A 227,431-nucleotide genomic window follows, 5' to 3' on the forward strand; every position below is an offset into this window, starting at 1 on the left:
CCCGCCGACGCGCTCACCCAGGGCACCCTGTTCACCCTCGACGAGGTCAGCCGGACCCCACACCTGGGCATCCTGCTCTCAGAGTCCTACCCGCACAACCACAGTGAGGACCTCACCTCCGAAGAGGCGCGCGCCATCGGGATGCGCATGGTCGACCGCTTCGATGTCGACTGGGCCGCGCACGGCTATGACGACGCCAGCCTGCAGGAGCTGGTGGAGTTCACACTGCGGATCATGCTGTCCTTCTTCGTCGCCCCCAACGACACCCACCGGTCGCCGGCGGAGCTGCGAAAATTCCTGCGGCGCTGGCTCGGTGGCGCGGTGGCCGCCCAACGGCTGGAACAACCCTCCGGCAGCTGAGCCGCTTGCCTTATGGTTAGCGCGTGGAAGGGACGCCGTTCGGCCGATACCGCCTGGTGAAGGTGCTGGGCCGGGGCGGTATGGGCGAAGTCTGGCAGGCCTACGACACCGCGATGAACCGCGTGGTGGCGTTGAAGGTGCTGCCCGCGAACCTCGCCGACGACGACACCTACCAACGCCGTTTCCGCCGCGAAGCACAAATGGCCGCCGGCCTCGACGAACCCCATATCGTCCCGATCCACGACTTCGGCGAGATCGACGGACGCCTCTACGTCACGATGCGGTTGATCGACGGCAAGACCGTGCACGAACTGCTCGGGACCGGCCCACTGCCACCCCAGCGGGCCGTCGGCATCACCGAGCAGATCGCCGCCGCCCTGCACGCCGCGCACCGCGTCGGGCTGGTGCACCGCGACGTGAAACCGTCGAACATCCTGGTGACCGACGAGGACTTCGCCTATCTCATCGATTTCGGGATCGCCCGCGCCGCCGGGGCCACCAAACTGACCAGCACCGGTTCCACCATCGGCACGCTGGCCTATATGGCGCCCGAGCGGCTGTCCACCGACACCTCCGACGCACGCGCCGACGTCTACGCCCTCACCTGCGTGCTGCACGAGTGTCTGACCGGATCGCAGCCCTTCCCCGGCGACAGCGTGGAACGCCAGATCGCCGGCCACCTCACGCTGCCTCCGCCGCGGCCATCGGCCCTGCAGCCCGGGGTGCCCACCCAGCTCGATCGGGTCATCGCCACCGGCATGGCCAAGAATCCCGAGCATCGGTATGCCAGCACCCGGGATCTGGCGACCGCCGCCCGTGCCGCCACGGCCCCGCCGGTCGCCCACGCCCATCAGCCCACCGCGACTTCCTGGCCGACACCCGTTCCTTATCCCCCTTCGGGTAACACGGCGGCCCCGCAGCAACAGCACTGGCCGTCCGCGCCCGGCCCGCACTGGCAGCAGCCGATGCCGCCCAGCCGGCCGTGGTGGCGCGGCCCGGCGGTCCTCATACCGATCGGCCTGCTCGGGGTCGCCGGTGTCGTCGCCGTCGCCATCACCCTCGTCGTGACCGGCCGCTCCGAGAGCACCACCGGCCAGCAAGTCGCCACCCAGCGAACCTCTTCGGTCCTGCCTACGAGTTCATCTGCGCCGCAGACGAATTCGACCGCAGCGCCCTCCACTCAGGTCGGCATCCCAGCCCAGCTGCAGTCCGCCGAGGGGCTGGCCGCGCTGTTGCAGTCGCTGCGCGACAAGTTCGGTGACACCATCGGTTACCAGTTGGCGGTCTACCCCACGCACGCGGTGATCGAGCGCGCGGACCCGGCCAACTCACACGTAGCGCACAGCTACATCCACCGAGGCGACGGTTGGCAGGAGTGGGGTTCGCCGTCGAGCACGAGTTCGTTCGACCACCTTGCAGACCTCGGCGGCTTCGACGCTCCCGCCGTGACTGAAACGCTGGCAGATGCTCCGCAGACCCTGGGCGCGCCACCAGACTCCGGGACCTACCTGCTCGTGGAGGGCGCCGAGGGCGGCGGCCTGGAACTGGCCATCTACTCCACCGCCCCGGGAACCGGTTTCATGCAGGTGAATCCGGACGGCAGCATCAAACAGGTGTTCCCCCCGTGACCGCCACCGGCCAACCCCGCCGCATGCTGCGCAAGGACGCCGAACGAAATCGGCAGCGCGTGCTCGAAGCCGCGCGGGAGCTGTTCGCCCAACGAGGGTTGGAAGCCACCCTCAACGACGTGGCCCACCATGCCGATGTCGGGGTCGGCACGGTGTACCGGCGCTTCGCCACCAAGCAGGAGTTGCTCGACGCGATCTTCGAAAGCGCCATCGACCAGATCGTGACGCTCGCGGAATCCGCTCTGGATCACGAGAACTCGTGGGACGGCTTCGTCTGGTTCGTCGAGCAGCTCTGCGAGCTGACCGCGACCGATCGTGGCCTGCGCGAGATGGTCTACAGCACGGCCTATGGCGGCTACCCGGTCGAATGCGCCCGTCTGCGCCTGGTTCCCCCGATCTCCAAACTCTTCGAACGCGCCCGAACCGACGGATATCTGCGTATCGACGCCCACCACACGGATATGCCGATCCTCGGCATGCTGGCCGGCACCGTGAGTGAATGGGCCGGCCACGTGGAACCCGAGCTCTGGCGCCGGTACGTCGCACTGCTCCTCGACGGTCTGCGTCACCGCGACGGTCAGAGCCGGCTGCCCGTGGACGCGCTCGACGACGATCAGATGAACACCGCGATGCACGGCTGGCAGCCGGCAGGCTGAAACTCAGGGCCTCAGCAGAATTCGGGCCAACTCGGTGGTCGTCTCGACACCGTCCTCGTATCCGCCGGCGCCGCCGAGACCGTTCATCACGGCCAATGTGTAGCGCTGCCCCGGGCCCGCGAAGCCGACGGAATTGACCACCCAGCCGCCTTGCTCCTGCGACCAACCGTTCTTGTTGCCGGGACTCATCGCCGCACCGGCACCCCACACACCCCACTGCTGCGAGTCGTCCACCCGCTGCATCTCGGCGACCACCGCTGCCGCGTTGGCCGGCGTGAGGCCGGTGAGCACATAGTTCATCAGCGCGTCGAAATCGTCGGCGGTGCCCTTCTGGAAGCCCCAGTACGGATAGACGTCGCCGAACCCTGGTTGGGGCCGCACGCTTTTCATCCCGTAGCGCGCGAAGTTCGTGTTGAACACATTCGTCGTCCCGCCGTAGCGTGACCACAGCGAGTCCGCGGCCGCATTGTCGGAACGGCGCAGCATCGCGGCCATCTGTTCCCGGTCGGTGGCGGTGAGACGGAGCACGCCGGCCTGTTCGCGACTGAGCAGGTCAGCCACCATCGCCAGCTTGATCGTCGACGCGGTCCAGATCGGCGTCCCCGCTGCGGCACTGCGATAGCGCGCGCCGGTGACACGATCGCGCAGCACGAACCCGACCGTCCCCGGCCGGGTGGCGACGTACTTTTCGGCGACCGTAATGCGCTGTTGCAGCACGCATTGCGGGTCCGAGGCGGCGCATTCCGCCGAGGCCACCGGTGCCACGGTCAGGCTCGCGGACAGCATCCAGACCGCCACCAGGGTCCGCGCGCGTGTCACCGCAGCGCGCTGTCGAGGGCGTTTCGCAGGTCCTCGGCGCGCTGGACGACGATCTGCTCACCGTCGACGAAAAACGTGGGGGTGCCCATCACACCCAGCATTTCGCCGTCACGCTGGTCGACCCGGATGCGCTCCAGTGTGGCCGGGTCATCGTAGGCGGCATCGAAGGCCGTCATATCGAGGTTCAGATCGGCGGCGAAGCCGCGGAATACGTCGTCGGCGGGGATGCGCCGCTCGCCCCATTCAGGCTGTGTGTCGAACATCTTTTTGTACATCGCTTCGAGTTGACCCTGCTGTGCCGCGGCTTCGACGGCGCGCGCGGCGCGTTCGCCGTTGAAGTGGCCGGCCAACGGGAAGTACCGCAGCACGAACTCGACGCGGTCACCGTAGTCACTGCGCAGTTGCTCGACGATGGGATAGGCGGCCCGGCAGCCCTCGCATTCGAAGTCGAGGAATTCGACGAACGTCACCGTCGCGCCCTGCGGATCGTTCAGGCGGTGGCTGCTGTCGCGTACCACCTGCACCGCGCCGGTGTCGACGGTCTCGGCGGTGCGGTCACCCCCGCCCCGGGTGGCCAGCAGCACGACACCTACCGCCAGGATCGCCAGCACGGCGAAGGCGGTCACCCAGGCGCGGCCGGCGCGGGTCTTCAGCACGGCGTCCCTTCCCCGATGCACGGCTCGCGCCGCCCCGCACGGGCGTTGACGTGCATCTACGTAGTTACTACGTAGAATGCTAGCGCAACGGCACTTCGACAGATGGCGGGATGACTGGGATGAGGCGGGAGACATCGGCAACGGCGATACTGGCCCTGCTGACCGTCGTGGCGGTCGCCTTGGGGTTGAGTGCCTGCACCACAGCACCCACAGCGCCGCAGGCACAGACGGTGATCGACAAGGGCACGCCGTACGGGGACCTGTTGGTACCGAAACTCCAGGCGTCGGTCACCGACGGCGATATCGGCGTGTCGGTCGAACAACCGGTGACCGTGAGTGTCGAGGCCGGTGTGCTCGGTGAGGTGACACTGGTCAATGCCCAGGGCCGGGTCGTCGAGGGCGAACTGAGCGCCGACGGAGTCTCCTGGCGATCCGCCGAACCGCTGGGCTACAACAAGGAATACACGCTCGATGCCGACGCCTATGGCCTGGGCGGGGTGACCCACACCAGCGCGACTTTCGAGACGCACTCCCCGGAGAACCTGACCATGCCCTACCTCATGCCCGACGACGGCGCGGTGGTCGGTGTGGGCCAGCCCATTTCGGTGACTTTCGACGAGGTCGTCCCGAACCGGGTGGCCGCACAACGTGCCATCTCCGTCACCACCACCCCGGCGGTCGAGGGTGCGTTCTACTGGCTCAGCGGCCGCGAGGTCCGCTGGCGCCCCGCACAGTACTGGAAGCCCGGCACCACGGTGGAGGTGCAGGTGAAGACCTACGGTGTGGATCTGGGCGACGGCCTGTTCGGCCAGGATGACGCCACCTCCCGATTCACCATCGGCGATGAGGTCATCGCCACCGCCGATGACGCCACCAAGACGCTGACCGTGCGCGTCAACGGCGAGGTGGCCAAGACCATGCCGATCTCGATGGGCAAGAATTCCTCCCCCACCGACAACGGCACCTATATCGTCGCCGAACGCCTCGCGGACATGGTGATGGATTCCTCGACCTACGGCGTGCCGGTGAATTCGCCCGACGGGTACCGCACCGAGGTCAAGTGGGCGACCCGGATGTCCTACAGTGGGATCTTCGTCCACGCCGCTCCGTGGTCGGTGGGCAGTCAGGGCCGGGCGAACGTCAGCCACGGCTGCCTCAATGCCAGTACCGAGAACGCGAAGTGGTTCTACGACAACACCAAACGCGGAGATATCGTCGAGGTGGTGAACACCGTCGGGCCGACGCTGCCGGGTACCGACGGTCTCGGTGACTGGAACATCCCGTGGGAGCAATGGAAGGCGGGCAACGCCGCCGCCTGATCCGCCTGATCCTCAGTGATGACAGATCAGGTTGATGACCAGCGGTGCGCCGGCCATCGCGGCGATGGTCGCCCACGCCAGCAGTCGGTGACGCTGCAGACTCCCGCGGCCGGCCGGCACGAGTAACCGATTGGCACGCACCGCGATCGCGCTGGCGCCGACCGCCAGGCCCGCCGGCTGCACCGGCCCGGCCAGCTCGAGCATTCCCGCGACCAGCGCCCGACTGCCGTGCCGCCGGGCGGCGGTGTCATCGGCGCACATCTCCAGCAGCTCGCCCACCGCCGCGGCACCCCGCGGAAAGAGCGGCAGGCGCGGCAGATGCGCGGCCAGCGCCCGCAGGACCATCAGCACCTGGTGATGACGGCCGGCGATGTGCGCGTCCTCATGAGCGAGCACCGCGTTCAACTGCGGGTCGGTCAGCCGGTGTACCGCAGCGGTGGTCACCACGATGGCGTTCGGACGGCCGACCACGCAGTACGCGGCGGGCCGTTCGGCGTTGAGCAGAAAGACGCCCGGACGGTCGGTGGGCAGGCCCACGAGCCTGGCGGCGTGCGCATGGTGATGGCTGCGCGAGCGCAGGCCGAGCACCGAACGACCCACCTTGAGTCCCACGATCCCCGACAGGATGACGCCACCGGCGATCACGATCAGCAGACCCGGCAGGCCGGGGGTGGCGACCTGTTCGGGAATGCCGAGCAGCTCCAGGCAGACCACGAACACCGGTGAATCCGGAAGCCCGCGAATACCGTTGACCACGACAAGGGATATCGCGACCGCCCAGGACACCAGCGCGCCGACGATCGCCGTCAGCCACGCCGTCACACCCAGTTGCGGGTTCAGCCCGCCGCGGGTAAGCCGGGACAGCAGCGGCGGCGCCAGCCAGGTCACCAGCGCCCCGTAGGCCAGCAGGCAGATCGCCGCGGTCATCGACGGCGCTTCTGGGTGCCGGACGACCGCAGTGCCGCCTTCAGTTGCGCGGATTCGTCGGCCGACATCTGTTCGACGAAGAACGCGAGTACCGCCTCGGGCTTGCCACCGGCCTCGAACGCCGCGCGCATCATGTTGGCCGAGCGCTCCTCACGGGTCATGGTGGGCCAGTAGCGGAAGGCCTTGCCCTCGCGCTCGCGGCGCACCCAGCCCTTGCGATGCAGATTGTCGAGCGTGGACAGCACCGTGGTGTAAGCGATCCGGCGGGCGTCGGTCAGCTCCTCGAACACCTCACGCACGGTGACACCGTCCGCACGGCCCCACACCCGATCCATCACGGTGGCTTCGAGGTCACCGAACCCTCGCTGCTGCATACTCGCCTCCCGCCGGGGCCTCGTGCCGGTTTGCGCGGCGCCGGCCTGAGTACCCAATCTAGCGCGAAATCGGTTCGCATATTCGGCACCGGTTTGCTACGCCGGTGGCCTAACCTCCAGAAGATGGGGAACTGGGAACACCAGATGCAGTTCGGTGTGACCACGTCCGGGGGCCCATGCGCCACCGAGCAGATCGACGCCGTCACTACCCTGATCGACAGAGTCCCTCAATATCTGCTCTGGTACCAGGATTTCGCGTCCGCACCGCCGAGCAGAGAGCTCGATGCCGTCGCGAGGCTGGGCGCCCACCCCGTCATCACGTGGGAACCGTGGACGGGTGCCGACCGCGGGACCGACACGATGTGCCGATTGATTGCCGGCGCCTTGGACGAATATGTGCACGAATGGATCAGCGCGCTGCGAGATTGGCAACGGCCGGTTTATTTGCGATTCGCGCACGAGTTCAACGGTGACTGGTATCCCTGGAGCCCCGCCGGCGGCACTGCACCCGACGCTTATCTGTCGGCGTGGCGTCACGTGCACGACATCTGCACCGACACCGGCGCGACGAACGTACAGTGGATGTGGTGCGCGGATGCGGGCACGCCACACCAAAACCCGCTCGCTGCTTGGTATCCCGGCGATGAATTCGTCGACTACTTCGGGGTGGACGGCTACAACTGGGGCACAACTCGGCCCGGCACCATATGGCGGGAGGCCGCGGATATCCTCGCTGACGCATTAGCGCAGACGGTGATCCTGGCCGCGGGCCGACCCGTACTGATCGCGGAGGTCGGCTGCGCCGAATCCGGTGGCAGCAAACCGAACTGGATCCTCTCCTTCGTCGACTACGTGCGCCACCATCCTGACGTGGCGGGTTTGATCTGGTTCGACCATGACAAGGAAACCGACTGGCGGATCGGCAGCACACCGCAGTCGGCGGCCGCGATGCGCAGTGCGTTGAGGGGGCGACGATGAGCGATCCATCCTTCGGAACCCGCTTCGTGCTACCAGCCGAGGTGGAAGCCGACCGGGTACACGCGGTAGATCAGCTCTATCTGCTGGACTCGCCCCCCGAGGACCGGTTCGCCAGGGTCACCAGCATGGCGCGTTGTGCGCTGGGCGTGCCGATGGCGGCGGTGTCCTTGATCGCCGCCGACCGGCAGTGGTTCAAGCAGGCCGATGGCCTGAACCTCGACGGCAGCATCCCGCGCGATCAGACGATCTGTCAGGCCACCATCGCCCGAACCTACGATGACGATCTCGATCCCCTGCTCGTCATCGAGGACACCCGCCTGTCCGAGTTCGCCGAGCTGCCGGCGATCCGCACCGAAGGCGGTATCCGGTTCTACGCGGGGTATCCGCTGCGTGGCCCGGGCGGCCACGCCGTCGGCACCCTGTGCGTCTATGACACCCGACCGCGGACGCTCGACGCCGGGCAGCGGCGCACCTTCGTCGAGCTGGCGGGCTGGGCGGAACGCGAACTGCACAGTTCCGATGATCTGGAACGCGCCGCCGCCGTCCAGCGTCAACTGCTGCCACCGCCGCTCGCCGATCTGCCCGGCTATACGGTGCACGCGCTGTGCATCCCGGCCTTCGCGGTAGGTGGTGATTTCTACGATCACTACCAAGTGCCCGGCGGGGTGGTGTTCACCATCGCCGACGTCATGGGCAAGGGCCTGGCCGCGGCCATCCTCACCGCGACGGTGCGCTCCGCGCTGCGCGGGGCGTCCCGTGCGGTGGATCGATCGGGTGCCGACGCGGACATCGCCGACGCGGTGAACGCGGTGGCCCAACAGATCTCCGACGACTTGAGCTGCACAGACAGCTTCGTGACGCTGGTGCATCTGATGCTGCGCCCCGAGGGCGGCGTGCTGGACTACGTCGACGCGGGACACGGTTTCGCACTCCACGTTCGCGGCGACACGACGGTGGCGCCGTTGCCCGGCAGTGGACTTCCGCTGGGCGTGGTCCCGGACGAGATCTGGACATCGCGACGGGTGCACCTCGCGCCCGGCGAGAGTGTCGTGCTGGCCTCCGACGGCGTGCTGGACCTGATCAGCGACGGGTGCGACATCGGGCCCGCCTTGCAGTTCGTCGCCGAGCATGCCGATCCGGGCGAGTTGTGCGCCCAGATCCGCGCCTTGTCGGCCGCTCACCCGGCGCTCGACGACGTGACCCTTGTCGCCATCCGCCGGGAGCCGCTGCCATGACGCACCGCCTTCCGGACGCCGAGATCGGCCGATACCCGTCACCGTGGCTGCGTCTGCTGATCGTGTGCACGGCACTGCTGGGAGTCAACTACATCATCTGGCGCTGGACGTCTTCGCTGAACTGGTCGGCATGGTGGATAGCGGTGCCACTGGTGCTCGCCGAAACCTACAGCGTCATCGACTCGTTGCTGTTCGCCACGACGATGTGGCGGATGCTGCGCCGCCATCCACCACCACCTCCACCCGAGGGCGCTACCGTCGATGTGCTGATCACCACCTACAACGAGCCCATCTCGATGGTGCTCGACACCGCCCGTGCCGCCCTGGCCATCCACCACCCACACAGCACCTGGATCCTCGATGATGGCAACCGGTCCGAACTTCACTCCGCGGCAGTGGAACTCGGTGTCGGCTACGTCACCAGATCAGCCAGCTGGGATGACAAGCCCCGCCACGCCAAGGCCGGCAACCTGAACAACGCGCTGTTCGAGACGGACGGCGAGTTCATCCTGGTGCTGGACGCCGATCAGGTGCCCGACCCCCGGATCCTGGATCACACCCTGGGATATTTCCGTGACCCGCGCATGGCACTGGTGCAGACACCGCAGTACTTCCACAACGTGCCCTTCAGCGATCCGCTGGGCAGTCAGGCACCGTTGTTCTACGGACCGATCCAGCAGGGAAAGGACGGGTGGAACGCCGCCTACTTCTGCGGATCGAATGCGGTGCTGCGACGCGAGGCGTTGATACAACTCGGGATCCGCGGCTATGTCCAGGCAGTCGAGGATGGCATCAAACGCACCCTGTACGCGGCCAGGAAGATGCTCAAGACCGCCGCGTCGCAGGCAGATTCCGATCACCCCGCAGTGCGGGCGGCGCTACAGTCGGTGCGCGAGGCGACCGCCGACGCGCGCAGGCAGCTGCGCGACAAGCGCGAACTCGCCGATATCACCTACGAGTTCCAGCAGCGCGTGGATGCCGCCGCACGGTCGGTGGTCGACGCGGATGTCACGGCGATGCGCGCCGATCTGGAGGTGATCACCGCGCTGCGGGACGATCCCGAACACACGTCCACCGCAGTCATCTTCGACGACGCCGCACTCACCTCGCTGGCGGGCCGCGAGTGGTCACCGCTGGGTGCCATCGAATCCATCGGGGCCATGGTCCGCGCCGTGGACGTCGGACGCGACGACGAGGCGCAGCCCATCCTGCCGATGGCCACCATCTCGGTGACCGAGGATATGGCCACCTGCATGCGACTGCACGCGCAGGGCTGGAAATCGGCGTATCACCACGAAGTGCTGGCGCGCGGCCTGGCACCCGACGATGTGCGCACGATGATGACCCAGCGCCTGCGCTGGGCTCAGGGCACCGTGCAGGTGATGCTCAAGGAAAACCCGCTGGTGCAAAAGGGATTGAGCATCGGGCAGCGGCTGATGTATTGGGCCACCATGTGGAGCTACCTGGCGGGTTTCGCCGCGCTGGCCTTTATCGCCGCACCCGCGATCTACCTGATATTCGGGATCATGCCCGTGCAAGCCTACAGCTGGGACTTCTTCGGTCGGCTCATTCCCTTCCTGATCCTGAACCAGCTGATGTTCATCATCATCAGCCGTGGCACTCCGACCTGGCGGGGCCAGCAGTACAGCCTCGCGCTCTTCCCGGTGTGGATCCGGGCGTGCGTCACCGCGTTCCGCAACGTCTACTTCGATCGGCCGCTGGGGTTCGCGGTGACTCCAAAGACGAAGCAGTCGGTCGATTCCGTCCCATGGCACCTTGTGAAATGGCAACTGGCAGCGATCGTGCTGCTCGCGGTGGCATCGGTGATAGGCATCGTGCAGTTGTACCTCGGCGCCATTTCGGTGCTGGGAGTCGGTGTCAACCTTTTCTGGGTGCTCTTCGACGTGGTCATCCTGAGCGTGGTATTCCAGGCCGTTCGATACCGGGGTCACGAACCCGAGGCCCCTGACCGAGAAGGAGTTTCATGAGCAAGTTCCCCGTGCGCACCGAGTCGTCCGGAGTCGTCGTGGTCAAGCCGGCGGGACGTCTCAACATGGTCGCCGCGCCCACGCTCCGCAAGGAACTGCACGCCATCGTCGAGGGTGGACAGACCCGCGTCGTCGTCGACCTCAGCGAGGTCGACTTCATCGATTCATCCGGCCTGGGCGCCCTGATATCCGGGTTGAAGGTCGCGCGACAGGCCGGCGGTGATTTGCGTATCGCCGCGCCCACCCGTCAGGTGACCACTGTCCTTGAGCTGACCAATCTCAACCGGGTGCTGCGCGCACATCCCGACGCCGGCAGCGCCTTCGATGACTGACCCCGACGAGCTGGTGCTGGACACCGTCACCGGGCCGGACACCTTGGCGGCCATCCAACAGGCCCTGGACACGGTTTGGGAGCATCACGAGATTCCGGAAATGGTGCGCCTGCACATGGATTTGGCGGTGGGCGAGATCGGCGCCAACATCGTCGAACACTCCGGCGACGGGCAGCCAGTACACCTGCGGATGACCATCGAACTGACCGCCGACACCATTCGCGCCGAATTCACCGACGACGGGCACCCCACGCCCATGGATCTGAGCCGATTGCAGATGCCCGACGAAATGTCCGAGCGGGGACGCGGACTCGCGATCGCCTACCGGGTACTCGACGAACTGTCCTACCGTCGCGACGCAGACGGTAATCATTGGACGCTGGTGCACAGCCGCGCGGAGTGAGCCGCTCAGCCTGTCGGGCAGGTCCCCGCCGCCTCGCGCAGCACCCGCGCCGACGGCGCGTCCACCGGCAGCCCGTACCCGCGCAGCACCGCGGCGAACTGCACCGCGTATTGACACCAGAACGCCCGGTTGGGCGGCATCCATACGGCGGGCTCGTTGTCACCCTTGTGCTGATTCGTCGGCCCGTCCACAGCCAGCAGATTGGCCGGGTCGTTGGCGAACCGCAGCCGCAGTTCGTCGGTCCAGGAGCGCGCGCCCAGATCCCAGGCCAGCGCCAGCGGGACGAGGTGGTCGATCTGCACCGACGCCCCGATCTGATTGCCGCGCACGAAGGCGATGGTCGCGTTCGTGTACGGATCGATCAGGGTGCCGGTGGCGACGGCGGTCGGGCATCGCTTGATCGACACATAGGACTTCTCGACGAGATCGCGATCCAGGATGTCGTTGCGGGTGTCACAGCCGTTGCGCCCACCCGGCGCATCGTTGTCATCGTCCCAGGAATCCCCGAACGCGTCGCGCCGGTAGTCGTACCCGGGTACCCGGACCGGGACCTCGATCACCCCGGCCAGCACATCGACACCGGGCGCGACCGTGGGGGTGTCGGCCTCGGCCACGTACCGCGCCGAGCCCGCGCCGGGCTCGGTGCTGACCTGCACCGCGACCAGCACCGCAAGCGCGACGCCGGCCCCCAGCAGGCCGATCCGCTTCACGACTTGTCCAGGTACTGAACCCGATCGGAGGCGGAAAACGGTGCGGCCAGCACGTCCAGTCCGGGTTGATACGGGTTGTCCAGATAAGCGGTCTCGCAGAAGCTGCGGGCGTCCTGGATGATGCCGAGATGGTCGGCCAGTGACAGGAAACGCAATGTGGTGAGCCGCCCGGATTGGTTGTAGCCCAGCACATCTCCTTCCTGACGTTCCTGGAGGTCGAGGTCAGCCAGCGCGAAACCGTCCAGCGTGCCCGCCACCGCGCGCAACCGTTCACCGGCCTTGGAGCTCTCCGGCATCCGGGTCACCAGCAGACACAAGCTCGGATGCTGCCCGCGGCCGATGCGCCCGCGCAGTTGGTGCAGCTGACTGATGCCGAACCGGTCGGCGTCCATCACCACCATCATGGTGGCGTTCGGCACGTCGACGCCGACCTCGATGACGGTGGTGCAGATCAGCACATCGATCTCACCTGCCCGGAACGCCGACATCACCGCGTCCTTCTCTTCGGGCGCCAGCCGGCCGTGCATCAGACCTAGCCGCAACCCCGCCAGCGGACCGGTGCTCAGCCGCTCCAGCACCTGCAGCACGGTGACCGGCGGCGGACCGTGTTCGTAGGCGTTCTTCTTGTCGGGCTCCTCGTCGATACGCGAGGCCACCACGTAGGCCTGCCGGCCGGCGGCCACCTCCTCGATGATGCGCGCCCAGGCCCGGTCCAGCCAGGACGGCTTGTCCTTGGTGAACACCACATTGCTGGTGATGGGCTGACGCCCGCGCGGCAACTCGCGCAGCGTGGAGGTCTCCAGGTCACCGAATACCGTCAGGGCGATGGTCCGCGGGATCGGCGTGGCCGTCATCACCAGCAGGTGCGGGGTGATCCCACCGGTGGCCTTGGCCCGCAACCGGTCTCGCTGCTCGACGCCGAACCGGTGCTGTTCGTCGACCACCACGATGCCGAGCTGGCTGAACTCCACCGCGTCCTGGATGATGGCATGCGTGCCCACCACGATCCCCGCTGTACCGGAATAGATCTCATCGCGCGCCTGACGCTTCTGCTGCGGCGACATCGAGCCGGTGAGCAGGGTGACGGCGGTCGCGCCGTCGGCGGCGCCGAGTTCACCGGCCATGGCGAGCGGCCCCAGCACCTGGCGGATGGAACGGTAATGCTGCGCGGCGAGCACCTCGGTGGGCGCCAGCAGCGCACACTGCAGACCGGCGTCGACCATCTGCAGCATCGCCAGCACCGACACGATGGTCTTGCCGGAGCCGACCTCGCCCTGCAGCATCCGGTTCATCGGGCGGGTCTTGGCGAGCTCACCGGAGATGACCTCGAGGACCTCGCGCTGCCCGCCGGTCAACTCGAAGGGCAGCTGCGTCATCAAGGCGGCCGCCAGGCCGTCCCCGCGCAGCGGCGCAGCCGGGCCGGTCTCACCGAGCGCCCCGTAGCGCCGCGACACCAACGCCCACTGCAGGCCGATCGCCTCGTCGTAGGTCAGCCGTTCCTGCGCGGCGGTCCGCTCGACAGCGTTCTCCGAGACGTGGACGCGACGCAGCGCGGCATCCTCGGAAATCAGATCCCATTGCCGCAGAAAGGATTCGGGAAGCAGCTCCGGGATCGGGTCCAGGACGGCCAGCACCTGGCAGATGCAGGCATAGATGTCCCAGCTCTGTAGCTTCTTGGTCGCCGGGTAGATCGGGAAGAACTCCCGTTCGAACGCGGCCAGCACGTCGGAGCCGGACTCCCCCGACGCGTCGGCGATCTTCGCGAACGACCGGGTGCCGATGGTGCGTTGCCCAGGGGCGCCGATGACGAGGAACGCCGGGTGCGACAACTGCATGGTCTTGCGGAAGTAGCCGATCTCACCGGAGAGCATCACCCGGGTGCCCTCGACCAGACTGCCGATGAGGTAGTCGGCGTTGAAAAAGGTGGCGGTGATCGGAGGATTGCGTTCACCGAGGGTGACGCGCAGCATCTTGCGCGGCCGCTTGCCCCGCTGTGGTTTCATCTGCCGGACGTCGGTGGCGGTGATGACGTCGACGAAGGTGACGTGCGTGCCCTCTTCGAGTTCGATGTCCTCGCCCTCTTCACGCACGTTCATGCCGTCGCTGTACTTGCGCGGGTAGTGGCGCAGCAGGTCGTTGACGGTTCGGATACCGAAGGCTTCTTCGAGCTTGTCGGCAGCCTTGGCGCCGATGATCGGCGAGAGCAGATCGTTGAGGGCAACCACGGTTCACTCCACCCCTATCAACAGCGCGTCGCCGTCGTGATCGGTGCGGTAGCTGACCAATTCGGCTCCCAGATGCTGCTGGCGCACGTGATCGCGCAACCGCTCCCCCACTCCCTCGTCGACACCGCTGCCGATCAGCACGGTGATCAACTCGCCGCCGGCGGCGAGCAACAGATCGATCAGTCCGGCCCCGGCCGAGGCGACATCACGCCCGACGATCAACACCTCGTCACCCGAGATACCCAGTCCGTCACCGGGTTTACAGTGCCCCGCCCAGGTCAGCGCATCGTCGGTGGCCACCCGCACCGAGCCGTGCCGGGCGGCGGCCGCCGCACGCGCCATGGTGTATCCGTCGTCGACGCCCTGGCGGGTCGCATCGTGCACGGCCAGCGCCGCCAGGCCCTGCACCATGGACGCGGCCGGCACCGGGACCACGTCGATACCCCAGCCCGTCGCCGCCGTGCAGCCGGCCACCAGCTCCTCGGCGGCGATGAAACCGTTGGGCAGCAACATGATCTGCGCGGCGTCGGCGTCCACCAGGGCGCGCAGCAGCTGCTGCGCGCTGATCGGCACCCCGTCGTGCGGGCGCAGCACACGGGCGCCCTCACCGGCGAACAGTGTCGCCGCGCCGTCGCCGTCGACCACGGCGAGCACCGCGCGGTCGCGGCCGGCGGTGTGGATCGGGCGGGCACCGGTGAGCACGGTGATCTGAATGTTGCTGGGACTGCCGACCGCAAGGCCGGCCTCCACCGCGGCGCCGGCATCGTCGGTGTGCACGTGCACCGACTGGGTTCCGCTGCGGCCCGCAGTGATGGCCACCGAGTCACCGAGCGCGACCAGCGTGGCGCGCAGGCCCTCGACAGACTCGGCCCGGCAGCCGTCCAGCAGATACATGACCTCGAACTGCGGGGCCGCGGCCGAGCAGACGGCCGGTTCGGGGGTGCCGGCGGCCGGTTCATAGGCGGGACGCCGTGGTGCGGAGCCGATCAGGGTCGCGGTCAGCGCGTCGAGCAGGACCAGCAGACCCCGCCCGCCGGCGTCGACGACACCCGCCTCGGCCAGCACGTCGAGTTGGTCGGTGGTGCGTTCCAAGGCCGCGACCGCCGCGGTGGCGGCCGCGTCGACAACGGCGGCCACATCGGCACCCTCCGCGGCGCGATCCTCGGCGGTATCGGCCGCCGCGCCGAGTACCGAGACGATGGTGCCGGGGACCGCCTCACCCATCGAGGCCACCACCAGTCCCTCGGCGCAGCGCAGGGCGGCGGCGAGCGACGGCCCGCCGATCTCGGACAGCTGTCCTTCGGCGGTGACATCGGAAATTCCCCGCAGAATCTGGGACAGGATCACCCCGGAGTTCCCGCGGGCGCCACGCAGGGCACCGTCGGCCAGGCAGCCGGTCACCCCGACCAGGTCGAGATCCTCACGTCCCGCAAGGCCGGCCACCGCGGAACGCATGGTGAACAGCATGTTGGTGCCGGTATCGGAGTCCGCGACGGGGAAGACGTTCAGCCGGTTGATCTCGTCGGTGTGGGTGATCAGGTGCCCGACGGCGGTGTGGGCCCAACGTCGCATCGCCGATGCGTCGAGCCGCGCAGCCGACATCTACACCTCCTGAGCGTCGCACCAGCCGTGCGGGCCAGAATAGTCATCGTGGCCGACAGTGCGGCCGCCCGCGGCCCAGGTTGTGGACAACATGAGCGAGCGCAGCGCACCCTGAGCGAGCGGAGCATCAGCACCGAATGCGGCCTGTGAGCCTGCGAACAGGGTGCGTTTTGGAGATCCGTTCCCCGGGCCGGTATCCTGGTCAGGTTGTCGGGTCACCCGCTTGCGGTCGATGGCCCCCAGTACTGATTACAAGGAGTTCTAGACATGGCTGCCGTGTGCGACATCTGCGCTAAGGGCCCCGGCTTCGGCAAGTCGGTGTCGCATTCCCATCGCCGGACCAACCGTCGCTGGAACCCGAACATCCAGACCGTCAACGCGGTGACCCGCCCCGGCGGCAACAAGCAGCGTCTGAACGTCTGCACCTCCTGCCTGAAGGCCGGCAAGGTCGCACGCGGCTAATTCCGCCTCGCGCGGTCCACAGCTGAACCATATCGACGGTCACCTCACCGGTGACCGTCGTTTTTGGTGACTCCCGGGTCCCCGCTAGGGCAGGCGCCAGTCGATCGGCTCGGCACCGAGCTTCGTCAGCAGTTCGTTGGCGCGGCTGAAGGGCTTCGATCCGAAGAATCCCCGCGATGCCGACAGCGGCGACGGGTGCACCGATTCGATACAGGCGCACCCGCCCTCGGTCAGCATCGGTTTCAGCGTCTGCGCGTCGCGTCCCCACAGCACTGCCACCAGCGGCTGCGGTCGCGCGACCAGTGCCCGGATCGCGCATTCGGTGACGGCCTCCCAGCCCTTGCGCCGATGTGAGGCCGGCTCGCCGGGCCGCACGGTGAGCACCCTGTTCAGCAGCATCACGCCCTGCTGCGCCCACGGACTCAGATCGCCGTTGGCCGGCACCGGGTAGCCGAGGTCCGCGCCGTACTCGGTGAAGATATTGACCAGGCTGCGCGGCACCGGGCGGACGTCCGGGGCGACCGAGAAACTCAGCCCGACGGCATGACCGGGTGTCGGGTACGGGTCCTGACCGACGATGAGCACCCGCACCGCGTCGAACGGAAACGTGAACGCCCGCAAGACGTTCTCCCCGGCCGGCAGGTATTGGTGTCCGGCGGCCAGCTCGGCACGCAGGAACTCCCCCAACTCGGCCACCTGCGGGGCCACCGGCTCGAGCGCACGCGCCCAGCCGGGTTCGATCAGATCTGTCAGCGGGCGTGGCGTCACGAGGCCCCAAACTAGCGTGCCGCCGGTTCAGTAGGACTGCCAGCCCGGGTTTCCTTGCCAGGCACGGCCATCGACGAGCACCGCGGGCGCGCCGTCGAGCACCCTGCCGATCACCCGCCAGCCGGCAGGCACCGCGCCGGGGAAGGTGGCGACCAGTGCGTGGTCCTCTCCCCCGCCGAAAACCCATTCCCAGGCGTCCTGCCCCGTGGCTGCCGCGGCGTCGGCCAGCGCGTCGTGATCGGGGCCCAGCGCCTGCCGCGACACCTCGATGACGATCCCGGAGGCGGTCGCGATGTGTCCGAGGTCGGCCAGCAGCCCGTCGGACACATCGGTCATCGAGGTCGCCCCGGCATCGGCAGCGACACGGCCCTGGCCGTACGGCGGTTTCGGCACCAGATGCTGCTCGCGCAGCGCGGCGGGCTCACTGATGCCCTTGAGCCACAACGAGTATCCCGCACCGGAACGCCCCAGATCACCCGTCACGGCGACGAGGTCACCGGCGCGTGCGGTGTCCCGTCGCACCGGTGCGCGCCCAGCGAGATCACCGAGCACCGTCACCGACACCACCCACTGCGGGGCGCTCACCAGGTCGCCACCGGCGATCCCCGCACCGCAGCGCTGCGCCTCGTCCCACAGGCCGTCCGACAGCTCCCGCGCGGCGGCGGCCGGGGTGTCCGGTGGCGCACCGAAGGCCACCACGAACGCGGTCGGCGTCGCACCCATGGCCTCGACATCGGCCGCGTTCTGGGCGATGGCCTTGCGGCCGATGTCGTGGGCCGTCGACCAGTCCAGCCGGAAATGCCTGTCCTGCACCAGCATGTCCGTGGACACCACGGTGCGCCCGTCGGCGGCGGTGATCACCGCGGCATCGTCACCGGGACCCAGTTCCACAGCGTCGGGCTGGCGGCGGTCGGCGTTGATCGCCTCGATGACACCGAACTCCCCGACCTGTGCCAACGTCGGCTCGCTGTCGCTCATCTCACCGTCCTGCGTAGGGCTTCCCGGCCTGAACACTGCCGCGACCTGCGGTACGTTTGGTCCCTGCGGCGACGAGTCTATGCAGCGGAAACGGAGGCACACCCAGTGGTAGAGGCATTCATGCTGATTCAGACCGAGGTGGGCCGCGCCGAGGTCGTCGCGAAACAGCTGGCCGGCCTGCCCGGAGTGCACTCCGCGGAGTATGTGACCGGGCCGTATGACGTGGTGGCCCGGGTCGGTGCGGACACGCTGGACGGACTGCACCGCGACGTGGTGGACAAGGTGCAGCAGGTGGCCGGAATCACCCGTACCCTGACCTGCCCGATCGCCGAGACGCAGCATCCCTAGAGTTACCCGTGTGACACAGCCCGATGAACCGGACGGCCCACCCCGGTCGCTGATCATCGCGGCCGTCGGAGTCGCTGTTGCCGCCGTGATCGTGGTGCTCACCTTCGCCGCGACCCGCCAGGCCGCCCCGCCGGACACACCGGTGGCCATCGCCGCCGCCCCCGCCCCACAGGCCGACGGCCCGCAATGCGCTGCGCTGCTCGAGGCGCTGCCCGAGCAGCTCGGTGACTACCGGCGCGCGCAGGCCGTCGAGCCGGTTCCCGCCGGCGCCGCCGCCTGGCAGGCCGATCCGGAAACCGATGCCGTCATCCTGCGGTGCGGCCTGGACCGCCCCGCCGATTTCGTGGTGGGCACACCGCTGCAGGTGGTCGACGAGGTGCAGTGGTTCGAGGTGAACGCCTATGGGATCAGCACCTGGTTCGCCGTCGACCGGGGCACCTACGTGGCACTCACGCTGCCGTCGGGATCGGGTCCGACGCCGATCCAGCTGATCTCCAAGGCGATCGCGCGGACCATGCCGGCTCAGCCGCTGGATCCCGGACCGCCGCGCTGAATTCTCTCGCGCGCTAACGCAGGCCGGTACCGCGGGCCACCGCGGTCTCGACCATCGTCGCCAGCAGCGTCGGGTAGTCCACCCCGCTGGCCGCCCACATCCTCGGGTACATGGAGATGGTGGTGAATCCGGGCATCGTGTTGATCTCGTTGATCACCGGGCCGTCCTCGGTGAGGAAGAAGTCGACCCGTGCCAGGCCCTGACAGTCGATGGCACGGAACGCCCTGATGGCCAACGCACGGAGCTCGTCGGCGATATCGTCATCGACCTTGGCCGGCACGTCGAGCTCGGCGGCGTCGTCGAGGTACTTGGTGGCGAAGTCGTAGAAGGTGTCCTCCCGGTCGCGCACCCCGGCGACCCGGATCTCACCGATCTCGCTGGCCTCCACGCGCCCGTCCGGGAACTCCAGCACGCCGCATTCCAGTTCGCGGCCGATGATGGCGGCCTCGACGATGACCTTGGGGTCGTGCCGGCGGGCATCGGCGATCGCGGCGTCCAGCTGATCCCAGGCCGTGACCCTGCTGACCCCGATCGACGAGCCGCCGCGGGCCGGTTTGACGAACACCGGCAGGCCCAGGCGCTCCCGGTCATCGAGCGCGACGGTGTGCTGCCCGCCGCGCAGCACCACGTGATCGCCGATCGGCAGCCCATCGGCCACCAGAAGTTTCTTGGTGAACTCCTTGTCCATACCGGTGGCGCTGGCCAGCACCCCGGCCCCGACGTAGGGCACACCGGCCAGCTCGAGCAGGCCCTGAATGGTGCCGTCCTCCCCGTAGGGACCGTGCAGCACCGGGAACACCACGTCGACGGCGGCCAGCACCTCGCCGGCTCCTTCGCCCAGCGACAGCAGTTCGCCCTTGCGCACCGGGTCGGCGGCCAGCGCCAGCGCGGTGCCGTCGGCCACATTCGGCAGCTCACCGGCGGTGATGGCCAGGTTCTCGGGCTTGCCATCGGTCAGCACCCAGGAGCCGTCCGGGGTGATCCCGACGGCGACCACCTCGAAGCGCTGCGGGTCGAGATTACGCAGGATGCTTCCTGCGGAAACACAGGAGATCCCGTGCTCAGAACTGCGTCCGCCATAGATGACGGCGACACGGGTACGGGCACTCACAACCTGCAGAGGCTACCGGCTGAGACGTCCGCAGGGCCTGTCAGGCCAGCGCGCGCTCGATATCGGCGACGATATCGTCGGTGTCCTCGATGCCCAGGGAGATCCTGGCGAAGCCCTCGGGCACCGGGTCTCCCCAGCGCGCGCGACGGTCGACGCAGGTATGGATCCCGCCGAAGCTGGTGGCCGCCACCAGCAGCGCGCTGCGTTCCACCAGCTGGTGCACGGCGCCGGCATCGGCGAGTTCGACGGACACCAGACCGCCGAAACGCCGCATCTGCTCGACGGCGATCGGGTGGGCGGGATCGTGCGGCAGGCCCGGGTAGCGCACCGAGAGCACCGCCGGATGATCGCGCAGCATCAACGCCACCGCCTGTGCGTTGCGGCACTGCCGGTCGATGCGCAGCCCGGCGCTGCCCAGACTGCGCAGCACCAGCCACGCCTCGAATGTGCCGAGCACCGGCCCGGCCAGCAGCCGGTCGCGTTCCACCGCCGCCATCAGCTCGGGGTGGCAGCCCGCGACATAGCCGGCCAGCAGATCACTGTGCCCGGACAGGGCCTTGGTGGCGCTGGCGACGACGAGGTCCGCCCCCAGCGACAGTGGCTGCAGGCCCAGCGGGGTCGCGGCGGTGTTGTCGACCACCAGGGTGGCGCCGCGGGAACGGCAGGTGGTGGCCAACCGGTGCAGGTCCACCACATCCAGCGTCGGGTTCACCGGGGTCTCGGCGAGAACGACATCGGCGCGCTCGGCCGCTGCGCACATCTGCACGGCGGAGGCCTCCACCACTGTGACACCCAAGGGTGCCAGATATTCGGCGGCGTACCGGCGCACCTGGTAGTAGCCGTCGGCGGGCACGACCAGGGTTTTGCCCGGTTTGGCCAGCACCCGCAGTGCCGCGCTGATCGCCCCCATACCGGAGCCGAAGGTCAGCGCCGACGAGGCGCCTTCCAACTCGGCGAGCGCCGATTCCAGCTGCCGCCAGGTGGGATTCGATGCCCGCCCGTAGGTGTCCAGCGGTTCGGACTCGTCCGGCGACAAGTGATACGCCGACGCCGGAACCGGCACCGGGCCGACGGGCGAACCTGGCATTCCGTGTGCACCAACAGCATTCACGCTGCGGGTGGAATCGCCGTACTCCATATCCATCTCCCGTCGCTTCGCCCGCCCGGGCAACGCCCTATTCGGGCTTGGTGCTGCGCCCCAGCAGCAACATCACGGCCTGCTCGACGGACAGACCGCGATGACAGACCTGGTGGACCGCGTCGGTGAGCGGCATCTCGACGTCATAACTCGAGGCCAGCGCCAGCACCGACTGACACGACGTGGCGCCCTCGGCGACGTGTCCCTGAGCGGCGCGCAACGCGGACTCCATCGAACCGCCCTGCCCGAGCCGAGCCCCGAAGGACCGGTTGCGCGACTGCGGCGAGGTACAGGTCGCCACCAGATCACCGACGCCGGCCAGGCCTGCCAGCGTTGCCCCCTTGGCACCCAACGCGATTCCCAGCCGCATGATCTCGGCGAGACCGCGGGTGATGATCGCCGCCGAGGTGTTCTCGCCGAGGCCCACGCCCGCGGCCATGCCGCAGGCCAGCGCGATCACGTTCTTGCAGGCGCCCCCGATCTCGGCACCGATCACGTCGGCGTTGGTGTACGGACGGAAGTACGCGGTGGACAACGCACGCTGCAAGGCCACGGCGCGGCCCGAGTCACTGCATGCGACGACCGTGGCGGCCGGTTGCTCGTCGGCCACCTCTTTGGCCAGGTTCGGTCCGGTCACCACCGCGACGCGCGCCTGGTCGGCTCCGGTGACCTGCGAGATCACTTGACTCATCCGCATCAGGGTGTCCAGTTCGATGCCCTTGGCCAGGCTGACCAGGGTGGCATCCCGACCGATCAGGTGTTTCCAGGACTCCAGGTTGGGCCGCAGCGTCTGGGACGGCACCCCCAGCAGCACGGTGCAGGCCCCGTCGAGCGCCTCGGCCGCATCGCCGGTGGCCCGGATACCGGCCGGCAGCGGGGTGTCCCCGAGATAGTCCGGATTGCGGTGCGTCGCGTTGATTTCATCGGCCAGTTCGGCCCGCCGTGTCCACAGCGTCACGTTGTTACCCGCGTCGGCAAGCACCTTGGCCAGCGCTGTTCCCCACGCACCGGCTCCCATCACAGCGGCTTCGACCACGGCTCAACCCTAGCTGCCCCGCGGAGACTGGCAGGATGGCGGATATGACGGGCAGCAGCGCACAGCCGGAGGTCGGTGTGCTGATCGCAGTGAAGCGGCTTACCGCCGCCAAGACCCGGCTGGCGCCGGTGCTGTCGGCGTCCGCGCGGGAGAGTCTGGTGCTGGCCATGTTGGTCGACACCGTCACCGCAGCCTCGGCGGTGCCCGCCGTGACATCGATCACCGTGGTGACACCGGATCCGGATGCGGCCGCGGCCGCCCGCGAGCTCGGCGCGCACGCATTGCTGGACCCGACCCCGGACGGACACCCCGACCCGCTCAACAATGCGCTCAGCGCGGCCGAATCGGCGGCGGGCGTGCCCAACATCGTTGTCCTCCAAGGTGACCTGCCGGCGCTCAGATCTGCCGAGCTGGCCGAGGCACTGGCCGCCGCACGCCGGCACCCACGCAGCTTCGTCGGCGACCGGCACGGCACCGGAACCTCGGCACTGTTCGCCTTCGGAGTCCCACTCGATCCTCGGTTCGGCGCGGAATCCACACGCCGCCATGTCGATTCGGGTGCGGTAGAACTGGCCGGCCACTGGCCGGGACTGCGGTGCGATATCGACACCCCCGATGATCTCACCGCGGCACTGCACCTCGGACTCGGGCAGGCGACGCACCGCGCGGTCGGCGCGCTGCCGTGCACCGGCAGCGACGGTTGACGGCGATGCGCACTGGAATGCGCGGTGGGGATAGGCAATGATCGAGACATGACCGACGCCGATACAACGAGTGCTGACACCGAGTGGACGCCGGCGGAGGCCGTGGACAGTGCACCCGACGCTCCCCCTGCGGAGACCACCGACGCCGTCGAGGACGCGCTGCCCGAGGATCGCTACCTCAATCGTGAGCTGAGCTGGCTGGACTTCAACGCGCGGGTGCTGGCGCTGGCCGCCGACACCTCACTGCCACTGCTGGAGCGGGCCAAGTTCCTGGCCATATTCTCGTCCAACCTCGACGAGTTCTACATGGTGCGCGTCGCCGGGCTGAAACGTCGCGACGAGATGGGACTGTCGGTGCGCTCGGCCGACGGGCTCTCGCCCCGGGAACAGTTGCGACGCATCGGTGAGCGCACCCAGCAGATCTCCAGCCGCCACGCCCAGGTCTTCCGGGAATCGGTGCGCCCGGCGCTGGCCGAGAAGGGCATTCTGATCGTCAACTGGTCCGACCTGGACGAGGACGAACACGCGACGCTGTCCACCTACTTCCACGAGCAGGTGTTCCCGGTGCTGACGCCGTTGGCCGTCGACCCGGCGCACCCGTTCCCGTTTGTGAGCGGCCTGAGCCTGAATCTGGCGATCACGGTGCGCCAGCCCGATGACCGCACGCAGCACTTCGCCCGAATCAAGGTGCCCGACAACGTCGACCGATTCGTCGAGCTGCCCCGCCGCGAAGGCGAGGACGGCACGCCGGGCCCGGCGCGCTTCCTGCCCCTGGAGGAGCTGATCGGCGCCTTCCTGTCGGTGCTGTTCCCCGGCTTGGAGGTCGTCGAGCAGCACGCGTTCCGGATCACCCGCAATGCCGACTTCGAGGTCGCCGAGGACCGCGACGAAGACCTGTTGCAGGCGCTGGAACGGGAACTGGCTCGGCGCCGGTTCGGTTCCCCGGTGCGCCTGGAGGTCGCCGACGACATGACCGAGAACATGCTCGAGCTGCTGTTGCGAGAGCTCGACGTGCATCCCGGCGATGTCATCGAGGTGCCTGGACTACTGGATCTTTCGTCACTGTGGCAGATCTACGGGGTCGACCGGCCCGATCTCAAGGACCGTCCTTTCGTACCCGCCACCCCGGCCGCGTTCGGTGAGCGCGAGACGCCGAAGAGCATCTTCTCGACGCTGCGCGATGGCGATGTGATGGTGCACCACCCCTATGACTCGTTCTCCACGACGGTGCAGCGCTTCATCGAGCAGGCCGCCGCGGACCCGAACGTGCTGGCCATCAAACAGACTCTGTACCGCACGTCCGGTGACTCGCCGATCGTCAACGCACTCATCGACGCCGCCGAGGCCGGCAAGCAGGTGGTCGCGCTCGTGGAGATCAAGGCCCGGTTCGACGAGCAGGCCAACATCAAATGGGCTCGCGCCCTTGAACAAGCCGGTGTGCACGTGGTGTACGGACTCATCGGCCTGAAGACCCACTGCAAGACCTGTCTGGTGGTGCGCCGGGAAGGCTCGACGATACGGCGGTATTGCCATATCGGCACCGGCAACTACAACCCCAAAACCGCCCGGCTGTATGAGGATGTCGGCCTGCTGACCGCATCCCCCGATATCGGCGCCGACCTGACCGATCTGTTCAACTCGTTGACGGGGTACTCCCGCAAGGTGTCCTACCGCAACCTGCTGGTGGCGCCGCACAGTGTGCGCAAGGGCATCATCGGGCGCATCGAGCAGGAGACCGCCGCGCATCTGGAGAACGGGCAGGGCCGAATCCGGCTGAAGGCCAACGCACTGGTCGACGAGCAGGTGATCGACGCGCTCTACCGGGCCTCACAGGCCGGTGTCCGGGTCGAGGTCGTGGTGCGCGGAATCTGCGCGCTACGCCCCGGTCAGGAAGGCTTGTCCGAGAACATCGTGGTGCGTTCGATTCTCGGCCGGTTCCTGGAGCACTCCCGAATTATTCACTTCCGCGCCATCAATGAGTTCTGGATCGGCAGCGCGGACATGATGCATCGTAATCTGGACCGCCGTGTGGAAGTCATGGCACAGGTCAAGGATCCGCGGCTGACAGCCCAACTGGACGAGATGTTCGAGTCCACCATGGATCCGGCGACCAGGTGCTGGGAGCTCCAGACGGACGGTCGATGGAATGCGCTGCCGCTCCCCGGCAAAACGGTGCGGGACCATCAGGTCGCGCTGATGGCGAAACATCGCTCACCCTGACCGCCCGGCTGTCGGCCACTGACAACACCTAGGAGTTGATGTGTCGGACAGCTCGCCCCGCGAGAAGACGAAGACGGTGCACGCCGCCGGCGCGGTGCTGTGGCGCGAGCTCGCGGGACGGACCGAGGTGGCCGTCGTGCACCGTCCGCGCTACGACGACTGGTCGCTGCCCAAGGGCAAGGTGGACCCCGGGGAGAGCCATGCCGCCACCGCCGTCCGGGAGATCCATGAGGAGACCGGGTTTCAGAGTCGGCTCGGGCGCAGGCTGGCCGTCATCAGTTATCCGGTGGACGGTGCCCGCAAGCGGGTGGTGTATTGGGCGGCCGGCGCCGGTGACGGCGAGTTCAGCGCCAATGACGAGGTGGACGAGTTGCTCTGGCTGCCGCCGAAGGACGCGATGAAGCGGCTGCAGTATCAGCAGGATCGTAAGGTGCTGCGACGCTTCGCCAAAGCACCGGCGGACACCGCGACGACGATCATCGTCCGACATGCGCGCGCCGGTTCGCGGTCGAAATACAAGGGCGAGGATTCCCGTCGACCACTGGACAAGCTCGGTCGCGCCCAGGCCGAATCACTGGTGAGTCAACTACTTGCCTTTGGCGTCACCGAGCTTCACGCCGCGCCGCGCGTGCGCTGTGAACAGACGCTGGGGCCGCTGGCTCAGGAAATCGGGGGGCTCATCGAATCAGAGGCCGCCCTCACCGAGGAGGCCTACGCCGGCGACAAGAAGGCCGCCCGGGCGCGGGTTCTGGAGATCGCCTCGGGTCCAGCCGATGTGACGCCGGTCATCTGTACCCAGGGCAAGGTGATCCCCGATCTCATCGCATGGTGGTGCGAGCGCGACGGTGTCCGGCCGGACAAGTCGCGGAATCGCAAGGGCAGCACCTGGGTGCTGTCCTCGGCGGGCGGGCGGCTGATCGCCGCCGACCATATCGGCAGCCCGCTGGCCATCCTGGAGTAAGCCTCGGTAGGTCTCCGGGTGGCAAGTGGCGCACACAAAAACACCCCAGAACATGTTGTTCTGGGGTGTTTTTGTGTGCGAGCCGGAATTACTTGCGGCCGCGCTTGGCCGGAGCCTTCTTGGCCGGAGCCTTCTTGGCGGGGGCCTTGGCGACGACCTTCTTGGCCGGTGCGGCCTTCTTGGCCGGAGCCTTCTTGGCCGGAGCAGCCTTCTTGGCGGCGGGAGCCTTCTTGGCCGGAGCCTTCTTGGCCGGAGCAGCCTTCTTCGCTGCCGGTGCGGCCTTCTTGACCACAGCCTTCTTGGCCGGAGCAGCCTTCTTGGCGGCGGGAGCCTTCTTGGCCGGTGCGGCCTTCTTCACTGCCGCCTTCTTGGCCGGTGCGGCCTTCTTGGCGGCGGTGCGCTTGGCCGGAGCCGCTGCCACACCACGCTTGACGGCGGGGCCGTCTGCCGGGAGACGCTGCGCGCCAGAGACAACTGCCTTGAACTGCGCGCCCGGGCGGAAGGCCGGAACCGACGTCGGCTTGACCTTGACGGTCTCGCCGGTGCGCGGGTTGCGGGCCACACGGGCGGCACGGCGACGCTGCTCGAAAACGCCGAAGCCAGTGATGGTAACGCTCTCACCCTTGTGCACCGCACGAACGATCGTGTCGACGATGTTCTCAACCGCGGCAGTAGCCTGTCGACGATCGGTGCCCAACTTGGTTGTGAGTGCGTCGATGAGCTCTGCTTTGTTCATGCAAACCCTCCGAAGTCCAGTGGTCCACCTTGGACCGACTAGAGGACACGGTAAACCTATTTGCCACATATTTCCAAGAGCCACGCGCAGTTTCATACGTAGCTGGCGAATATCCGGCAATCCGATTGGCCCACTTGGACAGTGGTACCGGCGTCCGAGAATAGGGTTGCCGAGCCATATTTGGGGGCCCGGAAACCGTCGAGATCAGACCGGCAGCGTCCGCGGTTTGAAGCTCGGACGGCGCTGCTCGTACGCTTCGATTTCAGCCTGTTTCCGCAGCGTAAGGCCAATATCGTCGAGTCCCTCGAGGAGCCGCCACGCGGTGTAGTCATCAATGATGAACGGCAGCAGGACCGTTCCGGCGGCGATGGTTCGATCTTGAAGATTGACAGTGATTTCCAAGCCCGGATTCTGCTCGATCAGCTTCCAGAGAAGTTCGACATCATCATGGGAGACTTCGGCCGCCAAAAGACCCGCCTTGCCGGCGTTGCCCCGAAAAATATCTGCGAATCGCGGTGAGATGACGACCCGGAAGCCGTAGTCCATCAGCGCCCAGACGGCGTGTTCGCGAGACGAACCGGTGCCGAAATCGGGGCCGGCCACCAATACCGACCCCTTGTCGAAGGGCGCCAGATTCAGGATGAAAGCCGGATCGTTGCGCCAGGCGGCGAACAAACCGTCCTCGAAACCCGTTCGGGTGACCCGCTTCAAATACACCGCCGGGATGATCTGGTCGGTGTCGACGTTGGTTCGGCGCAACGGCACGCCGATCCCGGTGTGAGTGGTGAAAGCTTGCATGTCCTGGTACTCCTTGCGGTTCGAAGACCTAGCGGGTGGCGGCGACGGGTTCGAGATCGGCCGGGGAAGACAACGTGCCGCGCACCGCGGTGGCCGCTGCCACCGCAGGCGACACCAGGTGGGTACGCCCGCCCTTGCCCTGTCGGCCTTCGAAATTGCGGTTCGAGGTCGAGGCGCAACGCTCCCCCGGGGCAAGCTGGTCCGGGTTCATCCCCAGGCACATCGAACAGCCGGCCTGGCGCCATTCCGCGCCGGCAGCGGTGAAGATCGCGCCCAGACCCTCGGATTCGGCTTGCGCGCGCACCCGCATGGAGCCCGGGACCACCAACATCCGGACCCCGTCGGCGAGCGTGCGGCCGTCCAGGATCTCGGCGACCACGCGCAGGTCCTCGATGCGCCCGTTCGTGCACGAGCCGACGAAGACCGTGTCCACCGGGATGTCACGCATCGGAGTGCCCGCGCGAAGGTCCATATAGGTCAACGCTTTCTCGGCCGCCTGTTTGGCATCGTCATCGACCATCATCTCGGGATCGGGCACCGCCGCCGAGAGCGGCACACCCTGCCCGGGATTGGTCCCCCACGTGACGAACGGGCTCAGCGTCGCGGCGTCGATGTACACCTGGGTGTCGAATTCGGCGCCCTCATCGGTGTGCAACTCACTCCAGGCCTGCACCGCGGCATCCCAATCCGCGCCTTTCGGCGCGTGCGGACGGCCCTTCAGGAACTCGAAAGTCGTGGCATCGGGCGCCACCATGCCTGCCCGGGCACCGGCCTCGATGCTCATATTGCAGATCGTCATCCGGCCCTCCATCGACAAGGATTCGATGGCGCTGCCCCGGTATTCGATGACGTGCCCCTGCCCGCCACCGGTCCCGATCTTGGCAATGACCGCCAGAATGATGTCCTTGGCGCTCACGCCTTCGGGCAGATCCCCGTCGACATTGACCGCCATCGTCTTGAAGGGCTTCAGCGGAAGCGTCTGGGTGGCCATCACGTGTTCGACCTCAGATGTGCCGATCCCCATGGCGATCGAGCCGAACGCACCGTGAGTCGAGGTGTGGCTGTCGCCACAGACGACCGTCATACCCGGCTGCGTCAGACCCAGTTGGGGTCCGATGATGTGCACGATGCCCTGCTCGGCATCGCCCATCGGGTGCAGCCGGATACCGAACTCCTCGCAGTTGCGGCGCAGGGTGTCCACCTGGGTACGCGACACCGGGTCGGCGATCGGCTTGTCGATGTCCACCGTGGGCACATTGTGATCCTCGGTGGCGATGGTGAGATCGGGCCGGCGCACCGGGCGCCCGGCCAATCGCAGACCGTCGAAGGCCTGCGGGCTGGTGACCTCGTGCACGAGGTGCAGATCGATGTAGATCAGGTCGGGTTCGCCGGCGCCGCGGGCCACGACGTGGTCATCCCACACCTTCTCGGCCAGGGTGCGGGGCCGCGGACTGGACTGTGTCTGCTCCATTGGGTATCTCGATTCGACTCGGGCGTCCTGCCGTGACGGGCTGGCTATCTCACGATGCGGGACGCTAGTATCTCCCTGTGAGACAGGATAGCGGTATCGGCGTCCTCGACAAAGCGGTGGGCGTCCTGCACACGGTGGCCGAGTCACCATGCGGTCTGGCCGAACTGTGCGAACGCACCGGCCTGCCGCGGGCGACCGCGCACCGGCTGGCCGCCGGGCTGGAAGTGCACCGCCTGCTCGCCCGCGACACCGAGGGACGTTGGCGGTTGGGCCCGGCGCTGACCGAGCTCGCAGGCCAGGTCAATGATCCGTTGCTGGCAGCCGGTGCCGCCGTGCTGCCGAGGCTTCGCGAACTCACCGGCGAGAGCGTCCAGCTCTATCGCCGGGAAGGCACCTCCCGGGTGTGTGTGGCCTCCTTGGAGCCACCGGTGGGGCTGCGCGACACCGTGCCGGTCGGCACCCGCCTGCCGATGACCGCCGGCTCCGGTGCCAAAGTGCTACTGGCCTACAGCGATAACGCCACCCAACAGTCGGTACTCATGACGGCCAAGTTCACCGAACGCACGCTTGCCGAGGTACGTAAGCGGGGCTGGGCGCAAAGCGCCGCCGAGCGCGAGTCCGGTGTGGCCAGCGTGTCCGCGCCGGTGCGCGACGGTCGCGGCGCGGTGATCGCCGCCATCTCGGTGTCCGGGCCCATCGATCGGATGGGCCGACGGCCCGGTGCCCGCTGGGCCGCCGATCTGCTGGCCGCCTCGGAAGCCCTGACCCGCCGGCTCTAGCAAACTTCGCGCGCTGGCCCTATTGTCGACACCATGAGCGCGTCGGCGCTGGCCGGAGGTGCGTGACCACGGGTTCTCAATCGCCGCAATGGCTGGCCACCGCACGAATGCTGCGGCGGTCCGGTTTCGGTACGACCGGGCGCGAGGTCGATGCGGTGGTGAATCGGGAGTGGGGGTCCTACCTCGACGAGGTGCTCGCACTGGACCCGGCCGCCGACCCCGGCGCCATCGCGACTCCGATGGCCACCTACTCGACCCCCGCGCTGCCCGCCAGCGAAGCCACCACCGCACCCTTCGTGAGCAGCATGCTGGCGCAGATGCAGGACCTGTCGGGATGGTGGATACGCCGGATGGTCGCCGTGCGCCAACCGATCCACGAGAAGCTGACCTTCGTCTGGCACAACCATTTCGCCACCTCGGCGGAAAAGGTGGTGGCCGCGGAATTCATGGCGGCGCAGAACCAGACCCTGCGCGCGCACACTCTCGGTGACTTTCGCGACCTCGCCTACGCCATGCTCACCGACTCCGCGATGCTGCGCTGGCTGGACGGTTTGGGCAATACCAAGGAGGCGCCCAACGAGAACCTGTCCCGCGAGTTCATGGAACTTTTCGCCCTCGGTCACGACAACGGCTACACCGAAGCCGATGTGCGTGAGGGGGCGCGGGCACTCACCGGCCGCTTCGACACCCTGGGCAACGGAACCGTGCTGCTGGCCGAGCATCACGACAGCGGTGTCAAGACGATCCTTGGGGCGACAGGCCCGTTCGGGGACAGCGACTTCTGTGACATCGTGCTCGGCCATCCCGCCTCGGCGCGCTTCGTCAGTGCGAAGCTGTGGCGTCTGCTGGCCGCGGATACGGATCCGGGCGAGGCCGCTTCGGCCCGCTTGATCACCGCCTACGGCCCGAACCGGGATCTGAAAGCCTTGACCAAGGCCATCTTTCTCGATCCCGACTTCGTCGCCGGTGCCGGCACCGCAGTCGTCACCCCGGTGGATTGGCTGATCGGAATGCTGCGCTCGCTGTCGGTGCCACTGGACGGCCCGACCACACTGACCGCCTGCGATGTCGTGCTCAAGGTGATGGGCCAGCGCCCCTTCTCCCCGCCCGATGTCGACGGCTGGCCCCAGGGCCGGGTGTGGCTGTCCAATACGAGTGCGGCCGCGCGGTTCTGGGCGGCCGACCGGTTCGTCCCGACCGGTGACCTCTCGACGGTGGCCGACGCCGCCCCGAGTGACCGCGTCGATGCCGCGGGCTATCTGCTCGGGATCGGCGCCTGGTCCGACACCACCGCGGCAGCCCTGCGGCCCCTCGCCGACAATCCGGACCGGTTGGTCGCCGCCGCCGTCAACACGCCCGAATACCTGACGGTGTAGGTAGATATCCCATGCCGGAGCTCAATCGCCGCAGATTCCTGATCGCCAGTGCGGGGCCGCAGGGCTCGCCGCGGCGGCCGGCGCGGCGGTCACACTGCCCCAGCTGTTCGAGCGCGCGCAACAACAACCCTTGCCGGCCGATACCGGAATCCTGGTGATCCTCACGCTCTACGGCGGCAATGACGGCCTGAACACCGTGATCCCCTACACCGACAACGCGTACTACGACGCGCGTCCCGATCTGGCGTTCGCACCGGAAACGGTCATCGATCTGGACGGTGTCGTCGGGCTGAACCCGGCGCTGACCGGCCTGGAGACGTCGTGGCGCACTGACAACCTGGCCATCGTCCGCGGCGTCGGCTACCCGAAACAGGACCGAAGTCATTTCCGTTCGATGGATATCTGGCAGACGGCCTCACCGGATGACCCGACGGCATCCGGCTGGATCGGACGCTGGCTGGACGCAGGCGGGGACGATCCGTTGCGCGCGGTGAACATCGGCACGGTGCTGCCGCCGATGGCCATCGGCGGAAAGCACACCGCAGCCGGGCTTTCGGTGACCATCCCGAGGCTGCCGCCGGATATGCCCGGCGTCCTGGAGAAGATGAGCTCACCCGACCCGCACGACACCCCCGCCATGGCGGCGGTCCGTGCCGACTTCCGGGCCTACCGCGCCATCGATGACACGTTCCGGACCTTCACCGACAGCCCGCTGCCGACGACGGCGGCCACCGACCTCGGCAGGCAACTCGCCGACGACCTCGAACTGGTGGCCCAGTGCGTGCGGGCCGGCGTTCCCACCAAGGTGTACATGGTGTCCCTCGGCGGATTCGACACCCACGCCAATGAGCGCGGCGACCAACAGAAACTGCTCACCGCACTCAATGACGCCATCACTCCGTTCCTGAAGCAGATGCGCAACAGCGCCTACGGCAGGAATGTGGTCACGATGATCTATTCGGAGTTCGGCCGGCGGGTGGCCGCCAACGCCACCCAGGGCACCGACCACGGCACCTCGGGTCCGGTGTTGATCCTCGGCGAGTCCGTGCGGGGCGGCTTCTACGGTGACGCACCCAGCCTCACCGATCTGCACGACGGCGACCTCAAGACCACCACCGACTTTCGAGACGTGTATCACGAACTGCTCGATCAGACGCTGGGCGCGGATCCGGAGCCCTCGGTCGGCCCGGGCCGGCGGCCGATCGGCTTTCTGTGAGGTGCGCGACATCGCACGAAAAAAGTCCCAGGATTTCTCCTGGGACTTCATCTGTACCCCCGATGGGATTCGAACCCACGCTACCGCCGTGAGAGGGCGGCGTCCTAGGCCGCTAGACGACGGGGGCTAGAACATCTTCCGGACGGTCAGCATAGCTCAGGCGATCGTGCTCACCTAATTGGTGCCGACGTGACCGGACAGCTGGGGTACCAGGACTCGAACCTAGAATGAGGGAATCAGAATCCCTAGTGTTGCCAATTACACCATACCCCATTCGATACCCATCACCGCAGGTCAGGGCATCAATTGGCCCAATCAGCGCCGCGGAAGAGTTCTCCGCTGTGCTTTTCGGGCCGACGCACAGATTACCAAAGAATCGGGGGCACTTTTCACACCCCACCCCTTGCGGCCCGCAACCGGGCCAGACTGCGGTCACGGCCCAGCAGCTCCATCGACTCGAACAGCGGCGGGCTGATCGTCGCGCCGGTCACCGCGACCCGGATCGGACCGAAGGCCTTACGCGGTTTGAGCTCCAACCCGTCCAGCAGCGCCGTCTTCAGCGCCTCCTCGATCGACCCTGTCGTCCATTGCGGCGCGGCCTCCAGGGCTGCCAGTGCGGCGTCGAGCACGACAGCGGCCTCGGCCTTCAGTTCCTTGGCCGCCGACTTCTCGTCGAGCACATAGCTGTCATCGTTGAAGAACTTCAACAGATCCCACGCATCGCCGAGCACGACGATGCGGGTCTGCACCAGTGCCGCCGCCTCCGCGAAGCCGGCGTCGTCGAGCCCGGTGTCGTGGCCGTGCGCGTCCAGGTAGGCACGTAGCCGGGTGCTGAAGTCCTCGGGCGTCAACATCCGGATGTGCTCGGCGTTGATGGCGTCGGCCTTCTTCTGGTCGAACCTGGCCGGGTTGGAGTTGACGTCGGCGACGTCGAACGCCGCCACCATCTCATCGAGGCTGAACAGGTCGTGATCGTCGGCGATGCCCCAGCCCAGCAGCGCGAGATAGTTCAGCAGGCCCTCGGGGATGAAGCCGCGGTCGCGGTGCAGGAAAAGGTTGGACTGCGGGTCGCGCTTGGACAGCTTCTTGTTGCCATCGCCGAGAACGCTTGGCAGGTGGGCAAACTCGGGAATGCTGTCGGTGACGCCGATCCGGATCAGCGCCTGGTACAGCGCGATCTGGCGCGGCGTGGACGGCAGCAGATCTTCGCCGCGCAGCACGTGGGTGATCTTCATCAATGCGTCGTCGACGGGATTGACCAAGGTGTACAGCGGATCTCCGCTGGCCCGGGTGACCGCGAAATCGGGCACCACGCCGGCGGCGAAGGTGGTCTCCCCGCGCACCAGATCATTCCAGGTCAGGTCCTCATCGGGCATCCGCAACCGCAGCACCGGTTTACGGCCCTCGGCGGTGAAGGTCGCACGCTGCTCGTCGGTGAGGCTGCGGTCGTAGTTGTCGTAGCCCAGTTTGGGATTGCGGCCGGCGGCGATATGGCGGGCTTCGACTTCTTCGGGCGTGGAGTAAGCCTCGTACACCTCGCCCGCGGCCAGAAGTTTGGCGATCACGTCGCGGTACAGATCGGAACGCTGAGACTGCCGGTAGGGCTCATACGGCCCCCCGATCTCGGGGCCCTCATCCCAGTCCAGGCCGAGCCAGCGCAGGGCGTCCAGGATCGCGTCGTAGCTTTCCTGGCTGTCGCGGGCGGCATCGGTGTCCTCGATGCGGAAGACGAAGGTGCCACCGGTGTGCCGGGCGTAGGCCCAGTTGAACAGCGCGGTGCGGACCAGCCCGACGTGCGGGGTGCCCGTCGGCGATGGGCAGAAACGTACCCGAACGGTCATCGCTATTTTCCTTTACGCACAACAGGATTGGACAGGGTGCCGATGCCCTCGATGGTGATGCTGACGATGTCGCCGTCCTCGATCGGGCCGACCCCCTCGGGGGTGCCGGTCAGGATCAGGTCCCCGGGCAGCAGCGTCATGACCGCCGACACCCATTCGATGATGGCGCCGACATCGTGCAGCAGCATCGCGGTGTTGCTGTTCTGCCGGACTTCGATCTCGCCGACCGAACCGTCCTCGGCCGGGTGGATCACCTCGGTGCGCAGGTCCAACTCGGAGGGGTCGACGGCGGTCTCGATCCACGGTCCGACCGGGCAGAAGGTGTCATGGCCCTTGGCCCGCATCCACTGGCCGTCCCGCTGCTGCTGATCGCGCGCGGACACGTCGTTGGCGATGGTGTAGCCGAGGATGTAGTCGGCGGCTTTCGCGGCGGGCACGTCCTTGCAGGGCCGCTCGATGACGGCCACCAACTCGCCTTCGTGGTGGACCGGGTGGGCATCGGCGGGAAGCTGGATGGCGACGTTGGGCCCGATGATCGCGGTGTTGGGCTTGAGGAAGATCACCGGATCCTCGGGCGCCTCGCCGCCCATCTCGAGGGCGTGGGCGGCGTAGTTCTTGCCCATACAGACGACCTTGCTGGCCAAAATCGGGGCCAGCAGCCGCACATCGGCCAGCGGCCAGCTGCGGCCGGTGAAGGTGGGATTTCGCGACAGGTACTGCTCGGCGATCTCGCGGCACACCGCATCGGAGTTGGAGTCGCCTTCGATGACCACAAAGGCGACCCCGTCGGGACTGGCGATTCGACCGAGGCGCATCCGTTCAGCCTAATGAGGCCCCGCGGCCGCTCGGCGCGCGGCGTCCACCGTGCACCTGAACAAGCTCACAGCGTCTCATATCATGAGATATCAGTTCAATATTATGGGATGAGCGTGGCACCATGGCGACATGCCCACGACGTCGATCAGCACCGCGCGGCGCTGGTCCATGCTGGTGATCGCCCTGACGGCGACCACATGCGCCAACGTGTTCATCAACGGCGCGGCCTTCCTGATTCCCACCCTGCACAGCCAGCGCGGACTCGATCTCGGCCTGGCGGGACTGCTCTCGGCGATGCCCAGCTTCGGCATGGTGGTCACGCTGATCGCCTGGGGCTGGTTGGTGGACCGGGTCGGCGAGCGCATCGTGCTGACCGTCGGCTCGGCGCTCACCGCGGCATTCGCGTTCGGCGCGGCCTCGGTGCAATCGCTGTGGGCCGTCGGGGCGTTCCTGCTCCTCGGCGGGATGGCCGCCGCGAGCAGCAACGCCGCGAGCGGCCGCGTCGTGGTGGGCTGGTTCCCACCGGAGCAGCGCGGTCTGGCGATGGGAATCCGGCAGACAGCGACACCCCTGGGTGTCGGACTGGGCGCCCTGGTGATCCCCCGCGTCGCCGAAAGCCACGGTGTGGGCCCGGCATTGCTGTTCCCCGCGGTGGTGTGCGTGCTGTCCGCAGTGATCTGCGCGATCGGCGTGCTGGACCCGCCGCGACCGCCCCGGGCCGAGGCGCCGCCGGAGCATCTGGCCAACCCCTATCGCGGATCGTCGGTGCTGGCACGCATTCACGCGGTCTCGGTCCTGCTGGTCATCCCCCAGGGCTTCATCTGGACCTTCATGCTGGTGTGGCTGATGACCGAGCGTGGGTGGTCCGCCGCTTCGGCGGGCGCGCTCGTCACCGCCGCCCAGGTGCTGGGCGCCGCCGGGCGTATCGCGGCCGGGCGATGGTCCGATGTGCTCGGCCTGCGTCTGCGGCCCATCCGATTCATCGCTGCGGCCGCGTCGGCGACCATGGCGTTGCTCGCCGTCACCGATGCACTGGGTTCACCGGTGAGCGTCGCCCTCATCGTCATCGCCTCGGTGGTGACGGTGTCCGACAACGGGTTGGCGTTCACCGCGATCGCCGAGATCGCCGGTCCGTTCTGGAGCGGACGCGCGCTGGGCACCCAGAACACCAGCCAGCATCTGGCCACGGCGGTCGGGTCACCGGTGTTCGGTGCGCTGATCGCCGCGGCCGGATTCCCGTTCGCGTTCGCCGTATGCGCACTGTTCCCTGCCGCAGCGATATTCCTGGTGCCGGACGGCCCCGGGCCCGGGGCCGTTGAGCGCGTGAAATAGCACACCTGCGAACAGCTTTCAGGCTCACGAGCAGACCGATACTGAGTCCGCTCAGGAAGCAGTCATATCCCCCGTCGCCGGCACACCGTCGGCGCGGCCATAACGTAGGTACACCGACCCCTTCGGACTCGCGACCGGCGGCTGCAGCAGCCGGACGTTCGTGGGCACCACACCACCGTCGAACACCTTCTTGCCCACCCCGAGCATGACGGGATGCAACCACAGATCGATCCCGTCGAAGAGCTTCTCCCGCAACAGGGTTTGCACCAGGTTCAAGCTGCCCACAACCTTCACCCGCTCGTGCCGGTCCCGGATCTCGCGCACCGCGCCGACCAGGTCCGGACCCAGCCGGGTCGATCCCGCCCAGGACAGGTCGGGCGTGCCGCGCGAGGCCACGTACTTCGGGACGGTGTTGAACAACGTCGCGAACTCGCCGTCCTGATGGGGCCAGTACGCGGCGAAGATGTCATAGGTGCGCCGGCCGAGCAGCAACGCGTCGGTGCCCTCGTACGCCGCCGCCACCTGCGCACCGGCGACATCGTCCACCAGTGGCGCCTGCCAGCCGCCGAACGGGAAGCCGATCGGATCCTCGTCGGGGCCGCCGGGTCCCTGACCGACCAGATCCAGCGTGGCGAACAATTCGATATCGATGAGTCCCATACCGGATAGACCAGCCGGGACGCGTCAGCTCATCGCCGCGGCCGGAGCAACAGTGCCGCAGCCAGGAAGCACAGCGCTCCGACGAAGGTGCCCAGGTTGGCCAGGGACGCGTTGACCGTCTCGCCGGTCTTGAACACGAAGGCCGCCGCCGCCGACACCCCGAACGCGACGCAGCCGGCCAGATTGATCCACCCCGCCTGCCAGTCAACGGATCTCGGCGCCCACCAGCCGACCACCAGAACGGCAAGCACCCCACTGATCAGAAACGCCACGGAACCCGCGGCATCCGGCGCCCACACGTCGCGCCGCTCGGCATGAACCGAGTGCGCCCACACCGATGCCCCGGTGCTGACATTGAACAGGACGGTGCCCGCGAATTGGCTGGCCGATGACCACCAGCCGATGCCGCTGTCGGACAACTGCAGCTGTATGAAAGCCGCCGTGGTGAAGAACCACGAGCCGACGAAACACAGCGCGTTGGACGCCCCGGCCCCGGCCAGCGCGGCGAATCCCGGCGCGGTGGCCACCGCGAAGAACGTCGAACCGATCGCGAACAGCACGCACTGCCGGCTCAGCGTCGCGAATGCGGCCACCCGGGCTACAGCAGCGACAGGATGCGGTCGCCGACCTCGCTGGTCGACAGCGTCGCCTCGCCGCGGGTCGCCAGGTGCTCCGAGACCGCCGCGTCCACCCGCGCCGCGGCGTCGTCCTCACCCACATGCGAGAGCAACAACGCCACGCTCATCACCGCCGCGGTGGGATCGGCGATACCTTGGCCCGCGATATCGGGCGCGCTGCCGTGCACCGGTTCGAACATCGACGGATTGGTCCCGGTGGCATCGATATTGCCGCTCGCGGCCAGACCGATGCCGCCGCACACCGCCGCCGACAGATCGGTGATGATGTCGCCGAACAGGTTGTCGGTGACGATCACGTCGAAACGTCCCGGGTCGGTGACCATGTGGATGGTGGCGGCGTCGATGTGCTGGTAGGCGACCTCGACATCGGGGAACTCGGTGCCGACCTCGGCCACAACCCGCGACCACAGGCTGCCCGCGAAGGTCAGCACATTGGTCTTGTGCACCAACGTCAGATGCTTGCGCCGGGTCTGGGCCCGGGCGAACGCATCGCGCACGACACGCTCCACACCGAAGGCGGTGTTCACGCTGACCTCGGTGGCCACCTCGTGGGGCGTGCCGACCCGCAGTGCGCCACCATTGCCGGTGTAGGGCCCCTCGGTGCCCTCGCGGACCACGACGAAATCGATTCCGGTCACACCCGAAAGCGGGCTGCTCACACCGGGATAGAGCCGACCGGGCCGCAGGTTGACGTGATGGTCGAGCGCGAACCGTAGCTTGAGCAGCAACCCGCGCTCCAGCACACCGCTGGGTACCGACGGGTCGCCGATCGCGCCGAGCAGGATCGCGTCATGGCCGCGCAGCTCCTCAATGGTCTCCACGGTCAGCAGTTCGCCCGATGCGTGGTAGCGCCGCGCGCCCAGGTCGTACTCGGTGCGCTCGACCCCGGGCAGCACCGCGTCGAGTACGCGCAGCGCCTGGTCGATGACCTCGGGTCCGATGCCGTCACCGGCGATTACAGCGAGCTTCATGAGAGATCGACCACTTCCAGTGTGGTGGCGCCGACCGCAGAGGCGATCGCGGCGCGCACGTCTTCGGGCACATCGGTGTCCAGGCGCAGCATCACGGTGGCGCTGTCGCCACTGGCGTCCTGACTCATCTGCGCGGCCAGCACATTGACCTCGGCGCCGCCGAGCAGCGTGCCGATCTTGCCCAGTGCGCCGGGCTGGTCGTGGTAGTTGACGACCAGGTTGTAGCCCTCGGCGCGCAGATCCAGGTTGCGGCCGTTGATCTGGACAATCTTCTGCACCTGCTGCGGGCCGGTCAGGGTGCCCGCCACGTTCAGCGCACCGCCGTCGGCGTAGACCGCCCGCACGTCCACCACGCTGCGGTGGTTGGGGCTCTCGCTGGCGGTGCTGATCTCGGCGGTCACGCCGCGATCCTTGGCCAGCGCGGGTGCGTTGACGAAGGTCACCTGCTCGTCGACGACGGCCGAGAACAGGCCGCGCAGCGCCGACAGGCGCAGGATCTCGACATCTTCGGACGCCAGCTCGCCGCGAACCTGGACGGTCAGCGACACCGGTGCGGCCTCGGCGAGCTTGCCGACCAGCAGGCCGAGCTTGCGGACCAGGTCCAGCCACGGCGCCACTTCCTCGCCGACGGCTCCCCCACCGACGTTGACGGCATCGGGCACGAACTCGCCGGCCAGCGCCAGCTTCACGCTGGCGGCCACATCGGTGCCGGCCCGGTCCTGCGCCTCGGCGGTCGACGCACCGAGGTGCGGGGTGACCACGACCTGCGGCAGCTCGAACAGCGGGCTGTCGGTGCACGGCTCGGTGGAGAACACGTCCAGGCCTGCACCGCGGACGTGTCCGCTGGTGATGGCATCGGCGAGCGCCTGCTCATCGATCAGGCCACCGCGGGCGGCGTTGACGATGATGACACCGGGCTTGGTCTTGGCGAGGTTCTCCTTGCCGAGCAGACCGGCGGTCTCCTTGGTCTTGGGCAGGTGCACCGAGATGAAGTCGGCCCGACTCAGCAGCTCGTCGAGGCTGACCAGTTCGATGCCGATCTGCGCGGCGCGGGCCGAGGACACGTAGGGGTCATAGGCCAGGATGTGGGTGCCGAACGCGGCCAGCCGTGCCGCGACGAGCTGGCCGATGCGGCCCAGGCCGACGACGCCGACGGTCTTGCCGAAGATCTCGGTACCCGAGAACGAGGACCGCTTCCAGGTGTGCTCGCGCAGCGTGGCGTCGGCGGCCGGAACCTGGCGGGCGGCCGACAGCAGCAGGGCCAGCGCATGCTCGGCGGCGCTGTGGATGTTGGAGGTCGGCGCATTCACGACCAGGACACCGCGTGCGGTCGCCGCGTCGACGTCCACGTTGTCCAGGCCGACACCGGCGCGGGCGACGATCTTCAGTTTGGGCGCGGCGGCGATGACTTCGGCGTCGACTGTGGTCGCCGAACGCACCAGCAGCGCGTCGGCGTCCGCGACGGCCTCCAGCAGTTTCGGGCGGTCCGGGCCGTCGACCCAACGGACCTCGACCTGGTCGCCGAGGGCGGCGACGGTCGACTCGGCAAGCTTGTCGGCGATCAGAACAACGGGAAGACTCACGGCGCTACAGCCTAGTGTGTGCCCGCCGCGGTACCACAGGCCACGTGCGCTCGGCGTCGATGATGTCTACTGATGTGGTGGACGTCACCGTCGTCGGAAGTGGCCCCAACGGGCTGACCGCAGCCGTCATCCTGGCCCGGGCCGGGTTGGCCGTACGGGTCATCGAAGCGCAGACCACCGCGGGCGGTGGTGCGCGCACCTTGGCCGACCCGGAGTTCGACGGTGTCCGCCACGACATCTGTTCGGCGGTGCATCCGCTGGCGCTGGCGTCGCCGTTCTTCGCCGCCTACGACCTGCAGGCCCGCGGTGTGCAGTTGTCGGTCCCGGAGATCTCCTACGCCAACCCGTTCACCGACCGGCCGGCGGCGATCGGCTACCGCGATATCGAGCGGACCGCCGACGAGTTGTCCGACGGAGACTCGTGGCGGCGACTGCTCGGCCCGCTCGCCGCCGACTGCGACGGCGTGGTCGGGTTGCTGCTCGGCGACAAACGGTCGCTGCCGCCGTCGATCCCCGCCGCACTGAAGGTGGCCCCTCGGCTACTCACCCAGGGCAGCCCGCTGTGGGGCGCGCTGAAGGGCGAGGATGCTCGCGCACTGTTCACCGGTGTTGCCGCGCATACCATTTCGCAGATGCCTTCCCTGGTCGCCTCCGGTGCAGGGCTGATGTTGGCGACCCTCGGGCATGCGGTCGGCTGGCCGATTCCGGTCGGCGGGTCGCAGGCCATTCCGGATGCCCTGATCGCCGATCTGCTGGACCATGGCGGGGAACTCGTTCTCGGCGAGGAAGTCACCGCACCGCCGGGTGGTGTGGTGCTCTATGACACGGCACCGACTGCCCTGCTGTCCATCTACGGCTCGACCCTGCCGCCTCGGTACGCAAAAGCCCTGCAGCGCTACACCTATGGGCCCGGTGTGGCCAAGGTCGATTTCGTGCTCTCGGGCGAAATCCCCTGGCGCGATTCACGTCTGACTCAGGCCCCGACCCTGCACCTGGGTGGGAGCCGGCCGCAGATGGCGCTGGCCGAATCCGAGATCGCCGCCGGCCGACACGCGCAGTGGCCGATGGTGCTGGCGGCCCTGCCGCATATCGCCGACCCCACCCGCATCGACAGCCACGGCAGACGGCCCCTGTGGGCGTACGCCCATGTGCCGGCGGGTTCGACGGTGGACATGGGCGAGGCCGTCACCGATGTCTTCGAGCGGTTCGCGCCCGGATTCCGCGACGTGGTGGTCGCGGTGCGCAGCGTGCCGGCCGCGCGACTGGCCGATCACAACGCCAACCTCGTCGGCGGGGATATCGGCGTCGGCGGCAACAACATGGTCAGCGCGATCGCCGGTCCCACCCCGCGGATCAACCCGTGGTCCACCCCGATTCCGAAGGCCTATCTGTGTTCCTCGGCTGCCCCGCCCGGCGGCGGCGTGCACGGCATGGCCGGTTTCTACGCCGCACGGACCGTGCTGAAACGGGAGTTCGGCATCCGGGAGCTTCCTACACTGGCGCCATGACCAAACTCGCCGTCATCTACTACTCGGCCACCGGGCACGGCACCTCGATGGCGGCCCGGATATCCGCTGCCGCCGAGGCTGCCGGCGCCGAGGTCCGCATCCGCCACATCGCCGAAACCAACGATCCCGAGTCGTTCGCGGGCAATCCGGCATGGACCGCCAACTATGAGGCCACCAAGGACCTGCCGGTCGCGACCGGTGAGGACATCGTGTGGGCCGATGCGGTGATCTTCGGCTCCCCCACCCGTTTCGGTTCGCCGGCGGCGCCGCTGCGGGCCTTCTTGGACTCGCTCGGCGGGCTCTGGTCCGAGGGCAAGCTCGCCGACAAGGTGTACGCCGCGTTCACCTCCACCCAGACCGCGCACGGCGGCCAGGAGTCCACGCTGCTGAATCTCTATGTGACGCTGATGCATTTCGGCGGGATCATCGTGCCGCCGGGATACACCGATCCGGTGAAATTCGCCGACGGCAATCCCTATGGAGTCGGGCTGATCGCGAATCGGGAGAACATCACCGAGTTCGATGACGCGACGAACGACGCGCTCGACCATCTGGCGCGCCGGGTCGTCGGCATTGCCGCCAGGCTCGGTGACTGAAAGGCTGCGCAGCCGGGTACCCCGCCGGAATGAGCGAATCATTCAAGAAGGGCGACAAGGTGTCCTGGCAGAGCCACGGCACCACCGTGCCCGGCACCGTCGAGGAGAAGATCACCTCGGAGACCGAGGCGGCCGGCCGTGAGGTGAAGGCCAGCAAGGACGAACCGCAGTACCGGGTCACCAGCGACAAGAGCGGCCGCGACGCCGTGCACACACCCGAGGCACTGAAGAAGCGCTCGTCATGACCTCCGTCGACGACGCGCACGCGCGGCCGCACGGCACCTCCGACGACACCGTCGAGGCGGTCGGCAAGGTGTCCGAAGCGCTGGAGTACGTGGAGCGGGCGCGGGGGCACCTGTATTCGTTCCACCAGTTGATGGGGCACGCCGACCTGCTGCTCGGCGAGGCGGCCGACGCGCTGCGCGACGCCGGACATATCGAGATCGCCGACCGGCTGACCGAGGACATGGTCGGCCGCAACATTCTCAAGGGGCGCTGGACTTTTCAGGTGGTCGAGGAATTCGACGACGACTACTGGTCGCGGCTGCGCGAGCACGAGAAGAAGGTCCGCGACGAGCTGATGGACGGCAGGCGGCACGTCTTCGAGGCCGAGATGAAGGAAAGCCGCCGGACCAAGGGACGCGATGGGCACGAGGCCACGCCGTAGCGTCGGAGAATGACGAAATGGCTGCCACCGGAACTCCGGTGGCAGCCATTTCGGATGGTTCAGCGAGTTACGCGGTTTCGGTGATCGGCCGGTCGACCCAGCTCATCAGGTCGCGCAGCTTCTTGCCGGTGACCTCGATGGGGTGCTCGGCGTTGGCCTTGCGCAGACCCTCGAGCTCGGTGTTGCCGTTCTCGACGTTGGCGACGAGACGCTTGACGAAGCTGCCGTCCTGGATGTCCTTGAGGATGGCGCGCATACGCTCCTTGGTGTCGGCGTCGATGACGCGCGGCCCGGAGATGTAACCACCGAACTCCGCGGTGTCGGACACCGAGTAGTTCATCCGGGCGATGCCACCTTCGTAGATCAGGTCGACGATGAGCTTGAGCTCGTGCAGCACCTCGAAGTAGGCCATCTCGGGGGCGTAGCCGGCCTCGACCATGACCTCGAAACCGGTCTTGATGAGCTCTTCGGTGCCACCGCACAGCACGGCCTGCTCACCGAACAGGTCGGTCTCGGTCTCTTCCTTGAAGGTGGTCTTGATGACACCGGCACGGGCGCCACCGATGGCGGCGGCATACGACAGCGCGAGCGCCTGGCCCTCACCCTTGGGGTCCTGGGCGACGGCGATCAGAGCGGGCACGCCCTTGCCGTCGACGAACTGCCGGCGCACCAGGTGGCCGGGGCCCTTGGGGGCGACCATGCCGACGGTGATGTTCTCGGCCGGCTTGATCAGGCCGAAGTGGATGTTGAGGCCGTGCCCGAAGAACAGCGCGTTGCCGTCTTCCAGGTTGGGCTCGATGTCCTTGGTGAAGATCTCGGCCTGCGCGGTGTCGGGTGCGAGCACCATGATCACATCGGCCCACTTGGCGACCTCGGCCGGCGTGCCGACCTCCAGGCCCTGCTCCTCGACCTTGACGCGGGACTTCGAGCCCTCCTTCAGGCCCACCTTGACCTGCACGCCCGAGTCACGCAGCGACAGCGAATGGGCGTGGCCCTGGCTGCCATAGCCGATCACCGCGACCTTGCGGCCCTGGATGATCGACAGATCCGCGTCGTCGTCGTAGAACAGTTCGATTGCCACTGAATTTCCTTCTCTTTTGTCTCTTTGATTCGTTGGTGAAGCTATTTGGCGGTGCCGATACCGCGCGGTCCGCGCGACAGCGAGACGATGCCGGATTGCACGATTTCCCGAATACCGTACGGCTCGAGCACCCGCAGGAATGCCTCGAGCTTCTCCGGCGTCCCGGTGGCCTCGATGGTCAGCGACTCGGTGGACACGTCCACAACCTTGGCACGGAACAGGTTGACCGCTTCAATCACCTGGCTGCGGGTGGTCGCATCGGTACGCACCTTGATCAGCGCAAGCTCACGCGACACCGACTGATCCTCGTCCTGTTCGACGATCTTGATCACGTTGATCAGCTTGTTGAGCTGCTTGGTGACCTGCTCGAGCGGGAAGTCCTCGACCTCGACGACGATCGTCATCCGGGAGAGGTGCTTCTGTTCGGTGGCGCCGACGGCGAGGCTCTGGATGTTGAAGCCGCGCCGGGAGAACAACGCCGCGACGCGGGCCAGCACACCTGGTTTGTCCTCGACGAGCACCGACAGCGTGTGGGTGGAGACCTTCGACATCAGGCGTGCCCCTCTTCCGAATCGAACAGCGGACGGATGCCGCGGGCGGCCTGGATCTCGTCATTGCTGGTGCCCGCGGCGACCATCGGCCACACCTGGGCGTCGGCGCCGACGATGAAGTCGATGACCACCGGCCGGTCGTTGATGGCACGCGCCTGGTTGATGACGTCTTCGACGTCTTCTGCACGCTCACAACGCAATCCGACGCACCCCAGCGCCTCGGCCAGCTTCACGAAATCCGGGATCCGGTGGCTGTGGGTGGACAGGTTGGTCTGGCTGTAGCGCTCTCCGTAGAAGAGCGTCTGCCACTGCCGCACCATGCCCAGGTTGCCGTTGTTGATCAGCGCGACCTTGATGGGCGCACCCTCCAGTGCGCAGGTGGCCAGCTCCTGATTGGTCATCTGGAAGCAGCCGTCACCGTCGATCGCCCACACCTCGGCCTCGGGCCGGGCGAACTTGGCGCCCATCGCCGCGGGGATCGCGTAGCCCATCGTGCCCAGACCACCGGAGTTCAGCCAGGTCTTGGGGTTCTCGTACTTCACGAACTGCGCGGCCCACATCTGGTGCTGGCCGACGCCGGCGACGTAGAGCGCCTCCGGGCCGGCGATCTGGCCCAGCTTCTCGATGACGAGCTCAGGGCTCAGGCTGCCGTCGCTCTGCGGGCCGTAGCTCAGTGGGAAGGTCGCCTTGATGCTCGACAGGTACTCCCACCAGTTGTCCAGATCCAGCGATGCCGCGGTGGTGCTCTCCCGGCGCAGGATCTCCAGCAGATCGGTGATGACATTCTTCACATCACCCACGATCGGCACATCGGCGTGCCGGTTCTTGCCGATCTCGGCGGGGTCGATGTCGGCGTGGATCACCTTGGCGTCGGGGGCGAAAGAATCCAGCTTGCCGGTGACACGATCATCGAAACGGGTGCCCAGCGCGATCAGCAGGTCGCTCTTCTGCAGCGCGGCCACCGCCGAGACGGTGCCGTGCATACCGGGCATACCCATGTGTTGCGGGTGGCTGTCCGGGAACGCGCCGCGGGCCATCAGGGTCGTGACCACCGGAATGCCGGTCAGCTCGGCCAGCTCCATCAGTTCGTCGGTCGCCTCACCGCGGATGACACCGCCACCGACATAGAGCACCGGCTTACGGGCCTCGGCGATCAGCTTGGCGGCCTCACGCACCTGGCGGCTGTGCGGCTTGGTGTTGGGTTTGTAGCCCGGCAGATCCATCACCGGAGGCCAGGAGAAGGTGCACTCGCCCTGCAGGATGTCCTTCGGGACGTCGACGAGCACCGCACCGGGCCGTCCCGACGCGGCGATGTGGAACGCCTCGGCGATCACCCGCGGGATGTCATCGCCCTCGCGCACCAGGAAGTTGTGCTTGGTGACCGGCATGGTCATCCCGGTGATATCGGCTTCCTGGAAGGCGTCGGTGCCGATCAGGGCGCGCCCGACCTGACCGGTGATCGCCACGACCGGGATGGAATCCATCTGGGCATCGGCCAGCGGGGTCACCAGGTTGGTCGCACCCGGGCCCGAGGTGGCCATCATCACGCCGACTTTGCCGGTGGCGTGGGCGTAGCCGCTGGCAGCGTGCCCGGCGCCCTGCTCATGGCGCACCAGCACATGGCGCAGCTTCTTCGAGTCATAGAGCGGGTCGTAGACGGGCAGCACGGCACCACCGGGGATGCCGAAGATGATCTCTACACCGATCTCCTCGAGCGACCGCACGACCGACTGCGCGCCAGTCATCTGTTGTGGTGCAACAACATTGGTCTTCGGCTCCGCCTTGGCAGGGGCCTTGACGCTGTTCGCGCGCTGGGTGGACTCCGGCGGCCGCGTGGTGGGTGCGCTCACTTTTTCCTCATTGATCTGGTTCGGTCCGGTTACTTCTGTGGTGTTGTGACGTTCTGTGACAGCAAAAAACCCCCGTCAGCGGAGTCCGCTGTACGAGGGTTGGCGCGTCGATGCTGTTGGCTAAGCCCGGCAGAGAGCTAGCGCGGCATCAACGCGCCAACCAATTACTACGAGCTTGTCCGGGGTGTACATAGGCCTTGACGGTAGCCGCCGCACTGCTCAAAGGTCAAATTGCCCATCCCGATCGAGGACGCCACGGCCCCTCGCGGAAAAGCCGGTGCCACCGGCGATGAGAAGATGACGGGGTGAGTGACCCCTCCCCGCTTGTCATCCGCATCTCCCCGATGGCCCACTTCGCGGTGTTCTTTCTGTTCCTCGGGCTGGCGGCGCTGGTGTTCGTGTGGCCGAGCTGGACGCAGATCCTGTTCGCGATCCCGGTGCTGGTGTCGGCGGCCGTCGTGCGCTACCGCACGGTGGCCGACCGCGAAAAGGTGACCTCAAGGACGTTGCTGAGCAGCCGGACCGTGCCGTGGACCGAAATCGACGGCCTGCGATTCAACCGGTCTTCCTGGGCCAAGGCCCGGCTCACCGATGGCAGCGAATTGACGTTGCCCGCAGTGACGTTCGCGACCCTTCCGCTGCTGACAGCGGTCAGCGGCGGACGGGTTCCGAACCCCTACGAGTGAGCGGCTCTACCCGAGCGGGTTGGCGCCGTTGAGCAGCACCCACATGCCGATGCCGACACCGATGCCGAGCAGCAGCGCCAGGAACGATCCGACGAACGGGCGCCGGGACCACCCGCGGCCGGCGTCGAGGCCGTAGCGCCCGGGACCGGTGAGGGTGAGCGCGGCGGCGACCAGCACCAGGGTCGCCTGGTGCTCGTGCCCGGTCGGGATGACGAAATCGACGAAGCTGACGCCGGGTTCGGCGGCGATGGAAGCCAGCAGCGCATTGACCGAGTAGGCCAGCGCGGCGGCCGCCGCCAGCGGGGTGAACAGGCCGAGCACCAGCAGCAGCCCGGCAGCGACCTGCGCTCCGGCGCCGACATAGGTCAGCAGGCCGGCGTGCTGGTAGCCGAGGTCGGCCAGCGAGCCCTCGAAACCGCTCAGGCCCGCGCCGCCCCACCAGCCGAAGATCTTCTGCAGCCCGTGCACGACCAGCAGTGCGCCGAGGCCGACCCGCAGCAGCATCAAGCCCAGGTCGGTGGTGCCACGACGGCCGGCATGGCGAATCTGCTGCTCCGCGTCGTAGGGGCCGATCTCGGTCGGGGCGGCCGGCGCCGCGGCGTACGGGTTGGGCTGCGCCGGAGAGACATAGGGCAGCGGCTCGGGGTCGTTCAGCAGCCCGAAGGGTGACTGATCGGGCTTGGATGAGCCATCGACGTCATAGCGCGGGATGGCAGTGGTTTCGAAGTCTCCCCCGTAGGTCGACGAGGGGAGGTCTTCTTCGGGGTCGACCAACTGCGCCGACGCCGGCCGTTGCCAGTCGGTCAGGTTCTGAGGTTCAGCGGTCACGATTGCCAGCGTAAGTGCAAGTCACCGCAGAACAAGGGATTGGCGCGGCGCATGGCGCAGCGTATCCACACCGTTGCCGAGTTGTGACACACCGGCGCATTCCACCCGGGCGAGCGCAGCGACGGGGAGGAACTACAGGCCTTCGTGGCGCGCACTGCCCGGCGATCCGTAATCTGGCCAGCATGAGACTGGGCGGACCGACACGGGGCATGCCGGTGCGACTGGCCGTGGTGCTGTGCGCGGCATTGCTGGTCGGTTCGGGATGTGCGCGGTTCGACGACGCCCAGTCCCAGCCGTTCACCACCCAACCCGCGATGACGCCTCCACCCCCGACCAAACCCGAGCCCCCACCACCGCTGCCGGCGACACCGTTCCCGAAGGAGTGCAAGGCCACCGGGGTCATGCAGGGCTGCCTGGCGAGCACCAGTGGACTGATCATGGGCGGCGACAGCCAGTCGGCGCTGGTCGCCGAGCGCACCACCGGGGTGATCAAAGAGGTGTCGACGAAGGCCGAGCCCGTCGTCAAGCTCGTCATCCCGGTCGACCCGGCCGGTGACGGCGGCCTGCTCGACATCATCAAGTCACCGACCTATGCCCAGGACCGGCTGATGTACGCCTACATCAGTACGCCCACCGACAATCGTGTCGTGCGCATCGCCGACGGTGATCCGCCCAAGCCGATCCTCACCGGGATCCCGAAGGGTCCGACCGGTAACGCCGGGGCGCTGGTCTTCACCAGCCCGACAACCCTGGTGGTGCAGACCGGCGACGCCGGTAACCCGGCGCAGGCCGCCGATCCCGCCTCGTTGGCGGGCAAGGTGCTGCGCATCGAGCAGCCCACGACCGTCGATCAGGCGCCGCAGACCACTGCGCTGTCCGGGATGGGTGCCGGCGGCAGCATGTGCGTCGATCCGGCCGACGGCGCGCTCTACATCACCGACCGCACCCCGACAGCGGACCGGGTGCAGCGCATCACCAAGGATTCCAACGTCTCGACGGTGTGGACATGGCCGGACCGCCCCGGGGTGGCCGGCTGCGCCGCCCTCGACGGCACCGTGCTGGTGAACCTGGTGAACACCAAGCAGACGGTGGCGCTGCGGTTGGCGCCCGATACCGGCGCGGTCACCGGTGAGCCCGAGGTGGTCCGCCAGGACCAGCACGGTCATGCGTGGGCACTCGCGGTTTCCCCGGACGGCAACATCTGGGGCGCCACGGTGAACAAGACCGCCGGCGACGCCGGAAGTTTCGACGACGTGGTCTTCCCGCTGTTCCCGTCCGGTGGCGGGTTCCCCCGCAGCAACGCCGACAAGACGTAGCGATTTCGGCGTGGTCCGACGCGCTGAGCGTGTCGGATCCCGCCGAGATCAGGTCAACTGCAGGCGGCGAGCACCAGTTCACGCACCCGCGCGGCGTCGGCCTGGCCCTTGGTCGCCTTCATCACCGCGCCGACGATCGCGCCGGCGGCGGCCACCTTGCCGCCGCGGATCTTCTCGGCGATATCGGGATTAGCCTCGAGAGCTTCATTGACGGCGGCCTGGATCAGTGAATCGTCGCGCACCACGACCAGACCGCGGTCGTTCATCACCTGCTCGGGTTCACCCTCACCGGCCAGCACGCCCTCGATGACCTGGCGGGCCAGCTTGTTCGACAGCTTGCCCTCGTCGACGAGCTTCACCACCGCGGCCACCTGGGTGGGCGTGATCGGCAGCGCGTCGAGGTCGACCTCTTGTTCGTTGGCCTTCTGCACCAGGAAGTTTCCCCACCAGGCGCGGGCGGCTTCGCTGGACGCACCCTGGGCCACGGTCGCGGCCACCAGGTCGATCGCGCCGTTGTTGACCAGGTCGCGCATCACCTCATCGGAGATACCCCACTCCTGCTGAACGCGGTTGCGCACCAGCCACGGAAGCTCCGGGATGGTGGCGCGCAACCGCTCCACCAGCTCGGCCGACGGCGCCACCGGTTCCAGGTCGGGCTCCGGGAAGTACCGGTAGTCCTGCGCGGTCTCCTTGCTGCGCCCGGCGTTGGTGTGGCCGTCCTCGTGGAAGTGCCGGGTCTCCTGAGTGACGGTGCCGCCGGAGCGCAGCACCGCCGCCTGCCGGCGCATCTCGTAGCGGACGGCGACCTCGACGCTCTTGAGGGAGTTGACGTTCTTGGTCTCGGTGCGGGTGCCGAATTCCTTGGCGCCCTTGGCTTTCAGCGAAAGGTTGACATCGCAGCGCATCGACCCCTGGTCCATCCGCACATCGGAGACATCCAGTCCGCGCAGCAGATCGCGCAGCGCGGTCACGTAGGCCCGCGCGATCTCCGGGGCTCGTTCACCGGCGCCCTCGATGGTTCGGGTGACGATCTCGATGAGCGGCACACCGGCCCTGTTGAAGTCGGCCAGCGATGTGGTCGCACCGGAGATCCGGCCGGTGTCACTGCCCAGGTGGGTGAGCTTGCCGGTGTCTTCCTCCATGTGCGCGCGTTCGATCTCGATCCGCCAGGTGGTGCCGTCGTCGAGCGGCACATCGAGGTAACCGTCGATCGCGATCGGCTCGTCGTACTGGCTGATCTGGTAGTTCTTCGGCTGATCGGGATAGAAGTAGTTCTTCCTGGCGAAACGCCCCCACGGCGCGATATCGCAGTTGAGCGCCAACCCGATCCGGATCGCCGATTCCACCGCGGTCTGGTTGAGCACCGGCAGCGACCCGGGCAATCCCAGGCACACCGGGCACACCTGGGTGTTGGGCTCGGCGCCGAACTTGTTGGCGCACCCACAGAACATCTTGGTGGCGGTGGACAGCTCGACGTGCACTTCCATGCCCATCACGGGATCGAACTCGGCGATGACGTCGTCGTAGTCAAGAAGTTCGGCAGTATCGACAGACATGCATCGATCCTAATGGGGGCGGTCAGCGTCACTTCATGGTGGCGACGTTGCGCCAGAAGTTCTGCAGGCTGTCGGTGCCGCCGAACAGCGTGGTGAAGTTGGTGGAATCGACCAGCAGGATGTGCCCGGCCCGCGCCCCGGTCGGCGGCATCGAGATCAACGCATTGAATTCGGTGTCACCGGCCGCGGTGAACGGGTGCGGCCGGTGCGGGTCGACCCGCTGCTTGCCGAGCACCCGCAGATCCTGACTCTCCGGCGCAGTCAGTGCGTAGTGCGGCAGGTGCGGGTGGAAGTTGAAGGTGGTGACGTCGGTGAGCAGGCCGGTTCCGTCGAGATCACGAAAGGCCGTCAGCGGCGCGATCTGATTGGTGGTGCCGTCGACCACGGCGGGGCGCAGCCCCCACGTGTTGTGCACCGGCACCTGCAGCGCCGCCATCAGGGACCGGGTGTACTGGCTGAACCGCTGCTGGCGGGGCACCAGCCGGTCGCCGTGGTGCAGGTACTCGACCTGGCGCTGGTCGTAGTCGTCGGTGAATCCGACGTCGTGGTGCGGGGCCAGCACCAGGCAGGTGCCCTCTCGTTGCAGCCACCGACCGATCGCGGCGATCTCCTCGGGGTCGGCATCCTGTTCCGAGGGCAGGTGGTCGAGCCCGAACACCATCAGGGTGTCGGTATCGGCCAGGATGCGTTCGTCGATCGGCAACCGGTAGCCGGCCTGATCGATGCGCTGAAACACCGCCACCGGATGCCCGGTCGCCTCCTCGGCGAGGGCTTGGAACGCCAGCGTGGACCGGTGGAAGAGTTCGAGAGTGCCGGGGATGCCCTGCAGGAAGTTCGCCGCATCGTATTCGGGCGTCTCGTAGGCCGGCCACAGCACGTTGCGGACCTCGGTGATGGTCGAGAACCGGTTGGACATCTCAGCCGGGTCGCGTTGTGCCTCCCAGGGATAGCTCCACGTCCAGTAGATGCTGATCCGACGTCGCCCGTCGTGCGGCCGCGCCACGTGGGTCTGGTTGTACGTGCGCGCAGCGGTCATGTCGGTCCCCCGGCCCCGAGTGCCGCGAGGTACCTCATCGCCGACATTCCCGGCAGAAAGAAGTACGCCCCACCGGTGAGAGTGGTGAAGGCCGGCAAACCCTTGTGCACCTTACGGATCGGACGTTTGGGCACGGTGAAGTCCAGGGTGCCGTCCTGGGCTCCGCAGATCGGATCGTGCTCGTTGCCCAACTCGTGGAAGGCCTTGTCGTTGATCCAGACGTTCTGCGCGAACTCGAACTGGCGCACCAGATCCGCGCAGATGATGAAGGCCGCGATACCGCGCTCGACGCCGTCCTCGGGCGCCCCGTCCGGCAGTGCCGGGCCGTAGGTCGCGCCACGCCGGATCATCCGGCGGCGATTCATGTAGTGCGCCGTGTCGCGCGGATTGAGCCGACGGGCGTGCGAGCCGAGCGGGCAGGCGTATCCGTGCGGATCCATCTCCTTGTAGTTGAAGTCATTGTTGCGCATGGGGTCAGCCCCCAACTCCGGATCGTCATGCTCGGGTGCCAGTACCAGTGGCGCACCGCTGCGCCAGCGACCCATGAACTTGGCCGCCAGCAGTTCCTGTTCTTGCGGGGTCTCGGCGTGATCGCTCAGGTAGTCACGAAACGTACCGACGTGCTCCTGCAGCCTCCGGTAGGCCATGAAGCTGCCGTTGCGCGACAACACCTCAGGCTGAGGAAGATTCGCCACCGGGCCGTTCTCATCGGGGTAGCCGAGGATGAACTCCCCCGGTTCCAGCGCGTCGCCGGATCCCGGAGTCGGCTCCTCGTCCGATCCCTTCATCACCGGCTGGGACAACCGGTCCCGGAAGCCGAAATGGTCGTGCGCATAGTTGAACGGCGGCGAGGCGTTCAGGTCGAGATAGGACAGGCTGCGCACACCCTCGGTGCGAGCGAGCAACTTGTCGTGTTCCTCGATGGAGCGGGCACACTGCTCATCGGTGCGGGAAAACAGGATCGCGATCGCGTGCACATCGTCGCCGGCCAACCCACCGAGCCAGTGCTCTGGCGCACTGGTGCCGGTGTCACCGAGGATGGCGGCCCTGGCGGCCATCCCTTCGCGGAACGCGTCGGGGAAGGTGGCCAGCGATTCCTCGGCCACGCCGAGTGCACGCAGGCCGGTCCAGGTGAACGCCAGGGTGACCCACCGCTCCGATTCGTCCATCGTCGTGGTCGCCTCGGACGCGGACTGCACGCGATCGAGCAGTGCGGTCAACCACGCACGTCCGCCCGCCGGGGTGTCGAACGTCAGGAACTCATAGCGTCCCGTGATCGCCGGCGTCCTGGTGAGCAGGATGTGCTGGATGTCGTCGACCTCGAGCGTCTCGGTCACTGCATCTGGTCGAGCATGTCCGAGAAGGCAGCCTTGAGCTTGAGCGCCTTCTTGATCTCGTCAGCGGTGACGTAGGGGTACTCACCGTATTCCAGGAAGCTCGGCTGCTGGTGGTCGCGGACGAACGTGATGAACGCCTCCGGGTTCTCCTTCCAGTCCTCCGGAAACCCTTCGAGTTGGGTGAAGATGGTCGTGATACCCGTCGCGCTGAACAGCTGGACGGCATCCTCGGTGTACTTGTCGAAATCGGTGTCGAAGATGCCCATGTACTGGAAATGCAGGCCGGAACCGATGTCGAAGAGATTCCAGCGCAAGTAGTGCAACCGCAACGGCGCCAGCGCGTCGGGACTCGCCGCGATGGTCTCTTCGATCGTCTTGCCGTAGGCGCGGACCGCCTCCTCGCGGCCCTCTTTCACCTTCGCGATGATCGAGAAGCCGTGACACGCCGGTGTCCTGGGGTAGACGGGGCCGTACCGTCCGCGCTCCAGCTCGAAATAGCCCTCTTTCGGGATGGCGAGTGCCGCCGGTTTGGTCCAGTCGCTGTCACCTGCGGCCATGTCGGCACCTCCCGGTTCGGTGCCTCGGACGCTACACCCGAAGGCGCCTTCCGGCGCGGGAAATCGCAGCCAGATGACACCGATCATGACTGTCCGTCCGGCGATTTCGCTGTCGCCACGGCGAGTACGGAAGAGTTGACGAGTACTGCGAGAAAAGTCGGCTCACTCGCACGCCTGCGGATCCCCGGGGGGAGAGCTGGAGGCAGCGGCCTCACCGTCAGCCGAAGAACTCCGCGGCATCGTCGTAGCGGCTTTGCGGGACCAGCTTGAGCTGGCGCACCGCGTCGGCCAGCGGGACCCGGCCGATTTCCTGCCCGCGCAGCGACACCATCATCCCGTACTCACCCGCATGCGCGGCGTCGGCGGCGTTGACACCGAATCTGGTGGCCAGCACGCGGTCATAGGGCGTCGGGGTGCCGCCGCGCTGCACATGGCCGAGCACCGTCACCCGCACTTCCTTGTTGATCCGCTTCTCGATCTCGACGCCGAGCTGGTGCGCCACACCGGTGAACTTCTCGTGCCCGAACTCGTCGGTGCCACCCTGCTTCAGTTGCATCGAACCCTCGGCCGGTTTGGCACCCTCGGCCACCACGCAGATGAAATGCGAATCACCGCGCACGAAGCGCTGTTTGACCAGCCGGCACACTTCTTCGACATCGAAAGGCTGCTCGGGGATCAGCGTCATGTGCGCGCCCGAGGCCAGGCCGGCGTTGAGCGCGATCCAGCCGGCGTGGCGGCCCATCACCTCGACCAGCATCACGCGCTGATGCGATTCGGCGGTGCTGTGCAGCCGGTCGATGGCATCGGTCGCGACATGCAACGCGGTGTCGTGCCCGAAAGTGACGTCGGTGCAATCGATATCGTTGTCGATGGTCTTGGGTACACCGACCACCGGCACGTTCTCCTCGGACAGCCAGTGCGCCGCGGTCAGCGTGCCCTCGCCGCCGATCGGGATCAGGACGTCGATGCCGTTGTCTTCGAGGGTCTGCTTGATCTGGTCCAGACCGGCACGCAGCTTGTCCGGGTTGACGCGCGCGGTGCCCAGCATGGTGCCGCCCTTGGCGAGCAGCCGGTCATTGCGGTCGTCGTTCGACAGCTGGATGCGGCGATCCTCCAACAGACCGCGCCAGCCGTCCTGGAAACCGACGACCGATGAGCCGTACCGCACCGCACTGGTGCGCACCACCGCGCGGATCACCGCATTCAGGCCAGGACAGTCACCACCACCGGTGAGAACACCAATACGCATGGGCTAGATCCTGCCAGCTTCGTCCAGTCCGGGCTCGCCCACAGCGAAAGTGAAGCTCAGCGTCCTAGGGTTGGGTATGACCACCCTCGCCGATCACGTCATCTTGACACTGCAGGCCAGTGGCGTCACCCGCATGTACGGACTGCCCGGGGACAGTCTCAACGGGCTGACCGATGCCATCCGGCGCGCCGACGACTTCACCTGGGAACACGTCCGCCATGAGGAGACGGCGGGTTTCGCGGCGGCCGGCGATGCGGCGCTGACCGGGCAGCTCGCAGTCTGTGCCGGCAGCTGCGGGCCGGGCAACCTGCATCTGATCAACGGGCTGTTCGACGCCCAGCGCAGCCGGGTGCCGGTGCTGGCCATCGCCGCGCACATCCCGCAGTCCGAGATCGGCTCGGAGTACTTCCAGGAGACCCGCCCGCAGGAACTGTTCCGCGAATGCAGCGTGTACTGCGAGCTGGTCACCACCCCGGAGTCCGCGCCGCGGGTGCTGCAGATGGCGATGCGCGCCGCCGTCGAGGAGAACGGCGTCGCCGTCGTCGTCATCCCGGGCGAGATCTTCCTGCACAAGGCCGGGGACCTGAGAGTCAGCCCGGTACTGCCCACCCACTCGATATGCCGGCCGGCCGACGATGAACTGCGCCGCGCCGCAACGATTCTCAACAACTCCGACAAGATCACCATCCTCGCCGGCGCCGGCGCCGAGGGCGCCCATGACGAGTTGGTGATGCTGGCGGCCACCCTGAAGGCGCCGGTGGTCCACGCCCTGCGCGGCAAGGAATTCGTCGAATACGACAATCCGTACGACGTCGGGATGACAGGCCTGCTCGGATTCGCCTCCGGCTACAAGGCCATCAAAGAGGCGGAGGTGCTGCTCATGCTGGGCACCGACTTCCCGTACCGGCAGTTCTATCCCGAGCACGCCACCGTCATCCAGGTGGACATCCGCGGCCGCAACCTGGGCCGGCGCACCCCCATCGACCTCGGGATGGTCGGATACGTCGGCGACACCCTGGCCGCACTGCAGCCACTGCTGAGCACCAAGGACGACCGCACGCACCTGGACCGGTCACTGAAGCACTACCGGAAGACCCGCCGACGGCTCGACGAGCTCGCCGTCAACGATCGCGACAAGACCCCCATCCGGCCGGAATATCTTGCCGCCGAGGCTGACCGGCTGGCCGCCGCGGATGCGGTGTTCACCGTCGACGTCGGGTCGCCGGTGGTGTGGGCGGCGCGCTATCTGACCATGAACGGGCGCAGGCGCCTGCTGGGTTCGTTCAATCACGGCACCATGGCCTGCGCGCTGCCACTGGCCATCGGCGCCCAGACGGTGGACCGCAACCGGCAGGTGGTGGCCTTCGCCGGCGACGGCGGACTGACCATGCTGTTCGGGGAGCTGATCACCCTGAGCCAGAACCGGCTGCCGGTGAAGGTGATCGTGTTCAACAACTCGTCGCTGAACTTCGTGGAACTGGAGATGAAGGCGGCCGGCATCGTGACCTTCGGCACGGATCTGCAGAATCCCGACTTCGCGGCCGTCGCGCGGTCCCTGGGGCTCTTCGGTCGGCGGGTGGAACAGCCCGGCGACCTGGCGTCCGCGCTCAACGAGGCCTTCGCCCACGACGGCCCGGCGCTGATCGACGTGGTGACCGCGCGTCAGGAACTGTCCATCCCGCCGGCCATCACCGTCGAGCAGGCCAAGGGTTTCTCGCTGTACGCGATCCGCACCATCCTGGCCGGACGGTCCGACGAGCTGCTGGATCTGGTCAGCACCAACGTGGCGCGCCGCATCCTGGACTGACGGCTACAGCGCGGTGGGCAGCGCTCCGCGCGCGACCTCGTAGGCCGCGCCGACCCGGTAGAGCCGGTCATCGGCCAGCGCCGGCGCCATGATCTGCAGCCCGACGGGCAGATTGTCCTCGGCCGCCAGGCCCGACGGCACCGACATCCCGCAGTGCCCAGCCAGGTTCAGCGGCAACGTGCACAGATCGAACAGGTACATGGCCAGCGGATCGTCGACCTTCTCCCCCAGCCGGAAGGCGGTGGTCGGCGTCGCCGGCGAGACCAGCACATCCACCTGCTGGTAGGCCGCGTCGAGATCGCGGGCGATCAGCGTGCGGACCTTCTGGGCCTGGTTGTAGTAGGCGTCGTAGTAGCCGGCCGACAGCGCGTAAGCACCGATCATGATGCGGCGCTTGACTTCCGGGCCGAAGCCGGCGGCGCGGGTCAGCGCCATCACCTCTTCGGCGCTGTGCGTACCGTCATCACCGACGCGCAGCCCGAACCGCATGGCATCGAAGCGCGCCAGGTTGGAGGACACCTCCGAGGGCAGGATCAGGTAGTAGGCCGCCATCGCGTGATCGAAATGGGGGCAGTCCACCTCGGTGACCTCGGCGCCGAGCGCGGTGAGTTGGTCCACGGCGGTGTTGAACGAGGCCAGCACGCCGGGCTGATACCCGTCCCCGCGCAACTGCTTGACCACGCCGATGCGCACACCCTTCAGGTCTCCGGTCGCACCGGCGCGGGCCGCGCCCACGACATCGGGCACCGGGGCGTCCACCGAGGTGGAGTCCCGCACGTCATGGCCGGCGATGACCTGATGCAGCAGCGCGGTGTCCAGCACGGTGCGCGCGCACGGACCGCCCTGGTCCAGCGACGACGCGCAGGCCACCAGGCCGTAGCGGCTGACGGTGCCGTAGGTGGGCTTCACACCGACGGTCGAGGTGAGGGCGGCGGGCTGGCGGATCGAGCCACCGGTGTCGGTGCCGATGGCCAGCGGCGCCTGGAACGCGGCGAGCGCGGCGGCGCTGCCACCGCCGGAACCGCCGGGCACCCGGTCGGTGTCCCAGGGGTTGCGGGTCGGACCGAATGCGGAGTTCTCCGTCGAGCTGCCCATGGCGAACTCGTCCATGTTGGTCTTGCCGAGTATCGGGATGCCGGCCGCACGCAGCCGCGCGGTGACCGTCGCGTCGTACGGCGGGTTCCAGCCCTCCAGGATCTTCGATCCGCAGGTGGTCGGCATGTCCGTCGTGGTGAACACGTCCTTGAGCGCCAGCGGCACACCGGCCAGCGGGGACGGCAGCTGCTCACCGGCGGACACCTTGGCGTCGATCTCGGCGGCCGCGGCCAGCGCCCTGTCCCCCGCGACGTGCAGGAAGGCGTGGTAACGCTCGTCGGTGGCGGCGATCTGGTCCAGGTGGGCCTGGGTGACCTCGGTCGAGGACACCTCCTTGGCGGCGATGCGGGCGCCCAGGGTCGCGGCGTCCTCACGGATCAACTCGGTCACTCTTCTTCCCCCAGGATCCTAGGCACGGCGAACCGGCCGTCCTCGGCGCGCGGCGCCGCCGCCAGCGCCTCGTCCTGGCTCAGACCGGCCACGACGGTGTCCGGCCGGGTCACATTGAGGACCTTCAACGGATTGTCCGTGGCTTCGACGCCGGTGACGTCGACGGATTGGATCTGGCCGACGTGGGCCAGGATGGCGTCGAGCTGGCCTGCGAAGCTGTCCAGCTCACCGTCGGTCAGGGCGAGCCGGGCCAGCCGCGCCAGGTGCGCTACCTCGTCCCGGGAAATCTGTGACACGACTGCAAAGCCTAGTCACCCTGCAATCCTCGGGTCGCTGCGCCCCGACCCCTGTGACATCGTGTTGGCCGTGCCGTCATATCTGCTGCGGGTCCAGCTGGAGGACCGACCGGGCAGCCTCGGCTCACTGGCCGTCGCACTCGGTTCGGTGGGTGCCGACATCCTGTCCCTCGACGTCGTCGAGCGCGGCGCCGGCTACGCCATCGACGATCTGGTGGTCGAACTGCCGCCCGGCGCGATGCCCGACTCGCTGATCACCGCCGCCGAGCACATCAAGGGCGTCTACGTCGACAGCGTCCGCCCGCACACCGGACTGCTGGAAGCCCACCGCGAACTCGAGCTCATCGATCACATCGCCGCCGCGCGGGGCCGGTCCGACAAACTGCACGTGCTCGCCCAGGACGCCCCACGGGTGCTACGGGTGAGCTGGTGCACCGTGGTCCGGTCCACCGGCGAGGGCGTCGAGCGCGTCGCCGGCAGCCCGGGCGCACCGGAGACGCAGGCCACCACCGCCCCCTGGCTCCCGCTGGAACACGCCGCGGCACTGGACGCCACCGCGGACTGGGTGCCGCAGGTGTGGCGCGATATCGATACCGCGCTGGCCGCAGCCCCGCTGGGCGACCCGTCGATCGCAGTCGTGCTCGGCCGTGCGGGTGGCCCGGCGTTCCGACCGTCGGAGGTGGCCCGGCTGGGCTACCTGGCCGGCATCGTGGCCACCATCCTTCGCTGATAATGCTGAGAACCCGCTGTGAGCGAGGCTGTACGGTGGAATTCCAGCTGTTGAACACGATGAAAGGTGTTGCGTGGGGGAACTACTGATCGTCCTCGCCATCGTTGCGCTCGCGGCGGGCGTCATCGTCTTCCTCGTCGCCCGCAATCGCCCGAAGCAGCCCAAGCAGCCCTCGGCCCGCCAGGATCCGCTGCGATTCGCGTCCCAAACAGAGACTTTCGGCCCGCGCCAGCTGGGCCCCGGTGCCATCGTCAGCTACGGCGGCACCGACTACGTGGTGCGCGGATCGGTCACCCTGCGGGAGGGTCCGTTCGTCTGGTGGGAGCACCTGCTCGAGGGCAAGGCCGACGAGCCACCGGTCTGGTTCAGCGTCGAGGAGGACGAGGGCCGCCTCGAGCTGGTGTGGTGGCACAAACGCACCGGACTACCGGCCGAACCGGGCAGCAGCATCGACGTCGACGGCGTGTCCTTCACCGTCGACGAGAACGGCCGCGCGTCCTACACCACCGAGGGCACCACGGGACTTCCCGCGGGCGGGGACATGGACTACGTGGACTACAGCGCCAACGGCGGTACCGCCCTGCTCGGCTACGAGCGCTGGGCGCCGACGATGGCGTGGGAGGTCTCCTACGGCACCCCGGTGCGCGCCGGAGAGCTGACCGTGTACCCGGCGCCGCCGGCCGGATCCTAGGCATCGCGTTGCCGTTGCACCGCCTGCGCGTGGTTCCCGCCGATGTCAGTGGCGCGAACCTGCGGTTGACGCTGAACGCACCGGCCCCGCCACCGCTGGCGTCCTGCACGCTGCGCCATCCCGGCGGCGCGGATCTGACCCTCGGCGTGCTCGGCGCGTCTCATGTCATCACCGTGGCTGACTTCTCCGAGCAGGTGTCGTGCACCACCCACGATGCCGGTTCGGCACTGCCGGACTCGGCGCAGGCACCCGGCTACCGGCTGCAGTCCGAGACCGCCAGCCACGACGAGTCCGCCTTCCGCCGGATCGCGGCCGGCCTGCGGCACCGCTGCGAACACGAGAGCGGTTGGCTGGGTGGCAGTTTCCCCGGCGACGAGGCCGCGCTCACGGCGCTGTGCGCCACGCCCGAGGGCGCCGGCTGGCACTGGCAGACCTGGCATCTGTACCCGGCGGCCCGGGGCGGAGTCGTCGTACACACCGAGAGCCGGTGGCAACCGTGAGCCGCAACGCCCTGTTCGCGCTGGCCGGAGTGCTGGGCGCGCTTGGCGCCGTCCTGCTGATCTCGGGAATGGTGTTGCTGAACAAGGATGTTCGTAACCACGTCAGCGAGAATTACCGGCAGTACTCGGCGGACGGCGGTAACGGCCGCTATGAATGCAGCGGCTCCCCGAAGTCGGTGGCCGACGACATCGCGTCCTACGACGCCCCGGAATCGCGTGCCTCCGACCGCGGCAGTGAGTATCTGCGTTACCCCGATGACATCGTGATCGTCGGTCCGGACGGCCAGTATCCGTGCAGTGTCCGGGTCGAGGACGTCAATTCCCGCTACAGCGGCGGCGGGTTCATTTTTCTGGGTCCGGGGTTCACCCCGGGCTCACCAGCGGGCGGCTCGGGCGGTAGCTCCGGCGGACCCGGCGGAACGAAGTAGGAGCAGGAGACACCGATGGACATGTCATACCTTGCACTGGAGTTCGGCACGGTCGACGGCGGTGCACTGACCCAGAACGTGGTCGCGGCGGTGCTGTACTTCGTCGTCGGGATCGTCGTTTTCGGCGCCGGGTTCGTGATGACCGACCTGTTGACGCCGGGCAGCCTGCGCGAGTTGGTGTTCGTCGCGCACCGCCCGAATGCGGTCGCGGTGGCCTGCGGCATGTATGGGGCGCTGTCGTTGGTGACGGCCGTCGCGATCATCGCGAGTTCCGCCGAACTGGGCCAGGGACTGGTCGATGCGCTGGTCTACGGCCTGGTCGGCGTGGTACTGCAGGGTATAACGCTGCTGGTGCTGGAAGCCCTGGTGCCGGGCCGTTTTCGCGACCTGATCGGCGATGAGAAGCTGCACCCGGGCGCCGTGGCGACCGCGGTGATCCTGCTGGCCGTCGGAGGGGTGAACGCAGCCGCGCTGTCATGACCGGCACGACGCGCTGGCGGGCACTGCTGCTGGCCGCGGTCGCGGCCTGCGCAGCGTGCGGGCTCATCTACGAGCTCGCCCTGCTGACGCTGTCGGCCAGTCTGCACGGCGGCGGTATCGTCGCCACCTCACTGATCGTCGCGGGTTACGTCGCCGCGCTCGGCGCCGGCGCCCTGCTGGTCAAACCGTTGCTCGGACACGCCGCCATTACCTTCATCGCCGTCGAGACCATGCTCGGTGTGATCGGCGGATTATCTGCTGCGGCAATGTATGTGGCGTTCTCCTTCATCGGTGGTTCGCTGTGGGTGCTGGTGCTGGGCACCGCGGTGATCGGCGCGCTGGTGGGCGCCGAGGTCCCGCTGCTGATGACGCTGTTGCAGCGTGGCCGCACCGCCGGAGCCGCCGACGCCGGCCGGGTGCTGGCCAACCTGAACGCCGCGGACTATCTTGGCGCCCTGATCGGCGGGCTGGCTTGGCCGTTCCTGGTGCTGCCGCAATTGGGCATGATCCGCGGCGCCGCGGTCACCGGGATGATCAACCTGGCCGCGGCGGCCGTCGTGGCGGTCTTCCTGCTGCGCACCATCATCAGCCGCCGCCAGCTCGCCTCGGCGCTGGCCGTGCTCACCGCCGCCGCGATGGGTCTGACCGCGCTGATCGTGGCCTCCGACGGTATCCAGAGCACCACCCGTCAACGGCTGTACGCCGATCCGATCATCGCCTACCAGCAGTCCGCCTATCAGGAGATCGTGGTGACCCGCCGCGGCCCCGACACCCGGCTCTATCTCGATGGCGGACTGCAGTTCTCGACGCGCGACGAGTACCGCTACACCGAGAGCCTGGTGTATCCGGCGCTCGGCGACGAGGCCCGCACGGTGCTCATCCTCGGCGGTGGCGATGGCCTGGCCGCCCGCGAGTTGCTGCGGATGCCGCAGGTGCGCCAGATCGTCCAGGTGGAACTCGATCCGGCCGTGATCGCGCTGGCGCGCGGACCTCTGCGCGAGACCAATGCCGGCGCGCTGGACGACCCACGGGTGCAGGTGGTGGTCGATGACGCGATGACCTGGCTGCGCGAACCCGGCGTGTTGCCCGACGGCGGATTCGACGCTGTCATCATCGACCTGCCCGACCCGGACAATCCGGTGCTGGGCCGGTTGTACTCACTCGAGTTCTACGCGCTGTTGACCCGCGTGCTGGCCGTCGACGGACTGGTGGTGGTGCAGTCGGGAAGCCCGTTCTCGACGCCGAATGCGTTCTGGCGCACGGTGTCCACCCTCGGGTCGGCGGGTTTCGCGGTGACCCCGTATCACGTGCACGTGCCGACCTTCGGCGACTGGGGTTTTGCGCTGGCCCGCCGCGGGGGCACGCCCCCGACGCCCACGGTCCCCGACGATGCTCCCCCGCTGCGGTTTCTGACCCAGGAGGTGCTCGACGCGGCGGCGGTGTTCCCGCTGGACAACGCCCCGCAGGTCCTCGAGCCCTCGACGCTGGACAATCTGCGGATCGTCGAGGACATGCGGGCGGGCTACCGCTGAGTCCAAGCAGGTGTGCGCCCGGCGAAGTGTCGGACCCCCTACCGGTCGGCCGATGATTCTTGGTGTTCCGTATGAGTCCGGTGACAGTGGTCTTCCAGACCCATAGGTTGGAAGCCAGGAGAGATTGATACCGCAGAAGGCGGATGTGCTCCTGAACGACACTGGTAGACAATGCAATTGCGCATTAGGCATGCCAAATGCATTGCCGAAGACTACTTTCAGAAAGGCACGTAGAAATGCACAAACCCAGCTCAATCACTGTCGGCGTCATCGCATTGACAGCAGCAATTCTCGGGACCGCACCGACGGTCTCTGCGACCCCGCCGGCGCCCGCTTCAGCCGTCGAAACCGTCGCAGACCCACCAGGCCCGGACGACGGCGTCCAGGCGAACGGATCGCGCAGCGGGCGCCAGAAATCGGTCGACACCACCGCCGGGACCGCCTTCACGCCCCCGGTGACCGCCCCCCAGGCCACGGTCGATCCCTACAACGACTGAGCGGCACTGCCCCGATTCGCTGACCGGCCTCGGCGGTGGCTGACGCGATGCTAGCTCTCGGCCGGCTCCGGTTCGGGTGATGGCCCGTCGGCCAGCAGCGTGCGGAAACCGTCCTCGTCGAGCACCGGCACACCGAGTTCGATCGCCTTGTCGTACTTGGATCCCGGTGCGTCACCGGCGACCACGTAGGAGGTCTTCTTGGAGACCGAGCCTGCGGCCTTGCCGCCGCGGACGAGGATGGCCTCCTTTGCCTCGTCGCGGGAAAAGCCGGTCAGCGAACCGGTCACCACGATCGACAGCCCCTCCAGGGTGCGTTCGATACCGGCGTCGCGTTCGTCGGCCATCCGGACACCGGCGGCGCGCCACTTGTCGACGATCGCGCGGTGCCAGTCCACCTCGAACCATTCGATGACCGCCGCGGCGATGGTCGGCCCGACACCTTCCACCGCGGCCAATTCGGCCTCCGAGGCGGCGATGATCGCGTCGAGGCTGCCGAATTCGCCGGCCAGCGCGCGTGCCGCCGTGGGACCGACGTGCCGGATGGACAGCGCGACCAGCACCCGCCAGAGCGGTTGGGATTTCGCCTTGCCCAGGTTGGCGAGCAGCCGCTTGCCGTTGGCCGACAACTCGCCGGCCTTGGTGGTGAACAGCTCGGTGCGCAGCAGGTCCTCGGCGGTGAGCCCGAACAGTTCACCCTCGTCGGTGATGACACCGGCCTGCAGCAGAGCGGTGCCCGCCTCGTATCCGAGGCCCTCGATGTCGAAGGCGCCGCGGCCGGCGGCGTGGAACACCCGCTCCCGCAGCTGCGCCGGGCAGGTGCGGGTGTTGGGGCAACGGATGTCGGCGTCACCCTCCTTGGCCGGCGCCAGTGTGGTGCCGCACTCGGGACATGTTGTGGGCATGATGAATTCGCGCTCGGTGCCATCGCGCAGGTCGACCACGGGGGCCAGCACTTCGGGGATGACGTCACCGGCCTTGCGCAGCACCACGGTGTCACCGATCAGCACACCCTTGCGTTTGACCTCGGACGCATTATGCAGGGTGGCCAGCCCGACGGTGGACCCCGCCACCTTGACCGGTTCCATGTAGGCGAACGGGGTGACCCGTCCGGTGCGCCCGACGTTGACCCGGATGTCGAGGAGTTTCGTGGTGACCTCCTCGGGCGGATACTTGTAGGCGATCGCCCACCGGGGCGCCCGTGACGTCGCGCCGAGACGGCGCTGCAGGTTCACATCGTCGACTTTGACCACCACGCCGTCGATTTCGTGTTCGACGTCGTGGCGATGTTCACCCCAGTAGGCGATGCGTTCGGCCACCGCCTTGATGCCCTGCACCTTGGTGGTGTGGGTGGACACCGGCAGGCCCCAGGCGCCCAGCGCCCGGTACGCATCGTGCAGGGAGGCGGGGGTGAATCCTTCGGCCTTGCCGAGTCCGTGGCAGATCATCCGCAACTTGCGTCGCGCGGTGACGGCGGGATTCTTCTGCCGCAGCGAGCCCGCCGCGCTGTTGCGCGGGTTGGCGAACGGCGGTTTGCCCTCGGCCACCAGGCCGGCGTTGAGGTCCTCGAAATCGGCCAGCCGGAAGAACACCTCACCGCGCACCTCGAGCACAGCTGGGACCGGGAATTCCTCTGTGCCGGTGAGTCGTTCGGGAATGTCATCGATCGTGCGGGCATTGAGGGTGACATCTTCGCCGCTGCGGCCGTCGCCGCGGGTGGCCCCGCGGACCAGGACACCGTCGCGGTAGACCAGTGCCAGTGCGACACCGTCGATCTTCAGTTCGCACAGAAAGTCGATATCGGTGCCGATCTCGGCACCGAGGCGGGCGGCCCACGCCGACAGCTCATCGGTGTCGAATGCGTTGTCCAGCGACAGCATCCGTTCCAGATGGTCGGCCGCGCCGAAATCGGTGGCGAAACCGGCGCCGCCGACCAGCTGGGTCGGCGAATCCGGCGAGCGCAGTTCCGGGTACCGCTCTTCGAGCCCCTGCAGCTCACGCAGCAGGGTGTCGAACTCGGCGTCCGACACGACCGGTGCGTCCTTGACGTAGTAGCGGAACTGGTGGCCGCGCACTTCCTCGGCGAGTTCCTGCCATCGACCACGGGCCTCTGCGTCCGGTGAGCTCACCCTGGTCAGGCTAGTCGAGGCCACCGACAGGCCCCGACACCGATTACAACGTCGGGATGCGCCGGAACTGGACCACATCACGCCAGGTGGTGCCCTCCCAGCACTGCAGCACGAACCCGCGGGGCTCGACCAGTTCGCGCAGCGCCGCGACACTCTGGCGATCGGGGTCCGGGAAGGCCTCGACGAACACCAGCAGCGCCCCCGGGTTGAGCACCCGCTCCAGCGCGCGGATGCAGGCGTCCCGGTCGGGTACCTCGCCGAGCACCGCGGCCAGGAAGGCGACGTCGAAGGAGTTGTCGGCGAACGGCAACCCGGCACCGGCGTCCCCGGAGTGAAACCCCACCTGGCAGCCGGTGTCGACGCCGGCCAGCCTGCGGGCCGCCTTGTCCAGCATCTGCGGCTGCAGGTCGAACAGGTCGAGCCGGCCCAGTGGCAACCGGCGGGCGAGTTCGGTGCTGAAGTATCCGGGACCGGGCCCGATCTCCAGGACCCGTTCGTTGCCGGCCAACCGCAGCGACTCCACCACGCTGCCGGGCCGCCCGATGAGTCGGCGGACCGGGTTGTTCAGGAACGCCGCAGCCCAATGCGGATATGGGGTGTCGCTCACCCGGCGGGTTTGCCGGAGCACGGTATCGATCCACGAAGTCGGCATTTGACCCCTCCTCACCTGCGATAATAAGGGTAGCCTAACTGATAGGTGGGGTCGATAGACTGCTACCCGTGCCGCACCCGATCATGTTCTCCGACGACGACTTCGGGCTCGCCGAGCTACGCCGACTCGCGCTCGGCTTTCCGGTAGCCTTCGAGAAGATCTCCTGGGGCCGACCGGTGTTCTGCGCACCGAAGATGTTCGCCATGTACGGCGGCAACCTGAAGACGGACGGGGAGATGGTCGCCTTCCCGCACTCACTGCTGGTCAAGGTCGACGACTCCGACCGCCGGTCCCTCGAGCAGGACGACCGGTTCTTCTTCCCCGCCTACATGGGCCCGTTCGGCTGGATGGGCCTGGACCTGACCGCCGCGGCGGTCGACTGGGATGAGGTCGCCGAGTTGCTCGACGCGTCGTTCCGGTTGGTGGCGTCGAAGAAGCTGATCACACAGCTCGACGAGCGGTAGTTGGTGACACCGACTGCAGAACGGCGAGATTCGCCGTCGGGCTAGGTGGTCATCAGGAACGTCCGCAACCGGTCCAGCACCAGTTCGGGACGCTGCTCGACGATCCAGTGCCCGACGCCGGGCACCAGTTCGAGCTCGAAATCCGAACAGTGCTCGGGCAGCACCCGCAGCAGTTCCGGGGTGAGCACCGAGTCGTCGGTGCCGTGCAGCCAGCGCACCGGGATCGACACGTGGTGATCGTCGAACTCCCCGCGCATCCAGCGCGCCGCCTCGCGGGTCTGGAAGGTCCGGTACCAGCGTGAGCCCGCCTCGGCGTAGCCCGGGCGGCGCATGCAGGCGACGTAGAACGCGATGTCCTCGTCCGGCGTCTGGAAATCGCCGCCCACCCAGGAGCCCAGGAACCGGAAGAACCGCGCCTTCGGGTCGGCGATCACCTTCGGGCCGATCACCGGCAGCAGCATCGGGATCTGGTACCACATCCGCCAGATGTTGATCAGCGCCTCACGGTCGTGCTTGAGCCACGGCACCGCGGTGTTCAGGCCCATGAAGGCCGCGACCTTCTCGGGATGGCGCAACATGAAGATGGTGGCCACCGGACCGCCCCAGTCGTGGGCGACGAGTTTGACCGGACCCACGCCGAGCCGGTCACAGACCGCGGCCAGATCATCGGCCATATCGTTCTTGCGGTAGCGGTCCCGGGGCGCCGAGCTCCACCCGGCCCCGCGCAGATCCGGGCACAGCACCCGGTATCCGTCCTCGGCGAGCGGGCCGATGAGCTCGTGCCACTCCCACCAGTTCTGCGGGAATCCGTGCACCAGCATGACCGGCGGGCCGTCGGCCGGGCCGGCGTCGGCGACGTGGATCGTCACGCCGCGACCGAGATCGACAAAGCGGTGTTGCACGCCGGGGAGATCGGGCGGGTTGTCCATGGCGACAATCTACGGTATCCAGTACCGCTGGTAACACGTCGGCTTCGAAGGTTGCCCACATTTGCCCCGAAGGCGTGGTTCGATGGGCAGCACCATGAGTATCGAAAGCCCGTTTCCCAAGGTCCAGATTCCCTCATCCAACGTCTACGAGTACCTGTTCGCAGGCATCGATCCCGCAGTGGCAGAACAGGTCGCGCTGCTGGACGCCAAAACCGGCAAAACGACCACCTACCGCCAGATGATCGACCGGATCGACGCGTTCGCCGGGGCGCTCGCCGCGCGCGGACTCGGCCCCGGTGACGTGGTGGGCCTGCTGGCCCCCAACAGCTCGGCCTTCGCCGTCGCCTTCCACGGCATCCTGCGTGCCGGTGCCACCGCCACCACCATCAATGCCCTGTTCACCGCCAAGGACATCACCAAGCAGCTCACCGACTCCAAGGCCGCGCTGCTGGTGACGGTCTCGGCGCTGAAACCGCAGGCGCTGGAGGGCGCGCTCGGAGCGGGCCTGGACGAATCGTCGGTCATCGTGCTCGACGGCCCGGGCGCCGACGCCGACGGACACCCCAACGCCGAGGACCTGCTGGGCCCGGCCCACCCGGCACCGCAGGTCAGCTTCGACCCGGCCACCCATCTGGCCGTGCTGCCGTACAGCTCCGGGACCACCGGCAACCCCAAGGGCGTGATGCTGACGCACCGCAATCTGGTGTCCAACGTCGCGCAGATCCGGCCGCTGCAGGGCATGACCTCCGGTGATGTGGTCCTGGCCGTCCTCCCGTTCTTCCACATCTACGGCATGACGGTCCTGCTCAACGCCGCGCTGCACGCCCGCGCTCAGCTGGTCATCATGCCGGCCTTCGACCTGACCGAGTTCCTGGCCAATATCGCCGATCGCAAGTGCACGCACGCCTTCATCGCCCCGCCGGTCGCGGTGGCCCTGGCCAAGCATCCACTCATCGACGACTACGACCTGTCCTCGCTGCGGGCCATCATGTCCGGTGCCGCGCCGCTGGACGAGGAACTCGGACGCGCCGTCACCGCGCGCCTGGGGTGTGCGCTGGTGCAGGGCTACGGGATGAGCGAGCTGAGCCCGGTCAGCCACATCACGCCGTTCGACGGCGGCGCCGAACTGGTCGGGGCGGCGGCGCCGGTCAGCTCGTGCGGTTGGACGGTGCCCAATGCGGTGTCCAAACTCGTCGACCCCGCCACCGGCGAGGAGATCGGGCTGCCCGAGTCCGGGCTGAGCGAGACCGGCGAACTGTGGTTCAAGGGGCCCAATGTGATGGTCGGCTACCTGGGCAACGACACCGCGACCCGCGACACCATCGATGACGACGGTTTCCTGCACACCGGTGACCTCGCCCGAATCGACCCGACCGGCTGCGTGTTCATCGTCGACCGGCTCAAAGAGCTGATCAAGTACAAGGGCTATCAGGTGCCGCCCGCCGAACTGGAGGCCGTGCTGCTGGGTCATCCCTCGATCGCCGACGCCGCCGTCATCGGGGTGATCGAGCAGGAATCCGGTGAAGAGGTGCCCAAGGCGTTCGTGGTGCGCCAGCCCGACACCGAGCTCAGCGAGGACGCGGTGATGGAGTTCGTCGCCGGCCAGGTGGCGCCGTACAAGAAGGTCCGTCAGGTGGCGTTCATCGATGCCATCCCGAAGTCGGCGGCCGGCAAGATCCTGCGCAAGGATTTACGCGGGCGGTAGCCCGCTTGTCCGGGCGGGCGGTAGCCCGCTTGTCCGGGCGGGCGGTAGGGCGCGCGCTGCGCGCGCCTGCCGGTAGCCCAGCGCAGCGCCGGCCAACGGGATCAGCAACAGACCGAGGATGCCGAACAGTGAGGTCATCGGCTGGCCGGGGCGCGGGTCAGATCCGATGGGCAACACCGACAGGCTCATATCGGCCACCGGCAGCCCCGCGACCGGTGCCGTGATCGGCGCGGGCACCGGAGCCACCGGCTGTGGTGCGCGCACCTCGACCGGCGAGTTCACCGGCGCCGTCCGCGGCCGCGGTGGCGGTGGCGGTGGCGGCTGGGCCGCGCCGGCGGTGGACGCGAGCACCGGTGGGTCGACGTGAGTGGGCGCGACGGGAGCTGCCGGACGCAATCCGGAACCACCGGTCTTGACGTCATCGGCGGTTCGCGCGGTTCTGGCGGTGCGCACCGTCCGCGCGCCGTCGGCGGTGGTCACCGACGGCCGGCTCCGCTCGCTCGACGACGCGTCCGCGGTGGCGCCGCTCTGCTGGGTACTGCCTGCACTGTCATCGCGCGATCCGTTGCCGGCGACGTCGTTGCTGGGGACACTGCCCCGGGAGCTTTCGCCGCCACGTCTACCGGAGTCGTCACGGCGATCGGAATCGGCGGAGGCCGATCCGCGGTTGCCCGGGTCGGCGGTGGCGATGGCGCCAGGTGCGATGACCAGCGTCAATGCGACCGTTGCACCGGCAACGGCCGTCACCACACGCTTGCACTGACTCACTGGCTCCCCAACCTTTGGCCCTCACCTTACGCCACCGGGAAGTTTGCTTGTCAGATTCCCTCAGGATCGGTTTCGACGCCGTCGGCGGCTTTCTGGACCAGGCCGATCGCGATACGGGCCCATTCCTCGGTGGCACCGGACAGCCCGCAGGCAGGGGTGATACCGATCCGCTCGCGCAGCACCGTGCGGGGAAAGCCCAGCCGGTCGGTGACCTTGGCCGCCGCGGCGGCGACCTGCTGAGGCTTCCACTGCTGTTGCTGCGCGGTGCCGGGCACCACCCCGAGCAGAACGGTCCGCCCGGATTCCACGAACTCACCGACTCCGTCCAGGTCGGCCGCCTGCAGGGTCGACACATCGACCGCGATGGCCTGTAACTGGCTGCGCTGCAACAGTTTCCATGGCAGGTCAGCGGCACAGCTGTGCAGCGCGACCTCGCCGCCCACCCTGGCGATGCAGTCGTCCAGCAGCACCGCGGCGACCTGCTCTTCGACCGGATTCACCGGGGAGAAGCTGGTCACCCCGGTCAGCCGGCCCAGCATCGCCGCGGGAAGCAGCGGTTCGTCGAGTTGCACCACGACCTCGGTGCCCAACCGGCGCGCCACCTCGGCCCGGTGCAACGACAGTCCTTCGGACAGCGACTCGGCCAGATCACGGAGCGCCCCGCTGTCGGTGATGGCCCGGTGCCCGTTCGCCATCTCCATCTGGGCGGCCAGCGTGATCGGCCCGGCGGCCTGGACTTTCACCGTGCGGCCCGAGCCGTGCAGGCCGGCCTTCTCCCAGGCCTCCTCCAGCGCGTCGAGATCCTCGTTGAGCATGCTCACCGCGCGGCGCAGCACCGAACTGCGGCCCGGCGCGATCCGGTAGGCCCGGGCCACCGTGTCGAAACCGATGTCCACCAGCAGCGCGCCGGTACGCCCGATCAGGTCCGCGCCGACACCGCGGTGGGGCAACTCGACAAGGTGCGGCAGGCTGTGTAGTTCCCCGATGACGATCTCGGCGGCCTCGCGGGCCGACTCACCCGGCCACGATCCGATGCCGGTGGCGGCGGCGAAAACACTCATCGGCCAACCGTATTCGATCGACCGGTCAGCGGGTGACAGTGGCGCTGGCGATGACCTCGTCGCCGGCGGGATCCGGCCGGTACAGCACCATGGTCTGCCCGGGTGCCACGCCTCGGATCGGGGTGCGCAGATCGGCGATCAGCCGCCCGTCGCGCAGCTCCGCGACGGCGTCGGCAAAGCCGCCGTGCGCGCGCACCTGGACCACGCCCTCGATGGGCCCGTGCGGTGCGGTCCCCGCGGTGAAGACGGGTTTCTCCCCCGTCAGCGTCGACACGTCCAGATCATCGGCGGCACCGACGCGCACCGTCCCGGTGGCGGCGTCGATACCCGTCACGTATCGGGGCTGCCCGTCGGGGCCGGGTCCGGCAATACCCAGACCCTTGCGCTGTCCGATGGTGAACCCGTGCACACCGTCATGCTCGGCGAGCACGGCGCCACCGGAGTCGACAACGGCGCCCGGACGCACCCCGATGCGGGCGCCCAGGAAGGCGCGGGTGTCGCCGGACGGGATGAAGCAGATGTCATGGCTGTCCGGCTTGTCGGCGACCGCCAGGCCGCGGCGGGCCGCCTCGGCGCGGATTTCCGACTTGGGCGTGTCACCGATCGGGAACAGCGCGTGCCGCAACTGCTGCGCGGTCAGCACCGCGAGCACGTAGGACTGGTCCTTGTCGATATCGACCGCGCGACGCAGCCGCCCATCGGCCAGACGCGCGTAGTGGCCGGTGGCCACGGCGTCGAATCCCAGGGCCAACGCGCGAGCCGACAGCGCGGAGAATTTGATGGTCTCATTGCACTTGACGCACGGATTGGGCGTCTCACCGCGGGCGTAGGAGTCGACGAAGTCGTCGATCACCTCTTCCTTGAAGCGGTCCGCGAAATCCCATACGTAGAACGGGATGTCGAGAATATCGGCAACGCGGCGGGCATCGCCGGCGTCCTCCTTGGAGCAGCAGCCCCGCGATCCGGTGCGCAGCGTGCCCGGAGTCGCCGACAACGCCAGGTGCACACCGACTACGTCGTGGCCGGCGTCCACCATCCGCGCTGCGGCCACCGACGAGTCGACGCCGCCGCTCATGGCGACCAGAACCTTCATCGTCGTGTCCCCGCACTGGCCAGCGCGGCCTGCCGGGCCCGCTCCACCGCGGCAGGCAACACCTCGAGCGCGGCATCGACATCGGCGTCGGTACTGGTGTGCCCCAACGACAGTCGCAGCGAACCGCGTGCAGCGGCCGGGTCGGCGCCCATCGCGACGAGCACGTGTGACGGCTGCGCCACTCCGGCCGTGCACGCCGAGCCGGTCGAGCATTCGACACCCTTGGCATCGAGCAGCATCAGCAGGGCGTCGCCCTCGCAGCCGCGGAACGTGAAGTGGGCGTTGCCGGGCAACCGGTGATCACCGCTCGCGCCGTTGACGTCGACGTCCTCGATCTGCGCCTGCACCCCGGCGATCAGTCGGTCGCGCAGGGCGCTGACCCGTGCGTTGGTCTCGGTGAGCCCCTCCACCGCCACCCGGGCGGCCGCGGCCATGGCCACTGCGGCGGCGACATCCGGCGTGCCCGAACGAACGTCACGCTCCTGGCCCCCGCCGTGCAGGATCGGCACGCAGGCGGTGTCACGTCGCAGTACCAACGCCCCGATACCGGTCGGGCCGCCGAACTTGTGCGCGGCCACGCTCATCGCCGACAGCCCGCTCTCGGTGAACGCCACCGGGATGTGCCCGACGGCCTGGATCGCATCGCTGTGCATCGGAATCTCGAATTCGGCTGCCACTGACGCCAATTCGGCGATGGGCATGATCGTGCCGACCTCGTTGTTGGCCCACATGATCGAGATCAGGGCAACATCGTCGTGGGTGCTCAGCGCCGCGCGCAGCGACTCGGGTGCCACCGAACCGGCGGCGTCGACGGGCAGCCAGGTGACCTCGGCGCCCTCGTGCTCGACAAGCCACTCGACGGCGTCGAGCACGGCGTGGTGCTCGACGGGAGTGGTCACGATGCGCCGACGGCGGGGATCAGCGTCCCGGCGCGCCCAGAAGATGCCCTTGATCGCCAGGTTGTCGGATTCGGTGCCGCCGGCGGTGAAGATCACCTCGGACGGGCGGGCGCCCAGCAGACCTGCCAACGTCTCGCGGGCTTCCTCCATCCGACGGCGCGCCGCGCGCCCGGACGTGTGCAGCGAGGAGGCGTTTCCGACCGTGGCCAGCGCGCCGACCATCGCCTCGATGGCAACGGGGTGCATCGGGGTGGTGGCAGCGTGATCGAGGTATACGGCTGTCATGGCCCATCAAGGATAGCCGCCGGTCCGGGGGCGCCCGTCCGCCGAGGTCAGGCAGCCAGTATGTGGCCGTGCGCCACGTCGCGGCCGGCGGTGCCGCGCACCGCCGCCTCGCACCGGGCCGCCAGGTCGCGCCGGTCCTGCCCCGGCAGTTCCAGCGACTGCACCTGCACGTGCACCACCGTGCGGCGTGCCGTGACGAGCCGGCGGATCGAGTCGAGCAAGGTGTCCTCGCCGATATAGGCGGGCACGGTCGACGGGCTGCCGTCGCGGTGGTGGTAGTTCAGCCGCAGCGGCTGCACCGGGCGGCCCGCGTCCACGGCGGCCTGGAACATGGCCGGACGGAACCGCCCGTATCCCAGTCCGCACCAGGTGGTGCCCTCCGGGAACGCCACGACCGTGTGGCCGTTGCGCAGCCGTGCCGCCACCGCGCTGACCACCGCGGGCAGCCTGCGCAGGTTCTCCCGTTCGATCGGGATGACCTTCATGATGCGGGCGACGACCCCGAGCGCGGGCCAGTCGATCAGGTCGGCGCGGGCGACGAACGAACCGGGCATCACCGCACCGATGCTGAAGATGTCCAGCCAGGACACGTGCCCGCTGACCACCAGCACACCGCGCAGGTTGCGGATGGGGCCACCGGAGACGGTGATCCGCACGCCGACACAGCGCAGCATCAGCCGGCAGTAGGCGCGCTGCAGGTGCGAGCGGCCCGGCAGCGGCACCGCGAGCAGCGGTACCGCCAGGAACAACAGCAGGGCGCCGGTGACGCGCAGGGTCGTGCGGGTCCAGACCGCGGGACGCGACCCCAGCGGGGCCGCACCGGCGTGCATGCAGCTGGCATCGCAGGAGGCCCGCGGCAGCCAGGAGTGATCCTTGCCCACGGTCATGCTCCGGCCTCACTCTCGGCGGCCTGCGATACCGAGCGCAGCCGCTTCAGGTAGCGGACATCGGCGTGGCGTTTGTCCAGCAGCGCCGGGAAGTCGCCGACCCCGAAATCGGGGTCGTGCGCGGGTTCGCCGCACACCTGGGCGCCCAGGCGCAGGTAGCCGCGCATCAGGGCCGGCACCGTGACCCGCGCCGGCGGGTCGATCTCGTCGAGGCTGCGACCGTCGATGACGACCGGGCGGTAGGGCCGCACGGTGAATTCCTGCGGCGCGCCGTGGCGGCGCAGCACGACGTCACGGACCCCGCGCAGCTGGCTGCCGGGCTCCTCATGGGCGGGGTGCGTCGGCACCGACACGCAGCCGGTGACGTAGTCGTAGCCGCAGCGGTCCAGGTAGGCCAGGATGCCCGCCCACATCAGCAGCACCACGCCGCCGTTGCGGTGATCTCCGCGGACCACGGCGCGGCCCATCTCCACCAGCGAGGGACGCAGGGCGTCCAGCGCGCGGACATCGAATTCGGTTGCGGTGTAGAGACTTCCGGCGGCGATGGCGCCGGGCGGCGGGAGCATCCGGTAGCAGCCGACGAGTTCGCCGGAGCCGTCCTCACGCACCAGCAGGTGATCGCAGTACTGGTCGAAGCGGTCGGCGTCCAGACCGTCACCGGTGGGCGCCATGGCGAAGCCGGGCTCGGAGGTGAACACATCGTGACGCAGACGCTGGGCCGCCTCGATGTGCGCCGGGTCGGTGGACAGCAGCAGGGTGTAGCGCGGCCCCGGTGTCCCGGATGTCGCCTGGTCGATGTCATCAGCCGGTATGAGGACAGATGCGGTGCTCATGCCAGCACGGTCGCGCCTGCGGGTCTCCGGGCGGCATCAGGGGCGTGACGTGTCCGTGCACGGTGCGTGAACAGCACGCTCAGCACACGAAAGCGCCCCGGAACATGCGTTCCGGGGCGCCTTTCGAACTGCAGAGAGCGGGATCTAACCCTTGCGGGCCTTGACCGCCTCGGTCAGCTGCGGGGTGACCTTGAACAGGTCGCCGACGATGCCGAGGTCGGCGATCTCGAAGATCGGCGCCTCTTCGTCCTTGTTGACCGCGATGATGGTCTTCGAGGTCTGCATGCCGGCGCGGTGCTGGATGGCACCGGAGATGCCCAGCGCGATGTACAGCTGCGGGGAGACCGTCTTACCGGTCTGACCGACCTGGAACTGACCGGCGTAGTAGCCCGAGTCGACGGCGGCACGCGAGGCACCGACGGCGGCCCCGAGCGAATCGGCGAGCTCCTCGACGACCTTGAAGTTCTCCTCGCTGCCGACACCGCGGCCACCGGCCACCACGACGCTGGCCTCGGTGAGCTCCGGACGGTCACCCGCGACGACGGGCTCGCGGGACGTGATCTTGGTCGCATTCTCGGCCTGGGCCGGGACCTCGACGTTGACGACCTCACCGGCACCGTCGGCCGGGGCGGCCTCGACGGCACCCGGGCGCACGGTGATCACGGGGAGATCACCGGTGGCCTGGGCGTCGACGGTGAACGCGCCACCGAAGATGCTGTGGACACCGATTCCGCCCTCTTTGATCTCGACGACGTCGACCAGCAGGCCCGAGCCCAGACGTGCGGCCAGCCGGCCGGCAACCTCTTTGCCCTCGGCGTTGGCGGCGATGACGACGGCGGCGGGAGCGGCCGACTCGGTCAGCGCGGCGAGCACGTCGACCTTCGGGGTGACCAGGAAGCCGTCCACGTCCGCCGACTCGGCGACGTAGATCTTGGCCGCACCGGCGGCCTTGAGGCCATCGGTGAGACCCGCGGCGGTGCCCTCGGCACCCACCACGACCGCGGACGGCTCGCCCAGCACGCGGGCGGCGGTGATCAGTTCGGTGCTGACCTTCTTCAGTGCACCTTCGGCGTGCTCGACGAGCACAAGTACTTCAGCCATGAATATGTCCTTATGTGTTGTCAGAGAAGAATGGGATCGGCGACTAGATCAGCTTCTGGGAGACCAGGTACTCGGCGACCTTCTTGCCGCCCTCGCCCTCGTCGGTGACCTTCTCGCCAGCGGTCTTCGGGGGCTTGGGGGTCGACGAGAGCACCTTGGAGCCGGCGTTGGCCACGCCCACCTCGTCGGCCTCCACACCGATCTCGGCCAGCGTCAGGACGGTGACTTCCTTCTTCTTGGCGGCCATGATGCCCTTGAAGGACGGGAAGCGGGGCTCGTTGATCTTCTCGTTGACGCTGACCACGGCGGGCAGTGAGGCCTCCAGGCCGAAGACGCCGTCATCGGTCTCGCGCTCGGCGGTGACCTTGCCGCCCTCGACGTTGAGCTTGCGCACGTGGGTCAGCTGCGGCAGGCCCAGGTACTCGGCGATGACAGCGGGCACTGCGCCGCCGACGCCGTCGGTGGCCTCGTTACCGGCGATGACCAGCTCGGTGCCCTCGATGGTGCCCAGCGCACGGGCCAGGGCCCAGCCCGTCTGGATCACATCGGAGCCGTGCAGGCCGTCGTCCTTGAGGTGCACGGCCTTGTCGGCACCCATGGACAGCGCCTTGCGGATGGCCTCGGTGGCGCGCTCGGGGCCTGCGGTCAGCACGGTGACAGTGCTGTCGCCGCCCTCGCGCTCCTTGATGAGCAGCGCTTCTTCGACGGCACGCTCGTTGATCTCGTCGAGCACGGCGTCGGCGGCTTCCCGGTCCAGGGTCCAATCACCCTCGGACAGCTTGCGCTCGGACCAGGTGTCAGGGACCTGCTTGATCAGGACCACGATGTTTGTCATGACTGTGGTTCGTCCTCCTCGATGAGGCCGGCAGCCGGCCTGGGCATATCACGTTTTGTCCAACGGCCTCCAGGTTACTCGCGAGTAACTTTGACGGCACGCAAGGACACCATAACCGGTCAGTTGGTTCGCTCAGACCCCACGGTCGCCAGGGCATCCGTTCGCGAACCGGCCATTACGGGTTAGCCTGCCTTCCAATGAGCACAATCGGTTCCGTCGACAGCGCTGGCCCGGGCGATCCCCTGCCCCTGACCGGTGAGCGCACCATCCCCGGCCTCGCCGAGGAGAACTACTGGTTCCGCCGCCACGAGGTCGTCTACCAGCGACTCGCCGACCGGTGCGCCGGCCTCGATGTGCTCGAGGCCGGTCCCGGCGAGGGCTACGGCGCCGACCTGATCGCCGGGATCGCGCGCAGCGTCACCGGGGTGGACTACGACGAGCAGGCCGTTGCCCACATCCGCGCGAAATACCCGCGGGTGCGGATGCACCTGGGAAATCTCGCCGATCTGCCGCTGGCCGATGGCTCCGTCGATGTGGTGGTCAACTTCCAGGTGATCGAGCATCTGTGGGATCAGGGGCAGTTCGTCGCAGAATGCGCCAGGGTGCTGCGCCCGGGCGGACTGCTGCTGATGTCCACGCCCAACCGCATCACCTTCTCGCCGGGGCGTGACACCCCGCTCAATCCGTTCCACACCCGCGAACTGAACGCCGGCGAGCTCACCGAACTGCTGGAGCAGGGCGGCTTCCGGGTCGATGCCATGCTCGGGGTGTTCCACGGCGCCGGACTTGCCGCGCTCGACGCCCGCCACGGGGGCTCCATCATCGCGGCCCAGATCGACCGCGCGGTCGCGGATGCGCCGTGGCCGCAGGAGTTGCTCGCCGACGTCGCCGCGGTGCGCGCCGAGGATTTCGATCTGCTCGACGCACGGGAAAGCCGGATCGACGACAGCCTGGATCTGGTGGCCATCGCGGTGCTGCCGTGACCGAATCACCGCCGGACCCGGCACCCGGCATGTTCACGCTCGTGCTGCACACACACCTGCCGTGGCTGGCCCATCACGGCCGCTGGCCCGTCGGCGAGGAATGGCTCTATCAGTCCTGGGCGGCGTCCTATCTGCCGCTCATGCGGGTGCTGCGCACGCTGGCCGCCGAGGACCGCAGCCATCTGGTGAGTCTGGGCATGACCCCGGTGGTCACCGCCCAGCTCGATGACCCGTACTGCCTGACCGGCATGCACCACTGGCTGGCCAACTGGCAGCTGCGCGCCCTGGAGGCCACCACCGTACAGGCCGGCACCGGGGATGAGGGCACCTTCGGTTCGGCGGAAGCGATGCGCCAGTTCGGCATTCGCGAGCATGCCGCCGCCACCGAAGCACTGGAGAGTTTCACCACGCTGTGGCGCCACGGTGGCAGCCCGCTGCTGCGCCAGCTCGTCGACGCCGGCACCATCGAACTGCTCGGCGGTCCGCTCTCACACCCTTTCCAGCCGCTGCTCAATCCGCGGCTGCGCGAGTTCGCGCTGCGCGAGGGTCTGGCCGACGCCCGGCAGCGCTTCGCGCACACCCGAAGGGCATCTGGGCGCCCGAGTGCGCCTACGCCCGGGAATGGAGATCGGTTATGCCGCAGCCGGTGTGGGCCATTTCATGGTCGACGGTCCGTCGCTGCACGGCGATACCGCGCTGGGCAGGCCCGTGGGTGACACCGACGTGGTGGCCTTCGGTCGCGACCTGCAGGTCAGCTACCGGGTGTGGTCCCCGAAGTCCGGCTACCCGGGGCACGCCGCCTACCGCGATTTCCACACCCATGACCACCTCACCGGCCTCAAGCCGGCCCGGGTCACGGGTCGCAACGTGCCCTCGGAGGCCAAGGCCCCCTACGAGCCCGAGCGCGCCGACAGGGCGATCGACAAGCATGTCGCGGATTTCGTCGGCGTGGTGCGCCGCCGGCTGCGCGAGGAATCCGAACGCATCGGCAGGCCGGCGCATGTCGTCGCCGCCTTCGACACCGAGCTGTTCGGGCACTGGTGGTACGAGGGCCCGCGCTGGCTGGAACGACTGCTGCGCGCACTGCCCGAGGCCGGTGTCCGGGTGGGTACCCTCGCCGATGCCATCGAGGCCGGATTCGTCGGACCCGCGGTCGAATTGCCGCCCAGCTCTTGGGGTTCAGGCAAGGACTGGCAGGTCTGGAACGGCGAGAAGGTGTCCGATCTGGTGCAACTCAACGCCGAGGTCGTCGATACCGCGCTGTCGGCGGTGGACAAGGCGCTGGCCCACCGCGGCGCAGGTGCGTCCCGCGATCTGGTGGCCGACCAGATCCTGCGCGAGACATTGCTGACGGTGTCGAGCGACTGGCCGTTCATGGTCAGCAAGGACTCCGCGGCCGAATACGCCCGCTACCGCGCGCATCTGCACGCCCACGCCACCCGGGAGATCTCCGCGGCGCTGGCCTCCGGGCGCCGCGAGCAGGCGCAGCGGCTGGCCGGTGACTGGAACCGCGCCGACGGGCTGTTCGGCGCCCTGGACGCCAGGCGGCTCCCCCGATGACCCCATCCGTCGAAGGTGCATGCCCGTGAAGATCCTCATGGTGTCGTGGGAGTACCCACCGGTGATCATCGGCGGCCTCGGCCGCCACGTGCACCACCTGGCCACCGAACTCGTGCTGGCCGGCCATGAGGTCGTGGTGCTCTCGCGGCGACCCACCGGCACCGACCCGAGCACCCATCCGTCGACCGATGAGGTCACCGAGGGCGTGCGCGTCATCGCCGCCGCCCAGGACCCGCACGAGTTCGGCTTCGGCACCGACATGATGGCCTGGACGCTGGCGATGGGCCACGCCATGGTCCGCTCCGGCCTGACGCTGCGCGACTGGCAGCCCGACCTGGTGCACGCGCACGACTGGCTGGTCGCCCATCCCGCCATCGCGCTGGCCGAATTCTTCGATGTGCCACTGGTTTCCACCATCCACGCCACCGAGGCGGGACGCCATTCGGGCTGGGTGTCGGGACAGGTCAGCCGGCAGGTACACGCCCTGGAATCCTGGCTGGTGCACGAGTCCGACTCGCTGATCACCTGTTCGGCGTCCATGCGCGAGGAGATCGACGCGCTGTTCGGCCCGGGACTGTCCGAGACGACCGTCATCCCGAACGGGATCGACACCGACGGTTGGCCGTTCGCGCCGCGCCGGGCCCATGGCGGACCGGCCGCGCTGCTCTATTTCGGCCGCCTCGAGTACGAGAAGGGTGTGCACGACGCGATCGCGGCGCTCCCCCGCATCCGCAAGACCCACCCGGGCACCACACTGACCATCGCCGGCGACGGCACCCAGCTGGAGTTCCTCACCGCGCAGGCCCGCAAGCACAAGGTGCTCAAGGCCACCCGGTTCATCGGGCGCGTCGATCACCAGGAACTCGTCACGTTGTTGCACCGGGCCGATGTGGCGGTGCTGCCCTCGCATTACGAACCGTTCGGCATCGTCGCGCTGGAGGCCGCCGCCACCGGCACCCCCTTGGTGACCTCGACCGCCGGCGGGCTCGGCGAGGCCGTCATCGACGGTGTCACCGGCATGTCCTGCCCGCCGCGCAACGTGGCCGCACTCGCCACCGCGGTGCGCGGGGTGCTCGACGACCCGGCCGCCGCACAACGCCGGGCGCTCGCCGCTCGCGACCGGCTCACCTCCGATTTCTCCTGGCCGACGGTCGCCGACCACACCGCGCAGGTGTACCTGGCCGCCAAACGTGCCGAGCGGCAACCACAACCGCGCCGGCTGATCGTGGAACGCCCCCTGCCGGACTACGGCTGACCCACCCGCGCCCCCACCCCGCGAAACACGCGTACCCGGGGTATGTGCACCGGCGGTTTCAAGTCGTGGTTGCAACAGCGGGTGGTTTAGGCGGGTCCGACAGTAGTGCGTCGAGGGCTTCTGCGGGTGTTCTCCAGCCCAGGGTCTGGCGGGGTCGGTTGTTGAGTTTGGCTGCGACGTAGTCGAGGTAGTCGGCGGGAAACCCTGATAGGTCAGTGCCTTTCGGGAAGTACTGACGCAGTATGCCGTTGGTGTTCTCGTTGGTGCCTCGTTGCCATGGCGAGTGCGGATCGCAGAAATAGATGTCGAGATCGGTGGCCTTTGCGATCTTGGCGTGGTTGGCCATCTCGATGCCCTGATCCCAGGTCAGCGTGCGGACCATGATCGCGGGCAACTGGGCGACTTTGTCCACGATCGCCTCTTGCACCGCGAGCGCGCCGTGGTTGTCAGGCAGGTGCAGCAGCATCACAAACCGGGTGCTGCGTTCGACCAGGGTGCCGATCGCTGATCTGCTGTTGGCGCCGATGATGAGGTCACCTTCCCAGTGGCCAGGGATGGCGCGGTCATTGACCTCGGCGGGACGATCGCTGATGTTGACCATGTCGCGGATGCGAGGGCGGCGCTGGTCGGGGCGGTGCTGTGGTCTACGCAGAGCTCGACCGGTGCGCAAACAGGTGTGCAGATCGCGGCGCAGATTCCCCTTGCCCTGCACGTAGATTGCCTGGTAGATCGTCTCGTGAGACACCCACATCTCCGGATCGTCGGGGAAGTCCCACCGTAGCCGGTGGGCTATCTGGGCCGGGCTGTGCTGCTGGTCAAGCAACCGGGATTGCACGGCGTCGTGCAGCCGCTGGTTGGTAGCCAGCTTGCCCGCTCTGGGGCGCCGAGCTCGGTGCTCTGAGCGGACCTGGGCCAGTAACGCGTCGTAGTTCAGCATCGTGGTGCGACCGCTTTGGCGGGCCCCGAAGCGCTCTTTGCGTCGATAGCCGGACTTGCCGCCGTTGTGGGCGGCGATGGCACCGTTGACGTCGAGTTCGTATTTGATCGTCGACGCCGGCCGGCCCAGGCTGCGTCCGATTGAGTTCAGCGATTCGTAGTTGTGCACGCCGATCTGGATCCGGATCCGATCAGCCAGATCCAGGCGCCGTCGCCGACCGCTCTTCTTCGGGGCACTGAACTGGGGTTTCACCCCGCCAGCATTGGTGAACCAGCCCACTCCGGTCGTCTCCGACACGCCGGCAGCCTCCGCGGCCTGACATACGGTGAAACCGGCACTGATATGGGTCCAGAATGCTTCACGCACAGCCTTGAGCGACCTTCGAGACAACAGCACTCCTCAAGCAGTGCTGTTGCATCCACCCCTTGAAGCCAAGCCCTTCGCAACCCCGGGTACGCGTGTTTCGGCACCCTTGACAATATTTTTTGTCAAGGTCAGACTGAGCGCATGGTCGAGATCGAGGTGATCACCGACCCGGCGGCCGCAACCAGCGCGCTCGATCCCGTGCGTGCGCGGCTGCTGGCCGAGCTGAGTGAGCCGGCGTCCGCCGCGACGCTGGCCGCTCGGGTCGGCCTGACCCGTCAGAAGGTCAACTACCACCTGCGGGCGCTGGAACGACACCGGTTGGTGGCCGTCGCCGAGGAGCGGCAATGGGGCGGGCTGACCGAACGTCTGCTGGTCGCCAGCGCCGCCTCCTACGTGGTGTCCCCCAGCGCCCTGGGTGCGGTCGGCGCCCGGGTGGACAAGACCAACGACCGGTTCTCGGCCGGCCACCTCATCGCGCTGGCGGCCCGCGTGGTCAACGAGGTGGGCGAAATATGGCAGGCGGCCCGCAAAGCCGACAAACGGCTGGCCACCCTGTCGATCGACACCACGATCCGCTTCCGGTCCCCGGCGGATCGCGCCTTCTTCACCAGGGACCTGACCGAGGCGGTCGCAACACTCGCGGCCCGCTACCACGACGAGACGGCACCGCGCGGACGGCCTCATCGTCTGTTCGTCGCGTCCTATCCCGCGCCGTCGACCGACGAGAATCAGGAGCGCCGAGATGCCCGTGCACCATGACGACGAAAAACGCTGGGTGGAACTGCAACTGGTGGTGCCGGGCACTCCGGAACAGGTGTGGCAGGCCGTCGCCACGGGACCGGGGAACACAGCCTGGTTCACCAGGGCCGCCATCGACGAGAAGGTCGGCGGCACCCTCGAATTCGATTTCGGGCCCAACGGTTCCTCCAGCGGCGAAGTGACGCAATGGGAACCGCCACATCGGTTCGGCTACGTCGAACGCGACTGGTGTGATGACGCGCCGCCGGTGGCCACCGAGATCACCGTCACCGCGCGCTCCGGGGACCACTGTGTCATCCGGATGGTGCACTCACTGTTCACCGAGAGCGCGGACTGGGATGACCAGATCGAGGGCTTCGAATCGGGTTGGCCCGGTCACTTCGCGGTACTGCACAACTACCTCGCGCACTTCGCCGGTGAACCCGCGGTGACATTTCACCTCGCGGCCACCGGGGGCATGCCCCAGCCCGAGGCGTGGAAGTTGATGCTGGCCGCGTTCGGGCTGGACGCCGCCGATGTCGGTGATCTGCGCACGCTGCACCCCGCCCAGGACGATTTCGTCGGTCTCGTGGACCGGATATATCAGGACGAGCACCAGCGCTACCTGGTGGCCCGGTTGGCCCAACCGACCGCGGGCGCGGTGATGTTCGGCATCTGCGCCCCCGGCGGTCAGACCGCCACCGGGGTCAATGCGTTTTTCTATGGCGAGGACGCGGCGCGCAATGCCGCGCTCGCGGAGCCCGTGTGGCGCACCCTGCTCCAGGGCGCGCTGCGCTGATCAGCGGGCGGCTTTCTTCCGTTCGATATCGGCCAGGTTCGCGGCCAGTTCGGCGCGCTCGGCGGCCGACGCGTCCCAGGCCACCTTGCGGTTCTTGACCACCTTCGCCGGCGAACCGACCGCGATGGAGAAGTCCGGGATCTCCCCCTTGACCACCGCGTGCGCGCCGAGCACGCACCCGCGGCCGACGGAGGTGCCGCGCAGCACGCTCACCTTCGCCGCCACCCAGGTGTCCGGGCCGATCCGCACCGGGCTCTTGACGATGCCCTGGTCCTTGATGGGCAGCTCCAGGCTGTCCATCTTGTGGTCGAAATCGCAGACGTAGCACCAGTCGGCCATCAGCACCGAATCGCCGAGTTCGATGTCCAGGTAGGTGTTGATGACGTTGTCGCGGCCCAGCACCACCTTGTCGCCGATGCGCAACGAACCCTCGTGACAGCGGATGGTGTTCTTGTCCCCGATGTGCACCCAACGCCCGATCTCCATGGTGGACAGTTCCGGGGTGGCCTCGATCTCCACACCCTTGCCCAGGAACACCATGCCGCGGGTGATGATGTGCGGGTTGCGCAGCTTGAACTTCAGCAACCGCCAGTAGCGCACCAGGTACCACGGCGTGTACGCCTTGTTCGCCAGCACCCAGCGCAGCGAGTCGCGGGTCAGAAACTGCGCCTGACGCGGATCGCCCAAGCGCGAACCACGCCACCTCTTGTGTAACGGCGCGCCCCACATCGTCGTCATGGCCGGTCAGCCTACGCGAGCCCGACACGGGCTAGTCTCGGACCTCGATGCCTGCTCGAGGAGGAACTGTGCGCCGGCTTGTTGCCGTGCTGGGAATCGCGGCGCTGACCGTCAGTTCCTGCGCAAACACCGATTCGTGGGTCGAGGCCCACCCGTCGATCGGGTGGGCGGCCCAATACGCCGACGCCGCCAACAGCAGCTACCGGCCCATCGAAGGGGCGCAGGCGCTCACGCCGGACTGGGAACGGTCGGTCAAGGGCGAACTCGGCGCCCAGGCCGCGCTGGGCTCGGGCAGCTATCTCGCCGTCAACGGCCAGACCCCCGACGGGTGCTCGCTGATGGTCTGGGAGACCGACAACAACGCCCGGCAGCGCTGGTGCACCCGGTTGTGGCAGGGCGGCGCGCTGTCCAGCCCGCTGTTCGACGATTTCGACAATCTCTACATCGGCCAGCCCGGCGCCATCATGTCCTACCCGCCCACCCAGTGGATCCGGTGGCGTCAGCCGGTGATCGGGATGCCGACCACCCCGCGGCTGCTGTCGCCGGGCCAGTTGCTCGTCCTGACCCATCTGGGTCAGGTGCTGGTGTTCGACGCGCACAAGGGCACCGTCGTGGGCACGTCGCTGGATCTGGTGGCCGGGGTCGATCCCACCGACTCCGATCGCGGTCTCGCCGACTGCGCGGCAGCCCGCCCGGAATGCCCGATCTCGGCCGCGCCCGCGTTCGGCGCGCAGACCGGGATCGTGGTGGTCGGGCTGTGGGAGCCCGGCGCGCAGGCCCCCGTGCTCGTCGGCCTGCGGTACCGGCCGGACCAGACCCCGATCCTGAGCCGCGAGTGGACCAGCGAGGCGGTCGGCGGCGGTCCCCTCGCCAGCCCGGCGCTGTCGGCCGACGGCACCACCGCCTACGTCAACGGCCGCGACGGACGGTTGTGGGCCCTCGACACCGCCGACGGCACCGCGAAATGGTCGGTGGAGCTGGGGTATCAGCCGCAGACCCCGCCCTCGGTGTCTGCCGGGGGCGTCATCGTCGCCGGCGGCGGCCCCGGCGCACAGCTGACCGGTATCACCGATACCGGTGAGATCGTCTGGACACGTGCGGATGTGGAGCCGCTGTCGACATCGAGCCGGGCCGGTGAGGACATCGGCTACACGGTGGTCCGCGACGGCGAGCGGGGGCAGGCGCTGCTGGTGTTCGACCCCATCGAGGGCGGCACCGTCAACCGCTACCCGCTGCCAGATGCCACCGGCGCGCCGGTCGGGGTCTCGATCGGCCATGAGGGCCGGGTGGTGACCGCGACCAGCGACGGCCAGGTCTACGGGTTCGCGCCCGCCTAGCCTTTCGTAGGGGTCAGGCGAGCAGCGGGGCGACGGTCGCCCGCGGCACCGACACCTGGACGGCTCCGGCCGCTTCCGGCAACAGTTCGCCCTGGCCGAAGAAGAAGATCACCGCATCGTCGGTGATCGCGAAGTTCTGGTAGTTGGCCGGGTCCAGACCGGATTCGGGCAACACCGGGTCCGGCATGCCGGACTGCCTGGCCAGATCGGCCTGCACCACCGGGAAGATCACCGGTAACGGGTCGGTACCCTCACGGAACAGATTCTCGAAGGTGATCGGTTTGCGGTAGGCCTGATCCCAGCTGAACGCCTTGTAGAAGGTCTGCGGATGCGCACCCCCGACGTTCTGGTAGGTGGTGAACACGACCGATTGCGTACCGCGCGGCGGAACCGCGGAGCTGTACTGCGCCGAGGTGGTGTCCAACTCGTAAGGCATCCCGCGGGAGTCGGGCATCTTGGCCACATTCAGGAATCCGTCGCGAGTCTGCTTGACGTAGTCGATGACCGCCTTCTGGTCCGGGAAATCGGACGGGAAGGTGATGTTGAGCGTGTAGGCCGGATCGGTCTGCTGGATCTGACAGGTGAATCCGGGTCCGGGGGTGGCGCCCACGTCTTCGCATTTGGGCGGCGCGGCCGACGCCGTCGCGGCACCCGCAAGACCCGAAAGGGCGGTGGCGGCCGCGGCCAGCACCGATACGGCAACGGTGGGTACGCGCATCTGGGGGATCCTCCAAGAACCGGGAGCGGCACAGGCGCCGCTGCCCGCCAGGGTACCTGGCGCTATCGGGACGGCCGACAAATGAATGCCACCGCACGCCCGGCCGCACCGGTGCCGATGCGGGTGATGACCACCGAGTGCGGCGTCGCGCCGCGCAACTTCAGCCGACGCCGCAGGGCGTCGGGGTCCACGTCCACACCGCGCACCAGGATTTCGAGCGCACCACCGTCGCGGGCCGTCAGTTCGCGGCGCAGCCGCTTCTCGTCGAAACCGATCTCGCCGAGCACCTCGAAACCCCTTACCCCGTCCGGGAGTTCGTCACCGGACAGATACGCGATATCGGGGTCGAGCTGCCACAACCCGTAACGGGTGCCGTATTGACGCACCAGGCCGGCGCGCACCACCGCACCATCGGGATCGACGATCCAGCGCCCCGCCGGGGCAACGGTGCATTCGTCGGGATCTGCATCGGTGAGCTGCTCACCGCGGTCCAACAAGGTGGCGCGGCGGCGCACACCCGGTGCGGCCAGACCCGACGGCCACAGGCAGGCCTCACGCACGCTGCCGCCCAGCGAGCACACCTCGACCTCGCCGTGGAAGCCGAGCTCGGGGAGCTGATCGAAATCGATTCCGGGCGCGCACTTCACGACCAGATCGCGTCCGCGGTAGGCGTCGAACAACTCGTCCAGCGGCGGGGTGTAGGCGCGCGGATCGAACCGGCGCCGCCCGCCGCTGCGCCGGCCCGGGTCGGCCAGCACCACGGTGCCACGGGTGACCGGGCGCAGCGCATCCGCGCGGCACACCGCAACATCGGGAACGTTGTTGCGCGCCATGGCCAGTCGCACCGGGTCCAGATCACTGCCCAGCAACTGCCCGGCGACCGGACGCAGCGCGGCGAGTTCGGCGCCGACCGAGCAGGTCACGTCGTGCACCCGCGCGCCGGCGAGCCGGCGGGCCCGGTGCACGGCCACCGCGGCCGCGGTGGCCTGCTGTAGCGCATCGTCGGTGAACAGCCACGACGACGGATCGCTGAACTTGGCCGCCGCCTTGCGGCGCAGCAGTGTCGTCTCCACGAGCACCGCGGTGTGCTCACCGAAATGTGTTCGCACCGAGGCGATATCGGCGACCTGACCGGCACCGACCAACCCCAGACCGGCCACCTCGGCCAGCGCTCGCCGACCGTCGTCGCCACACAGGTAGGCGACGTCGGCGACGGAGAACTGGACTGCCACCCCGTGTCGCTTCGCTCCTGCCCGCCGTCAGGACGGCTTGACCCCGGTGACCATCACGTTGTAGAACCAGCCCTTGGGCACGACCCGGCGCCACACGTTGGCGTCCACCCAGCTCAGCGTCGTCCAGCTGTTGAACGCGAATTTGGCCCAGCCCCAGCCCAACCGGCCCGGAGGCACCGAGGCCTCGAAGGTGCGGATCGGCCAGCCCAGCATCGCGGCGGTGAATTCCTCGCTGGCGGTGGCCACCTCGACGGCGCCCGCATTGGCTGCCATCCGCTCCAGATCCTCGGGATCGAAGGTGTGCAGGTCCACCACGGCTTCCAGGGCCGCGGCACGCGAGGACTCGTCGAGCTCCTCCTGCGGACGCCGCCAGCCCTCCAGGCCGGGCAGCTTGGTGATGTTGGTGGACAGCCGCCAGGTCAGGGTGGACAGGTTGCGGGCGTAGACGTTGCCCGCACTGGTGGGTTCGCCGGCGAAGACGAAGCGGCCACCCGGCTTGAGGATGCGCACCACCTCGCGCAGCGACTTCTCCACATCGGGGATGTGGTGCAGCACGGCGTGACCGACCACCAGGTCGAAGGTGTTGTCCTCATAGGGGATGCCCTCGGCGTCGGCGACCTTGCCGTCGATATCGAGTCCCAGGCCCTGCCCGTTGCGGGTGGCGACCTTGACCATGCCCGGGGACAGGTCGGTGACCGAGCCGCGCCGGGCCACCCCGGCCTGGATCAGGTTGAGCAGGAAGAATCCGGTGCCGCAGCCCAGCTCGAGTGCCCGGTCGTAGGGCAGTTCGCGCTGCACCTCGTCGGGGACGATGGCGTCGAAGCGCCCGCGCGCGTAGTCGATGCAGCGCTGGTCATAGGAGATCGACCACTTGTCGTCGTAGGTCTCGGCTTCCCAGTCGTGATAGAGGATCTGGGCCAGCTTGGTGTCCTTCAGCGCGGCTTCAACCTGCTCGGCGGTGGCGTGCGGATTCGGTGTGAGCTCCGCGTCGGCGTCGACGTGGGGCGTATGGTCCGTGCTCGTCATATGGGCAGCCTAACTGCCGATGGTCGCCTCGAAGACCTCGACGTAGCGGCGTACCCCTTCACCTGGGCCGTCGATCACCGCACCGGCGGCATTGATCATCGCCTTGGCTCCGGCGAGCACGTATCCGGGCGCCTCGGCGTGCCGGCGCGCCCAGCTCAGCGCGGCGTCGTAGACACCGTCCGGGGCCACCAGCTCATCGACCAGACCGAGGGAAAGGGCCTCGTCGGCGCCGACGAACCGGCCGCTGAACACCAGCTCCTTGGCCCGGGCGGCGCCAACCGTGCCGACCAGCCGGTCGGCGCCGGCGGCGGGCAGCAGCCCGGCGAGCACCTCGGTGACGCCCACCTTGATGTTGTCGCCGGAGATCCGCCAGTCCGCGGCCAGGGCGAGCGCCAGCCCGGAACCCAGCGCGTAGCCGGTGACCGCGGCGACGGTCGGCTTCGGGATGGCCGCGACGGCGTCCAGCGCGGCCCGGCAGGCCGCGGTGACGCTCTCGGCATCGGCGGCGCCCAGGCGGCGCAGCTCCGATACGTCGTCACCGGCGCTGAAGACCTCATGGCCGCCGTACACGATCACGGCGCCGACATCGTCGCGGCCGCCGAGGCCGGCGGCCACCGCCTCGATCTCGCGGTACATCTGTCTGGTCAGCGCGTTGCTGGGCGGTCGGGACAGCACCAGGGTGCCGATCCCGTCGGCGACGACGGCTGTGACGAACTCACCGCTGCTCGCGGTGGCGACAAATTCACCGCTGCTCGCGGTGGTGAAGATTTCGCTCATGTGCTTTTCGCGCCCCGGTAGCCGTCCGGGGCGCGCCGGTTGCGGGCCTCGTTGTAGCGGGCGCCGTCGAAGAACTCGATGTCCCAGTCGCCGGTCCCCTTGTCCGCGCTCAGACTCGGCTCCATCGCCACGATCCGGCGTTCGGTGGCCAGGACGTCGGCCACACTGCGTCCGTTGACCGAGTCGAGCTGCGACCAGGTCGGCGGCAGCAGGAAGGACCGGCCCTCGGCGAACTCGTCGAGCGCGGCCTGCGGGGTGGACCAGAACGCACGGTCGCTCTCGGTGTTCTCCCCATCGGCGAGCTGGCCGTCCGGAATGGCACCGACGAAGAAGTAGGTGTCGTAGCGGCGGGTGCGCTCTTCTTTGGGCGTGACCCAGTTGGCCCACGGCCGCAGCAGATCAGCGCGCAGGACCAGCTTCTCGGCGCGCAGGAAGTCCGCGAAGGACAGCGAGTTGTTGGCCAGTGCCGCGCGCTGTTCCCGGTACACCGACGCGTCGTCGACGAGGATGTCGGAGTCATCTGCCGCACCGGCGAACAGCACCCCGGATTCCTCGAAGGTCTCGCGGGCCGCGGCGCACACCAGCGCCTCGGCCAGGTCGACATCGACGTTGAGGCGTTCGGCCCACCAATCGGGTTTCGGCCCGTACCAGGCGATGTTGGTGCCCCGATCGCGCTCGTCGACGCCGCCGCCGGGGAACACCATCACCCCCGCGACGAAGTCCATCGCCGAGTGCCTGCGCATCAGGAAGATCTCGAGTGAGGCCGGGGTGCCCTGATCGCGCAGCAGCATCACCGTGGAGGCGGGCCGGGGCACCAACGGGTCTGCGGGGTCTGTCATGTGGCTCGCCTCCTGTGCGCGGCGCGGCTACGGGTGCGCCGCGCGAAATAGCGGCCGTCGATGTAGTCCAGCGCGATCGACTGCCCGAACGCCGCGGACAGATTCTCCGCGGTCAGCACATCGGTCAGCAGCCCGGCACCGACCACGCTGCCCTCCGAGAGCAGCAGGCAGTGGCTGAACCCGGGCGGGATCTCCTCGACGTGGTGGGTGACCAGCACGATGGCCGGTGCGTCGGGATCGGCGGCCAGATCGGCCAACCGGGAGACCAGTTCCTCGCGACCACCCAGATCCAGTCCCGCGGCCGGCTCGTCGAGCAGCAGCAGTTCCGGATCGGTCATCAGCGAGCGGGCGATCAGCACCCGTTTACGCTCCCCCTCGGACAGGGTGCCGTAGGTGCGTTCGGCCAGATGCTCGGCGCCCAGGCTTTCCAGCATGTCGACGGCCTGCTCGTAGTCGACGTCGTCGTACTTTTCCCGCCAGCGGCCCAACACCGCGTACCCGGCCGACACCACCAGGTCGCGGACGATCTCGTCGTCGGGAATCCGTTGACTCAGCGCCGAACTGCTCAGCCCGACCCGGGACCGCAGCTCCGACATGTCGGTGCGCCCGAGCCGCTCGCCGAGCACGAATGCGGTGCCCGAGGACGGGTGCTCGATGGCGGCCGCCATCCGCAGCAGTGAGGTCTTGCCCGCCCCGTTCGGACCGATCACCACCCAGCGCTCGTCGAGTTCGACGGCCCAATTGATGGGCCCGACCAGCGTCTTACCCCCGCGGCGCAGGGTGACCTTGGCAAAATCGATCAGCAGGTCGGGGTCTGCGATGGGCTCGTCTGCTGGCACCCGCTCATCGTAGTGTCGTCGCCCTCGGCCGAACGGCGCCGCCCACCACCGCCCGGTGCCATTTCCGGTCGCTCCGCTCGCCCGGCTGCGCCGAAGTCGTGAAAGAGCAGCCGCCGGGGCATGTACCGCAGGATCAGTTGCACCAGTGGCCCGATCCCGAACGCGTAGATGACGGTCCCGACGCCGACGGTGCCGCCGAGCAGCCACCCGGCGGTCAGCACGGTGGCCTCGATAAGGGTGCGGACCAGCCGCACCGACAGCCCGGTGCGCGCCACCAGTCCGGTCATCAGTCCGTCGCGAGGGCCGGGGCCGAGCCCGGCACCGATGTAGAGCACGGTGCTGACGGCGTTGAGCAGTACCGCGCCCAGCATCATCGGGACCCGCAGCCGGAGATCGTCGGGGGCGGGCAGCACGGCGATACCGATGTCGACGGTGACCGCGATGACGATGACGTTGGCGATGGTGCCGATGCCCGGCCGGTTGCGCAGCGGGATCCAGGCCAGCAACACCACCACCCCGACCACCGCCGAGGCGAGGCCGATGGTCATCCCGGTATGCCGGCTCAGGCCCTGGTGGAAGACGTCCCACGGGTCCAGTCCGAGTCCGGCCTGGACCATCATGGCCATGGAGAAGCCGTAGCCGGTCAGGCCGAAGAACAACAGACCGGCGGGCAGGAGCGCTGGGGGCACCTCCCGCTTGCGGGCGACGACCCGGGGAGTGGATTCAGCGCGCGTCTTCATGCGTGGTCGGGGAAACGGGCGCGGATGGCGTCCAGTTCGCCGTGCACCCGGCGGGCATCGGTGCTGTCGATGGCACGCCTGTTGTAGGTGCCGGACCGCCGGTACTTCCCAGCCACCCGAGATATCCAGTTCTTCCTCATGACACGATGATCATGGCCATGTGGCTTGCCAATCAATAGCCAGTTGGCAGATACTGGCCTCAATGTCTAGCGATATGGGAACCAGAGCTCTCGATGTGGACCTATTGGCCCGCGAACTGGGCAACTGGCGCACGACCAGTTCGACCGGTCCGGCCTACCTGGGGCTGGCCGACGCCATCCGCCTGCTCATCGTCGACGGCCGCGTCCCGGTGGGATCACGGCTGCCCAGTGAGCGGGCGCTGGCCGATGTGCTGCGGGTCTCGCGGACCACGGTCACCGCGGCGTTCAACGCGCTGCGCGAGGACGGCTACCTCAATGCCCGCCGTGGCGCCCGCGGCACCGCTTCCCTCCCGCCGCGACCGCAGATTCCCGCCGCGGCCGGCGCACCGACCATGAGCCTGGCCGCCGCCGCGCTGTCCGCGCCCAGCGCCGCCGTGCTGGAGGCCTTCGCCGATGCCGCCCACGACATCACGCCCTATCTTGCCGAAACGGGCCACGAACTGACCGGCGTCTGCGCGCTGCGCACCGCGGTGGCCGAAAGATATTGCACGCGTGGACTCCCCACCGACCCGGCACAGATCATGATCACCAGCGGTGCCCAACACGCCATCGGCCTGATCCTGGCGGCGTTCACCCAGCCCGGCGACCGGGTGCTCGTCGAGCAGCCCAGCTATCACGGTGCGCTGTCCTGCATCTCGACCTCGGGGGCACGCGCGGTACCGGTGGCGCTCAACGAGCACGGGTGGGAACTCGACGCGCTGCACTCCGCGATCCGCCAACTGGCCCCCGTGCTGGCCTACGTCATCCCCGACAATCACAACCCCACCGGGTTTACCATGCCGCCGGAGGAGCGAAACCGACTGGGCCACATCATCTCCGAGACCAGGACCCGCACCATCGTCGACGAGTCCATCCTGGACATGTGGATCGACGAGGAACCGCCCGCGCCGCTGGCCGCCGCCGTGCCGTCCCGACACGACCTGGTGCTCACCATCGGTTCGATGTCCAAATCGTTCTGGGGCGGGTTGCGTATCGGCTGGATCCGGGCCGAACCGGCCACCCTGGCCACCATCGCGGCGCACCGCGCCTCGGTGGATCTGGGCACTCCCATTCTCGAACAACTCGCCGCGGCAAAACTTCTGCAGATCCGCGACGACGTACTACCGGAGCGCCGCGAGTTGCTGCTGGCCCGGCGGGCCTTCCTCATCGAGCTGCTGGCCCGCCGGCTACCTGACTGGCGGCCGGGCCCCGGCCGCGGCGGGATGTCGCTGTGGGTGCAACTGCCCGCACCGATGAGCACCGCACTGTCTGCGGCGGCATCGCGGTTGGGACTGGACCTACCCGCCGGGCCGCGGTTCGGGGTCGACGGCACCCTGGAACGATTCATCCGGGTGCCCTACGCGCTGCCCGAACCGCAGCTCGAAGCCGCCGTCGACCTGATGGCGCGGGCCTGGCAGTCCATCACCGGGGGCGCCGTCACCGGCGAAACCCGCACGGCGGTGGTCGTTTAGGTCTCCGGGATCTCCACCCGGCGCGCCGTCCCGTCGACCGCGTCGGCGGCCTCGATCTCACCGCGGGTCACCCCGAGGATGAACAGCACGGTGTCCAGGTACGGATGGCTCAGCGAGGCATCGGCGACCTCCCGCAGGGCCGGCTTGGCATTGAACGCCACCCCGAGCCCGGCCGCCGACAGCATGTCGATGTCGTTCGCGCCATCACCGACGGCCACGGTCTGCTCCATCGGCACGCCGACCTGCTGCGCGAAATCACGCAGCGCCTTGGCCTTCCCGGGCCGGTCGATGACCTGGCCCACCACCCGACCGGTGAGCTTGCCGTCGACGATCTCGAGCTCGTTGGCGGCCACGAAATCCATCATCAGGTCGTGGGCCAGCGGCTCGATCACCTGACGGAAGCCACCGGAGACGATGCCGCAGTGATAGCCCAGGCGCCGCAACGTCCGGATGGTGGTTCTGGCGCCGGGAGTCAGCTCGATCTGGTCGGCCACCTCGTCGAGCACCTCGGCGGGCAGCCCCGCCAACGTCGCCACCCGCTTGTGCAACGACTCGGCGAAGTCCAGTTCACCGCGCATCGCGGCCTCGGTGACCTCGGCGACCGCAGCGAGCGCCCCCGCCCTGTCGGCCAGCATCTCGATGACCTCGCCCTGGATCAGCGTGGAGTCGACATCGAACACGATGAGCCGCTTGGTACGCCGCGACAGGCTGTAGTCCTCCAACGCGATGTCGACACCGAGCGTGACGGCGGTGCGCGCCATCACGTTCTGCAGCTGCACATAGGTCGCACCGCCGCGGGGTACCGAGACGCGCAGTTCCAGACCGGTCACCGGGTAATCGGAGACACCGCGGATGGCGTCGATGTTGACCCCGAGGGCGGCGACCTCATGGGCCACCACACCGAACGCCTCGGCGGTGATGGGCCGGCCCAGCACCACGATGGTGTGGGTGGAGGGCTCCTCCAGCACCGGCTTGTCATCGCTGCGCTCGATCTCGACGTCCAGGCCCACCCCGTGGATGGCGGCACGGACCTCGCCGTCGAACTCCGCGCCGTCGGCGACCTTGGAATCCACCGACACCAGCACACCGAGGGTGAGCCGGCCCCGGATGACCACCTGTTCGACGTTGAGCAGCTCCACGTGATGCCGCGACAGCACCTCGAAAAGTGCGGACGTCACGCCGGGCTGGTCCACGCCGCTGACGGTGATCAACAACGATGAACGCTTGCGCGAGGGGTCGACTGACTGCGAGGCCGTCGGCACACTCACCTCCGTTTGATGCCTCGAGATCGGCTTTGTGCCCGCGAACGCGCGACTATGGGTCAGGTAGGCGTCAGATCAGCTGCGGACTTCGACGTCATCGATTCTGGTCACGTCACCGTCATCGGGTCCGTGTGCGCGGCCGATGTGCGCCTCGGCGCGCATCCGCTCCACCATGTGCGGGTAGTGCAGCTCGAACGCCGGACGCTCGGAACGGATCCGGGGCAGCTCGGTGAAGTTGTGCCGCGGCGGCGGGCAGCTGGTCGCCCACTCCAGGGAGTTGCCATAGCCCCACGGGTCGTCGACCACGACGGGCTCGCCGTAACGCCAGCTCTTGAAGACGTTCCAGACGAACGGCAGCGTCGAGACACCGAGCACGAACGCACCCGCGGTGGAGATGACGTTCAGCGTGGTGAACCCGTCGCTGGGCAGGTAGTCGGCGTAACGACGCGGCATGCCCTCGTCACCGACCCAGTGCTGCACCAGGAAGGTCAGGTGGAAGCCGATGAAGGTCAGCCAGAAGTGCAGCTTGCCCAGACGCTCGTCGAGCAGGCGGCCCGTCATCTTCGGGAACCAGAAGTAGATGCCCGCGTAGGTGGCGAACACGATGGTGCCGAAGAGCACGTAATGGAAGTGCGCGATGACGAAGTAGCTGTCGGTGACGTGGAAGTCCAGCGGCGGGCTGGCCAGCAGCACACCGGACAGGCCACCGAGCAGGAAGGTGACCAGGAAGCCCACCGAGAACAACATCGGTGTTTCGAAGGTCAACTGCCCCTTCCACATCGTGCCGATCCAGTTGAAGAACTTGATGCCGGTCGGCACCGCGATCAGGAAGGTCATGAAGCTGAAGAAAGGAAGTAGTACGGCACCGGTGGCGTACATGTGGTGCGCCCACACGGCCACCGACAGCGCTGCGATGCCCAGCGTCGCGTAGATCAGGGTGGTGTAGCCGAAGATCGGTTTACGGCTGAACACCGGGAAGATCTCACTCACGATGCCGAAGAACGGCAGCGCGATGATGTACACCTCGGGGTGACCGAAGAACCAGAACAGGTGCTGCCACAGCAGCACACCGCCGTTGGCCGGGTCATAGATGTGTGCGCCGAGATGACGGTCGGCGGCCAGGCCGAACAGGGCGGCGGTCAGCAGCGGGAAGGCCAGCAGCACCAGGATCGAGGTCACCAGGATGTTCCAGGTGAAGATCGGCATCCGGAACATGGTCATGCCGGGGGCGCGCATGCAGACCACGGTGGTGATCATGTTGACGCCACCGAGGATGGTGCCCAGACCGCCGACGGCCAGGCCCATGATCCACAGGTCGCCACCGGCGCCCGGCGAGTGGATGGCGTCGGTCAGCGGGGAGTAGGCGGTCCAGCCGAAGTCGGCGGCACCGCCGGGGGTGATGAAGCCACCCATGGCGATCAGCGCGCCGAACAGGAACAGCCAGAAGGAGAAGGCGTTCAATCGCGGGAACGCGACGTCAGGGGCACCGATCTGCAGCGGGAGCACCAGGTTCGCGAAACCGAACACGATCGGGGTCGCGTAGAAGAGCAGCATCACGGTGCCGTGCATGGTGAACAGCTGGTTGAACTGCTCGTTGGAGAGGAACTGCAGGCCCGGCACCGCGAGTTCGGTGCGCATCAGCAGCGCCATCAGGCCGCCGATGAAGAAGAAGATGAAGCAGGCGACGCAGTACATCATGCCGATCAGCTTGTGATCGGTCGTGGTGATCAGCTTGTAGATGAGGTTGCCCTTGGGGCCCATCCGCTGCGGGAACGGACGCCGTGCCTCGAGTTCTCCGATTGGGGGCGCTTCGGCTACCAACAGATCCTCCATAAAAAGTCGACGGGTCATCCCGGCAATGGCTCTGTCGGGCATCTTATCCCCATCACCGCCAGCCGCGGCATCGGTGTCCTACAAACTGTCGTATTTGAGTGTGAACGGTCCCTGACCGGCTGGAAACGCCGCTGTTGCTACCCTCGGGCGCGTGCCGTTCCCCACTGCGCGCAAGGGCCTGCTCGCCGCGGGTGTCGCGGCCTCGTTGACCCTGCTGACGGCCTGTGGGGCCGCCGAGACCGCGCCGACCGCCGACCCGGGTGCCCCGATCACCAGCACCACCCGCATCGCCAGCGCCGACGTGTTGGGCAACCATCGCAAACCCGACGAATCGTGCGCCCCCGAACCGGCGGCCGCGCAGTCCACCGACGCGCCACGCCGGGTCCGCAACGCCGGCGGTATCGGCGGGCAGGAGCGCAGTGAGCCGGGCAATGGTGTCGACATCCCTCCGGACACCGAACTGCGCGGCGACCCGCAGCGGATCGTGGCGTTGTCGAATTCCGAGCTCGACGCACTCTGCGCGCTGGGCCTGCAGGGCCGGGTGGTCGGGACCACCGTGCCCCAGCCGTCCTACCTGGGCACCGTCCTGCATGACGCGCCGGGTTTCGGTCCGCGCGACGCGCCGGACCTCGACGCGATCCGCGGCGCGGCCCCCGACCTGATCCTCGGTTCGGTGACTCAGACGCCCGATTCGTTCGCCGCGCTGACCGAGATCGCGCCGACGGTGTTCACCGGCGGCGCCACCGACTGGCAGGACACCCTGCGCGCGGTGGCGTCCGCGACCGGGCGCCCCGGCGCCGCCGATGCGGTGCTCGACGGGTTCGCCCGCGACGCCCGCGAAGCCGGTGACCGCGCCGACGCCACCCACTTCCAGGCCTCGGTCGTGCAGTTCACCGAGACCACGATGCGGGTGTACGGCGCGGCGAACTTCCCGGCCACCGTGCTGAGCGCGGTCGGCGTGGATCGCCCTGCGGCACAACGCTTCACGGATGTGCCCTACACCGAGGTGAGTACCGCCGAACTGTCCGGGGACACCGATCTGTCCGCGGCCGACGGTGACGTCATCTACCTGTCCTTCGAGACGGCCGAAGCCAGGGAACGGGCGGCCACGGTGCTCAACAGCGACGCCTGGCGCAAGCTCTCGGCCAACCGGGACGACCGGGTGTACGCGGTGAACAACGAGGTGTGGCAGACGGGGCAGGGCGTGATCGCGGCCCGCGGCATCGTCGAAGACCTGCGCTGGCTGAACGCGCCCATCAACTGACCCGATTCCCCGGTCGCTACGCCCTCCCCCGCAAGCGGGAGGTACCCCCAGCCCGCCGGTAAACTCCCGCGCGTGTTCCACGTACTGACGATCACCTACCTGCAGCCGCTCGACGTCATCGACCAGACCCGTCCGGCGCACCTGCAATGGTTGACCGACGAGGTCGCCGCCGGCCGTGTCCTGCTGGCCGGCCGGGTGCAGTCCCAGGACGGTGCGGTGCTGATCGCGGCGGAGATGTCCGCCGAGGAGGCCGACGCCCTCGCCGCGAGTGACCCGTACGCCCAGGCCGGTGTCGTCCGCTACGACCGGGTCAGCTTCACTCCCGGTTTCCGCGCGCCGGGGCTTTAAGCCGATTCACAGCTTCAACCGGGATTAGACCGGGTACCCGACGGGTTGTGCTCCACAGGGCGCACAGCTGCGCCTGATTCTGTTTCCTTCACTACTGTCTGGTGAAGGTGCATGTATTCGCACGTGGACATGCATGGCTGTCCATAAATACAAAACGCATGTAGAGGACTGATCGATGACCACCACTGTTTCCGCTTACGCCGCCGACTCGGCCACGTCGCCGCTGAAGAAGACGACCATCGAGCGACGGGACGTGGGCCCGCACGATGTCGCATTCGACATCAAGTTCGCCGGTATCTGTCACAGCGACATCCACACCGTCAAGGGCGAGTGGGGCGAGCCCAACTACCCCGTCGTCGTCGGCCATGAGATCGCCGGCATCGTCACCGAGATCGGCTCCGAGGTGACCAAGTACAAGGTCGGCGATCACGTCGGCGTCGGCTGCTTCGTCGACTCATGCCGCGAATGCGATAGCTGCAAGGAAGGTCTGGAGCAGTACTGCACCGGCCCGGGCGGCATGATCGGCACCTACAACGCCACCGGCAAGGACGGCACCCCCACCTACGGCGGCTACAGCACCGCGATCGTCGTCGACGAGAACTACGTGCTGCGCATCCCCGACAGCATCCCGCTGGACAAGGCCGCTCCCCTGCTGTGCGCCGGCATCACGCTGTACTCGCCGCTGCGGCACTGGGACGCCGGCCCCGGCAAGGAGGTCGCCGTCATCGGCCTCGGCGGTCTCGGCCACATGGGCGTGAAGATCGCCCACGCGATGGGCGCCCACGTGACCGTGCTGAGCCAGTCGCTCAAGAAGATGGAAGACGGTCTGCGCCTGGGCGCCGACGAGTACTACGCCACCTCCGACCCGGACACCTTCACCAAGCTCGCCGGCAAGTTCGACCTGATCCTGAACACGGTGTCGGCCAACCTCGACATGGGCGCCTACCTGGGTCTGCTCGGCCGTGACGGCACCCTGGTCGAACTCGGCGCTCCCGAGCAGCCGCTGTCGGTGCCGTTCTTCCCGTTGGGCGGGCTGCGCCGCAGCCTGGCCGGCTCGATGATCGGTGGCATCGCCGAGACCCAGGAGATGCTGGACTTCTGCGCCGAACACGATGTGACCCCGGAGATCGAGGTCATCGAGGCGTCCTACGTCAACGAGGCCTACGAGCGGGTGCTCGCCAGCGATGTGCGGTACCGCTTCGTCATCGACACCTCGACGCTGTAGCCAAATCCAGGCTGCCACAACGGCCGACAGACACCGGGTATCGCCTCAGCGGCGAGACCCGGTGTCTTTCTTTGCGGCGTGCGACGATCTGCGGGTGAACCGGATCCTGCACGTGCTGTCCGCTCTCGGGGTGATCGCCGTCCCGGTGGTCGGCTGGTTCACCCAGCATTGGTCCGGTGGAACCACGCTGGCGGTCTACTGGTTCGAGACGCTCGCCGCCTGTCTGTTCGTCCTGGCGCGGATCGCCCTGCACCAGCGATGGTCTCCGCGCCGTGGCCATTTCCGGTACAACGCGGCGGGCCACCAGGGCGGCGGGCACATCGACTACCGGACATCGAAGACCCGGCGCCGAAAGCCGCTGTCGACGTTCCTGTCCAGCTTCGGGGTCGTCAGCCTGAGCTTCTGCGCCGCGCACGGGGTGTTCCTGGGCGTCATCCTCTTCCTGCTCAATCACAACAAGGTCGGCCATATCGCCCAGATTGATTGGCGCAGTGTGGCATTCGGCTGCCTGAGCGTGCTGGCTTTTCTGACGGTGGGCTTCCTGGTGGACCTGCTCAGCCTGCGGCGCTGGCCGTTCCGCCAACTCGAGCAGACCTCCAGCCAGGTGCTCAGCCGGGTCATGGTCGTGCATCTCACGCTGCTCATCGGTTTCGCCGCGATCGCGCTCACCGACACACCGGACGCATTCTTCGGTGTGTTCGTGGTTCTGAAGACCATGGCCTCACTGAGCACCGCTCTGCCCCAATGGGAACCGGCCCAACCACCGAAGTGGCTGAGCAACATGCTGAACCGGATACCGAGCGCCACACCGGGCAAGCGGTTCGAGGAGGCCTGGGCCGACGAGCGCACCGAGGAGCGGCAGCGCCTGGAGGCCAACGAACAACCCTGGCTCGACGGGTAGCGCCGGCTACTGTCCGGCGAGGTCGGCCAGCGGCCATCCCGCGGCCGCCAACTTTGCCGCCACCCGGGCGGTGTTCTCCGGGCCCGCATCGTGGTTGGTGACCTCAGAGATCGATGCTTCGATATCGTCGCGGGTGATCGGTTCCTCGATATCGGCGGGCGCGGCGACCTCGGCGATATTGCGCACCACCTCTTGCACCTGCTCTTCGGTCAGCGGCGTGGCCCGCAGCAGCGCCAGCAGCGGCACCTGGTCCGGACCGGGAACCCCGTCCGGGTAACCGGCGCGCAGCCAGTTCAAGATCGAAGCCATCAGAGTGGTGACGGTCATGAGGTGAGTGTCTCACCGGACGGCACGGCGCAGCGCCCGCACCACACTGTTTCGGGCGAGATCGACCTTGAACCCGTTCTGCGCCAGCGGGGCCGCGCCGTCGGTGATCAACTCGGCCGCGGCGCGGAACGCGGTGTCACCGGCGGGGGCACCGATCAGGCTCGCTTCGGCCGCGGCCACCCGCCAGGGTCTGGCGGCCACACCGCCCAGTGCCAGCGCGGCGGCCACGATCTCGCCGTCGGCGATTTCGACACCGGCCGCCACCGCCACCAGGGCGAATGCATAGCTGTGCCGGTCGCGCACCTTGAGATACCAGCTGTGCGGGCCCAGCGGCGACGGCGGTAGTTCGATCCCGGTGATCAGTTCTGCCGCTCGCAGGGTGTTGTCGCGTTCCGGAGATTCCCCTGGCAGCGCGAAGAACTCGTCGATGCGCAGCGACCGGGAACCGTCGGGTCCGTGGACGTGCACCCGGGCATCGAGCGCGGCCAGGGCCACCGCCATATCGGAGGGGTGCACCGCCACACACGCGGCGCTGGCGCCGAACAAGGCGTGTTCCCGGTTGAACCCGTGCAGCGCGGCGCAGCCGGATCCCGGATCGCGCTTGTTGCAGTGGGCGAAGGAGGGATCCATGAAGTACGGGCATCGGGTGCGCTGCACGAGGTTTCCCCCGACGGTGGCCATGTTGCGGATCTGGGTGGTGGCACCGGACAGGATCGCCTGCGACAGCATCGGGTACTGCCCGCGAATCAGCGGGTGGTTGGCCGCGGCGCTGTTGGTGGCACCCGCCCCCACCAGCACCCCGCCGTCGCCGGTCGGGGTGATCGCGCGCAGGTCGAGTCGGCCGATGTCGACCAGCGCGGCGGGGCTTTCGACGCCGAGCTTCATCAGATCGAGCAAGTTGGTGCCACCGGCGTAGTAGCGGGCACCGGCGGTGGCGCTGCGCACCGCACCGTCGACCGTGCCGGCGTGCTCGAAGGCAAAGGTCTTCACATCGCCACACCCTTGATCGCCGCAACGATGTTGGCGTAGGCCCCGCACCGGCAGATGTTGCCGGCCATCCGTTCCCGGATCTCCGCGTCGGACAACGCGTCCGGCCCGTCGGCGACGGCGTGCCGGCACCCCTCGAACGACGCCGCGGACAGATCTCCGCGGCCGAACTCGCGCAGCACCGCGCGCGCCGAGGTGATCTGACCGGAAGTGCAGTACCCGCACTGGAATCCGTCATGCCGGATGAAGGCGCACTGGACGGTGTCCAACTCCCCGCCGTCACCCTCGATGGTCTCGACCGCCGCGCCGTCGATCGAGGCGGCCAGCGTCAGACAGCTCAGCACCCGCTCCCCGTCGACGGTCACCGTGCAGGCACCACACAGTCCGTGATCGCAACCCTTCTTGGTCCCGGTGAGCCCGAGCCGTTCGCGCAGCAGGTCCAGCAGGGTGGTGCGGATGTCGGCGCGCAACGCTCGGGGTGTGCCGTTGACGGTCAGCTGTAGTTGGGTCATGACGTCGGCTCCGGTTCGAAGGGCTGCAGCAGGGATTCCAGGGTGATCGGCAGATCACGCAGCCGCTTGCCGGTGGCGTGGTACACCGCATTGGCGATGGCGGCGGGCACCCCGCAGGTACCGATCTCGCCGATACCGCGCACCCCGATCGGGTCGAGGCCGTAGTCGGGTACGTCGATGAAGGTGATGTCGAAGTCGGGGCGGTCGGCATGCGTGGGCAGGTAGTACTCGCCGATGAGCTGGCCGGTGCGCTCGTCATAGGGCACCTGTTCCAGCAGCGCCATTCCCAGCCCGAAGGTGATACCGCCCATCACCTGATTGGCCGCCAGCTTCGGGTTCAGGACCCGTCCGCAGTCCATGACCGCGGTCCATCGGGTCACACTCGCCCGGCCGATCTCCTCGTCCACCTCGACCTCGCAGAAATGAGCACCGAAAGACTGTGACAGTGGCCCGGTTTCGTCGGGTCCGCCGCTGGTGACGGTGAACGTCAGCCGCTCGCGCAGCTCGGGCTCGGCGCTCAGCACATCGCGCAGTTCGGCGACCGAGGTCAGCGTGCGTCCCAAACGCCGGCGCCACTGCCGGCCGGCGAGTGCGACCGCGGAGCCCACCGTGGCCGTGGTCTGCGAGGCACCGCTGTAGGGCGCGTCGGGGAACAGCGAGTCACCGGATTCGAACGTCACCGCCTCCAGCGGCATCCCGGTGGCATCGGCGCCGACCTGCGCCATGACGGTGCGCACACCGGTGCCGATCTCGTGGGTGGCCGCGGCGAACCGGATCTGGCCGTCGGCGGTGGTGACGACCCGGCACCCGGAGGCCATCCGGCGCCCGGGATAGCTGGCGGTCGCCATCCCCCAGCCGACCTGGATCCCGTTGCGCCGCATCGTGCGTGGCGCGGCAGACCGCTGCGACCAGCCGAACCGTTCGGCGCCCCGCAGATAGCAGTCCCGCAGGTGCTTGCCCGACCAGGCCCGTCCGCTGGGCTGATCGCAGGCCGGGTCGTTGTGCAGCCGCAATGTCACGGGGTCGGTTCCGGTGGCCTCGGCGAGCTCGTCCATCGCCACTTCGAGGGCGAACATTCCCGGGGCCTCCCCCGGCCCACGCATGAAACACGGTGTGGGTGCGTTGATCCGGGCGACCGTATGGGAGACCACCATCCGCGGAGACGCATAGAGGAAGCGGGCCGTCAGTCCGACCGGTTCGCAGAAGTGCGCCACCGTGGACGTCTCGGTGAGGGTGTGCTGTTCGGTGCTCAGCAGGCTGCCATCGGCTCCGGCCACCAACGCCACCTGCTGTTCGGTGCGGGGCCGGTGCCCGGTGGAGCTGAACATCTGGTTGCGGGTGAGCACCAGTTTGACCGGCCTGCCGACCGCCCTGGCGGCCACCGCACACAGCACCACATGCATCCACAGGAAGCTCTTCGACCCGAACGCGCCGCCGACCAGTGGGGACAGTATCCGCACCCGGTCCTCGGTGAGACCCAGATAGGCGGCCAGCGCCCGTCTTTCGCCGGTGATCCAGCGGGTGCTGTCGTGCACGGTCAGCATGTCGCCATCCCAGTGGGCGACGGTCGCCGACAGTTCGATCGGATAGTGCGCGTTGACCGGTGTGGTGAATCGTGCGGCGACCCGGATGCCGTCGGGTTCGTCCGCGGCGCCTCGGCTGTCCTGCAGCTTTTCCTCGTCCAGCTTCACGAAATGATCGGGCCGGTAGGTGCCGTACCGGATCTGGCCGTCCTTCTCGTCGGCGGGCACCGGGGCGCCCAGCACGTCCACGGCGGTCAGCTGGGCGGACCCGTGCACGTAGTCGAAGCTCATCAGCGAGGCCGCGTCGGCGGCCTGCTCCGGGGTCTCGGCGATCACGACCGCCAGGTGCTGCCCGACATGCTGCACGCTCAGATCCGAGAGCGGCGGGCGGCGTTCCAGCGGCAGGTCCCAGGTCATGTCCACCGGAAGAACATGCAGCGGTGGGCAATTCAAAGGCGTCAGCACGTGCAGCACACCCGGCGCTGCCGCTGCAGCGGCGGCGGCAGCAGTCATGGAGTCGGCGGTGACGTGTCCCTTCGCGATGGTGGACTGCACCAGCACGCCGTGCACGACTCCGTCGATCACCGTGTCGGCGGCGTAGCGAGCCGCCCCGGTCACCTTGTCCCGGCCCTCGATGCGATCGACCGGCAGCCCGATGGCGGATGTCACGGTGCGACGGCGTCGGTGTCGACGGGGTTGCAGCGCGACACGATCAGCGGGTCGGCCGGGGTGAACGGGAACACGGGCAGATCGTCGATGTGAGTGTCGAAGGCGGCGGCGAGCACGTGCCGCGAGTAGGCGCTCGCCGAGGCGCGGTAGCCGATATCGGCAGGTGAGGGCTGGTCGAAGAAGATCAGAAAATGCCACTGATCGTTGCCGATGTTCTCGATGTGGTGCGGGTAGGCACGCGGAATGAAGTACATGTCCCCGGTGGTCAGGTTCCAGGTGTCCAGCGTGCCATCGGGATTCATGATCGTCATGCGGGCGTCGCCGTGCTGGACGTAGCCCATCTCGGCGGTCACCGGGTGCCAGTGCGGTTCCCGCATCCCGTTGTCGTTGACCCGCAGCGAGTACATCGAGATGTCCTTCAGGATCGGCCAGAACTGGTCGCGGGCGAAGCGCGCGTTGCCGCTGACGTAGTTGAGGCCGGGTTCCTGGGCCTCGATATCGAACTTGTGCGGGTCGCTCAAGTACGCGCTCGCCGGGATGTCGGGATCGCCGGTGCGGGCCGCGAGCTTGCGGTCGGTCCTGTCGCGGCGGATCTTGGCCATATCGGAGGCGGGCAGGTCGTAGGTGTTGCCCAGCACCGCGTCGCTGAACGCGCCGAGTGTCGCGCCGAAACCGAAGTCCTCGGGGCGTTCACTGCGGAACGCGATGATGAATTCGGCGACGTCGGTGCCGATGTTCTCGATGTGGTGCAGGGAACCGGAATTCGCGTGGAACATCTGCCCGGCGGTGAGCACGAAGGTGGAGAACCGGCTGTGGTCGTCCAGGATGGAGACCAGTGCGGTGCCCGACACACAGTAGGTCAGTTCGTTGGCGTTGGCGTGCCAGTGCGGTGTGCGCATCGCGCCCGGGTTGAGCACCAGCCGTTTCATCGACAACCCACGCAGGATGGGGAAGTTGTCCGCGGTGATCCGGTGGATGGATCCGAGGTCGGATCGTTCGACGTCGTCGCTGTCGAGCAGGGAGGTGGCGTGCGGGCTGCGGGCGGGTGCTGCGGTCATGATGTGCTCCTCGGGCTGGACTCGGTGGCTCGATGGGTCCAAGCCTGCTCTGCCGGGCGCCCGCTGTCGACGACGCTGCCCGGCATCGCCGACGCCGTTTTCCCGCAGGCCGCACTACCGGGTAGCCCCCATTCCGTGCCGCACCCGGCGCGCGGACAGGTCGCCGGGTGCGACAATTCAGCCGCGCGGAAAGGGTCGGCGCCGAAAGGACAGCATGGATGCCCTGCGGGTGGTCATCGCCGACGATGACGTGCTGTTGCGCGAAGGTCTCGCGAGTCTGCTGCAGCGCGAAGGATTCGAGGTCGTCGGCCAGGCGGGCGACGCCGAGCAGCTGCTGACCCTGGTGGACGCACAGGATCCCCAGCTGGTGCTCACCGATATCCGGATGCCGCCGGGGCACAGCACCGAGGGTCTGGACGCCGCCCGGCTGATCCGCGAACGGTCACCGGAGACGGCGATCATGGTGCTCTCGGCGCATGTCGACGTCGATCACGCCATGGAGCTGCTGGCCGGCGGTCACAGCATCGGCTATCTGCTCAAGAGCCGCGTGGTCGACGTGAACGATTTCGTGGACACCCTGCGCCGCGTCAGCAATGGCGCCTCGGTGATCGATCCCGCCCTGGTGGCCGAGTTGGTCTCTGCGCGCCGGCGCGACGATCCGCTGGCGGCGTTGAGCAACCGTGAACGCGAGGTGCTCACGCTGATGGCCGAGGGCCTGTCCAACGGGGGTATCGGGCGCCGGTTGTGGGTGACAGAGGGCACCGTCGAAAAGCATGTGCGCAGCATCCTGACGAAGCTGGATCTCCCCGAAACCGGCGACGATCACCGGCGGGTGCGGGCGGTCATCATGTACCTGGAATCGCGGTAGCCGGTCAGAGCAGTCCGCGGATCGCTTCGGCGGACAAGGTGAGTTTGGGCAGGAACCCGCGGGCGGGGCTCGCGGCCACCAGATCCGCGAAATCCTGCTCATCGTGGGTGGAGGTGAGGATCACCGCGATATCCCGGTGGCTGTCATTGAGCCGCCCGGCGACATCGAAACCGCTGTCTGCCCCCAGGTCCACGTCCACGAGCACGAGGTCGGGGTGCAGTTCGGCGGCCAACCGTTCCGCCTCCGCTGCGTCCGCCGCGGCGCCGACCACCGCGAAGCCACCGCGTTCCAGCATGGCGCGCGCGGCGTCCCGGAACGCGGCGCTGTCATCGACGATCAAGCAGCGCGGAACAGTCATGACACCAGCTTGGCAGGGCGGGCCCGGCGCTCGCATTCCTGTTAACGGGAATCTTCGCCGATGCCGCCATCCCTGCGCGGGGCTACCATCGCCCGGTGACCTGGCGAACCCTGCCGCATCGAATGCTGGCGCAGGTGGTGCGCCCCACCGCGCGCCCGGTCGGCGTCGGCATCATCGTGGCAATCCTGTTCCTGATCGCCGAGGTCGGTGCGGTGGCCGCGCTCAAGCAGGTTGCCCCCGAGAATGCGTTCGGTGCGCTGCTCCTGCTCGGTGTGCTGGTGGTCTCGGCGGGCTGGGATGTCGGATTGGCCGTCGCGACCTCGCTGGCAAGTGCGGCGGTGTATGCCTATCTGCACCTGGAGGGCCGGGACAGCCTGGCCCCCGCGCTGGCGGTGTTCCTCACGCTGGCGTTGCTGACCAATGTCCTTGTCGGGCAGGCCCGATTGCGTGCCGCCGAAGCCGAACAGCGCCGAGCGCACGCCGATTCCCTGGCCGCGCAGCAGGCCGCGCTGCGCAGGGTGGCCACCCTCGTCGCGCGGTCCGCCGACCCTGCAGAGGTGTCCGCCGTGGCCGTCGATGAGCTTTCCCAGAGCCTCGGCGCCGATCATGTGACGCTGGTGCGTTTCGAATCCGAACACAGCTGCGTCGTGGTCGCCGCGCGCGACCGCGCCGATCCGGCGGGAAGCAACGCACTGCACGCCGGTGAGCGGTTCCCGCTGACCGGTGACAGCATCAGCGCCCGCATCCTGCGGACCGGTCTGCCCGACCGCATCGATGACTACGCCACCGCCGCCGGCCCCATCGCCGCGCGGCTGCAGGGCCTCGGGGTGCGGTCGGGAGCCGGCACCCCGCTGATCGTGGACGGCGCCGTCCGAGGCGCCCTGCTGGTGGGATCACGTCAGTCACAGGCAATTTCGCCACACCTGCAGGATCACGTCGGCGACTTCGCCGATCTCGTCTCCACGGCGCTCGCCAACGCCGAGACCCGCGCCGAGCTCACCGCATCCCGTGCGCGCATCGTGGCCGCCGCCGATGAGGCGCGGCGCGGTTTCGAACGCGACCTGCACGACGGCGCCCAGCAGCGCATCGTGTCACTGAGCCTGCAGCTGCGTGCGATAGAGGCCACCGCCGACGAGCCCCTGCGCGCGGAGCTGTCGCAGGTGGTCACCGGGTTGGCGGAGCTGCACACCGATCTGCAGGAACTGTCGCGTGGCATGCATCCGGCCGTGCTGTCCCGGGGCGGGCTGCGCCCGGCGCTGCGGGCGTTGGCGCGCCGGTCGCCCGTTCCCGTGGAACTCGATGTGCGGGCCGAGGGCCGGCTGCCCGAGTCTGTCGAGGTGGCGGCCTACTACGTCATTGCCGAAGCGCTGACCAACACGGCGAAATACGCCGGGGCGGAGGTGGTGACGGTCTGTCTCTACGTCGAGGAAGGCGTGCTGCACCTGTCGGTCGCCGACGACGGCGTCGGCGGCGCCCAGACGGGCGGGGGGTCGGGGCTGATCGGTCTGCGGGACCGGGTGGAGGCGCTGTCGGGGCAGTTCACGGTGACCAGCACTGCGGGTGAGGGCACCACGCTGCGCGCGACAATCCCGGTCAGCTCCTGAACTGCAGCACCCGGCACGCCTCGGGGTCGGCCTTGGCGACGGTCATCCGCCCGACATAGGACGGGTGCCGGTGCTTGGCCTCATTGATCGCGCGCAGGTTGCGCCGGGCACGGCGCGCGGAGAGTTCGACGACATTGGTGTCGGCCAGTGCAATCATCGCCATGATGTCCTCCTTGGGGCGGCTACTCACCGTCTGTGTCCCAGACTCCGCTGCGGACCATTGAGAACCCTCAACAGAAGCCGTGAACTTGGTAAGAAGAATGCCCGCTGACGTGGGACGTCAAACGCCGCGAGGTCAGCTATTTCGCCGGGCTTCGCATGTGGCGCCGCCCGGCGCTGTCACTACCTTTGCTGAGAAAGCTCAGCGATCCACCGGTGGCCGGGGTGGACCCGGTTGAGCCAATCACCCAGCCGTGACCGCCGTTGCGTGTCCAGGGACGGCAGAACCCGGACAAAATCGTTCTGGTCCTTGGCCCGAAGATGCTTGGCCTTGAAGAGCAACACCACCTCGGGTGCGAGGTGCGGGATGCCGCTGCGGGTGTGCAGGATCAACTCGCTGTAGGGCAGCGTTATCGACGGGTCGCGGCGACAGATCCAGCGTTCGCCGACGTGCGGTTCCCGGAACACGTCGAGGTGATAGTGACCGCTCGCGGGGTCCCGCAGCCAGGTCTGGAAGTGGTTCGCCCGTTCCTCGGGGTACGGCCATACCTGGCCGTCGCCCACCACATCCCAGTGGAATCCCGGCAGCGCCGCCTCGATCTCCTCGAACCGCGAGGCGGGCACGGCTATCTCGAGGTCGTCGTGTTCGCGGGCCACCGAGTCGGAGAACAGTTCCAGGGCCCACCCGGCCGCCACGTACCACGGGGCGGTGACCGACGACAGTCGCCGGGCGACCTCGTCGGGCGTCCACGGCCGCCACGCCTCATCGATCTCAGCGTCGGTCAGGCGCCGTCCGGTCACCCGCTCGCTGGACCTTTAGAAGTCCCAGTCCTCGTCCTGGGTGTTCACGGCCTTGCCGATCACGTAACTGGAGCCCGAACCGGAGAAGAAGTCGTGGTTCTCGTCGGCGTTGGGGCTCAGCGCGGACAGGATCGCCGGGTTGACGTCGGTCTCGTCCTTCGGGAACAGCGCCTCGTAACCGAGGTTCATCAGCGCCTTGTTGGCGTTGTAGCGCAGGAACTTCTTGACGTCCTCGCTCAGCCCGACACCGTCGTAGAGATCCTGGGTGTATTCGACCTCGTTGTCGTAGAGCTCGAAGAGCAACTCGTAGGTGTAGTCCTTGAGCTCCTGCTTGCGCGCGTCGTCGACCAGGGCCAGGCCCTTCTGATACTTGTAGCCGATGTAGTACCCGTGCACGGCCTCGTCGCGGATGATCAGCCGGATCATGTCGGCGGTGTTGGTGAGCTTGGCACGGCTGGACCAGTACATCGGCAGATAGAAGCCGGAGTAGAACAGGAAGCTCTCCAGCAGCGTGGAGGCCACCTTGCGCTTGAGCGGGTCGTCGCCCTTGTAGAAGTCCATCACGATCTGCGCCTTGCGCTGCAGGTTCGGATTTTCCTCCGACCAGCGGAACGCCTCGTCGATCTCGGCCGTCGAGCACAACGTGGAGAAGATGTTGCTGTAGCTCTTGGCGTGCACCGACTCCATGAACGCGATGTTGGTGTACACGGCCTCTTCGTGCGGGGTCAGCGCGTCGGGGATGAGGCTGACGGCGCCGACGGTGCCCTGGATGGTGTCCAGCAGGGTCAGGCCGGTGAAGACCCGCATGGTGAGCTGCTTCTCGTGCTCGTTGAGGGTGCCCCAGGACGGAATGTCATTGGAGACCGGCACCTTCTCGGGCAACCAGAAGTTGCCGGTCAGCCGCTCCCACACCTCGGCATCTTTGTCGTCCTGCAGACGGTTCCAGTTGATGGCCGAGACGCGGTCGATCAGCTTCATTCCATCGGACACCTTGGACCCCATTTCACCTGGCTTTTTGAGCTTTCGCCGGGATGTATCCCGCGACGAAGCCAACACTACAACTGGTGTGCGACATCGCCCAGCTATACGAGATGTTGTGTTCTGGCGTGTCGCGGCTCAGGGCTGCTCCCGGTAGAAGATCATGCCGCCGGGGTCACCCGGTCCAGCAACTCCTGCAACGCCACCAGGTCCAGATACGCGGTGACGCGCACCACCCGATCGTCGCGCATCGTCATCACCCACGCGTACTCGTTGACATACGGGCGGCCGTCCAGGGCGGTGGCGGTGCCGCGCCAACGGGCCACCACCACGTCACTGTCGGTGACCAGTTCGCGGACCTCGGCCTGGATCGGGCCGTCGAGCCGGGACACGATGGGACCGGCGCCATCGCGCAGGAAATCGGAGCGACTGGTGTAGATGGCCGGCCCCGTTGCGCGCGCCACCGTCCATTCCACGTCGTCGGCGAGAATCGCATAGAAACTGTCCTCGTCACTCACCCCGCGGGCGAACGCGTCGCGCACCAGATCGGCATTGCGCTGTTGCTGCCCACCGCGTGCCGAATTCTCCGCAGCGCCAGTGCATCCGAGCAGCACGGTGGCCGCCAGCGCGCCGACCACCCACAGGGCGAACCGTGTCATCAATGTCATGACATCGACGCTAGGGCGGCCTCGGCGGGTCTGGGAGACCGCGGTTCTCCTAGGAACGCACCGTCTGCGGCAGGCGCGTGAATTCGTACTCCACAGGCCGGAAACGCCGCGTCGCCAGCCAGTACTGCCAGGTCATGCCGCTCCACAGGGTGCGGTTGACGCCGTGGGCGTCCATGTACCAGCTCTTACAACCGCCGGTGCTGAACACCGTGCCGGCCAGGTCGTGCTGCAGCTCGGCGTTGTATTCATCCTGCGCGCGGCGGCTCGGCGCGAGCGCGACCGCACCCGCTTCGTCCACCGCGGCGATGGCCTGGGCGGCGTAACGGATCTGGGACTCGATCATGAACACCACCGAGTTGTGCCCGAGTGCGGTGTTCGGTCCGAGCAGGAAGAACAGGTTGGGCATCCCGGCCACGGTAATCCCGCGGTGAGCCGCCATCCCCTCGGCAGTCCATCGATCCACCAGGTCCTCACCGTCGGCGCCCTTGATGTCGACGTAGGTGTAGGAGTCGGTGACATGGAATCCGGTGGCCCACACCACCACATCCACTGGATGTTCCACGCCGTCGGCGGTGACGATACCGCCGGAGGTGATCCGTTCGATCCGCTCGGTGATCACGCCGGCCTTCGGGTTGGCGATCCCGCGATAGTAGTTGTCGGAGTTGAGGATTCGCTTGCAGCCGGCGCGATAGTCGGGGGTGAGCTTGCGCTGCAGCTCGGGATCTTTGATGCTGCGCTTGATATTCCATTTACCCATCAGCTCGCCGATCTTGAGCAGCCGGGGCTGTTTGGTCATGGCGAAGCCCACGCCCTCGTGAATCCAGTAGATACCGGCCCGCAGCATCGCCCGGACGCCCGGCACGGAGGCGAACACGGTGCGCATCCACTGCGGGAAGGCGTTGTTGGGCCGGGGCATCACCCAGGCCGGGGTGCGCTGGTAGAGCTGCAGTTCGGCGACATCGTCGACGATGGCCGGCACGATCTGGATGGCACTCGCACCGGTACCGACCACCGCCACCCGTTTGCCCCTGATGTCCACACTGTGGTCCCACTGCGCGGAATGGAAAGCCGCACCCGCGAATTCGTCGATTCCAGGGATTTCGGGAATCAGTGGGATGTGCAATCCGCCGGCACCGGAGACCAGGAATTGCGCGACGTACTCCTGCCCGGCGGCATCGAACACATGCCAGCGCGATTCACCCTCGTCCCAGTGCGCACGGTCGACGTGCGCGCCGAACCGGATGTGGCGACGCAAACCGTGCTTGTCGGTGACACCCTTGAGGTAGTCGAAAATTTCGGGCTGGAAGGACCACATGTGCGTCCAGTCGGCTTTGGGCTCGAACGAGAACGAGTACATGTGCGACGGGATGTCGCATGCGCAGCCCGGGTAGGTGTTGTCGCGCCAGGTGCCGCCGATCTCATCGGACTTCTCCAGTATCAGGAAGTCGACGCCCTGTTTCTTCAGCGCGATCCCCATGCCGAGTCCGGAGAATCCGGATCCGATGATCAGTGCGCGGGTGGTGATGGCAGACATGACGTCAACGCCTTTCCTGGGAACGCCGGTACCGGATATTCCTCAGTGTTCCGGCAGCGGACAACACGTGTCAACGCCCCACGTGGGTGCCGAGTTCCGGTGCGGATGCCGATCAGGCCTGCGGTGCCGGCTCCTGGCGGCGCACCGCATTGTGGATGGGTTGATCGGGGTCGATCTGGACACCCAGCAGTTCGGCGGTGCCGTTCACCGCACCCATCATGATCGTCGTCATATGGGAGATGAACTCGTCAGCAGGCATCCGGCGCGGACTGTCGGCGTCGCCGCCGAGCCACCAGTCGGTCGCCGAGGCCGCGGTGCCGAAAAGGGCGAAGGCGGCCAACTCGAAGACGGCGGGATTGAGATCCATCTCACTGAGCTCGCCGCTGACCATTTCCGCGATCGCCAGCGTGATGTCGCGACCACGGTTGACCGTGGTCATCGCGGCCGCGGACTGGTCGGCGAACCGGCCCTGCAGCAGGAAACGTACGACGTTCGGATGCTGGTCCACCAGCTCGACGTAATGCTCGACGGCACGGCCGATGACCTGACGCGCGGAGTCGGATTCGATGTCGATGGACGGGATGACCGCGGCCCACAGCATGTCTCGCATGCGCTCGCCGATCTGGGCGAACATGTCGGACTTGTCGGTGAAGTGGCGGTAGATCTTCGGTTTGGCGGTGCCCGCCTCCTCGGCGATCTCGCGCACGCTGACGTTGGGGCCGAGACGGTCGATGGCACGGAAGGCGGCCTCGACGATCTCCGCGCGGACCTTTTTGCGGTGTTCACGCCAACGTTCGCTGCGCGCGTCGACCTTCGCACCGGGCTGTCCCGGCAGCGGAAGCGATGGTCTGCGCACCCGCTCACTGTACCGGGCGATGCTGACCTGGTCAGACTGCCCGCCAGAGCGGGCGGTTTGGCCCGCGTCCGAAGTGGGTAACCCTCGGCCCAGATTCCGCCGCCCGGCGTCCGGCACGTTGCTTCGGTAGCATCCAAAGGTCACAGCCCACCTCATCGAGACGAGACAATGAGTGCCCCATACGACGTAGTAATCGCGGGCGGGGGCCCCTCAGGTTCGGCCGCTGCGTGGCAGGCCGCACAGGCCGGCGCGCGTGTTGTCGTCCTGGACAAGGCCGAGTTCCCCCGAGCCAAACCCTGCGGTGACGGGCTGACCGCTCGCGCCGTGAGCTACCTGCAGAAAATGGGACTGGCCGACGAGGTCGCCACCTACCACCGCGTGAACAAGGTGACGGTGTTCAGCCCGAGCGCATGGGAGCTGTCGTTCCCGCGCCGCCCCGGTATGCCCGATCACGGTCACACCGTGAGCCGCGAGCACCTGGACACCGTCCTGCTCAAGCACGCCGAATCCGCCGGCGCCGAAGTTCGCCAGGGCGCCGAGGTGGCCGGCCCGGAGTTCGACGCGAACGGCCGCGTGATCGGCGTGGTCCTCAAGAGCGGGGAGAAGGTGCTCGGCGATGCCGTCATCGCCGCCGACGGCGCCTACTCCCCCATCAAGCGCGCCCTCAAGCTGGATTCGGCCTACAACGGCTACTCGGCGATCGCCATCCGCTCTGAGATGCACCTCAACCGGCCCGACAACGACAGCCTCGACATCTATTTGAAGCTGCTCTTCCAGGGCGATCAGCTACCCGGCTACGGCTGGGTGTTCCCGATGGGCAACAACGTCTTCAACATCGGCCTCGGCTATGTGAACAGCTATAAGAACTGGCAGTCCATCAACGCCACCCAATTCCTCGGCGAGTTCCTGCGCAGCCTGCCCGCCGAGTGGGAGGCACCGCCCATCGAAGAGCTCAAGAAGAACAAGAGTGTCCGTGCCTGGCGACTTCCGATGGGCTTCACCGCCTGGCCGCCGTGGCGACCCGGGGTGTTGTTCACCGGCGACTCGCTGGGCGCGGGCAAGCCGGCCTCGGGGGCGGGAATCTCCAAGGCCCTCGAATCCGGACTGGCGGCCGGTGAGTGTGCCCTCGCCGCGTTGAACAACGGCGGGCCCGACGATTTCACCAACTACGCGCAGCGCATGGAAGCGGCGTGGGGCAAGGAGTACAAGCGTGGCCGCTACATGCACAAGCTGATCGGCTACCCGAAGGTCGCGGACGCCGGCATCAAGCTCATCGACAACGCCGCGTTCCGGGACCGGATGCTCAAGGCGCTGTACAAGAAGGCGCAGGGGCCGCAGCACAAGGTCATGTAATCGACGTCGAGTGGCCAGTTGTGGCACGGTTTTTGCACTTTTGCGTGCCGCAACTGGCCACTGGCCAACCGCTGGGTGTCATAGGACGTGGGTAGCGTGCGGGTCATGGAACAACGCATCAGCCTGATCACGCTCGGCGTTGACGACCTCGGCCGCGCCCGCACCTTCTATGAGCAAGGCTTGGGCTGGACGCCCAAGACCGCCCTCGAAGGGGTCGTCTTCTACCAGTTGCCCGGTATCGCGTTGGCGCTGTTCGGCCGCAAGGATCTCGCCGAAGATGCCCATCACCCGGTCGACGGCCGGTTCAGCGGTATCACCATTGCGATCAATCAGCGCACCGAGGCCGACGTCGACGCCGTGCTGGCCGAGGCGCACGCCGCCGGCGCGACGATCCTCAAGCCGGCCGAAAAGGTGTTCTGGGGCGGCTACTCCGGGTACTTCGCCGACCCCGACGGCCACGTCTGGGAAGTCGCGCTCAACCCGGAGTGGACGATCAATCCCGATGGCACGCTGACAATCTGAGGTCGCTACCCGCCGCCGCGCCGCCGGCTCTTGGTGAGTTCGATCGGGTCGATCTCCACCCGCGACCACTGCGCCGCCATCTCCAGGCTGTGCGCGCGGCCCGAGTGCACATGGTGAAACGCCGACGCGGCGGCCCGGTCCGGGTCGTGCTCGGCGATCGCCGCGAGCAACTCCTCGTGCTCGTGACATTGGACCTGGGCGTCACGGTCGCTGGTGAGGTGGAACAGCCACTGCACCCTCGCCTGTAGCGGTTCCAGCAGCGATTCCAACAGCGGATTGGCGGCCAGGTCGACGATGATGACATGGAAGGTGGCATTGGCCGCCGCGATGGCGGGGCCGTCATTGCGCTCGGTCGCCTTCCGCGCGGTATCCAGTTGGGCGGCAAGCAAATCCAGACCGGCCTGATCGGCCCGCTCGGCGGCCAACCGGGCGGCGAGCACCTCCAGGCTTTCCCGGACGTCGAACAGATCCCGTACATCGTCGACGGTGAACGGTGACACGATCGCCCCCTGCCGGGGCACGACGACCACCAGCCCGTCCTGGGCCAGTCGCTGCATCGCCTCGCGCAGCGGGATCCGCGACACCTTCAGTTGCTCGGCCAGGTCCCGCTCGATCAGCCGGGTGCCGGGCGCGAGTTCCAGACCGACGATGCGGGCCCGCAACTCGTCATAGGCATGTTCGCGCAACGGCTTTCGACTGTGCGCCACCACTGAGGTCACTTTCTGAGCCTTTCCCGTCGGCGTTCCCGTCGAGCTTAACCCACCCGCCATTAGCGGTATACCATTAACTCGATCCTTACATTCGAGTAACCGCACCGAAATGGCCGGGTTCGATGCTTCTGCGTAACGGTATACCGCTAACCGGTAGCCACTGAGACCAGGAGAATCCATGAAGACCCACCCGAAAATTCTCGCCATGGCCGCCGCGGGTGCGCTCGCGGTGGCCACCTCGGCATGCGGTTCCTCCGGTGACACCGCGGACAGCGACGCACTGTCCGTCGGCGTGTTCCTGCCCGGGTCCATCAACGACACCGGCTTCATGCAGTCGGGATATGAAGGCTATCAACGTGTCCAGGCCACCTTCGGCGACAAGATCGACGCCGGCTACGTCGAGCAGGTGGCCGCCGCCGACTATCAGCAGGCGCTCCAGCGTTTCGCCTCCCAGAACGACCTGGTGATCTCGGTGGGCGGGCAGACCGACGCCGACGTCCGCAAGGTCGCGCCCCAGTTCCCGGATGTGAAGTTCGTCGAGATCGGCGGACCCTCGGATGCCGAACCACTGCCGAACCTCGCCTACTACGACCCGCAGCAGGCCGAAGCCGAGTTCCTCTCCGGCGCGGCGGCCGCCGCAGCGTCCAAGACCGGCACCGTCGGCTTCGTCGGCGGTGTCGAACTGCCCGCAATCGTCAACGCCGCCGTCGCTTTCGGCAACGGCGCCCGCTTCGTGCGCCCCGATGTCACCGTGCTTAACCCGCAGTACGTCGGCGACTTCAATGACCCGGCGAAGGCCAAGCAGGCCGCGGGCACCGCGTATGCCAGCGGCGCCGACGTGCTCGGCCAGATCGTCAACCTCGGCAAGCAGGGCATGGAACAGGCGGCCAAGGAATCCGGCAACCGGCTCAACGGTGGCCCAATCCCCGGCGAATGCACCGACAGCGTCTATGCGGGCTACGTCCGCACCGATATCGGCACCGAGATCGAATACGCGGTGTCCTCGGTGCTCGACGGCAGCTGGACCGCCGCCCAGGTGCCCTTCGGTGTCACCACCGACAAGGGTGGTAGCGACTTCCTGACGTGCACAACAGATCCCGCGGTCGCCGCGGCCGTCGCCGATGCCAAGGCGGCCATCGTCGCCGGCAGCGTCACACCGTACTGAGCGAGCCGGCACCGATGACCATCACAGCTCCCGAGCACACCGCGCTGCTGGCCATGAGCGGCGTCGGCAAGTCCTTCGGCCCGGTCCGCGCACTCGACGGTGTCACGCTCAGCGTGAAACCCCGCTCGGTGCACTGCATTCTGGGCGAGAACGGCGCAGGCAAGTCCACCCTGTGCACCAGCATCTACGGCACGGTCTCCCCCGATACCGGCAGCATGATGTTGGGCGGCAACGAGTACCGGCCGCGCAATCCCGCCGACGCGCTGCACGCCGGTGTCGCGATGGTCCATCAGCACTTCTCGCTGATCCCCACCATGACCGTCGCGGACAACCTGCTGCTCGGACGGGGCGGGTTCCGCCCGCCGCGCGACCGGTTGGCCACCGATCTGGATCGCATCGCCGACAGCTACGGACTTCAGGTCGACCCGAAGGCCACCGTGTCCGGGCTGACCGTCGGTGCCCGGCAACGGGTCGAGATCGTCAAGGCGCTGTTGCGGGATCCGCAGCTGATCCTGCTCGACGAGCCCACCGCGGTGCTGGACGGAAAAGAGATCGACGCACTGATCGCCACCTGCGCAGCGCTGACCGCCGACGGCAAGTCCGTCGTGCTGATCACCCACAAGCTCGGTGAGGTCGCCCGCGCCGCCGACGAGGCCACCGTGCTGCGCGGCGGGACGGTCGTCGGCGGCGGCCGGGTCTCCGATGTGGGCATGTCCACCCTGCTGGACCTGATGCTCGGCGACGCCGAACCGCTGGACCGCGTTGTGGCGCCCCGGTCACGCCGTCCCGCCGGTGACGCGGTGCTGCAGATCGGCGGGTTACGTCTCACCCGCGCCGACGGCAGCACGGCACTCGATGATGTGGACCTCACTGTCGGCCGGGGTGAGATCGTCGGCATCGCCGGCGTGGAGGGCAACGGGCAGTCCGAACTGACCTCGGTGCTCTCCGGCGCCATCGCCGCCGACGCCGGATCGGTACGGGTCGACGATGCCGACCTGACCACCGCTACACCCGCGCAGCGCACCGCCGCCGGTGTCGCGGTGATACCCGAGGATCGGCACGCGGAAGCCATCATCGGCGCCCTGTCCATTGCGGAGAACATCGCGATGCCCCGGCTGTCGGCATACCGGCGCTGGGGACTGCTCGACCGCAAGCGGATGCACGCCGACGCGGCCGCCGCGATCACCGAGTTCTCCATCCGGGCACCGGGCCCCGACACTCCCATCGGATCGTTGTCCGGGGGAAATCAGCAGAAGGTGGTGCTGGCGCGCGAGCTGTCCACCGCCGGGCTGCGGGTGGTGGTGGCGGCCCAGCCGACCCGTGGCCTCGACGCCGGGGCTGTGGCGTTCGTGCTGGATCGGCTGCGCGCCGCCGCCGACGACGGGGCCGCCGTACTGGTCACGTCCACTGAGATAGACGAACTCATCGCGGTGTGCGACCGGATCGTCGTCGCCTACCGCGGTCGCCTGCTGGGCTCGGTGTGCACGCAATCCGACACTGCGGCAAACGATATCGGAACCCTCATGACGGGCGTGGGCGCATGATGGCGGGTCTGCACGCACGCCACCCGCTGGTGGTGGCGCTGGCCGCCATGGTGATCGCCGCACTCGTCGGTTTCGTGCTGGCCGCGGCCGCCGGCGCCGGTCCCGTCGACGTCGTCGACGCACTGATCGAGGGCACCCTGGGCTCGCCGTTCGCCATCGGCACGTCCTTGAACAACGCGGCCCTGCTCATGCTGGTGGCTGCCGGCTTCACCATCGCCTACCGGGCCGGGCTGGTCAACGTCGGCGGCGAAGGTCAGCTGTGCCTCGGCGGCATCGCCGCCACCGCGGTTGGGGTGGCGATGCCCGAGGGCATCCCGATGCCGATCGCAGTGCTCGTCACCCTGACGGCCGCGGCGCTGGCCGGCGCGGGATGGGCCGCGATCGCCGCCTGGCTGCGGGTGAAGCGCGGCACCAGCGAGATCATCACCACGCTGCTGTTGAACTTCGTCGGTTTGGCGCTGGTGGTGCTGATGGTCCATGAACCCTCCCTGCTGCGCCAGCCCATGACGTCCTCGGAGACCCTCCCCCAGTCCGAGCCGCTGGCCGCCTCGGCGCACCTGCCCCTGCTCGGCCTGGCCAAGAACCCGGCGACCATCGCCATCGTGCTCGCCGTCATTCTGGTGGCTGCCGTCGGAATCATGCTGCGCCACAGCGCCGTCGGGCTACGACTCAGCGCGGTCGGGCTCTCCGGCCCGGCCTCGGCGCGCCTGGGCGTGCAGGTCGATCGCACCGCGTTTCTCGGGCTCACCACGGCGGGCGCCTTCGCCGGGCTGGGCGGTGGCTGCCTGGTCATGACCGCACCGTTCATCCTGGCCGACGGGTTCTCCTCCGGCTTCGGGTTCGCGGGGCTGGTGGTCGGTCTGCTGGCCCGCGGATCCATGACCGCCGTCGCCGCGGTCGCTGTGCTGTTCGGCTTCCTGGTGTCCGGGGGCATCAACCTGCAACTGGCCGCCGGCGTCCCGTCCTCCACCATCACCGTCGTGCAGAGCGCCCTGATCATCGTGATCGCCGGCGCGGCCTGGTGGACGTCCACCGCCCGGCAGCCCGCCCAGAAAGTAGCCGTATGAACATCACCATGCTCACCGAAATCATATCCAGCGGTGTGGCATTCGCGATCCCACTGCTGCTGGCGGCCAGCGGCGAATCGATCAGTGAGCGGGCCGGCGTGCTCAACCTCAGCATGGAGGGCATGATGCTCACCGGCGCGTTCGCCAGTGTCCTCGGCTCGGTCAGCACCGGTTCGGCCGTGGCGGGCGCACTCACCGGGCTGCTCGCCGGATTGCTCTTCGGCGTCGGTCAGGCGCTTCTGAGTGTGCGGTTTCGGGCCGACCAGATCGTGGTCGGCATCGCGGCGAACGCCCTGGCATTGGGACTCACCACGTTCGGTGCGCGGGTTCTGCTCGCCGACGGCAGGGGGCAGAACGTGGCCGCCTTCGCCGATGTCCGCATCCCGGTGCTCAGCGAGCTGCCCGTCGTCGGCCCGGCCCTGTTCGGTCAGACCCTGCTGGGCTACCTGTGCATCGGCGCCATCGTCGTGCTCGCCGTCGCCTACTCCGGCCGCACCATGGCCGGGCTCCGGGTCGACGCCGTCGGTGAGGATGCCACCTCCGCGGGATGGACCGGACTGGCGGTCAACCGGACCCGGGTGCTCGGGGTGCTCATCGCCTCAGGTGCCGGAGGCCTGGCCGGCGCACAACTCGCACTCTCGGAAGTGCGCTCCTTCAGCGAGAACATGACCGCCGGAATGGGTTACCTGGCCGTGGTGGCCGTCATCGCCGGACGCTGGAGGGTCACCGGAATCCTGTGGGCCGCACTGTTCTTCGGTGTCGCGCGGGCCATGCAGTTCGCACTGCCCGCGCTCGGGGTCGACATTCCCTACGCGGTCCTGGTGATGCTGCCCTACCTCATCGCATTGATCGCCATCAGCGGATTCGTCGGCGGCCGTAGGGCACCGTCCTGCCTGACGGTGCCCTACGTCGGCCGCGTCTGATCCGCCACCCTGCCTGTAAGGAGCTTCCATGACCCTCGTGCTGACCCACTCCGATATCGACGCGCTGATCGACCGCGCGAGCGTGTATGACGCCGTCGAGCGCGCCCACGCGGATCTGGCGACCGGCACGGCCGTCAATCCGGCACCGGCGAACCTGGCACTGCACGGCGGGGGTGCCGCGCTGCCGATGGCCGCGTCGTCTGCGCGGCACCGGGCCAGCGCGGTGAAGATGTTGTCGGACATGCCATTCAACCGGGACCGTGGGTTACCGACGCAACGGTCCACCATCCTGCTGATGTCGGCCGAGACCGGTGAATGCAGCGCGGTGCTCGACGGCCGGCTCATCACCGCGGTCCGGACGGCCGCGGCCAGTGCCGTGGCCACCGCGCACCTGGCCCGCCAATCCAGCACCGCGCTCGGGCTGATCGGGGCGGGGACCCTGGCCGTCGAGCACACCCGCGCCATCATGCGGGTCCACCCGATGGAGAAGGTGCTGGTCTGGTCGCGCAACCCGGCGACCGTCGAGGCGTTCCACGCCCGGGTGGCGGACCTGGATGTGAGCGTCGAATACGCCGAGTCCCCGCGCCAGGTTCTCGCCGCGGCCGACGTGGTCTGCACGCTGACGCCGTCGAAACAGCCGATCGCCCACGGCGCCTGGTTTCGGCCCGGCCTGCACCTCAATGCCGTCGGGGCGCCGCCGCGCCCCGATCACCGCGAGATCGACGGCGCCGGTATGGGTTCGGCGCGTCTGGTCGTCGACAGCCGTGCGACCGCGCTGGCCAAGTCCGGTGACGTGCTGCTGGCGATCGAAGAGGGCCTGTTGACCGAGGACGATATCAACGTCGAATTGGGCGACGTGATCATCGATCCCCGGCGGGGCCGGCGCAACGAGGACGACATCACCGTGTTCAATTCGGTGGGTATCGGGCTACAGGACCTGGTGACCGCCCACACGCTGGTCGCGCGTGCTGCCGAGCGAGGTATCGGGAGGACGCTGGATCTGTCGGCCTGAGCGGATCGCGGTGCCGAGACGTCCCCCGCACGCGCACCAGGTACGCACGTCTCAGCGTCGGCCGCGCTTGGCAGGTCCCGGCTTGCGGGCGACCTTGCCCGCGGCGGCGCGGGCGGCTTGCTTGGCGAGCGTCTTCTCCCGGGCGGTGCGTTTCGGCACCGGCTCGGCCTGTCCTCGCGACGAACTCGGTTTGCGGCCGCGCACGATCCCGATGAACTCCTCGACGAGCTCGGACTGTGGCCCGTCGACGAAGGCCAGCGCCACCGGGCAGGTGGGCGCATCGGCGATCGGCCGGAAGGTGAGGTCCTTGCGGTGGTGCAGCCGCGCCAGCGATTGCGGGACGATGAGAGTGCCCATCCCGGCAGCCACGAGTTCTATTGCGTCCTCGGTGGTTTCGGGCCGGTGCTCGACCGGGATGCCGGGAGCATCTGACCAGTCGACGACATTGTCGAGCGGGCGCAGCGTGCGTTCGCCGTCGAGATCCGCGGCGGTGATCGTGTCGGCGGCGGTGAGCAGATGATCGGCCGGCACCACCGCCACCGTGGTCTCCTCGTACAACGGGATGACGGCCAGCCCCGAAGTGTCCGCGGGCAGCCGTAACACCACGACGTCGACGGCACCGGTCCGCACCCGCGCGGCGGCGTCCGCGGCGGCGACGGTGCGCAGCTGCAGCGGCACGTCGGGGTGGCGCTGCGCCCAGGTCCGGGCCCATTTCGCCGGCGTCGCGCCGGGGACGTAGCCGAGCGTGAGCGAGGGCTGGGGCACCGCATCAGGCTACCGATAGGCTCTACGTCATGAGCAGGCCCAACGCGCAGTCCATGAAACCCGCCACCGCGGCGAAGAAGCTGGACGTGTACCTCCCCGCGACGCCTGAGGAGTTCCAGGAGAACGCGATCACCCGCGGTGAACTCGCGGCCCTGCTGGAGGACCCACCGCAGTGGCTCAAGGACCTGCGCAAAAACGGCCCGCACCCGAAGAACCTGGTGGCGGCCAAGCTGGGTGTCTCGATCGCCGGTCTGGCCCGCGGCGGGGTCACCGAGGCGCTGACCACCGAGCAGATCACCGCGCTGCTCGAGGAGAAGCCGGATTGGCTGGTCGCCGAACGCGAGAGCTTCCAGGCGGTGCTGACCGAGGAGCGCCGGGTGAAGGCGATGCAGGTGGACAAGCCGCGCAAGAACTGATGCTCTGACGACCGGGGCGGTTCACCGGTCGAACATGTCGCTGATGCGGTCGAAGAAGCGGTCGACGCGCTGCTCCAGTCGCGATCCCTTGCCCCACTTGTCCCAGAGGTAGATCGAGCCGAATAGCGCGGCGACGATCCCGAAGACCAGTGCGGCGATGAGGATGACCTCGACGGTTGTCGACACCGGAGCATTCTCGCGCACAGAGTTTCTTGGATGCTGGCCGACTCAATTTGAATCTTCGATGCAATATCGACAAGTGTCTTTCTTGATTCCCCGGTTTGTGTGGTGCCGGGTGTGCGCACTCCGCCTACTGGACGGCATTGGTCGCCCCTTACGCACCGCCGACATCTTGGCGCGCGTCTCAGCACTCGCTCGAAGCCCAAAATTCGGATTACCGGCGCCTCGTCTTTGTTCGGCCAGGCGTTGGCGAGCGTCCTCAGACATCACATGACCAAAGCTCGGGTGGTCACGTCCGAATTTTCCGAAGTTGGGGTTCTCGGGCCCCACATTCTGCCCCTTTCGGAGCTCTGACCACTTCGCGCGCAGCTCGGCTGCGTGAGTACGACCGTGAAATGGATTGGCGTCGGCGAATCTGCTGACGCCTTTGCGCCCCGTCGATCGGATTCTGGCTGCTTCACGCATTTCGGCAGTCCACTCGATGCCCATCGGGCCCAGACCGCCCTGGGACAAATTGAGCAACGGATGCCCCACATGCCGAAGCAGCTCGATCCAGTCGATTTCTGCCCATCCGAGCTCTTCGAGGCCTTCTACCTCTTCGAGTATCTCAACAACGACGTCATCGCCATTGTGCACCCGGAGCCAGTCGTAGAACGGCGTCTTCCTTCCCGAACGCGCGACCTTGACGTGCTGCCTGAAGCGAATCTCGACAGTTCTGGTCGTAAGACCCACATAGCGGTAGACGAACTCCGACCGGAGCCTGATCCCGTAAATCAGGCCTCCGGTCGGGAGTTCGACGACCACGAGAGTCTCGTACTTTCAATGACCAGTGGTCACAACATGCAGCTGACGCAATTTTCCACCTCGGTGCCCTCCAGGGCCATCTGGCGCAGCCGGATGTAGTACAGCGTCTTGATTCCCTTGCGCCAGGCGTAGATCTGCGCCTTGTTGACCTCACGGGTATCGGCAGTGTCCTTGAAGAACAGCGTCAGCGACAGGCCCTGGTCCACGTGCTGGGTGGCCGCGGCGTAGGTGTCGATGATCTTCTCGTACCCGATCTCGTACGCATCCTGGTAGAACTCCAGGTTGTCGTTGGTCAGGTACGGCGCCGGGTAATAGGCGCGACCGATCTTGCCTTCCTTGCGGATCTCGATCTTGGAAGCCACCGGGTGGATCGAGCTGGTCGAGTGGTTGATGTAGCTGATCGAACCGGTCGGCGGCACGGCCTGCAGGTTCTGGTTGTAGATGCCGTGCTTTTGCACCGACTCCTTCAGCAGCTTCCAGTCGTCCTGGGTGGGGATGTGGATCTCCGCGTCGGCGAACAGCTTTCGCACCTTGTCGGTGGCCGGCTCCCACACCCGATCGGTGTACTTGTCGAAGAACTCGCCCGAGGCGTACTTGGACTGCTCGAACCCGCCGAAGCGCGTACCCCGTTCGATCGCAATGAGGTTCGACGCCCGCAGGGCGTGGTAGAGCACCGTGTAGAAGTAGATGTTGGTGAAGTCCACACCCTCTTCGGAGCCGTAGTGGATCCGCTCCCGAGCCAGGTAGCCGTGCAGGTTCATCTGCCCCAGTCCGATGGCGTGCGAGCTGTTGTTGCCCTGCTCGATGGACGGCACCGACCAGATGTGGGTCTGGTCGCTCACCGCGGTGAGCGCCCGGATGGACACCTCGATGGTCTGCGCGAAGTCCGGCGAGTCCATCGCCTTGGCGATGTTCAGCGAGCCCAGGTTGCACGAGATGTCCTTGCCCACCTTGGCGTAGGACAGATCCTCGTTGAACTCCGAGGGCGTGGACACCTGCAGGATCTCCGAGCACAGGTTGCTGTGGGTGATCTTGCCGGCGATCGGGTTGGCCCGGTTCACGGTGTCCTCGTACATGATGTACGGGTAGCCGGACTCGAACTGCAGCTCGGCCAGCGTCTGGAAGAACTCCCGCGCCTTGATCTTGGTCTTGCGGATCCGGGCGTCGTCGACCATCTCGTAGTACTTCTCGGTGACCGAGATATCGGCGAACGCGACGCCGTAGACCTTCTCGACGTCATACGGCGAGAAGAGGTACATGTCTTCGTTCTTCTTGGCCAGTTCGAAGGTGATGTCCGGGATCACCACACCCAGCGAGAGCGTCTTGATCCGGATCTTCTCGTCGGCGTTCTCGCGCTTGGTGTCGAGGAACCGGTAGATGTCAGGGTGATGCGCGTGCAGGTACACCGCACCGGCGCCTTGGCGCGCGCCCAGCTGGTTGGCGTAGGAGAACGAGTCCTCCAGCAGCTTCATGATCGGGATGACACCCGAGGACTGGTTCTCGATGTTCTTGATCGGCGCGCCATGCTCACGAATGTTGGTGAGCAGCAAGGCGACTCCGCCGCCGCGCTTGGACAGCTGCAGGGCGGAGTTGATGGAGCGCCCGATGGACTCCATGTTGTCCTCGATGCGCAGCAGGAAGCAGGACACCGGCTCACCGCGCTGCTTCTTGCCCGAGTTGAGGAACGTCGGGGTGGCCGGCTGGAACCGTCCGTCGATGATCTCGTCGACCAGCTTCTCGGCCAGCTCGGTGTCACCGGCGGCCAGTGTCAGCGCCACCATGACCACGCGGTCCTCGAAGCGCTCCAGGTAGCGCTTCCCGTCGAAGGTCTTCAGCGTGTAGGACGTGTAGTACTTGAACGCGCCCAGGAAGGTCGGGAACCGGAACTTCTTGGCGAAGGCACGGTCGACCAGTGACTTCACGAAGTTCCGTGAGTACTGGTCGAGCACCTCGCGCTCGTAGTAATTCTCCTTGACCAGGTAGTCGAGTTTCTCGTCCTGGTTGTGGAAGAACACGGTGTTCTGGTTGACGTGCTGCAGGAAGTACTGGTTGGCGGCTTCCCGGTCCTTGTCGAACTGGATGTTGCCGTCTTTGTCGTACAGGTTCAGCATCGCGTTGAGCGCGTGGTAGTCCGTCTCCCCCGGGAGCGCATGAGCCCCGGTGGTTACAGGCTCTGCAGCTGTGACGGTTGGTGGCACGTCTGTTCCTTCCAAAAGTCTTCCAAGCCCGCACGGACGGATTCCACGTCATCCGGGGTTCCCATGAGTTCGAAACGGTAGAGGTAGGGCACACCGCACTTGGCGGACACCACATTGCCTGCGTAGGCGAATTCCTCACCGAAGTTGTTGTTGCCCGCGGCGATGACGCCGCGGATCAACGACCGGTTGTGCTCGTTGTTCAGAAAAGCGATGACCTGCTTGGGGACATAGCCCCCGCTGTTGATGTCGGGGCTGACCTTGCCACCGCCGTAGGTCGGCAGGACCAGCACGAAGGGGTGGTCGACCTCGATACGGCCGTGCAGCGGGATCCGGGTGACGTGGTCGGCGGGGAAACCCAGCTTCTGCACGAAGCGGTGGGTGTTCTCCGAGACGCTGGAGAAGTACACGAGATGACTCATATCTCCTCCTCGCTTGTCGTCGGATCCGTCGTGTGTCAGGCAGTGACGGCGGCAGTCGTGCCGGCCAGTGCCTTGATCCGGTCCGGCCGGAAGCCCGACCAGTGGTCGTTGCCGGCGACCACGACGGGTGCCTGCAGGTAGCCGAGCGCCATGACGTAGTCGCGGGCTTCGGTGTCGAGGCTGATATCAACCTTCTCGTAGGCGATGCCCTCTTTGTCCAACGCCTTGTAGGTGGCGTTGCACTGCACGCAGGCGGGCTTGGTGTACACGGTGACGGTCATCTGCGGCACGGCTCCTGTGTGGTGTGGAAGGGGTAGAGCTTGTATTCGGACCGGCAACTCACCGGGTACTGCATTCCTCTGAGTTTCAGCGGACCGCGGGGCCCGGAAATTCCGGAGCCGCGGAAGCTGAACCTATTGTTGCCGGGGGCACCGACACGCTTTCGATTCCTGCTCCGCCGGCTCCTGAAGCTTTGGGGCCTCGCGGTCCGTCAGACACTACACCTAGTGTCCGACAAACCGAACAGATACAAGATGTTCTGAACAACATTCGTGAAATTCCCAGGTCGTAACCAATTGGGCGGCGCGTCCACCGGCGTGTCGCACGTCACATTTCGGGGTGTGTCGCGATCGCGCACGCCGCCGGCGGCCACCGCCCCGGAACGCAGAAAGCCCCCGCCGGCGATAGCAAAGGCGCTACGCCGTGGGGGCTCCGGGCCGAGCGGTTCAGCCGATCTCTGCGACCAGCTTCCCGACAACCTCACGCACGTCGGCCGCCACCTCGGCGGTCTCCCGCGGATGCCGGTCCCCGAGCGTCTTGGACGGGATCGACAGCTTCAGGTCCTCGACGACCCGCGGGCCGGCAATACCGAAGGATTTACGGGTTTCGTCGTGCGCCCACACACCGCCGAATCCGCCCAGCGCGGTCCCGATCACGGCGACCGGCTTGTCCTTGAGCGCACCGTTGCCCCACGGCCGCGACAGCCAGTCGATGGCGTTCTTGAGCACGCCGGGGATGGACCCGTTGTACTCCGGGGTCACCACGAGCGCCGCCCCGGCCGCCGCGGCGGCAGCGCGAAGCGCCTGCACGGGCTCGGGGACATCCTCGTTGTCGATATCCTCGTTGTAATGCGGCAGCTCGCCGAGCCGGTCGAATACCTGCAGGGTGACGCCCTCGGGTGCCGATTCGACGGCGAGTTCGGCCAGTTGCTTGTTGATCGACGCCGCGCGCAGGCTCCCGACGAGCACCAGCACGTTCGTTTCGGCGCTGTCCTGGTTGTGGGCCATGGTGGTGTTGCCTTCCTGTTCCGGATGATCCTCACACAGCTTAACCGGACCGCGGTCCGAATAATTCCGGCTGAGTTAAAGTTCAGGGGTGGGCGCCCCCGACCGGCTGAATGCACTGCCGTTGAGCACCGCCGCACCGGCGGAACGCGGCGATGCGGCGCGCAACCGTGCGCTGCTGCTCGACGCGGCCCGCACGCTCATCGCCGAACGCGGAGCCGATGCGGTCTCCATGGACGACGTGGCCGCGGCGGCGGGCGTCGGCAAGGGCACCCTGTTCCGGCGCTTCGGCAGCCGCTCGGGGTTGATGATCGTGCTCCTCGACGAGGACGAGGTGATCGAACAGCAGGCCTTCATGTTCGGGCCCCCACCACTGGGCCCCGGCGCACCCCCGCTGGAGCGTCTGCTGGCCTACGGCCGCAGCCGGTTGAGGTTCGTCCACGTCCACCACGCCCTGCTCTCCGATGCCGCCCGTGACCCACACACCCGGTTCAACGCCCCGGCGTCGCTGCATCGCACCCATGTCCGGATGCTCCTCGAAAATGCCGGAACCACAGGTGATCTCGATGCACAGGCCGATGCGCTCACCGCACTGCTCGACGCCGACCGGGTGGCCCACGAGCTGACCGACCGCGGCAGGACCCTCGACGAACTCGGCGACGCCTGGGAGACGGTGGCCCGCAAACTCTGCGGCACGTGAGCAGCTGGATTCTGCATGTCGACCTGGACCAGTTCCTGGCCTCGGTCGAACTGCAGCGCCATCCCGAACTGATCGGCCTGCCCGTCATCGTGGGCGGCAGCGGGGACCCCACCGAGGCGCGCAAGGTCGTCACCTGCGCGTCCTACGAGGCCCGCGAATTCGGTGTGCACGCCGGGATGCCGCTGCGCATCGCGGCCCGCAGATGCCCGGATGCCACCTTTCTGCCATCGGACCCGCAGGCCTACGATCGGGCCTCCGAGCGGGTGATGGGGCTGCTGCGCGACCTGGGCCACCCGCTGGAGGTGTGGGGTTGGGACGAGGCCTATCTCGGCGCCGATGTCGCCGACCCCGTCGAGCTCGCGGACCGGATCCGCACCGTCATCGCCGCCGAGACCGGGCTGTCCTGCTCGGTCGGCATCAGTGACAACAAGCAGCGCGCCAAGGTGGCCACCGGGTTCGGCAAACCCGCCGGGATCTTCATCCTGACAGCGGACAACTGGATGACGCTCATGGGCGACCGCCCCGTCGACGCACTCTGGGGGGTGGGCCCCAAGACGGCCAAAAAGCTTGCCGCGATGGACATCCGTACCGTCGCCGACCTCGCGGTGACCGACGCCACCACCCTGACCGAGGCGTTCGGCCCCAGCACCGGGCTGGGGATCCTGTTGCTGGCCAAGGGCGGCGGCGATACCGAGGTCAGCTCGCAGCCCTGGGTACCGCGCTCGCGCAGCCACGTCGTGACGTTCCCGCACGACCTGACCGATCGCACCGAGATGGACCGCGCGGTCACCGATCTCGCCGCCCAGACGCTCAGCGAGATCGTCGCCGAAGGCCGCACCGTGACCCGGGTGGCGGTGACGGTGCGCACCAGTACGTTCTTCACCCGGACCAAGATCCGCAAGCTGCCCGCGCCCGGGAACGACCCGGCCACCATCACCGCTCAGGCGCTGGCCCTGCTCGACGATTTCGCACTCGACCGCCCCGTCCGGTTGTTGGGTGTCCGACTGGAATTGGAGATGCCGTGCTGAGCACCGTCGCGATCCGTGGCTATCGTTCGCTGCGCGAGATCGTGCTGCCGTTGGGTGGTCTGACGGTCGTCACCGGCGCAAACGGCACCGGAAAGTCCTCGGTGTACCGGGCGCTGCGACTGCTGGCAGACTGCGGCAGCGGCGCGGTCATCGGCTCGCTGGCCCGCGAAGGCGGCCTGGAGTCGGTGCTGTGGGCCGGCCCCGAGCAGACATCGGGCGCCCGGCGCACCGGCAGGACCCAGGGCACCACCCGTACCCGCCCGGTGTCTCTCGAACTCGGTTTTGCCTCAGATGATTTCGGCTATCTGATCGACCTCGGGATGCCCCAATACGCCGGCCCGGGCTCGTTCTTCGCCCGCGATCCCGAGATCAAGCGCGAGGCGCTCTTCGCCGGCCCGGTGTTACGGCCCGCCGCCACTCTGGTGCAACGCACCCGCGATTACGCCGAGGTCAGCGCCGAAACCGGGCGCGGTTTCGACCGGCTGGCCCAGTCGCTGCCCAGCTACCGCAGCGTGCTGGCCGAGTTCGCCGACCCGGGCACCCACCCCGAGCTCGCAGCGGTACGGGAGCGGTTGCGCGGCTGGCGGTTCTACGACGGGTTCCGGGTCGACGCCGCCGCCCCGGCGCGTCGGCCTCAGGTCGGCACCCGCACCCCGGTGCTCTCCGATGACGGCGCGGACCTGGCCGCCGCGGTGCAGACCATCATCGAGGTCGGTTTCGACGACCTGCCCCGAGCGGTGGCCGATGCCTTCGACGGTGCGCGGCTCTCGGTCGCGGTACGCGACGGGATCTTCGAGCTGCAGCTCCATCAGACCGGCATGCTGCGTCCCTTGCGGGCCGCCGAATTGTCGGACGGCACACTGCGTTTCCTGCTGTGGGGTGCGGCACTGCTGAGCCCGCGACCGCCATCGCTGATGGTGCTCAACGAGCCCGAGACCTCACTGCACCCCGATCTGGTGGCCCCGCTGGCCGGGATGATCCGGTCTGCCGCAGCGAGCACCCAGGTGGTGGTGGTGACGCACTCGGCGGGTCTGGTCGAGCTGCTGGCACCCGAGTCGACGGTGGAACTGATCAAGGAGTGGGGCGAGACCCGGATCGAGGGCCAGACCATGCTGTCCGCGCAGTCTTGGGACTGGGGTAAGCGCTGAGCACCTACCATCGACACCCATGAGCGTGCGCATCATGGCCGCAACAGCGTCGGCCGCAGTCCTGCTGTTGTCCGGCTGTGCCAACAGTTCCGAGCCGGCGGACACGTCCACCGTCGCCCCGGTATCGACCACCACGACGACGACCACGACCACACAGCCCGGGTCACCGAGCGCCCCCGAGTTCGCGCCGGCGCCCGGCGGGGACCTGGCCCCGGCCTAGCGGGATTTCGGGCGCAGCGCCCGGGTGAACAGCACGTTCACCTGACGCATGGCCACGCTGTAGGGCCACCACGCGGCGCGCTTGAAGGCGTACAGCGCGCGGATATCGTGCGAGGTGTAGACCATGAAGCGGTTGCGCCGCACCCCGGTGAGGATCTTCTCGGCGGCCTTCTCCGGGGAGATGGCGTGCCCGGCGAACCGGTCCACCCATTTGGCCACCCGGGGATCCTCGCGGTCCACGCCGGCGATCTGAACGGTCTGTACCAGACCGGTTTTCACCGCTCCCGGCACGACCACAGAGACCCCGATCCGGTGTCGCGCCAGATCGAAGCGCAGCACCTCGCTCAGGCCGCGCAGCCCGTACTTGCTGGCGCTGTAGGCGGCGTGCCAGGGCAGCGCGACGATGCCGGCCGCCGACGACACGTTCACCAGGTGCCCACCGCGCCCGGCCGCGACCATCGGCGGCACGAACGTCTCGATGATGTGGATCGGCCCCATCAGGTTGACGTCGACCATCGACTTCCAGTGTTGATGGGTCAGCGTCGAGACGGTGCCCCAGGCCGAGATCCCGGCGATGTTCATCACGATGTCCATCGCGCCGTGCGCGGAATGGATATCGGCACCGAACGCGGAGACCGCGTCGAAGTCGCAGATGTCCAACGCCCGGTGTGCGGGCACCTGCGCGCCGAGGGCCTGAGCATCTACAACCGTGGTGGCCAGACCCTCGACATCGCGGTCGGTGAGATAGAGCTCGGCGCCCTGGCGGGCCAGCATCAGTGCGGTGGCGCGCCCGATACCGCTGGCCGCGCCGGTGAGCAGAACCCGTTTCCCCGCAAAGCTGTCCGCCTGACCCATGTTCTCGACCCTACCGAGTGCCGACGCTGCGCAATCAGTCCTCCCAGGACGCCGCGGTTCCCCACAGCGCGCTCAGCCACAGCCGTTCCAGCACATCGATCGCGCGTGCCGGGTCGGTACCGCGCCCGACGAACGCCGCGTCGTGGGACAGCGTCATCGCGGTGGTCGCGGTCAGCATGCGGACCAGGGCCGGGATGTCATCGGAGATGGGCCGGGTGCCCTTGCGCACCTCGTCCTCGACGACGCCGACGATCTTGGCGATCACCAGGTCCTCGAAGTCGTTCATGATGGCCGCGATCTGCTTGTCGGTGGCCTGCGCGGCGGTGCAGGCCGCCATGATCGGGTCGTTGGTGGCGAAAACGGCGGCCGCACTGCCGACCATCCGCTTGGCGAACGCGGCGGGCGACTCCCCGGGGTCGCGCGGGGCGAAGTTGTGGGTCAGCACATCCAGTTCGGCCAGGGCGTCCTTGACGATGAAGGCCAGTACTTCGTATTTGGAGTCGAAGTAGAAATAGAAGCCCGACCGGGCCACTCCGGCGCGTTCGCTGATCATGCTCACCGACAGGTCGGCAAAGGGCTTGGTGCCCAGCAGCTCACGCACCGCCTTGACGATCGCATCGCGTTGGCGGTCCCCGCGACTGCGCCGCGTCTCGGATTCCGTATCGGGGATGGCGCTCATGGCACTAAACCTTTGCACCGCGCCACGCCAGAACAAAACTTGACATGCGTCAAGTCTGGCATACAGGATGGTTTCGAGAGTGAGATCCGCCACACGGCCCTGTTGGCGGAAGGACCTTCTGAGGAGCGTTGACGATGTCGACCATCAGTACCCCGAGCTACCTGCTGGATCAGGCCAAACGACGGTTCACCCCGACGGTCAACACGATCCCCGGCATGGGCGCCATCGAGAAGCGTTTGCTCAACCACGAGTGGAAGCAGCACATCCTGGCCGAACCCCCGGCGGGCAGCGGGCTCAAGGCCATCGCCGGCGATTCGGGCCTGCCACTGGTCGGGCACATCATCGAGATGTTCCGCGAGGGTGCCGACTTCCCGCTGCACCTCTACAACACCCGCGGCCCCATCACGTTTGCCGATTCGCCGATCCTGCCCTCCATCGTGGCGCTCGGCCCGGATGCCACCCAGACGATCTTCTCCAACCGGAACAAGGATTATTCGCAGAAGGGCTGGCATCCGGTCATCGGCCCGTTCTTCAACCGCGGGCTGATGATGCTGGATTTCGAGGAACACATGTTCCACCGCCGCATCATGCAGGAGGCGTTCACCAGGACCCGACTGACCGGCTACGTCGAGCACATCGACCAGGTCGCCACCGCCGAGGTCGCGGCCTGGCCGACCGATGACGCCCGCTTCCTGTTCCACCCCGCCATGAAGGAACTGACCCTGGACATCGCCTCGGTGGTGTTCATGGGCCACGAGCACGGCGGGCACGACCACGAGCTGGTCACCAAGGTCAACGATGCGTTCGCCACCACCACCCGCTCGGGCGGGGCGATCCTGCGGTTCAGCGTGCCCCCGTTCAAGTGGTGGCAGGGGCTGCGCGCCCGCAAGGTGCTGGAGGACTACTTCGTCGAGCGCATCAAGGAGCGCCGCAACTCGGGCGGCACCGACATGTTGTCGGTGCTCTGCCACACCAGCGATGACGACGGGAACTCGTTCTCCGACGAAGACATCGTCAACCACATGATCTTCCTGATGATGGCCGCGCACGACACCTCGACGTCGACGACGACGACCATCGCCTACAACCTGGCCGCCCACCCGGAGTGGCAGCAGCGCTGCCGTGACGAGTCCGACCGGCTCGGCGACGGCCCGCTCGACATCGAGGCGCTCGACAAGCTGGAGACCCTCGATCTGGTGATCAACGAGTCACTGCGCATGGTGACACCGTTGCCGTTCAACATGCGCCAAACCGTCCGCGACACCGATCTGCTCGGGTACTACGTGCCCGCCGGCACCAACGTGGTGACCTGGCCGGGGATGAACCACCGACTGCCCGAGTTGTGGACAGACCCGGACAAGTTCGACCCGGACCGCTTCGCCGAGCCGCGCAGCGAACACAAGAAACACCGCTACGCCTTCGCGCCCTTCGGCGGCGGCGCGCACAAGTGCATCGGCATGGTCTTCGGCCAGCTGGAGATCAAGACGATCGTGCACCGGATGCTGCGCAATTACCGGCTGGAACTGGTCAAGCCCGGCTACACCCCGAAATGGGACAACGGCGGGATGCCGGTGCCGATGGACGGCATGCCAATCATCTTGCGCGCCATCCGCTGAACGCACCCCGACACCAAACTTGACAGGCGTCAAGTGCGGCGTACAGGATGTCTGCAAACAGTGACATCGACCACAGGTCTGTCCGCACGACCAGTTTGAGGAGCTCCGTCAGTGACGATCACGAGCAAGCCGACCATCAGCACCCCGGCCTACCTGATGGATCAGGCCAAGCGAAAGTTCACCCCCACGCTGAACAACATGCCCGGCCTCGGCTCGGTCGAAAAGCGGCTGCGGCAACACGACTTCAAGCAGTTCGTGCTGGCCGAACCGCCTGCGGGCAGCGGACTGAAGCCGGTGATGGGCGACTCGGGTGTGCCCATCCTGGGTCACATGATCGAGACGTTCCGGGCCGGTCCGGAGTATCTGCTCGAGGTGTACAAGAAGTTCGGCCCGGTGCACTACGCCTACTCCCCCGCGCTGCCCAGCGTGGCCGCGCTCGGGCCGGACGCCACCCAGGCGGTGTTCTCGAACCGCAACAAGGATTTCTCGCAGAAGGGCTGGGATCCGGTCATCGGGCCCTTCTTCAACCGCGGGCTGATGATGCTCGACTTCGACGAGCACATGTTCCACCGCCGCATCATGCAGGAGGCCTTCACCCGCTCCCGGCTCACGGGCTATGTCGAGCACATCGACCGGGTGGCATCGGCGGTCATCGCCGGGGACTGGGTGGAAAACGATGCCCGCTTCCTCTTCTACCCGGCGGTCAAGGAACTGACGCTGGACATCGCCTCGGTGGTGTTCATGGGACATGAGCCCGGCAGCGACAAGGAACTGGTGACCAAGGTCAACGACGCGTTCACCATGACCACCCGCGCGGGCGGCGCCATCGTCCGCACCGGCGTGCCGCCGTTCAAGTGGTGGCGGGGTCTGCAGGCCCGAAAGGTCCTCGACCACTACTTCGAGGAGCGGGTCAAGGAGAAGCGCGGTTCCGACGGCACCGACATGCTCACGGTGCTCTGTCAGACCGCCGACGAGGACGGCAACACGTTCACCGATCAGGACATCGTCAACCACATGATCTTCCTGATGATGGCCGCGCACGACACGTCCACCTCGACGCTGACCACGATGGTGTACCACCTGGCCGCCAACCCGGAATGGCAGGAACGCTGTCGCGAGGAGAGCGACCGCCTCGGCGACGGACCGCTCGACATCGAGGCCCTGGACAAGCTGGAAACCCTGGACCTGGTCATCAATGAGGCTCTGCGCCTGGTCACTCCGCTGCCCTTCAATGTGCGCTCCACCGTGCGCGACACCGAACTGCTCGGCCACTTCATCCCCGCCAACACGAACGTGGTGACCTGGCCGTCGATCAACCATCACCTGCCCGAACTGTGGACCGACCCGGAGAAGTTCGACCCGGACCGCTTCGCCGAGCCGCGCAATGAGCACAAACGGCACCGCTACGCGTTTGCGCCGTTCGGCGGCGGCGCGCACAAGTGCATCGGCATGGTCTTCGGCCAACTGGAGATCAAGACCGTCATGCACCGGCTGCTGCGCAAGTACCGCCTGGAGCCGCCGTACCCCGGCTACAAGGCGAAGCTGGACTACGCCGGCATGCCGGTGCCGATGGACGGTATGCCGGTCATCCTGCGACCGCTCTGATGAATACCGCTCCCGCACAGCGCGACCGCGTCGCGGACGCGGGCATCCTGTCGCTGGCGGCCATGCGCATCGGCATCGGCGCCCTGGCCTGGGTGCGACCGGACGCGGCCTCGGCGCTGTTCGGTTTCGGCCGCCCCGACGGTCAGGCGCGGTATCTGTGGCGGTTGTTCGGCGTGCGCGATGTGGTGGTCGGGCTGGGCACCGTGACGTCCTCGGGTTCCCGTCGACGGACGTGGGCGCGGGTCGGGCTGGCCTGTGATGTCGCCGACGGCGCGGCCGGCGCATTGGGCCGCGGCGAGGTCAAACCCCTCAGCGCCGCGGCGATGGTCGGTGTCCCCGCGGCCGCCGTCGCATTCGGCGCGTGGGCGCTGCGCCCCGGACGCTAGATACCTGCCGCCGAAACGGTATTCCGGAAGGCGTTCGGTCGAACTTTCCCGTCTGGAATACAGTTTCGGCCGCTAGACGACGAGCCGGTTGGCGCAGGCGATGACGGCACGCAGTGCGGACTGGTTCGGGCATTCCGACCAGCCGATCGCCCATTCGGTGTCCACTCCGTCGGTGCCGCGGATGAACGTCGCGGTCTGCCCGCCGGCCTGCAGCTGGTGGAAGTTCAGCATCTCGACGGCGATGCCGTGTTCGTACAGCATGGCGGTCAGCGCCCCGAGCGGGCCCGACGCGGTGGCGGACGCGATGATGGTGCGCTCACCGATGGCGATGGCGGCCCGATAGGTGTGCGCGTGGCGGCGACCGGCTGTCCGGTCCGCTTGCTCCCACTGGCTCAGATGCAGCGGCCCGGCGCTGGAACCGAAGGTGTCCGCGACGTCATCCCAGGACATCTCGGCGGCCAGATCGCGCAGTCCGCGCGGCAGGGGTGCGTCGAAGAAGTCCGCGAAGCGGGGGCTCGCGATGGTGGTGGTGTGAGTGTTCATGTGCCGGTCTTCTCTGCTCAAAGGGAGCGACCGACGGGTAGTAGCGTCCGACCCACAGCGGGGGGTCGGTCTGGATCAGACCCCGCTGCGGGTGCTGGCTACTACGAGAATGTGATGCACGATCGCCGAGGTTAGACCTGTCGGGCGGGTGCGCGCAACTCCTTTGAATAGTTGAAGATGGCCCGGTGACATGGGCCGATTTCGTGCTGCTGTTCGCCGCCGGTATCGGTGGCGGGCTGGCGGGCAGCATCGCCGGCCTGGCCTCGGTATCCACCTACCCGGCACTGTTGATGGTCGGCCTGCCGCCGGTGACCGCCAACGTGACGAACACCGCGGCCCTGGTGTTCAACACCTTCGGCTCGGTGCGGGGCTCACTGCCCGAACTCGCCGGCCAGGGCCCGCAGCTCAAGCGGCTGGTCCCGATGGGTGCACTCGGCGGGCTCGCGGGCGCGGTGCTGCTGCTGTCCATCCCGTCGGAGGGATTCGAGAACGCGGTGCCCATCCTGCTCGCGGTGGCCGCGGTGGCGATCGCACTGCCCCGGGGCAAGGACACCGGTGTGGCGCCGACGCTGGCGCGCACCATCTTGCGGGCCGTCATCGTCGGCGTCATCTGCGTGTACGGCGGGTTCTTCGGCGCCGCAGCGGGAGTGTTGCTGCTGGCGCTGTTCCTGCGCACCGGCGGCACCACCCTCGCCCACGCCAACGCGACCAAGAACGTGGTACTCGGCGCGTCGAACGGCACCGCCGCGGTGGTGTTCGCAATCGTCGCGCCGGTGCACTGGCCGGCCGTGGCGGCGATGGGCGTCGGCTGTCTCATCGGCTCCCGACTCGGCCCGATCGTGGTGCGGCATGCGCCCGCCACCCCGCTGCGCCTGCTGATCGCCGTCGCCGGCCTGGCGCTGGCGGTCAAGCTGGGCCTCGACACCTACCACTGAGCGTCAGTTCTCGTAGTCCAGGCAGCTTTCGGCTCCGTTGATGACACCCTCGCGGAACGCCCGTACCCGGTCGAACCCGGCACCCTGGCGGTCGGCGTCGCCGTCACCGCGGAACACCAGCAGCGCCTTGATGCCCTCGTCGAGATCGCCCGGTGAGATCTGCCAGGAGCTGGTTTCGGCCCGGTTGTGCAGGATCACGCTGGCGGTGTACCCGCCGGCCAGGCAGTCGGCGCGCAGGGTGGAGGTCTTCTCATCGGAATCGTCGCCAAGGCGGCTCAGCGCGGCCAGACCGTACTGGGTGGCCAGCAGCGTGGACACCGCGTAGTCCCCACCCTGGTCGTACACGTGCGGCATGGTCTCGACATTGTCCCAGCCCACGTAATCGTCTGGGACACAATAGAACAGCGAGTAGCCCTCGGTCGACTGGCTACCGCACATCGGCGGATCGGCCGGATCGAATGCCTCCAGACCCCGCACCGGTCGCCATGCCCGGCCAGTGAGCTCCGGGTAGAGCTGCGTCCAGTAGTCCTCCAGGTCGTAGGGCACCCCGTTGACGATCGAGTCGTACGGCGCGTCACCGCCGCTGGCCGCATCCGCGATGTTGTTGAACGGCAGCGCAAGGACCATCGGCTCGTCGTCGCGGTAGTCCTTGCACCGATCCAGACCGTTGTCGAAACCGTCCTGGAAGGCGCTGACCCGGTCGAACCCGCTGCCGTGCGCGTTCGGGTCGGTCTTGGCCGTGCCCGGGTTGTCACGCAGGTCGAGCACACCGGCAAGAGCGGTGTCGAGGTCGGCGCTGGTCACCTCGAAGGCACCGGTGTCCTGGGCGTGACGCGCCCACGCACCGGCGAAGCAGTCCGCCTGCAGTTCCCGGGTGACGGTGCGCGCGGTGAAATGCGCACGAGCCTGGACGGCGTGCGCGAACTCATGGGCCATCACGACCGGGATGACGAAGTCCCCGTACTTGGACTGCATATCGGGCAGCAGTACCTGGGCGTCCCAGGCGATGACATCCTCGGTCGCGCAGTAGAAGGCGTTGCCGGCGACCTCGTCGGGTTCGGTCGTGCACGGCGGCGCGTCACTGTCCTGTGTGACGGCAAAGTAGCCACCGGCGATCTGCTTGAAATCCTCGCCGTAGAGCTCCGGATAGTGCTGCGCCCAGTACTGCTCCAGATCCGCGATCGCCTGGATCGCGATCTGGTTGACCGGCTCAGAGGCATCGCCCTCGATGGTGATGCTGCTGGTGTCGGGCGACGAACCCTTCTTCTCGGCCGGCGACGGGATCTTCGGCTGGGCAGAACCGCACGCCGAAACGACCAGCACGGCCGCCCCGGCGGCCCACACCTTGAGATTCATGGGCAAACATTAGCGGGGCATTGCGCAAATTGGATAGGTTGCGCGCCAAATGCGATTTCGGCGCACTCGCGACCGCTGAGCGGTCGCGGGCGCGCCGAATCCGCAACGTCTACTTGGGGGCGAAGCGCTGCCCGGCGTCCAGCCGCAGGCACTGCCCGTTGAGCATCGGGTTCTCCACGATGGCCAGCGCCAGCTTGGCGTACTCCTCGGGCTTGCCGAGGCGCTTCGGGAAGGCGGCGTCCTTGGTCAGCACGCTGGCGAACTCGTCCGGGATGCCCTCGGTCAGGCCGGTCGCGAACAGGCTCGGCGCGATGGCCAGCGCGCGGATGCCCAGGCTGCCCAGGTCCCGCGCCATGGTCAGGCACATGCCGGCGATGGCGGCCTTGGACGCGGTGTAGGCGATCTGGCCGATCTGGCCCTCGAACGCGGCGATCGAGGCGGTGTTGATGATGACGCCGCGCTCCTCGGCCTCCTCGTCCACCGGGTCGTTCTTGCTCATGTGCCAGGCCGCCAGCCGGCTGACGTTGAAGGTGCCGATCAGGTTGAGATCGATGGTGTTCCGGAACGACTGCAGGTCATGCGGGCCGTCCTTCTTCACGGTGCGCTCCCCGATGCCGCCGCCCGCGGTGGTCACCGCGATGTGCAGGCCACCGAGGTCCTCGACCACCTTGGCCAGGATCTGCTCGGTGCCGTCGAAGTCGGTGATGTCGGCCTCGTAGAAGGAGCCCCCGACCTGCTCGGCGACCTCCTTGCCCTTAGACTGGCCACGGTCGAGGATCGCCACACTGGCGCCCCGCTTGGCCAGCGCCTCGACGGTCGCCCGCCCGAAGCCGGATGCCCCGCCGACAACCACGGCCTTCTTGCCCGAAATCTCCATCTAGCTCCCTTTCCATAAAGCGGTCAAAATGTAACGTTACGGTCGGTCGTCACTTTACGGTAAGGCTTTCGGCACCTTGGCTCGGCTAGCGTGGACGGGTGGCTCGCACATCCCCGGTCATCCCCGCCGGGACCCGGATCCTCAGTGGTATCGCCGCCGCGGCGGTGACGTTGGGCCTCAGCGCCCTGGTGGCGGTTCCCCTCGGCGCATCCGCCGACGCCCGCACCGCGATCGGGTCCACGGTCATCGACCTGACCCCCGGCCCGGTCAAGGAATGGGCGATCCAGACCTTCGGCACCGCCGACAAGCTGTTCCTGACGGTGATGGTGCTGGTGACCATCGCCGTGCTGGCCGCCATCGCCGGCCTGCTCGAACGGCGCCGGGTACCGATCGGCAGCGTGATGTTCGCCGCGGCCGCCATCGCCGGCTGCGTCGCGGTGCTGACCCGCCCGGATTCGGCGCCGGTCGACGTGATCCCCACCGCCCTCGGCGGTCTGGGCGGCATCCTCACCCTGCGCTTCCTGACCTCCGGACGGCTGAGCGACGGCACCGCACACGAGGCCGCCGAAGCCGACCCGGGCCGCCGGTTGTCGCTGGCCGCGCTCGGCCTGCTCGGATTGGGCGTGCTCGGCACGGCAATGGGCGCGATGTGGTCGCGCCGGGTGCATTCGGTGGCCGGAGACCGGGAGGCGTTCGCACCGCCGCAGGTGGCCGAACCCGCGCCCCCGGCCCCGCCGGGGGTGCAGCCCGCCGGTATCGATGTCACCCCGTTCGTCACCGACAACGCCGACTTCTACCGCATCGACACCGCGCTGAGTGTGCCGCAGCTGTCCCGGGATGCGTGGCGGCTGCGGATCCACGGCATGGTGGACGCCGAAAAGACGTTCAGCTTCGCCGATCTGGAGCAGTTCGAACTCGTCGAGCAGATGGTGACGTTGGCCTGCGTCTCCAACCCGGTCGGCGGTGATCTGGTCGGCAACGCGGTGTGGGGCGGCTACCGGATCCGGGACCTGCTGGCCGCGGCCGGAGTGTCCGCGGACGCCGACATGGTGCTGTCCGAATCCAGTGACGGCTTCACCGCGGGCACCCCGGTCGAGGCGATGACCGACGACCGGAACTCGCTGCTGGCCATCACGATGAACGGGCAACCGCTGCCGATCGAGCACGGCTACCCGGCCCGGCTGGTGGTGCCCGGCCTGTACGGCTACGTATCGGCCACCAAGTGGGTGGTTGATCTGGAGCTGACGAGATTCGACTCCGCGCAGGGTTATTGGACGCCGCTGGGCTGGGCGGAGCGCGGCCCCATCAAGACCCAGTCGCGGATCGACGTGCCGCGCAGTGGGCAGGACGTCCCGGTCGGCCCGGTCCGGTTCGGCGGGGTGGCCTGGGCGCAGCCGCGCGGGGTGCGCGCGGTCGAGGTGCGCATCGATGACGGCCCATGGCAGCCCGCCACCCTGGGCGCGGCCTACTCCGATGACACCTGGCGGCTGTGGAGTTTCGACTGGCGGGCCGATCGGCCCGGCCGGCATACCGTCACGGTGCGCGCCACCGACAACACCGGCTACGTCCAGACCGCGGACCGGGCCGATGTGATTCCCGACGGCGCGACCGGCCGGCACGCGGTGACCTTCACCGTCACCTGACCCCCGGCGAGCGTGCGTGTCTGTTCCCCGACACGCCGCAGCGCAGGCCGAGTTCTCGCACGCTCACCATCGCCATAAGGACTTTCGGCACTAGTCGCATCGTCCCCCGGCGGAGCAGGCTGAAAACATGGAGGCGACCTTTCCCGACCGGCACACCCTCGAGACGGTGCTGTCGTTGGCGACCCGCGCACCCTCGATCCACAACACGCAGCCCTGGCGCTGGCATATCGGCGCCGACCACCTCGAACTGCACACCGATCTCGAACGCGCCCTGCCCCAGACCGATCCGGACTCGCGTGATCTCCTGCTGAGCTGCGGGGCCACCCTGCACCACGCCGTCATCGCGCTGGCCGCCCACGGCTGGCAGGCCCAGGTACAGCGATTCCCGGTCCCCGGCCGGCCCGGACAGCTGGCCACCCTCACGATGCGCCGCTCACCGGCCGCTGGCTCGGATGTGCCGCTGGCGGCGGCGATACCGCGGCGGCGCACCGACCGACGGATGTACAGCCCGTGGACCGTGCCCGACGCCGATATCGCGTTGATGGGCGCCCGGGCCGCCCGCGTCGGGGTGATGCTGCGCCAGGTCGAGCGGCTGCCCGAACTACAACAGATCGTCGCCGACGCCGTCTGGCGGCACGCCACCGACCGTGACTACCTGACCGAGTTGTCCACCTGGAGTGGGCGGTACGCCTCGCTGGCCGGCGTCCCCGCGCACAACACCCCGAAACCCGATCCGACGGCCCGCATCCCCGGCCGACTGTTCGCCGGGCCGGCCCTGGCCCAACCCGCCGACGGCGCACCCGACCGGGACGCCGGGGCGGTGCTGGCGCTGGGCACCAAGGACGACAGCGCGCTGTCCCGGTTGCGGGCCGGTGAGGCCACCAGTCTGGTCCTGCTCACCGCGACCACGCTCGGGCTGGCCAGCTGCCCGGTCACCGAGCCGCTGGAGATCGCCGAGACCCGGGCCGCGGTGCGCGAGGACGTGTTCGGCGACAGCGGACATCCGCAGATGCTGCTGCGGGTGGGCTGGGCACCGGTCAACGCCGATCCGTTGCCCTCCACCCCGCGGCTGCCGTTATCGGCCGTCATCGACGGGACGACCCCGCTGCTCTAACTTCGACGCGAAAACCGCTGCCTGCGTTCGACGTTCCATGCCGAGCTTGGCCAGCAGCCGCGACACGTAGTTCTTCACCGTCTTCTCGGCCAGGAACATCCGCGCCGCGATCTGACGGTTGGTGAGCCCCTCCGACAACAGATGCAACAGGGTGCGTTCCTGCTCGGTCAGCCCGGTGAGCGGATCATCCTTCTCGGCGGCGCCACGCAGGTTCGCCATCAGCGCGGCGGCGGCCCGGTTGTCCAGCAGCGACCGTCCCGCACCGACGTCCTTGACGGCCTGCGCGAGTTCGAGCCCCTTGATGTCCTTGATGACGAACCCACTCGCCCCGGCCAGGATCGCGTCCAGCATGGCCTCATCCGAGGTGAATGACGTCAGCATCAGACACCGCAGATCGGGCAGATCCGAGAGCAGGTCGCGGCACAGTTCGATACCGTTGCCGTCCGGCAACCGCACATCCAGCACCGCCACATCGGGCCGCGCGGCCGGAATCCTGGCCAGCGCCTCGGCGACGGTACCGGCCTCACCGACCACCTGCAGATCCGGGTCGGCGCCGAGTAGATCGATCAGTCCGCGGCGCACCACCTCGTGATCGTCGACCAGGAACACCTTCACCACGGGCATGCCACCATCATGGCTTGTACTGCGGCCCGGCGTCCTGACGGAACTCCCGGCCGGTCACCCGGTCGGTGCGGATCCTGATGAAATGCTCACGACGGCCCTGCACCCACGGCTCGATGAAGGTCCCGGCCACCTCGACCAGATCGTCGATGCCGGTGATGGGTTCGGCCTGCCCGACCACGGTCACGCTCCACCCGTTGTGCAGGTCGGCGTCGAGCTCGTCGGCCTCGAAGGCCACCACCTGGTTGGTGGTGGCCGCCTCCAGCTTCGGTCCGCCGGCCACCCGGATCACCACATCGTCGTGCCACAGCCGGAAGTTGACGGGCTGGATGGCCGGCAGGGCATCCTCGGTGAACACCAGCCTGCCCACTCTGACCTGCGCCAACCTGTCCAGGCACTGCCTGCGGTTGAGAACGTCTAGCTCCTGGCCCCTGGTCATCCCGTCCTCCTCACCGCGTCGCTACCGTCAGTGTCCCGTATCGCACCCACCCGCAGCAGAGCCGAAGGTCCCTACTTCACGGTCACCAGCCGCGGCGGTGTGGCTGGGAACCGACCAGTTCCGTGCCGGCGGCCACGTCGCGGCTGCGGTAGACGATATAGGGCCGGAAAAGATAGCCGATCGGGGCACTGAACACGTGCACCAGCCGGGTGAACGGCCACAGACAGAACAACACGAGCGCGATGATCACGTGAATGTGGAACTGCAGCGGCGCCTCGACCATCAGATCGCCGCGGGGCTGCAGGATCCAGATGGAGCGGAACCACGGGGAGACGCTCTCCCGGTAGTCGTGGTCGGCGCCGGCCGGCGTCGCGCCGAGCAGCGTGCAGGCGAAACCAGCGATCATCGCGGCCACCAACGCCAGATACATCACCTTGTCGTTGACGGTGGTGGCCATGAACACCGGACCGCGGGTGCGCCGCCGGTAGATCAGCAGCGCGATGCCCACCAACGCGGCGATGCCGGCGATGCCGCCGAGGATGACGGCCTGCAGATGGTAGGCGTGCTCGCTGATCACCAGATCCATCCAGGATTCCGGGATCACCAGTCCGATGACGTGCCCGATGATCACCACCAGCATGCCGAAGTGGAACAGCGGACTGCCGATCCGCAGCAACCGCGATTCGTAGAGCTGCGAGGAGCGGGTGGTCCAGCCGAATTTGTCATACCGATACCGCCACCAGGTGCCGACGATGACGACCGCCAACGTCACATACGGCACCACGTCCCAGAAGATCTCCCAGCCCGACATGTCAGCCCCCTCCCGCTGCCCGACGGGGCGGCACGGTCAGTTGAAACGGTTGCAGTCCAACGGCTTCGGCGGGCGGACCGGCGCTGATCAGGCGGCGCACCTGATCCTGCGAGGTCACCGGCAACGTCGCGCACACCGCCGCGACGACATGGGCGTACGGCGAACCCGACTCCGCCAGGGCCTGGCGCAGCGCCTCCAGCGGCACCCGGTGCTCGGTGAGCAACGCGCGGCCGGCTGCCGGGTCGACGGTGGCGGCGAACTCCAGCACCACCGGCAGGTGATCGGGGGCCTCACCGGTCGGCGGCTGGGCACCCGCGGCCCGGTAGGCCCGGGCGAAGGTCAGCATCTGCATGCCGCGGTTGCGGGTGTCCCCGGCGGTCCAGTAGGTCAGCAGCATGGTGCGGCGCCGACTCAGGTCGAAGGTCTGCACATACTCGGTCTGTGCGGTCAGCGCGTCGAGGCCGCGCAACCCGGACAGCGCGGCGCGCAACGGGGACGCATCCGGGTCGCCGAGGTGCCCGATCAACGTGTCGACGCTGTCCAGCCGGGCCCGGTGCCCGTCGTCGGGATAGGCCAGCAGCAGTGAAGCGGCCTGCCAGACCAGACGGTCCCGCAACACGTTGCTCTTGCGGGCATCATCCTTGCGCCACTTCACGGTTTGTCCTCCGGGAAGATGCCGGTGGGCACACCGCGGCCGTCCCAATTCAGCAGGTTCACCCGGGACGGGCTGTCGGCGTTGGCCCCCATCCCCTCGGTGGTCTGCCGGTGCTGCAGTGCGTGGAAGGTCTCGATCGCGACCGGCACCGGACCGCCGCTGGCCTCCCCGAACGGACCGGACTCGTACATGCCGGGACCGCCGTCGAAGTCCAGTGCGCAGGCCGACTCTTCCAACGCGTGCGCCTCGGAGCTGTACGCCGTCGGAATGACGTAGCGGTCTTCGTATTTCGCGATCGCCAGCAGCCGGTACATCTCATAGATCTGCTCTTCGGTCATCCCGACCGCGGCAGGGATGTGCGGCTGGGTCTCGCGGCCGAGGTTGATGTCACGCATATACGCGCGCATCGCGGCCAGCCGGCGCAGCACCCCGTCGACGACCGCGGTGTCCCCCGCGGTGAACAGACCGGCCAGGTACTCGATCGGGATGCGCAGCGCCTCCAACGCACCGAAGAGGTTCCCGATGTCCTCGCCGTCGTGCCCGTCCCGGCTGACGGCGTCGACCACCGGTGACAGCGGCGGGATGTACCAGACCATCGGCATCGTGCGGTACTCCGGATGCAGCGGCAGCGCAACGCCGTAGGTGTGGATCAGCTTGTAGATCGGGGACCGCTGCGCGGCTTCGATCCACTCATCGGAGATGCCCTCCGCGCGGGCCCCGGCGATGACGTCGGGATCGGCCGGGTCGAGCAGGATCTGCTTCTGCGCTTGGTACAGGTCCTTGTCATCGGACACCGATGCGGCGCCGAGCACCTTGTCCACGTCGTAGAGCACCAGCCCGATATAGCGCAGCCGGCCCACGCAGGTCTCCGCGCATACCGTGGGCAACCCGACCTCGATACGCGGGTAGCACATCGTGCATTTCTCGGCCTTACCGGTCTTGTGGTTGAAATAGACCTTCTTGTAAGGACATCCGGAGACGCACATCCGCCAGCCGCGGCAGCGGTCCTGATCGACGAGCACGATGCCGTCCTCGGAGCGCTTGTACATCGCCCCGGACGGGCACGAGGCGACGCAGGACGGGTTCAGGCAGTGCTCGCAGATTCGGGGCAGGTAGAACATGAAGGTCTGTTCGAGCTCGAGTTTGATCTGCTCGCTGACCTTCTGCAGCACCGGGTCTCCCGGCACGATCTCCGGTGAGCCACCGAGGTCGTCATCCCAGGCCGCCGACCAGGACACCTTCATCGGTTCCCCGCTGATCAGGCTGCGCGGCGGGGCGACCGGGATGTGCTCCCCCAGCGGCGCGGTGGTCAGATTCTCGTAGTCGTAGGTCCACGGCTCGTAGTAGTCGTCGATGGACGGCAGCTTCGGGTTGGCGAAGATGCGCGCCAGCTTGGCGAACCGGCCGCCGTCGCGTAGCCGCAGCCGGCCGCGGCGGTCCAGTCGCCAACCACCGCGCCAGCGCTCCTGGTCTTCGTAGGTGCGCGGATACCCTTGTCCGGGACGGGTTTCCACATTGTTGAACCACACGTACTCGGTGCCGGCCCGGTTCGTCCAGGCCTGCTTGCAGGTCACCGAGCAGGTGTGACAGCCGATGCACTTGTCCAGATTCATCACCATCGCCATCTGGGCCATGACCTTCACTGGTACTTCACCTCCTGCGACCGCCGCCGCACCACGGTCACTTCGTCGCGTTGGTTACCGGTCGGGCCCAGATAGTTGAAGGCGAAGGAATGCTGAGCATATCCGCCGGCCAGATGGCTGGGTTTGATCAGCAGCCGGGTCAGCGAATTGTGGATGCCGCCGCGGGTTCCGGTGGTCTCGGTGAGCGGGACGTCGATGGTGCGCTCCTGGGCGTGGTAGACGAACACCACTCCCTCGGGCATCCGGTGACTGACGATCGCCCGGCAGACCAGCACCCCGTTGCGGTTCACCGCCTCGACCCAATCGTTGTCGCGGACCGCGATCTTCGCCGCGTCGGCCGGTGCCATCCACATCGTCGGACCGCCGCGGGACAGCGACAGCATGAACAGGTTGTCCTGGTACTCGGAGTGGATCGACCATTTCGAGTGCGGTGTCAGGTAGCGCACCGTCAACCCCACCCCGTTCGAACCGGGCTCCCCCACCTGCGGTTCACCGAACAGTCGGGCCATGTCCAGCGGCGGCCGATAGATCGGCAGTTGCTCGCCGAGTTCCTCCAGCCAGTCGTGGTCGACGTAGAAGTGCATCCGCCCGGTCAGCGTGTGAAACGGCTTGAGTTCCTCGATGTTCACCGTGAACGGTGCGTAGCGCCGCCCGCCGGTCTCGCTGCCCGACCACTCCGCGCTGGTGATCACCGGCACCGGCCGGGCCTGGGTATCGGCGTAGGTGATGCGACGCTCCTCGCTGCCGGCGGCCAGGTGCGCCAGTTTCCGGCCGACCCGTTTCTCCAGTTCCAGGAAGCCCTCCACCGCGAGCCGACCGTTTGAGGTGCCCGACAGCGCCAGGATCACGTCGGCCATCCGCTCGGCCGTGGTGATCGCCGGCCGGCCCTGCGCCGGGCCGGAATCCATCACCCCGAACTTCGCGCCGAGTTCGCGCACCTCCTGGTTCGGGTGGGTCGTCACGCCCTTGGTGGTCACCCCGAGGGTGTCCACCAGCGGCCCCAGGGTGGCCCACTTCTGCGCGATCGCACCGTAGTCGCGCTCTACCACCGCCAGCGGCCCCATCGTCTTACCCGGGACCGGCACCTCCCCGGTGACCCGCCAATCGTGCTCGGCGCCCGACGGGTAGGCCATCGCACCGGGCGTGTCGTGCTGCAGGGTGCCCAGCACCACATCGGTGCGCACCCCGAGATGTTTGGCGGCCAGTGCGCTGAACGTGCGGGCCACCGCGCCGAAAGCCTCGAAGTCCGACCGGGTTTCCCAGGGCGGGTCGACGGCCGGGCTGAACGCGTGCACATAGGGGTGCATATCGGTGCTGGACAGGTCCGCCTTCTCGTACCAGGTTGCGGCGGGCAGCACCACATCGGAGAGCAACGTCGTCGAGGTCATCCGGAAGTCGATGGACATCAACAGGTCGAGCTTGCCCTCCGGGATGTCCTCGGTCCAGCGGACATCGTTGGGCCGCAGCTCATCCGGAGCCGGATCGCCCTGCACATTCGAGGTGGTGCCGAGCAGGTGGCGCAGGAAGTATTCGTTGCCCTTGCTCGAGGATCCCAACAGGTTGGCCCGCCACACATTGAGCACCCGCGGCCAGTTGGCCGGGTTGTCCGGGTCGGTGACGGCCAGTTTGAGGTCACCGGAGGCCAACCGGCCGGCCACATACTCCGGAATGTCCTGCCCGGCGGCGATCGCCTCGTCGGCGACGTCCAGGCTGGACCGGTCGAACTGCGGGAAGAACGGACTCCACCCCATCGCGGTCGCCGAGGCCAGTACGTCCATGGTGTGCTTACCGGCGAATCGGCCCCGGCCCAGCGGGCTGGCCAGGGTGTCCGCCCGGTAACCGTCGTAGCGCCACTGATCGGTGTGGGCGTACCAATAAGACGTGCCGGCCATCTGCCGGGGCGGCCGGGACCAGTCGGTGGCCATCGCCATGGTCGCCCACCCGGTGACCGGCCGGCACTTCTCCTGGCCGACGTAGTGTGCCCAACCGCCGCCGTTGCGTCCCATCGACCCGGTCAGCAGCAGCATGGCCAGCACGGCCCGGTAGGTGGCGTCCCCGTGGAACCACTGGCAGATGCCGGCGCCCATGATGATCATCGACCGACCGTTGGATTCCTCGGCGTTGCGGGCGAATTCGCGGGCGATCCTGATGACCTGGGCCGCCGATACCCCGGTGATGGGTTCCTGCCAGGCCGGGGTGTAGGGGCGCTCGGCATCCTGGTAGCCACTGGGCCAGTCACCGGGCAGACCGGGTCGGGGGACCCCGTACTGGGCCAGCATCAGGTCGAACACCGTACAGACCAGGTGCTCGCCGACCCGGCGGACCGGTACTCCGCGGCTCAGTGTCTCGCCGTGCCCGTCGACGGTGTCGAAGCGGGGCAACCGGATTTCGGCGCTCTCACCGCCCTCGACCGCGACGGTGAGGGCGGGCACCAGGTTCTCCAGGTCCAGGTTCCAACTGCCCGCGCCGCTGGCACCGAACCGGAATCCCAGCGAGCCCTGCGGTACCGCGACGCTGTCGCTGACGCTGTCCAACAGCACCGGTTTGAACGCTGCGTTTTCGGTGTCCTGACCCAGGTCGGCGGCGGTCAGATTCTTACCGGGCACCAGCGCGTCGCCCCGGGCTTCCAGCTTGACCAGGAACGGCAGGTCGGTGAACGTGCGCACATAGTTCTCGAAGAACGGGATCTGCTTTTGGACAAAGCATTCCGACAGGATCACCTGGCCCATCGCCATTGCCAGCGCACCGTCGGTGCCGGCCGCGCACGGCATCCACTCGTCGGCGAATTTGGTGTTGTCGGCGTAGTCGGGGCTGACCGTCACCACTTTCGTTCCGCGGTATCGGACCTCGGCCATCCAGTGTGCGTCCGGCGTCCTGGTGACCGGGACGTTGGACCCCCACATCAGCAGGTAGGACGCATCCCACCAGTCCCCCGATTCCGGGACGTCGGTCTGGTCACCGAACACCTGCGGTGAGGCCACCGGCAGGTCGGCGTACCAGTCGTAGAACGAGGTCATCACCCCGCCGAGCAGCTCCACGAAGCGGGACCCGCAGGCATGGCTGACCATGGACATCGCCGGGATCGGCGAGAACCCGGCCACCCGGTCCGGGCCGTAGGTCTTGATGGTGTGCACGTGTGCGGCAGCGATCATCTCGGTGGCCTCGGACCAACCGACCCGCACCAGTCCGCCCTTGCCGCGGGCCTGCTGGTAGCGGCGGCGACGGTCCGGGTCGCCCTGGATATCGGCCCAGGCCAGCACCGGATCATGCAGCCGTGCCTTGGCCTCCCGGTACATCTCCACGAGCACGCCGCGGGCGTAGGGGTAGCGCACCCGGGTCGGCGAGTAGGTGTACCAGGAGAACGCGGCCCCGCGCGGGCAGCCGCGCGGCTCGTACTCGGGCCGGTCCGCCCCCACCGACGGATAGTCGGTCTCCTGGGTCTCCCAGGTGATGATGCCGTCCTTGACATAGATCTTCCACGAGCACGAACCGGTGCAGTTCACCCCGTGGGTGGACCGCACCACCTTGTCGTGGCTCCACCGGTCCCGGTAGAACACGTCACCCTCACGTCCACCGCGGTGGCTGACGGTGCGCAGGTCGGCCGAGAAGGTACCCGGGCTGAAGAACCGGCCGCTGCGTTCCAGCAGTTCCTCGGCCGCACCTCCGATATGCGGTGTGGTCACGACTGCGCCTCCTTGACGGGTTCGTGGGTGTGCAGACGCAGGGCCGTGTAGCCGAAGGCGATCAGCGCGGTGGCCACCAGCAGGACCAGTCCGGTGGAGTAGTCGTTGTCGACGGGATCGTATGTCGTCCCCATCACCAGCGGCGGGAAGTAACCGCCTAAACCACCTGCCGCGGAGACAATCCCGGTGATCGACCCGACCGATTTGGCCGGTGACCGGCGGGCCACCCAGGCGAAGACGCCGCCGGTGCCGATACCGAGGAATACCGCCAGGGTGATGAAGGTGACCGCCGACCAGAAGTCCGGCGGGGGTTGGAGCATCGCGACGCCCGCCAGCACGGCGGTCCCGCCGAAGGACGTGAGCACCACGTATTTCGGTGGTATCCGGTCGGACAACATGCCGCCCACCGGCCGGGCCAGCACGGCCGCCAGCGCGAAACCGGCGGTGCGGGCCCCGGCATCGACGGCGGAGAACTCGTAGATGGTCTTGATGTAAGTGGGCAGATAATTGCTGAACGCGACGAACCCACCGAACACCACCGCGTACAGGAACGCCATCTCCCAGGTGACCCGAAGCTTCGCGGCGGCCTTGAGTTTCGGCACGACCGGATCGGTGTTGGCGTGGAACGCCGCCGAATCGCGCATGGCCACCAGACACAGCACCGCCGTCAGCGCCAGCGCCACCGCGATGACCAGATGGGTGGTGAACAGACCGAACCAGCCCACGAACCGGGGGGTGAAGAACGCCGACAGTGCGGTGCCGACCATGCCCATACCGAAGACCCCGGTGGCGAATCCCCGCCTGCTCGGCTCATACCAATTGTTGGCGAAGGGAATACCGACCGCGAAGATGGTGCCGGCGATCCCGAGGAAGAATCCGCACACCAACAGCATCGGGTAGGACCCGGCGGCGCCGGCCGCCCCGACCGCCAGCACCGGGGGTATGGACGCCAGCGTGACCGCGATGAACATCACCCGGCCACCGAAGCGGTCGGTGAGCGATCCGATCACGATGCGCCCCAACGACCCGACCAGGATGGGCGTGGCGACCAGCATCGAGGCCTGCGTACTGGACAGGCGCATATCACCGGCATAGGTCGTCGACAGCGGCCCGATCATGTTCCAGGCCCAGAAGTTGATCGCCGAAACCCAGGTGGCGAGCACGAGGTTCATCGTTCGAGCAGAGCCGGTAACCGGCTCAACAGCCGCAGACACAGCTACAAGCGAACCATTGATCCGGCCGCGTGGCATCTTTTTGGGCAATATCGTCGCCGCAGTACGGATTCGGCGAACGGCCCGGTCTTCGCCGGGGCCGGCCCGGCTTCGGGACCGCACCGGCCCGGTCGGGAGCAGCTGCACCAAGAGGCCACCGGATGCCCGATTACCGGGCCGTGACCAGCAAACTTTGTGGCGGATCGGCTCGCTCGGCGCGTCACCGGTGAATATCTCGGCAGATCAACGGTTTCGGCGATCTCACTTCCGCCCTGCCATATCGGCACATTTTCCGATCGTGTCGGTGACCGGTGGCAGGCTGGACAGGTGCTCCTCGCAGCGATCGCGGCCACCTCGACGGAGGTGGGTGCACTGTCCTCCCGGCTGGCCAAGGTGACCCGGGTGGCCGCGACCCTGTCCGCGCTCGACTCGGCGGCCGATGCCGCGGTGGTGGTGGCGTGGCTGTCCGGGGAGTTGCCGCAGCGCCAGATCGGGGTCGGCTGGGCCGCGCTGCGCACCATGCCAGCACCGGCCGGCCTTCCCGCCCTGACGGTGGCGGCCGTGGACGCCGCATTCTCGGCGATCAAGGGACTGTCCGGACCCGGGTCACAGGCCCAGCGCGCCGATCGGCTGCGCGCCTTGTTCGGCGCCGCCACCGCCGAGGAACAGCAGTTCCTCCAGCGTCTGCTCGGCGGTGAGCTCCGGCAGGGTGCGTTGGCGGGGGTGATGGTCGACGCCGTCGCCAAGGCGGCGACGGTCCCGGTGGCCGCGGTGCGCCGGGCCGCGATGCTGGCCGGGGAGCTGCCGGTGGTCGCGGCGGCGGCGCTGACCGGCGGCGATCTCGGCCGGTTCACCCTGCAGGTGGGCCGCCCGGTCGGGCCGATGCTGGCCCAGACCGCGGTCTCGGTCCAGGATGCGCTCGACAAACTCGGCGGGACAGCGGTGTTCGAATCCAAACTGGACGGGGCCCGGGTGCAGGTGCACCGCGCCGGGGACACCGTGTCGATCTACACCCGCAGCCTCGACGACGTCACCGCCCGGTTGCCGGAGGTGGTGGCGGCGACGCTCGCGCTGCCGGTGAGCGAGTTGATCGCCGACGCCGAGGCCATCGCGCTGCGCCCGGACGGCCGGCCGCACCGTTTCCAGGTGACCGCGTCCCGGTTCGGTACCCGCTCGGCTGCGGGCGGCCGCGAGCCGCTGTCGGTGTTCTTCTTCGACCTGCTGCACCGGGACGGTACCGACCTGCTCGACGCCCCGATGACCGAGCGGCTCGCCGCGCTCGACGAGGTGGTTCCCGCGACGCAGCGCATGCAGCGGCTGACGGCATCGGACCCCGTTGCCGCACAGCAGTTCCTGGAGCGCACCCTGGCCGCCGGGCACGAGGGGGTGATGGCCAAGGATCCGGACGCCGGGTACGCGGCAGGCCGGCGCGGCGCGGCCTGGCTGAAGGTCAAGCCGGTGCACACCTTGGATCTGGTGGTGCTGGCCGTGGAGTGGGGGTCCGGCCGGCGCACCGGCAAATTGTCGAATATCCACCTCGGCGCCCGCGACCCGCAGACCGGCGGCTACCTGATGCTGGGCAAGACGTTCAAGGGCATGACCGACGCCATGTTGGCCTGGCAGACCCAGCGGTTCACCGAACTGGCCGACGGCCCGACCGACGGCTACCTGGTGCGGGTGCGGCCCGAGCAGGTGGTCGAGATCGCGTTCGACGGCGTGCAGGGCTCCACCCGCTACCCCGCCGGGATGACGCTGCGGTTCGCCCGGGTGCTGCGCTACCGCGACGACAAGTCCGCCGTCGAGGCCGACACGGTCGACACCGTCCGTGAACACTACGAACGCAACGGATGACCGGAAAGCCCCAATGTCGTGCGGGTGCGGTGTAAGGATTCAGAGCATGGCATCTCCCAGCGCCTCGGAACGCACTGAGGAACAGCGCGGCGACATCACCTTCGTGCGCACCGACAAGGATCTGCCGCCGGTGGCGATCATCGACCGGTCGCCGATCACCACCAAACACAAGGTGATCTTCGCGATCATCGCGGTCATCGGAGCGATCGCCTGGGCGATCGTCGCGTTCGTCCGCGGTGAGACGGTCAATTCGGTGTGGTTCGTCATCGCCGCGATCTGCACCTACATCATCGGCTTCCGGTTCTACGCCCGGCTGATCGAGATGAAGATCGTCAAACCGCGCGACGACCAGGCGACACCGGCCGAGATCTTCGAGAACGGCACCGACTACATGCCCACCGATCGGCGGGTGCTGTTCGGGCATCACTTCGCCGCCATCGCCGGCGCGGGCCCGCTCGTCGGCCCGGTGCTGGCCATGCAGATGGGCTATCTGCCGGGCACCATCTGGATCATCATCGGCGCGGTGGTGGCCGGCTGCGTGCAGGACTATCTGGTGCTGGCCATCTCCACCCGCCGCCGCGGACGCTCCCTGGGCCAGATGGCCCGTGACGAGCTGGGCACGTTCGGCGGCGCGGCCGCCATCGTGGGCGTGCTGGCCATCATGGTGATTCTGCTGGCGGTGCTCGCGCTGGTGGTGGTCAACGCGCTGGCCGAAAGCCCGTGGGGCGTGTTCTCCATCGCCATGACCATTCCGATCGCCCTGTTCATGGGCGTCTATCTGCGGTTCCTGCGACCCGGGCGGGTGTCCGAGGTATCGCTGATCGGTGTTGCGCTGCTGCTGCTGGCGGTCGTCTCGGGTGGTTGGGTCGCCGAAACATCGTGGGGTGCAGACTGGTTCACGCTGTCCAAGGTCGCGCTGTCCTGGTGCCTGATCATCTACGGATTCGCGGCGTCGGTGCTGCCGGTCTGGCTGCTGCTGGCCCCGCGGGACTATCTGTCCACGTTCATGAAGGTCGGCACCATCGCGTTGCTCGCGGTCGGCATCCTCATCGCCCAACCGGTGATGCAGGCGCCGGCGGTGTCGGACTTCGCCACCCGCGGCGACGGGCCGGTGTTCGCCGGTTCGCTGTTCCCGTTCCTGTTCATCACCATTGCCTGCGGTGCGCTGTCCGGGTTCCATGCGCTGATCTCGTCGGGAACGACGCCGAAGCTGGTGGAGAAGGAAAGCCAGATGCGGCTGATCGGTTACGGCGGCATGCTGACCGAGTCGTTCGTCGCGATCATGGCGCTCGTCGCGGCGGCCATCCTCAACCAGCACCTGTACTTCACCCTCAACGCGCCGACGGCCCAGACCGGCGGCACCGCGGAATCGGCCGCCGCTTACGTCAACGGGCTCGGACTGTCCGGCCCTGATATCACCCCCGAACAGATCACCCAGGCCGCGGAGGATGTCGGCGAGGAATCGATCGTTTCCCGGACCGGGGGCGCCCCCACCCTGGCGATCGGCATATCCGAAGTGCTGCACCAGGTATTCGGCGGGGCCGGCCTCAAGGCGTTCTGGTATCACTTCGCGATCATGTTCGAGGCGCTGTTCATCCTCACCACGGTCGACGCCGGCACCCGGGTGGCGCGCTTCATGCTGTCCGACGGCCTGAGCAACCTCGGCGGGCCGCTGCGCAAGCTGAAGGACCCGAGTTGGCGGATCGGGGCGTGGACCTGCAGCGTGCTGGTGGTTGCCGGGTGGGGCAGCATCCTGTTGATGGGGGTCACCGATCCGCTCGGCGGGATCAACACGCTGTTCCCGTTGTTCGGTATCGCCAATCAGCTACTGGCCGCGATCGCGCTGACCGTGGTGATGGTGGTGGTCATCAAGAGGGGCCTGCTGAAATGGGCGTGGATACCGGCGATTCCGTTGGTCTGGGATCTGCTCGTCACGCTCACCGCGTCGTGGCAGAAGATCTTCTCCGGTGATCCGCGGGTCGGGTACTGGACACAGCACTTCCTCTACCGCGCTGCGCAGGACTCCGGTGCCACGGGGTTCGGTGCGGCCAAGACTCCCGACGCGATCAGCGCCGTGGTGCGCAACACGTTCATCCAGGGCACCTTGTCGATCGTGTTCGCCTTGGTGGTGATCATCGTGTTTGTTGCCGGTGTGATCGTGTCCATCCGCGCGATACGGGGCACCGGGGCACCGACCGCCGAGGACGAGCCGGTGCCGTCACGCATCTTCGCGCCCTCGGGTCTGATCGCGACGTCGGTGGAGAAGGAGGTGCAGAAACAGTGGGACGAATTGCCGGCGGCGCACGCCAGGCCGCACGCCAAATCACCTGGTACGTCGGGACATTGATGGGCGATAACCACTATCGGCGGTATGTCGAGCTCCGCACCCGCACCCACCCGGGTGAGCCGGTGCCCACGGAGCGGGAGTACTGGAAGCTGCGGCACGCCGCCGCGGATGCCAACCCCGGCGCCCGCTGCTGCTGATCTCACTCTGGCGAGCGTGCGTGTCTGCACCCCAACACGCCGAAAGTTGGCACGAGTGTGCGCACGCTCGCCGCGGGTAATCAGCCCGTGACGCGGTACCGGATCGGTAGATGCTTGAGCCCGCCGACGAATGTCGTCGCCATGTGGGCCGGTTCGCCGGCCAACTCGACCGACTCCAGCCGGGGCAGCAGCGCGGAGAAGAAGCTGTTGATCTCCAGTCGGGCCAGCGCCGCACCCAGACAGAAGTGCACCCCGTAGCCGAAGGCGATGTGCTTGTTGGGATCCCGGCCGATGTCGAAGGTGAACGGCTCGTCGAACACCTCTTCGTCCCGGTTGCCGGACACGTACGACAGCAGCACCGCCTCCCCCGCCTTGATCCGGGTGCCGCGAATCTCGTAGTCCTGCTGCGCGGTCCGCATGAATTCCTTGACCGGTGTGGTCCAGCGGATCATCTCCTCGACGGCCAACGGCATCAGGCTCATATCGTTGCGCAACCGGGCCAGCTGATCGGGATGCTGCAGCAGGGCGGCCATCCCCCCGGAGATGCTCGCGCTGGAGGTGTCGTGCCCGGCGGCCGCCAGAATCGCGTAATACGACACGGTTTCGATGTCATCGAGCGGTTTACCGTCGATGGTGGCGTTGGCGACGGTGGACGCCAGGTCATCGGTCGGGTTGGCCCGCCGGGACGCGGTCAGTTCGGTGAAGTACTGGAACATCTCCAGCAGCGCACCCATGCTTTCTTCCATGGTGCCGCGCTGCAGTTCCTCGTCATCACTGCCGAACAGTTCCTGCGTCCAACGCAACATCGAGGCGAAGTCCGATTCCGGCACGCCCAGCAGCGTCATGATCATGTACAGCGGGTAGTTGACCGCCACCTGCTGGACGAAGTCACATTCCGGACCCTCGGCGGCCATCTTGTCGATGAACTGCACCGCCAGCTCGTCGGCGCGGTCCTTGAGAGCGCGCATCGCCTTGGGCCGGAACCAGTTTGCCCCGATCGCCCGGAAGTCACGGTGTTGCGGGTCGTCCATGTGGATCAGCGTCTTGATGCCGACCGCGGCCTGCTGCTCGTCGCCCTGCTTGGTGACCAGCACCGGGCGCGGCGAGTTGGTGAAGATGTCGTTGGCGCGTTCGATCTCCATGATGTCGGCGTGTTTGGTGATGGCCCAGAACGGGGCGTAGTCCTCGACCTCCACCCAGGACACCGGCGCGTTGGCCCGCAGGTGGGTCAGCGCGGCGTGCAGCCCGGCCTCATCGGTGTAGGCCTTCGGGTCCGCCAGCACCTTCGCGGCCTCGTCCATGGTCGGTGTACTCATTTCGGACTCCTCATCGTTTCCGGGTCGGCATGATCGACGACGCCCAGCGCGGACCGTGCCCGCTGCTCGTAGCCGTTGCGGGCGTCGGTGTCGAATTCCAAGAAGACCTTGTCGGTGCCGACCCGGCGGCCCACCCAGCGTCGGCCGCGCGGCCCGAGCAGGCCCAGCGGCCCGAGTACGAAGCGGATGCCGCCCGGCACCGTCACATGTGTCTTCGGTTTGTCGAGTGCCCGGACGATGGCCGCGGCGATGTCCTCGGGCTCCACGGGCCGGTTCGCCCTGGTCTCCGCGGTGCCGGTGATCAGCTCGGTGCGGGTGAACGGCGGCATCACCACGCTGACCTGGATGCCGCGGTCGGCGAACTCGTCGGCCATCGCGCTGGAAAAGCTGATCACCGCGGATTTCGTTCCGGCGTAGACGGTTTGACCGGGTACCGGCATCAGGCCCGCGAGTGAGGCGACGTTGATGATGTGACCGGCGCCGCGGTCGATCATCTCGGGCAACACCAATTGGCAGCCGGTGATCACCCCGTAGAAGTTCACCTCGATGGCCGAGCGCAGTGCCTGTACGGACTGGTCCAGCAGCCCGCCGATCGGCATCACGCCGGCGTTGTTGATCAGCACGTCGACGCGGCCATCCCCGTCGACGCGGGCCTGTTTCAGGAAGCTGGTGAACGACTCCCGGTCGGTGACATCGAGTGGGTGGCCGCTGACCCGGTCGCCGCCGAGCGTGGACACCGCGGCGTGTAGCGCCTCGACGTCACGGTCACCGATGATCACCCGGGCCCCGCGGTCGCGCAGCGCCCTGGCGGTGGCGTACCCGATGCCGCGGGCGGCGCCGGTGATCGCCACCGTCTTGCCACTGATTCTGTCCACACCGAACCTCTTCTCACCCATCAGCATTCACTGCATCTCGGCGCAACCGCACCTCATCGAGCACCGTCGCGATAGCGGACTCCGACATTCCGGCCGGGAATCCGGGCAGCACCCGGTCGATGGCCCCGGCGCAGCGTTGCACCAACGCGGTTGCCACATCCGGTAATTCGGCGACCACCGCGAAGGTCTGCAGCATCTCGTCGTCGAACAGGGTGGCCATGGTGTCCCACTCCCCCAGCCGGGACAACCGGTGCAGCTCGTCGTGCAGGTCGCCCCAGCTGTGCAAGTCCAACACCTTGCGGTAGGCGGGGGTGGATCCGTAGAAAGCCAGCTGTTTACGGTGTGCGGCCGCCGATGCGGAAAACTGCTCCTCGGTCTCGCCGGTCACCACGAACACCGGGCAGGACAACTCGAAGTCCGCCCGGGAACGCCCCGCAGCGTCCAGACCGGTCTGCAGCGCCGAGGCGGTCACCTCATCGAGGTAGCGGCGGGTGGTGAAGGCGTGCGCGATCAGGCCATCGGCGACCTCGCCGGCCACCCGGGTCATCAGATCGCCGACGGCAGAGACGAAGACCTTGGGCACCCCGTGCGGTTGCGGCTCCGGGGTGAACATCGGCGTCATCAGTTTGTGGCTGTAGAACTCACCCTCGAACTCCAGTCGTGATCCGTGCTGCCAGGTGTCCCAGATCGCGTGCACCGCGGCCACGAATTCGCGCATCCGCTTCGCCGGGTGGCTCCACGGCATGGAGAAGCGCTTCTCGATGTGGGCCTGCACCTGGGTGCCAAGCCCGAGGATGAATCGACCTTGGGCGTAGCTGTTCAGATCCCAGCCCAGCTGTGCGACGAGCATCGGATTGCGCGCGAAGGCCACCGCGATGCTGGTGCCCAGCTGCAGCCGCGAGGTGTGTTCGGCCGCCAACAGCAGCGGCAGGAACGGGTCGTGATTGATCTCCCCGGTCCAGCAGCCGTCGTAGCCCTGTTGCTCGATCTCGCGTGCCCGCGCCGGGACTGTGGTGAGGTCGCTCGGGATACCGCGATCGATGCTCAGCCGGGCGACATTACCCATGCGGGGGACGCTACAGTAAGCACTTCAGTATGGTCAACGAACCCACGACGGCCACCGAGAACAGGACTCCTGGATGACGAACACCCCCGACTGGCAGGAAACCCTCGACGATTTGGCGCGTCGTCGCGAGCACACCCTGGCCATGGGTGGACCCGACCGGGTCGCCAAGCATCGTGCCAAGGGCAAGCTCGACGTCCGGGCCCGCATCGACCGTCTCCTGGACCCTGGCAGCTTCCGCGAATTCGGCACCTTCGCCGGCGGCGAGATCGCCGCGGACGGCATCGTCACCGGCTCCGGGCTGATCAACGGATCCCCGGTCATGGCGGGCGCCGAGGACTTCACCACGCTGGCCGGCAGCATCGGCTCGACCGGTAACGCCAAGCGCTACCGGTTGGCCGAACTCGCGGTACGCGACAAGATCCCGCTGGTCATGCTGCTGGAGGGCGCCGGATTCCGGCCCACCGGAGCGCATTACGGCCGCACCCCCACCGATCTGATCGCCCAGGCGCAGTGCTCTGGCCGGGTCCCGACGGTGGCCGCCGTGCTCGGCCCGTCGGCCGGCCACGGCGCGCTGGTGGCGCCGGTCAGCGACTTCCGGATCATGAGCAGCCAGGGCGCCATCTTCACCGCCGGGCCGCCGGTGGTGCGGGAGTCCACCGGTGAGGACATCACCAAGGAGGATCTCGGCGGACCGAATGTCGCGCTGCGCAGCGGTGTCATCCACAACCACGCGGACACCGACGAGGGCGTCATCGACGACATCCGCCGTTACCTATCCTACTTTCCGTCCAGCGCATGGTCCTATCCCGAAGCGCTGCCCTTCGACGAGGACGCCGCCGGCCGGCCCACCCCGGAACTGCTGCAGATTATCTCCCGGGACAACCGGCGGGTCTACGACATGCGCTCGGTGCTCGACGTCATCTTCGACAACACCGACTGGTTCGAGGTCCAGCCGCAGTTCGGCAAGGCGATCATCTGCGCGCTGGCTCATCTGGGTGGCCACCCGGTCGCGGTGGTGGCCAATCAGCCCAATGTGCTGGCCGGGTCCATCGACGCGGATGCCGCGGACAAGGCCGCGCACTTCATCATGGTGGCGGATTCGTTCCACCTGCCGATCGTGTTTTTGGCCGACAACCCGGGCATGCTGCCGGGCAGCCGCTCCGAGAAGACCGGTGTGCTGCGGGCCGGGGCCCGGATGTTCGCCGCGCAGACCGCGGCGACGACGCTCAAGCTGCATGTCACGCTGCGCAAGGCCTACGGGTTCGGCTCGATGGTGATGTCGCTGTTGGGATTCGACAGCCAGGAGGCGACCTTCGCCTTCCCGGGCGCGACCATGGGCGCGATGAGCGCGGCCGCGCTGTCGAAGGCCTCGCACGCCGAGGCCGATCTGTCGGCTCAGCTGCGAGAGGCCGAACTGTCGGCGTCCTACCGATCCGCGGACCATCTCGGTTTCGACGAACTGATCGACCCGCGCGAGACCCGCGATCAGCTGCTGTCCGCGTTGACTCGTGGCCTGCGGACCCGGCAGGCCGCGGCGGAACCGGTGCAGCGCACGGTCATCCTCCCCTGACCGCGATTTGTGGAGTTCTCGTCGGATTGGTTCCGACGAAAACTCCACACGTCACCGCGCGAGTGCGTGTGCGATCTGCGCAATGACGCGATCGGGGTACTCGGTGAGGTCCAGCCAGGTGAATCGCAGGACCTGGAAGCCGGCCAGAATCAGAGAATTCTGCCGCACCCGGTCATGATGGAAGTCGTCCGCGCCACTGTGAAACGCAAAGCCGTCGACTTCCAGGATCAGCTTCGCATCGGGAAACGCGTAATCGACCTTGTACCCCGCTACCCGGTGGTTGGCCTTCCAGCCGGTGATACCCGCCTGGCGAAGGAGCCTCGCGAGCACACGTTCCGCCGCGGATCGGGTTCCGTCCTCCGCGGCCCTCAGCAAGCGCCGCGCGGCCGGTGCGCCATGGCGGCCCTTGTTGTTGAGGTGGGCCTTCCACAGCGCGGGTAGTTCGACGTGCCGTTGCAACGCAGCGTCCATCAGCTTCGCACCCCCACCGCGACGAACGGCGGCTTCGACCACCGTCAGCGGCAATGCCGTCACCCGCAGATCATCTCGTTCGACCACCTCGGCAGGATCGAGATCGCGACGACGCAACCTGGTACCGGGCTGGAGACGCAGCCGGCAGTCCCGCGGCACAGTCACTTCGACGATCTCGGGAGCGAACTGCGTGAGGCGCTGCCACCAGGCCCCGGTCAGACCGCTCGCGACGGCTCGGTGACCGTAAGCCCACACCCCCGCCCGAATCCGCGCCCTGTCGGTGAATTCGCGGTCGTCCGCGAAGAACACACCACGAGCGCACTGTCGCCACGCGCCGGTGCGCACCCGGTAGTGCACATCGTCCCGCCCGAGACCGACGTCGTGTGCCTGGGCCAAGGTGATGACGCCGTCATGGTCGCGCAGTAGGTCTGCCAGCACACTGAATTGGACGCAGCATCCCGCCGATCGGTTCCCACATCGCGGTTTGTGGAGTTCTCGTAGGAATGGTTCCGACGAGAACTCCGCAACTCGCTAGGTGGCGCGGTAGGCCTCGACGATCGGTTCGAGCTCGTCCGGGGTCGCGCCGTGCATGATGACCGCGTCCGCACCGTAGTCGAACTCCTTGCGGATCCGGTCGACGCACTGCTGGGATGAGCCGGTCGCCGACGGTTCCAGCCACTCGTCGGGAATGAGCGTGGCGATGTGCTCGATCTGCTCGGCGGTGCCCTTGTGGTCGATACCGCCACCGATGGACTGCACCACGGTGTCGTCGCGGAAGCGTTGCAGCACAGCGGGATCCCACCCGTTGGTGTTGACCAGCAGATCGCCGTACCCTTGCAGGTAGGTGGCCAGCCGCGCGACGGTCTTCTTCAGCCGCAGCTCCTCGGGCAGGTGGTCGCCGACGGTGGCGAAGCAGGACCACACCCGCACGTCATCGGGATTGCGGCCGGCCTGTTCGGCGGCCTCCTTGACCGTCTTCACCGCGCGCTGCAACGTCTCCGGGGTGAAGTAGGTGTGCAGGATGACATCGTCGAACTCCCGGCCTCCGAGCGCCAGCGTCCGCGGCCCGAACGCCACGATCGCCAGCCGGATGTCCTCGTTGAAATCGGGGTCCAGGAACAGCAGCTGGTACTTACCGATCGGGCCGTCGTGGTTGAAGATCAGCTCGCCGTGCCACAACCGGCGCATCACCTGCGCGAAATCCTCCATCTGCGCCGTCGTCACCGCCGGCACGCCGAAGGCCCCGTACATCGCCGCGATACCCCGACCGAGCCCGAGCGTGAACCGGCCACCGGACAGCCGGTGCATGGTGGTGGCCCACGACCCGGTGATGAGCGGATGGCGGGTGTTGTGATTGGTTGCCGCGGTGGCGATCTGCATCCGATTCGTCACGGCCAGGGCCGCGCCGGTGAGCGACGACGCCTCCTTGACGTTCCAGCGTTCGGAGATGAATCCGGTGCCGAAGCCGAGTTCCTCGCCGCGCCGGGCCTCGTCCATCAGCGTGGCCGGCCCCTCGCCGCCGGCTCCCGCCAGCAGGTAGTAGCCCAGCTCATCGAGCACACGGGTTTCATCTCGGCTCACGCCCACACTCCTTGTTTGTAGCCACAGTTCCAGACCTCGGTGATCCGCCCGTCGATCACCCGGAAGATCTCCATGCTGGCGATGGTCGTTTCGGTACCGTCCGTCAGCTTCATCGGCGACTGGTACACGATCGCCACGTGTTCGCCGTCGTCCCCGGCGACGACCAGGTTGAGGTCGAACCGGATGCGCTCGAACATCGCCCAATGGTCCACCACCCGGTTGACCGCCTCGGCGTGGGTGAGCACCTTCACCTCGCCGACGTCGTGGCGGGTGACGGTGTCCCCCAACAGTTCGTCGGCCAGCGCGAAATCGCGCTCGTTCCACACCACCAGGTTGTACTGCTCCACGACCTCACGGGCGGTCCTCACGAGAATTCCTCAAGCGCTGCAACGTCTTCGATGGCGGCGACGGCCCGGTCTATCAGGGTGATGCAGAGTTGTCGCGAGCGTTCGGGCACCACATCCCAGGTGAGCAGCGCGACCACCGGCATGAACAGCAGCAGTGCGACGCCGAAACGATAGTCCCGCCAGGCGTCGTCGAACCCGTAGTCGGTGACGCCGCGACTCTCCAGCGCGGCGACGTACCCGCGGACCAGTGCTTCGTCCTTGCCCCGGCGCACCGACGTCGGCACTCCCTGGCTCACCAGGTAAGCGATATCGGCGGCACCCGCACCCCGCACCGCAAGCTGGAAATCGACGATCTTGAGCTCGTCGCCCCGGAAGAACAGGTTGTCCGCGCGGATGTCACCGTGCAGCAGCATCGTCCGTCCCGACAGGGCGTTCAACGCCTGGGGCGCCAACTCGGCGAACCGTTCGGCGAACCGCGCCACCGCGGGCGGCACCGACTGACTCGTCTTCTCCAGGTAGAGCTGCCAGCCAGGGGTGAACGCCGGCAGGAACAGGTCGCGGGTCAGCGGGTTGTCGATGTTCGGAAAATCCGGCAGGCCAACGGCGTGTGGGTTGTGCACTGACCAGGCATGCAGGTCGGCCAGCGCTGCGATACACAGCTCGGCGCGTTCGACGGACAACCCGGCCAGGTGGTCGGCGTTGTCCCAGTCGCGCAGATCCTCCAGCACCAGGACGAAGGTGTCACCGTCGATACGCGCGATATGGCAGGCGGGAGTGGAGATCGGCGCCGCGGGTGCGATGTGGCGGTAGAACGCCAGCTCCCTGCGGTATCCGCCGAGCAGTTCCATCCCGCCGCGTGCCTCCGATTCCGCGGGCAGCTTCACGATGACCGACGCCGGCAGGCCCGCATCACCGTTCAGCCCCAACCGATACAGCCGAGCCGAGAATCCGGTGTCCTCGGCGATCCGTTCGGCCTGCACCGAGGTGACGGTCGCCGACCCGGGTAGCGCGTCGGTGAGCCACCCCGCGGTGATCTCCTCGATGGCCGACGGGACCGCCACGGGTACAGCGGGTGATGTCATCGGTGACCTCCGCACAAATTTGACGCTCAACAACTAAGTTAGTTGTCGAGCGTCTAATATGCAAGAGTGTCCGAGCGCCTCACCCAGCATCAGCGTGTGGAACAGTCTTCGCGCAGGCTGTTGCAGGCCGCCGCCGAGCTGATCGTCGAAAAGGGATGGGAGGCAACCACCGCCGCGGACATCGGGCGGCGCGCCGGCTACAGCAGAGCGATGGTGCACGCCCGCTACGGCAGCAAGGACGCCATCCTGGAGGCGTTCCAGCAGGTTTACGTGGCGCGACTGAATCCGGATCCCGAACCCGGTACCACCGGACTACACCAGGTGCTCGCCCACTTCGACCGGGTGCGGGAGATCCACGCCGAGGACGCCTCGGTGACGCGGGCCATGTTCGTCTCCGCCTTCGAAGCCGTGAAGACGAGCTCACCCCTTCGCGCAGGGGTCCGCGAGCAACTCAGCGGTGCCGCGAAGAAGGTGGCCGCCGGCGTACGCGCCGGGATCGCCGACGGATCACTGCGGCCGGACATCGATGCCGACGCGGCGGTACGCGATATCACCGGATCGATCTTCGGTATCGCTTTCCAGTGGGTGGTGCTCCCCGAGGAACACGACCTCGATCACGAGATCACCTGCGTGCGGGCACGCATCATCTCGGACTACGGCAGCTAGTGGTCTGTCTGTGAATTAATCTGGTAGTTTGTAGTATGCCTGTTATGACAGCTGTCGCGTTGCCGGTCAGTGATGCGCAGCGTGCGGAGTTGGAGCGGATGGCGGCCTCGACGTCGTTGCCGCATCGGCAAGTGGTGCAGGCGCAGGCGCTGCTGTGGGCTGCTGACGGGGTGGCTAACGAGCAGATCGCGCGGCGCAGCGGTGTGGACTCGGACACGGTGCGGCGCTGGCGTTCCAGGTTCGCCCAGGAGGGGATCGAGGGGGTGGGCCGGATCGCCAAAGGGCGTGGACGTAAGTCGAGTCTGCCGGCGGGCACGGTCGAAGAAGTATTGAGGCTGACCCATCAGGGGCGACCTGCCGACGGCTCGACGCATTGGAGTACCCGCACGTTGGCTGCCCGGGTCGGGATCGGCAAGGACTCGGTGGCCAAGATCTGGGCCGATCACAAGCTCAAGCCGTGGAAGGTCGAAACCTTCAAGGTCAGCAACGATCCGCGGTTTGAGGAGAAGCTGGTCGATGTCGTTGGGCTGTACATGAATCCACCCGCGCGGGCGGTGGTGTTCAGCTTCGATGAGAAAACCCAGTGCCAGGCGTTGGACCGTACTCAACCATCGTTACCGATGAAGGCCGGCCGCGCCGGAACCATGACCCATGACTACAAGCGCAACGGCACCATCGACTTGTTCGCCGCGATGAACGTCGCTACCGGCGAGGTCCTGACCGACCTGCGCAAAGGCCACACCGGTGCGGACGTGTTGCGGTTCTTCAAGCAGATCGACGCCAGCGTCGCGCGTGGACTCTCTGTACACGTCGTTCTGGATAACCTGTCAGCGCATTCCACGCCTGAGATCGCGAAGTGGTTGGCGCACAAGGATCGTCGCCGCTGGCACATGCATCCCACCCCGACCTCGAGCTCGTGGCTGAACCTGATCGAGCGATGGTTCAAAGAACTCACCGACAAACGTTTGCGCCGCGGAACCTTCACCAGCGTCGCCGAACTCTCCGAAGCCATCATCGCCTGGGCCACCCATTGGAACGCCGATCCCAAACCCTTCATCTGGAAAGCCCCCGCCGAGGACATCATCACCAAAGTCCGACGCGGCAGAGCCTCTCTCCACCAGGTCAATACGCAGACGGACCACTAGGCCGTGTCTGATAAATGCGGTAGCCAAAGTGTGATGGCCCTTAGGACTGCTCCGCCGCGGTAAACGATGGCGAGTTTGTCGTAGCGGGTGGCCAGACCGCGCCATTGCTTGACGACGTTGAAGTTGCGTTCGATGACGTTGCGGCCCTTGTAGTCTTCGGCATCGAAGGCTGGTGGTCGCCCGCCTTGGGTGCCACGACGTTTGCGGTGGCCGATCTGATCGGACGGTTCGGGAATGACTGCGACGATCCCTCGTCGTCGCAGCCGCTGTCGAGTCGCTCGGCTGGAATAGGCCTTGTCGCCACGCAGGCGATCAGGCCGCGTGCGTGGCCGCCCTCGACCGCAGCGCTCGACTTTCAGGTGGGCGAGCAAATGCTCCAGAACCGGTCCGTCGTTGGCTTGGCCAGCGCCCACGAGCACGACTAACGGTCGTCCGTAGCCGTCGACGAGGTGATGGATCTTGCTGGTCAGTCCGCCGCGGGAGCGGCCAATGGCGTGGTCAGGCGGCTCGCTGGCCAGATTTGTGTAATTCGACCCAGCCCCCTGTGTCACGGGTGATGTTCGTGGCATGTTGATGAGCACGGGCGATCGTGGAATCCACCGACACCGACCAATCGATGATCCCGGCTTCGTCGGCGGCAGCCAGCAACCGCGCCAACACCGCATCCCAGGTGCCCTCTGCGCTCATCCTTCGATGCCAGGTCCAGATCGTCTGCCACGGCCCAAACGCCTCGGGAACGTCGCGCCAGGCGATGCCGCACCGGTACCGGTAGATGATCCCCTCGAGCATCTGGCGGGCATCCCGAAAAGGCCTGCCCTTCTTACCTGTCCGAACAGGAAGAAGCTCTTCAATCAACGACCATTGAGCATCGGTGAGCAGCTGGAACCGCGACATGGCCTAAGTCTCAGCCGAAACACCCGAAATATTTGTCAGACACGCCCTAGCCGAGCAGGAAGAGCTCGGTGGCGGCCTGCACTGCTCCGGAGAACAGCTGCCCGACATGACTGCCGTCATGCCAGTGCAGTTCACCACCCCAACGCTCGTGCATCGCCAGCGCCGAACTGCGCATGGCCATCTGATCGTGCCAGGCGCCCACGATCAGCCGCCGGTCGGTGACCGGTGAGGTAGCCAGCGGATCGATCACCGACGTCATGGCCGACACGGTGTCGGACAGCAACTGCTCACCTGCGCTGCGGCCGGGCCGACCCCACCGGCCCAGATGCAATCCGATCATCGCGTTGAGCCCCAGGATCGGGGTGTACAACGCCACCGCACCGACGCGGGTGTCCAGGTGGGACACCAGCGCGGCGACCGCACTGCCCAGCGACAACCCGGACACCGTCACCGATTCCGAATCGGTTGCCAGCCATCCGATCAGCGCCCGCACCTCGGACACCACCCGCATCGTCCCTGCCACGTTGGCCAACGGATCCCGCGCCGGATACTCGGGCCATTCCCGCCGCCGCGCACCGTGCCCGGGCTGCACCGGGAGCGCCACGTTGAAACCCAGCGCATCCAGCCTGCGCACCCGCGCCACCATGAGATCCATCGGATCGCCCTGTCCGGCACCATGGATCCAGACCACCCAGGGACGCTGTTCGCCACGCCGGTACAACCGCACCCGCGCCGTCGCCACCCCTGCGTGGCCGTCGGCCAGCAGCGACTGCGGCAGTGCGGGCGTGTGTTCGAAGCTGAGTTCCTCGAACTGCAGTGCGCCGAAGCTACGGGCCTCGATCCCGGCGACCTGCAGCGGCTCCGGGTCGCGATGCGCCCCGGCGATCCCCAGCGCCCCGAGTTCGTCAGCGGCATCGCCGTAGGCCGCCAGTGGGCGCGGCAGCTGTGGGGGCGGGCCGGTCAATGTCATCCCGGTGACCACCAGCTCATCGAGCGCGACCTCACCGAGTTGCCGTAACCCCCTTCGCGACAGGCTGTTCCAGTCGCCGGATTCGTTGAGCGCGCCGACCGAACGCGGCAGCACCCCGCCGAGTTCCCATGCGATCTGGATGGCTCTACGCAAGGGTGAATCCTCGATAGCCGCTGGCCGCGATCTCGTCGCAGCGCCGTCGGTACTCCGGGATTCCCGCGGTGTACCCCATGTACATCCGCTTCTTGCCGGGCACGTTCGCGCCGTTGTACCAGGAGTCGCACGACGGGTGCACCAGCACCGTCGCCGCCACCAGCGAGGTGGCGTGCTCGATCCATTCGCGCTGCGCGTCGGTCTGGGCGTCGATGGTCCGGTAGCCATGTTCGCGCAGATGGCCGATGCAGTCCGCGATCCACTCGATGTGCTGTTCCATGGCTGCGACGAAGTTCGTTGCCGCCGAGGGACTCCCCGGACCCTGCACGGTGAACAGATTGGGAAACCCGGCCACGGCCAGACCGAGATAGGACAGTGGCCCTTCCTCGGCCCAGTAGTCACCGAGCAGCGCGCCGTCACGGCCGCGCACCTTCATCTTGCTCAGCGCGCCGGTCATGGCGTCGAACCCGGTGGCGTAGATGATGACGTCCAGGTCGATATCGCGCCGCTCGGTGGAGATGCCGGTCGGCGTCACCGAGCGGATCGGGTTCTCACGCAGGTCCACCAGCGTCACATTGGCGCGGTTGAAGGTCTCGTAGTAGCCCTGATCGATGATCGGGCGCTTGCAGGCGAACGGGTGGGTGGGCACCAGGGCGGCGGCGGTGTCGGGATCGGTCACGATGCGCGCAATCGCCTCGCCGTACAGCGCGGTGGCCATCCGATTGGCTTCGATATCGAAGAAGACGTCGCCCCAGTTGAGCGCGCCCATCACACCGCGTTCTTCGATGGCGCGCAGTTGTTCGTCTCGGGTTGCCGACGTGATCGGCGGGCTGGCCAGCATGTCCAGCAACACCGAGAACGCAGAAAGCCGGGCCGCGCCGACCGGGTGTTCCCTCTGGGCCGCGCGGATATTCGCATAGTCGGCCTTCAGGTCATCCAGTTCACCCGGGGCGAAGGCGCGCACGGTCCACGGCAGTGTGAAGGCCGGCGAGCGCTGAAGGACGACGAGCTCGCCGGCCTGCCGGGCGATCACCGGTATCAGCTGCACGCCGGTCGATCCGGTGCCGATGACACCGACCCGCTTGCCGGTCAGATCGACGGGGTCGGCCGGCCATCGGCTGGTGAACAGCGATTCGCCGGCGAAAGAAGCGATCCCGGGGATGTCCGGTTCCAGCGGGACCGACAGAATGCCCGTCGCGGCGACCACGAACTGCGCCTCGTAGGTTTCGCCGTCGGCCACGTCCAGCCGCCAGACCGCGTCGTCCTCGTCGAAGGTCATGCCGAGCACCTCGGTGCCGAAGCAGATGTCGCGACGCAGGTCGAGGCGGTCGGCGACGAAATTGAGATAGGCCTCGATCTCCGGCTGGGCCGGCATGGATTCGGTCCACACCCACTCCTGCTGAATCTCCTCGGAGAAGCTGTACGAGTATTCGATGCTCTCGATATCGCAACGGGCACCCGGGTAGCGGTTGACCAGCCAGGTGCCGCCCACCGCATCGGCCTTTTCCAGAACCGTTACCCGCAGGCCCTGTTCGCGCAGTGTGTGCAGTGCGTACAGCCCGGAGAACCCGGCACCGACGACGATGACGTCATAGCCGCGCATGGTGTCGCTCCACGTAGAACTCCGCGGCCCGGGCAATGGCTTCGGTCGCCGGCCGCGGCTGCCAGCCGAGCTCGCGGGTTGCCTTCGAATGATCCAGCGGCGAGGTGTGGTCCAGCAGTCGCACCGAGGCGAGCGTCACGGGTGTGTCGCGACGCAAGACCCTGCCGAGCAATTCACCGGTGGCTCCGACCGCGTAGAGCAACTGCACCGGCAGGCCGATGCGCGGCGCGCGTGCACCCACTGCGTGTGCCGCGGTGGCGAACAACTCACGCTGACTGATGTAACGCTCGGAGACGATGTAGCGCTCCCCCACCGTGCCGTGGTCGGCGGCCAACACCAGCGCCTCGGCGGCATCCTCGACGCCGACGACCTCCGAGCCGACACCGTCGATGTAGACCGGTACCCGCCCCAACGCCGCGGCCGCGATCATCGCGCCGTGCGGGGTGGGCTGCCAGTCGCGCGGACCGTACGTGTTGGACACGCACATCGCGACGGCGGGCAGCGCCCGCTCGTGGGCATAGCTCAGCACGAGATCCTCGGCCTGGCGCCGTGATTCGACATACGGGCCGCCGAGGCCCGGCCAGTTGAACGGGTCGTCCTCGGTGGCCGCCCTGCCGTCGTCCCCGACGGCCACAGCGCCGATGGTGCTGGTGAAGACGAATTTGGGCAACCCGGACGCGACCGCGATGTCCAGCACACCGCGCAGGCCCTCGACGTTGGTGCGGAACAGTGGGGCCGGATCGCGCAGCCAGGCCCGGGTGTCCACCACGCAGTAGAAAACCGCGTCGCATCCGTGCATCGCGATGTGGACCGCCTCGGTGTCGAAGATGTCGCCGAAGTGGCGGTCCACGTCGAGATCCTCGATGGCTCGCGTGGAACTGCTGTCCCGCAACAGCACCCGCACGCGGTCGCCACGTTCCACGAGCTTGCGGGTGACATGGGAGCCCAGAAAGCCGCTGGCACCCATCACCAGCACGGTGCGCCGCTCGGTCACCGCAGGCTACTTCGCCTGGGTGAAGCGCAGGATGGTCCTGGTCAGGTGCAGGCTGGTGATCACCCAGCCACCGTCGCGTTTCTCGTAGGTCTCGTGGTAGTGCCCGGCACCGAAAAGCTCACCGCCATTGGCAAACAACAGCAGATCCTCCATCGCCCAGATGGCCGACGCGGTGGTGTCCGAGGTGAGGTCGATCTCCGGGGTGTGCACGTGATGCTTGGTCTGCGCGTGCTCGACTCCGCCCAGCACCACCGGCACGAACTCGTCGAGTCCGTTCAGATCGGGTGCGGTCTGACCGTCGGCGCCACCGGTCGAGATCGCCATGTCCAGCTTCACCACGACATCAGGTGCGAACAACGCCTTCCACGCCTCGTAATCCTTGGTGTCCAGGAACCGGCAGTACCGTGCCTTGAGCCGGCGGATCGCCTCATAGTCATCCATGTCAGAACTGTGCCATTCCGTTGTCGATGGACAGTGCCACCGCACTGATGTGGCGGGCCTCATCGGAGGCCAGCCACGCCACCGACGCGGCGATGTCCTCGGGTTCGGCCATCCAGTTCGGGGTGAACGGGGTACCCATCTGCACCAGCGGCGGGTTGGTCTCGAATGCCTTGCCGAGCGCGCCGACCATGTCTCCGGTGCCCATCGCGGTGTTCACCGGCCCGGGATGCACGCTGTTCACCCGGATGTGGTGCTTGCCGAGCTCGGCGGCGAACGCACGCGCCATCCCGGTGACGGCGTGCTTACTGGCGGTGTAATGCACCATGAAGGCCTGCATCTTCACGCCCGCAAGCGAACTCACCAGGATGATCGAGCCGCCCCTGCCGCCGTCGATGATGTGCTGGGCGCCGGCCATCACCGTGTTCCAGGTGCCGGTGACGTTGATGTCGATGGTGTCGCGGAAGGACTCCGGGGTGATGTCGTGCCAGGCCTCTGGGATGGTGATGCCGGCGTTGGCGACGATCACATCGAGGCGGCCGAGTTCGGCGACCCCGTCGTCGACGGCGGACTTGAGGCCCTCGTAGTCACGCACGTCCACGGCGCGGTGAAAGATCCGACGCCCGGTGGCCTTGACCAGATCGACCGTTTCGGCGAACTCATCGGAGGTGGCCGACAGATACGGCACCTTGGGCGGAAGCGGACCGGCGATGTCGACGGCAATGATGTCGGCACCTTCGTTGGCCATCCGGACCGCATGAGCACGGCCCTGGCCACGCGCGGCGCCGGTGATGAAGGCGACTCTGTCGGTCAACAACCCTGGCATCGTGCTCCTTTGCATTTCACGGCTCTTGCGGACGATACTACTGTAAGCTGTTCAGTAGCAGGTCCGGATCTGGAAGGTGCTCCCGTGGAGGTTCCGTTCACCTGGAAGGTCACCGGCTGGTTCATGATCGGCTGGTCCGCCGAGTTCATCGCCGGGGAGACCCGTCCGTTGCGTTACTTCGGTGAGGATCTGGTGGCCTGGCGCGATCTGGACGGCGCGCTGCACCTGATGGAAGGCCACTGCAAACACCTCGGCGCCCATCTGGGCCACGGCGGCAAGATCGTCGGCGACTGCGTCGAATGTCCCTTCCACGGGTGGCAGTGGGGACCCGACGGCACCAACCGCTACATCCCGTATCAGCCCGACAAGCCCAACCGCGGCCTGCGACTGCGCACCTATCCGATCGCCGAACAGCACGGCTGCGTGTTCATGTGGTTTCAGCCGCACGGTGAGCCGCCGCAGTGGGAACTGCCCGATATCTTCGACAAGTTCCCGCAGTTCCCGACCGATCCCGACGCGTTCTACCGCCCCTACCCCGAATTCTCCCGGTTCGCTGAGAACGAGCCGGTGCATCCGCAGATCGTCGCCGAGAACGGCCCGGACAGTGCGCATTTCCGCTATGTGCACCGCGCCACGGTCACCCCGGTCTGCCTGGACTGGAAGGTCGTCGACCACGAGTGGCAGTTCCTGACCGGCTGGCCCGACGCCCGCAGCGATGATCCCGACAAGATGTCGCTCTACATCCACAGCCACTTCTCCGGGCTGGGTTTCGCGATCAGCGCCTTCGAGGGCGCAGCCGAGCACCGGCTGATCTTCGCCTGCACCCCGGTCGATGACCAGGTGTCCAACATGTTCTATTCGATCTGGTGGCCCAAGGTGCCCGGCGACACCTCCGACATCCCACCCGAGGATGTCCGCAAGCGCGTCGAGAAGCAGTATCTGGTGACGGTCTGGGACGATCTCGACATCTGGCGCTACCAGAAGTACATCGAGCGGCCGTCGCTGTCCAAGATCGACGCCAAACCGTATATGGCCATGCGTAAGTGGGCGACGCAATTCTATGAGGTACCGCCGGTCGGTACACCGGTATGACGACAGCGGTCATCACCCAGGAACTCCAGGGTGCGGTGGTCGGCCCGAACGCCGGTCTGGCCATGCTGGCGGACGAGGCCCGTCGGGTGGCACTGCCCAATATCGGCCGGCTGCTGCCGGCGGCCCGCGCCGCAGGCCACCACGTCGTGCACTGTCTGGTGCAGCGCCGGCCCGACGGACTGGGGTCCAATCACAACGCCCGCCTGTTCGCCGCGGGCAAGCGCTCCGTCGACATCACCCCCGGCAGTGACGGCGCCACCCTGCTACCCGAATTCGGGCCGGAGCCAGCAGATCTGGTGTTGTCACGCTGGCACGGCCTCGGGCCGATGGGCGGCACCGATCTGGATGCGATCCTGCGCAATCTCGGCGTCAGCACCATCGTGGCCGTCGGGGTCTCGCTCAACATCGCCATCCCCAATCTGGTGATGGATGCCGTCAACGCCGGCTACCGGGTGGTGCTCCCCCGGGACGCGGTCGCCGGTGTCCCCGCCGAATACGGCGAGGCCGTCATCGACAACAGCCTGGCCCTGCTGGCCACCATCACCACCACCGCCGAACTCATCGAAGACTGGAGCGTCCATGGCTGAGGGTTCCCCGATGTTCACCGTATCCGCCGTGGCAGAGGCCGTCGCCGCAGCCATACCTGACCGCACGCTGGTGGCCCAGGGTGAACGCCGCTACAGCTACCGCCACATCGTCGACCGGTCGACCCGGCTCGCCGCGTACCTGCATGCGCAGGGTCTGGGTTGCCACACCGACCGCGATGCGCTCGCCGGACACGAGGTGGGCCAGGACCTGCTCGGCATCTACGCCCACAACGGGCCAGAGTTCGTCGAGGGCATGCTCGGCGCGTTCCGGGCCCGGGTGGCGCCGTTCAACGTCAACTACCGCTATGTGAAGAACGAATTGCAGTATCTGCTGGCCGATTCCGAGGCCTCCGCGCTGTTGTATCACGCCGCGTTCGCGCCACGGGTCGCCGAGATATGCGACGAGTTGCCGCATCTGAAGGTGCTCATCCAGATCGCCGACGGGTCGGGCAATACCCTGCTCGACGGTGCCGTGGACTACGAGTCGATCGTCACCGCCGAGGCCCCCGCGCCGCCGGTGCAGCCCTCCCCTGACGATCTCTACGTCCTCTACACCGGCGGCACCACCGGCATGCCCAAGGGCGTGTTGTGGCGCCAGCACGACATCTTCATGACCGCATTCGGCGGCCGCAACATGATGACCGGCGAGCGGGCCGGATCGGTCGAGGAGATCGTCGGCCGGGTCGTCGAAAACCCGGGTACCAAGCTGCTGATCTTGCCGCCGCTGATCCACGGCGCCGCGCAGTGGGCCGCGATGACGGCGATCACCACCGGGCAGACGCTGGTGTTCCCGAGCATCGTCGAGCGTTTCGACACCGATGACGTGGTCCGCACCATCGAGCGCGAGCAGGTGCTGGTGGCCACCGTGGTCGGCGACGCGATGGCCCGCCCGCTGCTGGCCGCCCTCCAGTGCAGCCTGCGCGACGGCAGTGCGGATATCTCCAGCCTTGCCGTGGTCGCCAATGGTGGCGCGCAACTCACCCCGCATGTGAAGCAGCAGTTGATCGACGCCAAACCCGGGCTCATCGTGATCGACGGTGTCGGTTCGTCGGAGACCGGTGCGCAGATGAGCCACATGTCGGCCCCCGGTGCAGTGTCGACCGGCACCTTCAACGCCGGGCCGGACACCTGTGTGGTGGCAGAGGATTTCGCGTCGATTCTGCCGCCGGCCCACGACGGCCTCGGCTGGCTGGCCCAGCGTGGCTTCGTGCCGCTCGGCTACAAGGGCGACGCCGCCAAGACCGCGAAGACGTTCCCGGTGATCGACGGTATCCGGTTCGCCATACCGGGTGATCGTGCCCGCCACCTGGAGAGCGGCGCGGTCGAACTGCTGGGCCGGGACTCGGTCACCATCAACTCCGGCGGGGAGAAGGTCTTCGCCGAGGAGGTGGAGTCCGCCATCGCCTCGCATCCCGCGGTTGCCGACGTGGTGGTGGCCGGCCGCCCCAGCGAGCGATGGGGCTCCGAGGTGGTCGCGGTCGTCGCACTCGCCGACGGTGCCCGCGCCGACGCCGAGGACCTCATCCGGCACGCCGAAAGTTCCATCGCACGTTACAAGTTGCCGAAGGCGGTGGTGTTCCGCCCGGTGATCCAGCGCAGCCCGGCCGGGAAGGCCGATTACCGCTGGGCACGCGAGCAGGCGTGCCTGGGCGAGCGAAGCGCCGGCAAATAGGTCAGCGGTTCCTGAGCCGGCGCCGGGTACGCCGCCGGGCCATGTTCAAGGTCACGTCGGCGTACATCTGCATCCCGCGACGGAACGGCGGTGCCGCCGATCCGGTCATGCTGAACGGAAGATCGGTGCCCACCACCGTGCGCTGATGGCTGAAGGCGTCGAATCCCGCCTTCCCGTGATAGGCACCCATGCCGCTGCGACCGACACCACCGAACGGTGCAGCTGACGGAATCATCTGCGCGGCAAAATCATTGCGTGCCACACCGCCGCTTCGGGTATTGCGCAGAAAGGTCCGGAAGCTGTCGCCATCCGGGCCGAACCAATAGGCGACCAGCGGCGCCGGACGCGCGTTGATGTGGTCGATCACCTCCCCGAGCGCCGAGTAGCCCAGCACCGAGAGCACCGGCCCGAAAATCTCCTCCGACGCGATGGCCATCCGCTCGTCGACACCACGGACGACGGTCGGCGCGATCTTGCGAGTCGCGCGATCCGGCAGTGACTCGCCGGCCGGGACCACCGATTCCACGGTGGCGCCTCGATCGCGCGCGTCGTCGATCAGTGCGACCACCCGATCGAAGTTGGCCTCATTGACACTCGAGCAGTAGTCGTCATTGCCGATGATGCTGGGGAACATGCCCACCCAGGTCCGCCGGACGGTGTCGACGAACTGCGCCACGCTGCGATCGGGGACAAACACGTAATCCGGGCAGACACAGACCTGACCGCCGTTGACCATGCGGGCCTGCGCGATCCGGATCGCCGAGCGCTCTATGTCCGCAGCGGGGGCCACCACGACGGGATTCTTGCCGCCCAGTTCCAGGGTCACCGGAACCAGGTTCTCCGAGGCGGCGCGCTGCACCAGCGATCCCACCGACGGAGAGCCGGTGAAGAACAGGTGGTCGAACGGCAACCGGGAGAACTCGGCGGCCACCTCGGGCCCACCGGTCACCACGGCGAGTTCGGTGTCCTCGAAGTACTTCGGGGCCAGTGTCGCCACCAGTTCCGCGGTGCCCGAGGTGACCTCGGACATCTTGATCATCACCCGGTTTCCCGCGGCGAAGGCCGCCGAAGCGGGTAGCACCACGAGGTTGAGCGGGAAGTTCCACGGACCGATGATGCCGACGACGCCCAGTGGAGCCGGCTCGACCTCGGCGCGAAGCCCGGCCACGCGCGCCGCCCGCATCAGCTTGGTGGCCTTCATCCATTGCGGCACATGAGCCCTGGTGTGTTCGATCACCGGAATGATGCCGACGACCTCGGTGAACAGCGATGCCGCACGTGAGCGGGTGCCGAAGTCGGCGGCCATCGCGTCGACGAACGCGTCGGTGTTGTCCAGCACCAGCGCCAACAGCCGGTCGATGCGGTTGCGGCGCAGTGCCACGCTCGGCGGGCCGGCGGCGATGAACGCCCGCCGTTGACGTTCCAGCAGAGCCCGCGCGTCGACCTCGTGCGCGATGCGCTGGTCGGATGTGCTCATTTCCTGAACTCCCTCCGGTAGTCCTCACGGTAACACGGGACGTGTTACTGTAAGGATTACAGTACGAACCGGTGGCACGAAGGCAGGTAGCACGCGTGGACAGCCAGACGCAGCGCGAGAACGACCTACTGGCGGACTTGGGCGACTCGTTCAACCTGCTCCGCGACCCGTACCCGTTCTTCGCCGCACACCGCGCCCGGCACGGCGTCTTCGAGGGCAGTGTCATGGACTGGTCCAAGACCCCGGACGAATTCCGGCCCACGAACCAGTACGCGGCGGTGTCCTACGACGCCGTGAACACCATCTTTCGAGACAGCAAGTCGTTCAATTCCAAGATCTACGACGACACCATCGGCCTGTTCATCGGCCCGTCCATCCTGGCGATGGAGGGCACTCTGCACCGCGCACACCGCAATCTGGTCACCACCGCCTTCAAGGCGAAATCACTCAAGCGCTGGGAACCGGAGATCGTCCGACCCATCTGCGAACAACTCATCGACGAGTTCATCGAGACCGGACGCGCGGACCTGGTCCGCGACTTCACCTTCGAGTTCCCGACCCGGGTGATCTCCAAGCTGCTGGGTCTGCCCGAAGAGGATCTCGCATGGTTCCGCGCCCGGGCCGTCGAGTTGATCAGCTACCACGTCAAGTACAAACGCGCCTTCGAAGCCTCTGCGGCGCTGAAGGATTACTTCATCAACCAGATCGATCTGCGGCGGTCCTCGCCCACCGACGACATCATCGGCGATCTGGTGACCGCCGAGGTCGAGGGCGAAAAGCTCACCGACGAAGAAATCTACTCGTTCCTGCGGTTGCTGTTGCCGGCCGGACTGGAGACCACCTTCCGGTCCTCGGGCAATCTGCTCTACCTGTTGTTGACCCATCCCGATCAGTTCGCCGCGGTACAGGCCGATCACGAACTCCTCGGCCAGGCGATCGAGGAGGGCCTGCGCTACGAGACACCGCTGACCACCGTGCAGCGTTCGGCGAGCGTGGCCACCGAACTCGACGGTGTCGAACTGCCCGCCGGCGCCGTCATCGATGTGTGCATCGGCGCGGCCAATCGCGACGGGTCCCGCTGGGAACGGGCCGAGGAATTCGACATCTTCCGGACACGCTTGCCGCACATCACCTTTGCCGCCGGTGAACATACCTGCCTCGGACTTCATCTGGCCCGGATGGAGACCAGGGTCGCCATCGAATGCCTGCTCAACCGGGTGACCGATCTCAAGCTCGACACCAGCGAGGATCCGCACATCTTCGGCCAGCCGTTCCGCTCGCCAACCGCCGTACCCGTCACCTTCAAACCGATCACCTGAGCGCGAGGGCACACCGATGGCACGGCCCCCGGGCGTGAAACGTCATCCGGGCGAGCGAAGCGACGGGAAAAGACAACGCCGCGAGCGCGGGTCCATCAGTGTCGAGGAGATCCTCTCCGGCGCGTTCGATGTCGCCGCCGACGTGTCGATCGACAACCTCAGCATGCCGCAGCTGGCCAAACATCTCGACGTCGGAGTCACCAGCATCTACTGGTACTTCCGCCGCAAGGATGACCTGCTCGACGCGATGACCAACCGGGCGCTGGACGAGTACGACTTCACCGCACCGAGCATCGATGCGGACAACTGGCGGGAATCGCTGGCCCAACATGCGCGGATCATGCGAAAGACGTTTCGCGGCAATCCGATTCTGTGTGATCTGATCCTGATCCGCGGCTCCTACGGGCGTGCGGCGGTGCAGGGCGCCATCCAGAAGCTGGAGCCGCCGGTGGCCGCCCTGGTGCGCGCCGGGTTGTCCTCGGAGGACGCCTTCGACACCTACTCGGCGATCGCCACCCATGTACGCGGCACGGTCATCATGGAACGCCTGCAGGACAAGATGCCCGGTATCGCTGCGCGCCAGGATGGCGAGCGCAACCTCATCGACCCAGCCGCCACCCCGTTCATCGCCGAGGCCACCGGCCGTGGACACCGGATGGGCGTGGCCGACGACATCAACTTCGAGTACGTGCTGGAATGCATCCTCGACCACGCCGAGGGTCTGTCGCGTCAGGCCTGACGCGGTAGTCGCCACCCGATGGTCTTGGTCTCGGTGTACTGGGCGAAGCCCTCGACACCGCACTGCCGCCCGACGCCGCTGTTCTTGTATCCACCGAACGGTGCGTCGGCGCCGTAGTACATGCCCCCGTTGACGCCGATGGCTCCGGTCCTGATCCGCCGGGCGATACCCATGGCGCGTTCCGGGGACTTCGACATCACCGCGCCGGCCAGCCCGAAGGCGCTGTCATTGGCCAGCCGCACCGCTTCGTCGTCATCGTCAAACGGGATGAGCACCAGCACCGGGCCGAACACCTCGTCCTGGGCGATGGACGATCCAGGGTGTGCGCCGAGGATCACCGTGGGCGCCACGAAATGCCCATTGGCCAGGTGGTCGGGCAACCCCTCGGGCACTGCTCCCCCGACCACGATCTCGGCGCCGTCGCGTCGTGCGCCGTCGATGGCATCGAGCACCCGTTGCTTCTGGACCGCACTGATCAGCGGGCCCACCAGGGTGGTCGGCAGCACCGGGTCACCGACGGGCACGCCACCGAATGCCATTGTCACATTGGCGACGGCTTCGTCGAACAGGCTGCGGTGCACCAGCATCCGGGTATTCGCCGCGCAGGCCTGACCGGCGTGCACGCACGCGCCGATGGCGCCGGGAATGATGTGTGCCGGGTTGGCGTCGTCGAGCACGATCATCGCGGACTTGCCGCCCAGTTCCAGGAAGGTGCGCTTCATGGTGTCGGCGCCGACTCGCATCAGGTGCCGACCCACCGCGGTCGACCCGGTGAACGACACCATGTCCACGCGGGGATCGGTGCCGACCAGCCCGGCCACGTGATTGGACGGGGTCGGCACCACGTTGATCACCCCGGCCGGGAAGTCGGTGCGCTCGACGATCAGGCGCCCGAGCCGGGTGGCATTCCACGGGGTGTTCGGATCGGGTTTGAGCACCACAGTGTTTCCGGCCGCCAGCGCCGGTCCGAGCTTGTTGAGGATGACTTCGATCGGGAAGTTCGACGGTGTGATGGCGGCGACCACGCCGGCCGCCTCCTTGACCACGGTGCGCGCGTTGCGCTCACCGAACAGACCGCCGCCGTCGAGGCGCCGCTCCCATTCGAACTCGTCGATCAGCCGGGCCGGGTAGCGCAGCGCATCGGCGAGCGGCCAATCCAGTTGCGCGTTCTGCGTCGTCATGGCCGGGCACCCGACCTCGGCGATCAGTTCCTCGCGCAGGTCCGCGGTTTCGGCTTCGATGGCGTCTTGCAACTGCAGCAGGCAACGCTTGCGCAGTGCGCGGTTGGTGGACCAGTCGGTGTCATCGAATGCGCGCCGGGCGGCGCCAATGGCGTGGTCCATGTCCTCGGGACCTGCGGCCGAGGTGCTGCCCAGCACCAAACCTGTTGCCGGGCTGACATTGTCGAACTCGGCACCGGAAGCCGCGGCGGTCAGCTCACCGTCGATGAGCATCCGCTTCTCAGCCCGCCCCGCCGCACGCAGGCCGATCTGCACGCTCGACGCCTGCGGTGTGACCAGTTCGTTCACCCATAACCTCCACATCGCGGGATCAATCCAGGATACGATACTGTAAGTATTACCGTTGGTATGTGTAGTTGTCGATCGAGGGGATCTCCATGCAGAAGGCGCTGGCGACAGAGATTTCGACGTGGCCCGACGCCGAGCCCGCACTGATCGGCAGCCGGTGCGGCTCCTGTGGCGCCACGACGTTCCCGGTACAGCGCCGCTGCCCCTGCTGCAGCAGTGCAGCGATGAGCCCCGAGCGCCTACCCCGGCGCGGCACCCTGGTCGCCTGGACCACCCAGGGGTTCCCGCCCGGCCCGCCGTACAAGGGCCCCACCGGCAAGGAGTTCGTGCCGTTCGGCGTGGGCCTGGTCCAGCTCGGGGATGTGCTCCGCGTCGAGGGACGACTCACCGAGAACAACCCGGCCAACCTGACATTCGGCATGGAGGTCGAGCTGACCATGATTCCGTTCGCGACCGACGCCGAGGGTGACGAGTTGATCACCTTCGCGTTCGCACCTGTAGAGGGAGCCTGATGCACGACGTGGCGATCATCGGCGTCGGCCTGCACCCGTTCGGCCGGTTCGAGGGTAAATCCGCTCTTGCGATGGGCGTGGATGCCATCTTCGCCGCGGTCGACGACGCCGGGGTCGACTGGAAGGACATCGGTGCCGCCACCGGGGGCAGCTGGACGGTCGCCAACCCGGACGCCATCGTGGGCATGGTCGGGCTGTCCGGCATCCCGTTCACCAATGTCTTCAATGCCTGCGCGACGGCAGCGAGTGCGGCCAAGGTGTGCGCGGACGGTATCCGCCTCGGCGACTACGACATCGGGATCGCCGTCGGGCTGGACAAGCACCCGCGCGGCGCCTTCACCGAGGATCCGGGTCTGGTCGGCATGCCGGCCTGGTACGCCGAGAACGGCCAGTACCTGACCACCCAGTTCTTCGGCATGAAGGCCAACCGCTACCTGCACGACCACAACATCTCGGCGCGCACCCTGGCCAAGGTCGCGAACAAGAATCTGCGCAACGGCGCCCTGAACCCGAACGCCTTCCGGCGCAAGCCCATCACCGAGGACGACATCCTCAACTCGACCATGCTGAACTACCCGCTGACCCAGTACATGTTCTGCGCCCCCGACGAGGGTGCGGCCGCGGTGGTGATGTGCCGGGCGGATCTGGCGCACAAGTACACCTCCAAGCCGGTGTACCTGAGGGCCGTCGAGGTCCGCACCCGCCGCTACGGCGCCTACGAGGTGAACACCACCTGCGCCCCCGTCGTCGAGGACGTCGCCCCGACCGTGTACGCCGCGCGTGCCGCATTCGAAAAAGCCGGTGTCGCACCCGAAGACGTCGACGTGGTGCAACTGCAGGACACCGACGCCGGTGCCGAGATCATCCACATGGCCGAATGCGGGTTCTGCGCCGACGGCGACCAGGAGAAGCTGCTGGCCGACGGTGCGACCGAGATCGGCGGCTCACTTCCGGTGAACACCGACGGCGGGCTGATCGCCAACGGCGAACCGATCGGCGCGTCCGGGCTGCGTCAGATCCACGAACTGGTGCGCCAGCTGCGCGGCGAGGCCGGTGATCGCCAGGTTCCCGGCGAACCCAAGGTCGGCTTCGCCCAGCTGTACGGAGCGCCCGGCACCGCCGGCGCCACCGTCCTGACCCTCTGACATTGACCGCGAGCAGACGCATATGGCCCCGAAATCACGCAATTCAGGGGCCATTTGCGTCTGCTCGCCGGATAGGGAGACACCACAATGACCGAGCAGTTCCGGGACGCACCGATCTTCGATGCCGACCAGCACATGTACGAGACCGCCGATGCCCTGATCAAGTTCCTGCCGGAGAAGTACAGCCGGGCAGTGCAGTACGCGCAGTTCGGCAGGCAGACCAGGATCGTGATCAACAACCGGGTCACCGATTTCATCCCGAACCCGACGTTCGAGCGGGTGGCTGCCCCGGGCGCCCATGAGAAGTTCTTCGCCGGGGAGAACACCGAGGGCCTGACGCTGCGCGAGATGCAGGGCAAGGCCATCGAGGCACCCGAGGCCACCCGCACTCCGGAGGCGCGGGTCAAGGAACTGGACCGTCAGGGCGTCACCGAGGCACTGAACTACCCGACGCTGGGCAGCCTGGTCGAGCATTCCAGCGCCGACGACCCGGCGCTGACGCTGGCCATCGTGCACGCACTCAACGAGTGGATTCTCGAGCACTGGTCCTTCAACTATCAGAACCGGGTGTTCACCACCCCGATCATCAACCTGTCCGAGGTCGAGGCCGCTCAGCGCGAGCTGGCCTGGCTGCTGGACAACGGCGCCACGGTCGCTCTGATCAAGCCCGGCCCGGTCAACGGCCTGCACGGCTGGCGCTCCCCCGCATTACCGGAGTTCGACCCGTTCTGGCGCGATGTGGAGGCGGCCGGCCTGCCGATCGTGCTGCACGCCAGCTACCCGCCGCTGGATGACTACGTCGGCAAGTGGGAACCGCCGTACACCCAGAACTTCATGACGCAGAGCGCCTTCCGCTGGATGGTGCTGGGGCACCGCGAGATCGCCGATATGATCACCGCGCTGATCTGCCACGGCACCTTCACCCGGTTCCCGAAGCTGCGGGTCGCCAGCGTGGAGAACGGCAGCGGCTGGATCTACCCGCTGTTCCACGATTTCGAGGACCTGCAGAAGAAGATGCCGCAGAACTTCCCCGAACATCCGCACGACGTGTTCCGCCGCAACATCTGGGTCAGCCCGTTCTGGGAGGGCTGCGTCTCCGATGTGGTCGACACCGTCGGCTGGGACAAGGTGCTGTTCGGCTCGGACTATCCGCACCCCGAGGGGCTCACCGAACCCAAGGGTTTCTGGCGCTACGCCGAGGGCATGGACGTCCGGCGCACCTACGATTTCATGGGTGACAACGCCCGCCGGTTCATGGGCCTGCCGATCGCCAACCCGGACCCCGAGGCCGTCAAACCACCGATGATGGCCCGCGCCTGACCTTCGCCGAAACGGCATTCCGGAAGGCTGCTCGGGCAGTTTCCCTTCCGGAACACCGTTTCGGCGGCACTATGCTCTGACCTTGGGTGCCGAGTAGTTGGGCTTACCCAGCCCGAGCACATGCTGGGCGATCATGTTGCGGAACACCTCGAGGGTGCCGCCGTAGATCCCCACCAGCGGTGCGAACCGGTACACGTACTCGCTGCGGTCATCGAAACCGCCCTCGGCGCCGATGGGCAGCGCGGCGACCGACCCGGCGACATCCATCAGATCGGGCGCGACGTCACGCATGGTCTGCGCCAGCGCTACCCGGCCGAAGATGCTCGGCGCGGACAGCGAGGCCTCGATGCGGGCGATGCTGCGGCCCAGGCGGTATCCGACCGAGGCGTCCTCGATGGCGCCCGAGCGTTGCACCACGGCTGCGACGTTGTCGGCCGCCTCGACCATGAAACCGGCCTGATGCGCCATGATCGCCACGTCGGCCAGCCCGTCGTCCGCGGCGGCGACCGCACCGTGCTCGGCATCCAACGGTTCACGCACCACGGTCCAACCGCCGTTGACGTCACCGAGTCGGTACTTGTCGTCGACCCGGACATCGGAGTAGTACACGATGTTCGTGCGGTCACCGTCGACGGTGCGGATGCCCTGGATCTCGACGCCGGGGAGATCCAGCGGCACCAGGAACATCGTGAGGCTCTTGTGCTTCGGGGCGTCCGGATCGGTGTTGGTGATCAGAAACGTGTACGAGCAGTTGTGCGCGCCGGTGGTGAACATCTTGGAACCGTTGATGATCCACTGGTCACCGTCGCGCACGGCGCGGGTCTTGCAGGTGGCGACATCGGAGCCGCCCTCGGGCTCGGTGTAGCCCAGGCACAGTCGCACCGTGCCGTCGAAGACACCGGCCAGCACCTGATCGCGGATCTCGTCGGGGGCGAACTTGGCCACCGAGCGCGCCACCATCGACGTGGTACCCCAGGTCACCCACGGCACCTCGGCGCGGCGCTTCTCCAGTTCCCAGATGCGCCGCCGCACCCGGCTGAACCCGCCGTCGGCCTCGGTCTTCCATTCCTTCTCCAGGTACCCGGCCGCCCCGAGCGCCAGATGCACGCCCTCGTCGAAGTTGTCGCCGGTCTCGCGGTCACGGTGGATGACGTCCTCGGTCACCACGCTCGCCAGGAACTCCCGGGCCTCGGTCTGAAAAGCCTTGTCCTCTGCGGACAGTTCGACTGCTGAGAAATCCATGACTCCTACACCCCTGCCGTTTCACGCGCGGTGACGATCCGCGCGATGCGTACCGCGGTGGCGCCCGGGTCGCCGCAGGCGAGCGCCCAGCCGCGGGCCCGGACCAGGTACGCGGTGGCGGCGGCCTCCGCCGACACCCCGAGCCCGCCCTGTACGTGCACCGCCATGGTGGCGGCCCTGGCGGCTTCCTCGGCCATGAACACGAAGGCCGACGGCGCCAGTTCGGGCCGTTCCTCGGGTTCGTTGTCGAGGAACCAGGCCGCACGCCGGGCCAGTCCACGGCCGCTCTGCACGGTGATGGCGATATTGGCCAGCGGGTGTGAGATGCCCTGCAGGGTGCCGATCGGCACGCCGAGGGTGTAGCGGGACTTGGCGAATTCCGCCGCGATGGTCATGGTCTCCTCGACCAGGCCGACCAGCGCGGCCGCCGTCAGCAGCCGCCACTCATCCAGTGCCCGTTGATATTCGGCCAGGGCTCCGGGGTCACTGGCCAGCACCACGCGGTTGTCGGCCGCGGCCGGGTCCACCCAGGCCATCGGCAGCTTGCCGATATTGTCCACCTTGGCCGGCGGGCTGGAGTAGCCGAGCTGCACGACGTCGTCGCCGTCGCGGAGGACGATCTGCCCGGCGATCGCCCCGGCGGGAATCAGCCGCGGGCCACTGGACGCCACCTGCTGTGGATCCAGCGCGACCAACGTCGTGCCCGCCACGATGCCGTCGGCGTCATCGCCTGCCAGCGCGCTCAGGCGCGCCAGCAGCCGCGCGGCCACCACGTGGTCGATCCACGGGACCGGGGCCAGGTAGCGGCCGATCTCCTCGGCGACCAGTGTGAGGTCGACCAGCGTGGCCCCGTCACCGCCTACCGACTCGGGCAGGCCCATGGTCGTTGCGCCCATGCTGCACAACCGTTCCCACAGACTCTTGTCGAATCCACCTGCCTCGGCGGCGCGCACGGTCTCGATATCGGAATGCGTCTTGAAGAACTGCCGGTACGCGGCCTGCAGGTCCTTGTGGTCCTCGGTCAGGCTGTAGTCCAGTCTGCGCAATTCGTAGCGGTCCATGCTCAGTTCTCCCGATTCCCGGTTTCGCCGAAGAAGAACTCGGCGGCGTTGTTGTAGAGGTAGTTGTCCAGCACCTCGGCCGGCAGATCCAGTGCCAGCGCCTCGGGCACCACGCGCTCCATCCGCAGCACCGGATAGTCCGAGGCGAAGATGATCTTGCTCGGGCCGCGCGTACGCATGTAATGCAACAGGCTGTCCGGCAGTCGTTTCGGTGACCACGCCGAGGTCATCAGCCGCAGGTTCTGGTACTTGAGCAGCATCCGGATCGCGATATCCCACCACGGGTCCGCCCCGTGGATCATGCACAGCTTCAGTTCGGGAAACCGCACGCACACCCGGTCCAGGTGGATCGGGTTCTGCACCTCACCCGGGATCGGCGGGCCGGGCATGCCGGTGTTGACGCACAGCGGCAGCCCGAGTTCTGCGCATTTGGTGTAGAGCGGGTAGTAGACCGCGTCGCTGGGCGGATATTGACCGTCGGCCCAGAAGCTGGGCCCGACAACGGTATAGGCGACCGGTAGGTCTTTGGTGATGGCGGCCAGTTCGCGCAGCGACGGGATGGGCCGCAGCAGGTTGACTCCGCCCATCGCCAGCGCGAACCGCTCCGGATGCGCCTCGACGAACGTGCGAGCCGTCACCGAGGGTTTGGCCAGCGAGTCCATCAGAATCGCCTTGCGCACCCCGTGGGCGTCCATCTCGTCGAGCAGCGCCGCCAGGTCGATCGGGTCGTACATCGACGTCGGGCCCTTGAAATAGTCGTCACGCACCTTCTTCATGAAGGTGGGCTGCTGCTCCGTCTCACCGAAGTGCACATTGGCCAGGCAGTCGATCACTCTGTGCGTCACACTCGCACCTCTCCAGACGCCACATTCTTGGCCCACCGGTAGTCGGCCTTGCCGTTGCCGAGCCTGCGGACCTGCTCGACGAACAACACATCCTTGGGTGCCTTGAAACGCGCCAGCACCGTGCAGCTGTGCTCGCGCAACAACTCCGCGGTCACCGTGGCGTCCGGGTGCAGCGCCACGATCGCGACGATCTCCTCGCCCCACCGGTCGCTGGGCCTACCGACCACCAGGGCGTCGACCACGTCGGGGTGCGCGCGCAGGGCCGCCTCGACCTCCTCGACGAAGACCTTCTCCCCGCCGGTGTTCACCACCAGCGAGTCCCGTCCGTACAACCGCAGGCTGCCATCGGAGTCCAACGCCGCGCGGTCCCCGGAGACGACCACCCGCTGGCCGCCGACCACCGGGAACGTCTTCGCGGTGGCGTCGGCGTCGTCGAAGTACCCCAGCGGTATCCGTCCGTTGCGGGCCACCCAGCCCACCTCGTCCTCCCCTGGTTCCAGGAAGCGGGTGTAGTCCTCGGCCAGGACCAGACCACCGGGCCGCAGCTGGAAGGTGTCGGCGGTGTCGGTCTGGCGCTGGGTGTGCCCGAAGCCCATGTTGCCGGTTTCCGAGGAGCCGAAACCGTTGATGATGGTGATCTGCGGGATGTGATCCAGCAGTGCCCGTTGATGTTTCGGGTTGGTCGCGGCGCCGCCGGTGCCGATGGCGAACATCGAGGACAGGTCGTAGGATCGCCTGCCGAGTTCGTCGACCAGCGGTGCGGCGTACGCGTCACCGACCATGGTCATCAGCCCGACCTTCTCGCGCTCCGCGGTTTCCAGCACGGCACGCGGGTCGAACTTCGGCTTGGTGTCGTGCAGCACGACGGTCTGCCCGGACAGCAATCCGGAGAACGCCGTCCACAACCCGGCCGCGTGCATCAGCGGTGAGACGGCGAACCACGGCGGCCCGGCATGGGCGACCTTGTCGTGGATCTCGCCGACCTCGTCGTGGTCGGCCCCGTTCATCGAGGACACGTAGATGTCGCCCTGGCGCCAGAGCACACCCTTGGGTCGGCCGGTGGTGCCGCCGGTACAGATCATCAGCACATCATCCGGCGACGGCACCGACGTACAGTTCGAATCGCTCTGGGCCAGCGCATCATCGAGTCGCACCGCACCGGGAAATTCGTCCCCTTCGCCGTCGTCGACCGAGATCAGCAGATCGGCCTGCAGTACCGAAGCGAACGTGGCGCCCAGCGAGCGGTGATAGATGATCGCCCGCGGCCGCAGGTAGGCCAGCAGGTCGGCGACCTCACCCGGCGAGTAGTAGTAGTTGACGTTGACCGGCACCGTGCGGGCCTTCAGGCACCCGATCACCATCTCCGGATACAGATCGTTGTGCATGATCAGCGCGACGCGGTCCTGTCCGCACTCCCACCCGTTCAGATCATCGCGTTCGCGGTGTGCGCCGAGTCCGCGCCCGGCCAGGAAGTTGGCCAGCCGCCGGGTCCGGTCCGCGCCCTCGGCGAAGGTGGTGCGCCGCGTCCCGCACACCGTCATCTCCCGGTCCGGCACTGCCGCGGCGATGGCGTCGATGACGGCGCCGATGGTCCATTCGGTCATTGCGGTGGCTACGCCGACACCAGGTGCGAGACGCCGGGCGCAACCCGGGTGACGTCACCGAGCAGTTCGAGTGCGTTGTCACGCATCACCTTCCGGGTGTCCTCGAGGCTGAACTCGGGGAACTGCGGGATATCGGCGGTGAACGTGGTCGGGTCGGCCAGGCCCTCGCCGTGCGGCCAGTCCGAACCGAACAGGATCTTGTCCACCCCGATGGTGGCCGCGAGCAACTTCACATCGTCCTCGTAGTACGGCGCGATCCAGACGTTGTTGCGCAGCTGTTCCACCGGGTCTTCCTTGAAGTGGTGCGGCGCATTGTTGGCCGCCTTCTTGAGGCGCTTGATCAGCCGGTGGACGAAGTAGGAGCCGTTCTCGATGCTGGCGACCTTCAGCGTGGGGTGCCGGGTGAACACCTGGTGCACGATCATCGAGGCCATGGTGTCGTGGATGGCGCGGTCGTCCATGATCACCATGTCCAGCGGGTCGCGTTTGCCGAATCCCTTGAACACCCCGCTCCCGCCCCACAACGCCGGGATCGCCATGTACCCGGAGTCGGACAGGTGGAAGACCACCGCGACGCCGGCCTCGGCCAGCCGCGCCCAGACCGGGTCGTGCGACGGGTCACCCAACGACCGCGGCCTCGCCACCCCGGGCACCGGCGCCGGGCGCACGCACACCAGTTTGGCACCGCGCCCGATGACGAATTCCGCCTCTTCGACCGCCTTTACGGGGTCGGCCAGCGAGATGATCGGTGCGGAGATGAAGCGTCCGTCGGGCCGCTCGAATCCCCAATCCTCGTCCAGCCACAGGTTGAAGGCGTGCACCGAGGCCATGGTGGCCTCGATATCGTGCTTGAGGCCTTCCTCCACACCGCAGGCGAACGTCGGCAGCATGAACACGGTTTCGAGGTGCTGGCGATCGAGCACCTGCAGTCGGGCGTCGCGGTTCTGGTATTCGGGATGCTCGGAGAGCCGGTCGACCTTCATCAACGACGCCGGATCGACGCCGTCGGGGATCTCGCCGCGGAACAGCAGGTCCAGGCAGCCCGGCTCGATGATCGGGTCGAAGGTGGGGTTGGGAATGAAGTGGTTGACCGTCCCGCCGAACACCGCCAGCGTGCGCTTGCCGTCCTGCACCATCTGCACACCGCGGCTCTTGAACTCCTTGGGCAGGTGCCGGGTGAAGGCGTCGATCGGCTCGTAGTAGTGATTATCGACGTCGACGGCCAGGTACGGCAGACGCTCCGGTGTGTCAGACATGTGGATCAACCTTTCAAAGCTGTTTCAGTGCAGGGAAGTTCGGCGGCCGTTTCTCGAAGAACGCGGTGATGCCCTCGACCAGGTCGGGTCGCACCATGGACTCGTGCATGAGAGTCTCCGCGCGCGCACTCACGTCGGTGACCGCGTCGTTCGCATCGCCGTAGAGCTGGCGCTTGATGACCGCCATGGATGCCGGTGAGCAGTTCCGGGCCAGATCCTCGGCGTAGGCCAGGGCGGTGGGGAGCAGATCTTCGGGCGCCACAACCTGTTTGACCAGGCCGAGCTGGGCGGCCTCGTCGGCGAGGAAGGTGCGACCGGACAGCAGCAGGTCCGCCGCCACGCCCCATCCGGCCAATCGGGGCAGGATCCAGGTGATGCCGTACTCGCCGATCAGTCCGCGCCGCGGGAAGGCGGTGGCGAACTTGGCGCCGGCCGCCGCGAACCGGACATCGCACATCAGCGCGTGTGTCAGGCCGATACCGACGCAGGCACCGTTGATGGCCGCGATCACCGGCTTGTGCAGGGCGGTCAGGAAGTGCGGGTGCCGTTCACCGACGATCTTGCTGACATCGGTGTCCCCACTGATCGACGCGCCGAGATCCTGCATGGCGCCCATGTAGGCGCCGGCGCAGAATCCGCGGCCGGTACCGGTCAGTACGATGGCCCGCACCGCATCGTCGGCCTCGGCGCGGTCGAAGGCCGCGTAGACCCCCGGGAGATATCGGTCCCCAGGAGTTCAGCCGATCCGGGCGATTGAGCGTGATGACGGCGACGCCACCGGCGGTGACCTCGTAGAGCACAGCCTCTGTACCCACACTGTCGGCGACGGTCACCGGTCACCCACCTCCCGTTTAAGCATACTTACTGTATACCTATCGGTAGTGCATTCCGCAATACCCCTGATGGGCTTCGACCAGCGAAAACTCGACGAAATCAGATGAAGTCGCTACCGCCGTCGACATTGATGTTGGCGCCCGTCATGTACGAGTTGCGCCTGGATGCCAAAAAGGCGGCGACGGGCCCGATCTCACTGGTCAGTCCGGCGCGCGGCAGGTGGGCGGGATGACCGAAGTGCTCGTCGATGGCCGACATCAGCGCATACGGGTCGCCCCCGTCCACACCCACCGAATCGGCCCAGCCCAGCAGCGCCTCCGAGGAGATGCTGCCCGGGGACACCACGTTCACCATGATCTCGTCGGGCGCCAACTGCAGCGACAGGTTCTTCGAGACGCTGTTCACGGCCGCCTTGGCCGCGGTGTAGGCCGGCAGCCGGGTGCTCTGCCGCTGCGTCGAGTGTGCCGAGAAGTTCACGATGCGCGCCCACTCCGCCCTGCGCAGCAACGGAAGTGCGGCCCGCACGCAGCGCACCATGCCCATCAGACCCGCATCGAAGGCTTCCTGCCACTGCCGGTCGGTCAGCTCTTCGAAGTTGCCTGCCGCGCCGGGGCCGACGGTGTTGATGAGCGCGTTGAGCTCCCCGCCCCAGCGTTCACCCAGGTCGGCGAATACCCGCTGCACCGCGGCATCGTCACCGATATCGGCGACGATCGCCACGGCGTCCGGACTCCCCCGCAGGGCCAGATCCGCCGCGGCGGCGTCGAGCACGTCCGCCGAGCGTCCGACGATCGCCACCCGGGCCCCGTCGTCGGCCAGGCACTGCGCCGTCGCGAAGCCCATGCCACGGCCACCGCCCACGACGACGGTTGCCGCACCGGCGAATCCGAGATCCATCGAGCTACATCACTCCCCGAGGTCGCTCCGTTGCCGCTAGTGGTCTGTCTGTGAATTAATCTGGTAGTTTGTAGTATGCCTGTTATGACAGCTGTCGCGTTGCCGGTCAGTGATGCGCAGCGTGCGGAGTTGGAGCGGATGGCGGCCTCGACGTCGTTGCCGCATCGGCAAGTGGTGCAGGCGCAGGCGCTGCTGTGGGCTGCTGACGGGGTGGCTAACGAGCAGATCGCGCGGCGCAGCGGTGTGGACTCGGACACGGTGCGGCGCTGGCGTTCCAGGTTCGCCCAGGAGGGGATCGAGGGGGTGGGCCGGATCGCCAAAGGGCGTGGACGTAAGTCGAGTCTGCCGGCGGGCACGGTCGAAGAAGTATTGAGGCTGACCCATCAGGGGCGACCTGCCGACGGCTCGACGCATTGGAGTACCCGCACGTTGGCTGCCCGGGTCGGGATCGGCAAGGACTCGGTGGCCAAGATCTGGGCCGATCACAAGCTCAAGCCGTGGAAGGTCGAAACCTTCAAGGTCAGCAACGATCCGCGGTTTGAGGAGAAGCTGGTCGATGTCGTTGGGCTGTACATGAATCCACCCGCGCGGGCGGTGGTGTTCAGCTTCGATGAGAAAACCCAGTGCCAGGCGTTGGACCGTACTCAACCATCGTTACCGATGAAGGCCGGCCGCGCCGGAACCATGACCCATGACTACAAGCGCAACGGCACCATCGACTTGTTCGCCGCGATGAACGTCGCTACCGGCGAGGTCCTGACCGACCTGCGCAAAGGCCACACCGGTGCGGACGTGTTGCGGTTCTTCAAGCAGATCGACGCCAGCGTCGCGCGTGGACTCTCTGTACACGTCGTTCTGGATAACCTGTCAGCGCATTCCACGCCTGAGATCGCGAAGTGGTTGGCGCACAAGGATCGTCGCCGCTGGCACATGCATCCCACCCCGACCTCGAGCTCGTGGCTGAACCTGATCGAGCGATGGTTCAAAGAACTCACCGACAAACGTTTGCGCCGCGGAACCTTCACCAGCGTCGCCGAACTCTCCGAAGCCATCATCGCCTGGGCCACCCATTGGAACGCCGATCCCAAACCCTTCATCTGGAAAGCCCCGCCGAGGACATCATCACCAAAGTCCGACGCGGCAGAGCCTCTCTCCACCAGGTCAATACGCAGACGGACCACTAGGGCGTGTCTGACAAATGTTTCGGGTGTTTCGGCTGAGACTTAGGCCATGTCACGGTTCCAGCTGCTCACCGATGCTCAATGGTCGTTGATTGAAGAGCTTCTTCCTGTTCGGACAGGTAAGAAGGGCAGGCCTTTTCGGGATGCCCGCCAGATGCTCGAGGGGATCATCTACCGGTACCGGTGCGGCATCGCCTGGCGCGACGTTCCCGAGGCGTTTGGGCCGTGGCAGACGATCTGGACCTGGCATCGAAGGATGAGCGCAGAGGGCACCTGGGATGCGGTGTTGGCGCGGTTGCTGGCTGCCGCCGACGAAGCCGGGATCATCGATTGGTCGGTGTCGGTGGATTCCACGATCGCCCGTGCTCATCAACATGCCACGAACATCACCCGTGACACAGGGGGCTGGGTCGAATTACACAAATCTGGCCAGCGAGCCGCCTGACCACGGCATTGGCCGCTCCCGCGGCGGACTGACCAGCAAGATCCATCACCTCGTCGACGGCCACGGACGACCGTTGGTCGTGCTCGTGGGCGCTGGCCAAGCCAACGACGGACCGGTTCTGGAGCATTTGCTCGCCCACCTGAAAGTCGAGCGCTGCGGTCGGGGGCGGCCACGCACGCGGCCTGATCGCCTGCGTGGCGACAAGGCCTATTCCAGCCGAGCGACTCGACAGCGGCTGCGACGACGAGGGATCGTCGCAGTCATTCCCGAACCGTCCGATCAGATCGGCCACCGCAAACGTCGTGGCACCCAAGGCGGGCGACCACCAGCCTTCGATGCCGAAGACTACAAGGGCCGCAACGTCATCGAACGCAACTTCAACGTCGTCAAGCAATGGCGCGGTCTGGCCACCCGCTACGACAAACTCGCCATCGTTTACCGCGGCGGAGCAGTCCTAAGGGCCATCACACTTTGGCTACCGCATTTATCAGACACGGCCTAGCTGCCGGACCAGTTCGGCTTACGCTTTTCGGCGAACGCGGTGGCACCCTCGATCGCATCCTTGGAACCGAACACCGGCCCCATGATCTCGTTCTGCTTCTGCCACATCTCGCTGCGGCTCCACTCGCCGGACTTGACGATGATCTCCTTGGTCGCCGCCACCGCCAGCGGACCGTTGGCGGTGATCTTCTCGGCGAGTTCCAGCGCACCCGCGAGTGCCTCGCCGGGTTCGGTCAGCTTGTTGACGAAGCCCCAGTCGAAACCCTGTTCCGCGGTGAAGTTCTCACCGGTGAGCGCGAGTTCCAGCGCCTTCTGATACGGGATCCGGTGTGGCAACCGCAGCAGTCCCCCGCCACCGGCGACCAGCCCACGCTTGACCTCGGGGATGCCGAACTTCGCTTCCCGGGACGCCACGATGAGGTCGGTTGCCAGCACCATCTCGGTGCCGCCGGCAAGTGCGTAGCCCTCGACGGCGGCGATGACGGGTTTGCGGGGCGGTCGCTCGGTGAAGCCGATACCGCGGCCCTCGACATAGGGCAGCTCGCCGGAAGCGAAGGCCTTCAGATCCATACCGGCGCTGAAGTTCCCGCCGGCACCGGTGAGGATCGCCACCGACAGCTCCGGGCTGTCGTCGAGCTCATCCATCGCGGCCGCGAGGCCTTGTGCCACCGGCAGATTGAACGCGTTGCGCGCCTCGGGCCGGTTGATGGTGATCACCAGGGTGCGGCCCCGGCGCTCGGTCAAGATTTCATCGGCCACTCTCGGGTCCTCGCATTCAGCTGAACAAATGGGGCGGGTCGGATCCCGGAAAACATTACTATATTCATTACGGTAGCCGGACGAGAGCGCCGTATAACCCACCCGAGAACGTGCGTACCGGCCTCGACGGTATGGCTACCGGTAAGCTTGACGGTTCACTGGCCGGCCCCGGAAAGTGAACCGCAGCATCGATCGCGAAAGAGGTGCCCGCCGTGGCGAAGCAACCGGTTGCCGAGAAGCGACAGCGCCGCGAGCGCGGGTCGATCAACCCCGACGACATCATCAAGGGCGCCTTCGAACTCGCCGAGCAGGTCGGGATCGACAACCTCAGCATGCCGCTGCTCGGTAAGCATCTGGGGGTCGGCGTCACCAGCATCTATTGGTATTTCCGCAAGAAGGACGACCTGCTCAACGCGATGACCGATCGCGCGCTCAGCGAGTACGTCTTCGCCACGCCGTATGTGGAGGCCAAGGACTGGCGCGAAACGCTGCGCAACCACGCTCGCACCATGCGCAAGACCTTCACCGGCAACCCGATCCTCTGCGATCTGATCCTCATCCGCGCCGCGCTGAGCCCGCGCGCCGCGAAAGTCGGTGTGCTGGAGATGGAGAAGGCGATCTCCGGACTGGTCGAGGCCGGGTTGAGCGCCGAAGATGCCTTCGACACCTACTCGGCGGTCACGCTGCATGTCCGGGGCTCGGTCGTGTTGCAGCGCCTCGCGGAGAAGAACACGGGCGAAGAAGGGCCGGGCGCCTATGACCAGAGGATGGTCATCGATCCGGAGGTCGCGCCGTTACTGGCGCGGGTGACCAGCGAGGGCCACAGCTTCGGGGCCTCCGACGAGAACAACTTCGAGTTCGGCTTGGACTGCATCCTGGAGCATGCGAGCCGCCGGCTCGAAAGTGGCCGCAAAGCGAAAACCCCGGCCCCGAAGGGCCGGGGCAAGTCCGCCGGGTAACTCAGCCCTCAGACCTCGATCACCAGGCCGCCGCCCTGACCGCCACCGGCGCACATCGCCGCCACGCCGATACCGCCGCCACGACGCTGCAGTTCGTAGATCAGGGTGGTGACCATCCGGGCACCGGAGGCGGCGATCGGATGGCCCAGGCTGCAGCCGCTGCCGGAGAAGTTGACGAGTTCCTCGTCGAGCCCATACTCGCGCACCGCCGCCACGGGCACCGAGGCGAACGCCTCGTTGATCTCCCACAGCGTCACGTCGGAGGGCTTGAGCCCGGCGCGGTCGAGAACCTTGCCGATCACCTTCACACCGCCGAGTCCGGTGTCCTTGGCGGGCACGCCGACCGAACCCCAGGCCCGCACCGTGGCGAGCACGTTGAGATTCTCCGCGGCCGCGTAGTCGTCGGCGACCAACGCGACAGCAGCGGCAGCATCATTGGTGCCACTGCTGTTGCCCGCGGTGATGGAGAATCCTTCGATCTCCGGGTGCAGGACTTTGAGGCCGGCCAGCTTTTCCACGGTGGTGTCGCGCCGCGGATGCTCGTCGACGCTGAACTCGATGACCGAACCGTCGGGCTGGGTCACCTTGAGCGGCACGATCTCATCGAGGAACTTGCCCGCATCCTGCGCGGCGACCGCGCGCTGGTGGGAGCGCGCCGCCCAGGCGTCGAGCTCCTCGCGGGTCAGGCCGTAGGACTGCGCGGTGTTCCATCCCACGGTGATGGACATGTCCCGGGAGGGCGCATCCGGAGCCTCCGGGTGGATGGGCGGCAGCCAGCGCTCCTCGAACTTGAGTTCCGGGCCGGGAATCCGCTGATTCATCAGCGGCGTCATCGACAGCGACTGCACACCGCCGGCGAGCAGCGAGCGCTCCATGCCGGAGCCGATCTGGGCCGCCGCATTTCCGATGGCGGTCAGGCTGCCCGCGCAGTGCCGGTTCACCGCCTGCCCGGGCGCATTCTCGTAACCCGACAGCAGCGCGACGTACCGGGCGAGGTCACCGCCGCCGTAATGCGACTCGGCGATGATGATGTCGTCGAGGGCCGACGGATCGATGCCTGCACGCCGGACCACTTCGGGCAGGACCGCGCCGAGCAGCACCTCAGGCGGGGTGTTGACCAGGGTCCCCTTGAAGGACCGGCCGATGGCGGTGCGGGCGGCACCGACGATCACGGGTTGGGGCATGTCTTTCCGCCTTTACGATATCCAGTGTTTATGTAAACGTAGCACCCACTGTAGGCGCTCCGTTGCGGGGTTGGCTACTGCGGTTCGGGCACGTGGAAATGCTCGTCACGCAGCCGGAACGCCTCCTTGGTCCCGTGCTGGGCGCGGGTCTTGACGAAGTTGAACTCCCCGGGGGAGAACTGCAGGTTGGTCCCATAGGCGTGGAACATGTAGCTGGCCACCTCTTCGCCCTGGTACGCCTGGCTCTGCTCGACCCACCGGAACGCCTCCTTGGCGATGACGACGCCGTCGGCCGGCATCTTGGCGGCCTTCTGCGCCCAGTACCGGGCCCGGGCCGCGAGCTTGTCGGCATCACAGGTGTCGGTGAAGATTCCGAGGTGCTCCACCGCGCCGGCCTCGATGATGTCACCGGTGAGCAACATGCGGCGCGCGAGCACCGGACCCAGCCGGTGGAAGAACATGTGCAGGCTGCCCAGCGCCGGACCGAGGAAGCGGGTGGCGGGCATGCCGATCTTGGTGTCGCGGGCGATCACCGAGATGTCGGTCATCAGCGCCATCTCGAATCCGCCGCCGAGCGCGTAGCCACCGATCTCGCCAACGGTGACCTTCGGGAAACCCAGGAAGTTGTGATAGAAGTCGAAAGACTTGCGGTCCACGGTGAGTCGGCGGCGCTGGCTGGGCCGGGATTTCTTGGGTGAGGTCTCCTTCGCGCCGGCACTCTGCTCGTCACGCGAGCGCTCATCGCCGTACCAGCCGTAGGCATTGTTCATATCCGCGCCGGTGCTGAACACCCCCTCGGCGCCACGCAGCAGCACCACGGTGATGTCGTCGTCGTCGGCCACAGTATCGAGGTGGCGCGCAATCTCGTCACGCATGGCCGCGTCATAGGAGTTGCGCTGCTTCGGGTTGTTCAGAGTGATGGTGGCGATGCGGTGATCCGCATCGACCTCGAAGAGCACCCGGTCGTCAGTCATGCGAAATCAGCCTCGCTTCAATGGTTTTATCAGTGCCGGCGGCCAGCGTGGTCCGCCGTGCCGCGGTGAGATGATCGGCCGCCAGCGTGGTGGCGCGGGTGACGTTGCCCTCGGAGATGGCACCGAGCAGACGCTGATGATCGTGCAACGCCGCGCGCATCGTCTTCTCGTTCATGTCGTCGCCCCACACCTGCGACTCGTGGGTGGACCAGATGAGTTCCAGCGAGCCGATCAGCAGGATCATCGGCTCGTTTCCACAGCGCGCCACCAGCACTTCGTGGAACCGGCGGGCATTGCGCACATACTGCGCGGCATCGTCGAACTGCGCTGTCTGAGTGTTGATTTCGGCCTGCAGCTGGGGCACCACCTCGGTGGCCCGGTCCGCACGGGCCGCGCACATGCCCGCACAGATCGGCTCCAGGTGCAGCAGCGCACCGCTGACATCGGCCGGCGTGGCGGCGCGGGTCTGCAGCACCATGGCGATCATCTGCGCCGTGCGTTCCGCGGACGGCAGTTGCACCACCGCGCCGCCCATGTTGCCGCGCCGCACCGAGATCAGGCCATCGGTCTCCAGCAGGTGGATCGCCTCACGTAGCGCCGGTGGGCTGACGCCCAATTCGGAGAACAGGGTCTCCTGGGTGGGCAGGATGTCACCGGCGCGCAGCCGTCCGGACAGGATGTCGTCGCGCAGTTTGGACGCGACGATCTCGGCAACCCGTGGCTGCCGGATGCGCCGGGCGCGTCCTTCCATCGACGACCTTTCCTTGCTAACTTGTACAGGATAGTAACCGCATCGCCTACTGTATGGTCAACTGTATAGCTGAGGAAAGGCCGGGTGCCAGGTGAGCGACGGTTCGGTGACCACCTCCCGCAGGGATGCCGTCCTGCGCATCACGCTCGACCGGCAGACACGACGAAATTCCTTGGACCACCTGATGATCGACGACCTGGTGGGCATCCTGACCGCTGCCGCCAGCGATGACTCACTGCGTGCCGTCTTCATCACCGGCGCCGGCGAACACTTCTGCACCGGCGCGGACTGGGTGTCCACCAACAGCGCCGAGGGCCGTCCACGCACCGGCGACCTCGTCCGCCGCATCCCGCACACCGCGCACCGGGTGATCGAACTCGTCGCCACCATCCAGCTGCCGGTGGTCTGCGCGGTCCGCGGTTGGGCCGTCGGACTGGGCTGCAACCTGGCTCTGGCCGCGGACTTCACCGTCGCCGACACCGGTGCCGCCTTCTGGGAGCCGTTCATCTCCCGCGGCTTCAGCCCCGACTCGGGTTCCACCTGGCTGCTCCCCCGGCTCGCCGGGGTGGCCCGCGCCAAGCGGATGCTGTTGCTGGGAGAGAAGGTCAACGGCACCGACGCCGCCGACTGGGGCCTGATCCACAGTGCGGTGGCCCCCGACGAGCTCGATACCGCGGCCGACGAGCTGCTGGCCCGACTTTCCAGTGGACCCACCGTGGCGATCGGGCTGGCCAAACAGGCCATCGCCTACGGCCAGCACGCCACCCTGCCCCAGTCCATGAACCACGAACTCTCCAATCTCGAACTCTCCTGTCGCACCGCCGATTTCAAAGAGGGACTGGCCGCGTTCCGGGAACGCCGCGACCCCGACTTCCGCGGGCGCTGAAAGGTATTTCATGTACGACACGATCAAATACGAGGTCGACGGCCACACGGCCACCATCACCATGAACCGGCCCGACGCGCTCAATGCGTTGTCGCCGCACATGATCACCGAGCTGCGGGCGGCCTACCAGCAGGTCGAAGACGACGACAACGTGTGGCTGATGATCGTCACTGCCACCGGGCGGGCGTTCTGCACGGGCGCCGATGTCAAGGAGATCCCCGGTGACGGCAAGGTGCTCAACGAGCGCCCGTACCTGTCCACCTACGAACAGTGGGAAGCCCCGCAGGAGGGCACCCCACCGTTTCGCACCATGACCAAACCCGTCATCGTCGCCGTCAACGGAATCTGTTGCGGCGCAGGGCTGGACTGGGTGACCACCGGCGATATCGTCATCGCCTCCGAGGCGGCCACCTTCTTCGACCCCCATGTCAGCATCGGCCTGGTCGCCGCGCGCGAGATGGTGCGCCTGGCCAAGGCACTGCCCCGGTCGGTGGCATTGCGGATGGCGCTGATGGGCAAGCACGAGCGGATGACGGTGCAGCGGGCCTACGAACTCGGGCTGATCACCGAGATCGTCGAACACGAGAAGCTGCTGGCGCGTGCGCACGAGATCGCCGACACGGTCAATCTCAATGCGCCGCTGGCGGTGCGCGGTACCCGCCTGGCCATCCACAAGACACTGGACCTGCCGTTGCACGAAGGTGAGATCCTGGCCGAGACGTTCCGGGAACGGGTCACCCGAACCGAGGATGCGCTGGAGGGACCGCGCGCGTTCGTGGAGAAGCGCAAGCCCAACTGGCAGGCCCGGTGATGAGCGCTTGCGCGAAGAACAGACGGCCCTGATGGACACGATCCTGCTCGATTTCGACCACGACACCCACGTCGCCACCATCACGCTGAACCGCCCCGACGCACTGAACTCGTTCAACCGCGCCATGTGCCACGAGATGCGCGACGCGTGGCACACCATCAAGGATGACGAAGCCATCCACGCGGTGGTGTTGCGCGCCGCCGGCGACCGGGCTTTCAGCGCAGGGCTGGACGTGAAATCCAGTTACGGACAGCCCAAGATCGTCTGGAACCACGAGGATCCGGGCGAGCTGCTCAGCCCGAAATGGCAGAAGATGTGGAAGCCGGTGGTCTGCGCGGTGCAGGGCATGTGCACCGCGGGTGCGCTCTACTTCGTCAACGAGTCCGACGTGGTGATCTGTTCGCAGGAGGCAACCTTCTTCGACTCCCATGTCAGTGCCGGGCTGGTGTCGGCGCTGGAGCCGATCGGACTGATGCGCCGTATCGGTCTGGGCGACACCCTGCGGATGGCGTTGATGGGTAACGACGAACGGGTGAGCGCCGAGACTGCGCTGCGGATCGGGCTGGTCACCGAGGTGGTGCCCCGAGAGGCGTTGTGGCGCCGGGCCGATGAGATCGCCACCAGCATCGCCGCGAAGCCGCCGACCGCGACCCAGGGCACCGTCAAAGCCATCTGGGAGTCACTGGACAAGCCATACCGGGCCGCGATGGACCACGGTCTGATCTACACCCGGCTGGGCAACCCGATCGCCAAGGACGAGCTCGCCGCACAACCGGCCCCCAAGACCGCGCCACGGATCCGTTGATGTCCCATCCGCTTTCGCAACGGATCGGCACCGTCCTGGACCTGGATCCGTCAGCACCGGCACTGCAGTACGACGGTCGGTGGTCCAGCTGGGGGCAGCTCGCACAGCTGGCGCGCCGCATCGGAGCGCTCACCGGTCCGGTTCGGGTCGGGATCATGCTGCGCAATCAGCCCGTCCATGTCGCCGCGCTGCTCGGCGTGCTGGAGGCCGGCGGCACCGTCGTGGTCATCAACCCGTCGCGCGGTGATGACCGCACCCGCGCCGATATCGCTGCGCTCGGGCTCCCGGTGATCATTGGCCTGGCCGACGATATCGCCAACCTGCTGACACTGCCGTTCACCGGCACGGTGATCACCATCTCCGATCTCGACACCGCCCCCACCGAGGCGCTGGGCACCACCGTCGACGACGCCCGACGCCCGGGGGTCGCGGTGTGGATGCTGACCAGCGGCACCACCGGCCCGCCCAAACGGGTCGACCTCACCTACGACATGCTCGCCCGCAGCGTGATGGGACGCCAGCCGTGGCAGGCGCCCGCCGAGCTGCGACGCGGGGTGGCGATCGTGAACTCCCCGCTGGTACACGTCGGCGGGGTGTTCCGGATCCTGCTGTGTATCAGCGAGGCCCGGCCGTTCGTGCTGCTGCCCAAGTTCGACCTGCAGCGCTGGGCCGACGCGGTGCGCGAGCATCAACCCCGCGCGGTGTCGCTGGTGCCGGCCGCGCTGCGGATGGTGTTGCACTCCGAACTCACCCGCGACGATCTGACCGGCGTACGCGCGGTCACCTCGGGCACCGCCCCGTTGTCCGCCGACGACGCCGACGCCTTCAGCGCCAAGTTCGGCATCCCGGTGCTGACCTCCTATGCGGCGACCGAATTCGGCGGGGGTGTGGCCGGCTGGACCTTGGCCGATCACCAGCAGCACTGGCAGTCCAAGCGCGGCAGCGTGGGGCGCGCCAATCCCGGCGCGCAACTGCGGGTGGTCGACGAGGCGGGTCACGTCCTCGGCCCGGACGAGGAAGGGCTGTTGGAGGTCATTCCCGCCCAGATGTCTTCTGCGGACTGGATCCGCACCACCGACCTCGCGCGCATCGACGCCGACGGATTCGTGTGGATCCTCGGCCGCGCCGACCAGGCCATCATCCGGGGCGGCTTCAAGGTGATGCCCGACGATGTGCGCACCGCGCTGGAGAGCCACCCCGCGGTGCGCGGCGCTGCGGTCATCGGCCGAGCCGATGAACGTCTCGGCGAAACCCCGGTCGCCATGGTCGAATTACACGGCCAGGCCACCGCGGACGAGCTGTCCGAATACCTGGCCACTCGGCTGGCTCGCTACGAAATCCCCACCGACATCGCCATCGTCGAGATGATTCCGCGCACCCCGTCCGGCAAGGCCGATCTCGGGGCGGTACGAGAGCATTTCAAGGCCGGCACACATTCCGTCGCTCCGCTCGCCCCCGATGTCTGATTCGCTGGTCGACCTGATCCGCCGCCGAGCGGACCATCCCCTGCTGATCTGCGACGACGAACGGCTCACCTACGCCGAGGCAGATATCCGGTCCGCAGACCTCGCGCGTGGCCTCGTTGCGCTGGGCGCCGGCAAGGGCACCCACGTCGGGCTGCTGTACCCCAACGGGGCCGACTTCGTGGTGGGGATGCTGGCGGCCGCCCGCATCGGTGCGGTGGTGATCCCGTTCTCCACCTTTCAGACCGCCGCAGAGCTGGAGAGCCAGCTCGTGGACAGCGATACCGAAATCCTCTTGGCAACAAGCTTTTTCCGTCGGCACGACTACCGGAGGCAGCTCGCCGAGATCGACGCGCCCTGCCTGCGCCACGTGCTGTTCGATCCACCTTCGGCGACCCAACCGGACCTGTCCGGACTGGAAGCCGATGTCGACGGCTCCGATGCGTTCGCGATCGTCTACACCTCGGGTTCGACCGGCCCGCCCAAGGGCGCCGTGCACACCCACGCCGGGCTGCTCGGGCACCAACGCAATCTCAACGAGATCCGCGGGCTCGGTGCGTCCGACATCTTGTTCTGCAATTCGCCGGTCTTCTGGATCGGCGGTTTCGCGTTCGGCCTGCTCGCCACCATCGTGGCCGGGTCCACGCTGGTCTGCTCGAATGCCGACGATGCGGGCGCAACGTTGGATCTGCTGGAGGCGGTGCGCCCCAATGTCACCAATGGCTTCGCCGCGGGTATCGCGCATCTGACCCGTCATCCCAGTTTCGTCGACCGCGACCTGTCGGCGCTGCGCCGAGGCAATCTGTACCCGATCATGGCGCCGGATGCCCGTCCGGCCGATCCCGAGTTGCGGCACAACATGCTGGGGATGACCGAGGCCGGCAGCGTGCTGTTGATCGACGGCGACGAGTCGGATCAGCCCGAGCGCCGGCGCGGCAGCTTCGGCCGTCCCGCTCCGGGGTTCGAGACCAAGGTGCTCGACACCGGCGAACTCTGCATCCGCGGGCCGTACGTCATGCAGGGCTACTACGGACGCAGCCGCGAGGACTGCTTCGACGCCGACGGCTGGTTTCACACCGGCGATCTGGTGCGCGTCGACGACGACGGCTACTTCTACTTTCTGACCCGGGCCGGCGCGATGATCAAGACCGGTGGCGCCAACGTCACTCCCGGCGAGGTGCAGAAGGGCCTTGCGGCGCAGGGATTCGTCGGCCACGTGCTGGGCCTACCCGACCCGCTGCGCGGCCAGACGGTGGCGGCGGTCATCGTCAGCGATGGTCCGGTCGACACCGAAGCGCTGCGCCGGGCATTGCGGGTCACGTTGTCGGCCTACAAGGTGCCCCGGCGGTTCGCGGTCTGCCCGCCCGCCGACCTTCCGATGCTGTCCAGCGGCAAGGTCGATCTGCCCGGGTTGGTGCGGTTGTTCGATGACTGACACCATCGATGACCTGATCCGCGCACGGGCCGATGAGAGCAAGCCGATGGTCATCGATCCCGGCACCCGGATCAGCTACGCCGAACTCGCTTCGAGCACAGCCTCGTTGGCCTCGGGTTTGCTCGACGCCGGGATCGGAAAGGGCACCCGGGTCGGGCTGATCATGCCCAACAGCGCCGACTGGGTGCGCATCGCGCTGGCCGTCACCAGGATCGGCGCCGTGCTGGTGCCGCTGAGCACACTTCTCACCGCACCCGAACTCACCGAGCAGCTGCGGACGGCATCGGTGCAGCACCTGATAGCCGTCGAGGAGTTCCGCGGGCGACGCTACGCACCGGGGCCGGTGGCATCCTTGCGCCGGACCTGGACGCCGGGCGAGGTGCTGACGTTGCGCGGCACCAGGCCGTTTCCGCCCGTGCGTCCGGCCGATCCGCTGATCATCATGTTCACCTCGGGCAGCAGTGGGCCACCGAAGGGTGTTCGGCACTCCCACGGCGGTGCGCTCGCCGCGGTGCGTTCCGGGCTGGCTGCACGCCTCATCACCGAGGACACCCGGCTGTATCTGCCGATGCCGTTCTTCTGGGTGGGCGGTTTCGGGGCCGGGATCCTGTCGGCGCTGCTGGCGGGCGCCACCCTGGTGACCGAGCCGATCCCACAGCCGGCATCCACGCTGGAGTTGCTTCGCCGCGAACGGGTCACGCTGTTTCGGGGCTGGCCCGAGCAGGCGGCCGCACTGGCTCGTTGCCTGTCGGAGCCGTTGCCCGATCTTGCGGTGGGCAGTCTGGATGCGTTGTTGCCGGCCGAGCGGCGCTCGGCACCGGGGGCGCGGGCGTCGCTGTTCGGGATGACGGAGTCGTTCGGGCCGTACAGCGGTTACCCCGCCGACACCGACATGCCCGAATCTGCCTGGGGCAGTTGCGGCAAGCCGTTCGCCGGGATGGATGTGCGGATCACCGATATCGAAACGGGTGAGCGGCTGCCCGCAGGCGAGGTCGGCCAGATCCAGATCCGTGGACCCCACGTGCTGCGCGGGATCTGCCGACGCAGCCGCGAGGAGGTGTTCACTCCGGACGGGTACTACCCCACCGGCGATCTCGGGCTTCTCGACGAGGATGGCTTCCTGTTCTACCGCGGCCGATCCGATGACATGTTCAAGGTCAGTGGGGCGACGGTGTACCCCAGCGAGGTGGAGCGTGCGCTGCGGGCGATCCCCGGAGTGCGAGCGGCGTTCGTGGTCGATCTCGCCGGCCGGGTCGCGGCTGCCGTGGTGACGAGCCTGACGGTCGACGAGTTGCGTGCCGCGGCCAGAGAACGACTGAGCGCCTTCAAGGTCCCGGTGGACTGGCTGGTTCTGGACAGCTCGGACGCGGTGCCGTTCGGGGCCACAGGAAAGGCCGACAAGAAACGGATCCGCGACATGATCGCAGGGAGTCAACAATGACGGCGTCCAACATCTTCGAACTGTTCGAGCTCATCGGGTACCGGGACGCGCCGGGCGCCGATGGCGAGGCCATCGTCGAGCTACCGGTGGCCGCCCATGTCGTCAACACCAACGGCGGGTTGCAGGGCGGACTACTCGCCACCCTGGTCGATACCGCCGCGGGCAAACTGGCGATGCGGCAGGCCCCGCCCGGCCACAGCGTGGTGACATCCGATCTGAGCCTGCGATATCTGCGCCCGATCACCTACGGCGCGGCCCGGGCGGTGGCACGGATCGTGCATTCCGGCAAGCGATCCATGGTGGTGCAGGTGGAGATCAGTTCGGTCCCCGACGATGACCTGGCGGTCATCGCGACCGTCAGCTTCGCCAAGATCCTGGCCCGAGGCTGAGTCAGACGATCGCGTCGGACCGCAATCCGGCGATCTGCGCGGCGTCGTAGCCGATCTCCCCGAGCACCTCATCGGTGTGCTCGCCGAGCAGTGGCGCGCGGTGCCGGATGCTGCCGGGTGTCGCCGACATCCGGAACGGGGTCTCGATGATCGGCACATCGCGGGAGGCGCCGGGAAAGGGCACCCGCTTCAGGTAACCCATGGCCTGGATGTGCGGATCGTCGAGCACTTCCTGAGTGGAATGCAGCGGCGCGGCGGGCATCTTCGCCTTCTCCAGGAGGTCGAGGACCTCGGCCTTCGTCTTGTCGGCACACCACTGCGACATGATGTCGTTGAGGACATCGCCGTTCTCCCAGCGGATGTCGTCGTCGGCGAAGCGCGGGTCGTCGAAGAGTTCCGCACGGCCCATGAGACGGCACCATCGTTTGAACATCGGCTGACCGGCCACCTGTAGGAGCACCCACTGGTCGTCCGCGGTGCGGTACAGGTCGCAGGGCGCGACCGACGCGCCCCTGTTGCCCATCCGCGGCTTGTCCGTCTGTAGCAGTTCACGCTCGATGAGGAAGGCGTTGGACAACATCAGCGCTGTCGGCAACAGGGCACCCTCGACGTGCTGGCCTTCCCCGGTGCGGTCCCGGTGGTACAGCGCCATCATGACACCGATCGTCAGGGTGAGCGCGGTGCCGAAGTCGGTGTAGGGCACCACGGTCCGGATGGGTTGGTCGGGCAGTCCCTGCCGGTACACCGCGCCCGACATGACCTGGCCGGCGCCATCGAAGCCGACCTTGTTGCTGTACGGGCCGCCTTCACCGTAGGCGGAGGCGCTGGCCAGGATGATGTCCGGCTTGACGGCGCGCAGCGTCTCGTAGTCCAGTCCGCTGGCCCGCATCCCGGCGGCCGGCATATTGGCGACGACGATATCGGCGCGTGCCACGAGCCGGCGGGTGATCTCCGCGCCCTCCGCGCTCGTGGAATCCAAGGTCAGCGAACGCTTGTTGCGGTTGCACTGCAGGAAGGTGCCGCCCTCACCTCCGTCGGCGACGGCCTGGACCCACCGGTCCTCGCCGCCCTCGCGTTTCTCCACGCGCAGGACGTCGGCACCCATATCAGCCAGGATTGCACTGCACCAGGGCGCGGCGATGAATCGGCCGTAGTCGAGTACCCGTATCCCGTCGAGGACGCCTGGCATGGTTGAACCCACCTTCGTCGAATATCCGACTGTAAGTATTACAGTATGGGATCTTCGTCATCCAGCCCCGGTCGCAGCTCTGGCGGGAGGAGCTCTTCGGGGTGGAAGTGGTGGTTGAGGGTGTCGCCGCCGGTGTTCATCAGTGGTGGTGGGTGCCAGTGCACGCGGCCGGTGACGGGGTCGATGGTGTTGGTCCAGCCCAGTTCGGCGAGCAGGTTGTCCGGTCCGCAGCCCAGCCCGAGGTCGGGTGCGTCGGTGAGTCCGCCGTTGTTCCAGCTGGGGTTGGCGTGGTGGGCCTGGCAGCGACATGCTGCTTGGGTGCAGCCGGGCCGGGTGCAGCCGCGGTCGCGGTGGTAGAGCAGCAGGCGTTGGGCCTTGGTGGCCAAGCGTTTCGAGCGGCCCATGTAGAGCGGTTCGGCGGTGTGGTGCCGGTAGACGATCAAATAGTGGTGGGCGTGTTCGGCCAGCCGGATCAGATCACGCATGGGCATCAGGGTGCCCGCTCCGGTGACCGCGATCCCGGCGGCGGCCTCCAACTCTTTGAGGGTGGTGGAGACGACCACGGAGACGGGCAGCCCGTTGTGCTGACCGAGGCGTTTGGAGGCCAGGGTGTCGCGTAGGACGGCCTTGATGGCGTCGTGGTTGCGTTGGGACTGGGTGCGCGGGTCGCGCAGAAATTCGTCGGGGTCCCACTTCACCGGCGGCTCGGCGGGCCCGGGAACCTCCGACTCGGTCTCGGGCTCAACCTCCGATTCGGGCTCTGCTGATCCGGGCTCTGCCTCTGTTTCACCCTCGACCTCGACCTCGAACTCGGATTCGAAGTCGAACTCGGGTTCGGGTTCGGTGTCGGGTTCGGCGGGATCGTCGTCGAGCGGGTTGGGCACCGGATTCTGTTGGGGCTGAACATCGTCGGGGTTGTTGATCCCGGGGCGCGCCCAGACCTCCAGGATGGTGCGCAGGTAGGCGGCGAACTCCGCATCCACCCAACCCGACACTTTGGCCATGCCGTCGACGTCCTGGGCGCTGATGCTCAGCCCGCGCCGGTGCGGTGCCAGGTCGGGGCCATCACCGTCGGGGTTGAGCAGAGCCAGCGCGTGATCGGCGGCCTTCTGCAACGTTTCGGGGGTATTGGTGGCGGCGATGTCGACCAGCGTGGCTTCCAGCTGCCCGCGCGCGGTGGCGTCCAGGCGAGCCGAGGCCTTGTTCAGCGTGGCACGGATGATCGCGATATGCCCGGTGGTGATGGCCCCGGCGGCCAGCGCGGCCGCGCACGCCACCAGCACCGGTTCCAGGACCTCACCGGTCATGGTGTGCCGGGGCCCGAGGTCGCGGGCCGCGGTGATGCGCCGCCCGGCTTCGGTGGCGCTGAGGCGGTCGCGGGTGGCCAGCACGTCGGTCCAGGTTTTCCCGCCGATCTCATGCGCGGTGGCCCGGTCCATCAGCGCGGCCAGGATCCGGTGATCAACCGCGGTATCGGCGCGGGCCTGCTGCTCCCGCTCGGACAACAGGCCCAGCAGCTCCGCGGTGTCGAACATCGTGAAGTCGGCGTCCAGCAGCGCCTTGACCGACGCGGCACGGTCGGAGCGCGCGTGTTGCACCGCTTCCCTGCCGCCGGCCACGTCACTGTTCATGACTCGAACATACGTGCGACCACCGACAAAACGGCCCAGAAAAGTGACCGGTGTGATCAATGGGTCCAAAGAAACTTCTGAGACTGGCCTGTCGCTCGAAAGTCGCTGAAAGCCGGGCATTTTCGCACCCGGAAACGTCTCAGTTCAGGTGGAGCACCCGCTGCAGAAACACCAGCTGATCCTCGACGGTCTTGTCGAACCACTCGTTGCCCGGCCAGACATCGAAGTGGTCACAGGCATACCGATGCACCTGCGCCCTGGCCAATTCCGCGGTCTTGGCCACCGCGCCGGCGGGAACGAACCGGTCGAAGTCGCCGATCTGCACCAATGCGGGGCACGAAATCCGACGGACCGCAGCCTTGACGTTCATCCGCCCCAACTCCATGCCCACCGAGGAATCGATCTGGTTACGCCAGGTCGGCCCAGCCATCCCCAGATAGCTCTCGTAGGCCCCGGACAGCGTGAGCGCGCCGGGCTCGCCCGGCCTGCCGACGATCGGCATCAGCGTCGCCGCACCGCCCCGGGCCACCGACAGCTTGCTGCGCACCCCGGTCGCGGTCCACCGCAACGCGGTCAGCACATCACGCTCACCGATCGCGGCGCGGCCGGCAGCCAACCCGCTGGTCAGCGGGGTCAACGCAATCACCGCGGCGATGTCATCCCGGTCACCGGCCACCTGCAAGACATGCCCACCCGACATGGACGCACCCCACAGCGCGATCCTGTCCTGATCGACACCCGGCAGGTCCGCCACCGCCGCGATCGCGCTGTGGAAGTCGGCCAGCTGGCGTTCCAGCGAGATCGTCTGGCGCGGATGACCTTCGGAGGATCCGAACCCGCGATAGTCGAACGCGAACACGTCGATACCCGCCGCGGCGAACCGCTCCGCAAACGGTTCCAGCCCGGAATCCTTGGTACCGCCGAATCCGTGCGCCATCACCACCACCGGCCGCGAATGCTCGCCGGACGCACGGAAATGCCAGGCACTGCAACGTGTTCCGTGTGACGTGAAGGACAGCTCCCGATAGCTCATCGATTCTCTCCATAGATCGAGCTCAACCACACCGCGGCCGCCCCTTCGGTCAGCTGCGCACGCGTCAGCGACCCGCCCAGGATGAACCGCTCCAGCATCCGGTCGTTGAACTCCAGCAGCACCGCCGCGAGAACCGCTGGTTCGGGCTCGTCGCCGGGCCGCTCTGCCCGGATCAACTCGGCCACCGACGGCACGAACGCATCGCGCGCGTGATCCCAGATCTGCCTGACGGTGGCGCTGGAACCGCGGGCTTCCAGCATCGCGCCGAAGACATGGCGGTACCGGTCGCTGCTGTCGAAGAGCCCGTTCAACATGGTGTCCACCCGTTCGCGCGGCGCGCCGCCGCCGGTGGTGAATTCCTCGTTCACGACAAAGATCTCGGTGACCAGACGCTCCATGAGGGCCGCGACGGCGGCGGCCTTGTTCTCGAAGTAGAAATAGAACGCCGAGCGCGTGACACCGGCCTGTGCGGTGATCTCGGCGACGTTGATGGCATCCAGGCTGGATTCCTGCAGCCATCCGTCCAGTGCATCGAGGATGGCTTCGCGCCGTTCGTCGCTGCGCAGCGACGGCCGGCGATCCGTCGGCGACCTCACGCGGGTACCGACACGGGGCGCGACGCCGCACGCTTGATCCCGGCCGGGATCTCCTTGGTGCGGATATCGTGCTCGTAGTAGAAGTAGTCCACCTGCTGGGTGTGTCGGGCCCGGTTGGTGCAGTGCCCGGCGTGCAGTTGCTGATCGGCGTCGATCACCCGCTCCATCTCATCGGCCGCCGGCAGCGCGTACCTCCCGGCGGCGTAGGCCGCCAGCAGCCGCGACTGGCATTCCACGAACGGGAACAGCGTCGGAATGGCCTGCGCGAAACCGATGAAGACCAGATCCTCGAAGCCCGGCTTGAACATCCGCTTGTACAAGCGGATGTTGTTCTCGGGCGCGCTGATCAGATCGGGATCGAAGAACGGGAAGGTGATGTTGTATCCGGTGGCGTAGATGATGACATCGAACACGTCCGATGTCCCGTCGTCGAAGTGCACGGTGTCCCCGTCCAGCAGCGTGACATTCGGCTTCGGGATCACGTCGCCGGAACCCAGCCGCAGCGGTAGTTCGACCGATTGGGTCGGGTGTGCCTCGAACAGTTTGTGATTGGCCGGAGGTAGGCCGTACTTGGTGGGATCCGCGCCCACCAGGGGGGCGAATGCCTGCGCGGCCTTGCGCTGCCAGGACAGTGGCAGGTACGGCGTCGTCTTGAAGATCTTGTCCCCGGGTTGCCCGGCAAGGTATTTCGGGACGATCCAGGCACTCGACCGCGTCGACAGCGTCACCTTGTTCTGCATTGCCTTCGACGAGAGTTCGACGGTGATATCGGCGGCGCTGTTTCCGATGCCGATGACGAGAATGCGCTTGCCGGTCAGCGCCAGCGGGGTCTGCGGATCGATGTAGTGGTGCGAATGGATCGATTCACCGGTGAAGGTGCCGGGAAACTCGGCCCACCGCGCGTCCCAGTGATGTCCGTTGCCGACGACGAGCAGATCGAACTCCCGCTCGGTGCCGGACTGGTCCTCGATCAGCCAGCCACCACCGTCGCGCCGGCGGGCGTGGCGTACCGCGTTGTTGAACTCGATGTTCTCCAACAGGCCGAAAGCCTCGGCATAGGAGTCCAGGTAGTCCTTGATATCGCTGTGGTGCGGGAACGAGGGAAAGTGGCGGGGCACCGGAAAGTCCTTGAAAGACAACCGATGCTTGGAGGTGTCGATGTGCAGTGACCGGTAGGCGCTGCTCAACCCGTTGGGGTTGCCGAACGCCCAGTTGCCGCCGATGCGGTCGGAGATCTCGAAGGTCGTGTACGGAACGCGATAGTCCTTGAGCATCTTGCCGGCGGTCAACCCGCTGATACCTGCACCGATGACCGCTGTACGCGGCAGGGTTCGCATCACCATCACTCCTCGTGTCACTGTGATGGGCGACACTACCGAGGGTTCTGACGCGCGTCAATAACTACTGACGTACGTCAAATCGGGCGGATAACCCCCAGCTTGGTGAGGTGCTCGCACAGCGGCGCAACCCCGATGGTGAAGTGTTCGGCCATCGCCGCGCGGGCCGCATCGGCGTCGCCACGCTCGAAGGCCGCGATCACCCGGCGGTGATCCCTGATCGACTGAGCGGGCCACCCATCGAGGGTCGGGAACACCGATTCCGGCTGGTAGCGGGTGATACCCGACATGAACTGGGTGAGCTTGGGTGAGTCGGCCGCCACGTTGATCAGCCGGTGATACTCGTGATTGAGCCGCACCGTGCGGTCCGAATCAGGCTGCTCGTAGGCCCGCTCCAGCTGGTCCTGGATCGTCTTCAGCTCGGAAAGTTGTTCGGCGCTGATGTTCTCGGCGGCTCTGGCCGCCAGCTCTCCCCCGACGTAGGCCTGCACATTGGCGACATCGGCAAGGTCGCGCGCGGTGAATTCGAGCACCATGAAGCCGCGGCGCGGATGCTGCACCAGCAGACCCTCGGCCCGCAGGTTCAGCAGTGCCTCGCGCACCGGGGTGACGCTGATGCCGAGGTCGACGGCCAGCTGGTCCAGCCGTAGATACTCCCCCGCCGGGTAGGTGCCGTCGAAGATCCGGCGACGGACCACGCGGGCGACATCATCGGAGAGTTGCGGCCGGACCGCGAACTCGGCGTCAGACCCGGTACTCATCCAGCAGATTCTTGCTGATGATGGTCTTCTGGATCTCGCTGGTGCCCTCGCCGATCAACAGGAAAGGGGCGTCGCGCATCAACCGTTCGATCTCGTACTCCTTGGAGTAGCCGTAGCCACCGTGGATCCGGAAGCTCTGCTGCGTGACCTCCGCGCAGTACTCGCTGGCCAGGTACTTGGCCATCCCGGACGCGACGTCGTTGCGATCGCCGGAGTCCTTGAGCCGTGCCGCGTGCACCATCATCAGATGCGCAGCCTCGACCTTGGTGGCCATCTCGGCGAGCTGGAACGCGATCGCCTGGTGTCCGGCGATCGGCTTGCCGAACGTCTCCCGTTGCTGCGCATAGCGAATCGCCAGCTCGAACGCCCGCAGTGCGACGCCACACGCGCGCGCCGACACGTTGACCCGGCCGACCTCGACACCGTCCATCATCTGGAAGAAGCCCTTGCCCGGAAGTTCGCCGAGCACGTCCCCGGCACCGGCGCGGTAGCCGTCGAAGATCAGTTCGGTGGTGTCGATGCCCTTGTAGCCCAGCTTGTCGAGCTTGCCCGGAATGGTCAGCCCCGGCAGCACCTCACCGAATCCGGCCGGCTTCTCGATCAGGAACGCGGTCAGGTTGCGGTGTGGTTTATCCGCTCCCTCATCGGTTTTCACCAGCGCGGCCACCAAGGTCGAACTGCCCCCGTTGGTCAGCCACATCTTCTGCCCGGTGATCACATAGGCTGCGTCCGCTCCGGAGCCCTCGCGCACACCCCGGGTACGGATCGCCGCGACATCGGAGCCCAACTCGGGCTCCGACATCGAGAACGCGCCGCGCACCTCGCCGGTCGCCATCCGCGGCAGATAGTGCTGCTTCTGTGCGTCGGTACCGTGCTGACGAATCATGTAGGCGACGATGAAATGCGTGTTGATGACCCCGGATACGCTCATCCAGCCGCGGGCCAGTTCCTCCACGCACAGCGCGTAGGTCAGCAGTGATTCACCCAGGCCGCCGTACTCCTCGGGGATCATCAGACCGAACAGGCCCATCTCGCGCATCTGGTCGACGATGTGCTGCGGGTAGGTGTCGGAGTGCTCCAGCTCCTGCGCGTTCGGGATGATCTCCCTGTCCACGAACTGGCGCACGGTGGCCACGATTTCGGTCTGCACGTCGGTGAGGCCGGGAGTGTGTGCCAATCTAGTCATGGGCGATCCCGCTCCGCTTCTCGCTGGTCATAGCTAAGTCCGTTCGAATACGGCGGCCAGGCCCTGGCCGCCACCGATGCACATGGTTTCCAGCCCGTAGCGGGCGCCGCGAAGTTCGAGTTCCCGCGCGAGGGTGGCGAGCATCCGGCCGCCGGTCGCGCCGACAGGATGCCCGAGTGAGATGCCGGATCCGCGGACGTTGGTGCGGTCGAAATCGGCGTCGGTGAACTGCCATTCGCGGGTGCAGGCCAACGCCTGGGCGGCGAATGCCTCGTTCAGTTCGATGAGGTCGATATCCGAAAGCGACAACCCCGCTTTGGCCAATGCTCGTTCGGTCGCCGGCACCGGTCCGATGCCCATGATGTTGGGCGCCACCCCGGCCACGCCCCAGGACACCAGCCGGACAAGGGGTTTGAGGCCGAGCTCGGCGGCACGTTCGGGTGTGGTGACGATGCACATGGATGCTGCGTCGTTCTGCCCACTGGAGTTGCCCGCGGTCACGGTGGCCTCGGGGTCGCTCTTGCCCAGCACCGGGCGCAGCTTGCTCAGCGCTTCGACCGTGGTGTCCGCGCGCGGGTGTTCGTCGGTATCGATCACCTCGGAGCCTTTTCGGGATGTCACCGTCACCGGGATGATCTCCTCGGCGAGTACGCCGCTGCGCTGGGCGGCGACGGCCTTCTGGTGCGAGCGCACCGCGAGTTCGTCCTGTTCGGTCCGCGAGATGGCGTACTGGCGGCGCAGATTCTCGGCGGTCTCCAGCATCCCGCCGGGCACCGGATAATGCTTGCCGCCGGCCGTGGTGCGGCCACGGGCGAGCCCGTCGTGCACCGTCACTCCACCGCGCGACCCGCCCCACCGCATATCGGTGGAATGAAAGGCCACGTTGCTCATCGATTCGGCGCCGCCGGCGATGACCAGGTCGTTGTTACCGCTCGCCACCTGCATACAGGCCTGGATGACGGCCTGCAGGCCGGATCCGCAACGCCGGTCGAGCTGCATGCCGGGCACGGTGATCGGCAGACCGGCGTCCAATGCGACGACCCGTCCGATCGCCGGGGCCTCACTGGAGGGATAGCAGTGCCCCAGGATCACATCCTGGACGGCATCGGCGGGAATTCCGGTGCGTTGCAACAGACCCTGCAGCGCCGCAACGCCCAGGTCGACGGCGGTCAGGGATTGGAACATCCCGCCGTAGCGGCCGATCGGGGTACGGACCGGCTCGCAGATCACAGCATCCGACATGTCAGATGTGCCGCCCGCCGGTCACTTCGAGCACCGTGCCGGTCATATACGAGGACAGATCCGAGGCCAGGAACAGGGCCACGGAGGCGACCTCGCTGGGCTCCCCGGCGCGGGCCATCGGGATTTCAGCCAGCTTCTGGTCCCAGATCCGCTGCGGCATGGCCTCGGTCATCGCCGAGCGGATGAGGCCGGGTTGGATGGCATTGACCCGGACACCCAGGTGGGCGATCTCCTTGGCGGCAGCCTTGGTGAGTCCGACGATGCCGGCCTTGGCCGCGGAGTAGTTGGTCTGCCCGATCAGTCCGACCTTGCCCGAGATCGACGAGATGTTGACGATGGCACCGCTTTTCGCCTCACGCATGATGTTCGCGGCCAGCCGGGTGCCGTTCCACGAACCCTTGAGGTGCACCGAGACAACCTGGTCGAACTGCTCCTCGGTCATCTTGCGCATGGTCGCGTCACGGGTGATGCCCGCATTGTTGACCATGACGTCAAGGCTGCCGAAGGTGTCCACGGCGGCGCCGACGAGCGCTTGCACCTGGCCCGCATCGGTGACATCGCAGCTGACCGCCTTGGCCACGGCGGAACCGCCGAGCGCGGTGACGGCGGCGTCGGTGGCCGCCGGATTCAGGTCACCGAGCACCACCCGGGCGCCCTCGGCGACGAACCTCTCGGCGATCGCGAACCCGATTCCCTGCGCACCGCCGGTGATCACCGCGGTCCGACCGTCGAGCAGACCCATGGGAGCCCATCCCTTCCTGAAGCCAGAACTGGTCCATACATAAAATATGATATTTCTTGTATCAAACCACCCCTTGAGGTGATCGCACCAATTCAGGAGAGCCCGCCGATGGCCGACAACGCCGCCGCGCCCAGCGCGGATCCCACGAAAGCCGCCGTATCGGAGGCAGACTTCGCCGATATCCTCGCCGCCACCCGCCAGTTCATCCGCAACCAGGTGGTCCCTCGCGAGCTGGAGATCATGTCGGCCGACCGGGTGCCCGATGACATCCGCGAGCAGACCAAGAACATGGGACTGTTCGGGTACGCCATTCCGCAGGAGTGGGGCGGGCTCGGACTGAACCTGGCTCAGGACGTCGAGTTGGCCATGGAATTCGGGTACACCAGCCTGGCCCTGCGCTCGATGTTCGGCACCAACAACGGCATCGCCGGCCAGGTGCTGGTGGGCTTCGGCACCGATGAGCAGAAGTCGCGCTGGCTGGAGGGCATCGCCTCCGGCGAGGTGGTGGCGTCCTTCGCGCTGACCGAACCGGGAGCGGGATCCAACCCGGCCGGCCTGCGGACCAAGGCCGTCAGAGACGGTGACGACTGGGTGATCAACGGGCGCAAGCAGTACATCACCAACGCGCCGAACGCCGGCCTGTTCATCGTCTTTGCCCGCACCCGCCCCGCCGACGCCGACGGACCAGGTATCGCGGTGTTCCTGGTGCCCGCCGATACGCCGGGCATCCAGATCGGGGCCAAAGACGCCAAGATGGGCCAGGAGGGCGCCTGGACCGCGGATGTCAGCTTCGATGATGTGCGGGTCGGCCGGGACAGCCTGGTCGGCGGGAGCGAGGACATCGGCTATCGCGCGGCCATGACATCGCTGGCACGCGGCCGCGTACACATCGCGGCGTTGGCGGTCGGCAGCGCGCAGCGCGCCCTCGACGAATCGGTGGCCTACGCCGCGACCGCCACCCAGGGCGGCACCCCGATCGGCAGTTTCCAACTGGTACAGGCGATGCTCGCCGACCAGCAGACCGGCGTGATGGCCGGCCGTGCGCTGGTCCGTGAGGCCGCACGGCTGTGGGTGACCGGCGAGGACCGGCGCATCGCTCCGTCATCGGCAAAACTGTTCTGCACCGAAATGGCGGGCAATGTCGCCGACCTCGCCGTCCAGATCCACGGTGGCAGCGGCTACATGCGCGACGTGCCGGTCGAACGCATCTACCGCGAAGTGCGTTTGCTGCGCCTCTACGAGGGCACCAGCGAGATCCAGCGCCTCATCATCGGGGGCGGCCTGGTCAAGGCCGCCCAGCGGCGCGCCTCGAATCAGGCGATATAGCGCACGATCGACTCTGCCACCGCTGCAGGCTTTTCCGAGCCTTCGATCTCGACGGTGATGGTGACCGTCGACTGGGCGGCGCCTTCGAGCGCCGTCACATCGGTGACCACGGCGCGGGCCCGCACCTTGGCCCCCACTTTCACCGGCGTGATGAAGCGGACCTTGTTGTACCCATAGTTGACCGCCAGCGAGATGCCCTCCACCCGGTAGAGGTGATGGCTGAAATACGGCAGCAGTGACAGGGTCAGCAGACCGTGGGCGATGGTGCCGCCGAAGGGGCCGTCGGCGGCACGTTCGGGATCGACGTGGATCCACTGGCGATCTTCTGTTGCTTCGGCAAATTTGTTCACCCGGTCCTGGCCGATCTCCAGCCACTCCGTCGGACCCAACTCGGCCCCTTTGGCCCCCACCAGTTCATCGAGATTTTTGAAAACCTGCACCGCTCCTCCTTCGGTCACCATGTCGATTTTTCCCATCCATACATAGCGCGTCATCGACGGGCGTCGGGCACCGGGTCGCCGATCACCGGATCGACATGACCATGAAAAGGTAGCGAATGGCAGACACGGTGCCTTCGACATGATCGATTGAGAAAACTCTTTCGTCGCTGATTGGTATTTGCCATCACTTACGCCAGCGACAATTTTTATGAAGTTAGCCACTATTAACTTGTTTGCCGCGAAATTGCTAGAAACCCGCATATGCGAAGTTGGCAACGAGTTGTCAGGAACGGCAATAAATTGCCGCTGGTATATCCCCTGGATATGGCGATACTTAACTGCACTATTTGAAATTACCTCAGGAACGTACCCGCTCGGGGCAACGTTCCGGCAACTGATCGGTGGGCCTGGGAATGAGCGTGTCTGTCGCCGAAACCGCGTTTCGAGGACTCCCCGATAATGCGTCGGCGCAGTGGTGGGACAGGGACACCGACTGCACACTCGTGGTGTCCACACCCTGCGCCGAGCCCGAGCTCTGGGACGATTTCATCGAGGGCGCCATGCGCAGTTACGGCAAACATGGGGTGCAGCGCGCGATCGACCCGACCGCACTGGCCGACCCCGCCACCACGTCGCTGTTCCTCGCCGCGATCGACGACGCCGGCCGGGTGGTCGGCGGAGTTCGGGCCCAAGGCCCGTACGGTGGCGCCGACGAGAGCCATGCGGTGGTCGAATGGGCCGGACAGCCCGCACTCCCGCAGGTGCGCAAGATGATCGACGATCGCATGCCTTTCGGTGTCGTCGAGATCAAGACCGCTTGGACCGACGACGGGTTTGCGCGCAGCCGTGAGCTCACGCCCGTTCTGGCCCGTATGCCCCTGCACGCCACCCTCGTCCTCGGCGCCAAGTTCGCCATGGCCACCGCGGCGGCGCACGTACTCGATCGTTGGCAATCATCGGGCGGCGTGGTCGCCACCCGCATCCCGGCCACACCCTATCCCGACGAGCGCTACGCGACCAAGATGATGTGGTGGGATCAAGCCGAATTCACCAGAACGGCTGACCCGCAACAAATTATCGCCATCCGGGCTGAAGCGCGCATGTTGCTGCCGCTGCTCGATGACGTCGTCGCGCCGGCCGGGATCGCCGAGGCCGGGGTGTGATCATCCGACCGGCGGGCACGCTGCCGTTCGGATCGTTCGATCAGATCGCGAAACGTCGGACTCATGGGATGGCACGAATCATCGGCGACGTCTGGAATACACTTTTCGCAGGCTGTCCGGACGCCCGCCGGCGCCCGTGCGTCGCCACGCGGCACCGTCAGGTGTCTCCACACAGAGAGGTCTAGGTGCCCCGCAGCCTCGAACTCGTCGTCACCGCGGTCGCCACTCGCCTGATCGCTGTGGACGCCGCCACTGCGACCGGCGTCAGCCAGCAGGTGCTGGCCGAACTGGTCACATACTTCGATGTCGATTTCAGTTTCCTGCGGCACCACGACCACGGCATCCACGCGACTCGACTCATCGCCGAGTGGCCTCCCCGCAACCAGGAGGTTCGGCCCGACCCGCTTGCGCTGGTCTACTTCGCCGATGCCGAACCGGTTTTCGCGCTGGCCGAACATCTCAAGGAGCCCGTGGTCTTCCGGCCCGACGCAGCGACGACGACGGCCTGTGTGCCGCTGCTGTCCGGTGATGTCACGACCGGGGTGATCGGCTTCGCCAAGACCGGCGATCGGGAGTGGACCGCCGAGGAACTCAATGCGCTGGCGGCCATCGCGTCACTGTTCGCTCAGGTGCAAGCCCGGGTGTACGCCGAAGAGCGACTGCGGTTCCTGGCCGAGCACGATGACCTCACCGGGCTGCACAACCGCCGAGCGCTGATGGCCCATCTGGATGACCGGCTCGAGCCGGGACGACCCGGCCCGGTCACCGCGCTGTTCTTCGACCTGGACCGGCTCAAGGCCATCAACGACTACCTCGGCCACTCGGCGGGAGACCGTTTCATCAGGGTGCTCGCCGAACGGCTCGCGCTGGCCTCGGGACCCAGCATGATCGCCCGCCTCGGCGGCGATGAATTCGTGGTGGTCCCCGCCTCCCCCACCGACGGCGCCGCGGCCGAGGAACTCGCCCACCGGTTACAGGCCGTGCTGTCCAGGCGGGTTCCCATCGACGGCGAGATGGTGACCCGCACGGTCAGCATCGGTGTCGCGCTGGGCATACCCGGGCAGGACACCACCTCGGATCTGCTCCGGCACGCCGACCAGGCCGTGCTCACGGCGAAAGGTACCGGCGGCAACCAGGTGACCGTCTACTCCAACGCGATATCGCTGGAGAGCGAGTTCCGCAACGACATCGAGCTACACCTGCAGAGCGTGATCGAGACCGGGTCGCTGTTTCTGCGCTACCTGCCCGAGGTCGATATGCGCACCGGCAAGATCCTGGCGACCGAGGCGCTGGTCCGTTGGCAGCATCCCACCCGCGGCCTGCTCGCCCCGGACTCGTTCATCGGCGTCGCCGAATCCATCAATCTCGCAGGCGAGCTGGGCCGCTGGGTGATGCGCACGGCGTGCGCGGACTTCGCCGGCTGGCGGGCCAACGGCTTCGGGCTGGACGCCGTGCTGCGGGTCAACGTGTCACCGGTGCAGCTCGTCGCGGACGGGTTCGCCGAATCGGTGGCCGCGATCGTCAGCGAGTTCGGGCTCCCCCGGGGTTCGGTATGCCTGGAAATCACCGAAAGCATTGTGGTGCAGGACATCGACGTCACCCGGATCACGCTGGCCAAGCTGCATGAGGTCGGCGTGCAGGTCGCCATCGATGACTTCGGCACCGGTTACAGCGTGCTGTCGTTGCTGAAGTCGCTCCCGGTGGACGCACTCAAGATCGACAAGAGCTTCGTGCGCGATCTGGGCGCCGACCCGGGCGATCTGGCCATCGTGCGGGCGATCATCGCGCTGGCCGAGGCCTTCGGTCTGCAGTTGGTGGCCGAGGGCGTGGAGACCGAAACCGCAGCGATCACGCTGTTGCGGCACGGCTGTCACCGCGCCCAGGGGTTCCTGCTGTCACGCCCGATCGCCAGCGACCAGATGGAAGCGCTGCTGCGCCGAGGCCGGGTGTCGGTCGATTTCTCGGCCGGGCTGCCTTAGCCGGAAGTCGACTCGGCTGGCGCCGGCACATCGACCGTACCGAGCACCTCGACTCTTCCGAACCGGCTGGCCGTCAACCCGACCAGCGCGATGCGACTGTCGCCATCGAGGATTCGGGTGTCCGGCGGGACCGGCCGTTGCGACGTCACCGCGATTCCGACGCGGGCCCGCACCGCCCAGGGCCCATCGGCAGAGTCGACCACCACACCCACGATCCGGCCCTCCTCGAACACGATGCGCTGCAGCGGATGGTCGCCGAGCACCTCGATATCCCGCTCGGCCACCAGTGCGTCCAGTCGCTCGGTGAAGGTCGCCGCGGTTGGCGGCGACTCGTCGAGCGCGGCCACCTGGAACGACGTTCCGTCCGTCGCCCGCATGGTGGTGGTGGGCCAGTGGTCCACCCGGGTGAAGAGCACGCCGTACGGCGACGCGATACAGCCCGCGGCCCAGGCGCCGAGCCGTGCCCCGACGAAGGTCTCGACATGCGCACGACGGGAGGTGTCGACCTGGACCTCGTGCAGGGCGCGGATCTGCAGCGCGGCGGGATTCCCTGGCAGCGCCGCCGTCGGGAGCTCCTCGGCGAGCGCATCGAAGAACGCCATGGTCTCGTCGTCGGCGACGACGGGCAGCCAACCCCGGGGGTCGTCGGTGTGCGGCGCCGTGGCCGCACCCGGCAGCGCGACGAACACGTCGAGCCCGGCATCCACTGCGGCGACCGCACATGCCAGCCCTGCGGGCCCGGCGCCCACCGACACCACGTCGACAATCTCGTCCCACATACTCCGTTATCAACCTTTTGATAGCTGTGTGATCATTGCGGCACGCCGCAAGTCTTCTAGGGCAAACGACGCCCGCACCGTAGATAGCCCCTTCACATGGTGCGATACGCGCCGAAGGCGGCATGTAGCACGATGCACGCAGTCCACGCAGCAACTCGTTCACGTTTGCTGGCGCGGACCGGGCAACATCCCACCCTATCACCCACAAATGCGCCTCGACCTGCGACGACGGCGGGGCGACGCAAGCCTGACCCACCCTAGGTCAGGCGCCGCACCGCCGGTCGCCGTCCGGGGATTTCACAACCGGCCACCCACCTGCTACTTATATATCTAAGTTAGACAGCAGACGGAGAGGGTTGGACACTCATGGACCTGAGCTGGTCGGACGCGGACACGGCGTTCCGCGACGAGGTACGACAGTTCCTCGCGGACAAGATGACGCCGGAGATCCAGCGGGCCGGACGCCTGATGACCAGCGTGTACAGCGACCATGAGGCGAGCCTGGCCTGGCAGGCGATCCTGCACGAACGGGGCTGGGCCGCGCCGGCATGGCCGGTCGAGTACGGGGGCTGCGACTGGACCCTGACCCAGCACTACATCTTCAGCCGGGAGTGCCAGCTGGCTGGGGCGCCCACCCTGTCCCCGATGGGTATCCGGATGGTCGCGCACGCGATCGTCAAGTTCGGCACGGCGGAACAGAAGGATTTCTACCTCCCCCGCATCCTCACCGGCGAGGTCTTCTTCTGCCAGGGCTACTCCGAGCCCGAAGCCGGATCCGACCTGGCCGCGCTGACCATGGCCGCCGTCGACGACGGGGACGATCTGGTGTGCACCGGCAGCAAGATCTGGACCACCCATGCCACCGAGGCCAACTGGATGTTCGCCCTGGTGCGCACCACTCGCACCGGCAAGAAACAGCAGGGCATCACCTTCGTGCTGATCGACATGACCACCCCGGGATCGAGATCCGGCCCTGGTGATGACCTCCGGGGAGGAGGTCCAGAGCCAGGTGTTCTTCGACGAGGTGCGCGTCCCCAAGACCAATGTGATCGGGGCCATCGACGACGGATGGACGGTGGCCAAGTATCTGCTGGAGTTCGAGCGTGGCGGCGGCGCGACCGCCCCGGCCCTGCAGGTGATGGCCGAGAACATCGCCACCGTGGCCGCCGAGCAGCCCGGTCCCGCCGGCGACATGCTGATCGACGACCCCGCGTTCTCCCGGAAACTGGCCGATGCCCGAATCCGCACCGAGGTGCTGGAGATCCTGGAGTACCGGGTACTGGCGGCGCTGGCCGGCGGCGGACATCCCGGCGCGGCCTCGTCGATGCTGAAGGTGATTTCCACCGAGCTGAGCCAGACACTCACCGAACTCGCCATGGAAGCGGCCGGACCGCGCGGGCGCGCCTACCAGCCGCACGCCGCATGTCCCGGCGGGCCGATCGCCGATTTCGTGCCGCCGGCCGACGGGTACGTCGCCGGCGAGCCGTGGCAGGCCGTCGCACCGCTGCGCTACTTCAACGACCGCGCCGGCTCGATCTACGCCGGCAGCAACGAGATTCAACGCAACATCCTCGCCAAAGCAGAGTTGGGACTGTAAATGGACTTCACACTTTCCGACGAGCAGCAACTGCTGCGTGAGGGACTCGGCAAGTTCCTGTCCACCCGCTACGGCCTGGAATCCAGCCGGGCGGCGGCCAAACTGGGCCCGGGCTGGCAGCCCGAGATCTGGCGCGCCTTCGCCGAGGACCTCGGTATCCTGGGCGCCGCGCTGCCCGAGCGGGTCGGCGGAATCGGCGGGGGCCCAACCGAAATCATGGTGATCGCCGAGGCACTGGGCCACGCGCTGGTCATCGAGCCCTACGTCGACACCGTCGTGGTTGCCGGCGGGCTGCTGCAGCGGGCCCAGAGTCCGGCCGCCGACGCCCTGCTGGAGAAGATCGCGGCAGGCGAGGCCATCGTCGCGCTCGCGGCGACCGAGGCGCAGTCCGGTGACCGCTGGCAGGACGTCGCCACCGCGGCGCGCGCCGACGGCGCGGCCTGGGTGCTCGACGGCACCAAGATCGCGGTGCTCAACGCACCGCTGGCCACGCACCTGTTGGTCACCGCAACCACCCCGGCGGGACTGTCGTTGTTCCTGATCGACCTGGCCGACGCCCCCGAGGGACTGACGCTGCACGCCTACCGCACCGTCGATGACCGGCGTGCCGCCGATGTGGAGCTGTCCGGCGTCCGCGCCGTCCTGCTCGGCGCCGACGGTGCGGCCTGGGAATCGGTGTCGCGGGCCCGCGATGAGGGGGCCGCCGCAGTGGCCGCCGAGGCCGTCGGGAACATGCGAAAGGTGTTGGCCGACACCGTGGAATACTGCAAGCAACGCCAGCAGTTCGGCACGCCGATCGGCGCCTTCCAGGCGTTGCAGCACCGCATGGTGGACATGCACATGGAGCTCGAGCAGTCGGTGGCCGCCGTCTACCTGGCCGTGCTGAACCTCGAAGCCGATCCGCCACAGCGCGCCCGCGCGGTATCTGCCGCCAAAGCCACCATCGGACGGGCCGCACGATTCATCGGCCAGAACGCCGTGCAACTACACGGCGGCATGGGCATGACCGAGGAATTGGCCATCGGGCACTATTTCAAGCGCCTGACCGCCGTCCAGTACGAATTCGGAACCACCGACCACCATGTCGCGCGGTACGCGCAGCTGACCCGGCCGTAACCGTCATTCGGTGCGCGACCGGTACTCCCAGCTCGCGCCCGCGGTCAGGGTGCCCGGTTCGAGTTCGGTGCGGCCCGCGTCGCGGATGTGCACGGTCTGGTCCAGAATCTCGTCGGGCTTTCCCCCGATGACGATCACCGGATGGTCGTATTCGATGCCGTAGAGCTTCAGTGCCGCGTGCACCGCGTGCGCGGCGGCCTTGCCGCGGGACATCTTGGCGTTCGAATTGACCCTGATGACGAGCCGTCGTTCCGCGCCCGCCGTCTCGTCGCTGCCGCTGACATCCATGGCCCAGAGTGTAGGGACGACCGTCACCCAACCGCCGCAGGCTCTGCCACAACCTGTGACACACCCGCGGTACGCTGAAATTCCTATGGGGATCTCGGCGCTGTCGGTGGCCGCCTACCTACTGGTGGGCGGATTCTGCGGTGCCTGGTTCTGGCGGGTCATCCGGTCCACCGGCCACCGCGCCAACATCGCCCTGATCATCGTCAGCGCCGTCTTCGGCCTACTCTGGCCCGTCATGATGCCCGGCGTCACGGTCTACCGGTGGATGCTGCCGCGTCCCATCGAATTCCGCGAGGACGCCACCGCGCCCGCCTCACGCTAGGGTGCACCCAAAGCAGCGGTGCGCATCTCGGGTATCCCGATGAACTTCACCCGCGGGCGCGACAACGAGGTGCCGCGCTCCCGTTCGGCGGCGTCGATCGCCCGCCAACCCGACCAGTCGATGGCCCGTACTCCCCTGTCCTCCAAGAGATTCCGCAGCTCGTCCGGCTCGGCGACAGGACGGCGCAGCACACCGTCGAGGTGGTCACGCCACAATTCGGCGACGGTCTCCTCCGCGCAGGTCCGGTTGGTGCCGATCACCCCGCGCGGCCCACGTTTGATCCAGCCCGTCACATAGCTGCCGGGCGCCCCGTCGACGCGGCCCCCGACATTGGGCACGACGCCGGTCGCCTCGTCGAACGGCAGGCCGTCGACGGGAGCACCCCGGTACCCGATGGAGCGCAGCACCAGGCCGGTGGAAAGTTCACCGTCGCTCACCCGCAGCGCATGCACCTTCTCGTCGCCGACGACCTCCACCGGGCTGCTCATGAAACGGAACACGATCCGCTTGTTCCCCGGAGTGGCCGGCCGCTGCGCGTACTCGCGGGCGATCTCCAGTTTCAGGGTGGCCCACAGGTCGGTGTCATCGACCGGGTCCTCCAGCGGTCCGTCGATGATCACGTCGACACCGTCGAGGTGGCCCAGCGCCAGGAACTCGCCCACCGAGAAGGCCGCGTCGGCGACACCTCGGCGGCCCAGGATCACCACCTCACGAATTCTGTTGTCACGCAGCGCATCCAGTGCGTGCTCGGCGATATCGGTCACGCCGAGCGCCTGCTGATCCATCAGCAACACCCGGGCGACATCGAGGGCCACGTTGCCGTTGCCGACGATCACCGCTCGCTCGGTGCCCAGATCGAACGTGCGGTTCCCGTGATCGGGATGCCCGTTGTACCAGCCGACGAAGTCCGCGGCCGGATGACTGCCCCGCAGATCCTCTCCCGGGACGCCGAGTTCGCGGCTGGTCGCCGCGCCGACCGCGTAGATCACCGCATGATGGTGTGTGAGCAGGTCCTCGTGAGTGAGGTCACGGCCGATCTCGACACCGAGGTGGCAGCCGAAGCGCGGGTTGGCGAAGACGCGCTCGAAGATGCCGACCACCGCTTTGGTGTGCTGGTGATCGGGGGCGACGCCGGCGCGGATCAGCCCGAACGGGGTGGGCAGCCGCTCGAACAGGTTCACCTGGACCCCGTCGATCGCGATCAGTTCCGCCGCGGCATAGCAAGCCGCCGGACCAGCACCCACCACGGCGACCCGCAGATCCCCGGGCGTGACCCCCTGGCGGGAGGCGGGTGGCGCGGAGGTGTCCGGTTCCAGCGGATGGCGCTCGAAGTAGGCGGCGTTGATGTCCTTGAAACGCTCCTGCCCGGCCGGCAGGTCCTCCTCGTAGTGGATCGCGCCGACGGGGCACTCGTCGAAGCAGGCTCCGCAGTCGATGCAGGATTCCGGGTCGATGTAGAGCATGTCCGCCGCGGACGCGCCCACCGGCCGGATGCAGTCGACCGGGCACACCGGCACGCAGCTGGCGTCCTTGCAGCAGTTCTGCGTGATCACATAGGCCATGACATCCCCCTCGGCTCGGCATCGGAACTCTTCCCAGAATACTGGACACTTGTCCGATTAGCCTAGGCGAGTGGGGGCGTTGTTCCACCTTCTCGCACCGCGGCCGGGGCCTTGCTGGCAGATAAGTGCTTGTAAATGGCGCCTTTGGAGCTGATGTTGCCAATCTTCGGCTACCGCTATACCTTGGACACATGTCCAGCCCAGTGGTGGCTGAAGTCACCTATCTGCAGGATCCGGCGTACCGCCGCAAGCACACCCACCGACAGGTGTTCGGCGCGGCCGCGGCGATCCTCGACGCTCGTGCCGAATTGTCGATCGCCGAACTGGCCGCCAGGGCCCGGGTCACCCCGTCCACCGTGTCCGCGCACTTTCCGTCCATCGACGCGATGTTCGCCGAGCTGTACCTCAATCGGGTGTACGGGCTGCCGCTGACCATCGATCCCCGTGCCGGTGCGGGTGCCCGGGTCAGCGCCCAGTTGCGGGCCGTGACGCTGGTGCTCGCCGACGAACCCCTGCTGGCCTCGGCCTGCGCGCGGGCACTGCTGCGCGACGGCGACGACGCGGTGGCCGGGGTGCGCGCCCGGGTCGCCGCCGAAGTGCACCGCCGGACCGCCGCCGCCCTCGGGATGGGCGCCTGGCCGGAAGTGCTGGACGCCGTGGAGACCCTGTTCTGGGGTGCCTTGCTGCAAGTGCAGACCAACGGGATGAGCTACCACGCGATGGCCGACAGGCTGGACACCATGCTCTCGCTGATCCTGCCCGACACCGACTGAACCCCGCAGGGTGCGTAACGTCACCGGCACATGACCATCGCCCGTATCCACGAGCTGGTGACCGCCGCGGCCGGCGTCGCCCCGGATCGTGCTGCGCTCATATCCGGGGACGGCACCGCAGTCTCGTTCGCCCAGTTCGACTCTCAGGTTCGCGAGCGGGCGTCCTGGATCACCGACCGCAGCCGGCCGGGTGACCGCATCGCGGTCCTCGCCGACAACAGCGCCGACTACGCCCGGCTGTACTACGCGGTGCCACGCAGCGGCCGCATCCTCACGTTGATCAATCAGCGGCTCAGCGTCTCCGAGCACCTCGACCAGCTGAGCCGGGTTCAGCCCGCGGTGGTGCTGGGCGATGCCCGTTACCTGGAGCCACTCGCCGGCACGGTCGAGGCACTGATGTCCTTCGACGGACCGCAGTGGCAACAGCTTTCGGCGACGGCCCCGGATGTCGCGGTACAGCCCGATGACGCGGCGTGGCTGCTGTTCACCAGCGGGTCCACCGGCGCACCCAAGGCGGTGCTGCACACCCACCGCTCCATCACCACCGCGGTGCGCGGTACGGTCGCCGGCCGCTCGGTGCGCGCGGGCGGGGTCTACCTGCTGCCCTTCCCCATGTGCCATATCGCCGGCTACAACATGCTGGTGCACCACAGCGCGGCGTCCACGGTGTTGCCGGTGGCCGCGTTCCGGCCCGACGCCTTTGTCGCGGCGGTCAACACCCATGGCGTGACCTCGTGTTCGCTGGCCCCGACGATGCTGCACAGCCTGCTGGCGCATCTGGGGGACGTCCCCGCGGAGCTGCCGACGCTGCGCGACATCTCCTACGGCTCCGCGGCCATACCGGCCGATCTGCTACGCCGGGCCATCCAGCGGCTCGGCGTCGGATTCCACCAGGGCTACGGGATGACCGAAAC

219 protein-coding genes, 2 tRNA genes and 5 pseudogenes (2 of these 226 cut by a window edge) are annotated in these 227,431 nt (G+C 67.4%); 98 read left to right on the plus strand and 128 right to left on the minus strand.

All coding sequences use genetic code 11. The features are described 5' to 3' along the window. The 3 genes from EXE63_RS03870 to EXE63_RS03880 form a co-directional block, all read left to right on the plus strand. A protein-coding gene (locus EXE63_RS03870) for a TetR/AcrR family transcriptional regulator (RefSeq protein WP_168140884.1) crosses the window boundary here: on the plus strand, window positions 1-360 show its 3' portion. It extends 264 nt beyond the left edge of the window; only the last 360 of its 624 coding nucleotides appear in the window; its start codon lies beyond the left edge, outside the window; its stop codon occupies window positions 358-360. Window positions 361-440: 80 nt separating this feature from the next. After that, the gene (locus tag EXE63_RS03875) at window positions 441-1,988 is read left to right on the plus strand and encodes a serine/threonine-protein kinase (RefSeq protein ID WP_436277765.1); all 1,548 of its coding nucleotides are present in this window, start codon (window positions 441-443) and stop codon (window positions 1,986-1,988) included. 23 nt (window positions 1,989-2,011) lie between these two features. After that, complete coding sequence (locus EXE63_RS03880; protein ID WP_210000578.1) at window positions 2,012-2,644, plus strand: TetR/AcrR family transcriptional regulator; 633 nt, start codon at window positions 2,012-2,014, stop codon at window positions 2,642-2,644. A 3-nt stretch (window positions 2,645-2,647) separates the two neighbouring features. On the opposite strand, the gene EXE63_RS03885 is transcribed toward EXE63_RS03880, so the two are convergent. Continuing rightward, complete coding sequence (locus EXE63_RS03885) at window positions 2,648-3,430, minus strand: serine hydrolase (protein WP_168145380.1); 783 nt, start codon at window positions 3,428-3,430, stop codon at window positions 2,648-2,650. 29 nt (window positions 3,431-3,459) lie between these two features. Further along, entirely contained in the window at window positions 3,460-4,119 is a 660-nt protein-coding gene (locus EXE63_RS03890; protein ID WP_234904355.1) for a DsbA family protein, read from the minus strand. 119 nt (window positions 4,120-4,238) lie between these two features. On the opposite strand from EXE63_RS03890, the gene EXE63_RS03895 reads away from it, so the two are divergent. Then, complete coding sequence (locus tag EXE63_RS03895; protein ID WP_372513139.1) at window positions 4,239-5,438, plus strand: L,D-transpeptidase; 1,200 nt, start codon at window positions 4,239-4,241, stop codon at window positions 5,436-5,438. A gap of 12 nt (window positions 5,439-5,450) precedes the next feature. Here EXE63_RS03895 and EXE63_RS03900 read toward each other — a convergent pair whose 3' ends face one another. Next, window positions 5,451-6,365 carry a M56 family metallopeptidase gene (locus tag EXE63_RS03900; protein ID WP_168140889.1) on the minus strand — a complete coding sequence of 305 codons (915 nt, stop codon included), beginning with the start codon at window positions 6,363-6,365 and terminating at the stop codon, window positions 5,451-5,453. Further along, the gene (locus EXE63_RS03905) at window positions 6,362-6,739 is read right to left on the minus strand and encodes a BlaI/MecI/CopY family transcriptional regulator (RefSeq protein ID WP_168140890.1); all 378 of its coding nucleotides are present in this window, start codon (window positions 6,737-6,739) and stop codon (window positions 6,362-6,364) included. The genes EXE63_RS03900 and EXE63_RS03905 overlap by 4 nt, the downstream gene beginning before the upstream one ends. 144 nt (window positions 6,740-6,883) lie before the next feature. Between EXE63_RS03905 and EXE63_RS03910 the strand changes: the two genes are divergently transcribed. From EXE63_RS03910 to EXE63_RS03930, 5 genes are read left to right on the plus strand one after another with little or no spacing between them, the layout of a single operon-like run. Then, window positions 6,884-7,717: a glycoside hydrolase family 26 protein gene (locus tag EXE63_RS03910; RefSeq protein WP_168140891.1), complete on the plus strand. Its 834-nt coding sequence runs from the start codon at window positions 6,884-6,886 to the stop codon at window positions 7,715-7,717. After that, the gene (locus EXE63_RS03915; RefSeq protein WP_168140892.1) at window positions 7,714-8,952 is read left to right on the plus strand and encodes a PP2C family protein-serine/threonine phosphatase; all 1,239 of its coding nucleotides are present in this window, start codon (window positions 7,714-7,716) and stop codon (window positions 8,950-8,952) included. Before EXE63_RS03910 ends, EXE63_RS03915 begins: the two co-directional genes overlap by 4 nt. Beyond that, window positions 8,949-10,940: a glycosyltransferase family 2 protein gene (locus EXE63_RS03920; RefSeq protein WP_168140893.1), complete on the plus strand. Its 1,992-nt coding sequence runs from the start codon at window positions 8,949-8,951 to the stop codon at window positions 10,938-10,940. The genes EXE63_RS03915 and EXE63_RS03920 overlap by 4 nt, the downstream gene beginning before the upstream one ends. Further along, window positions 10,937-11,272 (plus strand): STAS domain-containing protein, encoded by a 336-nt coding sequence (locus EXE63_RS03925; protein WP_168140894.1) that lies wholly within the window; start codon window positions 10,937-10,939, stop codon window positions 11,270-11,272. The genes EXE63_RS03920 and EXE63_RS03925 overlap by 4 nt, the downstream gene beginning before the upstream one ends. Then, the gene (locus tag EXE63_RS03930) at window positions 11,265-11,675 is read left to right on the plus strand and encodes an ATP-binding protein (RefSeq protein ID WP_168140895.1); all 411 of its coding nucleotides are present in this window, start codon (window positions 11,265-11,267) and stop codon (window positions 11,673-11,675) included. Before EXE63_RS03925 ends, EXE63_RS03930 begins: the two co-directional genes overlap by 8 nt. Window positions 11,676-11,680: 5 nt before the next feature. Here the strand turns inward: EXE63_RS03930 and EXE63_RS03935 are convergent, their stop codons facing one another. From EXE63_RS03935 to EXE63_RS03945, 3 genes are read right to left on the minus strand one after another with little or no spacing between them, the layout of a single operon-like run. Then, entirely contained in the window at window positions 11,681-12,385 is a 705-nt protein-coding gene (locus tag EXE63_RS03935) for an HNH endonuclease family protein (protein WP_168140896.1), read from the minus strand. Then, on the minus strand, window positions 12,382-14,610 hold the full coding sequence (gene recG, locus EXE63_RS03940; RefSeq protein WP_168140897.1) for an ATP-dependent DNA helicase RecG: 2,229 nt from the start codon (window positions 14,608-14,610) through the stop codon (window positions 12,382-12,384). Before recG ends, EXE63_RS03935 begins: the two co-directional genes overlap by 4 nt. Before the next feature lie 3 nt (window positions 14,611-14,613). After that, window positions 14,614-16,212 carry a fatty acid kinase ATP-binding subunit FakA gene (locus EXE63_RS03945; RefSeq protein ID WP_168140898.1) on the minus strand — a complete coding sequence of 533 codons (1,599 nt, stop codon included), beginning with the start codon at window positions 16,210-16,212 and terminating at the stop codon, window positions 14,614-14,616. Between the two features lie 267 nt (window positions 16,213-16,479). On the opposite strand from EXE63_RS03945, the gene rpmB reads away from it, so the two are divergent. After that, a complete protein-coding gene (rpmB, locus tag EXE63_RS03950) occupies window positions 16,480-16,674 on the plus strand; it encodes a 50S ribosomal protein L28 (protein WP_057166329.1) in 195 nt (64 codons plus the stop codon). An 84-nt stretch (window positions 16,675-16,758) separates the two neighbouring features. Here the strand turns inward: rpmB and EXE63_RS03955 are convergent, their stop codons facing one another. Beyond that, window positions 16,759-17,442: a uracil-DNA glycosylase gene (locus EXE63_RS03955; RefSeq protein ID WP_105365529.1), complete on the minus strand. Its 684-nt coding sequence runs from the start codon at window positions 17,440-17,442 to the stop codon at window positions 16,759-16,761. A gap of 27 nt (window positions 17,443-17,469) precedes the next feature. After that, window positions 17,470-18,420 (minus strand): thiamine-phosphate kinase, encoded by a 951-nt coding sequence (locus EXE63_RS03960; protein WP_168140899.1) that lies wholly within the window; start codon window positions 18,418-18,420, stop codon window positions 17,470-17,472. A gap of 105 nt (window positions 18,421-18,525) precedes the next feature. On the opposite strand from EXE63_RS03960, the gene EXE63_RS03965 reads away from it, so the two are divergent. Next, window positions 18,526-18,768: an Lrp/AsnC ligand binding domain-containing protein gene (locus tag EXE63_RS03965; RefSeq protein ID WP_168140900.1), complete on the plus strand. Its 243-nt coding sequence runs from the start codon at window positions 18,526-18,528 to the stop codon at window positions 18,766-18,768. 10 nt (window positions 18,769-18,778) lie between these two features. Next, window positions 18,779-19,321: a DUF3515 domain-containing protein gene (locus EXE63_RS03970; RefSeq protein ID WP_210000230.1), complete on the plus strand. Its 543-nt coding sequence runs from the start codon at window positions 18,779-18,781 to the stop codon at window positions 19,319-19,321. Window positions 19,322-19,334: 13 nt separating this feature from the next. Here EXE63_RS03970 and EXE63_RS03975 read toward each other — a convergent pair whose 3' ends face one another. Genes EXE63_RS03975 through EXE63_RS03985 form a run of 3 tightly spaced genes read right to left on the minus strand, consistent with a single transcriptional unit; the run spans window position 19,335 to window position 22,606 of the window. Then, complete coding sequence (locus EXE63_RS03975; RefSeq protein ID WP_168140901.1) at window positions 19,335-20,432, minus strand: D-alanine--D-alanine ligase family protein; 1,098 nt, start codon at window positions 20,430-20,432, stop codon at window positions 19,335-19,337. Window positions 20,433-20,472: 40 nt separating this feature from the next. Beyond that, a complete protein-coding gene (locus EXE63_RS03980) occupies window positions 20,473-21,576 on the minus strand; it encodes a cystathionine gamma-lyase (RefSeq protein WP_168140902.1) in 1,104 nt (367 codons plus the stop codon). 31 nt (window positions 21,577-21,607) lie between these two features. Next, window positions 21,608-22,606 carry an NAD(P)H-dependent glycerol-3-phosphate dehydrogenase gene (locus EXE63_RS03985; protein ID WP_168140903.1) on the minus strand — a complete coding sequence of 333 codons (999 nt, stop codon included), beginning with the start codon at window positions 22,604-22,606 and terminating at the stop codon, window positions 21,608-21,610. A 35-nt stretch (window positions 22,607-22,641) separates the two neighbouring features. Here EXE63_RS03985 and cofC point away from each other — a divergent pair, with 35 nt between their 5' ends. From cofC to mutT1, 3 genes are read left to right on the plus strand one after another with little or no spacing between them, the layout of a single operon-like run. Beyond that, a complete protein-coding gene (cofC, locus tag EXE63_RS03990; RefSeq protein ID WP_372513141.1) occupies window positions 22,642-23,310 on the plus strand; it encodes a 2-phospho-L-lactate guanylyltransferase in 669 nt (222 codons plus the stop codon). Window positions 23,311-23,358: 48 nt separating this feature from the next. Then, on the plus strand, window positions 23,359-25,530 hold the full coding sequence (locus EXE63_RS03995; protein WP_168140905.1) for an RNA degradosome polyphosphate kinase: 2,172 nt from the start codon (window positions 23,359-23,361) through the stop codon (window positions 25,528-25,530). Between the two features lie 40 nt (window positions 25,531-25,570). Next, window positions 25,571-26,491 carry an 8-oxo-(d)GTP phosphatase MutT1 gene (gene mutT1 / locus EXE63_RS04000; protein WP_168140906.1) on the plus strand — a complete coding sequence of 307 codons (921 nt, stop codon included), beginning with the start codon at window positions 25,571-25,573 and terminating at the stop codon, window positions 26,489-26,491. 88 nt (window positions 26,492-26,579) lie between these two features. Here mutT1 and EXE63_RS04005 read toward each other — a convergent pair whose 3' ends face one another. The 3 genes from EXE63_RS04005 to leuC all read right to left on the minus strand — a co-directional run bounded on the left by EXE63_RS04005 (window position 26,580) and on the right by leuC (window position 29,496). Beyond that, complete coding sequence (locus EXE63_RS04005; RefSeq protein ID WP_168140907.1) at window positions 26,580-27,227, minus strand: HU family DNA-binding protein; 648 nt, start codon at window positions 27,225-27,227, stop codon at window positions 26,580-26,582. Between the two features lie 204 nt (window positions 27,228-27,431). Then, window positions 27,432-28,025, minus strand: a complete 594-nt coding sequence (gene leuD / locus EXE63_RS04010) for a 3-isopropylmalate dehydratase small subunit (protein WP_105364028.1) — start codon at window positions 28,023-28,025, stop codon at window positions 27,432-27,434. Window positions 28,026-28,053: 28 nt separating this feature from the next. After that, window positions 28,054-29,496 (minus strand): 3-isopropylmalate dehydratase large subunit, encoded by a 1,443-nt coding sequence (gene leuC / locus EXE63_RS04015; protein WP_168140908.1) that lies wholly within the window; start codon window positions 29,494-29,496, stop codon window positions 28,054-28,056. A 77-nt stretch (window positions 29,497-29,573) separates the two neighbouring features. On the opposite strand from leuC, the gene EXE63_RS04020 reads away from it, so the two are divergent. The 3 genes and pseudogenes from EXE63_RS04020 (at window position 29,574) to EXE63_RS04030 (ending at window position 32,867) form a co-directional block, all read left to right on the plus strand. Continuing rightward, window positions 29,574-30,275: an IclR family transcriptional regulator gene (locus tag EXE63_RS04020; RefSeq protein WP_168140909.1), complete on the plus strand. Its 702-nt coding sequence runs from the start codon at window positions 29,574-29,576 to the stop codon at window positions 30,273-30,275. A gap of 62 nt (window positions 30,276-30,337) precedes the next feature. Next, on the plus strand, window positions 30,338-31,651 hold the full coding sequence (locus EXE63_RS04025; RefSeq protein WP_372513142.1) for a DUF1800 domain-containing protein: 1,314 nt from the start codon (window positions 30,338-30,340) through the stop codon (window positions 31,649-31,651). An 11-nt stretch (window positions 31,652-31,662) separates the two neighbouring features. Then, a pseudogene (locus tag EXE63_RS04030) lies at window positions 31,663-32,867 on the plus strand (DUF1501 domain-containing protein). A 54-nt stretch (window positions 32,868-32,921) separates the two neighbouring features. Here EXE63_RS04030 and EXE63_RS04035 read toward each other — a convergent pair. The 4 genes from EXE63_RS04035 to EXE63_RS04050 form a co-directional block, all read right to left on the minus strand. Next, window positions 32,922-32,994: transfer RNA gene (locus EXE63_RS04035), tRNA-Glu, on the minus strand. A gap of 74 nt (window positions 32,995-33,068) precedes the next feature. Continuing rightward, a tRNA-Gln gene (locus EXE63_RS04040) sits at window positions 33,069-33,140 on the minus strand. Between the two features lie 116 nt (window positions 33,141-33,256). Beyond that, the gene (gltX, locus tag EXE63_RS04045; protein ID WP_168140910.1) at window positions 33,257-34,708 is read right to left on the minus strand and encodes a glutamate--tRNA ligase; all 1,452 of its coding nucleotides are present in this window, start codon (window positions 34,706-34,708) and stop codon (window positions 33,257-33,259) included. A 2-nt stretch (window positions 34,709-34,710) separates the two neighbouring features. Continuing rightward, window positions 34,711-35,523, minus strand: coding sequence for a fumarylacetoacetate hydrolase family protein (locus tag EXE63_RS04050; protein WP_168140911.1), 813 nt, complete (start codon window positions 35,521-35,523; stop codon window positions 34,711-34,713). A 130-nt stretch (window positions 35,524-35,653) separates the two neighbouring features. Between EXE63_RS04050 and EXE63_RS04055 the strand changes: the two genes are divergently transcribed. Next, a complete protein-coding gene (locus tag EXE63_RS04055) occupies window positions 35,654-36,856 on the plus strand; it encodes an MFS transporter (protein WP_168140912.1) in 1,203 nt (400 codons plus the stop codon). 51 nt (window positions 36,857-36,907) lie between these two features. On the opposite strand, the gene EXE63_RS04060 is transcribed toward EXE63_RS04055, so the two are convergent. Genes EXE63_RS04060 through serA form a run of 4 tightly spaced genes read right to left on the minus strand, consistent with a single transcriptional unit; the run spans window position 36,908 to window position 40,708 of the window. Beyond that, on the minus strand, window positions 36,908-37,516 hold the full coding sequence (locus EXE63_RS04060; protein ID WP_168140913.1) for a dihydrofolate reductase family protein: 609 nt from the start codon (window positions 37,514-37,516) through the stop codon (window positions 36,908-36,910). Window positions 37,517-37,545: 29 nt separating this feature from the next. After that, window positions 37,546-38,109, minus strand: a complete 564-nt coding sequence (locus tag EXE63_RS04065; protein ID WP_168140914.1) for a hypothetical protein — start codon at window positions 38,107-38,109, stop codon at window positions 37,546-37,548. Between the two features lie 5 nt (window positions 38,110-38,114). Then, window positions 38,115-39,125, minus strand: a complete 1,011-nt coding sequence (locus EXE63_RS04070; protein ID WP_168140915.1) for a 3-isopropylmalate dehydrogenase — start codon at window positions 39,123-39,125, stop codon at window positions 38,115-38,117. Beyond that, window positions 39,122-40,708 carry a phosphoglycerate dehydrogenase gene (gene serA / locus EXE63_RS04075; RefSeq protein ID WP_168140916.1) on the minus strand — a complete coding sequence of 529 codons (1,587 nt, stop codon included), beginning with the start codon at window positions 40,706-40,708 and terminating at the stop codon, window positions 39,122-39,124. The genes EXE63_RS04070 and serA overlap by 4 nt, the downstream gene beginning before the upstream one ends. Before the next feature lie 77 nt (window positions 40,709-40,785). On the opposite strand from serA, the gene EXE63_RS04080 reads away from it, so the two are divergent. The 4 genes from EXE63_RS04080 to EXE63_RS04095 are packed head-to-tail and all read left to right on the plus strand — an operon-like array spanning window position 40,786 to window position 43,479. Further along, window positions 40,786-42,216 (plus strand): phytoene desaturase family protein, encoded by a 1,431-nt coding sequence (locus EXE63_RS04080; RefSeq protein ID WP_234904687.1) that lies wholly within the window; start codon window positions 40,786-40,788, stop codon window positions 42,214-42,216. After that, a complete protein-coding gene (gene wrbA, locus EXE63_RS04085) occupies window positions 42,213-42,812 on the plus strand; it encodes an NAD(P)H:quinone oxidoreductase (RefSeq protein ID WP_168140918.1) in 600 nt (199 codons plus the stop codon). Before EXE63_RS04080 ends, wrbA begins: the two co-directional genes overlap by 4 nt. 29 nt (window positions 42,813-42,841) lie before the next feature. Continuing rightward, window positions 42,842-43,057 (plus strand): hypervirulence associated TUDOR domain-containing protein, encoded by a 216-nt coding sequence (locus tag EXE63_RS04090; protein WP_168140919.1) that lies wholly within the window; start codon window positions 42,842-42,844, stop codon window positions 43,055-43,057. Beyond that, entirely contained in the window at window positions 43,054-43,479 is a 426-nt protein-coding gene (locus EXE63_RS04095; RefSeq protein ID WP_168140920.1) for a hypothetical protein, read from the plus strand. The genes EXE63_RS04090 and EXE63_RS04095 overlap by 4 nt, the downstream gene beginning before the upstream one ends. 67 nt (window positions 43,480-43,546) lie before the next feature. On the opposite strand, the gene ilvC is transcribed toward EXE63_RS04095, so the two are convergent. Genes ilvC through EXE63_RS04110 form a run of 3 tightly spaced genes read right to left on the minus strand, consistent with a single transcriptional unit; the run spans window position 43,547 to window position 46,961 of the window. Next, window positions 43,547-44,560: a ketol-acid reductoisomerase gene (gene ilvC, locus EXE63_RS04100; RefSeq protein ID WP_105364012.1), complete on the minus strand. Its 1,014-nt coding sequence runs from the start codon at window positions 44,558-44,560 to the stop codon at window positions 43,547-43,549. 41 nt (window positions 44,561-44,601) lie between these two features. Further along, a complete protein-coding gene (ilvN, locus tag EXE63_RS04105; protein WP_105364011.1) occupies window positions 44,602-45,111 on the minus strand; it encodes an acetolactate synthase small subunit in 510 nt (169 codons plus the stop codon). Beyond that, on the minus strand, window positions 45,111-46,961 hold the full coding sequence (locus tag EXE63_RS04110; RefSeq protein WP_168140921.1) for an acetolactate synthase large subunit: 1,851 nt from the start codon (window positions 46,959-46,961) through the stop codon (window positions 45,111-45,113). Before EXE63_RS04110 ends, ilvN begins: the two co-directional genes overlap by 1 nt. Before the next feature lie 305 nt (window positions 46,962-47,266). On the opposite strand from EXE63_RS04110, the gene EXE63_RS04115 reads away from it, so the two are divergent. Continuing rightward, window positions 47,267-47,647 (plus strand): PH domain-containing protein, encoded by a 381-nt coding sequence (locus EXE63_RS04115; protein WP_234904357.1) that lies wholly within the window; start codon window positions 47,267-47,269, stop codon window positions 47,645-47,647. A gap of 6 nt (window positions 47,648-47,653) precedes the next feature. Here the strand turns inward: EXE63_RS04115 and EXE63_RS04120 are convergent, their stop codons facing one another. Further along, complete coding sequence (locus EXE63_RS04120) at window positions 47,654-48,475, minus strand: DoxX family protein (protein WP_168140922.1); 822 nt, start codon at window positions 48,473-48,475, stop codon at window positions 47,654-47,656. A gap of 182 nt (window positions 48,476-48,657) precedes the next feature. On the opposite strand from EXE63_RS04120, the gene EXE63_RS04125 reads away from it, so the two are divergent. Continuing rightward, window positions 48,658-49,791 carry a PQQ-dependent sugar dehydrogenase gene (locus EXE63_RS04125; protein WP_168140923.1) on the plus strand — a complete coding sequence of 378 codons (1,134 nt, stop codon included), beginning with the start codon at window positions 48,658-48,660 and terminating at the stop codon, window positions 49,789-49,791. 53 nt (window positions 49,792-49,844) lie between these two features. On the opposite strand, the gene gatB is transcribed toward EXE63_RS04125, so the two are convergent. The 5 genes from gatB to EXE63_RS04150 all read right to left on the minus strand — a co-directional run bounded on the left by gatB (window position 49,845) and on the right by EXE63_RS04150 (window position 55,526). Beyond that, the gene (gatB, locus tag EXE63_RS04130; protein WP_168140924.1) at window positions 49,845-51,347 is read right to left on the minus strand and encodes an Asp-tRNA(Asn)/Glu-tRNA(Gln) amidotransferase subunit GatB; all 1,503 of its coding nucleotides are present in this window, start codon (window positions 51,345-51,347) and stop codon (window positions 49,845-49,847) included. A 28-nt stretch (window positions 51,348-51,375) separates the two neighbouring features. Beyond that, window positions 51,376-52,383: a hypothetical protein gene (locus EXE63_RS04135; protein ID WP_168140925.1), complete on the minus strand. Its 1,008-nt coding sequence runs from the start codon at window positions 52,381-52,383 to the stop codon at window positions 51,376-51,378. Beyond that, window positions 52,380-53,720 carry a Dyp-type peroxidase gene (locus EXE63_RS04140; protein WP_168140926.1) on the minus strand — a complete coding sequence of 447 codons (1,341 nt, stop codon included), beginning with the start codon at window positions 53,718-53,720 and terminating at the stop codon, window positions 52,380-52,382. The genes EXE63_RS04135 and EXE63_RS04140 overlap by 4 nt, the downstream gene beginning before the upstream one ends. Then, window positions 53,717-54,277: a hypothetical protein gene (locus EXE63_RS04145; protein WP_168140927.1), complete on the minus strand. Its 561-nt coding sequence runs from the start codon at window positions 54,275-54,277 to the stop codon at window positions 53,717-53,719. Before EXE63_RS04145 ends, EXE63_RS04140 begins: the two co-directional genes overlap by 4 nt. A 217-nt stretch (window positions 54,278-54,494) precedes the next feature. Continuing rightward, on the minus strand, window positions 54,495-55,526 hold the full coding sequence (locus tag EXE63_RS04150; protein ID WP_057166292.1) for an ATP-dependent 6-phosphofructokinase: 1,032 nt from the start codon (window positions 55,524-55,526) through the stop codon (window positions 54,495-54,497). A gap of 76 nt (window positions 55,527-55,602) precedes the next feature. Here EXE63_RS04150 and poxB point away from each other — a divergent pair, with 76 nt between their 5' ends. After that, entirely contained in the window at window positions 55,603-57,333 is a 1,731-nt protein-coding gene (gene poxB, locus EXE63_RS04155) for a ubiquinone-dependent pyruvate dehydrogenase (protein ID WP_168140928.1), read from the plus strand. A 3-nt stretch (window positions 57,334-57,336) separates the two neighbouring features. Here poxB and gatA read toward each other — a convergent pair whose 3' ends face one another. Both gatA and gatC read right to left on the minus strand, forming a co-directional pair. Next, the gene (gene gatA / locus EXE63_RS04160; RefSeq protein WP_168140929.1) at window positions 57,337-58,818 is read right to left on the minus strand and encodes an Asp-tRNA(Asn)/Glu-tRNA(Gln) amidotransferase subunit GatA; all 1,482 of its coding nucleotides are present in this window, start codon (window positions 58,816-58,818) and stop codon (window positions 57,337-57,339) included. Beyond that, window positions 58,815-59,114, minus strand: coding sequence for an Asp-tRNA(Asn)/Glu-tRNA(Gln) amidotransferase subunit GatC (gatC, locus tag EXE63_RS04165; RefSeq protein ID WP_168140930.1), 300 nt, complete (start codon window positions 59,112-59,114; stop codon window positions 58,815-58,817). The genes gatA and gatC overlap by 4 nt, the downstream gene beginning before the upstream one ends. Window positions 59,115-59,175: 61 nt before the next feature. On the opposite strand from gatC, the gene EXE63_RS04170 reads away from it, so the two are divergent. The 7 genes from EXE63_RS04170 (at window position 59,176) to EXE63_RS32505 (ending at window position 63,972) form a co-directional block, all read left to right on the plus strand. Next, window positions 59,176-59,844, plus strand: a complete 669-nt coding sequence (locus EXE63_RS04170) for an ACT domain-containing protein (RefSeq protein ID WP_210000244.1) — start codon at window positions 59,176-59,178, stop codon at window positions 59,842-59,844. Window positions 59,845-59,917: 73 nt separating this feature from the next. Beyond that, the gene (locus EXE63_RS04175; RefSeq protein WP_168140932.1) at window positions 59,918-60,535 is read left to right on the plus strand and encodes a DUF4178 domain-containing protein; all 618 of its coding nucleotides are present in this window, start codon (window positions 59,918-59,920) and stop codon (window positions 60,533-60,535) included. 8 nt (window positions 60,536-60,543) lie between these two features. After that, the gene (locus EXE63_RS04180) at window positions 60,544-61,035 is read left to right on the plus strand and encodes a DUF2617 family protein (protein WP_168140933.1); all 492 of its coding nucleotides are present in this window, start codon (window positions 60,544-60,546) and stop codon (window positions 61,033-61,035) included. After that, window positions 61,032-61,463 (plus strand): DUF4247 domain-containing protein, encoded by a 432-nt coding sequence (locus EXE63_RS04185; RefSeq protein WP_168140934.1) that lies wholly within the window; start codon window positions 61,032-61,034, stop codon window positions 61,461-61,463. The genes EXE63_RS04180 and EXE63_RS04185 overlap by 4 nt, the downstream gene beginning before the upstream one ends. 21 nt (window positions 61,464-61,484) lie before the next feature. After that, window positions 61,485-61,943 carry a DUF350 domain-containing protein gene (locus EXE63_RS04190; RefSeq protein WP_168145384.1) on the plus strand — a complete coding sequence of 153 codons (459 nt, stop codon included), beginning with the start codon at window positions 61,485-61,487 and terminating at the stop codon, window positions 61,941-61,943. Beyond that, window positions 61,940-63,475 carry a polyamine aminopropyltransferase gene (locus EXE63_RS04195; protein ID WP_168140935.1) on the plus strand — a complete coding sequence of 512 codons (1,536 nt, stop codon included), beginning with the start codon at window positions 61,940-61,942 and terminating at the stop codon, window positions 63,473-63,475. The genes EXE63_RS04190 and EXE63_RS04195 overlap by 4 nt, the downstream gene beginning before the upstream one ends. A 275-nt stretch (window positions 63,476-63,750) precedes the next feature. Then, complete coding sequence (locus EXE63_RS32505; RefSeq protein ID WP_210000248.1) at window positions 63,751-63,972, plus strand: hypothetical protein; 222 nt, start codon at window positions 63,751-63,753, stop codon at window positions 63,970-63,972. A 50-nt stretch (window positions 63,973-64,022) separates the two neighbouring features. On the opposite strand, the gene ligA is transcribed toward EXE63_RS32505, so the two are convergent. Both ligA and EXE63_RS04205 read right to left on the minus strand, forming a co-directional pair. Next, the gene (ligA, locus tag EXE63_RS04200) at window positions 64,023-66,098 is read right to left on the minus strand and encodes an NAD-dependent DNA ligase LigA (protein WP_210000258.1); all 2,076 of its coding nucleotides are present in this window, start codon (window positions 66,096-66,098) and stop codon (window positions 64,023-64,025) included. A gap of 43 nt (window positions 66,099-66,141) precedes the next feature. Next, complete coding sequence (locus tag EXE63_RS04205; RefSeq protein WP_168145385.1) at window positions 66,142-66,735, minus strand: class I SAM-dependent methyltransferase; 594 nt, start codon at window positions 66,733-66,735, stop codon at window positions 66,142-66,144. A gap of 83 nt (window positions 66,736-66,818) precedes the next feature. On the opposite strand from EXE63_RS04205, the gene EXE63_RS04210 reads away from it, so the two are divergent. Next, on the plus strand, window positions 66,819-67,214 hold the full coding sequence (locus EXE63_RS04210; protein ID WP_168140936.1) for an MmcQ/YjbR family DNA-binding protein: 396 nt from the start codon (window positions 66,819-66,821) through the stop codon (window positions 67,212-67,214). Between the two features lie 41 nt (window positions 67,215-67,255). Here EXE63_RS04210 and EXE63_RS04215 read toward each other — a convergent pair whose 3' ends face one another. Continuing rightward, window positions 67,256-68,143 (minus strand): alpha/beta fold hydrolase, encoded by an 888-nt coding sequence (locus EXE63_RS04215; RefSeq protein ID WP_168140937.1) that lies wholly within the window; start codon window positions 68,141-68,143, stop codon window positions 67,256-67,258. A 94-nt stretch (window positions 68,144-68,237) separates the two neighbouring features. Between EXE63_RS04215 and EXE63_RS04220 the strand changes: the two genes are divergently transcribed. After that, the gene (locus EXE63_RS04220) at window positions 68,238-69,848 is read left to right on the plus strand and encodes a 4-coumarate--CoA ligase family protein (protein ID WP_168140938.1); all 1,611 of its coding nucleotides are present in this window, start codon (window positions 68,238-68,240) and stop codon (window positions 69,846-69,848) included. Here EXE63_RS04220 and EXE63_RS04225 read toward each other — a convergent pair. From EXE63_RS04225 to EXE63_RS04260, 8 genes are all read right to left on the minus strand, one after another. Then, window positions 69,834-70,616 (minus strand): hypothetical protein, encoded by a 783-nt coding sequence (locus tag EXE63_RS04225; RefSeq protein WP_168140939.1) that lies wholly within the window; start codon window positions 70,614-70,616, stop codon window positions 69,834-69,836. The genes EXE63_RS04220 and EXE63_RS04225 overlap by 15 nt on opposite strands. Window positions 70,617-70,666: 50 nt before the next feature. Beyond that, complete coding sequence (locus EXE63_RS04230) at window positions 70,667-71,677, minus strand: uroporphyrinogen decarboxylase/cobalamine-independent methonine synthase family protein (RefSeq protein WP_168140940.1); 1,011 nt, start codon at window positions 71,675-71,677, stop codon at window positions 70,667-70,669. A 25-nt stretch (window positions 71,678-71,702) separates the two neighbouring features. Beyond that, on the minus strand, window positions 71,703-72,770 hold the full coding sequence (mnmA, locus tag EXE63_RS04235; RefSeq protein ID WP_168140941.1) for a tRNA 2-thiouridine(34) synthase MnmA: 1,068 nt from the start codon (window positions 72,768-72,770) through the stop codon (window positions 71,703-71,705). After that, window positions 72,767-73,954 (minus strand): cysteine desulfurase family protein, encoded by a 1,188-nt coding sequence (locus tag EXE63_RS04240; RefSeq protein ID WP_168140942.1) that lies wholly within the window; start codon window positions 73,952-73,954, stop codon window positions 72,767-72,769. Before EXE63_RS04240 ends, mnmA begins: the two co-directional genes overlap by 4 nt. 47 nt (window positions 73,955-74,001) lie before the next feature. Continuing rightward, window positions 74,002-74,841 (minus strand): lysophospholipid acyltransferase family protein, encoded by an 840-nt coding sequence (locus tag EXE63_RS04245; RefSeq protein WP_168140943.1) that lies wholly within the window; start codon window positions 74,839-74,841, stop codon window positions 74,002-74,004. Continuing rightward, complete coding sequence (locus EXE63_RS04250) at window positions 74,838-75,674, minus strand: GNAT family N-acetyltransferase (protein WP_168140944.1); 837 nt, start codon at window positions 75,672-75,674, stop codon at window positions 74,838-74,840. The genes EXE63_RS04245 and EXE63_RS04250 overlap by 4 nt, the downstream gene beginning before the upstream one ends. Window positions 75,675-75,818: 144 nt before the next feature. Then, the gene (locus EXE63_RS04255; protein WP_168140945.1) at window positions 75,819-76,775 is read right to left on the minus strand and encodes an electron transfer flavoprotein subunit alpha/FixB family protein; all 957 of its coding nucleotides are present in this window, start codon (window positions 76,773-76,775) and stop codon (window positions 75,819-75,821) included. 43 nt (window positions 76,776-76,818) lie between these two features. Further along, complete coding sequence (locus EXE63_RS04260; protein ID WP_168140946.1) at window positions 76,819-77,610, minus strand: electron transfer flavoprotein subunit beta/FixA family protein; 792 nt, start codon at window positions 77,608-77,610, stop codon at window positions 76,819-76,821. A 197-nt stretch (window positions 77,611-77,807) separates the two neighbouring features. Between EXE63_RS04260 and EXE63_RS04265 the strand changes: the two genes are divergently transcribed. The 3 genes and pseudogenes from EXE63_RS04265 to EXE63_RS04275 all read left to right on the plus strand — a co-directional run bounded on the left by EXE63_RS04265 (window position 77,808) and on the right by EXE63_RS04275 (window position 81,408). Then, window positions 77,808-78,593, plus strand: a complete 786-nt coding sequence (locus tag EXE63_RS04265; protein ID WP_168140947.1) for a class I SAM-dependent methyltransferase — start codon at window positions 77,808-77,810, stop codon at window positions 78,591-78,593. 29 nt (window positions 78,594-78,622) lie between these two features. Next, window positions 78,623-80,153 (plus strand): annotated as a pseudogene (locus tag EXE63_RS04270) (1,4-alpha-glucan branching protein domain-containing protein). A 25-nt stretch (window positions 80,154-80,178) separates the two neighbouring features. Then, window positions 80,179-81,408 (plus strand): glycosyltransferase family 4 protein, encoded by a 1,230-nt coding sequence (locus tag EXE63_RS04275; RefSeq protein ID WP_168140948.1) that lies wholly within the window; start codon window positions 80,179-80,181, stop codon window positions 81,406-81,408. Between the two features lie 58 nt (window positions 81,409-81,466). Here the strand turns inward: EXE63_RS04275 and EXE63_RS04280 are convergent, their stop codons facing one another. Further along, window positions 81,467-82,735 (minus strand): IS30 family transposase, encoded by a 1,269-nt coding sequence (locus EXE63_RS04280; protein WP_436277738.1) that lies wholly within the window; start codon window positions 82,733-82,735, stop codon window positions 81,467-81,469. A 117-nt stretch (window positions 82,736-82,852) separates the two neighbouring features. On the opposite strand from EXE63_RS04280, the gene EXE63_RS04285 reads away from it, so the two are divergent. Together EXE63_RS04285 and EXE63_RS04290 are read left to right on the plus strand one after the other, a co-directional pair. Further along, window positions 82,853-83,470 (plus strand): ArsR/SmtB family transcription factor, encoded by a 618-nt coding sequence (locus EXE63_RS04285; protein WP_168140950.1) that lies wholly within the window; start codon window positions 82,853-82,855, stop codon window positions 83,468-83,470. Further along, window positions 83,454-84,248 carry an SRPBCC family protein gene (locus tag EXE63_RS04290; protein WP_168140951.1) on the plus strand — a complete coding sequence of 265 codons (795 nt, stop codon included), beginning with the start codon at window positions 83,454-83,456 and terminating at the stop codon, window positions 84,246-84,248. Before EXE63_RS04285 ends, EXE63_RS04290 begins: the two co-directional genes overlap by 17 nt. On the opposite strand, the gene EXE63_RS04295 is transcribed toward EXE63_RS04290, so the two are convergent. Then, window positions 84,249-84,986: an acyltransferase gene (locus EXE63_RS04295; protein WP_105362984.1), complete on the minus strand. Its 738-nt coding sequence runs from the start codon at window positions 84,984-84,986 to the stop codon at window positions 84,249-84,251. Window positions 84,987-85,033: 47 nt separating this feature from the next. Here EXE63_RS04295 and EXE63_RS04300 point away from each other — a divergent pair, with 47 nt between their 5' ends. Further along, window positions 85,034-86,323 (plus strand): outer membrane protein assembly factor BamB, encoded by a 1,290-nt coding sequence (locus EXE63_RS04300; protein WP_168140952.1) that lies wholly within the window; start codon window positions 85,034-85,036, stop codon window positions 86,321-86,323. 13 nt (window positions 86,324-86,336) lie between these two features. Here EXE63_RS04300 and EXE63_RS04305 read toward each other — a convergent pair whose 3' ends face one another. The 8 genes from EXE63_RS04305 to EXE63_RS04340 form a co-directional block, all read right to left on the minus strand. Beyond that, window positions 86,337-87,041: an esterase gene (locus tag EXE63_RS04305; RefSeq protein ID WP_168140953.1), complete on the minus strand. Its 705-nt coding sequence runs from the start codon at window positions 87,039-87,041 to the stop codon at window positions 86,337-86,339. A 62-nt stretch (window positions 87,042-87,103) separates the two neighbouring features. Next, on the minus strand, window positions 87,104-88,273 hold the full coding sequence (locus EXE63_RS04310; RefSeq protein WP_210000261.1) for a THUMP-like domain-containing protein: 1,170 nt from the start codon (window positions 88,271-88,273) through the stop codon (window positions 87,104-87,106). 27 nt (window positions 88,274-88,300) lie between these two features. After that, entirely contained in the window at window positions 88,301-89,299 is a 999-nt protein-coding gene (locus EXE63_RS04315; protein WP_105362981.1) for a class I SAM-dependent methyltransferase, read from the minus strand. Window positions 89,300-89,308: 9 nt separating this feature from the next. Further along, the gene (locus EXE63_RS04320) at window positions 89,309-90,076 is read right to left on the minus strand and encodes an enoyl-CoA hydratase (protein WP_168140954.1); all 768 of its coding nucleotides are present in this window, start codon (window positions 90,074-90,076) and stop codon (window positions 89,309-89,311) included. Further along, a complete protein-coding gene (locus EXE63_RS04325) occupies window positions 90,073-90,915 on the minus strand; it encodes an NUDIX hydrolase (RefSeq protein ID WP_168140955.1) in 843 nt (280 codons plus the stop codon). Before EXE63_RS04325 ends, EXE63_RS04320 begins: the two co-directional genes overlap by 4 nt. Then, entirely contained in the window at window positions 90,912-91,754 is an 843-nt protein-coding gene (locus EXE63_RS04330; RefSeq protein WP_168140956.1) for an ABC transporter ATP-binding protein, read from the minus strand. Before EXE63_RS04330 ends, EXE63_RS04325 begins: the two co-directional genes overlap by 4 nt. Continuing rightward, complete coding sequence (gene yczE, locus EXE63_RS04335) at window positions 91,715-92,494, minus strand: membrane protein YczE (RefSeq protein WP_436277739.1); 780 nt, start codon at window positions 92,492-92,494, stop codon at window positions 91,715-91,717. Before yczE ends, EXE63_RS04330 begins: the two co-directional genes overlap by 40 nt. Next, complete coding sequence (locus tag EXE63_RS04340; RefSeq protein WP_168140957.1) at window positions 92,491-92,634, minus strand: hypothetical protein; 144 nt, start codon at window positions 92,632-92,634, stop codon at window positions 92,491-92,493. Before EXE63_RS04340 ends, yczE begins: the two co-directional genes overlap by 4 nt. Before the next feature lie 74 nt (window positions 92,635-92,708). Between EXE63_RS04340 and yczR the strand changes: the two genes are divergently transcribed. After that, window positions 92,709-94,145 carry a MocR-like transcription factor YczR gene (yczR, locus tag EXE63_RS04345; RefSeq protein WP_494546310.1) on the plus strand — a complete coding sequence of 479 codons (1,437 nt, stop codon included), beginning with the start codon at window positions 92,709-92,711 and terminating at the stop codon, window positions 94,143-94,145. Here yczR and serB read toward each other — a convergent pair. Both serB and ctaD read right to left on the minus strand, forming a co-directional pair. Further along, window positions 94,142-95,407 (minus strand): phosphoserine phosphatase SerB, encoded by a 1,266-nt coding sequence (gene serB, locus EXE63_RS04350; protein WP_168145389.1) that lies wholly within the window; start codon window positions 95,405-95,407, stop codon window positions 94,142-94,144. The two genes, yczR and serB, sit on opposite strands and share 4 nt — an antisense overlap. Window positions 95,408-95,482: 75 nt before the next feature. Then, window positions 95,483-97,228 (minus strand): aa3-type cytochrome oxidase subunit I, encoded by a 1,746-nt coding sequence (gene ctaD, locus EXE63_RS04355; protein ID WP_168145390.1) that lies wholly within the window; start codon window positions 97,226-97,228, stop codon window positions 95,483-95,485. Window positions 97,229-97,391: 163 nt separating this feature from the next. Here ctaD and EXE63_RS04360 point away from each other — a divergent pair, with 163 nt between their 5' ends. The 4 genes from EXE63_RS04360 (at window position 97,392) to EXE63_RS04375 (ending at window position 100,978) form a co-directional block, all read left to right on the plus strand. Then, complete coding sequence (locus tag EXE63_RS04360; RefSeq protein ID WP_168140959.1) at window positions 97,392-98,504, plus strand: iron-siderophore ABC transporter substrate-binding protein; 1,113 nt, start codon at window positions 97,392-97,394, stop codon at window positions 98,502-98,504. 72 nt (window positions 98,505-98,576) lie between these two features. Beyond that, window positions 98,577-98,852 (plus strand): YciI family protein, encoded by a 276-nt coding sequence (locus tag EXE63_RS04365; protein ID WP_168140960.1) that lies wholly within the window; start codon window positions 98,577-98,579, stop codon window positions 98,850-98,852. 175 nt (window positions 98,853-99,027) lie between these two features. After that, window positions 99,028-100,077 (plus strand): NAD(P)-dependent alcohol dehydrogenase, encoded by a 1,050-nt coding sequence (locus tag EXE63_RS04370; protein ID WP_168140961.1) that lies wholly within the window; start codon window positions 99,028-99,030, stop codon window positions 100,075-100,077. A 94-nt stretch (window positions 100,078-100,171) separates the two neighbouring features. After that, window positions 100,172-100,978, plus strand: coding sequence for a DUF6498-containing protein (locus EXE63_RS04375; protein ID WP_168145391.1), 807 nt, complete (start codon window positions 100,172-100,174; stop codon window positions 100,976-100,978). A gap of 6 nt (window positions 100,979-100,984) precedes the next feature. On the opposite strand, the gene EXE63_RS04380 is transcribed toward EXE63_RS04375, so the two are convergent. The 5 genes from EXE63_RS04380 to EXE63_RS04400 are packed head-to-tail and all read right to left on the minus strand — an operon-like array spanning window position 100,985 to window position 106,054. Further along, window positions 100,985-101,305: a DUF3349 domain-containing protein gene (locus EXE63_RS04380; RefSeq protein WP_168140962.1), complete on the minus strand. Its 321-nt coding sequence runs from the start codon at window positions 101,303-101,305 to the stop codon at window positions 100,985-100,987. 12 nt (window positions 101,306-101,317) lie between these two features. Then, entirely contained in the window at window positions 101,318-102,295 is a 978-nt protein-coding gene (locus EXE63_RS04385) for an FAD binding domain-containing protein (protein WP_168140963.1), read from the minus strand. Next, window positions 102,292-102,804 (minus strand): (2Fe-2S)-binding protein, encoded by a 513-nt coding sequence (locus tag EXE63_RS04390; protein WP_168140964.1) that lies wholly within the window; start codon window positions 102,802-102,804, stop codon window positions 102,292-102,294. Before EXE63_RS04390 ends, EXE63_RS04385 begins: the two co-directional genes overlap by 4 nt. Further along, window positions 102,801-104,996 carry a xanthine dehydrogenase family protein molybdopterin-binding subunit gene (locus EXE63_RS04395; protein ID WP_168140965.1) on the minus strand — a complete coding sequence of 732 codons (2,196 nt, stop codon included), beginning with the start codon at window positions 104,994-104,996 and terminating at the stop codon, window positions 102,801-102,803. Before EXE63_RS04395 ends, EXE63_RS04390 begins: the two co-directional genes overlap by 4 nt. Next, window positions 104,993-106,054, minus strand: coding sequence for a cupin domain-containing protein (locus EXE63_RS04400; RefSeq protein ID WP_168140966.1), 1,062 nt, complete (start codon window positions 106,052-106,054; stop codon window positions 104,993-104,995). The genes EXE63_RS04395 and EXE63_RS04400 overlap by 4 nt, the downstream gene beginning before the upstream one ends. A gap of 214 nt (window positions 106,055-106,268) precedes the next feature. Here EXE63_RS04400 and EXE63_RS04405 point away from each other — a divergent pair, with 214 nt between their 5' ends. After that, window positions 106,269-106,922 (plus strand): response regulator, encoded by a 654-nt coding sequence (locus tag EXE63_RS04405; protein WP_168140967.1) that lies wholly within the window; start codon window positions 106,269-106,271, stop codon window positions 106,920-106,922. A gap of 4 nt (window positions 106,923-106,926) precedes the next feature. Here the strand turns inward: EXE63_RS04405 and EXE63_RS04410 are convergent, their stop codons facing one another. Then, window positions 106,927-107,280 carry a response regulator gene (locus EXE63_RS04410; RefSeq protein WP_168140968.1) on the minus strand — a complete coding sequence of 118 codons (354 nt, stop codon included), beginning with the start codon at window positions 107,278-107,280 and terminating at the stop codon, window positions 106,927-106,929. Window positions 107,281-107,402: 122 nt separating this feature from the next. Here EXE63_RS04410 and EXE63_RS04415 point away from each other — a divergent pair, with 122 nt between their 5' ends. Then, on the plus strand, window positions 107,403-108,884 hold the full coding sequence (locus EXE63_RS04415) for a GAF domain-containing sensor histidine kinase (RefSeq protein ID WP_168145392.1): 1,482 nt from the start codon (window positions 107,403-107,405) through the stop codon (window positions 108,882-108,884). Here the strand turns inward: EXE63_RS04415 and EXE63_RS04420 are convergent. The 6 genes from EXE63_RS04420 to EXE63_RS04445 all read right to left on the minus strand — a co-directional run bounded on the left by EXE63_RS04420 (window position 108,874) and on the right by EXE63_RS04445 (window position 113,880). Next, complete coding sequence (locus EXE63_RS04420) at window positions 108,874-109,047, minus strand: hypothetical protein (protein WP_168140969.1); 174 nt, start codon at window positions 109,045-109,047, stop codon at window positions 108,874-108,876. The two genes, EXE63_RS04415 and EXE63_RS04420, sit on opposite strands and share 11 nt — an antisense overlap. A gap of 179 nt (window positions 109,048-109,226) precedes the next feature. Next, complete coding sequence (locus EXE63_RS04425) at window positions 109,227-109,844, minus strand: nucleotidyltransferase domain-containing protein (RefSeq protein WP_168140970.1); 618 nt, start codon at window positions 109,842-109,844, stop codon at window positions 109,227-109,229. 15 nt (window positions 109,845-109,859) lie between these two features. Further along, a complete protein-coding gene (nrdF, locus tag EXE63_RS04430; RefSeq protein WP_105363541.1) occupies window positions 109,860-110,822 on the minus strand; it encodes a class 1b ribonucleoside-diphosphate reductase subunit beta in 963 nt (320 codons plus the stop codon). A gap of 161 nt (window positions 110,823-110,983) precedes the next feature. Further along, complete coding sequence (locus EXE63_RS04435) at window positions 110,984-111,490, minus strand: nuclear transport factor 2 family protein (RefSeq protein ID WP_234904359.1); 507 nt, start codon at window positions 111,488-111,490, stop codon at window positions 110,984-110,986. Between the two features lie 49 nt (window positions 111,491-111,539). Next, complete coding sequence (locus EXE63_RS04440; protein WP_168140971.1) at window positions 111,540-113,024, minus strand: flavin-containing monooxygenase; 1,485 nt, start codon at window positions 113,022-113,024, stop codon at window positions 111,540-111,542. Between the two features lie 112 nt (window positions 113,025-113,136). Beyond that, window positions 113,137-113,880, minus strand: coding sequence for a TetR/AcrR family transcriptional regulator (locus EXE63_RS04445; RefSeq protein WP_168140972.1), 744 nt, complete (start codon window positions 113,878-113,880; stop codon window positions 113,137-113,139). A gap of 168 nt (window positions 113,881-114,048) precedes the next feature. Between EXE63_RS04445 and EXE63_RS04450 the strand changes: the two genes are divergently transcribed. Both EXE63_RS04450 and EXE63_RS04455 read left to right on the plus strand, forming a co-directional pair. Next, a complete protein-coding gene (locus tag EXE63_RS04450) occupies window positions 114,049-115,233 on the plus strand; it encodes a geranylgeranyl reductase family protein (protein ID WP_168140973.1) in 1,185 nt (394 codons plus the stop codon). Between the two features lie 105 nt (window positions 115,234-115,338). Continuing rightward, the gene (locus EXE63_RS04455; RefSeq protein WP_168140974.1) at window positions 115,339-115,755 is read left to right on the plus strand and encodes a VOC family protein; all 417 of its coding nucleotides are present in this window, start codon (window positions 115,339-115,341) and stop codon (window positions 115,753-115,755) included. 5 nt (window positions 115,756-115,760) lie between these two features. Here the strand turns inward: EXE63_RS04455 and EXE63_RS04460 are convergent, their stop codons facing one another. Continuing rightward, a complete protein-coding gene (locus EXE63_RS04460) occupies window positions 115,761-116,474 on the minus strand; it encodes a GntR family transcriptional regulator (protein ID WP_234904360.1) in 714 nt (237 codons plus the stop codon). A gap of 169 nt (window positions 116,475-116,643) precedes the next feature. On the opposite strand from EXE63_RS04460, the gene EXE63_RS04465 reads away from it, so the two are divergent. Genes EXE63_RS04465 through EXE63_RS04485 form a run of 5 tightly spaced genes read left to right on the plus strand, consistent with a single transcriptional unit; the run spans window position 116,644 to window position 122,176 of the window. After that, entirely contained in the window at window positions 116,644-117,630 is a 987-nt protein-coding gene (locus tag EXE63_RS04465) for a BMP family protein (protein WP_168140976.1), read from the plus strand. Window positions 117,631-117,644: 14 nt separating this feature from the next. Further along, complete coding sequence (locus EXE63_RS04470; protein ID WP_168140977.1) at window positions 117,645-119,174, plus strand: ABC transporter ATP-binding protein; 1,530 nt, start codon at window positions 117,645-117,647, stop codon at window positions 119,172-119,174. After that, on the plus strand, window positions 119,171-120,241 hold the full coding sequence (locus EXE63_RS04475) for an ABC transporter permease (protein WP_210000265.1): 1,071 nt from the start codon (window positions 119,171-119,173) through the stop codon (window positions 120,239-120,241). Before EXE63_RS04470 ends, EXE63_RS04475 begins: the two co-directional genes overlap by 4 nt. Continuing rightward, window positions 120,238-121,164: an ABC transporter permease gene (locus EXE63_RS04480; RefSeq protein WP_168140978.1), complete on the plus strand. Its 927-nt coding sequence runs from the start codon at window positions 120,238-120,240 to the stop codon at window positions 121,162-121,164. Before EXE63_RS04475 ends, EXE63_RS04480 begins: the two co-directional genes overlap by 4 nt. Before the next feature lie 28 nt (window positions 121,165-121,192). Further along, entirely contained in the window at window positions 121,193-122,176 is a 984-nt protein-coding gene (locus EXE63_RS04485) for an ornithine cyclodeaminase family protein (RefSeq protein ID WP_168140979.1), read from the plus strand. Window positions 122,177-122,227: 51 nt separating this feature from the next. Here the strand turns inward: EXE63_RS04485 and EXE63_RS04490 are convergent, their stop codons facing one another. After that, a complete protein-coding gene (locus EXE63_RS04490; RefSeq protein WP_168140980.1) occupies window positions 122,228-122,941 on the minus strand; it encodes a LysR family substrate-binding domain-containing protein in 714 nt (237 codons plus the stop codon). A 29-nt stretch (window positions 122,942-122,970) separates the two neighbouring features. Here EXE63_RS04490 and EXE63_RS04495 point away from each other — a divergent pair, with 29 nt between their 5' ends. Then, on the plus strand, window positions 122,971-123,357 hold the full coding sequence (locus EXE63_RS04495; RefSeq protein WP_168140981.1) for a DUF5997 family protein: 387 nt from the start codon (window positions 122,971-122,973) through the stop codon (window positions 123,355-123,357). Between the two features lie 21 nt (window positions 123,358-123,378). On the opposite strand, the gene EXE63_RS04500 is transcribed toward EXE63_RS04495, so the two are convergent. The 6 genes from EXE63_RS04500 to EXE63_RS04525 form a co-directional block, all read right to left on the minus strand. Further along, window positions 123,379-123,543 carry a hypothetical protein gene (locus EXE63_RS04500; RefSeq protein ID WP_168140982.1) on the minus strand — a complete coding sequence of 55 codons (165 nt, stop codon included), beginning with the start codon at window positions 123,541-123,543 and terminating at the stop codon, window positions 123,379-123,381. Between the two features lie 42 nt (window positions 123,544-123,585). Beyond that, the gene (locus EXE63_RS04505) at window positions 123,586-124,341 is read right to left on the minus strand and encodes an NUMOD3 domain-containing DNA-binding protein (protein ID WP_168140983.1); all 756 of its coding nucleotides are present in this window, start codon (window positions 124,339-124,341) and stop codon (window positions 123,586-123,588) included. A 29-nt stretch (window positions 124,342-124,370) separates the two neighbouring features. Beyond that, window positions 124,371-126,539: a class 1b ribonucleoside-diphosphate reductase subunit alpha gene (gene nrdE / locus EXE63_RS04510; RefSeq protein ID WP_168140984.1), complete on the minus strand. Its 2,169-nt coding sequence runs from the start codon at window positions 126,537-126,539 to the stop codon at window positions 124,371-124,373. Then, the gene (gene nrdI, locus EXE63_RS04515) at window positions 126,506-126,958 is read right to left on the minus strand and encodes a class Ib ribonucleoside-diphosphate reductase assembly flavoprotein NrdI (RefSeq protein ID WP_105362639.1); all 453 of its coding nucleotides are present in this window, start codon (window positions 126,956-126,958) and stop codon (window positions 126,506-126,508) included. The genes nrdE and nrdI overlap by 34 nt, the downstream gene beginning before the upstream one ends. A 35-nt stretch (window positions 126,959-126,993) precedes the next feature. Next, window positions 126,994-127,239: a redoxin NrdH gene (locus EXE63_RS04520; protein ID WP_067999029.1), complete on the minus strand. Its 246-nt coding sequence runs from the start codon at window positions 127,237-127,239 to the stop codon at window positions 126,994-126,996. Between the two features lie 444 nt (window positions 127,240-127,683). Beyond that, window positions 127,684-128,244, minus strand: a complete 561-nt coding sequence (locus tag EXE63_RS04525) for an NADPH-dependent FMN reductase (RefSeq protein ID WP_168140985.1) — start codon at window positions 128,242-128,244, stop codon at window positions 127,684-127,686. Window positions 128,245-128,332: 88 nt separating this feature from the next. Here EXE63_RS04525 and EXE63_RS04530 point away from each other — a divergent pair, with 88 nt between their 5' ends. From EXE63_RS04530 to EXE63_RS04545, 4 genes are read left to right on the plus strand one after another with little or no spacing between them, the layout of a single operon-like run. Next, on the plus strand, window positions 128,333-128,941 hold the full coding sequence (locus EXE63_RS04530; protein ID WP_168140986.1) for a TetR/AcrR family transcriptional regulator: 609 nt from the start codon (window positions 128,333-128,335) through the stop codon (window positions 128,939-128,941). After that, window positions 128,938-129,969 carry a DNA polymerase IV gene (locus EXE63_RS04535; RefSeq protein WP_168140987.1) on the plus strand — a complete coding sequence of 344 codons (1,032 nt, stop codon included), beginning with the start codon at window positions 128,938-128,940 and terminating at the stop codon, window positions 129,967-129,969. The genes EXE63_RS04530 and EXE63_RS04535 overlap by 4 nt, the downstream gene beginning before the upstream one ends. Continuing rightward, the gene (locus EXE63_RS04540) at window positions 129,963-131,117 is read left to right on the plus strand and encodes an AAA family ATPase (RefSeq protein WP_168140988.1); all 1,155 of its coding nucleotides are present in this window, start codon (window positions 129,963-129,965) and stop codon (window positions 131,115-131,117) included. The genes EXE63_RS04535 and EXE63_RS04540 overlap by 7 nt, the downstream gene beginning before the upstream one ends. Before the next feature lie 19 nt (window positions 131,118-131,136). Next, window positions 131,137-131,337: a hypothetical protein gene (locus tag EXE63_RS04545; RefSeq protein WP_168140989.1), complete on the plus strand. Its 201-nt coding sequence runs from the start codon at window positions 131,137-131,139 to the stop codon at window positions 131,335-131,337. On the opposite strand, the gene EXE63_RS04550 is transcribed toward EXE63_RS04545, so the two are convergent. Continuing rightward, entirely contained in the window at window positions 131,334-132,191 is an 858-nt protein-coding gene (locus tag EXE63_RS04550; RefSeq protein ID WP_168140990.1) for an SDR family oxidoreductase, read from the minus strand. The two genes, EXE63_RS04545 and EXE63_RS04550, sit on opposite strands and share 4 nt — an antisense overlap. 34 nt (window positions 132,192-132,225) lie before the next feature. After that, on the minus strand, window positions 132,226-132,870 hold the full coding sequence (locus EXE63_RS04555) for a TetR/AcrR family transcriptional regulator (RefSeq protein WP_168140991.1): 645 nt from the start codon (window positions 132,868-132,870) through the stop codon (window positions 132,226-132,228). Between the two features lie 134 nt (window positions 132,871-133,004). On the opposite strand from EXE63_RS04555, the gene EXE63_RS04560 reads away from it, so the two are divergent. From EXE63_RS04560 to EXE63_RS04570, 3 genes are all read left to right on the plus strand, one after another. Beyond that, window positions 133,005-134,486: a cytochrome P450 gene (locus tag EXE63_RS04560; protein WP_168140992.1), complete on the plus strand. Its 1,482-nt coding sequence runs from the start codon at window positions 133,005-133,007 to the stop codon at window positions 134,484-134,486. A 156-nt stretch (window positions 134,487-134,642) separates the two neighbouring features. Beyond that, window positions 134,643-136,091: a cytochrome P450 gene (locus tag EXE63_RS04565; protein ID WP_168145395.1), complete on the plus strand. Its 1,449-nt coding sequence runs from the start codon at window positions 134,643-134,645 to the stop codon at window positions 136,089-136,091. Beyond that, window positions 136,091-136,477: a DUF4267 domain-containing protein gene (locus EXE63_RS04570; RefSeq protein WP_168140993.1), complete on the plus strand. Its 387-nt coding sequence runs from the start codon at window positions 136,091-136,093 to the stop codon at window positions 136,475-136,477. The genes EXE63_RS04565 and EXE63_RS04570 overlap by 1 nt, the downstream gene beginning before the upstream one ends. A 72-nt stretch (window positions 136,478-136,549) precedes the next feature. Here EXE63_RS04570 and EXE63_RS04575 read toward each other — a convergent pair whose 3' ends face one another. Continuing rightward, entirely contained in the window at window positions 136,550-137,020 is a 471-nt protein-coding gene (locus tag EXE63_RS04575) for a 2-isopropylmalate synthase (protein ID WP_168140994.1), read from the minus strand. 185 nt (window positions 137,021-137,205) lie between these two features. Between EXE63_RS04575 and EXE63_RS04580 the strand changes: the two genes are divergently transcribed. Continuing rightward, window positions 137,206-137,955 (plus strand): sulfite exporter TauE/SafE family protein, encoded by a 750-nt coding sequence (locus EXE63_RS04580; protein WP_168140995.1) that lies wholly within the window; start codon window positions 137,206-137,208, stop codon window positions 137,953-137,955. A 3-nt stretch (window positions 137,956-137,958) separates the two neighbouring features. Here the strand turns inward: EXE63_RS04580 and EXE63_RS04585 are convergent, their stop codons facing one another. Both EXE63_RS04585 and EXE63_RS04590 read right to left on the minus strand, forming a co-directional pair. Further along, the gene (locus tag EXE63_RS04585) at window positions 137,959-139,311 is read right to left on the minus strand and encodes a neutral zinc metallopeptidase (protein WP_168140996.1); all 1,353 of its coding nucleotides are present in this window, start codon (window positions 139,309-139,311) and stop codon (window positions 137,959-137,961) included. A gap of 109 nt (window positions 139,312-139,420) precedes the next feature. Then, on the minus strand, window positions 139,421-140,188 hold the full coding sequence (locus EXE63_RS04590; protein ID WP_168140997.1) for an SDR family NAD(P)-dependent oxidoreductase: 768 nt from the start codon (window positions 140,186-140,188) through the stop codon (window positions 139,421-139,423). 98 nt (window positions 140,189-140,286) lie between these two features. On the opposite strand from EXE63_RS04590, the gene EXE63_RS04595 reads away from it, so the two are divergent. Continuing rightward, window positions 140,287-141,831 (plus strand): molybdopterin-dependent oxidoreductase, encoded by a 1,545-nt coding sequence (locus EXE63_RS04595; RefSeq protein ID WP_234904361.1) that lies wholly within the window; start codon window positions 140,287-140,289, stop codon window positions 141,829-141,831. Window positions 141,832-141,958: 127 nt separating this feature from the next. Beyond that, a complete protein-coding gene (locus tag EXE63_RS04600) occupies window positions 141,959-142,945 on the plus strand; it encodes an Acg family FMN-binding oxidoreductase (protein WP_168140998.1) in 987 nt (328 codons plus the stop codon). Here EXE63_RS04600 and dosR read toward each other — a convergent pair. The 7 genes from dosR to EXE63_RS04635 form a co-directional block, all read right to left on the minus strand. After that, complete coding sequence (gene dosR, locus EXE63_RS04605) at window positions 142,907-143,563, minus strand: hypoxia response regulator transcription factor DosR/DevR (protein WP_168145397.1); 657 nt, start codon at window positions 143,561-143,563, stop codon at window positions 142,907-142,909. The genes EXE63_RS04600 and dosR overlap by 39 nt on opposite strands. A gap of 13 nt (window positions 143,564-143,576) precedes the next feature. Beyond that, entirely contained in the window at window positions 143,577-144,005 is a 429-nt protein-coding gene (locus EXE63_RS04610) for a pyridoxamine 5'-phosphate oxidase family protein (RefSeq protein ID WP_168140999.1), read from the minus strand. Between the two features lie 82 nt (window positions 144,006-144,087). After that, window positions 144,088-144,816 (minus strand): respiratory nitrate reductase subunit gamma, encoded by a 729-nt coding sequence (narI, locus tag EXE63_RS04615; protein WP_168141000.1) that lies wholly within the window; start codon window positions 144,814-144,816, stop codon window positions 144,088-144,090. Between the two features lies 1 nt (window position 144,817). Further along, complete coding sequence (gene narJ / locus EXE63_RS04620) at window positions 144,818-145,471, minus strand: nitrate reductase molybdenum cofactor assembly chaperone (protein WP_210000268.1); 654 nt, start codon at window positions 145,469-145,471, stop codon at window positions 144,818-144,820. Further along, entirely contained in the window at window positions 145,468-147,114 is a 1,647-nt protein-coding gene (gene narH, locus EXE63_RS04625) for a nitrate reductase subunit beta (RefSeq protein WP_168141001.1), read from the minus strand. The genes narJ and narH overlap by 4 nt, the downstream gene beginning before the upstream one ends. Beyond that, window positions 147,111-150,797 carry a nitrate reductase subunit alpha gene (locus EXE63_RS04630; protein WP_168141002.1) on the minus strand — a complete coding sequence of 1,229 codons (3,687 nt, stop codon included), beginning with the start codon at window positions 150,795-150,797 and terminating at the stop codon, window positions 147,111-147,113. The genes narH and EXE63_RS04630 overlap by 4 nt, the downstream gene beginning before the upstream one ends. Then, on the minus strand, window positions 150,794-151,969 hold the full coding sequence (locus EXE63_RS04635) for a nitrate/nitrite transporter (RefSeq protein ID WP_168141003.1): 1,176 nt from the start codon (window positions 151,967-151,969) through the stop codon (window positions 150,794-150,796). Before EXE63_RS04635 ends, EXE63_RS04630 begins: the two co-directional genes overlap by 4 nt. A gap of 366 nt (window positions 151,970-152,335) precedes the next feature. Between EXE63_RS04635 and EXE63_RS04640 the strand changes: the two genes are divergently transcribed. Genes EXE63_RS04640 through EXE63_RS04650 form a run of 3 tightly spaced genes read left to right on the plus strand, consistent with a single transcriptional unit; the run spans window position 152,336 to window position 156,343 of the window. Further along, window positions 152,336-153,859 carry an ATP-dependent DNA ligase gene (locus tag EXE63_RS04640; RefSeq protein ID WP_168141004.1) on the plus strand — a complete coding sequence of 508 codons (1,524 nt, stop codon included), beginning with the start codon at window positions 152,336-152,338 and terminating at the stop codon, window positions 153,857-153,859. Between the two features lie 46 nt (window positions 153,860-153,905). Continuing rightward, window positions 153,906-156,206 (plus strand): carbon starvation CstA family protein, encoded by a 2,301-nt coding sequence (locus EXE63_RS04645; protein ID WP_168141005.1) that lies wholly within the window; start codon window positions 153,906-153,908, stop codon window positions 156,204-156,206. After that, window positions 156,206-156,343, plus strand: coding sequence for a YbdD/YjiX family protein (locus tag EXE63_RS04650; protein ID WP_276006930.1), 138 nt, complete (start codon window positions 156,206-156,208; stop codon window positions 156,341-156,343). The genes EXE63_RS04645 and EXE63_RS04650 overlap by 1 nt, the downstream gene beginning before the upstream one ends. An 80-nt stretch (window positions 156,344-156,423) precedes the next feature. On the opposite strand, the gene EXE63_RS04655 is transcribed toward EXE63_RS04650, so the two are convergent. Genes EXE63_RS04655 through EXE63_RS04665 form a run of 3 tightly spaced genes read right to left on the minus strand, consistent with a single transcriptional unit; the run spans window position 156,424 to window position 159,600 of the window. After that, window positions 156,424-157,659 carry a cytochrome P450 gene (locus tag EXE63_RS04655; protein WP_168141007.1) on the minus strand — a complete coding sequence of 412 codons (1,236 nt, stop codon included), beginning with the start codon at window positions 157,657-157,659 and terminating at the stop codon, window positions 156,424-156,426. Further along, entirely contained in the window at window positions 157,656-158,534 is an 879-nt protein-coding gene (locus tag EXE63_RS04660; RefSeq protein ID WP_168141008.1) for an SDR family oxidoreductase, read from the minus strand. The genes EXE63_RS04655 and EXE63_RS04660 overlap by 4 nt, the downstream gene beginning before the upstream one ends. A 13-nt stretch (window positions 158,535-158,547) precedes the next feature. Beyond that, on the minus strand, window positions 158,548-159,600 hold the full coding sequence (locus EXE63_RS04665; RefSeq protein ID WP_168141009.1) for an LLM class F420-dependent oxidoreductase: 1,053 nt from the start codon (window positions 159,598-159,600) through the stop codon (window positions 158,548-158,550). A gap of 73 nt (window positions 159,601-159,673) precedes the next feature. Between EXE63_RS04665 and EXE63_RS04670 the strand changes: the two genes are divergently transcribed. Next, entirely contained in the window at window positions 159,674-161,170 is a 1,497-nt protein-coding gene (locus EXE63_RS04670) for an acyl-CoA carboxylase subunit beta (protein ID WP_168141010.1), read from the plus strand. A 51-nt stretch (window positions 161,171-161,221) separates the two neighbouring features. Here EXE63_RS04670 and EXE63_RS04675 read toward each other — a convergent pair whose 3' ends face one another. The 4 genes from EXE63_RS04675 to EXE63_RS04690 all read right to left on the minus strand — a co-directional run bounded on the left by EXE63_RS04675 (window position 161,222) and on the right by EXE63_RS04690 (window position 164,651). Then, complete coding sequence (locus EXE63_RS04675) at window positions 161,222-162,079, minus strand: endonuclease domain-containing protein (protein ID WP_168141011.1); 858 nt, start codon at window positions 162,077-162,079, stop codon at window positions 161,222-161,224. A 93-nt stretch (window positions 162,080-162,172) separates the two neighbouring features. Further along, on the minus strand, window positions 162,173-163,138 hold the full coding sequence (locus EXE63_RS04680; RefSeq protein ID WP_234904691.1) for a TIGR03857 family LLM class F420-dependent oxidoreductase: 966 nt from the start codon (window positions 163,136-163,138) through the stop codon (window positions 162,173-162,175). Window positions 163,139-163,218: 80 nt separating this feature from the next. Further along, entirely contained in the window at window positions 163,219-163,596 is a 378-nt protein-coding gene (locus EXE63_RS04685) for a nuclear transport factor 2 family protein (RefSeq protein ID WP_168145400.1), read from the minus strand. After that, window positions 163,587-164,651 (minus strand): phosphotransferase, encoded by a 1,065-nt coding sequence (locus EXE63_RS04690; RefSeq protein WP_210000272.1) that lies wholly within the window; start codon window positions 164,649-164,651, stop codon window positions 163,587-163,589. The genes EXE63_RS04685 and EXE63_RS04690 overlap by 10 nt, the downstream gene beginning before the upstream one ends. A gap of 96 nt (window positions 164,652-164,747) precedes the next feature. On the opposite strand from EXE63_RS04690, the gene EXE63_RS04695 reads away from it, so the two are divergent. Next, entirely contained in the window at window positions 164,748-165,317 is a 570-nt protein-coding gene (locus EXE63_RS04695; protein WP_234904362.1) for a TetR/AcrR family transcriptional regulator, read from the plus strand. 44 nt (window positions 165,318-165,361) lie between these two features. Further along, window positions 165,362-166,462, plus strand: a complete 1,101-nt coding sequence (locus tag EXE63_RS04700; RefSeq protein WP_168140352.1) for an IS630 family transposase — start codon at window positions 165,362-165,364, stop codon at window positions 166,460-166,462. Here EXE63_RS04700 and EXE63_RS04705 read toward each other — a convergent pair. The 6 genes from EXE63_RS04705 to EXE63_RS04730 form a co-directional block, all read right to left on the minus strand. After that, a protein-coding gene (locus tag EXE63_RS04705) for an IS5 family transposase (RefSeq protein ID WP_436277741.1) occupies window positions 166,459-167,356 on the minus strand; the annotation gives its coding sequence in 2 pieces (ribosomal slippage) (window positions 166,459-166,971 and window positions 166,973-167,356; 897 coding nt in all). The two genes, EXE63_RS04700 and EXE63_RS04705, sit on opposite strands and share 4 nt — an antisense overlap. A gap of 46 nt (window positions 167,357-167,402) precedes the next feature. Beyond that, window positions 167,403-168,479, minus strand: coding sequence for a PHB depolymerase family esterase (locus EXE63_RS04710; protein ID WP_234904363.1), 1,077 nt, complete (start codon window positions 168,477-168,479; stop codon window positions 167,403-167,405). Then, window positions 168,472-170,082, minus strand: coding sequence for a flavin-containing monooxygenase (locus tag EXE63_RS04715; protein WP_168141014.1), 1,611 nt, complete (start codon window positions 170,080-170,082; stop codon window positions 168,472-168,474). Before EXE63_RS04715 ends, EXE63_RS04710 begins: the two co-directional genes overlap by 8 nt. Beyond that, a complete protein-coding gene (locus EXE63_RS04720) occupies window positions 170,069-171,076 on the minus strand; it encodes an NAD-dependent epimerase/dehydratase family protein (RefSeq protein WP_234904364.1) in 1,008 nt (335 codons plus the stop codon). Before EXE63_RS04720 ends, EXE63_RS04715 begins: the two co-directional genes overlap by 14 nt. Before the next feature lie 6 nt (window positions 171,077-171,082). After that, complete coding sequence (locus tag EXE63_RS04725) at window positions 171,083-171,517, minus strand: nuclear transport factor 2 family protein (RefSeq protein ID WP_168141015.1); 435 nt, start codon at window positions 171,515-171,517, stop codon at window positions 171,083-171,085. Window position 171,518: 1 nt separating this feature from the next. Beyond that, on the minus strand, window positions 171,519-172,340 hold the full coding sequence (locus EXE63_RS04730) for a mycofactocin-coupled SDR family oxidoreductase (protein ID WP_168141016.1): 822 nt from the start codon (window positions 172,338-172,340) through the stop codon (window positions 171,519-171,521). Between the two features lie 84 nt (window positions 172,341-172,424). Between EXE63_RS04730 and EXE63_RS04735 the strand changes: the two genes are divergently transcribed. Genes EXE63_RS04735 through EXE63_RS04745 form a run of 3 tightly spaced genes read left to right on the plus strand, consistent with a single transcriptional unit; the run spans window position 172,425 to window position 175,691 of the window. Continuing rightward, window positions 172,425-173,432, plus strand: a complete 1,008-nt coding sequence (locus tag EXE63_RS04735; RefSeq protein ID WP_168141017.1) for an aromatic ring-hydroxylating oxygenase subunit alpha — start codon at window positions 172,425-172,427, stop codon at window positions 173,430-173,432. Then, the gene (locus EXE63_RS04740) at window positions 173,429-174,019 is read left to right on the plus strand and encodes a cysteine hydrolase family protein (RefSeq protein WP_168141018.1); all 591 of its coding nucleotides are present in this window, start codon (window positions 173,429-173,431) and stop codon (window positions 174,017-174,019) included. The genes EXE63_RS04735 and EXE63_RS04740 overlap by 4 nt, the downstream gene beginning before the upstream one ends. A gap of 10 nt (window positions 174,020-174,029) precedes the next feature. Continuing rightward, window positions 174,030-175,691 carry a medium-chain acyl-CoA ligase Mig gene (locus EXE63_RS04745; protein WP_436277742.1) on the plus strand — a complete coding sequence of 554 codons (1,662 nt, stop codon included), beginning with the start codon at window positions 174,030-174,032 and terminating at the stop codon, window positions 175,689-175,691. Between the two features lies 1 nt (window position 175,692). On the opposite strand, the gene EXE63_RS04750 is transcribed toward EXE63_RS04745, so the two are convergent. Beyond that, entirely contained in the window at window positions 175,693-177,168 is a 1,476-nt protein-coding gene (locus EXE63_RS04750) for an aldehyde dehydrogenase family protein (protein WP_168141020.1), read from the minus strand. A gap of 128 nt (window positions 177,169-177,296) precedes the next feature. Between EXE63_RS04750 and EXE63_RS04755 the strand changes: the two genes are divergently transcribed. Together EXE63_RS04755 and EXE63_RS04760 are read left to right on the plus strand one after the other, a co-directional pair. After that, window positions 177,297-178,487, plus strand: coding sequence for a cytochrome P450 (locus EXE63_RS04755; protein ID WP_168145404.1), 1,191 nt, complete (start codon window positions 177,297-177,299; stop codon window positions 178,485-178,487). Window positions 178,488-178,503: 16 nt separating this feature from the next. Beyond that, on the plus strand, window positions 178,504-179,226 hold the full coding sequence (locus EXE63_RS04760; protein ID WP_168141021.1) for a TetR/AcrR family transcriptional regulator: 723 nt from the start codon (window positions 178,504-178,506) through the stop codon (window positions 179,224-179,226). Here the strand turns inward: EXE63_RS04760 and EXE63_RS04765 are convergent. Beyond that, window positions 179,217-180,680 (minus strand): aldehyde dehydrogenase family protein, encoded by a 1,464-nt coding sequence (locus tag EXE63_RS04765; protein ID WP_412485639.1) that lies wholly within the window; start codon window positions 180,678-180,680, stop codon window positions 179,217-179,219. The two genes, EXE63_RS04760 and EXE63_RS04765, sit on opposite strands and share 10 nt — an antisense overlap. 164 nt (window positions 180,681-180,844) lie before the next feature. Between EXE63_RS04765 and EXE63_RS04770 the strand changes: the two genes are divergently transcribed. The 3 genes from EXE63_RS04770 (at window position 180,845) to EXE63_RS04780 (ending at window position 183,732) form a co-directional block, all read left to right on the plus strand. Further along, window positions 180,845-181,267 (plus strand): Zn-ribbon domain-containing OB-fold protein, encoded by a 423-nt coding sequence (locus EXE63_RS04770; RefSeq protein ID WP_168145405.1) that lies wholly within the window; start codon window positions 180,845-180,847, stop codon window positions 181,265-181,267. Continuing rightward, complete coding sequence (locus tag EXE63_RS04775; protein ID WP_168141023.1) at window positions 181,267-182,412, plus strand: thiolase family protein; 1,146 nt, start codon at window positions 181,267-181,269, stop codon at window positions 182,410-182,412. Before EXE63_RS04770 ends, EXE63_RS04775 begins: the two co-directional genes overlap by 1 nt. 87 nt (window positions 182,413-182,499) lie before the next feature. Then, window positions 182,500-183,732, plus strand: a complete 1,233-nt coding sequence (locus EXE63_RS04780; RefSeq protein ID WP_168141024.1) for an amidohydrolase family protein — start codon at window positions 182,500-182,502, stop codon at window positions 183,730-183,732. Window positions 183,733-183,801: 69 nt separating this feature from the next. Here the strand turns inward: EXE63_RS04780 and EXE63_RS04785 are convergent, their stop codons facing one another. The 7 genes and pseudogenes from EXE63_RS04785 to EXE63_RS04815 form a co-directional block, all read right to left on the minus strand. Further along, the gene (locus EXE63_RS04785; RefSeq protein ID WP_168141025.1) at window positions 183,802-184,974 is read right to left on the minus strand and encodes an acyl-CoA dehydrogenase family protein; all 1,173 of its coding nucleotides are present in this window, start codon (window positions 184,972-184,974) and stop codon (window positions 183,802-183,804) included. Between the two features lie 5 nt (window positions 184,975-184,979). Beyond that, the gene (locus EXE63_RS04790; protein ID WP_168141026.1) at window positions 184,980-186,035 is read right to left on the minus strand and encodes an acyl-CoA dehydrogenase family protein; all 1,056 of its coding nucleotides are present in this window, start codon (window positions 186,033-186,035) and stop codon (window positions 184,980-184,982) included. A 2-nt stretch (window positions 186,036-186,037) separates the two neighbouring features. Then, complete coding sequence (locus tag EXE63_RS04795) at window positions 186,038-186,880, minus strand: amidohydrolase family protein (protein WP_168141027.1); 843 nt, start codon at window positions 186,878-186,880, stop codon at window positions 186,038-186,040. After that, on the minus strand, window positions 186,877-188,484 hold the full coding sequence (locus tag EXE63_RS04800) for an acyl-CoA synthetase (protein WP_168141028.1): 1,608 nt from the start codon (window positions 188,482-188,484) through the stop codon (window positions 186,877-186,879). The genes EXE63_RS04795 and EXE63_RS04800 overlap by 4 nt, the downstream gene beginning before the upstream one ends. Before the next feature lie 8 nt (window positions 188,485-188,492). Further along, entirely contained in the window at window positions 188,493-189,740 is a 1,248-nt protein-coding gene (locus EXE63_RS04805; RefSeq protein WP_168141029.1) for an amidohydrolase family protein, read from the minus strand. 13 nt (window positions 189,741-189,753) lie between these two features. Next, window positions 189,754-190,573, minus strand: a pseudogene (locus EXE63_RS04810) (enoyl-CoA hydratase). A 100-nt stretch (window positions 190,574-190,673) separates the two neighbouring features. Continuing rightward, window positions 190,674-191,471 (minus strand): SDR family NAD(P)-dependent oxidoreductase, encoded by a 798-nt coding sequence (locus EXE63_RS04815; protein WP_168141030.1) that lies wholly within the window; start codon window positions 191,469-191,471, stop codon window positions 190,674-190,676. A gap of 84 nt (window positions 191,472-191,555) precedes the next feature. On the opposite strand from EXE63_RS04815, the pseudogene EXE63_RS04820 reads away from it, so the two are divergent. Together EXE63_RS04820 and EXE63_RS04825 are read left to right on the plus strand one after the other, a co-directional pair. Beyond that, a pseudogene (locus tag EXE63_RS04820) lies at window positions 191,556-192,655 on the plus strand (IS630 family transposase). Window positions 192,656-192,701: 46 nt separating this feature from the next. Beyond that, window positions 192,702-193,599 (plus strand): IS5 family transposase gene (locus EXE63_RS04825; protein ID WP_372451606.1). Its coding sequence is split into 2 segments (ribosomal slippage): window positions 192,702-193,085 and window positions 193,087-193,599, totalling 897 coding nucleotides; the frame shifts between segments, so codons are not numbered across the junction. Here EXE63_RS04825 and EXE63_RS04830 read toward each other — a convergent pair. Further along, on the minus strand, window positions 193,596-194,357 hold the full coding sequence (locus EXE63_RS04830; protein ID WP_168141031.1) for a crotonase/enoyl-CoA hydratase family protein: 762 nt from the start codon (window positions 194,355-194,357) through the stop codon (window positions 193,596-193,598). The genes EXE63_RS04825 and EXE63_RS04830 overlap by 4 nt on opposite strands. Before the next feature lie 212 nt (window positions 194,358-194,569). On the opposite strand from EXE63_RS04830, the gene EXE63_RS04835 reads away from it, so the two are divergent. Further along, window positions 194,570-195,316 carry a TetR/AcrR family transcriptional regulator gene (locus EXE63_RS04835; protein WP_168141032.1) on the plus strand — a complete coding sequence of 249 codons (747 nt, stop codon included), beginning with the start codon at window positions 194,570-194,572 and terminating at the stop codon, window positions 195,314-195,316. Between the two features lie 8 nt (window positions 195,317-195,324). Here EXE63_RS04835 and EXE63_RS04840 read toward each other — a convergent pair whose 3' ends face one another. The 3 genes from EXE63_RS04840 to EXE63_RS04850 form a co-directional block, all read right to left on the minus strand. Next, window positions 195,325-196,500 (minus strand): thiolase family protein, encoded by a 1,176-nt coding sequence (locus tag EXE63_RS04840; RefSeq protein ID WP_168141033.1) that lies wholly within the window; start codon window positions 196,498-196,500, stop codon window positions 195,325-195,327. 74 nt (window positions 196,501-196,574) lie between these two features. Then, window positions 196,575-197,474: an enoyl-CoA hydratase/isomerase family protein gene (locus EXE63_RS04845; protein WP_168141034.1), complete on the minus strand. Its 900-nt coding sequence runs from the start codon at window positions 197,472-197,474 to the stop codon at window positions 196,575-196,577. Then, on the minus strand, window positions 197,467-198,225 hold the full coding sequence (locus tag EXE63_RS04850) for a FadR/GntR family transcriptional regulator (protein ID WP_168141035.1): 759 nt from the start codon (window positions 198,223-198,225) through the stop codon (window positions 197,467-197,469). The genes EXE63_RS04845 and EXE63_RS04850 overlap by 8 nt, the downstream gene beginning before the upstream one ends. A 91-nt stretch (window positions 198,226-198,316) precedes the next feature. Between EXE63_RS04850 and EXE63_RS04855 the strand changes: the two genes are divergently transcribed. Genes EXE63_RS04855 through EXE63_RS04885 form a run of 7 tightly spaced genes read left to right on the plus strand, consistent with a single transcriptional unit; the run spans window position 198,317 to window position 205,455 of the window. Then, window positions 198,317-199,111, plus strand: coding sequence for an enoyl-CoA hydratase/isomerase family protein (locus tag EXE63_RS04855; protein WP_168141036.1), 795 nt, complete (start codon window positions 198,317-198,319; stop codon window positions 199,109-199,111). A gap of 10 nt (window positions 199,112-199,121) precedes the next feature. Beyond that, complete coding sequence (locus EXE63_RS04860) at window positions 199,122-199,922, plus strand: enoyl-CoA hydratase/isomerase family protein (protein ID WP_168141037.1); 801 nt, start codon at window positions 199,122-199,124, stop codon at window positions 199,920-199,922. A gap of 31 nt (window positions 199,923-199,953) precedes the next feature. After that, window positions 199,954-200,727, plus strand: coding sequence for an enoyl-CoA hydratase/isomerase family protein (locus EXE63_RS04865; protein ID WP_168141038.1), 774 nt, complete (start codon window positions 199,954-199,956; stop codon window positions 200,725-200,727). Beyond that, on the plus strand, window positions 200,727-202,193 hold the full coding sequence (locus EXE63_RS04870) for a class I adenylate-forming enzyme family protein (protein WP_168141039.1): 1,467 nt from the start codon (window positions 200,727-200,729) through the stop codon (window positions 202,191-202,193). The genes EXE63_RS04865 and EXE63_RS04870 overlap by 1 nt, the downstream gene beginning before the upstream one ends. Beyond that, window positions 202,186-203,625 (plus strand): class I adenylate-forming enzyme family protein, encoded by a 1,440-nt coding sequence (locus tag EXE63_RS04875; protein WP_168141040.1) that lies wholly within the window; start codon window positions 202,186-202,188, stop codon window positions 203,623-203,625. Before EXE63_RS04870 ends, EXE63_RS04875 begins: the two co-directional genes overlap by 8 nt. Continuing rightward, a complete protein-coding gene (locus EXE63_RS04880) occupies window positions 203,618-205,066 on the plus strand; it encodes a class I adenylate-forming enzyme family protein (protein ID WP_168141041.1) in 1,449 nt (482 codons plus the stop codon). Before EXE63_RS04875 ends, EXE63_RS04880 begins: the two co-directional genes overlap by 8 nt. Next, on the plus strand, window positions 205,063-205,455 hold the full coding sequence (locus EXE63_RS04885) for a PaaI family thioesterase (RefSeq protein WP_168141042.1): 393 nt from the start codon (window positions 205,063-205,065) through the stop codon (window positions 205,453-205,455). The genes EXE63_RS04880 and EXE63_RS04885 overlap by 4 nt, the downstream gene beginning before the upstream one ends. 1 nt (window position 205,456) lies before the next feature. Here the strand turns inward: EXE63_RS04885 and EXE63_RS04890 are convergent, their stop codons facing one another. The 9 genes from EXE63_RS04890 to fabG form a co-directional block, all read right to left on the minus strand. Continuing rightward, window positions 205,457-206,644 carry a CaiB/BaiF CoA transferase family protein gene (locus EXE63_RS04890; RefSeq protein WP_168141043.1) on the minus strand — a complete coding sequence of 396 codons (1,188 nt, stop codon included), beginning with the start codon at window positions 206,642-206,644 and terminating at the stop codon, window positions 205,457-205,459. Window positions 206,645-206,682: 38 nt separating this feature from the next. After that, complete coding sequence (locus EXE63_RS04895) at window positions 206,683-208,275, minus strand: DUF222 domain-containing protein (protein ID WP_168141044.1); 1,593 nt, start codon at window positions 208,273-208,275, stop codon at window positions 206,683-206,685. 139 nt (window positions 208,276-208,414) lie between these two features. Next, on the minus strand, window positions 208,415-209,308 hold the full coding sequence (locus tag EXE63_RS04900; protein WP_168141045.1) for an alpha/beta hydrolase: 894 nt from the start codon (window positions 209,306-209,308) through the stop codon (window positions 208,415-208,417). After that, a complete protein-coding gene (locus EXE63_RS04905; RefSeq protein WP_168141046.1) occupies window positions 209,305-209,904 on the minus strand; it encodes a TetR/AcrR family transcriptional regulator in 600 nt (199 codons plus the stop codon). Before EXE63_RS04905 ends, EXE63_RS04900 begins: the two co-directional genes overlap by 4 nt. Further along, window positions 209,901-211,244, minus strand: coding sequence for a flavin-containing monooxygenase (locus EXE63_RS04910; protein WP_168145406.1), 1,344 nt, complete (start codon window positions 211,242-211,244; stop codon window positions 209,901-209,903). The genes EXE63_RS04905 and EXE63_RS04910 overlap by 4 nt, the downstream gene beginning before the upstream one ends. Window positions 211,245-211,318: 74 nt before the next feature. Beyond that, window positions 211,319-212,002, minus strand: coding sequence for a GntR family transcriptional regulator (locus EXE63_RS04915; protein WP_168141047.1), 684 nt, complete (start codon window positions 212,000-212,002; stop codon window positions 211,319-211,321). Continuing rightward, entirely contained in the window at window positions 211,986-213,188 is a 1,203-nt protein-coding gene (locus EXE63_RS04920; RefSeq protein WP_168141048.1) for an acyl-CoA dehydrogenase family protein, read from the minus strand. The genes EXE63_RS04915 and EXE63_RS04920 overlap by 17 nt, the downstream gene beginning before the upstream one ends. 33 nt (window positions 213,189-213,221) lie before the next feature. Beyond that, window positions 213,222-214,430: an acetyl-CoA C-acetyltransferase gene (locus EXE63_RS04925; protein WP_168141049.1), complete on the minus strand. Its 1,209-nt coding sequence runs from the start codon at window positions 214,428-214,430 to the stop codon at window positions 213,222-213,224. Between the two features lies 1 nt (window position 214,431). Next, window positions 214,432-215,172: a 3-oxoacyl-ACP reductase FabG gene (fabG, locus tag EXE63_RS04930; RefSeq protein ID WP_168141050.1), complete on the minus strand. Its 741-nt coding sequence runs from the start codon at window positions 215,170-215,172 to the stop codon at window positions 214,432-214,434. A gap of 108 nt (window positions 215,173-215,280) precedes the next feature. Here fabG and EXE63_RS04935 point away from each other — a divergent pair, with 108 nt between their 5' ends. After that, on the plus strand, window positions 215,281-216,498 hold the full coding sequence (locus EXE63_RS04935) for an acyl-CoA dehydrogenase family protein (protein WP_168141051.1): 1,218 nt from the start codon (window positions 215,281-215,283) through the stop codon (window positions 216,496-216,498). On the opposite strand, the gene EXE63_RS04940 is transcribed toward EXE63_RS04935, so the two are convergent. Further along, a complete protein-coding gene (locus tag EXE63_RS04940) occupies window positions 216,486-216,938 on the minus strand; it encodes a MaoC family dehydratase (protein WP_168145407.1) in 453 nt (150 codons plus the stop codon). The two genes, EXE63_RS04935 and EXE63_RS04940, sit on opposite strands and share 13 nt — an antisense overlap. A gap of 413 nt (window positions 216,939-217,351) precedes the next feature. On the opposite strand from EXE63_RS04940, the gene EXE63_RS04945 reads away from it, so the two are divergent. Next, complete coding sequence (locus EXE63_RS04945) at window positions 217,352-218,101, plus strand: hypothetical protein (RefSeq protein ID WP_168141052.1); 750 nt, start codon at window positions 217,352-217,354, stop codon at window positions 218,099-218,101. Window positions 218,102-218,286: 185 nt separating this feature from the next. Continuing rightward, complete coding sequence (locus tag EXE63_RS04950) at window positions 218,287-220,080, plus strand: putative bifunctional diguanylate cyclase/phosphodiesterase (RefSeq protein WP_168141053.1); 1,794 nt, start codon at window positions 218,287-218,289, stop codon at window positions 220,078-220,080. On the opposite strand, the gene EXE63_RS04955 is transcribed toward EXE63_RS04950, so the two are convergent. Then, window positions 220,077-220,859, minus strand: a complete 783-nt coding sequence (locus EXE63_RS04955) for an FAD-binding protein (protein WP_168141054.1) — start codon at window positions 220,857-220,859, stop codon at window positions 220,077-220,079. The genes EXE63_RS04950 and EXE63_RS04955 overlap by 4 nt on opposite strands. A gap of 366 nt (window positions 220,860-221,225) precedes the next feature. Here EXE63_RS04955 and EXE63_RS04960 point away from each other — a divergent pair. Next, window positions 221,226-222,456 (plus strand): annotated as a pseudogene (locus tag EXE63_RS04960) (acyl-CoA dehydrogenase family protein). Next, window positions 222,457-223,572, plus strand: a complete 1,116-nt coding sequence (locus tag EXE63_RS04965; RefSeq protein ID WP_168141055.1) for an acyl-CoA dehydrogenase family protein — start codon at window positions 222,457-222,459, stop codon at window positions 223,570-223,572. 3 nt (window positions 223,573-223,575) lie between these two features. Here the strand turns inward: EXE63_RS04965 and EXE63_RS04970 are convergent, their stop codons facing one another. Then, window positions 223,576-223,860, minus strand: a complete 285-nt coding sequence (locus tag EXE63_RS04970) for a hypothetical protein (RefSeq protein WP_168141056.1) — start codon at window positions 223,858-223,860, stop codon at window positions 223,576-223,578. An 85-nt stretch (window positions 223,861-223,945) separates the two neighbouring features. Between EXE63_RS04970 and EXE63_RS04975 the strand changes: the two genes are divergently transcribed. Then, window positions 223,946-224,182 carry a hypothetical protein gene (locus EXE63_RS04975; RefSeq protein WP_168141057.1) on the plus strand — a complete coding sequence of 79 codons (237 nt, stop codon included), beginning with the start codon at window positions 223,946-223,948 and terminating at the stop codon, window positions 224,180-224,182. On the opposite strand, the gene EXE63_RS04980 is transcribed toward EXE63_RS04975, so the two are convergent. Beyond that, window positions 224,179-225,744: an FAD-dependent oxidoreductase gene (locus tag EXE63_RS04980; RefSeq protein ID WP_168141058.1), complete on the minus strand. Its 1,566-nt coding sequence runs from the start codon at window positions 225,742-225,744 to the stop codon at window positions 224,179-224,181. The two genes, EXE63_RS04975 and EXE63_RS04980, sit on opposite strands and share 4 nt — an antisense overlap. A gap of 191 nt (window positions 225,745-225,935) precedes the next feature. On the opposite strand from EXE63_RS04980, the gene EXE63_RS04985 reads away from it, so the two are divergent. Then, complete coding sequence (locus EXE63_RS04985) at window positions 225,936-226,517, plus strand: TetR/AcrR family transcriptional regulator (protein WP_168141059.1); 582 nt, start codon at window positions 225,936-225,938, stop codon at window positions 226,515-226,517. A 30-nt stretch (window positions 226,518-226,547) separates the two neighbouring features. After that, window positions 226,548-227,431 carry the 5' portion of an AMP-binding protein gene (locus EXE63_RS04990; RefSeq protein ID WP_168141060.1) on the plus strand. The gene runs 562 nt beyond the window's last position, so the window shows 884 of its 1,446 coding nt (coding positions 1-884); it begins with the start codon at window positions 226,548-226,550; its stop codon lies beyond the right edge, outside the window.

Origin of the sequence: Mycolicibacterium frederiksbergense (genome assembly GCF_012223425.1) — a bacterium.
Lineage (GTDB): Bacteria > Actinomycetota > Actinomycetes > Mycobacteriales > Mycobacteriaceae > Mycobacterium > Mycobacterium frederiksbergense.

What these genes read in the sequence shown, in the direction of transcription:
- EXE63_RS04435 (WP_234904359.1), bottom strand. Translation starts at nt 111,490, where the DNA reads ATGACATTGATGACACGGTTCGCCCTGTGGGTGGTCGGCGCGCTGGCG.
- EXE63_RS04455 (WP_168140974.1), top strand. Translation starts at nt 115,339, where the DNA reads ATGGAACAACGCATCAGCCTGATCACGCTCGGCGTTGACGACCTCGGC.
- EXE63_RS04215 (WP_168140937.1), bottom strand. Translation starts at nt 68,143, where the DNA reads ATGGACAACCCGCCCGATCTCCCCGGCGTGCAACACCGCTTTGTCGAT.
- EXE63_RS04765 (WP_412485639.1), bottom strand. Translation starts at nt 180,680, where the DNA reads ATGCTCATCGACGGTGAGCTGACCGCCGCGGCTTCCGGTGCCGAGTTC.
- EXE63_RS03910 (WP_168140891.1), top strand. Translation starts at nt 6,884, where the DNA reads ATGCAGTTCGGTGTGACCACGTCCGGGGGCCCATGCGCCACCGAGCAG.
- EXE63_RS04845 (WP_168141034.1), bottom strand. Translation starts at nt 197,474, where the DNA reads ATGACTGACGACCGGGTGCTCTTCGAGGTCGATGCGGATCACCGCATC.
- EXE63_RS04790 (WP_168141026.1), bottom strand. Translation starts at nt 186,035, where the DNA reads ATGGACCGCTACGAATTGCGCAGACTGGACTACAGCCTGACCGAGGAC.
- EXE63_RS04220 (WP_168140938.1), top strand. Translation starts at nt 68,238, where the DNA reads ATGAGTATCGAAAGCCCGTTTCCCAAGGTCCAGATTCCCTCATCCAAC.
- EXE63_RS04760 (WP_168141021.1), top strand. Translation starts at nt 178,504, where the DNA reads ATGGCACGGCCCCCGGGCGTGAAACGTCATCCGGGCGAGCGAAGCGAC.
- EXE63_RS03920 (WP_168140893.1), top strand. Translation starts at nt 8,949, where the DNA reads ATGACGCACCGCCTTCCGGACGCCGAGATCGGCCGATACCCGTCACCG.
- leuC (WP_168140908.1), bottom strand. Translation starts at nt 29,496, where the DNA reads ATGGAGCAGACACAGTCCAGTCCGCGGCCCCGCACCCTGGCCGAGAAG.
- EXE63_RS03875 (WP_436277765.1), top strand. Translation starts at nt 441, where the DNA reads ATGGGCGAAGTCTGGCAGGCCTACGACACCGCGATGAACCGCGTGGTG.
- EXE63_RS04885 (WP_168141042.1), top strand. Translation starts at nt 205,063, where the DNA reads ATGACGGCGTCCAACATCTTCGAACTGTTCGAGCTCATCGGGTACCGG.
- EXE63_RS04955 (WP_168141054.1), bottom strand. Translation starts at nt 220,859, where the DNA reads ATGTGGGACGAGATTGTCGACGTGGTGTCGGTGGGCGCCGGGCCCGCA.
- nrdF (WP_105363541.1), bottom strand. Translation starts at nt 110,822, where the DNA reads ATGAAGCTGATCGACCGCGTCTCGGCCATCAACTGGAACCGTCTGCAG.
- EXE63_RS04290 (WP_168140951.1), top strand. Translation starts at nt 83,454, where the DNA reads ATGCCCGTGCACCATGACGACGAAAAACGCTGGGTGGAACTGCAACTG.
- EXE63_RS04245 (WP_168140943.1), bottom strand. Translation starts at nt 74,841, where the DNA reads ATGACCGTGGGCAAGGATCACTCCTGGCTGCCGCGGGCCTCCTGCGAT.
- EXE63_RS04900 (WP_168141045.1), bottom strand. Translation starts at nt 209,308, where the DNA reads ATGAGCTATCGGGAGCTGTCCTTCACGTCACACGGAACACGTTGCAGT.
- EXE63_RS04190 (WP_168145384.1), top strand. Translation starts at nt 61,485, where the DNA reads ATGTCATACCTTGCACTGGAGTTCGGCACGGTCGACGGCGGTGCACTG.
- EXE63_RS04450 (WP_168140973.1), top strand. Translation starts at nt 114,049, where the DNA reads ATGAGTGCCCCATACGACGTAGTAATCGCGGGCGGGGGCCCCTCAGGT.
- EXE63_RS04585 (WP_168140996.1), bottom strand. Translation starts at nt 139,311, where the DNA reads ATGAATCTCAAGGTGTGGGCCGCCGGGGCGGCCGTGCTGGTCGTTTCG.
- EXE63_RS04785 (WP_168141025.1), bottom strand. Translation starts at nt 184,974, where the DNA reads ATGGATTTCTCAGCAGTCGAACTGTCCGCAGAGGACAAGGCTTTTCAG.
- cofC (WP_372513141.1), top strand. Translation starts at nt 22,642, where the DNA reads ATGGCGGATATGACGGGCAGCAGCGCACAGCCGGAGGTCGGTGTGCTG.
- EXE63_RS04965 (WP_168141055.1), top strand. Translation starts at nt 222,457, where the DNA reads ATGGACTTCACACTTTCCGACGAGCAGCAACTGCTGCGTGAGGGACTC.
- EXE63_RS04410 (WP_168140968.1), bottom strand. Translation starts at nt 107,280, where the DNA reads ATGACTGTTCCGCGCTGCTTGATCGTCGATGACAGCGCCGCGTTCCGG.
- EXE63_RS04150 (WP_057166292.1), bottom strand. Translation starts at nt 55,526, where the DNA reads ATGCGTATTGGTGTTCTCACCGGTGGTGGTGACTGTCCTGGCCTGAAT.
- EXE63_RS04800 (WP_168141028.1), bottom strand. Translation starts at nt 188,484, where the DNA reads ATGACCGAATGGACCATCGGCGCCGTCATCGACGCCATCGCCGCGGCA.
- EXE63_RS04745 (WP_436277742.1), top strand. Translation starts at nt 174,030, where the DNA reads ATGTTCACCGTATCCGCCGTGGCAGAGGCCGTCGCCGCAGCCATACCT.
- EXE63_RS04770 (WP_168145405.1), top strand. Translation starts at nt 180,845, where the DNA reads ATGCAGAAGGCGCTGGCGACAGAGATTTCGACGTGGCCCGACGCCGAG.
- EXE63_RS04840 (WP_168141033.1), bottom strand. Translation starts at nt 196,500, where the DNA reads ATGCCCCAACCCGTGATCGTCGGTGCCGCCCGCACCGCCATCGGCCGG.
- EXE63_RS04920 (WP_168141048.1), bottom strand. Translation starts at nt 213,188, where the DNA reads ATGACTAGATTGGCACACACTCCCGGCCTCACCGACGTGCAGACCGAA.
- EXE63_RS03880 (WP_210000578.1), top strand. Translation starts at nt 2,012, where the DNA reads ATGCTGCGCAAGGACGCCGAACGAAATCGGCAGCGCGTGCTCGAAGCC.
- EXE63_RS03945 (WP_168140898.1), bottom strand. Translation starts at nt 16,212, where the DNA reads ATGTCGGCTGCGCGGCTCGACGCATCGGCGATGCGACGTTGGGCCCAC.
- mnmA (WP_168140941.1), bottom strand. Translation starts at nt 72,770, where the DNA reads ATGAAGGTTCTGGTCGCCATGAGCGGCGGCGTCGACTCGTCGGTGGCC.
- EXE63_RS04055 (WP_168140912.1), top strand. Translation starts at nt 35,654, where the DNA reads ATGCCCACGACGTCGATCAGCACCGCGCGGCGCTGGTCCATGCTGGTG.
- wrbA (WP_168140918.1), top strand. Translation starts at nt 42,213, where the DNA reads ATGACCAAACTCGCCGTCATCTACTACTCGGCCACCGGGCACGGCACC.
- EXE63_RS04440 (WP_168140971.1), bottom strand. Translation starts at nt 113,024, where the DNA reads ATGTCTGCCATCACCACCCGCGCACTGATCATCGGATCCGGATTCTCC.
- EXE63_RS04420 (WP_168140969.1), bottom strand. Translation starts at nt 109,047, where the DNA reads ATGGCGATGATTGCACTGGCCGACACCAATGTCGTCGAACTCTCCGCG.
- EXE63_RS04325 (WP_168140955.1), bottom strand. Translation starts at nt 90,915, where the DNA reads ATGACAGACCCCGCAGACCCGTTGGTGCCCCGGCCCGCCTCCACGGTG.
- EXE63_RS03925 (WP_168140894.1), top strand. Translation starts at nt 10,937, where the DNA reads ATGAGCAAGTTCCCCGTGCGCACCGAGTCGTCCGGAGTCGTCGTGGTC.
- EXE63_RS04315 (WP_105362981.1), bottom strand. Translation starts at nt 89,299, where the DNA reads ATGACGAGCACGGACCATACGCCCCACGTCGACGCCGACGCGGAGCTC.
- yczR (WP_494546310.1), top strand. Translation starts at nt 92,709, where the DNA reads ATGGGAACCAGAGCTCTCGATGTGGACCTATTGGCCCGCGAACTGGGC.
- EXE63_RS03885 (WP_168145380.1), bottom strand. Translation starts at nt 3,430, where the DNA reads ATGCTGTCCGCGAGCCTGACCGTGGCACCGGTGGCCTCGGCGGAATGC.
- EXE63_RS04370 (WP_168140961.1), top strand. Translation starts at nt 99,028, where the DNA reads ATGACCACCACTGTTTCCGCTTACGCCGCCGACTCGGCCACGTCGCCG.
- EXE63_RS04935 (WP_168141051.1), top strand. Translation starts at nt 215,281, where the DNA reads ATGGCCGACAACGCCGCCGCGCCCAGCGCGGATCCCACGAAAGCCGCC.
- EXE63_RS04230 (WP_168140940.1), bottom strand. Translation starts at nt 71,677, where the DNA reads ATGAGTGTTTTCGCCGCCGCCACCGGCATCGGATCGTGGCCGGGTGAG.
- EXE63_RS04650 (WP_276006930.1), top strand. Translation starts at nt 156,206, where the DNA reads ATGGGCGATAACCACTATCGGCGGTATGTCGAGCTCCGCACCCGCACC.
- EXE63_RS04915 (WP_168141047.1), bottom strand. Translation starts at nt 212,002, where the DNA reads ATGAGTACCGGGTCTGACGCCGAGTTCGCGGTCCGGCCGCAACTCTCC.
- EXE63_RS04570 (WP_168140993.1), top strand. Translation starts at nt 136,091, where the DNA reads ATGAATACCGCTCCCGCACAGCGCGACCGCGTCGCGGACGCGGGCATC.
- EXE63_RS04250 (WP_168140944.1), bottom strand. Translation starts at nt 75,674, where the DNA reads ATGAGCACCGCATCTGTCCTCATACCGGCTGATGACATCGACCAGGCG.
- EXE63_RS04415 (WP_168145392.1), top strand. Translation starts at nt 107,403, where the DNA reads ATGCTGGCGCAGGTGGTGCGCCCCACCGCGCGCCCGGTCGGCGTCGGC.
- EXE63_RS04470 (WP_168140977.1), top strand. Translation starts at nt 117,645, where the DNA reads ATGACCATCACAGCTCCCGAGCACACCGCGCTGCTGGCCATGAGCGGC.
- EXE63_RS03905 (WP_168140890.1), bottom strand. Translation starts at nt 6,739, where the DNA reads ATGCAGCAGCGAGGGTTCGGTGACCTCGAAGCCACCGTGATGGATCGG.
- EXE63_RS04195 (WP_168140935.1), top strand. Translation starts at nt 61,940, where the DNA reads ATGACCGGCACGACGCGCTGGCGGGCACTGCTGCTGGCCGCGGTCGCG.
- EXE63_RS04680 (WP_234904691.1), bottom strand. Translation starts at nt 163,138, where the DNA reads ATGGACGAGGCCCGGCGCGGCGAGGAACTCGGCTTCGGCACCGGATTC.
- EXE63_RS04970 (WP_168141056.1), bottom strand. Translation starts at nt 223,860, where the DNA reads ATGGATGTCAGCGGCAGCGACGAGACGGCGGGCGCGGAACGACGGCTC.
- EXE63_RS04565 (WP_168145395.1), top strand. Translation starts at nt 134,643, where the DNA reads ATGGATCAGGCCAAGCGAAAGTTCACCCCCACGCTGAACAACATGCCC.
- EXE63_RS03930 (WP_168140895.1), top strand. Translation starts at nt 11,265, where the DNA reads ATGACTGACCCCGACGAGCTGGTGCTGGACACCGTCACCGGGCCGGAC.
- EXE63_RS04895 (WP_168141044.1), bottom strand. Translation starts at nt 208,275, where the DNA reads ATGAACAGTGACGTGGCCGGCGGCAGGGAAGCGGTGCAACACGCGCGC.
- EXE63_RS04265 (WP_168140947.1), top strand. Translation starts at nt 77,808, where the DNA reads ATGAGCACAATCGGTTCCGTCGACAGCGCTGGCCCGGGCGATCCCCTG.
- EXE63_RS04880 (WP_168141041.1), top strand. Translation starts at nt 203,618, where the DNA reads ATGACTGACACCATCGATGACCTGATCCGCGCACGGGCCGATGAGAGC.
- EXE63_RS04860 (WP_168141037.1), top strand. Translation starts at nt 199,122, where the DNA reads ATGTACGACACGATCAAATACGAGGTCGACGGCCACACGGCCACCATC.
- ilvN (WP_105364011.1), bottom strand. Translation starts at nt 45,111, where the DNA reads ATGTCGAAGGTCTCCACCCACACGCTGTCGGTGCTCGTCGAGGACAAA.
- EXE63_RS04135 (WP_168140925.1), bottom strand. Translation starts at nt 52,383, where the DNA reads ATGACCGCTGCGCGCACGTACAACCAGACCCACGTGGCGCGGCCGCAC.
- EXE63_RS04495 (WP_168140981.1), top strand. Translation starts at nt 122,971, where the DNA reads ATGAGCAGGCCCAACGCGCAGTCCATGAAACCCGCCACCGCGGCGAAG.
- EXE63_RS04545 (WP_168140989.1), top strand. Translation starts at nt 131,137, where the DNA reads ATGAGCGTGCGCATCATGGCCGCAACAGCGTCGGCCGCAGTCCTGCTG.
- EXE63_RS04125 (WP_168140923.1), top strand. Translation starts at nt 48,658, where the DNA reads ATGAGACTGGGCGGACCGACACGGGGCATGCCGGTGCGACTGGCCGTG.
- EXE63_RS04670 (WP_168141010.1), top strand. Translation starts at nt 159,674, where the DNA reads ATGACGAACACCCCCGACTGGCAGGAAACCCTCGACGATTTGGCGCGT.
- EXE63_RS04485 (WP_168140979.1), top strand. Translation starts at nt 121,193, where the DNA reads ATGACCCTCGTGCTGACCCACTCCGATATCGACGCGCTGATCGACCGC.
- EXE63_RS04550 (WP_168140990.1), bottom strand. Translation starts at nt 132,191, where the DNA reads ATGGGTCAGGCGGACAGCTTTGCGGGGAAACGGGTTCTGCTCACCGGC.
- EXE63_RS04145 (WP_168140927.1), bottom strand. Translation starts at nt 54,277, where the DNA reads ATGGCCGCAGGTGACAGCGACTGGACCAAACCGGCGGCACTCGCCATC.
- EXE63_RS03995 (WP_168140905.1), top strand. Translation starts at nt 23,359, where the DNA reads ATGACCGACGCCGATACAACGAGTGCTGACACCGAGTGGACGCCGGCG.
- leuD (WP_105364028.1), bottom strand. Translation starts at nt 28,025, where the DNA reads ATGCAAGCTTTCACCACTCACACCGGGATCGGCGTGCCGTTGCGCCGA.
- EXE63_RS04865 (WP_168141038.1), top strand. Translation starts at nt 199,954, where the DNA reads ATGGACACGATCCTGCTCGATTTCGACCACGACACCCACGTCGCCACC.
- EXE63_RS04980 (WP_168141058.1), bottom strand. Translation starts at nt 225,744, where the DNA reads ATGGCCTATGTGATCACGCAGAACTGCTGCAAGGACGCCAGCTGCGTG.
- EXE63_RS04600 (WP_168140998.1), top strand. Translation starts at nt 141,959, where the DNA reads ATGGAGGCGACCTTTCCCGACCGGCACACCCTCGAGACGGTGCTGTCG.
- EXE63_RS04870 (WP_168141039.1), top strand. Translation starts at nt 200,727, where the DNA reads ATGTCCCATCCGCTTTCGCAACGGATCGGCACCGTCCTGGACCTGGAT.
- EXE63_RS04095 (WP_168140920.1), top strand. Translation starts at nt 43,054, where the DNA reads ATGACCTCCGTCGACGACGCGCACGCGCGGCCGCACGGCACCTCCGAC.
- EXE63_RS04610 (WP_168140999.1), bottom strand. Translation starts at nt 144,005, where the DNA reads ATGACCAGGGGCCAGGAGCTAGACGTTCTCAACCGCAGGCAGTGCCTG.
- EXE63_RS04655 (WP_168141007.1), bottom strand. Translation starts at nt 157,659, where the DNA reads ATGAGTACACCGACCATGGACGAGGCCGCGAAGGTGCTGGCGGACCCG.
- EXE63_RS04480 (WP_168140978.1), top strand. Translation starts at nt 120,238, where the DNA reads ATGAACATCACCATGCTCACCGAAATCATATCCAGCGGTGTGGCATTC.
- EXE63_RS04975 (WP_168141057.1), top strand. Translation starts at nt 223,946, where the DNA reads ATGGGGATCTCGGCGCTGTCGGTGGCCGCCTACCTACTGGTGGGCGGA.
- EXE63_RS04985 (WP_168141059.1), top strand. Translation starts at nt 225,936, where the DNA reads ATGTCCAGCCCAGTGGTGGCTGAAGTCACCTATCTGCAGGATCCGGCG.
- EXE63_RS04780 (WP_168141024.1), top strand. Translation starts at nt 182,500, where the DNA reads ATGACCGAGCAGTTCCGGGACGCACCGATCTTCGATGCCGACCAGCAC.
- EXE63_RS03895 (WP_372513139.1), top strand. Translation starts at nt 4,239, where the DNA reads ATGAGGCGGGAGACATCGGCAACGGCGATACTGGCCCTGCTGACCGTC.
- EXE63_RS04260 (WP_168140946.1), bottom strand. Translation starts at nt 77,610, where the DNA reads ATGACAAACATCGTGGTCCTGATCAAGCAGGTCCCTGACACCTGGTCC.
- EXE63_RS04925 (WP_168141049.1), bottom strand. Translation starts at nt 214,430, where the DNA reads ATGTCGGATGCTGTGATCTGCGAGCCGGTCCGTACCCCGATCGGCCGC.
- EXE63_RS04525 (WP_168140985.1), bottom strand. Translation starts at nt 128,244, where the DNA reads ATGGCCCACAACCAGGACAGCGCCGAAACGAACGTGCTGGTGCTCGTC.
- EXE63_RS04850 (WP_168141035.1), bottom strand. Translation starts at nt 198,225, where the DNA reads ATGGAAGGACGCGCCCGGCGCATCCGGCAGCCACGGGTTGCCGAGATC.
- EXE63_RS04890 (WP_168141043.1), bottom strand. Translation starts at nt 206,644, where the DNA reads ATGCCAGGCGTCCTCGACGGGATACGGGTACTCGACTACGGCCGATTC.
- EXE63_RS04400 (WP_168140966.1), bottom strand. Translation starts at nt 106,054, where the DNA reads ATGACCGCAGCACCCGCCCGCAGCCCGCACGCCACCTCCCTGCTCGAC.
- EXE63_RS04690 (WP_210000272.1), bottom strand. Translation starts at nt 164,651, where the DNA reads ATGACATCACCCGCTGTACCCGTGGCGGTCCCGTCGGCCATCGAGGAG.
- EXE63_RS04725 (WP_168141015.1), bottom strand. Translation starts at nt 171,517, where the DNA reads ATGGATGACTATGAGGCGATCCGCCGGCTCAAGGCACGGTACTGCCGG.
- EXE63_RS04875 (WP_168141040.1), top strand. Translation starts at nt 202,186, where the DNA reads ATGTCTGATTCGCTGGTCGACCTGATCCGCCGCCGAGCGGACCATCCC.
- EXE63_RS04295 (WP_105362984.1), bottom strand. Translation starts at nt 84,986, where the DNA reads ATGACGACGATGTGGGGCGCGCCGTTACACAAGAGGTGGCGTGGTTCG.
- EXE63_RS04005 (WP_168140907.1), bottom strand. Translation starts at nt 27,227, where the DNA reads ATGAACAAAGCAGAGCTCATCGACGCACTCACAACCAAGTTGGGCACC.
- EXE63_RS04380 (WP_168140962.1), bottom strand. Translation starts at nt 101,305, where the DNA reads ATGACCGTCACCACTCTGATGGCTTCGATCTTGAACTGGCTGCGCGCC.
- EXE63_RS04665 (WP_168141009.1), bottom strand. Translation starts at nt 159,600, where the DNA reads ATGGGTAATGTCGCCCGGCTGAGCATCGATCGCGGTATCCCGAGCGAC.
- EXE63_RS04405 (WP_168140967.1), top strand. Translation starts at nt 106,269, where the DNA reads ATGGATGCCCTGCGGGTGGTCATCGCCGACGATGACGTGCTGTTGCGC.
- EXE63_RS03960 (WP_168140899.1), bottom strand. Translation starts at nt 18,420, where the DNA reads ATGAGCGACAGCGAGCCGACGTTGGCACAGGTCGGGGAGTTCGGTGTC.
- EXE63_RS04805 (WP_168141029.1), bottom strand. Translation starts at nt 189,740, where the DNA reads ATGTCTGACACACCGGAGCGTCTGCCGTACCTGGCCGTCGACGTCGAT.
- EXE63_RS04255 (WP_168140945.1), bottom strand. Translation starts at nt 76,775, where the DNA reads ATGGCTGAAGTACTTGTGCTCGTCGAGCACGCCGAAGGTGCACTGAAG.
- EXE63_RS04590 (WP_168140997.1), bottom strand. Translation starts at nt 140,188, where the DNA reads ATGGAGATTTCGGGCAAGAAGGCCGTGGTTGTCGGCGGGGCATCCGGC.
- poxB (WP_168140928.1), top strand. Translation starts at nt 55,603, where the DNA reads ATGACCACCCTCGCCGATCACGTCATCTTGACACTGCAGGCCAGTGGC.
- nrdI (WP_105362639.1), bottom strand. Translation starts at nt 126,958, where the DNA reads ATGAGTCATCTCGTGTACTTCTCCAGCGTCTCGGAGAACACCCACCGC.
- rpmB (WP_057166329.1), top strand. Translation starts at nt 16,480, where the DNA reads ATGGCTGCCGTGTGCGACATCTGCGCTAAGGGCCCCGGCTTCGGCAAG.
- EXE63_RS04635 (WP_168141003.1), bottom strand. Translation starts at nt 151,969, where the DNA reads ATGAACCTCGTGCTCGCCACCTGGGTTTCGGCGATCAACTTCTGGGCC.
- EXE63_RS03915 (WP_168140892.1), top strand. Translation starts at nt 7,714, where the DNA reads ATGAGCGATCCATCCTTCGGAACCCGCTTCGTGCTACCAGCCGAGGTG.
- EXE63_RS04090 (WP_168140919.1), top strand. Translation starts at nt 42,842, where the DNA reads ATGAGCGAATCATTCAAGAAGGGCGACAAGGTGTCCTGGCAGAGCCAC.
- EXE63_RS04320 (WP_168140954.1), bottom strand. Translation starts at nt 90,076, where the DNA reads ATGAGCGAAATCTTCACCACCGCGAGCAGCGGTGAATTTGTCGCCACC.
- EXE63_RS04340 (WP_168140957.1), bottom strand. Translation starts at nt 92,634, where the DNA reads ATGAGGAAGAACTGGATATCTCGGGTGGCTGGGAAGTACCGGCGGTCC.
- gatB (WP_168140924.1), bottom strand. Translation starts at nt 51,347, where the DNA reads ATGTCTGTCGATACTGCCGAACTTCTTGACTACGACGACGTCATCGCC.
- EXE63_RS03900 (WP_168140889.1), bottom strand. Translation starts at nt 6,365, where the DNA reads ATGACCGCGGCGATCTGCCTGCTGGCCTACGGGGCGCTGGTGACCTGG.
- narI (WP_168141000.1), bottom strand. Translation starts at nt 144,816, where the DNA reads ATGTCGGGCTGGGAGATCTTCTGGGACGTGGTGCCGTATGTGACGTTG.
- EXE63_RS04560 (WP_168140992.1), top strand. Translation starts at nt 133,005, where the DNA reads ATGTCGACCATCAGTACCCCGAGCTACCTGCTGGATCAGGCCAAACGA.
- EXE63_RS04555 (WP_168140991.1), bottom strand. Translation starts at nt 132,870, where the DNA reads ATGAGCGCCATCCCCGATACGGAATCCGAGACGCGGCGCAGTCGCGGG.
- EXE63_RS04050 (WP_168140911.1), bottom strand. Translation starts at nt 35,523, where the DNA reads ATGCGCCTCGGTCGAATCGCCAGTCCCGACGGGGTCGCCTTTGTGGTC.
- EXE63_RS04060 (WP_168140913.1), bottom strand. Translation starts at nt 37,516, where the DNA reads ATGGGACTCATCGATATCGAATTGTTCGCCACGCTGGATCTGGTCGGT.
- EXE63_RS04815 (WP_168141030.1), bottom strand. Translation starts at nt 191,471, where the DNA reads ATGGATCTCGGATTCGCCGGTGCGGCAACCGTCGTCGTGGGCGGTGGC.
- EXE63_RS04390 (WP_168140964.1), bottom strand. Translation starts at nt 102,804, where the DNA reads ATGACCCAACTACAGCTGACCGTCAACGGCACACCCCGAGCGTTGCGC.
- EXE63_RS04475 (WP_210000265.1), top strand. Translation starts at nt 119,171, where the DNA reads ATGATGGCGGGTCTGCACGCACGCCACCCGCTGGTGGTGGCGCTGGCC.
- EXE63_RS04520 (WP_067999029.1), bottom strand. Translation starts at nt 127,239, where the DNA reads ATGACCGTCACCGTGTACACCAAGCCCGCCTGCGTGCAGTGCAACGCC.
- EXE63_RS04575 (WP_168140994.1), bottom strand. Translation starts at nt 137,020, where the DNA reads ATGAACACTCACACCACCACCATCGCGAGCCCCCGCTTCGCGGACTTC.
- yczE (WP_436277739.1), bottom strand. Translation starts at nt 92,494, where the DNA reads ATGAAGACGCGCGCTGAATCCACTCCCCGGGTCGTCGCCCGCAAGCGG.
- EXE63_RS04300 (WP_168140952.1), top strand. Translation starts at nt 85,034, where the DNA reads ATGCCTGCTCGAGGAGGAACTGTGCGCCGGCTTGTTGCCGTGCTGGGA.
- EXE63_RS04945 (WP_168141052.1), top strand. Translation starts at nt 217,352, where the DNA reads ATGAGCGTGTCTGTCGCCGAAACCGCGTTTCGAGGACTCCCCGATAAT.
- EXE63_RS04305 (WP_168140953.1), bottom strand. Translation starts at nt 87,041, where the DNA reads ATGCGCGTACCCACCGTTGCCGTATCGGTGCTGGCCGCGGCCGCCACC.
- EXE63_RS04465 (WP_168140976.1), top strand. Translation starts at nt 116,644, where the DNA reads ATGAAGACCCACCCGAAAATTCTCGCCATGGCCGCCGCGGGTGCGCTC.
- gltX (WP_168140910.1), bottom strand. Translation starts at nt 34,708, where the DNA reads ATGACCGTTCGGGTACGTTTCTGCCCATCGCCGACGGGCACCCCGCAC.
- EXE63_RS04715 (WP_168141014.1), bottom strand. Translation starts at nt 170,082, where the DNA reads ATGCGCGGCTATGACGTCATCGTCGTCGGTGCCGGGTTCTCCGGGCTG.
- EXE63_RS03980 (WP_168140902.1), bottom strand. Translation starts at nt 21,576, where the DNA reads ATGGATATGGAGTACGGCGATTCCACCCGCAGCGTGAATGCTGTTGGT.
- EXE63_RS04700 (WP_168140352.1), top strand. Translation starts at nt 165,362, where the DNA reads ATGACAGCTGTCGCGTTGCCGGTCAGTGATGCGCAGCGTGCGGAGTTG.
- EXE63_RS04730 (WP_168141016.1), bottom strand. Translation starts at nt 172,340, where the DNA reads ATGCCAGGGTTGTTGACCGACAGAGTCGCCTTCATCACCGGCGCCGCG.
- fabG (WP_168141050.1), bottom strand. Translation starts at nt 215,172, where the DNA reads ATGGGTCTGCTCGACGGTCGGACCGCGGTGATCACCGGCGGTGCGCAG.
- EXE63_RS04070 (WP_168140915.1), bottom strand. Translation starts at nt 39,125, where the DNA reads ATGAAGCTCGCTGTAATCGCCGGTGACGGCATCGGACCCGAGGTCATC.
- EXE63_RS04645 (WP_168141005.1), top strand. Translation starts at nt 153,906, where the DNA reads ATGGCATCTCCCAGCGCCTCGGAACGCACTGAGGAACAGCGCGGCGAC.
- EXE63_RS04740 (WP_168141018.1), top strand. Translation starts at nt 173,429, where the DNA reads ATGACGACAGCGGTCATCACCCAGGAACTCCAGGGTGCGGTGGTCGGC.
- EXE63_RS04775 (WP_168141023.1), top strand. Translation starts at nt 181,267, where the DNA reads ATGCACGACGTGGCGATCATCGGCGTCGGCCTGCACCCGTTCGGCCGG.
- EXE63_RS04240 (WP_168140942.1), bottom strand. Translation starts at nt 73,954, where the DNA reads ATGACAGCCGTATACCTCGATCACGCTGCCACCACCCCGATGCACCCC.
- EXE63_RS04285 (WP_168140950.1), top strand. Translation starts at nt 82,853, where the DNA reads ATGGTCGAGATCGAGGTGATCACCGACCCGGCGGCCGCAACCAGCGCG.
- EXE63_RS04750 (WP_168141020.1), bottom strand. Translation starts at nt 177,168, where the DNA reads ATGAGCACATCCGACCAGCGCATCGCGCACGAGGTCGACGCGCGGGCT.